This window comes from Mesorhizobium quangtriensis (genome assembly GCF_040081925.1).
Classification (GTDB): domain Bacteria; phylum Pseudomonadota; class Alphaproteobacteria; order Rhizobiales; family Rhizobiaceae; genus Mesorhizobium_K; species Mesorhizobium_K quangtriensis.
Map to the genome: position 1 here is coordinate 1 of NZ_JBEBMF010000003.1, position 222,528 is coordinate 222,528.

The 222,528-nt window shown below is 63.1% G+C and carries 222 protein-coding genes, 1 tRNA gene and 3 pseudogenes (1 of these 226 only partly in view); 105 read left to right on the forward strand and 121 right to left on the reverse strand.

Going from position 1 to position 222,528, the window contains the following annotated elements; genetic code table 11:
- Together ABMA32_RS15715 and ABMA32_RS15720 are read right to left on the reverse strand one after the other, a co-directional pair.
- Positions 1–201: hypothetical protein (locus ABMA32_RS15715; RefSeq protein WP_349014765.1), on the reverse strand; the 201-nt coding region annotated here is incomplete at its 3' end.
- 131 nt (positions 202–332) lie between these two features.
- Positions 333–1,051 (reverse strand): annotated as a pseudogene (locus ABMA32_RS15720) (DUF1194 domain-containing protein).
- Between the two features lie 155 nt (positions 1,052–1,206).
- Here ABMA32_RS15720 and ABMA32_RS15725 point away from each other — a divergent pair.
- The 4 genes from ABMA32_RS15725 to ABMA32_RS24320 all read left to right on the forward strand — a co-directional run bounded on the left by ABMA32_RS15725 (position 1,207) and on the right by ABMA32_RS24320 (position 6,592).
- Positions 1,207–3,192, forward strand: a complete 1,986-nt coding sequence (locus ABMA32_RS15725) for a BTAD domain-containing putative transcriptional regulator (protein WP_425475545.1) — start codon at positions 1,207–1,209, stop codon at positions 3,190–3,192.
- A gap of 547 nt (positions 3,193–3,739) precedes the next feature.
- Positions 3,740–5,719, forward strand: a complete 1,980-nt coding sequence (locus tag ABMA32_RS15730) for a S8 family peptidase (protein WP_349014767.1) — start codon at positions 3,740–3,742, stop codon at positions 5,717–5,719.
- Positions 5,720–6,003: 284 nt separating this feature from the next.
- Positions 6,004–6,150 carry a lipocalin family protein gene (locus tag ABMA32_RS24315; protein ID WP_425475546.1) on the forward strand — a complete coding sequence of 49 codons (147 nt, stop codon included), beginning with the start codon at positions 6,004–6,006 and terminating at the stop codon, positions 6,148–6,150.
- Positions 6,122–6,592, forward strand: a complete 471-nt coding sequence (locus tag ABMA32_RS24320; protein ID WP_425475547.1) for a hypothetical protein — start codon at positions 6,122–6,124, stop codon at positions 6,590–6,592. Before ABMA32_RS24315 ends, ABMA32_RS24320 begins: the two co-directional genes overlap by 29 nt.
- A 47-nt stretch (positions 6,593–6,639) precedes the next feature.
- On the opposite strand, the gene ABMA32_RS15740 is transcribed toward ABMA32_RS24320, so the two are convergent.
- Positions 6,640–7,167 (reverse strand): PTS sugar transporter subunit IIA, encoded by a 528-nt coding sequence (locus ABMA32_RS15740; protein ID WP_349014769.1) that lies wholly within the window; start codon positions 7,165–7,167, stop codon positions 6,640–6,642.
- A 182-nt stretch (positions 7,168–7,349) separates the two neighbouring features.
- Positions 7,350–7,904, reverse strand: a complete 555-nt coding sequence (locus ABMA32_RS15745; protein ID WP_349014770.1) for an NUDIX hydrolase — start codon at positions 7,902–7,904, stop codon at positions 7,350–7,352.
- Positions 7,905–8,533: 629 nt separating this feature from the next.
- On the opposite strand from ABMA32_RS15745, the gene ABMA32_RS15750 reads away from it, so the two are divergent.
- Positions 8,534–8,656 carry a hypothetical protein gene (locus ABMA32_RS15750; RefSeq protein ID WP_349014771.1) on the forward strand — a complete coding sequence of 41 codons (123 nt, stop codon included), beginning with the start codon at positions 8,534–8,536 and terminating at the stop codon, positions 8,654–8,656.
- An 815-nt stretch (positions 8,657–9,471) separates the two neighbouring features.
- On the opposite strand, the gene ABMA32_RS15760 is transcribed toward ABMA32_RS15750, so the two are convergent.
- The 6 genes from ABMA32_RS15760 to ABMA32_RS15785 all read right to left on the reverse strand — a co-directional run bounded on the left by ABMA32_RS15760 (position 9,472) and on the right by ABMA32_RS15785 (position 16,064).
- A complete protein-coding gene (locus ABMA32_RS15760) occupies positions 9,472–10,008 on the reverse strand; it encodes a GreA/GreB family elongation factor (RefSeq protein WP_349014773.1) in 537 nt (178 codons plus the stop codon).
- Between the two features lie 144 nt (positions 10,009–10,152).
- Complete coding sequence (gene rnk, locus ABMA32_RS15765) at positions 10,153–10,605, reverse strand: nucleoside diphosphate kinase regulator (RefSeq protein ID WP_349014774.1); 453 nt, start codon at positions 10,603–10,605, stop codon at positions 10,153–10,155.
- 791 nt (positions 10,606–11,396) lie between these two features.
- Positions 11,397–12,032: a recombinase family protein gene (locus ABMA32_RS15770; protein ID WP_349014775.1), complete on the reverse strand. Its 636-nt coding sequence runs from the start codon at positions 12,030–12,032 to the stop codon at positions 11,397–11,399.
- Between the two features lie 303 nt (positions 12,033–12,335).
- A complete protein-coding gene (locus ABMA32_RS15775; RefSeq protein ID WP_349014776.1) occupies positions 12,336–12,968 on the reverse strand; it encodes a tyrosine-type recombinase/integrase in 633 nt (210 codons plus the stop codon).
- A 167-nt stretch (positions 12,969–13,135) separates the two neighbouring features.
- Positions 13,136–13,537, reverse strand: a complete 402-nt coding sequence (cueR, locus tag ABMA32_RS15780; protein ID WP_349014777.1) for a Cu(I)-responsive transcriptional regulator — start codon at positions 13,535–13,537, stop codon at positions 13,136–13,138.
- A 13-nt stretch (positions 13,538–13,550) separates the two neighbouring features.
- A complete protein-coding gene (locus ABMA32_RS15785; protein ID WP_425475548.1) occupies positions 13,551–16,064 on the reverse strand; it encodes a heavy metal translocating P-type ATPase in 2,514 nt (837 codons plus the stop codon).
- Between the two features lie 214 nt (positions 16,065–16,278).
- Between ABMA32_RS15785 and ABMA32_RS15790 the strand changes: the two genes are divergently transcribed.
- From ABMA32_RS15790 to copM, 5 genes are all read left to right on the forward strand, one after another.
- Positions 16,279–16,719 carry a hypothetical protein gene (locus ABMA32_RS15790; protein WP_349014779.1) on the forward strand — a complete coding sequence of 147 codons (441 nt, stop codon included), beginning with the start codon at positions 16,279–16,281 and terminating at the stop codon, positions 16,717–16,719.
- A gap of 190 nt (positions 16,720–16,909) precedes the next feature.
- Entirely contained in the window at positions 16,910–18,487 is a 1,578-nt protein-coding gene (locus ABMA32_RS15795; RefSeq protein WP_349014780.1) for an efflux RND transporter periplasmic adaptor subunit, read from the forward strand.
- Between the two features lie 6 nt (positions 18,488–18,493).
- Complete coding sequence (locus ABMA32_RS15800; RefSeq protein WP_349014781.1) at positions 18,494–21,622, forward strand: efflux RND transporter permease subunit; 3,129 nt, start codon at positions 18,494–18,496, stop codon at positions 21,620–21,622.
- 22 nt (positions 21,623–21,644) lie between these two features.
- Positions 21,645–22,022 (forward strand): hypothetical protein, encoded by a 378-nt coding sequence (locus ABMA32_RS15805; RefSeq protein ID WP_349014782.1) that lies wholly within the window; start codon positions 21,645–21,647, stop codon positions 22,020–22,022.
- Between the two features lie 20 nt (positions 22,023–22,042).
- A complete protein-coding gene (gene copM, locus ABMA32_RS15810; RefSeq protein WP_349014783.1) occupies positions 22,043–22,456 on the forward strand; it encodes a CopM family metallochaperone in 414 nt (137 codons plus the stop codon).
- A 209-nt stretch (positions 22,457–22,665) separates the two neighbouring features.
- Here copM and ABMA32_RS15815 read toward each other — a convergent pair whose 3' ends face one another.
- From ABMA32_RS15815 to ABMA32_RS15865, 11 genes are read right to left on the reverse strand one after another with little or no spacing between them, the layout of a single operon-like run.
- A complete protein-coding gene (locus ABMA32_RS15815) occupies positions 22,666–22,800 on the reverse strand; it encodes a hypothetical protein (protein ID WP_349014784.1) in 135 nt (44 codons plus the stop codon).
- Between the two features lie 13 nt (positions 22,801–22,813).
- Positions 22,814–23,002, reverse strand: coding sequence for a cbb3-type cytochrome oxidase assembly protein CcoS (gene ccoS, locus ABMA32_RS15820; protein WP_349014785.1), 189 nt, complete (start codon positions 23,000–23,002; stop codon positions 22,814–22,816).
- Entirely contained in the window at positions 22,999–25,203 is a 2,205-nt protein-coding gene (locus ABMA32_RS15825; protein WP_349014786.1) for a heavy metal translocating P-type ATPase, read from the reverse strand. The genes ccoS and ABMA32_RS15825 overlap by 4 nt, the downstream gene beginning before the upstream one ends.
- A gap of 53 nt (positions 25,204–25,256) precedes the next feature.
- Positions 25,257–26,093, reverse strand: coding sequence for a DUF2189 domain-containing protein (locus tag ABMA32_RS15830; RefSeq protein ID WP_349014787.1), 837 nt, complete (start codon positions 26,091–26,093; stop codon positions 25,257–25,259).
- Positions 26,094–26,105: 12 nt separating this feature from the next.
- Positions 26,106–26,300: a hypothetical protein gene (locus ABMA32_RS15835; protein ID WP_349014788.1), complete on the reverse strand. Its 195-nt coding sequence runs from the start codon at positions 26,298–26,300 to the stop codon at positions 26,106–26,108.
- Positions 26,297–27,178 carry a cytochrome-c oxidase, cbb3-type subunit III gene (gene ccoP, locus ABMA32_RS15840; protein WP_349014789.1) on the reverse strand — a complete coding sequence of 294 codons (882 nt, stop codon included), beginning with the start codon at positions 27,176–27,178 and terminating at the stop codon, positions 26,297–26,299. The genes ABMA32_RS15835 and ccoP overlap by 4 nt, the downstream gene beginning before the upstream one ends.
- Positions 27,169–27,339: a cbb3-type cytochrome c oxidase subunit 3 gene (locus tag ABMA32_RS15845; protein WP_349014790.1), complete on the reverse strand. Its 171-nt coding sequence runs from the start codon at positions 27,337–27,339 to the stop codon at positions 27,169–27,171. Before ABMA32_RS15845 ends, ccoP begins: the two co-directional genes overlap by 10 nt.
- 9 nt (positions 27,340–27,348) lie before the next feature.
- The gene (gene ccoO / locus ABMA32_RS15850) at positions 27,349–28,101 is read right to left on the reverse strand and encodes a cytochrome-c oxidase, cbb3-type subunit II (RefSeq protein ID WP_349014791.1); all 753 of its coding nucleotides are present in this window, start codon (positions 28,099–28,101) and stop codon (positions 27,349–27,351) included.
- A 3-nt stretch (positions 28,102–28,104) separates the two neighbouring features.
- On the reverse strand, positions 28,105–29,742 hold the full coding sequence (gene ccoN, locus ABMA32_RS15855) for a cytochrome-c oxidase, cbb3-type subunit I (RefSeq protein WP_425475549.1): 1,638 nt from the start codon (positions 29,740–29,742) through the stop codon (positions 28,105–28,107).
- A gap of 20 nt (positions 29,743–29,762) precedes the next feature.
- Positions 29,763–30,224 carry an Rrf2 family transcriptional regulator gene (locus ABMA32_RS15860; protein ID WP_349014792.1) on the reverse strand — a complete coding sequence of 154 codons (462 nt, stop codon included), beginning with the start codon at positions 30,222–30,224 and terminating at the stop codon, positions 29,763–29,765.
- Positions 30,225–30,244: 20 nt separating this feature from the next.
- Positions 30,245–30,679 (reverse strand): group III truncated hemoglobin, encoded by a 435-nt coding sequence (locus ABMA32_RS15865; RefSeq protein ID WP_349014793.1) that lies wholly within the window; start codon positions 30,677–30,679, stop codon positions 30,245–30,247.
- Between the two features lie 153 nt (positions 30,680–30,832).
- Between ABMA32_RS15865 and ABMA32_RS15870 the strand changes: the two genes are divergently transcribed.
- Positions 30,833–31,120: a DUF1858 domain-containing protein gene (locus ABMA32_RS15870; protein WP_349014794.1), complete on the forward strand. Its 288-nt coding sequence runs from the start codon at positions 30,833–30,835 to the stop codon at positions 31,118–31,120.
- Between the two features lie 15 nt (positions 31,121–31,135).
- Here ABMA32_RS15870 and ABMA32_RS15875 read toward each other — a convergent pair whose 3' ends face one another.
- Positions 31,136–31,834 (reverse strand): Crp/Fnr family transcriptional regulator, encoded by a 699-nt coding sequence (locus ABMA32_RS15875; RefSeq protein WP_349014795.1) that lies wholly within the window; start codon positions 31,832–31,834, stop codon positions 31,136–31,138.
- A 130-nt stretch (positions 31,835–31,964) separates the two neighbouring features.
- Between ABMA32_RS15875 and ABMA32_RS15880 the strand changes: the two genes are divergently transcribed.
- Together ABMA32_RS15880 and ABMA32_RS15885 are read left to right on the forward strand one after the other, a co-directional pair.
- Positions 31,965–32,408, forward strand: coding sequence for a pseudoazurin (locus ABMA32_RS15880; protein ID WP_349014796.1), 444 nt, complete (start codon positions 31,965–31,967; stop codon positions 32,406–32,408).
- A 74-nt stretch (positions 32,409–32,482) separates the two neighbouring features.
- Positions 32,483–32,827 carry a YbaN family protein gene (locus ABMA32_RS15885; protein ID WP_349014797.1) on the forward strand — a complete coding sequence of 115 codons (345 nt, stop codon included), beginning with the start codon at positions 32,483–32,485 and terminating at the stop codon, positions 32,825–32,827.
- A 75-nt stretch (positions 32,828–32,902) separates the two neighbouring features.
- On the opposite strand, the gene ABMA32_RS15890 is transcribed toward ABMA32_RS15885, so the two are convergent.
- From ABMA32_RS15890 to ABMA32_RS15910, 5 genes are all read right to left on the reverse strand, one after another.
- Positions 32,903–34,153, reverse strand: coding sequence for an NnrS family protein (locus tag ABMA32_RS15890; protein WP_349014798.1), 1,251 nt, complete (start codon positions 34,151–34,153; stop codon positions 32,903–32,905).
- Between the two features lie 61 nt (positions 34,154–34,214).
- On the reverse strand, positions 34,215–35,099 hold the full coding sequence (locus ABMA32_RS15895) for an SUMF1/EgtB/PvdO family nonheme iron enzyme (RefSeq protein WP_349014799.1): 885 nt from the start codon (positions 35,097–35,099) through the stop codon (positions 34,215–34,217).
- A gap of 56 nt (positions 35,100–35,155) precedes the next feature.
- Positions 35,156–36,274, reverse strand: a complete 1,119-nt coding sequence (gene nirK / locus ABMA32_RS15900; protein WP_349014800.1) for a copper-containing nitrite reductase — start codon at positions 36,272–36,274, stop codon at positions 35,156–35,158.
- 296 nt (positions 36,275–36,570) lie between these two features.
- Positions 36,571–37,059, reverse strand: coding sequence for a terminase small subunit (locus ABMA32_RS15905; protein ID WP_349014801.1), 489 nt, complete (start codon positions 37,057–37,059; stop codon positions 36,571–36,573).
- 204 nt (positions 37,060–37,263) lie between these two features.
- A complete protein-coding gene (locus ABMA32_RS15910) occupies positions 37,264–37,983 on the reverse strand; it encodes a GntR family transcriptional regulator (protein WP_349014802.1) in 720 nt (239 codons plus the stop codon).
- A gap of 805 nt (positions 37,984–38,788) precedes the next feature.
- Here ABMA32_RS15910 and ABMA32_RS15915 point away from each other — a divergent pair.
- Complete coding sequence (locus ABMA32_RS15915) at positions 38,789–40,021, forward strand: tyrosine-type recombinase/integrase (protein WP_349014803.1); 1,233 nt, start codon at positions 38,789–38,791, stop codon at positions 40,019–40,021.
- Between the two features lie 13 nt (positions 40,022–40,034).
- Positions 40,035–40,571 carry a hypothetical protein gene (locus ABMA32_RS15920; RefSeq protein WP_349014804.1) on the forward strand — a complete coding sequence of 179 codons (537 nt, stop codon included), beginning with the start codon at positions 40,035–40,037 and terminating at the stop codon, positions 40,569–40,571.
- Here the strand turns inward: ABMA32_RS15920 and ABMA32_RS24325 are convergent.
- The 5 genes from ABMA32_RS24325 to ABMA32_RS15940 form a co-directional block, all read right to left on the reverse strand.
- Positions 40,516–41,565, reverse strand: a complete 1,050-nt coding sequence (locus ABMA32_RS24325; RefSeq protein WP_425475550.1) for a glycosyltransferase family 25 protein — start codon at positions 41,563–41,565, stop codon at positions 40,516–40,518. The two genes, ABMA32_RS15920 and ABMA32_RS24325, sit on opposite strands and share 56 nt — an antisense overlap.
- A gap of 71 nt (positions 41,566–41,636) precedes the next feature.
- Positions 41,637–42,494 (reverse strand): FkbM family methyltransferase, encoded by an 858-nt coding sequence (locus ABMA32_RS15925; RefSeq protein WP_349014805.1) that lies wholly within the window; start codon positions 42,492–42,494, stop codon positions 41,637–41,639.
- On the reverse strand, positions 42,445–43,410 hold the full coding sequence (locus ABMA32_RS15930) for a glycosyltransferase family 8 protein (protein ID WP_349014806.1): 966 nt from the start codon (positions 43,408–43,410) through the stop codon (positions 42,445–42,447). The genes ABMA32_RS15925 and ABMA32_RS15930 overlap by 50 nt, the downstream gene beginning before the upstream one ends.
- A gap of 56 nt (positions 43,411–43,466) precedes the next feature.
- Entirely contained in the window at positions 43,467–44,192 is a 726-nt protein-coding gene (locus ABMA32_RS15935) for a glycosyltransferase family 25 protein (protein ID WP_349014807.1), read from the reverse strand.
- A 9-nt stretch (positions 44,193–44,201) separates the two neighbouring features.
- Positions 44,202–44,900, reverse strand: coding sequence for a glycosyltransferase family 25 protein (locus ABMA32_RS15940; RefSeq protein WP_349014808.1), 699 nt, complete (start codon positions 44,898–44,900; stop codon positions 44,202–44,204).
- Positions 44,901–45,214: 314 nt separating this feature from the next.
- Between ABMA32_RS15940 and ABMA32_RS15945 the strand changes: the two genes are divergently transcribed.
- Positions 45,215–46,246, forward strand: coding sequence for an L-idonate 5-dehydrogenase (locus tag ABMA32_RS15945; protein ID WP_349014809.1), 1,032 nt, complete (start codon positions 45,215–45,217; stop codon positions 46,244–46,246).
- A gap of 65 nt (positions 46,247–46,311) precedes the next feature.
- Here ABMA32_RS15945 and ABMA32_RS15950 read toward each other — a convergent pair whose 3' ends face one another.
- The 4 genes and pseudogenes from ABMA32_RS15950 to xseA form a co-directional block, all read right to left on the reverse strand.
- Positions 46,312–47,259 (reverse strand): carbohydrate kinase family protein, encoded by a 948-nt coding sequence (locus tag ABMA32_RS15950; protein ID WP_349014810.1) that lies wholly within the window; start codon positions 47,257–47,259, stop codon positions 46,312–46,314.
- Between the two features lie 131 nt (positions 47,260–47,390).
- Positions 47,391–47,795 carry a group II truncated hemoglobin gene (locus ABMA32_RS15955; RefSeq protein ID WP_349014811.1) on the reverse strand — a complete coding sequence of 135 codons (405 nt, stop codon included), beginning with the start codon at positions 47,793–47,795 and terminating at the stop codon, positions 47,391–47,393.
- A 232-nt stretch (positions 47,796–48,027) separates the two neighbouring features.
- On the reverse strand, positions 48,028–48,480 hold the full coding sequence (locus ABMA32_RS24330; RefSeq protein ID WP_425475561.1) for an exodeoxyribonuclease VII large subunit: 453 nt from the start codon (positions 48,478–48,480) through the stop codon (positions 48,028–48,030).
- 42 nt (positions 48,481–48,522) lie between these two features.
- Positions 48,523–49,734: pseudogene (xseA, locus tag ABMA32_RS15960) on the reverse strand (exodeoxyribonuclease VII large subunit); the annotation flags it as partial.
- A 134-nt stretch (positions 49,735–49,868) separates the two neighbouring features.
- Between xseA and ABMA32_RS15965 the strand changes: the two are divergent.
- Complete coding sequence (locus ABMA32_RS15965; protein WP_349014813.1) at positions 49,869–50,126, forward strand: hypothetical protein; 258 nt, start codon at positions 49,869–49,871, stop codon at positions 50,124–50,126.
- Between the two features lie 71 nt (positions 50,127–50,197).
- On the opposite strand, the gene ABMA32_RS15970 is transcribed toward ABMA32_RS15965, so the two are convergent.
- Complete coding sequence (locus tag ABMA32_RS15970) at positions 50,198–50,347, reverse strand: hypothetical protein (protein WP_349014814.1); 150 nt, start codon at positions 50,345–50,347, stop codon at positions 50,198–50,200.
- A gap of 320 nt (positions 50,348–50,667) precedes the next feature.
- On the opposite strand from ABMA32_RS15970, the gene ABMA32_RS15975 reads away from it, so the two are divergent.
- The gene (locus ABMA32_RS15975; RefSeq protein WP_349014815.1) at positions 50,668–52,860 is read left to right on the forward strand and encodes a putative bifunctional diguanylate cyclase/phosphodiesterase; all 2,193 of its coding nucleotides are present in this window, start codon (positions 50,668–50,670) and stop codon (positions 52,858–52,860) included.
- Between the two features lie 2 nt (positions 52,861–52,862).
- Here ABMA32_RS15975 and ABMA32_RS15980 read toward each other — a convergent pair whose 3' ends face one another.
- Positions 52,863–53,822, reverse strand: a complete 960-nt coding sequence (locus tag ABMA32_RS15980; protein WP_349014816.1) for a LysR substrate-binding domain-containing protein — start codon at positions 53,820–53,822, stop codon at positions 52,863–52,865.
- 163 nt (positions 53,823–53,985) lie between these two features.
- Between ABMA32_RS15980 and ABMA32_RS15985 the strand changes: the two genes are divergently transcribed.
- Together ABMA32_RS15985 and ABMA32_RS15990 are read left to right on the forward strand one after the other, a co-directional pair.
- On the forward strand, positions 53,986–54,273 hold the full coding sequence (locus ABMA32_RS15985; RefSeq protein WP_425475551.1) for a DUF1127 domain-containing protein: 288 nt from the start codon (positions 53,986–53,988) through the stop codon (positions 54,271–54,273).
- Between the two features lie 244 nt (positions 54,274–54,517).
- Positions 54,518–55,207, forward strand: a complete 690-nt coding sequence (locus ABMA32_RS15990; RefSeq protein WP_349014817.1) for a TetR family transcriptional regulator C-terminal domain-containing protein — start codon at positions 54,518–54,520, stop codon at positions 55,205–55,207.
- Between the two features lie 450 nt (positions 55,208–55,657).
- On the opposite strand, the gene ABMA32_RS15995 is transcribed toward ABMA32_RS15990, so the two are convergent.
- The 5 genes from ABMA32_RS15995 to ABMA32_RS16015 form a co-directional block, all read right to left on the reverse strand.
- Positions 55,658–56,647 carry a DUF937 domain-containing protein gene (locus tag ABMA32_RS15995; RefSeq protein ID WP_349014818.1) on the reverse strand — a complete coding sequence of 330 codons (990 nt, stop codon included), beginning with the start codon at positions 56,645–56,647 and terminating at the stop codon, positions 55,658–55,660.
- A gap of 421 nt (positions 56,648–57,068) precedes the next feature.
- Complete coding sequence (locus tag ABMA32_RS16000) at positions 57,069–57,686, reverse strand: 2,3-bisphosphoglycerate-dependent phosphoglycerate mutase (protein ID WP_349014819.1); 618 nt, start codon at positions 57,684–57,686, stop codon at positions 57,069–57,071.
- A 40-nt stretch (positions 57,687–57,726) separates the two neighbouring features.
- Positions 57,727–58,557 carry a 4-hydroxy-tetrahydrodipicolinate reductase gene (gene dapB / locus ABMA32_RS16005; RefSeq protein ID WP_349014820.1) on the reverse strand — a complete coding sequence of 277 codons (831 nt, stop codon included), beginning with the start codon at positions 58,555–58,557 and terminating at the stop codon, positions 57,727–57,729.
- Positions 58,558–58,577: 20 nt separating this feature from the next.
- Positions 58,578–59,618, reverse strand: a complete 1,041-nt coding sequence (locus ABMA32_RS16010) for a glucokinase (RefSeq protein WP_349014821.1) — start codon at positions 59,616–59,618, stop codon at positions 58,578–58,580.
- 1 nt (position 59,619) lies between these two features.
- Positions 59,620–60,030 carry a methylglyoxal synthase gene (locus tag ABMA32_RS16015; protein ID WP_349014822.1) on the reverse strand — a complete coding sequence of 137 codons (411 nt, stop codon included), beginning with the start codon at positions 60,028–60,030 and terminating at the stop codon, positions 59,620–59,622.
- 223 nt (positions 60,031–60,253) lie between these two features.
- Here ABMA32_RS16015 and ABMA32_RS16020 point away from each other — a divergent pair, with 223 nt between their 5' ends.
- The 5 genes from ABMA32_RS16020 (at position 60,254) to ABMA32_RS16040 (ending at position 65,313) form a co-directional block, all read left to right on the forward strand.
- Complete coding sequence (locus ABMA32_RS16020; RefSeq protein ID WP_349014823.1) at positions 60,254–61,081, forward strand: DUF2189 domain-containing protein; 828 nt, start codon at positions 60,254–60,256, stop codon at positions 61,079–61,081.
- A 102-nt stretch (positions 61,082–61,183) separates the two neighbouring features.
- On the forward strand, positions 61,184–61,477 hold the full coding sequence (locus ABMA32_RS16025; RefSeq protein ID WP_349014824.1) for a hypothetical protein: 294 nt from the start codon (positions 61,184–61,186) through the stop codon (positions 61,475–61,477).
- A 148-nt stretch (positions 61,478–61,625) separates the two neighbouring features.
- Positions 61,626–62,573, forward strand: a complete 948-nt coding sequence (locus ABMA32_RS16030; protein ID WP_349014825.1) for a substrate-binding domain-containing protein — start codon at positions 61,626–61,628, stop codon at positions 62,571–62,573.
- A gap of 172 nt (positions 62,574–62,745) precedes the next feature.
- Positions 62,746–64,239: a sugar ABC transporter ATP-binding protein gene (locus ABMA32_RS16035; RefSeq protein ID WP_349015457.1), complete on the forward strand. Its 1,494-nt coding sequence runs from the start codon at positions 62,746–62,748 to the stop codon at positions 64,237–64,239.
- A gap of 57 nt (positions 64,240–64,296) precedes the next feature.
- Complete coding sequence (locus ABMA32_RS16040; RefSeq protein ID WP_292773899.1) at positions 64,297–65,313, forward strand: ABC transporter permease; 1,017 nt, start codon at positions 64,297–64,299, stop codon at positions 65,311–65,313.
- Positions 65,314–65,316: 3 nt separating this feature from the next.
- Here ABMA32_RS16040 and ABMA32_RS16045 read toward each other — a convergent pair whose 3' ends face one another.
- Positions 65,317–66,222: a LysR family transcriptional regulator gene (locus ABMA32_RS16045; RefSeq protein WP_349014826.1), complete on the reverse strand. Its 906-nt coding sequence runs from the start codon at positions 66,220–66,222 to the stop codon at positions 65,317–65,319.
- Positions 66,223–66,345: 123 nt separating this feature from the next.
- Here ABMA32_RS16045 and atzF point away from each other — a divergent pair, with 123 nt between their 5' ends.
- The 8 genes from atzF (at position 66,346) to hpxZ (ending at position 74,990) form a co-directional block, all read left to right on the forward strand.
- The gene (gene atzF, locus ABMA32_RS16050) at positions 66,346–68,157 is read left to right on the forward strand and encodes an allophanate hydrolase (protein ID WP_349014827.1); all 1,812 of its coding nucleotides are present in this window, start codon (positions 66,346–66,348) and stop codon (positions 68,155–68,157) included.
- A 201-nt stretch (positions 68,158–68,358) separates the two neighbouring features.
- Complete coding sequence (locus ABMA32_RS16055; protein WP_349014828.1) at positions 68,359–69,462, forward strand: BMP family ABC transporter substrate-binding protein; 1,104 nt, start codon at positions 68,359–68,361, stop codon at positions 69,460–69,462.
- Positions 69,463–69,566: 104 nt separating this feature from the next.
- A complete protein-coding gene (locus tag ABMA32_RS16060; protein WP_349014829.1) occupies positions 69,567–70,676 on the forward strand; it encodes an ABC transporter permease in 1,110 nt (369 codons plus the stop codon).
- Positions 70,673–71,593 (forward strand): ABC transporter permease, encoded by a 921-nt coding sequence (locus ABMA32_RS16065; RefSeq protein WP_349014830.1) that lies wholly within the window; start codon positions 70,673–70,675, stop codon positions 71,591–71,593. Before ABMA32_RS16060 ends, ABMA32_RS16065 begins: the two co-directional genes overlap by 4 nt.
- A 22-nt stretch (positions 71,594–71,615) precedes the next feature.
- Positions 71,616–72,338: a biuret amidohydrolase gene (gene biuH, locus ABMA32_RS16070; protein ID WP_349014831.1), complete on the forward strand. Its 723-nt coding sequence runs from the start codon at positions 71,616–71,618 to the stop codon at positions 72,336–72,338.
- Positions 72,335–73,882 carry an ABC transporter ATP-binding protein gene (locus ABMA32_RS16075; protein ID WP_349014832.1) on the forward strand — a complete coding sequence of 516 codons (1,548 nt, stop codon included), beginning with the start codon at positions 72,335–72,337 and terminating at the stop codon, positions 73,880–73,882. Before biuH ends, ABMA32_RS16075 begins: the two co-directional genes overlap by 4 nt.
- 2 nt (positions 73,883–73,884) lie before the next feature.
- Positions 73,885–74,568 carry a cysteine hydrolase family protein gene (locus ABMA32_RS16080; RefSeq protein ID WP_349014833.1) on the forward strand — a complete coding sequence of 228 codons (684 nt, stop codon included), beginning with the start codon at positions 73,885–73,887 and terminating at the stop codon, positions 74,566–74,568.
- 44 nt (positions 74,569–74,612) lie between these two features.
- Positions 74,613–74,990: an oxalurate catabolism protein HpxZ gene (hpxZ, locus tag ABMA32_RS16085; RefSeq protein WP_349014834.1), complete on the forward strand. Its 378-nt coding sequence runs from the start codon at positions 74,613–74,615 to the stop codon at positions 74,988–74,990.
- A gap of 12 nt (positions 74,991–75,002) precedes the next feature.
- Here hpxZ and ABMA32_RS16090 read toward each other — a convergent pair whose 3' ends face one another.
- Positions 75,003–75,605, reverse strand: a complete 603-nt coding sequence (locus ABMA32_RS16090; RefSeq protein ID WP_349014835.1) for a TetR/AcrR family transcriptional regulator — start codon at positions 75,603–75,605, stop codon at positions 75,003–75,005.
- Between the two features lie 77 nt (positions 75,606–75,682).
- On the opposite strand from ABMA32_RS16090, the gene ABMA32_RS16095 reads away from it, so the two are divergent.
- Positions 75,683–76,594, forward strand: a complete 912-nt coding sequence (locus ABMA32_RS16095; RefSeq protein ID WP_349014836.1) for an SDR family oxidoreductase — start codon at positions 75,683–75,685, stop codon at positions 76,592–76,594.
- Between the two features lie 24 nt (positions 76,595–76,618).
- Here the strand turns inward: ABMA32_RS16095 and ABMA32_RS16100 are convergent, their stop codons facing one another.
- From ABMA32_RS16100 to ABMA32_RS16120, 5 genes and pseudogenes are all read right to left on the reverse strand, one after another.
- Positions 76,619–77,545 carry a tyrosine-type recombinase/integrase gene (locus ABMA32_RS16100; protein ID WP_349014837.1) on the reverse strand — a complete coding sequence of 309 codons (927 nt, stop codon included), beginning with the start codon at positions 77,543–77,545 and terminating at the stop codon, positions 76,619–76,621.
- 197 nt (positions 77,546–77,742) lie between these two features.
- The gene (locus tag ABMA32_RS16105; RefSeq protein WP_349014838.1) at positions 77,743–79,047 is read right to left on the reverse strand and encodes a porin; all 1,305 of its coding nucleotides are present in this window, start codon (positions 79,045–79,047) and stop codon (positions 77,743–77,745) included.
- Between the two features lie 202 nt (positions 79,048–79,249).
- The gene (locus ABMA32_RS16110) at positions 79,250–80,581 is read right to left on the reverse strand and encodes a tetratricopeptide repeat-containing sulfotransferase family protein (RefSeq protein WP_349014839.1); all 1,332 of its coding nucleotides are present in this window, start codon (positions 80,579–80,581) and stop codon (positions 79,250–79,252) included.
- Between the two features lie 12 nt (positions 80,582–80,593).
- Positions 80,594–80,902, reverse strand: a pseudogene (locus ABMA32_RS24335) (tetratricopeptide repeat protein); the annotation flags it as partial.
- A 74-nt stretch (positions 80,903–80,976) separates the two neighbouring features.
- Positions 80,977–81,066, reverse strand: a tRNA-Ser gene (locus tag ABMA32_RS16120).
- Positions 81,067–81,504: 438 nt separating this feature from the next.
- On the opposite strand from ABMA32_RS16120, the gene ABMA32_RS16125 reads away from it, so the two are divergent.
- Positions 81,505–82,692: a porin gene (locus tag ABMA32_RS16125; RefSeq protein ID WP_349014841.1), complete on the forward strand. Its 1,188-nt coding sequence runs from the start codon at positions 81,505–81,507 to the stop codon at positions 82,690–82,692.
- A gap of 152 nt (positions 82,693–82,844) precedes the next feature.
- On the opposite strand, the gene ABMA32_RS16130 is transcribed toward ABMA32_RS16125, so the two are convergent.
- Together ABMA32_RS16130 and ABMA32_RS16135 are read right to left on the reverse strand one after the other, a co-directional pair.
- Entirely contained in the window at positions 82,845–83,729 is an 885-nt protein-coding gene (locus tag ABMA32_RS16130; RefSeq protein ID WP_349014842.1) for an alpha/beta fold hydrolase, read from the reverse strand.
- A 157-nt stretch (positions 83,730–83,886) separates the two neighbouring features.
- Complete coding sequence (locus tag ABMA32_RS16135) at positions 83,887–85,926, reverse strand: lytic transglycosylase domain-containing protein (protein WP_349014843.1); 2,040 nt, start codon at positions 85,924–85,926, stop codon at positions 83,887–83,889.
- Positions 85,927–86,130: 204 nt separating this feature from the next.
- Between ABMA32_RS16135 and dapA the strand changes: the two genes are divergently transcribed.
- From dapA to ABMA32_RS16150, 3 genes are read left to right on the forward strand one after another with little or no spacing between them, the layout of a single operon-like run.
- A complete protein-coding gene (dapA, locus tag ABMA32_RS16140) occupies positions 86,131–87,012 on the forward strand; it encodes a 4-hydroxy-tetrahydrodipicolinate synthase (RefSeq protein WP_349014844.1) in 882 nt (293 codons plus the stop codon).
- Positions 87,013–87,063: 51 nt separating this feature from the next.
- Positions 87,064–87,543 carry an SsrA-binding protein SmpB gene (smpB, locus tag ABMA32_RS16145; RefSeq protein ID WP_349014845.1) on the forward strand — a complete coding sequence of 160 codons (480 nt, stop codon included), beginning with the start codon at positions 87,064–87,066 and terminating at the stop codon, positions 87,541–87,543.
- A gap of 20 nt (positions 87,544–87,563) precedes the next feature.
- Positions 87,564–88,271, forward strand: coding sequence for a glycoside hydrolase family 25 protein (locus ABMA32_RS16150; protein ID WP_349014846.1), 708 nt, complete (start codon positions 87,564–87,566; stop codon positions 88,269–88,271).
- 15 nt (positions 88,272–88,286) lie between these two features.
- On the opposite strand, the gene ABMA32_RS16155 is transcribed toward ABMA32_RS16150, so the two are convergent.
- Positions 88,287–88,940 carry a uracil-DNA glycosylase gene (locus ABMA32_RS16155; RefSeq protein ID WP_425475552.1) on the reverse strand — a complete coding sequence of 218 codons (654 nt, stop codon included), beginning with the start codon at positions 88,938–88,940 and terminating at the stop codon, positions 88,287–88,289.
- 21 nt (positions 88,941–88,961) lie between these two features.
- Positions 88,962–89,540 (reverse strand): LabA-like NYN domain-containing protein, encoded by a 579-nt coding sequence (locus tag ABMA32_RS16160; protein ID WP_349014848.1) that lies wholly within the window; start codon positions 89,538–89,540, stop codon positions 88,962–88,964.
- Between the two features lie 278 nt (positions 89,541–89,818).
- On the opposite strand from ABMA32_RS16160, the gene rpoZ reads away from it, so the two are divergent.
- From rpoZ to era, 7 genes are all read left to right on the forward strand, one after another.
- Positions 89,819–90,214, forward strand: coding sequence for a DNA-directed RNA polymerase subunit omega (rpoZ, locus tag ABMA32_RS16165; protein WP_349014849.1), 396 nt, complete (start codon positions 89,819–89,821; stop codon positions 90,212–90,214).
- A gap of 116 nt (positions 90,215–90,330) precedes the next feature.
- Entirely contained in the window at positions 90,331–92,574 is a 2,244-nt protein-coding gene (locus ABMA32_RS16170; protein WP_349014850.1) for a RelA/SpoT family protein, read from the forward strand.
- A 10-nt stretch (positions 92,575–92,584) separates the two neighbouring features.
- Positions 92,585–93,163 carry an orotate phosphoribosyltransferase gene (pyrE, locus tag ABMA32_RS16175; RefSeq protein WP_349014851.1) on the forward strand — a complete coding sequence of 193 codons (579 nt, stop codon included), beginning with the start codon at positions 92,585–92,587 and terminating at the stop codon, positions 93,161–93,163.
- A gap of 7 nt (positions 93,164–93,170) precedes the next feature.
- The gene (gene acpS, locus ABMA32_RS16180; RefSeq protein WP_349014852.1) at positions 93,171–93,572 is read left to right on the forward strand and encodes a holo-ACP synthase; all 402 of its coding nucleotides are present in this window, start codon (positions 93,171–93,173) and stop codon (positions 93,570–93,572) included.
- Between the two features lie 75 nt (positions 93,573–93,647).
- Positions 93,648–94,397: a signal peptidase I gene (gene lepB / locus ABMA32_RS16185; RefSeq protein WP_349014853.1), complete on the forward strand. Its 750-nt coding sequence runs from the start codon at positions 93,648–93,650 to the stop codon at positions 94,395–94,397.
- The gene (rnc, locus tag ABMA32_RS16190) at positions 94,397–95,113 is read left to right on the forward strand and encodes a ribonuclease III (protein ID WP_349014854.1); all 717 of its coding nucleotides are present in this window, start codon (positions 94,397–94,399) and stop codon (positions 95,111–95,113) included. Before lepB ends, rnc begins: the two co-directional genes overlap by 1 nt.
- Positions 95,113–96,021 carry a GTPase Era gene (gene era / locus ABMA32_RS16195; RefSeq protein WP_349014855.1) on the forward strand — a complete coding sequence of 303 codons (909 nt, stop codon included), beginning with the start codon at positions 95,113–95,115 and terminating at the stop codon, positions 96,019–96,021. Before rnc ends, era begins: the two co-directional genes overlap by 1 nt.
- 18 nt (positions 96,022–96,039) lie before the next feature.
- Here era and ABMA32_RS16200 read toward each other — a convergent pair whose 3' ends face one another.
- The 5 genes from ABMA32_RS16200 to ABMA32_RS16220 all read right to left on the reverse strand — a co-directional run bounded on the left by ABMA32_RS16200 (position 96,040) and on the right by ABMA32_RS16220 (position 100,756).
- Positions 96,040–96,513, reverse strand: a complete 474-nt coding sequence (locus tag ABMA32_RS16200) for a VOC family protein (RefSeq protein ID WP_349015458.1) — start codon at positions 96,511–96,513, stop codon at positions 96,040–96,042.
- Between the two features lie 129 nt (positions 96,514–96,642).
- On the reverse strand, positions 96,643–96,996 hold the full coding sequence (locus ABMA32_RS16205) for a DUF779 domain-containing protein (RefSeq protein WP_349014856.1): 354 nt from the start codon (positions 96,994–96,996) through the stop codon (positions 96,643–96,645).
- Between the two features lie 70 nt (positions 96,997–97,066).
- Positions 97,067–98,584 (reverse strand): aldehyde dehydrogenase, encoded by a 1,518-nt coding sequence (gene adh / locus ABMA32_RS16210; protein ID WP_349014857.1) that lies wholly within the window; start codon positions 98,582–98,584, stop codon positions 97,067–97,069.
- Between the two features lie 136 nt (positions 98,585–98,720).
- Entirely contained in the window at positions 98,721–99,692 is a 972-nt protein-coding gene (locus ABMA32_RS16215; RefSeq protein ID WP_349014858.1) for a GAF domain-containing protein, read from the reverse strand.
- A gap of 173 nt (positions 99,693–99,865) precedes the next feature.
- Positions 99,866–100,756: a bifunctional helix-turn-helix transcriptional regulator/GNAT family N-acetyltransferase gene (locus ABMA32_RS16220; RefSeq protein WP_349014859.1), complete on the reverse strand. Its 891-nt coding sequence runs from the start codon at positions 100,754–100,756 to the stop codon at positions 99,866–99,868.
- A gap of 89 nt (positions 100,757–100,845) precedes the next feature.
- On the opposite strand from ABMA32_RS16220, the gene recO reads away from it, so the two are divergent.
- Together recO and ABMA32_RS16230 are read left to right on the forward strand one after the other, a co-directional pair.
- Positions 100,846–101,604, forward strand: a complete 759-nt coding sequence (recO, locus tag ABMA32_RS16225; protein ID WP_349014860.1) for a DNA repair protein RecO — start codon at positions 100,846–100,848, stop codon at positions 101,602–101,604.
- Between the two features lie 83 nt (positions 101,605–101,687).
- Complete coding sequence (locus tag ABMA32_RS16230; RefSeq protein WP_349014861.1) at positions 101,688–104,402, forward strand: DUF2339 domain-containing protein; 2,715 nt, start codon at positions 101,688–101,690, stop codon at positions 104,400–104,402.
- Position 104,403: 1 nt separating this feature from the next.
- Here the strand turns inward: ABMA32_RS16230 and ABMA32_RS16235 are convergent, their stop codons facing one another.
- Entirely contained in the window at positions 104,404–105,648 is a 1,245-nt protein-coding gene (locus tag ABMA32_RS16235) for an MFS transporter (protein ID WP_349014862.1), read from the reverse strand.
- 255 nt (positions 105,649–105,903) lie between these two features.
- Between ABMA32_RS16235 and ABMA32_RS16240 the strand changes: the two genes are divergently transcribed.
- From ABMA32_RS16240 to ABMA32_RS16250, 3 genes are all read left to right on the forward strand, one after another.
- Positions 105,904–107,010: a peptidase C39 family protein gene (locus ABMA32_RS16240; RefSeq protein ID WP_349014863.1), complete on the forward strand. Its 1,107-nt coding sequence runs from the start codon at positions 105,904–105,906 to the stop codon at positions 107,008–107,010.
- On the forward strand, positions 107,007–108,470 hold the full coding sequence (locus ABMA32_RS16245; protein WP_349014864.1) for a RimK family protein: 1,464 nt from the start codon (positions 107,007–107,009) through the stop codon (positions 108,468–108,470). The genes ABMA32_RS16240 and ABMA32_RS16245 overlap by 4 nt, the downstream gene beginning before the upstream one ends.
- Before the next feature lie 295 nt (positions 108,471–108,765).
- Complete coding sequence (locus tag ABMA32_RS16250) at positions 108,766–110,616, forward strand: ABC transporter ATP-binding protein/permease (RefSeq protein WP_349015459.1); 1,851 nt, start codon at positions 108,766–108,768, stop codon at positions 110,614–110,616.
- A 4-nt stretch (positions 110,617–110,620) separates the two neighbouring features.
- On the opposite strand, the gene ABMA32_RS16255 is transcribed toward ABMA32_RS16250, so the two are convergent.
- The gene (locus ABMA32_RS16255; protein WP_349014865.1) at positions 110,621–111,235 is read right to left on the reverse strand and encodes an HD domain-containing protein; all 615 of its coding nucleotides are present in this window, start codon (positions 111,233–111,235) and stop codon (positions 110,621–110,623) included.
- The gene (ygfZ, locus tag ABMA32_RS16260) at positions 111,235–112,092 is read right to left on the reverse strand and encodes a CAF17-like 4Fe-4S cluster assembly/insertion protein YgfZ (RefSeq protein ID WP_349014866.1); all 858 of its coding nucleotides are present in this window, start codon (positions 112,090–112,092) and stop codon (positions 111,235–111,237) included. The genes ABMA32_RS16255 and ygfZ overlap by 1 nt, the downstream gene beginning before the upstream one ends.
- An 83-nt stretch (positions 112,093–112,175) precedes the next feature.
- Here ygfZ and ABMA32_RS16265 point away from each other — a divergent pair, with 83 nt between their 5' ends.
- Positions 112,176–113,507: a dihydroorotase gene (locus ABMA32_RS16265; protein WP_349014867.1), complete on the forward strand. Its 1,332-nt coding sequence runs from the start codon at positions 112,176–112,178 to the stop codon at positions 113,505–113,507.
- Between the two features lie 104 nt (positions 113,508–113,611).
- Here the strand turns inward: ABMA32_RS16265 and ABMA32_RS16270 are convergent, their stop codons facing one another.
- The 6 genes from ABMA32_RS16270 to ABMA32_RS16295 form a co-directional block, all read right to left on the reverse strand.
- Positions 113,612–114,385, reverse strand: coding sequence for a hypothetical protein (locus ABMA32_RS16270; RefSeq protein WP_349014868.1), 774 nt, complete (start codon positions 114,383–114,385; stop codon positions 113,612–113,614).
- 63 nt (positions 114,386–114,448) lie between these two features.
- Positions 114,449–114,706 carry a hypothetical protein gene (locus ABMA32_RS16275; protein WP_349014869.1) on the reverse strand — a complete coding sequence of 86 codons (258 nt, stop codon included), beginning with the start codon at positions 114,704–114,706 and terminating at the stop codon, positions 114,449–114,451.
- A 136-nt stretch (positions 114,707–114,842) separates the two neighbouring features.
- Positions 114,843–115,220: a TIGR02301 family protein gene (locus tag ABMA32_RS16280; protein WP_349014870.1), complete on the reverse strand. Its 378-nt coding sequence runs from the start codon at positions 115,218–115,220 to the stop codon at positions 114,843–114,845.
- A gap of 97 nt (positions 115,221–115,317) precedes the next feature.
- Positions 115,318–115,686 (reverse strand): type II toxin-antitoxin system death-on-curing family toxin, encoded by a 369-nt coding sequence (locus ABMA32_RS16285; RefSeq protein ID WP_349014871.1) that lies wholly within the window; start codon positions 115,684–115,686, stop codon positions 115,318–115,320.
- Positions 115,687–115,923, reverse strand: a complete 237-nt coding sequence (locus tag ABMA32_RS16290; RefSeq protein WP_349014872.1) for a type II toxin-antitoxin system Phd/YefM family antitoxin — start codon at positions 115,921–115,923, stop codon at positions 115,687–115,689.
- A 37-nt stretch (positions 115,924–115,960) separates the two neighbouring features.
- Complete coding sequence (locus ABMA32_RS16295) at positions 115,961–116,359, reverse strand: NUDIX hydrolase (RefSeq protein WP_349014873.1); 399 nt, start codon at positions 116,357–116,359, stop codon at positions 115,961–115,963.
- An 81-nt stretch (positions 116,360–116,440) separates the two neighbouring features.
- Between ABMA32_RS16295 and ABMA32_RS16300 the strand changes: the two genes are divergently transcribed.
- Positions 116,441–117,214, forward strand: a complete 774-nt coding sequence (locus tag ABMA32_RS16300) for an SOS response-associated peptidase (RefSeq protein WP_349014874.1) — start codon at positions 116,441–116,443, stop codon at positions 117,212–117,214.
- Positions 117,215–117,279: 65 nt separating this feature from the next.
- Here ABMA32_RS16300 and ABMA32_RS16305 read toward each other — a convergent pair whose 3' ends face one another.
- Complete coding sequence (locus ABMA32_RS16305; RefSeq protein WP_349014875.1) at positions 117,280–117,423, reverse strand: transcriptional regulator; 144 nt, start codon at positions 117,421–117,423, stop codon at positions 117,280–117,282.
- A gap of 436 nt (positions 117,424–117,859) precedes the next feature.
- Here ABMA32_RS16305 and cysS point away from each other — a divergent pair, with 436 nt between their 5' ends.
- The 7 genes from cysS to ABMA32_RS16340 all read left to right on the forward strand — a co-directional run bounded on the left by cysS (position 117,860) and on the right by ABMA32_RS16340 (position 124,462).
- On the forward strand, positions 117,860–119,296 hold the full coding sequence (cysS, locus tag ABMA32_RS16310) for a cysteine--tRNA ligase (RefSeq protein ID WP_349014876.1): 1,437 nt from the start codon (positions 117,860–117,862) through the stop codon (positions 119,294–119,296).
- A complete protein-coding gene (locus ABMA32_RS16315; RefSeq protein WP_349014877.1) occupies positions 119,293–119,676 on the forward strand; it encodes a VOC family protein in 384 nt (127 codons plus the stop codon). Before cysS ends, ABMA32_RS16315 begins: the two co-directional genes overlap by 4 nt.
- Positions 119,677–119,726: 50 nt before the next feature.
- Entirely contained in the window at positions 119,727–120,239 is a 513-nt protein-coding gene (locus tag ABMA32_RS16320) for a GFA family protein (RefSeq protein ID WP_349014878.1), read from the forward strand.
- Entirely contained in the window at positions 120,236–121,195 is a 960-nt protein-coding gene (gene pip, locus ABMA32_RS16325) for a prolyl aminopeptidase (RefSeq protein WP_349014879.1), read from the forward strand. The genes ABMA32_RS16320 and pip overlap by 4 nt, the downstream gene beginning before the upstream one ends.
- Entirely contained in the window at positions 121,192–122,808 is a 1,617-nt protein-coding gene (cimA, locus tag ABMA32_RS16330; RefSeq protein ID WP_349014880.1) for a citramalate synthase, read from the forward strand. The genes pip and cimA overlap by 4 nt, the downstream gene beginning before the upstream one ends.
- Positions 122,809–122,909: 101 nt before the next feature.
- Positions 122,910–123,845, forward strand: coding sequence for an EamA family transporter RarD (gene rarD / locus ABMA32_RS16335; protein ID WP_349014881.1), 936 nt, complete (start codon positions 122,910–122,912; stop codon positions 123,843–123,845).
- Positions 123,846–123,913: 68 nt separating this feature from the next.
- Positions 123,914–124,462 carry a tetratricopeptide repeat protein gene (locus tag ABMA32_RS16340; protein ID WP_349014882.1) on the forward strand — a complete coding sequence of 183 codons (549 nt, stop codon included), beginning with the start codon at positions 123,914–123,916 and terminating at the stop codon, positions 124,460–124,462.
- 57 nt (positions 124,463–124,519) lie between these two features.
- Here ABMA32_RS16340 and ABMA32_RS16345 read toward each other — a convergent pair whose 3' ends face one another.
- A complete protein-coding gene (locus ABMA32_RS16345; protein WP_292767586.1) occupies positions 124,520–124,720 on the reverse strand; it encodes a CsbD family protein in 201 nt (66 codons plus the stop codon).
- Between the two features lie 126 nt (positions 124,721–124,846).
- Positions 124,847–125,983: a PQQ-dependent sugar dehydrogenase gene (locus tag ABMA32_RS16350; protein ID WP_349014883.1), complete on the reverse strand. Its 1,137-nt coding sequence runs from the start codon at positions 125,981–125,983 to the stop codon at positions 124,847–124,849.
- Between the two features lie 296 nt (positions 125,984–126,279).
- Here ABMA32_RS16350 and greA point away from each other — a divergent pair, with 296 nt between their 5' ends.
- The 3 genes from greA to ABMA32_RS16365 all read left to right on the forward strand — a co-directional run bounded on the left by greA (position 126,280) and on the right by ABMA32_RS16365 (position 128,810).
- Complete coding sequence (gene greA, locus ABMA32_RS16355) at positions 126,280–126,753, forward strand: transcription elongation factor GreA (protein WP_292767580.1); 474 nt, start codon at positions 126,280–126,282, stop codon at positions 126,751–126,753.
- Between the two features lie 78 nt (positions 126,754–126,831).
- Positions 126,832–127,869: a glycosyltransferase family 4 protein gene (locus ABMA32_RS16360; RefSeq protein ID WP_349014884.1), complete on the forward strand. Its 1,038-nt coding sequence runs from the start codon at positions 126,832–126,834 to the stop codon at positions 127,867–127,869.
- Positions 127,869–128,810, forward strand: coding sequence for a glycosyltransferase (locus tag ABMA32_RS16365; RefSeq protein ID WP_349014885.1), 942 nt, complete (start codon positions 127,869–127,871; stop codon positions 128,808–128,810). The genes ABMA32_RS16360 and ABMA32_RS16365 overlap by 1 nt, the downstream gene beginning before the upstream one ends.
- 2 nt (positions 128,811–128,812) lie before the next feature.
- Here ABMA32_RS16365 and ABMA32_RS16370 read toward each other — a convergent pair whose 3' ends face one another.
- The 3 genes from ABMA32_RS16370 to ABMA32_RS16380 form a co-directional block, all read right to left on the reverse strand.
- A complete protein-coding gene (locus ABMA32_RS16370) occupies positions 128,813–129,598 on the reverse strand; it encodes a glycosyltransferase family 2 protein (protein WP_349014886.1) in 786 nt (261 codons plus the stop codon).
- Positions 129,595–130,080: an Lrp/AsnC family transcriptional regulator gene (locus ABMA32_RS16375; protein ID WP_349014887.1), complete on the reverse strand. Its 486-nt coding sequence runs from the start codon at positions 130,078–130,080 to the stop codon at positions 129,595–129,597. Before ABMA32_RS16375 ends, ABMA32_RS16370 begins: the two co-directional genes overlap by 4 nt.
- Before the next feature lie 79 nt (positions 130,081–130,159).
- A complete protein-coding gene (locus tag ABMA32_RS16380) occupies positions 130,160–130,969 on the reverse strand; it encodes a glycosyltransferase family 2 protein (RefSeq protein WP_349014888.1) in 810 nt (269 codons plus the stop codon).
- Between the two features lie 304 nt (positions 130,970–131,273).
- Between ABMA32_RS16380 and trxB the strand changes: the two genes are divergently transcribed.
- Together trxB and ABMA32_RS16390 are read left to right on the forward strand one after the other, a co-directional pair.
- Positions 131,274–132,248: a thioredoxin-disulfide reductase gene (trxB, locus tag ABMA32_RS16385; RefSeq protein WP_349014889.1), complete on the forward strand. Its 975-nt coding sequence runs from the start codon at positions 131,274–131,276 to the stop codon at positions 132,246–132,248.
- Between the two features lie 54 nt (positions 132,249–132,302).
- A complete protein-coding gene (locus ABMA32_RS16390) occupies positions 132,303–133,199 on the forward strand; it encodes a LysR family transcriptional regulator (protein WP_349014890.1) in 897 nt (298 codons plus the stop codon).
- A 290-nt stretch (positions 133,200–133,489) separates the two neighbouring features.
- Here ABMA32_RS16390 and msrP read toward each other — a convergent pair whose 3' ends face one another.
- Entirely contained in the window at positions 133,490–134,455 is a 966-nt protein-coding gene (gene msrP / locus ABMA32_RS16395) for a protein-methionine-sulfoxide reductase catalytic subunit MsrP (RefSeq protein WP_349014891.1), read from the reverse strand.
- Between the two features lie 114 nt (positions 134,456–134,569).
- On the reverse strand, positions 134,570–136,627 hold the full coding sequence (locus ABMA32_RS16400; protein ID WP_349014892.1) for an elongation factor G: 2,058 nt from the start codon (positions 136,625–136,627) through the stop codon (positions 134,570–134,572).
- A 232-nt stretch (positions 136,628–136,859) separates the two neighbouring features.
- On the opposite strand from ABMA32_RS16400, the gene ABMA32_RS16405 reads away from it, so the two are divergent.
- Positions 136,860–137,258, forward strand: a complete 399-nt coding sequence (locus ABMA32_RS16405; protein ID WP_349014893.1) for a (R)-mandelonitrile lyase — start codon at positions 136,860–136,862, stop codon at positions 137,256–137,258.
- Between the two features lie 3 nt (positions 137,259–137,261).
- Here the strand turns inward: ABMA32_RS16405 and ABMA32_RS16410 are convergent, their stop codons facing one another.
- Positions 137,262–138,446, reverse strand: coding sequence for a glycosyltransferase (locus tag ABMA32_RS16410; RefSeq protein ID WP_349014894.1), 1,185 nt, complete (start codon positions 138,444–138,446; stop codon positions 137,262–137,264).
- Between the two features lie 21 nt (positions 138,447–138,467).
- On the reverse strand, positions 138,468–139,670 hold the full coding sequence (locus ABMA32_RS16415) for a pyridoxal phosphate-dependent aminotransferase (RefSeq protein ID WP_349014895.1): 1,203 nt from the start codon (positions 139,668–139,670) through the stop codon (positions 138,468–138,470).
- Positions 139,671–139,878: 208 nt separating this feature from the next.
- Between ABMA32_RS16415 and ABMA32_RS16420 the strand changes: the two genes are divergently transcribed.
- The 3 genes from ABMA32_RS16420 (at position 139,879) to ABMA32_RS16430 (ending at position 142,309) form a co-directional block, all read left to right on the forward strand.
- Positions 139,879–140,778: an EAL domain-containing protein gene (locus ABMA32_RS16420; protein WP_349014896.1), complete on the forward strand. Its 900-nt coding sequence runs from the start codon at positions 139,879–139,881 to the stop codon at positions 140,776–140,778.
- Between the two features lie 2 nt (positions 140,779–140,780).
- Entirely contained in the window at positions 140,781–141,602 is an 822-nt protein-coding gene (locus ABMA32_RS16425) for an EAL domain-containing protein (protein WP_349014897.1), read from the forward strand.
- A 95-nt stretch (positions 141,603–141,697) separates the two neighbouring features.
- Positions 141,698–142,309 carry a glutathione S-transferase family protein gene (locus ABMA32_RS16430; RefSeq protein ID WP_349014898.1) on the forward strand — a complete coding sequence of 204 codons (612 nt, stop codon included), beginning with the start codon at positions 141,698–141,700 and terminating at the stop codon, positions 142,307–142,309.
- A gap of 214 nt (positions 142,310–142,523) precedes the next feature.
- Here ABMA32_RS16430 and ABMA32_RS16435 read toward each other — a convergent pair whose 3' ends face one another.
- Both ABMA32_RS16435 and ABMA32_RS16440 read right to left on the reverse strand, forming a co-directional pair.
- Positions 142,524–142,736, reverse strand: a complete 213-nt coding sequence (locus ABMA32_RS16435) for a cold-shock protein (protein ID WP_349014899.1) — start codon at positions 142,734–142,736, stop codon at positions 142,524–142,526.
- A 186-nt stretch (positions 142,737–142,922) separates the two neighbouring features.
- Positions 142,923–144,026 carry an NAD(P)-dependent oxidoreductase gene (locus ABMA32_RS16440; protein WP_349014900.1) on the reverse strand — a complete coding sequence of 368 codons (1,104 nt, stop codon included), beginning with the start codon at positions 144,024–144,026 and terminating at the stop codon, positions 142,923–142,925.
- On the opposite strand from ABMA32_RS16440, the gene ABMA32_RS16445 reads away from it, so the two are divergent.
- The gene (locus tag ABMA32_RS16445) at positions 143,945–144,268 is read left to right on the forward strand and encodes a hypothetical protein (protein WP_349014901.1); all 324 of its coding nucleotides are present in this window, start codon (positions 143,945–143,947) and stop codon (positions 144,266–144,268) included. The genes ABMA32_RS16440 and ABMA32_RS16445 overlap by 82 nt on opposite strands.
- Positions 144,269–144,271: 3 nt before the next feature.
- On the opposite strand, the gene ABMA32_RS16450 is transcribed toward ABMA32_RS16445, so the two are convergent.
- Entirely contained in the window at positions 144,272–144,763 is a 492-nt protein-coding gene (locus ABMA32_RS16450) for a methylated-DNA--[protein]-cysteine S-methyltransferase (RefSeq protein ID WP_349015460.1), read from the reverse strand.
- A gap of 223 nt (positions 144,764–144,986) precedes the next feature.
- On the opposite strand from ABMA32_RS16450, the gene ABMA32_RS16455 reads away from it, so the two are divergent.
- Positions 144,987–145,781 carry a transglycosylase SLT domain-containing protein gene (locus ABMA32_RS16455; protein WP_349014902.1) on the forward strand — a complete coding sequence of 265 codons (795 nt, stop codon included), beginning with the start codon at positions 144,987–144,989 and terminating at the stop codon, positions 145,779–145,781.
- On the opposite strand, the gene ABMA32_RS16460 is transcribed toward ABMA32_RS16455, so the two are convergent.
- The 3 genes from ABMA32_RS16460 to ABMA32_RS16470 form a co-directional block, all read right to left on the reverse strand.
- Positions 145,778–146,002 carry a hypothetical protein gene (locus tag ABMA32_RS16460; protein WP_349014903.1) on the reverse strand — a complete coding sequence of 75 codons (225 nt, stop codon included), beginning with the start codon at positions 146,000–146,002 and terminating at the stop codon, positions 145,778–145,780. The two genes, ABMA32_RS16455 and ABMA32_RS16460, sit on opposite strands and share 4 nt — an antisense overlap.
- Before the next feature lie 119 nt (positions 146,003–146,121).
- A complete protein-coding gene (locus ABMA32_RS16465; RefSeq protein ID WP_349014904.1) occupies positions 146,122–146,331 on the reverse strand; it encodes a cold-shock protein in 210 nt (69 codons plus the stop codon).
- A gap of 12 nt (positions 146,332–146,343) precedes the next feature.
- A complete protein-coding gene (locus ABMA32_RS16470; protein ID WP_349014905.1) occupies positions 146,344–146,538 on the reverse strand; it encodes a hypothetical protein in 195 nt (64 codons plus the stop codon).
- 60 nt (positions 146,539–146,598) lie between these two features.
- On the opposite strand from ABMA32_RS16470, the gene ABMA32_RS16475 reads away from it, so the two are divergent.
- Positions 146,599–147,702, forward strand: coding sequence for an SbmA/BacA-like family transporter (locus ABMA32_RS16475; protein ID WP_349014906.1), 1,104 nt, complete (start codon positions 146,599–146,601; stop codon positions 147,700–147,702).
- Positions 147,703–147,992: 290 nt separating this feature from the next.
- Here ABMA32_RS16475 and ABMA32_RS16480 read toward each other — a convergent pair whose 3' ends face one another.
- Positions 147,993–148,670, reverse strand: coding sequence for a GAP family protein (locus ABMA32_RS16480; RefSeq protein ID WP_349014907.1), 678 nt, complete (start codon positions 148,668–148,670; stop codon positions 147,993–147,995).
- A 313-nt stretch (positions 148,671–148,983) separates the two neighbouring features.
- On the opposite strand from ABMA32_RS16480, the gene ABMA32_RS16485 reads away from it, so the two are divergent.
- Entirely contained in the window at positions 148,984–149,157 is a 174-nt protein-coding gene (locus tag ABMA32_RS16485; protein WP_349014908.1) for a hypothetical protein, read from the forward strand.
- Positions 149,158–149,278: 121 nt separating this feature from the next.
- Positions 149,279–149,650, forward strand: coding sequence for a rhodanese-like domain-containing protein (locus tag ABMA32_RS16490; RefSeq protein ID WP_349014909.1), 372 nt, complete (start codon positions 149,279–149,281; stop codon positions 149,648–149,650).
- Between the two features lie 87 nt (positions 149,651–149,737).
- Here the strand turns inward: ABMA32_RS16490 and carB are convergent, their stop codons facing one another.
- The 4 genes from carB to ABMA32_RS16510 all read right to left on the reverse strand — a co-directional run bounded on the left by carB (position 149,738) and on the right by ABMA32_RS16510 (position 157,723).
- Positions 149,738–153,214, reverse strand: coding sequence for a carbamoyl-phosphate synthase large subunit (carB, locus tag ABMA32_RS16495; protein WP_349014910.1), 3,477 nt, complete (start codon positions 153,212–153,214; stop codon positions 149,738–149,740).
- 167 nt (positions 153,215–153,381) lie between these two features.
- Complete coding sequence (locus tag ABMA32_RS16500; protein ID WP_349014911.1) at positions 153,382–153,663, reverse strand: hypothetical protein; 282 nt, start codon at positions 153,661–153,663, stop codon at positions 153,382–153,384.
- An 81-nt stretch (positions 153,664–153,744) separates the two neighbouring features.
- Positions 153,745–157,029: a type ISP restriction/modification enzyme gene (locus ABMA32_RS16505; RefSeq protein WP_349014912.1), complete on the reverse strand. Its 3,285-nt coding sequence runs from the start codon at positions 157,027–157,029 to the stop codon at positions 153,745–153,747.
- Positions 157,030–157,267: 238 nt separating this feature from the next.
- Positions 157,268–157,723, reverse strand: coding sequence for a MarR family winged helix-turn-helix transcriptional regulator (locus tag ABMA32_RS16510; RefSeq protein ID WP_349014913.1), 456 nt, complete (start codon positions 157,721–157,723; stop codon positions 157,268–157,270).
- Positions 157,724–157,912: 189 nt separating this feature from the next.
- Here ABMA32_RS16510 and ABMA32_RS16515 point away from each other — a divergent pair, with 189 nt between their 5' ends.
- Positions 157,913–158,707 carry an SDR family NAD(P)-dependent oxidoreductase gene (locus ABMA32_RS16515; protein WP_349014914.1) on the forward strand — a complete coding sequence of 265 codons (795 nt, stop codon included), beginning with the start codon at positions 157,913–157,915 and terminating at the stop codon, positions 158,705–158,707.
- 64 nt (positions 158,708–158,771) lie between these two features.
- On the opposite strand, the gene ABMA32_RS16520 is transcribed toward ABMA32_RS16515, so the two are convergent.
- The 5 genes from ABMA32_RS16520 to ABMA32_RS16540 form a co-directional block, all read right to left on the reverse strand.
- The gene (locus tag ABMA32_RS16520; protein WP_349014915.1) at positions 158,772–160,055 is read right to left on the reverse strand and encodes an alpha/beta hydrolase; all 1,284 of its coding nucleotides are present in this window, start codon (positions 160,053–160,055) and stop codon (positions 158,772–158,774) included.
- 263 nt (positions 160,056–160,318) lie between these two features.
- Positions 160,319–161,047: an esterase/lipase family protein gene (locus ABMA32_RS16525; RefSeq protein ID WP_349014916.1), complete on the reverse strand. Its 729-nt coding sequence runs from the start codon at positions 161,045–161,047 to the stop codon at positions 160,319–160,321.
- A 39-nt stretch (positions 161,048–161,086) separates the two neighbouring features.
- A complete protein-coding gene (locus ABMA32_RS16530) occupies positions 161,087–164,995 on the reverse strand; it encodes a caspase family protein (RefSeq protein ID WP_349014917.1) in 3,909 nt (1,302 codons plus the stop codon).
- 72 nt (positions 164,996–165,067) lie between these two features.
- Positions 165,068–166,132, reverse strand: a complete 1,065-nt coding sequence (locus ABMA32_RS16535; RefSeq protein ID WP_349014918.1) for a trypsin-like serine peptidase — start codon at positions 166,130–166,132, stop codon at positions 165,068–165,070.
- A 152-nt stretch (positions 166,133–166,284) separates the two neighbouring features.
- Positions 166,285–166,602 carry an ArsR/SmtB family transcription factor gene (locus tag ABMA32_RS16540; protein ID WP_349014919.1) on the reverse strand — a complete coding sequence of 106 codons (318 nt, stop codon included), beginning with the start codon at positions 166,600–166,602 and terminating at the stop codon, positions 166,285–166,287.
- A gap of 128 nt (positions 166,603–166,730) precedes the next feature.
- Between ABMA32_RS16540 and ABMA32_RS16545 the strand changes: the two genes are divergently transcribed.
- Together ABMA32_RS16545 and ypfJ are read left to right on the forward strand one after the other, a co-directional pair.
- Positions 166,731–167,909, forward strand: coding sequence for an MFS transporter (locus ABMA32_RS16545; RefSeq protein WP_349014920.1), 1,179 nt, complete (start codon positions 166,731–166,733; stop codon positions 167,907–167,909).
- A gap of 171 nt (positions 167,910–168,080) precedes the next feature.
- Positions 168,081–169,019, forward strand: a complete 939-nt coding sequence (ypfJ, locus tag ABMA32_RS16550) for a KPN_02809 family neutral zinc metallopeptidase (RefSeq protein WP_349014921.1) — start codon at positions 168,081–168,083, stop codon at positions 169,017–169,019.
- Between the two features lie 54 nt (positions 169,020–169,073).
- Here the strand turns inward: ypfJ and ABMA32_RS16555 are convergent, their stop codons facing one another.
- Positions 169,074–169,997 carry an SH3 domain-containing protein gene (locus ABMA32_RS16555; protein ID WP_349014922.1) on the reverse strand — a complete coding sequence of 308 codons (924 nt, stop codon included), beginning with the start codon at positions 169,995–169,997 and terminating at the stop codon, positions 169,074–169,076.
- 135 nt (positions 169,998–170,132) lie between these two features.
- Positions 170,133–171,335, reverse strand: a complete 1,203-nt coding sequence (gene carA, locus ABMA32_RS16560; protein WP_349014923.1) for a glutamine-hydrolyzing carbamoyl-phosphate synthase small subunit — start codon at positions 171,333–171,335, stop codon at positions 170,133–170,135.
- A 250-nt stretch (positions 171,336–171,585) separates the two neighbouring features.
- Between carA and ABMA32_RS16565 the strand changes: the two genes are divergently transcribed.
- From ABMA32_RS16565 to ABMA32_RS16585, 5 genes are all read left to right on the forward strand, one after another.
- Positions 171,586–172,050: a DUF6790 family protein gene (locus tag ABMA32_RS16565; protein ID WP_349014924.1), complete on the forward strand. Its 465-nt coding sequence runs from the start codon at positions 171,586–171,588 to the stop codon at positions 172,048–172,050.
- A gap of 57 nt (positions 172,051–172,107) precedes the next feature.
- Positions 172,108–172,872 carry a 3-oxoacyl-ACP reductase FabG gene (gene fabG, locus ABMA32_RS16570; protein WP_349014925.1) on the forward strand — a complete coding sequence of 255 codons (765 nt, stop codon included), beginning with the start codon at positions 172,108–172,110 and terminating at the stop codon, positions 172,870–172,872.
- A gap of 54 nt (positions 172,873–172,926) precedes the next feature.
- Positions 172,927–173,376: a GatB/YqeY domain-containing protein gene (locus tag ABMA32_RS16575; protein WP_349014926.1), complete on the forward strand. Its 450-nt coding sequence runs from the start codon at positions 172,927–172,929 to the stop codon at positions 173,374–173,376.
- Positions 173,377–173,460: 84 nt separating this feature from the next.
- The gene (locus ABMA32_RS16580; RefSeq protein WP_349015461.1) at positions 173,461–173,829 is read left to right on the forward strand and encodes a DUF4304 domain-containing protein; all 369 of its coding nucleotides are present in this window, start codon (positions 173,461–173,463) and stop codon (positions 173,827–173,829) included.
- 31 nt (positions 173,830–173,860) lie between these two features.
- A complete protein-coding gene (locus ABMA32_RS16585; protein WP_349014927.1) occupies positions 173,861–174,697 on the forward strand; it encodes an aldo/keto reductase in 837 nt (278 codons plus the stop codon).
- A 1-nt stretch (position 174,698) separates the two neighbouring features.
- Here ABMA32_RS16585 and ABMA32_RS16590 read toward each other — a convergent pair whose 3' ends face one another.
- Together ABMA32_RS16590 and ABMA32_RS16595 are read right to left on the reverse strand one after the other, a co-directional pair.
- Positions 174,699–175,883 (reverse strand): MFS transporter, encoded by a 1,185-nt coding sequence (locus ABMA32_RS16590; protein ID WP_349014928.1) that lies wholly within the window; start codon positions 175,881–175,883, stop codon positions 174,699–174,701.
- 104 nt (positions 175,884–175,987) lie between these two features.
- Positions 175,988–177,649 (reverse strand): Na/Pi cotransporter family protein, encoded by a 1,662-nt coding sequence (locus tag ABMA32_RS16595; RefSeq protein WP_349014929.1) that lies wholly within the window; start codon positions 177,647–177,649, stop codon positions 175,988–175,990.
- Positions 177,650–177,989: 340 nt separating this feature from the next.
- Here ABMA32_RS16595 and ABMA32_RS16600 point away from each other — a divergent pair, with 340 nt between their 5' ends.
- The 6 genes from ABMA32_RS16600 (at position 177,990) to ABMA32_RS16625 (ending at position 184,105) form a co-directional block, all read left to right on the forward strand.
- On the forward strand, positions 177,990–178,361 hold the full coding sequence (locus ABMA32_RS16600; RefSeq protein WP_349014930.1) for an RcnB family protein: 372 nt from the start codon (positions 177,990–177,992) through the stop codon (positions 178,359–178,361).
- Between the two features lie 150 nt (positions 178,362–178,511).
- The gene (dnaG, locus tag ABMA32_RS16605; protein ID WP_349014931.1) at positions 178,512–180,464 is read left to right on the forward strand and encodes a DNA primase; all 1,953 of its coding nucleotides are present in this window, start codon (positions 178,512–178,514) and stop codon (positions 180,462–180,464) included.
- A gap of 290 nt (positions 180,465–180,754) precedes the next feature.
- Entirely contained in the window at positions 180,755–182,794 is a 2,040-nt protein-coding gene (gene rpoD, locus ABMA32_RS16610; protein ID WP_349014932.1) for an RNA polymerase sigma factor RpoD, read from the forward strand.
- Positions 182,795–182,843: 49 nt separating this feature from the next.
- Entirely contained in the window at positions 182,844–183,212 is a 369-nt protein-coding gene (locus tag ABMA32_RS16615; RefSeq protein WP_349014933.1) for a thiol-disulfide oxidoreductase DCC family protein, read from the forward strand.
- Between the two features lie 97 nt (positions 183,213–183,309).
- The gene (locus tag ABMA32_RS16620) at positions 183,310–183,729 is read left to right on the forward strand and encodes a secondary thiamine-phosphate synthase enzyme YjbQ (RefSeq protein ID WP_349014934.1); all 420 of its coding nucleotides are present in this window, start codon (positions 183,310–183,312) and stop codon (positions 183,727–183,729) included.
- Positions 183,730–183,811: 82 nt separating this feature from the next.
- Positions 183,812–184,105: an HlyU family transcriptional regulator gene (locus ABMA32_RS16625; RefSeq protein WP_349014935.1), complete on the forward strand. Its 294-nt coding sequence runs from the start codon at positions 183,812–183,814 to the stop codon at positions 184,103–184,105.
- A 156-nt stretch (positions 184,106–184,261) separates the two neighbouring features.
- On the opposite strand, the gene ABMA32_RS16630 is transcribed toward ABMA32_RS16625, so the two are convergent.
- Both ABMA32_RS16630 and ABMA32_RS16635 read right to left on the reverse strand, forming a co-directional pair.
- Positions 184,262–184,984 carry a hypothetical protein gene (locus ABMA32_RS16630; RefSeq protein WP_349014936.1) on the reverse strand — a complete coding sequence of 241 codons (723 nt, stop codon included), beginning with the start codon at positions 184,982–184,984 and terminating at the stop codon, positions 184,262–184,264.
- A 29-nt stretch (positions 184,985–185,013) separates the two neighbouring features.
- Positions 185,014–185,616 (reverse strand): TetR/AcrR family transcriptional regulator, encoded by a 603-nt coding sequence (locus ABMA32_RS16635; protein ID WP_349014937.1) that lies wholly within the window; start codon positions 185,614–185,616, stop codon positions 185,014–185,016.
- A 68-nt stretch (positions 185,617–185,684) separates the two neighbouring features.
- On the opposite strand from ABMA32_RS16635, the gene ABMA32_RS16640 reads away from it, so the two are divergent.
- Positions 185,685–186,110, forward strand: a complete 426-nt coding sequence (locus ABMA32_RS16640; protein ID WP_349014938.1) for a VOC family protein — start codon at positions 185,685–185,687, stop codon at positions 186,108–186,110.
- On the opposite strand, the gene ABMA32_RS16645 is transcribed toward ABMA32_RS16640, so the two are convergent.
- Entirely contained in the window at positions 186,111–186,650 is a 540-nt protein-coding gene (locus ABMA32_RS16645) for an SRPBCC family protein (protein ID WP_349014939.1), read from the reverse strand.
- A 102-nt stretch (positions 186,651–186,752) separates the two neighbouring features.
- On the reverse strand, positions 186,753–187,364 hold the full coding sequence (locus tag ABMA32_RS16650; RefSeq protein WP_349014940.1) for an LOG family protein: 612 nt from the start codon (positions 187,362–187,364) through the stop codon (positions 186,753–186,755).
- A gap of 108 nt (positions 187,365–187,472) precedes the next feature.
- Here ABMA32_RS16650 and ABMA32_RS16655 point away from each other — a divergent pair, with 108 nt between their 5' ends.
- Complete coding sequence (locus ABMA32_RS16655) at positions 187,473–189,674, forward strand: LysM peptidoglycan-binding domain-containing protein (protein ID WP_349014941.1); 2,202 nt, start codon at positions 187,473–187,475, stop codon at positions 189,672–189,674.
- Between the two features lie 72 nt (positions 189,675–189,746).
- Here the strand turns inward: ABMA32_RS16655 and ABMA32_RS16660 are convergent, their stop codons facing one another.
- A complete protein-coding gene (locus ABMA32_RS16660; RefSeq protein WP_349014942.1) occupies positions 189,747–190,577 on the reverse strand; it encodes a hypothetical protein in 831 nt (276 codons plus the stop codon).
- Between the two features lie 350 nt (positions 190,578–190,927).
- On the opposite strand from ABMA32_RS16660, the gene ABMA32_RS16665 reads away from it, so the two are divergent.
- The 6 genes from ABMA32_RS16665 to pssA all read left to right on the forward strand — a co-directional run bounded on the left by ABMA32_RS16665 (position 190,928) and on the right by pssA (position 195,649).
- On the forward strand, positions 190,928–191,218 hold the full coding sequence (locus ABMA32_RS16665) for a DUF982 domain-containing protein (protein ID WP_349014943.1): 291 nt from the start codon (positions 190,928–190,930) through the stop codon (positions 191,216–191,218).
- Between the two features lie 60 nt (positions 191,219–191,278).
- Entirely contained in the window at positions 191,279–191,596 is a 318-nt protein-coding gene (locus tag ABMA32_RS16670; RefSeq protein WP_349014944.1) for an ArsR/SmtB family transcription factor, read from the forward strand.
- A gap of 139 nt (positions 191,597–191,735) precedes the next feature.
- On the forward strand, positions 191,736–193,562 hold the full coding sequence (locus ABMA32_RS16675; protein WP_349015462.1) for an ABCB family ABC transporter ATP-binding protein/permease: 1,827 nt from the start codon (positions 191,736–191,738) through the stop codon (positions 193,560–193,562).
- Between the two features lie 49 nt (positions 193,563–193,611).
- Positions 193,612–193,983, forward strand: coding sequence for a YciI family protein (locus tag ABMA32_RS16680; protein ID WP_349014945.1), 372 nt, complete (start codon positions 193,612–193,614; stop codon positions 193,981–193,983).
- 56 nt (positions 193,984–194,039) lie between these two features.
- Positions 194,040–194,801, forward strand: a complete 762-nt coding sequence (locus ABMA32_RS16685; protein WP_349014946.1) for a phosphatidylserine decarboxylase — start codon at positions 194,040–194,042, stop codon at positions 194,799–194,801.
- A gap of 71 nt (positions 194,802–194,872) precedes the next feature.
- Complete coding sequence (pssA, locus tag ABMA32_RS16690; protein WP_349015463.1) at positions 194,873–195,649, forward strand: CDP-diacylglycerol--serine O-phosphatidyltransferase; 777 nt, start codon at positions 194,873–194,875, stop codon at positions 195,647–195,649.
- Between the two features lie 2 nt (positions 195,650–195,651).
- On the opposite strand, the gene ABMA32_RS16695 is transcribed toward pssA, so the two are convergent.
- On the reverse strand, positions 195,652–197,883 hold the full coding sequence (locus ABMA32_RS16695; RefSeq protein WP_349014947.1) for an AMP-binding protein: 2,232 nt from the start codon (positions 197,881–197,883) through the stop codon (positions 195,652–195,654).
- A 170-nt stretch (positions 197,884–198,053) separates the two neighbouring features.
- On the opposite strand from ABMA32_RS16695, the gene ABMA32_RS16700 reads away from it, so the two are divergent.
- On the forward strand, positions 198,054–198,572 hold the full coding sequence (locus ABMA32_RS16700) for an OsmC family protein (protein ID WP_349014948.1): 519 nt from the start codon (positions 198,054–198,056) through the stop codon (positions 198,570–198,572).
- A gap of 3 nt (positions 198,573–198,575) precedes the next feature.
- On the opposite strand, the gene ABMA32_RS16705 is transcribed toward ABMA32_RS16700, so the two are convergent.
- Together ABMA32_RS16705 and ABMA32_RS16710 are read right to left on the reverse strand one after the other, a co-directional pair.
- Positions 198,576–198,803 (reverse strand): hypothetical protein, encoded by a 228-nt coding sequence (locus ABMA32_RS16705; RefSeq protein WP_349014949.1) that lies wholly within the window; start codon positions 198,801–198,803, stop codon positions 198,576–198,578.
- Between the two features lie 98 nt (positions 198,804–198,901).
- Positions 198,902–199,531, reverse strand: a complete 630-nt coding sequence (locus tag ABMA32_RS16710) for a hypothetical protein (protein WP_349014950.1) — start codon at positions 199,529–199,531, stop codon at positions 198,902–198,904.
- A 138-nt stretch (positions 199,532–199,669) separates the two neighbouring features.
- Here ABMA32_RS16710 and ABMA32_RS16715 point away from each other — a divergent pair, with 138 nt between their 5' ends.
- Positions 199,670–200,377 carry an HAD family hydrolase gene (locus ABMA32_RS16715; protein WP_349014951.1) on the forward strand — a complete coding sequence of 236 codons (708 nt, stop codon included), beginning with the start codon at positions 199,670–199,672 and terminating at the stop codon, positions 200,375–200,377.
- Between the two features lie 7 nt (positions 200,378–200,384).
- Here the strand turns inward: ABMA32_RS16715 and ABMA32_RS16720 are convergent, their stop codons facing one another.
- Positions 200,385–201,146, reverse strand: coding sequence for an SDR family NAD(P)-dependent oxidoreductase (locus ABMA32_RS16720; protein ID WP_349014952.1), 762 nt, complete (start codon positions 201,144–201,146; stop codon positions 200,385–200,387).
- A gap of 158 nt (positions 201,147–201,304) precedes the next feature.
- Here ABMA32_RS16720 and ABMA32_RS16725 point away from each other — a divergent pair, with 158 nt between their 5' ends.
- Entirely contained in the window at positions 201,305–201,715 is a 411-nt protein-coding gene (locus ABMA32_RS16725; RefSeq protein ID WP_349014953.1) for a DoxX family protein, read from the forward strand.
- A gap of 12 nt (positions 201,716–201,727) precedes the next feature.
- Here ABMA32_RS16725 and purF read toward each other — a convergent pair whose 3' ends face one another.
- The 12 genes from purF to ABMA32_RS16785 form a co-directional block, all read right to left on the reverse strand.
- Positions 201,728–203,185 (reverse strand): amidophosphoribosyltransferase, encoded by a 1,458-nt coding sequence (purF, locus tag ABMA32_RS16730; RefSeq protein ID WP_425475553.1) that lies wholly within the window; start codon positions 203,183–203,185, stop codon positions 201,728–201,730.
- Between the two features lie 103 nt (positions 203,186–203,288).
- Positions 203,289–203,957 carry a CvpA family protein gene (locus tag ABMA32_RS16735; RefSeq protein ID WP_349014955.1) on the reverse strand — a complete coding sequence of 223 codons (669 nt, stop codon included), beginning with the start codon at positions 203,955–203,957 and terminating at the stop codon, positions 203,289–203,291.
- Between the two features lie 30 nt (positions 203,958–203,987).
- A complete protein-coding gene (gene radA, locus ABMA32_RS16740; RefSeq protein ID WP_349014956.1) occupies positions 203,988–205,406 on the reverse strand; it encodes a DNA repair protein RadA in 1,419 nt (472 codons plus the stop codon).
- Positions 205,407–205,530: 124 nt separating this feature from the next.
- On the reverse strand, positions 205,531–207,021 hold the full coding sequence (locus ABMA32_RS16745; protein ID WP_349014957.1) for a replicative DNA helicase: 1,491 nt from the start codon (positions 207,019–207,021) through the stop codon (positions 205,531–205,533).
- A 249-nt stretch (positions 207,022–207,270) separates the two neighbouring features.
- Positions 207,271–207,465: a hypothetical protein gene (locus ABMA32_RS16750; RefSeq protein ID WP_292772902.1), complete on the reverse strand. Its 195-nt coding sequence runs from the start codon at positions 207,463–207,465 to the stop codon at positions 207,271–207,273.
- A 137-nt stretch (positions 207,466–207,602) separates the two neighbouring features.
- Complete coding sequence (locus ABMA32_RS16755) at positions 207,603–208,577, reverse strand: small ribosomal subunit Rsm22 family protein (RefSeq protein ID WP_349014958.1); 975 nt, start codon at positions 208,575–208,577, stop codon at positions 207,603–207,605.
- A 1-nt stretch (position 208,578) separates the two neighbouring features.
- Positions 208,579–208,902: a YnfA family protein gene (locus tag ABMA32_RS16760; protein WP_349014959.1), complete on the reverse strand. Its 324-nt coding sequence runs from the start codon at positions 208,900–208,902 to the stop codon at positions 208,579–208,581.
- A gap of 87 nt (positions 208,903–208,989) precedes the next feature.
- Positions 208,990–210,303: a cyclopropane fatty acid synthase gene (locus ABMA32_RS16765; protein WP_349014960.1), complete on the reverse strand. Its 1,314-nt coding sequence runs from the start codon at positions 210,301–210,303 to the stop codon at positions 208,990–208,992.
- A 187-nt stretch (positions 210,304–210,490) separates the two neighbouring features.
- A complete protein-coding gene (gene rplI / locus ABMA32_RS16770) occupies positions 210,491–211,072 on the reverse strand; it encodes a 50S ribosomal protein L9 (RefSeq protein WP_349014961.1) in 582 nt (193 codons plus the stop codon).
- Between the two features lie 208 nt (positions 211,073–211,280).
- Positions 211,281–211,529 carry a 30S ribosomal protein S18 gene (gene rpsR, locus ABMA32_RS16775; protein ID WP_121581525.1) on the reverse strand — a complete coding sequence of 83 codons (249 nt, stop codon included), beginning with the start codon at positions 211,527–211,529 and terminating at the stop codon, positions 211,281–211,283.
- Positions 211,529–212,017 carry a 30S ribosomal protein S6 gene (rpsF, locus tag ABMA32_RS16780; RefSeq protein WP_349014962.1) on the reverse strand — a complete coding sequence of 163 codons (489 nt, stop codon included), beginning with the start codon at positions 212,015–212,017 and terminating at the stop codon, positions 211,529–211,531. Before rpsF ends, rpsR begins: the two co-directional genes overlap by 1 nt.
- A gap of 279 nt (positions 212,018–212,296) precedes the next feature.
- Positions 212,297–214,126 (reverse strand): LTA synthase family protein, encoded by a 1,830-nt coding sequence (locus tag ABMA32_RS16785; RefSeq protein ID WP_349015464.1) that lies wholly within the window; start codon positions 214,124–214,126, stop codon positions 212,297–212,299.
- 296 nt (positions 214,127–214,422) lie between these two features.
- Between ABMA32_RS16785 and fabD the strand changes: the two genes are divergently transcribed.
- From fabD to gmk, 7 genes are all read left to right on the forward strand, one after another.
- On the forward strand, positions 214,423–215,364 hold the full coding sequence (gene fabD, locus ABMA32_RS16790) for an ACP S-malonyltransferase (protein WP_349014963.1): 942 nt from the start codon (positions 214,423–214,425) through the stop codon (positions 215,362–215,364).
- A gap of 54 nt (positions 215,365–215,418) precedes the next feature.
- Positions 215,419–216,156 (forward strand): 3-oxoacyl-[acyl-carrier-protein] reductase, encoded by a 738-nt coding sequence (gene fabG / locus ABMA32_RS16795; RefSeq protein ID WP_349014964.1) that lies wholly within the window; start codon positions 215,419–215,421, stop codon positions 216,154–216,156.
- 200 nt (positions 216,157–216,356) lie between these two features.
- Positions 216,357–216,593, forward strand: a complete 237-nt coding sequence (locus ABMA32_RS16800) for an acyl carrier protein (RefSeq protein WP_292772911.1) — start codon at positions 216,357–216,359, stop codon at positions 216,591–216,593.
- Positions 216,594–216,632: 39 nt separating this feature from the next.
- Positions 216,633–217,895 carry a beta-ketoacyl-ACP synthase II gene (fabF, locus tag ABMA32_RS16805; protein WP_349014965.1) on the forward strand — a complete coding sequence of 421 codons (1,263 nt, stop codon included), beginning with the start codon at positions 216,633–216,635 and terminating at the stop codon, positions 217,893–217,895.
- Positions 217,896–217,989: 94 nt separating this feature from the next.
- Positions 217,990–219,177, forward strand: a complete 1,188-nt coding sequence (mltG, locus tag ABMA32_RS16810) for an endolytic transglycosylase MltG (RefSeq protein WP_349014966.1) — start codon at positions 217,990–217,992, stop codon at positions 219,175–219,177.
- A gap of 110 nt (positions 219,178–219,287) precedes the next feature.
- Complete coding sequence (locus tag ABMA32_RS16815; protein ID WP_349014967.1) at positions 219,288–220,178, forward strand: YicC/YloC family endoribonuclease; 891 nt, start codon at positions 219,288–219,290, stop codon at positions 220,176–220,178.
- Positions 220,179–220,181: 3 nt separating this feature from the next.
- On the forward strand, positions 220,182–220,835 hold the full coding sequence (gmk, locus tag ABMA32_RS16820) for a guanylate kinase (RefSeq protein WP_349014968.1): 654 nt from the start codon (positions 220,182–220,184) through the stop codon (positions 220,833–220,835).
- 362 nt (positions 220,836–221,197) lie between these two features.
- Here gmk and rsmA read toward each other — a convergent pair whose 3' ends face one another.
- Both rsmA and ABMA32_RS16830 read right to left on the reverse strand, forming a co-directional pair.
- Entirely contained in the window at positions 221,198–222,052 is an 855-nt protein-coding gene (gene rsmA / locus ABMA32_RS16825) for a 16S rRNA (adenine(1518)-N(6)/adenine(1519)-N(6))-dimethyltransferase RsmA (protein WP_349014969.1), read from the reverse strand.
- A gap of 5 nt (positions 222,053–222,057) precedes the next feature.
- Positions 222,058–222,528, reverse strand: partial view of a SurA N-terminal domain-containing protein gene (locus ABMA32_RS16830; RefSeq protein WP_349014970.1) — the 3' end only. Its footprint extends 471 nt past the window's final position; the window shows 471 of its 942 coding nt (coding positions 472–942); its start codon lies beyond the right edge, outside the window; it ends in the stop codon at positions 222,058–222,060.

Consider the following 222,528-nt stretch of genomic DNA (forward strand, 5'->3'; position numbering starts at 1 on the left):
GGCCGACAACACCGCGCGGCGGCGCAAAGAAGCCTTCAGTCCGCGTCCATCCTCACGCTCCCCAGTGGCAGTCGCGCCATCGCCGACATCGGCCGCACATCGAAATCCCCATAGCCATCGACCGTGGCCCGCGGCTTCCTGCATGAGAGGCTTTCGTACGCCTGCCGGCACCCGAAACCCTTCGCCGTTGCGGTCGTTCACGGCGGCTCCGTAGCTTCCTAAAAGCGGACATCGCCGGTGGCGACGTCACAAGCGGGTAGCGCCGAACATGGGGGGTTAGGAGGATGCCACCGCCCTTCATTTGCGGACGTTGGCGTCGCGCGGGTGCTGGATTACGGGTTAACGTTCAGGCACATTTCGGTTACGAGCTTCCGGCGGAGGGCGGCCGTGTAGTCGGTTATGTCCGTTGGCGCGATGACGAAGGCGGAGGGGCCGCCGATGACATTCTCAGCGAAGTACGATGCCAGTTGGATACGGGGATCCTGGTCCGGAACTGCGATGGCGTTGATGGTGTATCCCTTGGCGATTGCGTTCAGCCTGCTAGCTTCGACGGGGAGTCCATCGTTGTTTTTGCCGTTGGCGGAGATGTCGATCACTTTCCTGATGGCCTCGTGCGGAAGCCGATCAAAAAACAGAGCCGCGACGTCAATCGCTGAGGACATCGACGTCCCGGCTCTCTCTCTGCGGCCCATACCGTCATAACCTTTGGCGCGGATCACCGAAGCTGCCGCCTCGGCGTCTTCGCGTCGGCAGATCTTCGTCCAAGGCCGATCCTCGTTCGACCGGGGCTCGACCATTCGAAATAGGTCACGCTGATGCAACCGATATGATTGCGGGCGATCGCCCGAAGGATCTCCGGCGAGGTGAGCGCCTCGGCGTGGCCGTTACGCTGCAGATCAGCGATGTCCGGATCGATCGAGGATGAGACATCAACGGCAAAGACTATTGCGACGTCCACCTCGGCTGCATGCGCATGCGACCGCCAAGGCATCGAAGCCGCAAATGCCCCGATCAAGCATCCAACCAAGCAAAGGTATGAATCCGCCTTCATTGTTCCCCCAATTACTGTTCGCGACCAACCCGTGAAGTACAGCTAATCGAACTGCCGTCAGGATCGCGTTTGGGCCGGCGGAGGCGCTTCTTGCGCGGCGTTAGTTTTGCATTAGGGTTCCGTTAGAAGAGGCCCAAGGCAAAACTTTCCGAGCGATGACGACTAGCGACATTACTGCCAGGCTGCGATTTTCGCTGTTCGGAGGCTTCCGGATCGAAGGGCGGCACGGTCAGGTCCGACTTACCGGCAAGCGAGGTCCGGCGATCATCGCATATCTTGCACGTTACCCTGGGATGATGGCGCCGAGGGAGAAATTGGCCGACCTGCTATGGAGCGACAGCCAACATTCGCGCAACAGCCTCAGGCAAACTCTCAGTCTTCTGCGGCGGGATTTCTCGCAGGCCGGGGTGGCCATCCTCCAAGCCCGGAATGACACGATTGGCCTGGATGCGAACGCCGTTGAAACCGACGTGGAGGATTTCGAAGCAGGCTTAGCCGCCCGCTCGCCGCAGGAACTTGAGATGGCCGTTGGAGCATACAGTGGACCGTTTCTCGACGGATTCTTTCTGGACAGCGGGCCGTTCGACGACTGGGTGGCGTCAGAGCGCGACAGGTTGCTGAACCGGGCGCTGGAGTCTCTCGAAAAGCTTGCCTGCCTCGTCGATCCGCAATCCGGACTGGCCCTGGCCGATCGATTGCTGGCGATGGAGCCGACTCGGGAAGCCTCCTACCGGCTGAAGATCGAACTGCTTGTCGCATACGGCCAGCGCGACCGGGCGATGCGCACATACGAAGCGTGCGCAAGCATGCTGAAGAAGGAATTTGGCGTCGGGGTCAGCCCCGAGACACAGGCGCTCTGGCAATCCATGATGTCGGGCGGGAATGTCGCGCGGCCTACGCTTCATCTGCATTCGACTACCGGCGTTCCGGCCGGCCAGCATCGCGCCCGCCCATCCATTAAAGTCGCCAACTTCGTCAATGTAACAGACGATCTGGCCGACGACTACTTCGCCCGCGGGCTCGTCCAGGACATTTCTACGGCGCTCTCCGAGGTGAGCGACTATGTCGTGCTTTCCGGCTTCTCGCCGGCGGAATACGGCGACCCGGGCGATGAACCCAATATTCCCGGGCCGCTGCGGGCGCGTTACGTGCTGAGCGGTAGCATCCAGAGATCCCACAATGACCTGAGGGTGAACGTTCAACTCATGGACGCCGCCAGCGGCCACAACGTGTGGGCCCAGAAATTTGACAGCCGCTCCGAGAACGCGCTCGAGTTCCAGGACCGGATCGCGCAATCCGTTGTGCTAGCGGTTACGCTCGAGCTTCAGCTTTCGAACTGGAAGGTTCGCGACAAGAGCCCGCCCGGCCCTCCGGAGGTGCGCAGGCTCGTAAACGAAGCTCTCATGAAGTACTTCGAAATGACTCGGGAATCGCTCCCGATTGCGGTCGAACTCGCCGAAAACGCGCTCGCCATCGCGCCTGACAACGCCCGCGCAAAGCGCACGCTCTCCATCGCTATCACGGTGGGCGTTGCCTTTGGGGCGCTTCCATGGAAAGCGGAGCAGATCGAGCGTGCCCTGGAGCTTGCGCAGGCGGCGGTGCGGGCCGTTCCTGACGATGAAATTGCGCGATGCATCCTTGCTTTCGCCTTTGAGTGTTCCGGCCGGATCGAGGAAGCCATTGTCGAATGCCGGCACGCGATAGACCTCAACCCGAGCTATCCTACGGCTAGAGGCGACATAGCGATGCTATATGCGCTGCGCGGGCAGGTGAAGGAGGCAATCCGGGAGGCCCAAGAGGGGATTCGTCTTGGGACCCATGACGTTATCGATTTCTGGCGCCATCACAGTTTGGTAATGGCCTACTTCGCCGGTGGCAACGACAGGCGGGCGCTCGAAGTCGCTCGCAAGGTGGTCAGAGCGAAGCCCGACTTCGTTCGGGGAGCGCTCTATTGGGCCGCAGCGGCGGCCGCCACCGGAAACAAGGAGGAGGCAATCCGCGCGGTACACCACTGCCTGTCCCAGCTTCCGTATCTCAATCGGGGCAATGTCTCGCCCGGTTTCGTGCCGCGATATGTGATGGATCAGCATCATTCCCGGTTCCTCGATATGCTGTCGATGGCCGGCCTTCCAGATAGCTGATATTGGCTTGGCAGTTGTGACCCGCTGACACGCGGAATCGAGGAGGTAGAGCGCCACGAAGTTTCCCCGGGAAACTCCTGTGCACTAGAGCTACCGCAAATCCCCAAAGCGACTGGCGAGAACGGAACCCTCGAAGACTGTCGTGCCACTACATGCGGATGAGTGCTTACACGCGGCTGCTGACTTGGATTTCACCATCATATATTCTGAAGCTTGGAGTGAGATGTCCGCAAGCAGTCAGACTACACGAAATCTTGGGTCATAACGGTGCTCTAACGCTAATATAACGGCAGGATGCCATTCGGCAGCCTCCGCTAGACGCTGTTGTGACGAGCGGTGTTTATAGCCGAGATAGAAAATGGGGGGATCGGCCTTTTTCGCCAATTTATGCGCGCAGTTGCAGTCCGGGAGGGGGAACTTTTCTATGTGCGTCAGACTATTTTTCTATACACTTCTGTCGGTGCTTCCGACCGTATCCCACGCTCAAGTTGCTAATTGGGATGTTGATGGGTCCGACGAATTCGCAGCGCGGATCGCCGATGCGTCGTTGCCTGTCACGCTAAGTTCGCCGGACATACAGCCGATCGATCCCGTAGAATTTTCCGCCAACTGGGGACTTGCGGCCATCGGAGCCGACAAGGCACTCCAGAGGGGCCTTACGGGAGCCGGCGTCCGGGTTGGCGTGGTCGATGGTTCGATGCAGCTTTCCCACCCGGAGTTCTCCGGGCGCGCTGATGTATTCCAGTTCGATGATGTCGATGACGGGAACCATGGCACACATGTCGGCGGCATAATAGGCGCCGCGCAGGATGGCACGGGCATGCAGGGTGTGGCGCCCGGCGTGCTGTTGTCTTCTATCCGCGTTTTCAGGGCGTCGAACGGATATCACTTGGGTAATCAGCAGACGGCGGACGGCTACGATGCAGCGATCGCGGCAGGAATCCGTCTGTTCAACAATTCCTGGGGTTCGATTACAGATATCCGCGAACTTCCAGGCGTATCAGACGTTCGGTCCGAAGTGGGCACGGCGGCGCTGGAAGCATATCGTCGCGCGGTAAGCGCCGATGCCGTGCTGGTTTGGTCAGCCGGCAACAATCATTTTCCGGATCCGCTACCACAACCCGCACTCCCATACTTTTTCCCTGAGCTTGAATCGAACTGGGTAGCCGTTGCATCGGTGAACCAGGCGCTCGAATTGTCATCGTTTTCCAATGCCTGCGGTGTTGCCGCAAGGTGGTGCATTTCTGCTCCGGGCAGCGACATCTATTCTACCTGGACAACGGATGCCTACTATACGGAATCCGGCACTTCGATGGCGGCGCCTCATGTCACCGGGTCGCTCGCGATCGCCAAGCAGATGTTCCCCAACGCGTCGGGGTCCGAGTTGACCCGGATCGCTTTCCAGACGGCAACCGACCTCGGCGCACCGGGCATAGACGAAATCTACGGCTGGGGTCTGCTCAACCTCGGCAACATTGTCGACATGATCGAACCGGAGACAGCTTCGTTCTTCGCCAACGCTGCCTGGTCGCGTTTCTCGACGCTTCAGCACGTCGCTGCGGCCATCCCCCAGGATGATACCGGCTCGGCTGTCTTCGCGGGCGATCAGGCTGCCGCATTTACGTCGTTCTGGCCGCTCGAAGGCAAGGGAGACGGCATAGCACTCGCTGGCGAAGACGACGGACCACATCCCAGGGTCTGGGTTGGAGCCTTGTATGGCGCCTCCCACCTCGGGGCAGCGCCCGACAATCCGGGAGCCGAAAGCGAGACAACCGCCGCCTTGCTCGGCGTGGACCTTATAGCTACCGATACGGAACGCTTCGGCATCGCCGCGGGCTATTCTCGCACTGATCTGACGAGCGACGTTCCGGGCGACGATGCTGACGAGGATGGCTACCATCTTCTTGCCTATGGACACTGGAAGAGCGACGGCTGGTTCGCGGCCGGCGTCGGCCAGGCGGCCTACTTTGACCAGTCGATAACGCGGTCCAACATTTCCGGCGCACAGGGCACATCCTTGACGCCGGTCGGCGCCAGTTCACCCGCTACCTGGGCTGGGGAACTGGACGGCCGCTTCGGCCGTGAGTGGATTTCCAACGGCTACGAGGTGGCGCCATACGTCGCCGCCGCTATCCGCTGGCAGGATACAGCGGTTTTCGAGGAAACAGGGGCTGGCATATTCTCGCTATCCGTTCAGTCTTCAAACTTCGGACAATTCGAAATCGGTCCTGGCGTCAGGTTCCGGTCGCCCGAAATCCAATTCGAGAGCCTTGTTGCCCGCGCGTCCTTCGATGCCGGCTACTCTTACCTCGCGGGAGACCGCGACTACCTGACCTACGCGAAACTTCTGGGCACAAGCATAGAGGGAACGACAGCCGAGGTCGGCGAGCACATCCTCAGAATCGGGGCAGATTTGAAGGTCACCGGAAACGACGGAAACACGTCCGGCATCATCGCGTACAGCGGCCTCTTCCAGGAAAACGCGACAACGCAGACGGTCTCGGCAAGCCTGCGGCAAGCCTTTTGAAGGTCGCGGCAGAGCTACAGAATGTCAGCTTGGGCTTTGGAACATGACAGTGGTCCGTCGGATATTTATCGATCCAGCTCGTTCACGCCGCTAGCTGTTCGCCTGCTGACGGAACGCCCCGATCCTTCACCAGCCTCACCGCCTCAAGCGTGAACCCGCGGCTGAACTTCCTTCGCCGCATATCCATTCTCCAGTTCCGGCAAACACTTTATCTCGGTGTCCACGAACCGGCAGCAGGCCAAGGCGAGGCCACGCCGGTCGACTAAGGCAGGTCTCGCCTCAAAGTGACGTTCCTGCCCGAGTTCGTCCGGTGGATACCCTTCACCAAAGGCGACTACTGGGTTCTGAACCTCGCCGACGATTACTTGGTCTCCCTGGTCGGCACGTCGATCGCAGATTTCTGTGGCTGCTTTCGAAAACTCCTTCGCTGAGCGCCGATACGCGGAGATCGCAGGCGAGCAAGTGTGCGTCGCGCCGTGGCTTGCGCCAGTAGACCCGTCGGCCGTCCGCCACATCCAGATACTCGTCGGCAGCGGCGATCGGGATGGCCTCCGCCGCATGCGGGACGAACTGCATCAGCGGGTCCGGTTCGCCATCACCGTCGCCGGGCTGGCAGCCTCGCGGACGGAACTCCAGGAGTTTCAGCAGGGATGCCGAAACCTGCCAGCTTCCAGCCGCCACGGCGGCCGCGTCGGCCAGCGTCAGCGCGCCGGTCGTGTGCAGCGCGTGGGCTATCGCCAGCCTTGTGCAGGTCTGCACGCCCTGTGTTCGCTCTGCGGGCGCCCTGGAAAGGGAGTTCTGGCCCCAACGCTCCAAGACACCGTGGACGAATGCGATGTCGCATCCGAGCGCGTCCGCCAGATCCTGATCTGACATCCGGCCGTCCAGCCAGCACGAGGGTCGATCCATCGTCATCGCGCTCATCTCCAAGCCCACCTTGTTGCTGCCTGCGTTCGAGGCATCATCGCCGACAGGCCAGGGATCGAGGCACAACCGGAGTCCTTGGGCTCACCGAGATGCTGCAAGACCTCCTCGGCCGACGCAGCGGCTCTGACCTTCTTCAAGACCTGCGGACGGGAGAGGTGCCTGCAGAAGCGCGCCAGAGCGTTCAGGAATTCAGTCGAGCCCTCGCGCGGCCAGACGACCCCGAGTACGACATCCACGCACTGCTCGTCGGACGCGTCGTAAGGGATCTGATGTTCGAGGACTGCAAGGACAGGAGCCGGCTCCCCCAATCCGCCAGGCATCGCGTGAGGCATGCCGATGCCTTGGCCGATGCAGGTAGCGCCGAGCTTCTCCCTGTCGAGCAGTGCCGACAGAACTGAAAAGAAAGCAAGTCCGGTCCGAGAAGCAAGCTGGCGCGCCATGGCCTCCAGAAGCGGGCGTTTCGCCTGCGCCGGATGGCGCATCAGGACGTCCTGGGGACGCAGGAGATCGAGGATTTCCATGAATGACTCCCCGCCACGGCCGAACGCCGCAGGCGACCGCCCGCGATCGCGGGCGCGAAGATCGAATGAGGTTGCTTGAGCCTTGGCGGACCCGGACGCTGAGCCAGGGGTCAGATCGCGTCCGGGTTAGATGCCCGCTTTGAGCAGGCGCGCGCCGTCGAGGCGCACGAAGGCTGGCATTCTCAGCATGGAGCGAACCTACCCGTTGCTGCCGACGAAGCAAGCCCTGAAACGGTCCCGTTGCGGACTGCCACAGGTCGGCCTGAAGACAGTTCCGCCCGGACAGGCGCCGCGCCCGAGACGAGGGACGCGAAGATTTCGCGAAGCCCGGCCTCTTCGATCGAGACCGCCGCCTCGGCAGGAGGCATCCAGCGACGGATCACCTTCACGTCGTTCGGCCAGCTGACCAAGGTGCCCCAGACATGGAGCCCATGGACCGTCACCTCGATCGCCTTGCGGCTGCCGCATGGTCGGAGTCTCAGCGCCACGTATCGCCCGAGCGGTTCGGAACCGACCCTTCCCGTGATGCCGGCTTCATGGAAGGCCGCGCGGTCGGCGGACTGGAGCTCCGTTCTCGTGCCGGAACAGCGGGCTGCCGGAACGCGCCAGCTTCCGCCCCTCCGCGGGCGCAGGAGCATGACTTCGAGGTTCCCGTCGCAGTTCATGCGCCACGGGAGCGCTGCGTGTTCCTTCAGGATGTCGCCGGAAGCTGCCGGGTTGCTGATGGACCGCATCATGACCGCGCCCCCATCTCCGACGAGATAACGCGCGAAAGCGCGGGAATCCGGGACGGGCCCGCGGAGCTATGGGCGGGCGGAGACAGGCACCAGGGACATCGGCTGGCGGAGAGGGGCAGATGGCGGTTGCAGGGACGGCATATCAGCCGTGAACGGGGGGCTCTCATCGGACACTCCATCGATGCGGCGCTCGGCGCCGCAGGATCAGACCGCAGGTTTCGTAGAGATTTCCCGGAGCAGGATCAGGTGCGGAAATCAGGGTGAGGAAGCCTGCTCCGGGGGCGGATGCGACCGTTCCCGGCAAGCCTCGAAACCTTGATGAAAGTCTCCATGCACATGCCGTGGATATAGCCGTTCGCAGCCTTCATTACGAGGCGACCTTATGTCGCCCGGCCGACGGCATTCCGCTGGAAAGACGGTTTGACATCGCCTGTCGTCTGGCCAAGATGCGGCGGTGACTACCTACTCCGACATACGGCTTCCTTTCCGGAAGCGTCCGAAAAACGGCATCTAGCCCTGGCTCGTGCAGCCTCGGGCGGCGGGCCAGGGACATTCCTTTCACATCATGGATCAACCGCGCCGCGAGCTGCCATGCAGCCGTGCGCGGCGCCGTCAGGAAGGAAGCCGTCATGGCAAAACGGAAAGGCAACAAGGAAGCCCGAAAGCCCAAGCTGCAAAAGGCAGAGAAGACCGGAACCGGTTCCGTGTCGGAGCTCATGGTGCGAGCGACGATGCCGGGCAAGCGGCGATAGGAAAAGCCCTGCACGCGGAAAGTTCTCCGCGTGCAGGGCTTCGTCAAAGGGTCAGAGAACCGCGAACGCGATGAGCATCAGCCCAAGCGTGCCGCACGCGATTATGACCTTGGTCGTCATGTCCAATTGGCAATCTCCATTCAAGCAAGTGACCTGAGCCGGGACCGGCTACTTGTCTTGGAAGAGTCCTTCGACCGCGCGCGGGATGTCGTTACGGGATAAGCCGATGCCCCAGAGTTCCCTGTCGTCCAAGGCCTGAAGCTGGTCCATCGCCTTGCGCCTCTGCCACCGTCCGAACCCACGGACGATCATCCGCGCTAAAGAGGACCGCGGGCGAGGATTGTTATGATCAGACATGTCAGTCTCCGAAAATGGCCGGGCCGAGAGCCGCAGTCGGCGGCCTGCCCGGAAGCTGGGAGTCAGGCGTGCGGAAGCACCGGAGGGGACGCGATGCGCAGGGCCTGCGTTGATGCCGGCTACCCCGGAGACCGCCGGATAGCTGGTCCCCGGCGCCAGTGCCGGATCAGCACCGCTCCTGACCGGGAATGCAGCGGACGATTCATGCGAAGGCTCGCCAGAAGAAGAGGGCGCTCATCGAGGCTCCGACAGCGATCACGATCATCCGCACAACGGACGCAGGCAGCGCCCTTGCGATGGGCGCCCCCGCATACCGGAGGCACCCCCGTGTAAACCAGCGCCGGGAAGGTCAGGAACGTGCCGCCGCCCGCAACGGTGTTCAGCGTTCCCGCAAAGAAGGCCGCGGCGGCCAGGATCGTATAGTCGAACATAGGTTGCTCCTGCGCCGCGGCGCTCGCTCAGGCCGCGGAGGGGCCGGGATCGTCGAACCCGTCATGGGCCGGGACTAGCCGTGGCTGATCGTAGAAAGCGCCTCTGATCAGGCGCAGCGCCGGCTTGACCGCAGCGGGATGGCCTGCGTGTTGCAGAGCTTCTTTCTCCCGCCTCGCCGCCTCAGGCTGGTAAAGCACCTGATGCAGCAGAATTCGCTCCTCCTTGCCGTCGGCGTTCTCGACCGTGAACTCCTGGCCCTCGGAGAGCCCGAGAAGCGCAAGCCCGCGCGCTGTCGTGATCGGGAGGAACATCCCGATGGGAGAGGTCATCCGATCGTGCGAGATGATGCGGCTGTCGGGCTCTCGGCCGTCGACGCTGAACGTCACACGGCTGCTGAGCGTAGCCACGTTCACCGGAATGTCGTCGCGGAACATCACGGTCGCGGACTCGATCTTTCGGTTGAGGATCGGGGCGAGTGAGTCGTCACGTCCAAGGCAACGGTCGCGCATGACCTCCAGGATCGTGAAGTCCTTGGTCGTCAGGAAGCAGGTCTCTCTGGTCATAGCAGTTCTCCATCGCTCTGCTGGGAGCGGTTACGGTTTGGCGCATTGGAGAATCCCCTGGCCGCATGGCGCGGCTCAGGGGCGGCTATCCTGCGATGAGGCACCCCCCGAACAACGAGAGGCGGCACGGCGGCCGGATTGCGGTCATGACGCTGTCCGCAGTTCCTGCGAAGCCCCTGCCGGAAGCGCAGAAGGCATCGGTGGGCGGACGGATTCCACCGTCAGGCGGTGAACGCGCCCGTCTCGCGCGGTCCAGTCGATCGACTGCCCGGCGGACAGGCCGATCAGCGCGACGCCGATCGGGGTCAGGATCGATACCTTGCCTTCGGCGATATCGGCCTCGCCCGGGAACACCAGCGTGACGTTCCTGTCCTCGCCGAGATCGCTGGTAAAGCGCAGGGACGATCCCATGCGCACCACGTCCGGCGCGAGCCGGCCGTCCTCGACGACCTTCGCGCGGTCGAGTTCCGCGAGCAGTTCTTCCGCCACGGCGCGGTTGCGGTGAGCGAAGGATTCGGCGAGCCGCCACAGGCGCTCGCTGTCGGTGCGCGTCACGGCGATAGCCGGCTTGCGGTTCTTCTTGGTCGGCTGAGCCATCTTTGGGCCCTCTCATGTAAACGACGCGCGCACGCAGCAGTGGCGTGACGGACATCTTCGGTGATCTGGAATTGTTTGCCGCTTTAGTGAAGGCAGCTCCGGCGAACCGGAATTCAGCCTATGCCCCGCGGCCGGGCGCGACGCGACCTGGCCGGGGGTCAGATGCCCGCGATGGGGCACACCCTGTAAAAGGTCAGAAGGTGGCGGTCGTTCATGCACATGCCACAGACGTGGGCCTTTGCGGGAGCAAAGTCAAGCTAACGAGTCCTGCCTACCGATAACAGGAAGCGATCCCGCTGCGGTGTCCGCTCGACTTGTCATAACGCGGCAGGCTGACGACGCATTTTCGGGATCAAAGCGCCTCCGATCTCCTATGCTTCCGGGTTGATCGCCTGTCCCGACAGCGGCAAACCTGACCGCCGAGGGTCGGTGACGCTCTTCGTACTGTGTCACCGGGCCAGCCTGCTGCAACGAAGCTGACGAATGAGAGGAGTCTACCGTGCATCCAGGAGACCAGGACAATCCCAGCTACGCTTCCCCGCCGTGCTTCAGCAGCGTGAGGTCGGTCTGTATTGGCGCGAGGGCAGCCGCCGTAAACGGCAACACCATGCGCTGGCGGAGGCGGCAGACCGGGTGGGTGCCATCCCGGGGCTTCGGTAACAGCGCGATCACCGGTCGCGCGCGGCGGTTCGGCCGAGCCAAATCATCGGCAGCTTCCCTAGTTTTCTCCGCCGTAAGCTGACTGTCTCCTTACGGCCCCATACCGGTCGTTCGCGCTACTGATCCAAGATCTAAAGCCCCCAAACGGATAGAGCCCTTTCTGCGCCAACACGGTCCTCGCGGATGCGGAGTATCGATTGGCGCGTGAGGCCGGTCTCAGCGGATATCGCCGAGGCGCCCGAGCCGGCATCAAGCATTGAGACGACGGCAAGGTACTGGGGTCGCGAGTAGCTTGGCTTGCGTCCACGGTACGTTAACGGATCGGCCTTCGCAGCTGCTATGCCCGCTTTCTGTGCTTCTTTCGTTGCAACCGCTTGAGCCTCAGCCAATGCGGCCATGAAGGCTATGAGTGCGTCACGGACGGCCTGTTGGATAGGATCCTTGGTAGAACCATCAAACGTCATTCCGTTGATGACGGTTTTGACGACCACTCCCTCATCCATGAAATGCCGAATGCTGTTCGAGACATCCCTGTAATCGCGGCCCAGCCGATCTACCCAACGCACAACCAAGGTGTCACCGGGAGCAAGCAAATCGAACAGTCGCTTGCCCTGCGGCCGATCCGCCAATTTGGTCGAGACGCCTGAGACCCCGTGATCGGCGATGACCTTGTCGATCTTGAAGCCGGCCGCTTCGGCCTGATGCCGTTGATGGTCCAGGGTCTGATCAGAAGTCGAAACTCGGGCATAGAGAACTATCTTTGGCACGGACCTCTCCTGTACGAAAGAGCTATGTCCGTTAAATGAGATGTCCGCTGACCGTTTTCAACTCTTGCGGACACTCATTTTGCAGGCGATCGAAGTGTACGTTGACGTATACCTCATCGGTCAATCTCAGGAGGCTTAGCTGAGGAGTGCGGATGGCAGCAACGGGGCCGAGAACGGACTGTCCGGTTGCAGGGATCAATCGACGGTAAGCCGCCACCCTCCTACAAACCGACTGCCGAGGTGGCCTCTCAGAATGCACGCGGTGAGCAGCCATCCGCGCTAGGTTCGAATGGCCGCTTCACATCAGATCTCGGTTCTCTCGGCCAACAGGAGCGCGTCTTCCACGTCGACGCCGAGGTAGCGCACCGTGTTCTCGATCTTCGAGTGACCAAGCAGGATCTGGATAGCGCGAATGTTGCCCGTCGCCCTGTAGATCATCGATGCCTTCGTGCGCCGGAGCGAGTGGGTGCCGTACTCTTCCGGCCGCAGACCGATCGCGGTCACCCATTCATGTACCAGTCTCGCGTATTGCCTTGTGCTCATGTGTCGAGAGTGATCGATCCGACTCGGGAATGCATAGTCCTCGACCGAGCCTCCACGTCGTTCGAGCCACGCCAGCAAGCTCGCTCTCACGTCCGAGGTGATTTCGAACTGGACTGGCCGCCGCGTTTTCTGCTGGATTACGGTCGAACGAGTTCTGACCTCCGGTCCGGCAACCAGATCGCGAATCCTGATCTTGACTAGGTCACATCCGCGAAGCTTGCTGTCGATCGCCAGATCGAACAGCGCCCGGTCCCGAACGCGTCTCTCGCGATCGAGGAAAAAGCGAATTGCCCAGATTTGCTTCTGGGTGAACGGACGCTTGGTCCCGACCTTCTTGCCGGCGTTCCAGGCCGCGCGCTCGCGGCTCGCATCGTCGAATACGGAATGGCCCATGTAAGTTCTCCTCGGCCTTGATTGGCCAAGAAAGAAGACGCTGCAGCTGGGAGTAACCGGATGGCCGACTTTCAAGAGGACATTTCTAAGCCCGTCTCTTGAGCCCCTTATCCGCAGTCGTCCCCTCCGGCGGAGAGTGTTGCGGATAGGACCCGCAAATCGAGGTGTCAGTGGTCGACGGAGTTTCTGCCGGAAAGACCGTCTATTATGGGGCATTCAGGCCGGTGGTCGCCGTGGCAGGTTTCCACCAGGTGACTCAGCATGTCGCGCAGGCCCTGCAATTCCGCAATCTTGCGGTCGATCGCACCAAGCTTTACCGTTGCGATCGTCTTGACATCCGCGCTCTCGCGATCCCGGTCGCCGTAAAGCGACAGAAGCTGACGGCACTCCTCCACCGAGAAGCCGAGGCTTCGCGAGCGTTGGAGGAAACGAAGACGGTGCACATCTTCCGTCGAATAGTCGCGATAGCCGTTCTCACGCCGGTCCGGCGCGATCAGCCCGATGTCCTCGTAGTAGCGGATGGTCTTGGCCGGCAGACCCGAGCGCTCCGAAACCGTCCCGATGTTCATGGCTGCTCTCCCTTCACCCGAGCTTGAGCGTGCGCAGGCGCAGCGCGTTGGCGATCACCGAGACGGACGACAGGCTCATCGCCGCCGCCGCGATCATCGGCGAAAGCAGCGTCCCGAAGACCGGATAGAGGACGCCGGCTGCCACCGGAACGCCGAGCGCGTTGTAGACGAATGCGAAGAACAGGTTCTGCTTGATGTTCCTGATCGTCGCCTGGGACAGAATGCGAGCGCGGACGATGCCATTCAGGTCACCCTTCACCAGCGTGATCCCGGCGCTTTCGACGGCGACATCCGCACCCGTGCCCATGGCGATTCCGACATCGGCCGCGGCGAGCGCGGGCGCGTCGTTGACGCCGTCGCCGGCCATGGCGACCTTTGCCCCATTGGCGCGCAATTCTTCGATGAGTTGCTGCTTGCCTTCCGGCAGCATGTCGGCGCGCACCTCGTCGATGCCGAGCTTCGCGGCGACCGCCCTTGCCGTGCGTTCGTTGTCGCCGGTCGCCATGATGATCCTCAGCCCGGTTTCATGCAGCGCCCGGATGGCGTCGACCGTGGTGGACTTGATCGGGTCGGCGACCGCGACGACGCCGGCCGGCTTGCCGTCGACGGCGACGAACATCGCCGTCTTGCCCTCGGAGCGAAGCGCGTCGGCCTTCGATGACAGGCCGGAAACATCGGCGTTCAGGTCCTCCATCATCGCGGCATTGCCGAGCGCGACCCGGCGGCCGTCAACGGTTCCGGACACGCCCTTTCCGGTTATGGCCTCGAAGTCCGATGCTGCTGAGATCGCCAGGCCGCGCGCCTCGGCGCCCTCGGCGATCGCCTCGGCCAGAGGATGTTCCGAGCCGCGCTCCAGGCCCGCCGAGAGCGCCAGCAGGTCGGATTCGTCGAACCCGTCCGCCGCCATCACGTCGGTCAGTTTCGGCCGTCCCTCGGTCAGGGTGCCCGTCTTGTCCACGATCAGCGTATCGACATTGGCGAAACGCTCCAGCGCCTCGGCGTCCTTGATGAGGACGCCCGCCTGCGCGCCGCGTCCGGTCGCCGTCATGATCGACATCGGCGTGGCGAGGCCGAGCGCGCATGGACAGGCGATGATGAGCACGGAGACCGCCGAGACGATGGCGAAGATCATGCTCGGTTCGGGACCGAACAGCGCCCAGACCACGAAGGCGGCGATCGCGACCAGGACCACCGTCGGCACGAAGTAGAAGGAGACGCGGTCGGCCAGGCCCTGGATCGGCGCGCGCGAACGCTGTGCCTTTGCGACCATCTCGACGATGCGCGACAGCATCGTGTCGGCGCCGACCTTGTCGGCCCGGATCACCAGAGTTCCATTGCGGTTGAGCGTTCCGCCGGTGACTGTGTCGCCCTCGGTCTTCTCGACCGGCAGGGGTTCGCCGGTGATCATGCTTTCGTCGATCGATGTCCGGCCCTCCAGGACCGTGCCGTCGACCGGCACCCCATCGCCCGGCCGGACGCGCAGCCGGTCACCCGCCATGACTTCATCGAGCGGGACGTCACTCTCGGCGCCGTCCGCGGCAATCCGCCGTGCGGTCTTGGGCGCGAGGTCTAGAAGCGCCCGGATCGCCGATCCCGTCCGCTCCCGTGCGCGAAGCTCAAGAACCTGTCCGAGGAACACGAGGGCGACGATGACCGCAGCGGCCTCGAAATAGACCGGCACGGCGTCCCCATGTCCGCGGAACTGGTGCGGGAACAGATCCGGGAAGAGCGTCGCGACGACGCTGTAGAGATAGGCGACGCCGACGCCGATCGAGATCAGCGTCCACATGTTCGGGCTGCGGTTGACGATCGAGTCCCAGCCGCGATGAAAGAACGGGATGGCGGCCCAGAGGACGACAGGCGTCGCCAGCGCGAACTCGATCCAGATGGCGGTACGCTCGCCGAGCCATTCGCGGAACGGCAGGCCGAGCATCGGCCCCATGGTGATCAGGAGCAGCGGGATCGACAGGACGCCGCTGACCCACAGCCGGCGCGTGAAGTCGACGAGTTCCGGGTTGGGACCCTCGTCGCCGGTCGGCACGCCCATCGGCTCCAGCGCCATGCCGCATTTGGGACACGAGCCTGGCTTGTCGCGCACGATCTCCGGATGCATCGGGCAGGTGTATTGCGTGCCCTTCGGCATGGGTTCCGGCTTGGGCCGGTCCCCGAGATAGCGCACCGGTTCGCTCTCGAACTTCCCCTTGCAGCCGGTCGAGCAGAAGTAGAAGCCCTCGCCCTCGCGGCGCGCGAAGTGAGCCGCCGTCGCGCGGTCGACGGTCATGCCGCAGACCGGGTCGACCGCTGTCAGGAACGAATGCGGCGCCTTGGCGAACCTGTCCCGGCAGGACGCGCTGCAGAAATGATAGACGTGGCCGTCATGGTCGAACTGCGGCTTGCCGGCTTTCGGATCCACCGTCATTCCGCAGACCGGATCGCGAATGACCGACGTGGGTTGCATCGGTTCGCTCCCTGCACAGCAGGAGCCGGCGCCTTTGTGGCCATGGTGACTGTGGTCATGAGCGGTCATGGTTGCGACCCTCCAGTTGTCCGATCGCGCCCTTGGTGGACCTTCCAGTCACTAGAGGGTCAAGCGGTATTTTAGGACTTGACCTTCCACCCGCTGGAAGGATGATCTTACCCACGATACAGGTTGTCGAGACACGCAACTTTGGGCTCCGCCTTGATTTCGCCGCGTCTTGAGGAATGCTGCAACCAGGCCGTCGATTCTGCGCCGGAGACCAATGCGGACGTTATCGAGCACCTTTGCCCGGCTGATCGCGCTGAGCCTCGTGCTTGTTGCGACGGCGGCGTTCGTTCTTCAGGGCGCCTCCGCGCAAGGCCATAACCACGCGGCGGCGCATGTTCACGCTGCAGCCGGTGGCGCAGCCGACCACTCTCACGATCACCATCACAGTTCCGATGCCAGCCATGCCGGGCATTCCCACGACCATGGCGGGGCCGGGCATACGGCGACAGGCGATCTAGAGTCGTCGATGGCGGGGTTCGACGATAACGGCTCCTGCTGCGGCAAGTTCTGCTCTTCCGTGGTGTTCGTGTCGCCGCCCTCTCTTGGCGCAATGAAACGGCCACCACAGCATTCCGCGATCATCCGAAGCCAGGTTCCCGACGGCATCGGTCCCTCCGGCCTCAAGCGGCCGCCCCGAACGATCCGCATGACCTGACCTGGCGACCGGCTCGGCCGCGTCGCCTTGCGCGCGCTGCCGACACTCCGGGATCTATCGCCTCATGCCGTCCATGACCTTCGACCTCTGTCGCTGCCTGCGAGTCTTGCTCGCATGGCTGGCGATTACAGCCACTCTTTCCCCCGCCAAGGCGCATGAGGGTCACGATCACGGTGCCCCGCAGCCTGTCATGGCTGCAACGTCCTCGCCTCGGATGGCCGTCCAGTCCGAAACGTACGAGCTCGTCGGCATCCTGACAGCGGGCACCCTGAGGCTCTATCTCGACCGCTTCGAAACAAACGAGCCGATAACGGAGGCCACGATCGTCGCGACCGTGGGAGGAACCGACATCGCCGCTGCGCCCAATGGCGACGGCACATTCGATGTCACCTCAGACGCCTTAGCTGGTGAAGGCCCATTGGAGATCGTATTCGTCATCACGGCCCCGTCGGGCGATGACCTGCTGATCGGCACGCTCGATCTCCCGAAGCGCCCCGAAACCCTCGTGTCCGCACCGTCCTCCCAGCCGATACCGGGCCTGGCGGCGGGTGCCGATATCGTGCTGGCGGGTTATGCGGTGCCGCTGCCCTATGTCATAGGCGGCGCAGCGCTGTTCGTCGGGTTCGTTCTCGGGGCGTCCCTGCGCAGCCGGCGTGCGGTTCCGCTTGCCCTCGTCGCCGCGGTGGCACTGATCGCCACGACGGCGCTCGCGATCAGCCATGAAGGCCACGATCATGGCTCGGCGTCCGTCCCGGCTCCGTCGGGAGACGCTCCGAGCCGTCTCTCCGACGGTTCGATCTTCCTGCCGAAGCCGACGCAGCGCCTGCTCGATGTCCGCACGATCGTGGCGAGGCCCGAGGAAGCCTTCAAGGCGGTCAGCCTGATCGGTCGCGTCATCGCCGACCCCAACCGTTCCGGCCTCGTCCAGAGCATCAATGGCGGCCGCATCCTGTCGCCGGACGATGGGCTCCCGATGCTCGGTCAAAGAGTCAGAAAGGGAGACATCCTCGCCCTGGTCGAACAGGCGCTGTCGCAGGCCGACCAGACGGGGATCGCCGAGCAGATCGGCGCCATCGAGCAGGAGATCGCGGTCGCCGAGGCGAGACTCGAAAGGGCGCGCACCCTCGCTGCACGCGGTGTGTCGGCCCAGAGCCAGGTGACCGACGCCGAGACCGAACTAGCCGGCCTGCGCCGGCGGCTCGACATTTTCGCGGAGGTTCGTGCCGAGCCGGAAACCCTGCGCGCGCCTGTCAACGGGGTGATCGCCTCCGTCAACATCGTGGCCGGGCAGGTCGTCGGCCCCGAGGACACGGTCTTCCAGATCATCGATCCGGACGGGCTTTGGGTCGAGGCGCTGGTCTACGGCCAGATCGACCCTTCGACCCTGTCGGGCGCAAGCGCGTCGGCTGCCGACGGCACGGCGATCGATCTTCGCTTCATCGGGTTCAGCAAGGCGCTCCAGCAGCAGGCCACGCGCGTCCAGTTCGCGATCGGCGATCCCTCTCCGGACATGGCTGTCGGACAACCTGTCCAGGTGTTCGCCCGGAACGGAGACGCCGTTACCGCAATGGTCCTGCCGCGCGAGGCCGTGCTGACCGGCGCCAATGGCGAATCCCTGGTCTGGCGGCATGCAGAGGCGGAGAGGTTCGAGCCGCGACCCGTTCGCACCGAGCCGTTCGACGCGACACGAGTGATCGTCCGAGCGGGAATCGCAGAGGGCGACCGGATCGTCGTCCGCGGCTCCGAACTCATCAACCAGGTCCGGTGAGCGGCAATGTTCAGCTTCCTCGTCACGACCAGCCTGCGCAACCGCCTGTTCGTCATCGCTGCAGCGCTAGTGCTGGTCGCCTACGGCTCATGGATGTTGCCGCGCGTTCCTGTCGACGTCTTCCCCGACTTGAACAAGCCGACCGTCACGCTGATGACGGAGGCCGACGGTCTCGCCCCGCAGGAGGTGGAGCAGCTCGTCACTTACCCGATCGAGACCTCGATGAACGGCATGCCGGGCGTGACGCGGGTCCGCTCCGTCTCGGGCGTCGGTCTCTCGATCGTATATGTGGAGTTCGACTGGGGCACCGACATCTATCGCTCGCGCCAGCTGGTCGCGGAGCGTCTGTCGCTGGTCGGCGAGCAGTTGCCGGAAGGCGTTGTCCCGCAGATGGGACCGGTGACCTCGATCATGGGCGAGATCATGCTGATCGCGGTCACCAGCGACACGGTTTCGGCGATGGAGATTCGCGAGATCGCCGATTTCGTGATGCGTCCGCAGTTGCTGACCATCGCCGGCGTCGCGCAGGTCATCCCGATCGGCGGCGAGGTGCGACAGTATCGCATTATTCCGAACGTCGCGGCCCTGCAGGCGCTTGGCGTTACCTACGAGCAGATCGAGGCAGCCGTCGCCCGGTTCGGCACCAATACCGGCGGCGGCTTCATCGACCAGAACGGCCGCGAGTATCTGATCCGGAACGTCGGCGTGACGCAGCGGCTGGAGGATCTCCGCAACACTGTCGTCGCGCAAAACGGCACGCAGGCGGTGTTCCTTCATCAGGTGGCGCAGGTGGACTTCGCGCCGCGCGTGAAACGCGGCGACGCCGGGTTCCAGGGCAAGCCTGCCGTGATCGTCTCGATCCAGAAGCAGCCTGGAGCCGACACGGTCGACCTGACCGCCAGGATCGAGCAGGCGCTCGCCGACATCCAGCGCACGCTGCCCGACGGCGTCTCTGCGACCAATCTCCAGTTCCGGCAGGCGACCTTCATCGAGACCTCCGTCGACAACGTGAAGACCGTCCTCGTCGAGGCGGCGGTCGTCGTCGCGGTCGTGCTGATCCTCTTCCTGATGAACTGGCGCGCGACGTTCATCTCACTGACAGCGATCCCGATCTCGATCCTGGTCACCGTGCTCGTCTTCGCCGCCTTCGGCCTGACGATCAATACGATGACGCTCGGGGGACTGGCGATCGCCATAGGCGAATTGGTCGACGACGCCGTGGTCGACGTCGAGAACATCATCCGCAGGCTGAAAGAGAACCGGCTTCTCGCCGTTCCCCGTCCGGTCCTTGAGGTGATCGCCTCGGCGTCGCAGGAGGTGCGGTCAGGCATCGTCTATGCCACGATGATCGTCATCCTCGTCTTCATCCCGCTCTTCGCGCTGTCGGGCATCGAGGGGCGGCTCTTCGCGCCGCTGGGCGTCGCCTACATCGTCTCGATACTGGCCTCGCTCGTCACCTCGATCACCGTCACTCCCGTGCTTGCCTACTACCTGCTGTCCGGCCGGACGCGGTCGCATGAAGGCGACACTTTCGTAGTAAGGCACCTGAAGCGCGCCAACGCGGCGCTGCTGGAGATCGCCTTCCGCCGGCGGACACTACTGTTTGCGACAGTGGCACTCTGCGTCGGCGCTGCCGCCTATGCCGCGACGCTGCTGCCGCGTGCGTTCCTGCCGCCCTTCAATGAGGGCACGCTGACGATCAGCCTCGCCTACAATCCGGGCATCGCTCTGGCCGAGAGCCATCGTCTCGGCACGATCGCCGAGAACCTGATCGCTGACGTCCCCGAGGTCGTATCCGTCGGGCGACGGACCGGCCGCGCGGAACTCGACGAGCATGCCGAAGGTGTCCATTCCTCCGAGATCGATGTCGACCTGAAGCGATCCGATCGGTCCAAGGACGAGGTCATGGCCGACATCCGGGCGAGGCTCGCCGTGCTGCCCGCCTCGCTCAATGTCGGGCAGCCGATTTCGCACAGGCTCGACCACATGCTTTCGGGCGTGCGTGCAGAGATCGCGCTGAAGATCTATGGCGACGACCTCGACCGGCTGCGGACTTTGGCCGACAGCCTGCGCGACCGTCTGTCCGGCATCCCCGGCCTCGTCGACCTGCAGGTCGAGAAGCAGGTCCGGATTCCCCAGTTGCGGGTCGACGTCGACCACGAGCGCGCCGCGCTCTTCGGGCTCACGCCCGCCGCCGTGACCGAGGCGCTGGAGACGATGTCGAACGGCCGGACGGTCTCGCAGATCGTCGAAGGCAATCGACGCTTCGACGTCGTCATGCGGCTCTCCGACCAGGACCGGTCGACGACCGGTCTCGAAGACCTGCTCATCGCCACGCCGAACGGCCACGTCCCCCTCAGCATGATCGCGACCGTCCGGGAGACCGACGGGCCCAATCAGATCCTGCGCGAGAACGGACAACGCCGCATCGCCGTTCTTGGCAATACCGACGGCGAGCGCGACATGGCGGCGATCGTGGCAGACATCCGCGCCGCGATCGCGGCGACGGACTGGCCGCAGGGCTATGTCACTGCGCTGGAAGGGACGTTCCAGGCGCAGGAAGAGGCGAGCCTGCGGATCGGCCTCCTGTCGCTCGTGTCGCTCGTGCTGATCTTCGTCGTCCTCTACAGCCGCTATCAGTCCGGCGTGCTCGCACTGATCGTCATGGGCAACATTCCGCTTGCCCTGATCGGCAGCGTGATCGCCCTCAATATCGCCGGCCAGCCGCTGTCGGTCGCTTCCATGATCGGCTTCATCACGCTCGCCGGCATCTCGGCACGCAACGGCATCCTGAAAGTGTCGCACTACATCAACCTGGCGCTCTACGAGGGTGAGCGCTTCGGGAAGCAACTGGTGGTCCGCGGCAGTCTGGAACGGCTCTCGCCGGTGCTGATGACCGCTCTGTCGGCGGGTCTGGCGCTTATCCCCCTGCTCATCGGTGCCGGCGAGCCAGGCCGGGAGATTCTGCATCCGGTTGCTGTGACGATCTTCGGCGGTCTGGTCTCGGCGACACTGCTCGACACCTTCCTCACCCCGGTCCTGTTCCTGGCCTTCGGGCGCAAACCCCTCGAACGAATCCTCGCCGGGCGCGCCGGGAGGCCGGCGGTCACATCGACTCCGGTCGAAGCATTCTGAAACATCGAAGAAGGAGAAAGACATGAAGCAACTGATAATCGCGGCAGCGGCGCTTGCAGCGTTTCTGTCCACGGCGGTCGCGCAGGAAGCGGCCAAAGGCCCCAACGGCGGCCCAGTCGTCGAGACCCACGATGTCTTCGTCGAGATGACCGTCGAGGAGAACACGATCGTCCTCTACTTCGCCGGCCAGGACGGGAAGCCGATGTCGTCGGAGGGCACCACGAAAGCCCGGGCGATCGTCCAGGACGCCGGCAAGACGATCACGATCGCGCTCGAAACGCAGCAACCCAACAGACTGGTCGGACCGTTGCCGGCGCCGCTCGGCGCAGGCGCGCGGGTCGTCGTCTCGGCCACACTGGCCGACGGCCACGGCATCCAGGCCCGCTTCGTCAACAACTGAAAACCTGAAGGAGAACCACCATGAAAACGCTCAAGACGCTCATCGTCGCTGTCGCGGTCACCACGGTCGCTGGCATCGCATCCGCGCAGATGAATCACGGTTCGCATGGCTCCGGCGGCATGATGAAGATGGAGGACATGCAGGGCATGATGCAGATGATGATGCCCGCGGAGGGGGACAGCGAGTCCACCAAGGCCTACAAGCAGGCCGACATGGACATGATGCACGGCATGGCAGTTGAATACACCGGCAATCCCGACGTCGATTTCCGGCTGAAGATGATCCCGCATCATCAGGGCGCGATCGACATGGCGAAGGTCGCCCTCCAGTACGCCACCGATCCGTCGACCAAAGCGATGGCGGAGGCAATCATCGCCGCGCAGCAGAAGGAGATCGCCGAGATGCAGGCGTGGCTGGCGAAGAACGGAAAGTAGGCCAGCGTCCTGCCTTGATGGCCGGAATTTCGATACCACCTCGGCTGTCATCAGCGATTGCCGAGGTCAACGTGTTGCCGGTTTCCTCAATGGGGCCGTTAGCTGTCAGTCCGGTTGCGAATGATTAGTCCCGAAAAGGAGACATTCGACAACAGCGATCTCCTATTGGTCTCCATGGCGAGCAACGACTGGGACGAGGCTGGACCCAGTCAGGAAAGAAGCGCGATCACGCTCACGACCGTCACAGCCAATGCCAGCAGACTGGGGATCAACACGGCCACGCCAGACATCATCGCCAGTGCCGCTACCCAGTCGAATTTTCTATCGGCGGTTTCGCTCATCATGTCTTCCTCCGGTTCAACGTTTTGTATCCGCCATTCGGCTGTCTTGCCGCAGGGGAGCGTCTTCCGACTGGTGGAGCACGCGCTCCGCAGCGCCTTCGAGGTCGTCAAGCTGGCCGCTGCGCATGGACCACAAGAAAGCCAAAAGGCCGATCGCACCCATACCAAGCCCCACGGGAACTAGCCACATGGCAAGGTCCATCATACTTCGGCCAGGCGTAGTTTGCCTGTCCCACGGGTTACGGCTTGGCTCTTCGTGTCCTTCGAAAGGCGCAGCGCATTAGCCACGACGAGGATCGACGAGGTGGACATTGCAATCGCGGCAATCAGCGGCGTGACATAGCCGGCGACCGCCAGCGGCAGCGCGAGAGCATTGTAGGCGATGGAAAGCGCGATGTTCTGATGGATAAGTTTCATGGCGCTGCGGGCCGTTGAAACTGCCTTGGGCACGCTTTCCAGGCTCGACCCCAGAAACACCAGATCGGCTGCATTGCGGCCGACATCCGCCGCGGAGGAGGGCGCCATGGAGACGTGCGCCGCGGCGAGCGCGGGTGCGTCGTTTATTCCGTCGCCGACCATCAGCACGCGGCGACCGTTTTCGCGCTGCTGCTCAAGCTGGCGGACCTTGTCCTGCGGCAGAAGCCTGCCCATGGCCCGGCGGATCCCGACAAGCGATGCGACGCGTTCGACTTCCGCCTCTGCGTCGCCGGAGAGCATCTCGACATCCAGCCCTATGCTGCCAAGTTCCTTCACGGCGCGCACGGCATCTTCGCGCAACGTGTCTGCGACGTCGAAGGATCCGACGATCTCGCCATCGCGCGACAGCCACGTCGCTGCGCCGCCGGTCTCATGGCTTTCGCGTCCAACCGTTTCCGCATCTACCCAATCCCGCCTACCAAGCCTGTACAAATGACCATCGAAGCGTCCTTCGATGCCGGACCCGGCGACCTCTCGCGCGTCGGCAACAGGCGCGCCTGCACCATCGGACAGAAATGCCACCGCACGCGCCACCGGATGACTGGACAGGGTTGCAAGAGCGGTCGCCGCCCGCAGATCGGAGCTCCGCACGTCATGGGCCGTGACGTTCACCGCACCCGCGGTGACCGTTCCGGTCTTGTCGAGCGCAACGAGGTCGATTTCGGCCAGCCGCTCAAGCGCGCTTCCGTCCTTCAGGGTGACGCCCATGGAGAAGAGGCGGCGCGCCGCGACCGCCTGCACCATGGGAACGGCAAGGCCGAGCGCGCAGGGACAGGTGATGATAAGTACGGCGATCGCGATCGTCACCGACCGATGCCAGTCACCCGTGGCCACGAGCCATCCCGCCAGAGTGACGAGCGCCACCAGATGGATAACAGGCGAATAGAGCGATGCCGCACGGTCGGCGATCCGGCGATAGCGGGCGCGCGCGCCTTCAGCCGCTTCCATGAGGCGGACCATGTCGGCCAGAAAGGAATCGACCGGGCGCTTGTCGACGCGGATCGAAAGCGGAGCGCTGACGTTCAGGGCGCCGGAAAGCACCCTGGAGCCGGGTGCAATGCTTTCGGGTTTTGTCTCGCCGGTAACAACAGAGAGGTCCAGCACGCCGGAACCACTCAGCACCGACCCGTCGGTCGGGATACGATCACCGGCCGGGACGAGAACGACATCGCCTTCCTGCAACCCCTGGAGTTCGCGATATTCTCGCCCGCCTTCCGGCAGGAGCACAGTCACGCCGCGTGGTAATAGGCGCGCCAGAGACCGCACAGCGTCGCGGGCGCGTCCCCGCATCGCATGGTCGAGCGCACGACCCGCGAGAAGGAAAAACAGAAGCGAGGTCATGGCGTCGAAATAGGCGTGTGGACCGCCGGTCACCGCGTCGTAGAGGCTGAGGCCGAAGGCCAGCAGGATGCCGACGCTGATCGGCACGTCCATGTTGGTTCGGCCGACCCTGAGGACGTTCCATGCCGACTCGAGAAATATACTTCCGGAATAGATGAGTGCAGGCAAGGCAAGCGCCGCCGAGACGAGATGGAACGCGTGCCGCGTTTCCGCATCGGCGCCGGACCACACGGACACGGACAGCATCATGATGTTCATGGCGCAGAAGCCGGCCACTGCCGTGGCGCGGATTAGGCGCGTCATCTCCAGATCGGCCTTGGTATCGTCGCTTTCGGTCAGCGTCGCGGGATAGCCTGCCTTGCGCAAGGCTTCCACCATCGGCGGCACCGCACCGTCTTCCCGCCATTTCACGGCAACGCGGCGCGCTGTCAGGTTGAGGCGCGCAGCAGAGACACCCGGAAGCGATGCCAGAGCCTGCTCTACGGCGAGGATGCACGCGCCGCAATGTGCGCTCGGGACCGAGAGGTCGGTCTGGATCAGGCCGTCCCCCAGGCTCCTGCTGGCAAGACGTATTTCTTGGTCGGGCACAACCCGGCCGGGCAACGTCAGAAGTGCAGCTTCGCTCCCCGGCGCGCAGCAACTCATTCGGTCCCACTTTCTCCTGGAGTCTTGCCGGCGATCGCGCGGTATGAATGCCAGGTCGCGTGGCCCAGAAGCGGGAAGATCACGATCATGCCCAGCAGTCCTGTCGCGAGGCAAATTGCAAACAGGATGATGACTATCGCGCCCCACGCGATCATCGGGAACATATTGTTCCATACGAGGCGCATGCTGGTCGCCATCGCGGTAAGGGCGTCGACGTTGCGGTCGAGCATCATGGGGATCGCGAAGACGCTGACGGCGAAGGCAAACGCGGCGAATAGTCCTCCGATGGCGGTGCCGACGACAATCATGGTCCAGCCGTAGATATTGCCGACAAGCAGGTCGACGACGTTGTCCAAGCCCGGGAACGCGACCACTCCAAAAAACAGCGCCCACAGCAGCACCGCGGCGCGCGCCCATGTCAGCATCAGAAGCGAGAGCAGCAGGCCCGCGAAAAATACCTGCGCGCCGGCCCGCGGCCGGACGGTCAGCATATCGACAAGCCGCACCTGATGACCCTGCTCGATCATCCTGCTCTTTTCATAGAGCCCGATCGCCAGAAACGGCGCGACGATCAGGAAACCCGCCAGTGCGGGGAAAAGGATGTAATCGCGTCCGAATCCAAACAGGGTCCAGATGAAGGCGATCGACAGAACGAACACGCCGAGGCCGTAGGCGATGCTAGACGCTGGCGCAGTCCAGAAGTCGCGCCAGCCGGCCGAAAGCCAGCCGAGCCCTGCAAGCAGCGGAAGATGGCGCTGAAGCCGCGGGTCGCGCGTCTCGCCAACGCCCGAAGTCTCACTGAGCAACCAATAGGATTTGTCTGCTTCGCCCATCGGATTTCCTCCTCAGCAGGCCGATTTCGCGGCGCGGAATCCTGTACCCTCGGCCGCGTCCTTCAGGTGAGGAACGCATGCTGGCTGCGAGGTCACCGCAACATAGACCAGGTGGATGTTGGCGGCCACGAATACCAACAGGCCGAGGCCCACGGCTATCCAGGCCACCCGCACGCCACGTCCGCTGCGCAAGACAGCGGGGCTCATGGCTGGCGGGTCCCGAGATCGTGGACGTAGAGCGAGAGCGTGCGGATTTCGCCGTCGCTCAGGCGGTCGTTCCAGGTCGGCATATGCCCTTCGCGTCCGCCGTAGATCGAGCTGGTGATCGTTTGCAGATCGCCGCCATAAATCCAGTGGTCGTCCGTCAGATTCGGAGCTCCGACCTCGCGGTTGCCCTTGGCGTTTTCGCCATGACATGCGGCGCAGCTCGCGACGAACACTTCCCGTCCGGCGTCAATCTTTCCGCTCGTTTCCTCGGTCACATAGTCGGGATGGCTGAGCGAGAAGACGTAGCTGGCGACATTACTGACCTGCTGGCGCTCGAGCATGCCGTCGCGGCCGAAGGCGGGCATCATGGCAACCCTGCTTTCGGCATGGGATGAGTTGATGCCGACGCGCAGGGTCTGCTCGATCGTTTCGGGACTACCGCCCCACAGCCAGTCATTGTCGGTCAGGTTAGGATAGCCGGCGCGCCCGCGCCCATCGCGACCATGACAGGCAGCGCAATTGTCGCCAAACAGCTGGTTTCCGGTCTGGCGTACGGTCTGCATGAAGGCGGGATCGGCAAGCACGGTCTCGTACGGCTCGCTCTCGATCTTGGCGACCCACGATGCGCGCTCGCGGCGTCCTTCGGCAACGCTCTGCGCGACCGCCGTGCGTTGATCGACGCCAAGAATGCCCTTGGTGTAGGTCGACCCCAACGGCCAGGCGGGCACAAGGAACCACCAGCCGATCGCCCAGATATGCGTCACGATCAGGAACATCAGCACGCCGCGCGGCACGGGCGTGTCGAGTTCCTTGATGCCGTTCCATACATGCCCGGTCGTTTCGCGGCCGGTGACGGGATCGCGTTCGTTCAGCGCCATGGCTTGTCGTCCTGGTCGAGAATGCTGGTCTTGGCCCGGTCGAAGCGCTTCCGGTTTGACGGCCAGAAAGCGTAGACGACGGCGCAGAGGAAGAAGCCCATCAGATAGAAGAGCCCCCAACTCTTGGAGAAGGCGAGAACGGTGTCATGATCGAGATCCATCGTTCCACCTCAGTTCGTCGTTTCGGGCGCGTTTTCGGGCGCGGCCGTGTTCTTGTACGCGGCGTCGGTAAGGCGACCCAGGATCTGCAGATACGCAACCAGCGCGTCCATTTCGGTCAGCTTGCCTGACACACCACCGAAGCTGCTGACATTGGTCGCCTCGCCATAGCGTTCGACAACACCCGCCGCCTCGCTGGCGTCGGGGAACGCTTGCCCGAACGCGTCGCGCGCCGCGTTCTCAACCATCTCGGGCGTGTAAGGAACCCCAAGCATGCGCTGCACTTCGAGGCTCTCGGAGAGGTCGCCGGTCCGCAACGTCGTGCGGGCAAGGAACGCGTAGGACGGCATGTTGGATTCCGGCACGACATCGCGCGGATTCATCATGTGGGCGACATGCCAGCTGTTCGAATACTTGCCGCCGACGCGTGCGAGATCGGGCCCGGTCCGCTTCGATCCCCACAACATGGGCCGGTCATATTTCGACTCGACCGCCAGCGAATAGGGGCCGTAGCGTTCGACCTCGTCCTGCAGGGTGCGGATCATCTGGCTGTGGCAGGCATAGCATCCCTCGCGCACGTAGATGTTGCGGCCAGCCAGCTCCAGAGGAGTGTAGACCCGCATATCCGGAGCTTCCTCGACGGTGTCGTCGATGGTGAAGAGCGGAGCGATCTCGACGATGCCGCCGATGCTGGCGGCCACGATGATCGCGAGCACAAAGCCGATGGCCGAGCGTTCGAGCTTGCGGTGGAAAAGTTCAGCCATCGGTCATTCTCCCGGAACTGCGGCTGCGACCGGCAGATCGCCCTGGCGAGATACGGTTTCTGGAACCGCACGAACCGTCATCCACATGTTGTAGCAACCCACGAGCGCACCGATCAGGAACAGCAGTCCGCCGAACGCGCGGGCAATGTAGTACGGGTACATCGCCACCAGCGAATCCACGAAGGAATAGGCAAGCGAGCCGTCCCCCGTGTAGGTACGCCACATCAGCCCCTGTATGACGCCCGAGTTCCACATCGCGAAGATGTAGATCAGCGTGCCGGCGATCGCGAGCCAGAAGTGGACCTCGACCAGTGCCGCCGAATACATGCGCTCCCGCTTCCAGAGCGAGGGAACGAGCGTGTAGAGCGAGCCGAAGGTGATGAGTGCCACCCATCCGAGCGCACCTGCATGAACGTGACCGATGGTCCAGTCCGTGTAGTGCGAGAGCGCATTGACCGGCCTGATCGCCAGGAACGAACCTTCGAACGTCGACAGGCCGTAGAAAATCGCTGCGGCAGTCATGAAGCGCAGCGTCGCGTCGTCGCGAACCTTGTGCCATGCTCCGTTCAGCGTGAGCAACGCGTTGCCCGCTGACGCCCAGGAGGGGACGAGCAGCATCACTGAGAACGTCATGCCGAGCGTCTGCACCCAATGCGGAAGCGCCGTGTAGTGCAGGTGATGCGAGCCCGCCCACATGTAGAAGAAGGTGATGCCCCAGAAGCTCAGGATGGAGAGCCTGTAGGAAAAGATCGGCCGCTGCGCCCGCACCGGCAGGTAGTAGTACAGCATGCCCAGGAAGCCGGCGGTCAGGAAGAACGCAACAGCATTGTGGCCGTACCACCACTGCACCATCGCATCCTGGACGCCGGGCCAGACCGTGTAGCTTTTCGCGCTGCCCCACGAGATCGGGATCGCCAGGTTGTTGACGATGTGGAGGATCGCCACCACCACGATGAAGGCCAGGAAGTACCAGTTGGCCACGTAGATGTGCGGCTCCTTGCGTCGCGCGATCGTGCGCAGGTAAAGCACGAAATACGTGACCCAGACGACGACGAGCCAGAGATCGGCATACCATTCCGCCTCGGCATATTCCTTCGACTGCGTGACCCCCATCAGGTAGCCGGACACCGCCAGCACGCAGAACAGATTGAAGCCGAAGAGCACGAACCAGGGGCTGATCTGGCCGGCAAGCCGGGCGCGCGACGTGCGCTGGACGACGTGGAAGGACGTGGCGATCAGAGCATTTCCGCCGAAGCCGAAGATGATCCCTGAGGTATGCGTAGGCCGCAGCCGGCCGAACGTCGACCACGCTCCTTCGAATGCAAGATTGGGCCACGCAAGCTGCGCCGCGACCCAGACACCCATGAACATGCCGAATACAGCCCAGATCATGGCGAGCACGATGCCGACCTTGATCGGGTCGTCGTAGTAGGACGCTTCCCGGTCCTCCGTCGGCTCGGGCGAGCCGATTGCCGAAAAGATCGGATACATCAGGGCACCGGCGAACAGGATCACGATGACGCCGTGCACACCAAGCGCGTCCTGTCTCCCGGCTGCTGCCATAGCCACACCGACAGCGGCGACAAGGCCCAGCATGATTGCCGATATCTGGCGTTCAGATACGGTTAGTTGCCTGATCATGTGCATCCCTCAAATGACAGTCACGCTACCGACGACACTTTGCCACGTCCTTGACCTAGATCAAGCAGTGATCTCAAAGCGGTTTTGTCCATTGCCAGATCGGCAAGCGTGTAGTTGTCGAAGATCGACAGGAAGGCTTTGGTTGCCTCCCTGACTATTCCCTTCAGCCTGCAGGATGGCGAGATGCAGCAGGCGCCCCCCGCGCGCATGCACTCGACGAGTCCGAAGTCGTCCTCCATGTGTCGCACGACCGCGCCCAGATTGATGTCTTGCGGACGCCGGGCAAGAGAAATGCCGCCTGAGCGGCCGCGCGTTGTCGTCACATAGCCCAACCGCCCGAGTTCGAGGGCGACCTTCAGGAGGTGGTTCCGGGAGATATCGTATCGCTCCGCGACATCTCCCACCCGAGCCTGACCGTCGGGACAGACTGCCAAATAGATCAGCATGCGCAATGCATAGTCGGTGTGGAAAGTAAGGTGCATTCAGCGTTCCCGCTCGCGCATCACGTTTCGCGCCTTGGTTCGCCAAGCCGAAAGAACATGGCCAGCTTCAGGCTCTGCGCGATGCGCTCGGCGCGATCGACGAAAACGGTCGCCGCGTCTGGCGCGCACAACTCGGCTACCGTTGCGCTAAAGTGCCCTAGCCAGACATCGAAATCGTCCTCGCGCACCTGCTTGAGCTTTAGATGGGCAGGGACCGGACGCCCCTCGTAACTGCCGTCCTTGAGTATCACCGAACACCAGAAGTCCGTCATCTTTTCCAGATGCGGTTCCCAGTCGCCACGAATCTCGTGTGCGAAGATCGGACCGAGGCGGTGGTCGGCCCGCACGCGGGCGTAGAAAGCGCGAACCAGGCTGCCTATGAAGACCCGGTCGACGTTTGGATGGTGTAGCGGACGCTCCGCAGGCGGGGGAGTTGGTAAGGAAGAATGTGCCATCGGAATATGTGGTATTTTCCATACCACTTATCTTAGGCCCGAATGATAGGCAAGTGAAGGCTTGTCGCCCCGCCTTTCGAGATGCAGTTTGTCCGGGGACAAAGTACGTCGATTGTCCGCTGCATACCGTTCTGGATTTGGAAAGCCCGGACGATGCAGCCTGTAACCCTCGATCCCGATATGCCGGTCGATGAAATCATGCGGCGGTGGCCGTCCACCATCCGGGTCATGATCCGCTATCGTATGCTTTGCGTGGGCTGTCCGATCGGCATATTCCACACCGTCGCTGATGCATGTGCGGCCCACAGGATCGATGAGGGACGGTTCTCTGTGGAGTTGCTCGCGGCGATGCAGGGAGATGCCAGGGCCAACGCACCGTCGGCCTTCGCGGTCAAAGCAGTTCGCGAGCCCGGCGCAACTACTGATCTCCGCCCGGCCTGACTATTGCGGGTTAAGTCATTTGCGCCGGCGGCTCTCCGAAAGCAGCATGAGTGCGTGCGGATCGGTCACGACGACCTTCTGGCGCGCATTGCGCACGATGCCCTCGTCTTCCCAGGCGCTGAGCAGCCGGCTTACCGTGTGCAGCGTGCTGCCGGTCATCTCTGCTATGTCCTGACGCGTGATCGGAAAGTCGATCTCGATTCCATCGCTGGTCTTGCGGCCGGATTGGGTGACGAGGCGAAGGATGGCGCTGGCAATGCGCTGCTCAACTTGCTGCGTCGCCATCTCGTCAACACGTGCCTGGGTGTCCTGAAGCCGGTTGCCAATGGTCTGGTAGGCGTTGGCGCCGAAAGTCGGATGCTGCGCCTGGAAACCCGGCCAGGCGCTGTTGGGCCATGTCAGGACGACGCAGTCCACTGCTGCCACCGCGCTGGCCGGATAGGTCGTGCGTCCCATCGCCATTGCAATGCCGAACAGCTCGCCTTCGTTAATGTAGCGCGCGATGACCTGATCGCCGTCCGGGGTTGTTCGGACCACCCGGATATGGCCGGATAGCAGAAGGTAGAAGTGTCCTGCCTCCTGGTCCTGCCCGAAGACCTCCATATCCTTGGCGAAGCGGACGGAACGGGCCTGCAGAAGGATGGCGTCCAGGGCGGCGGTGCTCAGCCCGGCGAACGGCGGCAGTCCGGAAATCAACGATCTGTCGAGGGCCATGCAGTTCCGTTTCCCGTAAGCGGCACCATCCATCTCTAGCGACAGTTTGCGCCAGCACAAACTGTCGTGTGCTTCCCTGCACTATGGATGTGGCAACGGCAATCAGCCGTGGTCAGAAAGGAAGAAGAAAATGAAACCGTTCGTCGCGGCGCTGATGCTAGGCGCGACCCTGATGGTCACCGGAGCCGCCGGTGCCGCCGAGATCGAGGTCCACATGTTGAACAAGGGAGCAAAGGGATCGATGGTATTTGAGCCGGACTTCATCGTGGCGGCGCCCGGCGACACGATCCGGTTCATCCCCACCGACAAGGGACACAATGTCGAGAGCATCAAGGGAATGCTCCCGGAAGGCGTGGAAGCATTCAAGAGCAAGTTCAACGAAGAATATACGCTCAAGGTCGATGGGAACGGGGTGTATGGCGTCAAATGCACGCCGCACTACGGAATGGGCATGGTGGCGCTGATCAATGTGGGCGATCCTACTAATGCTGCCGAGGCACAGGCCGTCAAGCAGTCCGGCAAGGCCAAGAAGGTGTTCGAGGACCTGTTCGGACAGCTCGGTGCTGCACAATGAGCATTCGGGCGGGCAGTCACCATTCGGAGGTGTTCCGAGAGGAGACCGCCCGCCCGTCACTTGGCGCGCGAGGGATGGAGCGCCTGCGCCCGCTCTGGATTGGTGCCGGTGTGGTTTCGCTCGGGCTCGGTCTCGCTGGCATCCCGCTTCCGCTCTTGCCGACCACGCCGTTCATCCTCCTTTCGGCCTTCTGTTTCGCCAGAGGATCGCAACGGCTGCACGGATGGCTCATGTCCCATCCTCGCTTCGGTCCCACGATCAGAGATTGGAACCGGAACGGCGCGATATCGCTGCGTGCCAGGAAGCTTGCGGCCACAGCCATGGCCACGGCCCTGCTGCTCTCGTTCGCTATCAGCTTGCCCTGGACAATTCTTGCTGTCCAGGCCGCAGTCCTGGGGGAGCGGCCGTCTTCGTTTTGATACGACCTTCACCACCAGACTGATTCCGGCGATGAGGCTCGCGAGGCGATTGGCGCCTTTCCCGATAACCCATCCCTAGCTGTCCACACCGACCCGACGCCCCCACAGGATGGGAGCGAAGCGGATGGCGAAAAGCAGGAATGCTCCGCTCCACAGTGCCCCGCCGGCGGAAAGGAGGTACGAATATCCGTCATCGAGGAAGGGCGCGGCAACGCGCAGGGCAGCGCCCGTCGTGACCATGGCATACATGACGACCATGAAGCCATCCGCCTTGATGGCACGGCCGGTATGGCCAAGGCTGGCGAGCGTCATCACAGCGAGCGTCATGGTTCCGATTGCACCCGCGGTCAGCGCGTGCAGCGCCGCGGAATCGGAAATGTCGGGGACAAGCATGGCAAGTCCGAGCAGGGTCAGCGCCAGCGCCAACCAGCCATAACCCACATGCAGTATCAGCAGGATGGGTTCCGATACCGTCGCGCCGGCGCGCCAGCGTACGAGCCGAACGGGCAGCAGGAAGCCAGCCGTGCAGAGGACCAATCCGGTTGCGGCCGCGCCGGGAAAGGTCAGCCAGCCGACCATCGCGAGCGCGGTCGCGGCGAGCGCCGCCTTGTCGGGAGCGCCGAAGGGTGCCGGAAGACGCTGCACGCCGTTCTTCACCAGCCAGTTACGAGTGAAGGACGGTATGATCCGTCCGCCGATCAACGCGATCAGCATCGCCGCCACGCCAAGCGCCAACCGTTGGCCTAGATCGTGGGGGGCCAGTTCCAGATTGGCGAGGTGGTCGAGCAGGTTCGCAACACCCAGCAGTGTGATTATCGCGGCAACCGGCGCATTCTTCCAGTTCCGCCCCGCGACTACTTCCCGCCAGATCGCGAAAGCAAGCATGGCGGGAAAAGAAAGGTCAACCACAGCGGCAACGGTCGGCGAAGGAATGGCGATGCACGCGATCCGGCCGGCCAACCAAAGCCCGACGAGGACCGCAAGGCGCCCACCGCTCAGCGGCAGGCGACCGGTCCAGTTGGGGATGGCGGTGAGGATGAAGCCGGCAACGACAGCGCCGAGATAACCGAAAAGCATTTCGTGGGCGTGCCAACGCAAGCCGTCGAAAGGTCCCGCAAATCCAAAGCCTCCGAAATAGGCGCAAAGCCAGACGGGGATGGCAACACCGGCATAGAGGGCCGCCACGAAGAAGAAGGGTCGGAAACCGTAGTGCAGGATCGGAGGCATGCCCTGGATTCGGCCACGCCCGTCACGTCGCGTGTCGCCTGACTTGAGCGCAGCCCGAGGCACCGAGCGATCCTGGGCAGAGACAATCTTGGATGGCATCAAGCGTGCTCCTGTCCGGCGGCAAAGGGGACGATATCTCCCATGGCCTGTTCCTTCATGCCTATGTTGTGAAAGCGGTTCGCAGCTTCGCCAACGTCCGACGCACGGCGGCGACAGCCGGGTTATGATCTTCGTGCACAAGCCGCATCCCGAGATTTTCGGGAGGGGTGCCAACGGCACAGCCACCGCTGCGGCCGTCCCTTACGAAGCCTGACATGTAGGCGCGATGGCGGCCTTCGAGCACGCGCACTCCGCAGTTCTCGACGACACTGAGCACTTCATGGGTCTCAGTCGTGACGGTGACGCGATTGTAGCAGGTCAACGTCCATTCCCAGACATTGCCGCCGAAATCCTCGACGCCGAGGCTGTTAGGACCATAGCTGCCGCGCAGCTTAGGCCGAGGATCTGACGGACGTTTCGCGGCAGCCTCCTCGCGGTAGCGACGGATCCATCTTACTGCCGGATTGCCCGGAGCTTCGCTCACTGCGCTGAAGCTCTCGCCGGCAAAGCGCTCCGCACCGGCGGCAGCCGCTTCCTGTGCGGTCGGCAGCCGCCAGGATTCGCCGGTCTCCTGCGAGTACCAGCGTGCATAGACATCCGCGTCGAGTCCGTTGATGCCCGTCACCGGAACATCGTCCGTGGTCGCCGGCGCATCCGGGGCTTTGCAGGCGCCTGCCGCCACACACCGCCTGTAGTCGCTCAGACTGACCTGTCGCTTCATGATCCGGAACGATGCGACCCTGGTAGCCTCGACCGGAGCGGCCATGGCCCGGTTTGCAGCGAGGAATTCGCCAGGCAGCGGGAAGTCGATTGTACGGGCCGGGATCATGACGGTCTCTGCCATCGGCATGGCCGAATGCGGGTCGCCGGCGAGACTGGCGAGGACCACGGGAACCGACATCAGCGCGGCGGCGCCGTATGCGATCTCGAATAGCTTGATGCTCATGACATTCTGCTTTGAAAAGTGCGGTCCGGACCGAGCCGGCCCGCAGCATGCGTTGGTCAGTTCACCTGGATCGGACCAGGTGCGCTGACCTGTTTCATCAGGTCGTCGTTCCACTCGCCCTCGACGACGAAATGCGCCGTCGCTCCGAGCTCAACCGCCTCGATGAGGTTGTGGTTGACGTAGGCGTAGATGCCGGGCTGAAGGAACGTGTAGAATGCCGCCCCCGCCGACCCGCCGCGTATGAACCAGGTCTCGAGATTCTTCGACGGTGGATTGGCGAATTTTCCCTGTTCCCAGACATAGTCGCCGTGACCGCCGATCAGGTGGGGCCGCGTATCGCGGTTCGCCTGGGAATGGACGATCAACACCGCTTCACCGACGCTGGCCTTCAGCGCGTTGTCGCCGGTGAGAGATCCCTTTGCACCGTTGAAAACGACATGGGTCGGCACAAGGCTCTTCATCACTTCCAGCGTGTCGGCATAAGAGTCGCCATGGCTCTCATAGGTCTTGACGTTGCCGTCCTCGTCACGTGGGATGTAGAAGTCGTTTTCGCCGATGTAATAGATGCGGTCGTAGCGCAACGCCTCACCCTTCTCGTTCTTCAACCCGTCGCGCGGCAGGACCATGATCGTGCCGTGCATGCCGGACACGACATGCCACGGAATCATCGGGCCTTCAGGGGCGCAGTGGTAGACGAAGGTGCCCGTGCGCGTGGCCTTGAAGCGCAGCGTCACCTGTTCGCCCGGGTTGATGAGCGTCAGCGCGCCGCCGCCAAGAGCACCCGTCGCCGCATGGAAGTCGATGTTGTGCGGCATGGTGTTTGTCTCGGGGTTGATCAGCGTCAGTTCGACATAGTCACCCTCGTGCACCACCATCATCGGCCCCGGGATAGAGCCATTGAAGGTCATGCCCTGCAGGACGGTGCCTTCATCGTCGATGACGACGGGCTTTTCTTCGATCGGCATGGTGAATTCGATAACCTTCGGACCACCCTTGGCAACCTGTTCGTGGGCATGAACATGAGGTGGCGCGACCAGAGTCACCTTCTCGCGGGGGAGGCCGGCGATTTCCGCCTCGGTAGCCGGCGCTGTCGAAGCCGCAGCCACTCGCAAGAGTGCGGGAGTCAACACGCTGGCTGCGGCAGCTCCGAGCAATGCCTGGCGACGCGTGAACATCTCAATTCTCCTTCGATTTGTCGTTGTCGATGACGAGAATCTAACCCTTTCCGCCGCCCGTACTTTGCGCTGCAACAAACTTGCGGCAAAGCTGATCGATTAGCTTTTATGACGAACGCAAGAGCGGCCCAGCGGCTGAACGCGGCGTACAGCTTGTCGGAGCGAGAGATGCGTCGCCGATGCGGAACGTCGCACAGTCTTTCTTCTTTTCCGAATAACGGCTTTTGCTATCAGCTAGACCGCAGGTGAACGACCGAAATGGGGCGCATAGCTGACATCGTATTGCGCAATACACACTACCCTTTGAGATCGATAGTTCTCGGCCCTGCCAGTTCAATAAGCTTCCGATGCGCCGGGCCAAACTGCAGGATGTTCTTCCGAACAGGCTCGCCAGGCTCCGCAGACCGTTGAAATCCATGCAAGCCGCGGTCGCCAAGCATCTCATGCGTAAGCGTCGGCATGTCCTCGAAGCCTCCCATCTTCATGATGAACTTCTGCCCATCAAGAGCGGTCTTAATGTCCCCAGTCTCAATCGCTTTGTCTACGATGCCGATGAGCTTGTGCATCTGCTCGCGGAAGTCGACTGCAGCGTATTCGTGAACCTTCTCGATTCGCTCTTTCTGAAGCTCGGTGACGCGACCCATGATGTTCTCATTTGCGCTCAATCGTGCCGCGTTGCCGCGGTGGGGTTTATAGCCTGCCTCTGCATATGCCTTATCAGAGCTGAGCCCCTTGGCGAGCGATTGAGCCATACGTTCGTGTTTGGCGCTTTTCAGGACTGGCATTGAATGAAGCACCTTCTCCGTTGGGCGATCATGTGCGAACGGTTGTTGTAGCTGTACGTCGGGGTCAGCTGTAACCCACGGTGCCTAAGAGGGTTATTACCCCAACCGCCATTCGTTATCGTCGCATCGCTAGAATGTGAATCGTCTTTGCGATTGGTAGCCGGGATGATGGCAATCTGGCGAGGCATTGCCGAAATCAGGAGATTATGTTGCATCGTCGCAGGCATCTCCTTCGCATAGTGTCATAGACGTGGACGTAGCCCGAAGCAGCTCATTTATTGCAGCTATATTTTCCGCGTTAGTCCGCAGACACTGCGCTTGCCCGCTGTTGAGGGCGGGCTGGCGCGCAGTCCCGCGTCCGGTCTTGGATGTATGGCTGGATAAGGATGTCACGCTTTCCGTGATTGATTTGGGTCGAGAAATCGTTTGATCGTCACGGTTTTTATGACGGGCCGTCACGGTATTGATGACAGTGTGAGCATCTTTCGTCACGATTTTCGTGATATCACCGTCACGGTTTTCGGGTTGGGATTTTACTTTCCTGCCGTTCTTGCCCGTGGGATTATTTGAAGGCGCAATCGCTACAGGAAAGTCTTGGCCGGGGTGCCATTGTCGATAGAGCTTCCGGCCGTCGCCATCCATGCCCGGCATTTTCAACTCGGTTACTTCGTAGGCCGGAGACTTTGCTGCACCCTCAACACCCAAACAAGCAGCTTCGGTTTGGACTATAAATCCCTTTCGCTGGAGGTCACGAAAGCCTTCGGCTGCGGTATCAGGACGTACGCCCAGCCTTTCCGCAGCCTGTCTGACGCTCAGCCTCAACTTCCCGTTATTGTTGGCGTCAGGGCCGCGCCATTCTAGCTTTATCCAAGGATAGAGCGCCTGGGCTGTTGACGAGAGCGCCTTCCAAGCATTCGTTTCCATGGTAGGGCGGAGCATCTTTGTCCATTGCTCGCCGACGGGTGAGCGGTTCCTACGGCTTTTCGTTCTCATCAGTGGACGCGCGCATGGAGAAGATGCGCTTCCCTCCAAGGGGCAGCAGCAGATTCATGAATCGGCAGGCCAAAATTCTCACGCACGTGTGGTACCGACGAACGAGACTTGTCGGCGCGGTGTGTCACAAACCAGTGGTTCGCCTCGAATGGATGCGTGCGCCGTTTGGACAACCAGGCCCGGGACCTCATGCTGGCGTCCCCAGAATATCGGCGCGCAGCTTTCGAGGTGTACTCACTTTCCTACCGCCCACATCTCGGACGCTGGGCAGCTTCCCAGATGCAATGAGGTAGAAGGTCTGCCGCTCGGTCCGATTAATGACCTTGGCGATGTTGCGAACTCCCCAAATTGGGGTATCGAGCCCGCTTGAGCTAGAGTGTTCCGAATGATTTCCGCCAAATGTATCGGGGTTTTCGCAAGCAGCGTCCGATGATATGCTCGACATGTGCCGGCACTCCTAAAAAAGTGTTGGCTTTCGGGAAGCAGGCGGACGTCCGCAAAAACTGACCGCCTGCTTCCCCTGTTCGTTGTGCGTCAAACGCGGGCCACAGGTAGCAAATGCGACTTGTTCGGACCCGGTGAAATCTATAGCACATTTCGGGTAGTCGCCAAAATTGGCGCGTTGAGTTTGGGTAAAACCGATAAGCAATCAGCGCCTTATCGTGGGCACGTGTTGACCTCCGCTCCACGAACAGAAGATATTGCCGTTCTGAACGCTCACTCGGATAAATGATGCATGTCCGTCAGGAAACGCACATGGGCCGACGCTAGGGGTGCTGAAAAATCAGCATGGGTTGTCGACTATGTTGATGCCAAGGGCACGCGCCGCTTGAAGACGTTCAAGCTGAAGAAGCTGGCCGACGCATTCGCTGCCACGGCCTCGGTGGAGGTCCGCGAAGGAACTCACGTTGCCGACAGTGTCAGCGCCACGGTGAAGCAGGCAGCCGTGTTTTGGCTTGCCAGCGCCGCCGCGCTCGGGCTGGAACGCACTACGATCGACAGCTACCGCTCGCATGTAGATCTGCATATCGTCCCCTTCATCGGCGCCGCGAAGATTTCAGCGCTGAACATTCCGGCCGTGCGCGCCTTCGAGGATGAGCTCCGCCAGGCCGGCCGTTCGCCGGTGATGATCCGCAAGATTCTGGTTAGTCTCGGCACGTTGCTAGCCGACGCGCAGGAGAGGGGACTAGCAGCCCGAAACGTCGTTCGTGAAATGCGCGGCCGTCGCAAGGGTGAGAAGCGCCAGGAACGCCGTCAGAAAGGCCGCCTGAAGGTCGGCCTGGACATACCGACGCGCGGGGAGATCAAGGCGCTTGTCGCTGCGCTGTCGGGCCGCTGGCGGCCGTTGCTGCTGACAGCGATCTTCACCGGCCTGCGCGCGTCCGAGCTGCGCGGCCTGCGCTGGAGCGACGTGGATCTCGACGGCCGGTCAGTCCGCGTCCATCAGCGCGCCGATCGCTTCAACATCATCGGCCGGCCGAAGTCGGAATCCGGCGAGCGTACCGTGCCGGCGCCGCCGATCGTCGTCAACGCGCTGCGTGAGTGGAAACTGGTTTGCCCTAAGCGCGACAGCGGCAAGGTGGATGGCGACGGCAACCCGATCATGGTCCTCGATCTGGTTTTCCCGAACGGGCAGGGGAAGGTCGAGCAACTGAACAACATCGTCCGGCGCGGCCTCCAGCCGGCGCAGGTCGCAGCCGGCGTGGCGATCGACAGCGGCCAGGTCGATGAGAAGGGCAACGCCATCCTCGTCGCCCGCTACAAGGGCCTGCACGCGCTCCGCCACTTCTATGCGAGCTGGTGCATCAACCGGACCGCCGACGGCGGCCTGGGCCTGCCGCTGAAAGTCGTCCAGGAGCGCATGGGCCACTCGTCTGTGACGCTGACGGCCGACGTCTACGGCCACCTGTTCCCGCGCGGCGACGACGCCGAGGAACTGGCAGCGGCAGAGCGCTCGTTGCTGGGATAGGAAAGGGCAGGTAATGAAGCTGCCGAGCGTGGACCAATTTCGCGAACCTTTCGTACTGCCCATTGGCCATCTAGCGATGCAGGCTGCGTATGCCGACGAGCAACTTGCTTTGCTATGTGCGGCGGCGTCGGAAGAGGGCGAGAATCCTTTGTCGCCAGAAGAAACGGCTCATAAAATGCGAAACTGGGATGACAATTCAAAGCGCTTCGCATTCGATCTTGTAAGCGGCATTGGCCAGCCTGAAATCCGGGCCAGTGCCTTGGTAGCTCTTCAAGAGTACGGCGATCTCCGAGAGTTGCGCCATCGGGCCATTCATGATTCCATTTCGCTCGGACTGTATGGCGACGCGGAAGCCGGATACGAAGCACGGCCTCTTGCGGTTGAGTTCCGTCGAGGTCGTGAAACGACGACCCAACATCTGCGAGAGACAACCCCAGATCACGTTGCCGCCGTGGCTTGCCGCTTCGAAGAAGTGCAAAAGACGTTCGAGTTCATCACCTATCATTTGCGCGATAGTCGGGCTGAGAACAGACCCCTGGATGCGACATAGGTGCGACATGGACGTCGAAAAGCCTTATGTCGCAATGGCTTAAGTCGGATTGTGGATCCGGAGGTCGCTGGTTCGAGCCCAGCCAACGGTACCACCGGATTCTCTGAGGTCCTGACGCGTTCAAACGGCGTATGTGCTGTGATGTGTTTCCGCGTCTTGCATAGGGTACCTCAAGCGTTTTCTCCCGGTAGAGAATTAGGCGAATGAGCCCCTTTATCTTTTTCCTGAGCTGTTTGAACGGACGCGCCACTTCCCGCTTCAATTTGTTGATTCCCTTGTACTTTGCTGCGGGTAGAGCAATGCCTGGTGAACCCGGCATGTCATAGACCATCTTGCGGTCCTCATTGATGACGCTTGGTATTAGATGGGCGTCTTGATTCAAGATTGGGTCCTGTATGCAGATTGCCGGATTGATCTGGTAACAGGACAGACTGCTTCCCGGACCGTCGGGATCGAAGAGCACTTCGTCTACTTGGCGGTCAAAACGGGAGGTTAGTTCGAGAAGGCGGTTAGCCACGGAACGAGCTATAATGTATCCGGCGGCTCCCAAATGCTTCGCCCTGATCTGAAACAGGGAACAATCACCTCTACGGATTGCCTTTTGGCTGAGGCGAGTTTCATGGAAATAGGTCTCAAGTTTCACAACATCGATTCCATTAGGAATCCACGACGCATCCGTCAGGAACCGGGCAGATATGGGGGCAAGATGTATATCGTCCTCGAAGATCGCGATGTGGCTTACGGTTGCCCTGGCTGCAACCTTCCAGCACTCGCGATGGCTTAGAAAACATGCCACCTCTGAACGTGGCCAACGCAAACCGTCCCTACGTTGATGGGTCGCATTTTGGATATCTTTCTCAGAGAGCGAGGTTCCGTCGATTGCTCCAATGCGTTGGAAGTCGAGGCCCAGCCGACCGAATTCTTCCTGCATCCACGATAGCCGCTCGTGAGACCGCTCCAAGTTTATCAACAATCGAAGCATACAGGCCCTCATTGTTTCGCTATTGAGTAACTTTATTCAACGGAGTCACGGCGAGTCCGGCCACGGCTCAGTCAACCGTGGTGTCAGGCAAAGATAAAATCCTCCTGTTCATGGTACTGAGTCAGGTCGAATTCTGAGATGTCACGCCAGCGAATTGTGGCCTCTCTGGCGTTTCCCCAGCGTGTCCATCCAGCAAATGTGTCGGCTGGAAGCAGCCTGACGTTCGGGGTGTATTCAATACAGAGCGGTGTACCGGTTAACGATGGCCAGCCCCGCAACACGTCACCTTCGAAACCTTCGACATCGATCCAGACGAGACCAAGGTCACTCGTTCTGATATTCAGCTCGCGAAGAGAGTCCTCCACAGTAACGACGGGGATCTCGATTTTGTCGCCACTGCCGTAGTAATGCGCCATGCTATGCGCCCCAAAATTGAACTTGTCTTTCGAGAGAATTGCTGACCCTTTCTGCGCCCCGGCGGCTGCTTCGATAACTGTAACTCTGTCGGAAATCCCGTTAAATGCCATGTTGGCTCGCAATAGCTGGGCATTCCAGGGCTCGGGTTCAAAGCATACTGCCCGTGTGAACGGACCGAGTTTAAGCGCGTAAACGGTTTGCGTTCCGATGTTTGCGCCGACATCAATGAATGTGTGCCCTCGAGCCGGAATTGATTCGAAAATCTTGAGAGTTTCTTGGAGAAACCAGCCGCCGTTCTCCAGGATCGAGGCGCCAATAACCTTATCGGTTGGATCGAACGAAATTCGGTGACTTCCAAAGTCGCTAACCAGCGCTCTAAAGTTGTGCTCGTAGTATCTTCGGCCCTTTTTTGACAGGACAATGGGCTTGATAATACGTTCGTCACGGAAATTACGAACCAGTTTCTCTATTTTTCTAAACATATAGTGCGGAACCAAGGCGTTGATTGCGAAATAAATCGTCAATGTTGTCGAGAATTGAGGGAACGAGATTTGTATATTCAAAGTATAAATCGTTTGCGGGGCGTCGCCCAGAAGGTGTGAGGCCAAGGAAGTCAACCATTGGGCGTGTCAAAGCCCGTCGAAAACGTTTCCTGCGCAAGGATGAAGGTTCGTAGAAATACCTGTCCGGCCAAGGGCTTGCCGCCAGATCGGAGCGCCAGCGCTCAATGATGTATCTCTCCACACCCGTCTTGTCCCAGGCCCATGGTTTGTTGCCTGTTATGTGCCTGAGGTAGTGCGGTTTCGGCATGCATTCCACGTTGTGATGTAGGACGTTCCAGCGCCAGTCTAGCACCTGCCACCGTCCGTTCAGCGCAACGTTGAGGGCGTCTTGGTCGGGATATTCGGCAACAGATTTTCGTTTGAGAAAGAGCAGCGCTTCTCGGAAAACCTGCTCCTGTCGGAATGCGGTGAGATCAAGCATCATGACGCCGCTATTGAAGTATCCGCTGCTTGCGGACATCGGCAGTCGCTGGCGAAACCTGCCCTCGATCATTTGTGGAATGTCATAAGCAGCGATGACCGGAGCAACTTTTGGCTTCATTGCCAGCAGAGGCGATATGTCGGTCAACAGCGAGATATCGCTGTCGAGGTAGAGGGCCCGTTCAAGGTCAGGGAGCACCTGATCGAGGAAGAGCCGAGCGCTCGCCGCAGGTGGAAATTCGGCGTTAAATGGCATGTCGCGAACTGTCCCCCGCAACTCGATGAATTCGATCCAGGGGCAGAATTTGCGGGCCAGCGCCTTGTTCTCGTCGGTCACGCCGTCCGAGAGCACGAAGATTGGAAAATGCTCTGTAGTGGACGCTGCGATGTTGCGCGCTGTTATCGACGTGTAAGCGATGAAATTGTCATCGCAGGCAAGTACAACTGCTGTCTTCATTTCAGCCGCATTGATGTGGGGACGAGGTGTTTCTGCAGTGCATGCGGCGGCTCTCTCTATCGAAATTGGATATCGATGCGGATCGGGGCGGCAAGTCCCAAGGCCTGAACTGTGCCCCACCTCAGTTTGCGGACTTGGCGCATCACCTCACGCCACAAGCGCGATCCGCTTTTGGTTTTGGCCTTCCTGTCGATCTGGCTGCCGAATTTCGGCACGGGAAGAAATCTGTCCTGGATGCAAAGCGACGGGACAAGCTTGTAGATGCGAAGCGCGAAAGCATTCTGGTTGAACAGAACCTGATCGAACTCCTGATCTATGTCGGTGAACTCTCCGCGCAGGCGTCGGGCGCATTGTCGAGACATTATGTATCCGTCTCCACCCGAATTCTCCGTCACAGTCAGGTAGAGTGCGCGGTCCATCGCCTTCCGGCGGTCGTTGATCACGATGCACCGCTCCTGTGAGCGGCCGATATGCACGATGTCCGCATCCTCCGGGATCCACGATGGATCGCCCAGAAAGCATGGCAGGTCCGGGCTCATGTGGACGTCGTCTTCGAAGATCGCGACGTAGCGGTCGTCGCCGTTGGCGACGATTTCCCATGCCATGCGGTGGCTGTGGAAACAGGCCAGCGCGCCGGCCGACAGCTTGGCTGGAATGCCATCCAGCGCCGCGCCGTCGACAGCCGCGATCCGTTCGAGCGCCAGCCCGAGCGAAGCTGCCTGCTGCTCCATCCACTGCCGTCGTTCCGGCGACCTGTCGAGATTGATGTAGAGCGCCCGCAACGGATGCTCCTATTGGGCTTTGAGCAGGTGGGAGCGGTGGCGCACACGTTTCACGACCTGCAGCGCTTCACCCCACAGCGATCGGATTTTCCTCCGGTTCCGCGATATCCGCTCGGCCTCGATGGTCGACTCGGCGGCGATGTCGGCGACGGGGTTCGGCCAGACCGACCAGATCTGCACACTGAATTCCCACGCGTGGGAGAAATCCTCGTCCACGGCCCGGAACACCGATTTTCGCCCGAGCATTCTTGCGGCGGCGTCTCTGGAGATGAGGTAGCAGCCGGTTCCCGAGGCGATCATCTTGTGGACGACGATCTGCGTACCTCCGATCCGCCGCCGCGCGACCACAGGCTTCGGCTTGATGTCCCAAAGCTTGACGATGTCGAACGGTGCGCTAGTCACGTCGCGCACCGCGTTGTCGAAGGCGGCGCGGTCGGCGATCTGCGCGTCGTCCTCGAAGACGATGGCACAGGGGTCGCCGCGTTCGACGATCGTCTGCCAGATCAGCCGGTGCCCGGCATAGCAGGCGATCTCGCCGGCGCTGAGCGAGCGCTTGCTGAGCAGCAGGTTCTTGGCCGGCGAATAGAGTTCGTCGAGGATCGGGTCGCCCTTGCGGTAGCCTTCGACGAACTCCCAGTCGAAAGCCATGCCGGCCAGTTCGCGCACCATGCTCTGCCGCCGTGGGCCGTCAGGGGGATCGATGGTCAACACGTAACCGCGCATCGCCAGCGGGCCGGCCTATCGCAGAGGCATTGGGGCAGCGACGGGACGGGTAGAATCCGCCGCCGAAATGGCTTCGGTGGCGGCTTCCGGACTGGTGTTCTCGCGAAGATGGTTTGCTGCGCTCCACATACTCGCCTGAGTAGCAGAAGGTCAGCAGGAAATACAATCCTAAAGTGTATTGATGACATTAAACATCTTCAGGTTGTGCATGACGATACCTGAAAGGACGTGGGAATTTCGTGGTGGACAGGCGCGTCCCGCCCGCTAAAAGCATCCCGGAAATCGCCCGGGAGGTTCTGTTGAAAGCGGTCGTCGTCCACGCACCCCATGATCTGCGCATCGATACGGTGGAGGAGCAGCCGCTAGGGCCGGACGACGTGCGCGTCCGGATCGGCGCGGGCGGCATCTGTGGCTCGGACCTGCATTATTATCACAATGGCGGCTTCGGCACGGTCAGGCTGAAACAGCCGATGATCCTCGGCCACGAGATCGCCGGCACCGTTACCGAGATCGGCGCGTCGGTGTCCGGTGTGCAGGTCGGCCAGACGGTGGCGGTCAATCCGAGCCGCCCCTGCGGCGTCTGCGAATATTGCCAGCGCGGCATGCAGAACCACTGCCTCGACATGCGCTTTTATGGGAGCGCCATGCGCTTTCCCCACGTCGATGGCGGCTTCCGCGAAGTGCTCGTCTGCACGCAGGCGCAGGCCGTTCCGGTGGCTGGCAACGTCTCGGTGGGTGAGGCCGCATTTGCCGAGCCTCTGGCGGTTGTCCTGCACGCGATAAGGCGGGCAGGTTCGCTGCTCGGCGCCAAGGTGCTGATCATGGGATCAGGGCCGATCGGCGTGCTGCTCGCGGCCGCCGCGCGTCGGGCGGGTGCCGCCACCATCGTAGTGACAGACATTCTGGACGCGCCGCTCGAATTCGCCCGCAGCGTCGGCGCGGACGAAACCATCAACGTCGCCGCCCGCCCGGACGATCTCAACCGCCACGAGGGCGCGAAGGGCACTTTCGATGTCGTGTTCGAGGCCTCGGGCAGCGGCGCCGTGCTTGCTTCGGCCATCCGGCTGCTGCGCCCGCGCGGCGTCATCGTCTGCGTCGGGCAGGGCGGCGAGGCGGCGCTCGCCATCTCGGCCATCGTCACGAAGGAAGCCGAGCTTCGCGGCGCGTTCCGCTTCCACGAGGAATTCCGCACCGCCGTCTCCTTCCTCGGCGACCGGCTGATCGATGTCGGCCCGCTGCTGACCGCGACCGTCGACGTGGATGACGCGGTCAAGGGTTTCGAGCTGGCGTCGGACAAGAGCCGCTCGATGAAGGTGCAGTTGCGGTTCTAGCTAGAACATGATCCCGAACCGCAGGACCGCATCTGCGAAAAGTGGGTTCCGGTTTTCGGAAAAGATCATGCCCCTTTGACCGTCAGAGTCCGCATTGTTTCCAGCGTCTGCTCGAACGAGCGGATGCCGGCGTCCGAACCGAGGCCGCTGGCGACGAGCGCCGCGCTCGCCTGGGCGAAGCGCAGCGACGTTTCCAGGTCCATCCTATGGTGCAGCGCCGTGATGAAGCCGGCGTCGAACGCATCGCCGCAGCCGGTCGTGTCCACCACGTCGATCGCGTAGGCTGCGGACTTCGCCCGCGTCCCGTCGCGATGCGCATAGTAAGCGCCGTCGCCGCCCAGCGTGAACACGCAGGCGCTCGCGCCCTTGCCCAGATAGAAATCCGCACAGGCTTCCGGTCCCTGCTTGCCCGAAATGTCCTGCGCTTCCTCGATGGATGGCATGAAGTAGTCGACATGCGGCAGCAGCGGCAGCACCAGGTGCGCGGTCGAGGCGTTCGCGCCGAGCAGGTCGAAGGTCGTGGTGCGCCCCCGCCGCTTTGCCTCGGTCAGCAGCTTGACGCTCTGCGGCCCGTCGAGCTTGCGCAAGAGCCCTGTGCCGCCGAGATGCACGATCGCCGCGTCGAGCACATGGTCGTAGTCGGCCTCGGTTACGTCGAAATGGTCGGACGCGCCGCGCACATGCAGCGCGGGCCGGTCGCCGTTGGGCCTGACGTTGAGGATGGTCGCGGAAGTCGGCACGCCGGCGATGCGTTGCATGGCTGATGTATCGACGCCAAACTTGCCGAGCGTCATCAGCACCCAGTCGGCCTTCTCGTCCTCGCCCACCGCGCCGACAGCGAGGCTCCTCAGCCCGAGCTTGGCTGTGTCGATCACGGTGCCGCCGGCGGTGCCGGCGACGGTCAGGCGTATCTCGTCGATGAACTCGACATTGCCGCGGTCCGGAATGCGCTCGACCGGCCGGCCGAGGATGTCGAGGATGTAGAGCCCGACGACGGAGACATCGTATTTCATCGGATCAGCCGCGCTCCGCGGCGTCGTTCGTCATACGGCTCATCGTTTCCTCCCTGCGCCTGCGTGTCTCGAAGGCTGATAGCATCGTGGGCCGCCGGGGTGAAGGGAAGGGGACGTATGCGGGACGATCTTCAGTCCATGTTGCGGGAGGTCTCTGCCGCAGCCTTGAAATGACGTGTGAGGAGCGACGAAAGCTCCCCGTCCAGCCCGAGCCTGTCCATCGCCTCGGCCATGCATCGCAGCCACAAATCCCGCATCTCTGGGCCGATCGGCACATGCTCGTGGATTTCCTTCAGCCGTGCATGCCCGTGTTTCATCACATAGCGTTGCGGCCCGCCGAGGAAACCGCTCAGATAGTTGAACTGTTCCTCGCGCGAATGCGCGACGCCGAAGCCGCGACGATGCAGCAGGTGCAAGTCGGCCGCGTACTCCTCCTGCTCGATGATGTCGTAGAACGTCTCGACGAGGGCGCGCACGCCATTGTCTCCACCGAGCCGCTCATATGCGGACTGTTGCCTGCGTGTCGCTTCGCTCATCGCCAATGCCTCCCACATTGCCAACTGACAGATGGGGCGCCGCGCCGCGTTGATGCAGGTCAAGCGCGCGGGAAGCGCTTTTGCAGCCAGTCCTTCGGCAGGGCGGGGACGTGACGGAGTCGCCGTCCGAAAGCTTCGTTCCGTTGCTGTCCCTGGTGTCGGTCATTTCAATCCCTCGATGTCGCAAAGGCTGATTAGGACGCGCAGAGTCGTCCGCGCAATGCCGGCAGAGCTAGAAAAGCGATCCCTGATTGCCGGGGTCCTTCGGCTTCGGCGCTGGCCTTGTCGATTTCAGACGAAGCGCCCCGCCGGTGGCCTGTGCGGTGCCGTCGGCGAATTTCAGCGTCAGCTCCGCGCCCTGCGCAACTTCGGCCGCACGCTTGATAAGCTTGCCGTCGGCGTCGATGACCAGCGCATAGCCGCGATCGAGGATCGACTGGTCGGATAGCTTCAGCGTCGCCAGCAGCCTGTCGGCATGCGCAAGCCGCGTGCGACCGCGCTCCAGCAGCAGTGCGAGCGCCTGATCGCCGCGCCGCGCCAAATCGCCTACACGCTCTGTCGCCTGCCTTTGCCTGCGAACGAGCGGTTCGGGGTTCAGCCGGCTCGCCGACCTTTCAAACTTGCCCCTCCGTTCGCGCACAGTCGCGCTAAAAGCTGCCTGCGCCCGCTGCAGGTCCCGCGTCATAGCGCGCCTGGCATCGGCCAACCGCTGCTCCAGCCTTGCCGGCGTTAGTCGCGCCGCCGCGGTACCGAGATTCTGCCCATGTCGCTTCAGATTGGCCTTGGCGCACTTCGGCAATTGTTGGCCGGCGCGGTCCAGATGACGCCTGGCTTCGGCCAGTCGTCGCTCCAGGATCGCCGGCGTCAGCCGCGCCGTGGTCAGCCTAGCGCGCTTGCGTTCCGTAGAAACTTCCAGCCCGCGTCCGAGCCTGCTCGTTGCCTCGTCGAAGCGCCGCCTCGGCAGGGCGAGCAACTGATCCGGCGAGGGCAGGGCGCGGGCGGCCGCTCGTAGTGCCTGTCGGCGGCGGTCGAAGCCGCGCGACATGCAGGACTTCAGCCGCGCCGAGAGGCTGGCGAGAGTCGCCTCCAGTTCGGCCTTCACCGGCACGGCGAACTCGGCCGCGCCGGTCGGCGTCGGTGCGCGCACATCCGCCGCGTAGTCGATCAGCGTCCAGTCCGTCTCGTGTCCAACGGCGGAAATGACGGGAATCCCTGATGCCGCGACCGTGCGCGCCAGCGCCTCGTCGTTGAAGCCCCAGAGGTCTTCGAGGCTGCCACCGCCGCGCGCCACGATCAGCACGTCGGGGCGCGGGATCGCGCCGTCCGCTGCCAGCATGTTGAAGCCGGCCACCGCCGCTGCCGCTTCCGGCCCCGCCGTTTCGCCCTGAACGCGCACCGGCCAGACGAGCACAGTGAGTGGGAAGCGGTCCTTGATGCGGTGAATGATGTCGCGGATGACCGAACCCGTCGGCGAGGTCACGACGCCGATTACCCTTGGCATGTAGGGAAGGGGCCGCTTGCGCTCCCTGTCGAACAGCCCTTCCGCCGCCAGCCGCTTCTTGCGCTCTTCCAGCAGCGCCATCAGCGCGCCCGCGCCGGCCGGCTCCAGATTGTCGATGACGATCTGGTAGCTGGACTTGCCGGGATAGGTGGTCAGTCGCCCGGTGGCTATCACCTCCATGCCTTCTTCCGGCTTGAATTTCAGTCGCTGCATGGTGCCCTTCCACACGACGGCGTCGACCTTCGCCTTGTCGTCCTTCAGGCTGAAATAGCCGTGGCCAGAGGAATGCGGCCCGCGATAGCCCGAGATCTCGCCGCGCACGCGCACATGGCCGAACGAATCTTCCACCGTGCGCTTCAGCGCGTTGGAGATTTCGCTGACGGTGAATTCGGCCGCGTTGCTACGCGGTGTGGGCGATTCGAATGTCTGGTTGCTCATGCGCGATTGGTGGTTCTTCGCAGCCTGTCGGTCAAGGGCGGCGTGAAGCGCAGGACATTTTGAATGCAATCGGAGATTGATTTTATGTATTATACACGCAATGATTGTTCAGGCATTCGCCTCATGGAGCTGATATGGCAGAGGAACAGCGATTTCCCGTCTATCGGCTACTCGGCGGGCATATCGCGTGCCAGCTGCGGCCGGGCGATCGCTGGCAGGTGGTCGACGACGCCTTGGTCGACGTGATGCTCAGCGCTTTCGACGGGACGGCGTTACGGCTCGGAATGGCTGTTACGGTCGAGTACCTGTCGGGAACGGACAAGGCCGGAAAGCCGGAGCATGGAGTTTCCTCTCTCGCTACCACCGAGTTACTCGACACGTTGGCGCGCTGAGGTCTGCAACGCACTCTAGAGACCGATAGCCCGGCTAATGCCGGGCTATCGACACATTTTTCCTAGTGTCGTCACGGAGCATCATCATCAGTAACGTCGTCGGTACTGTCGTCCGGCGTCGTTGCAACCGGCGAACCCGACTGCGCTACGACGGACTGCAACAGAATCCGCGATCTGGTCAGCACGGGCTTTTCATATCGACGCCTGGCTTTCATCTGCATGTGCACCCTCCTAGTTGTTGCAATTCAACCAGAGGAAGAATGCATCAGTTAGATTGCTCCCGCAAGTTGCATAACGACATCTTTCCACTGTCCTACAATATGCGGGCCGCGCGAACTTTGTGCAGCCCGCGCAGCGCAAGCCACGTTCTTGCCTGCTCCAGAACCGAACGAGCAGAAGTCACCACAACAGTAGAATATGACGTGTGGTGCGTCGTGAAATCCCATCGCAGACCATAAATCCGTTCCTGAGCCGCCCCGGATTCTAACTGCCTGTTAAGCCCCGTCTGTCATGGTTGCACGGCTTGAACCGGCTAAGGACCATGGCTTCAAAAGCCTCGAACAACCCGGTGACTTCGCAGGTCACGCTGATCGTTCTTGCGCTGGCGGCTTTCTCGCTCGCGATGCTCGTTGGATTCGGTTTCTTCGCCACGCTGGAGACGGACAGGAACTCGCTGACGAAGCAGAAGGCGTTCGTTGCCGCGGGCCTTGCCGACGAGACCGCCGAACTCATCCGGCAGCAGACAAGCGTTGCGCTCTGGGACGATTCCGTCCTCGCAGCCAGAAATGGCGATCAGGCCTGGATGGCCGAAAACCTCGGCGAGTGGATGCACGCCTATTACGGACTGGACCGCGTCTATGTCCTTGATGCATCAGGGGCGCCCATCCACGCCATGCAGGACGGCGCCACGCTGTCTGGTGCATCCTACGAAGACGATCGCGCCGTCGTTGAAGCCGCCGTCGCGCGCTTGCTCACCATGATGCGAGCACTGGCAGCCGACAGTCACGAGACGCCTGTCGTCAGCGATCTCGTGACCATCGCAGGACAACCGGCGATCCTTTCCGTCCAGCCGATCCTGCCGAATTCGAACCGCGTCATTCAGGACGCCGGGCAGGAATACGTCCACGTCGCGATCCAGGTGATCGACGACCGCCTGGTCGATCGCATCGCGCGCAAATATCAACTCACCGGCATGCATCTGCTGCCGCAACTCACCGCGGCGCTGCCCGTGGCGAGCGTCCCCCTGATCGGCTCTACCGGAACGATTCTCGGCTATGTCACCTGGAGCCAGGAGCGTCCCGGGCTCGACCTAGTTCGGCAGGCCAGCCCAGCCTTCCTGGGCTTCTGCCTTCTGGCGGCTGGCGTCCTGTGGTTCCTGCTCAAGCGGCTCCGCCGCACCGCCGGCGAGCTTCAGCAGAGTCAGGAACAGACGCAATACATCGCCTTCCATGACAGGCTGACCGGCCTGCCCAACCGCGCCCTGTTCGAGGACAGGCTGAAGCAGGCGCTGTTTGCCGTATCGCGCGACGCCCGCAAGATCGGCCTCCTCTACGTTGATCTCGACCGGTTCAAGACTGTCAATGACACGTTCGGTCATGCCGCAGGCGACGAACTGGTCAGGCTGACCGCTACCCGCCTGCACAATGCGGTGCGGCAGATCGATACGGTTGCCCGCTTGGGCGGCGACGAATTCGCCATCGTCATTTTCGATATCAAGGACCTAACGACGGCTGAGGAGCTCTGCCAGCGTCTGCTCGCCGAGATATCGCGGCCGTTCGACCTGCTCGGCAATCAGGTCTTCATAGATGCCAGCATCGGCGTCGCTCTGTCGGAAGGGCCCGAAACCGACCCTGCCGAACTGCTGCGTAAGGCCGACATCGCGCTTTACGAGGCAAAGAAGGCCGGTGGCAGCCGTCACGAGGTTTTCGCCGGCGATATGGACGATCTGCTGGCGCACAAGCGTGTCATCGAGGCCGACATGCGCGAGGCGCTGTCCGGCAAGGGCGGCATGAAGCTCGTCTACCAGCCGATCTACGCTTCCGACTGCCGCACCGTCGTCGGCGCCGAAGCCCTCATTCGCTGGGACCATCCTGTCCATGGCGAGTTGTCGCCGTCGCACTTCGTCTCGATCGCGGATGAACGCGGCATGACGGGCCTACTTGGCGAATGGGTACTCGACAATGTCGCGCGCTTCGCAGCCGGATCGGACCTGCCGTGGATTGCCTTCAACGTCTCGCCGCTTCAACTGCGCGACGCCACTTTCGCCGACCGGGTGGCCGATGTTTTCCAGCAGGCAAACGTCGAGCCGGAGCGAATCCAGATCGAGATCGTCGAGAGCGCGCTCCTTGAAAATTGCCAGGCAACGCGAGCTTCGCTGTCGAAGCTGAGGGCTGCCGGGTTCACGATCGTGCTCGATGATTTTGGCACCGGTTATTCGTCGATCAACTATCTGAAGCGCCATATCATCGACAAGCTGAAGATCGACCGGTCCTTCGTGCGCATGCTCGGCGGCACCGAAGGGACAGCGATCGTCAAGGCGATCATTGAGCTTGCGACCACGCTCAAGGTGAAGATCACTGCGGAAGGCGTCGAAACGTCGGAACAGCGCGACCTGCTGGTCAAGCTCGGCTGCCATGAATTGCAGGGTTTCCTTCTGTCGCCGCCGCTCGAGGCGGGCGATATCGACGCTCGTTCCGACAAGCCGTCCGCAAGGCTGCGCGCCGCCGGCGTCTGACGCTACCAACCCTGCGCAACGTGTACCGGTCTCGCCTTTCGGCCGCGCACCGCCGACGTGAACGGGGCGATGTCGAAGCCGCCCGCGTCCTCGGCCTGCGGCACCGATATGTTGTCCAGGCTGTCGGAAATATGGCGCGCGATGGCGTCGACGATGTCGGCGCGTCCGGCATGCCCGCGTATGATACCGATCCTGCAGTCCGGCAGCGCGCCGAAGCCGTCGGCCTCGCCCAGCACGCGCATGCCCGGCCTAAGTGCGCATTCGGGCAGCACCGAAACCGCCAGTCCCGAAAGAACCGCCGCCGTGATGACGGTCGCTGAATAGCTGGAGAACAGCACGCGGTAGTCGCGCTTCATCTGCGTGAGCACCTCGCAGGCGGAGCGCCGCCACACGCAGGTCGGCCGGCCGAAGGCCATAGGCAGCACCTCTTCCTCATGCGTCGCGTGGTTGGCCGACGAGACCCAGAGCAGTGGTTCGCGCCGCACCACCTCAGACAGCGCTGCGGCGTCGTCATGCGTGACAATGGCGAGGTCGAGATTGCCTCGCTTCAGATTGTCCACCAGCCCCGGTGTCGGCTCGCAGATGACCGTCAGTTCGACGCGCGGATTGGAGCGCGCGAAACGCGCCATGATCTCGGGCAGGAAGCGGTCGGCGTAATCGTCCGGGATGCCGATGCGCATAGATCCTTCCAGCGCCCGGTCGTCAAAGGCCGCGAGCGTCTCGCGGTTGAGGTGGATCAGTCGTCGTGCGTAAGCGAGCAACCTCTCGCCATCAGCCGTTAGCCGGTTCGAACGACCGTCCTTTTCGAAAAGCGGCTTGCCGATCCGCTCTTCCAGCCGGCGCATCTGCATCGAGACGGCCGACTGCGTCCTGTGCACCTCGTCGGCGGCGCGTGTGAAGCTGCCGGTGTCGGAGATGGAGATGAAGGTTTGCAATTGGTCGAGGTCGAGTGGAGCAGCCATGGCGGAAATCCATCATGAACGTTGATGATAAAGATTAGAAACATTCGTTGGTTAAATCAATCAGAGAGGCGCAATGTCTCGACGTTAGCCGAACGGAGTTTCTTTTCGCCGCCCATGACAATGGGCGTGGCAGCGGATTCGTTCGCCCGCATGAAGGAGAGAGATGATGACGACCACCACCCACGCAGCAGAAGCGATGCACCGTCCGGCGCGTCTGGTCGCGCGTGTCGTCAACGCCCTCCATGCCATCGCAACGTCCTGGAAAAACCGCCGCGACTTCTATCGCCTCGGCGAGATGTCGGACACCGAACTCGCAGACATCGGCCTTAGGCGGTCCGACCTCAACGTCGTCGTCGATCTACCTTTCGGCCGAGACCCGACGATCTATCTCGGCTCGATCGCCGATGCCCGCCGTCGTGAGATCGAGGCTGCCTCGAGGCAGACTACCTAGGGCTTCTGAAACGCAGGCCCATGACCCGCCGGCTTCACCCGCCGGTTTGCCTGCTTCCTGCTCGGCCCTCATTTTTGGGGGCCGGGTTTTTTCGTGCAATATGCTGGAGCGATAGTGCGGCCGTGTCTGGGACTTGACCTGCGCGTACAAAAGATAAAATCCGCCGATGAGTTGCCGGTCGACTCGCTCTGGCTGGGCACACGACCACTGCCGCATGGCGTATAGGGAAGGGATGACAGAAATCGTGAGTGCCGAAGACGATGTCGTTGAGCGCGCATCGGACACACCCCGCAAGAGAGGGAAGTCGAGCAGGTCCGGCAACCTGCACGTCGCGGCGCGTACGCGAGCGGTCGCGAAGATACTCAAGGCCGCCGAGACGGTGTTCGGCCGGCGCGGTTTCGATGGCGCGACGACCGCCGAGATCGCCAGAGAGGCCGGTGTCGCCAAGGCGACGCTGCACTACTACTTCAAGACCAAGGAAGACCTGCACCGCGGCGTTCTCAAACGCCTTCATTTCATCTGGGAAAGCGCGCTGAACGAGATCAGCCCGGACGCCGCGCCAGCGGAGGCAATAGGCCGCTACATCGCCGCAAAGATGCGCGCCACGAGAGAGCACCCTGAACTCACGCGCCTGTGGGCGCTTGAGGTCCTGTCCGGAGGCGGACGCGTCGAAGACTATCTCCGCAAGAGTTCCAACAGGATCATCGCGCAGAAGAGCGTCATCATGAACCGCTGGATCGCGGAGGGGCGGATGGATCCTGTCGACCCCTACCACGTCATCTTCTCTATCTGGGCCATGACCCAGACCTACGCTGAGACGGAAGCCCAGATCGCAGTTGTCATGGGCACTGACGGCATCGACGAGGAGATGATGCGCAGGGCCAAGGAAACGATCTCCCACGTCATGCTCAAGGGGCTGGGCCTGAAAGCCTGAAGGCAAGGATTTCACAGCTTTTTCCTGCCATGCCTTGGCAGGTGCAAAACCCTTGTTGACAGACACTGACCAAATGGTCATGAATTGCTGAGCAATCGGTCTGCAAACAGGGTCGACCGAAGCGGCAGGAGGTCAGCATGCGCACTCACATGCCAGTCTTCGCGGACAGCCGATCTGCCGAAACAAGGCAATCTTCCGCCAGCAGCGGAGCCGGGTCCCGGTCAGGCGCGTCCATGTTTCGATGCGTTGACACGGAGGTGAAGCCGAACTGACTGGCTGCCCCACGGTATGGCGGTTGGGATATGTCGCCACATCGTCTTCGCACCCAAGGCCAGCAGTTCGGCTTCCCGCAGTTCTGACATAGGATGAAGAGGGTTGGCCGCTTCGACCTGCGATAGTCCCGACGAGAATCTTTAGAATTGGCTGGACCGGATTCTGTTCCGGTATGATCTACCGATACCGGTCCATACCCTTGGTGAACTGGTCGAAGATCGAGCCCATGTTCTTCTCGTAGTCGTCGCGCTGCTTGCGGCCCGTCTCGAACATCTCGCCGAACAGGTCGTCATAGGGGTTCTTCTGGCGGCCCCCCTGCGGCTGGCTGTCGCGCTGCCGTGGCGCCTCCTCCGGTTCGGGTTCAGGCGCACGCCGCTGTCCACCGCCCTGCTGCGCACCCTTCAGCATCTCTTCGAAGATTTTGCCGAGCGGATTGTCGCCGAACGGATTCTGGTCCTGTCGCTCGGGCTCTGGCTGGCGCTGTCTGGGCTGTTGCTGCGGCTGCGCCTGCCCACCAGGCATGCCCTGAACCGCGCCGCCGAACATGTCCTTGAGGATCTTGCCGAACGGGTTGTCGAACGGATCAGCAGGCTGCGCCTGCGGTTGCTGCGGGGTCTGCCTCTGCTGCGGATGGCCACCCCCCATGCCACCCTGCCGCATCATCTGCTCTATAATTTCCTGAAGCGGGTTGCCGGAACCACCAAAGCCCGCTGCCTGCTGCGTCTGCCCGAACTGGCCCGGATTCAACTGGCCGGAGGATTGCTTGAACAGCCCGCCCATGATCATCGCCGCGATTGCCGGTAGCATCTGCTGCAGCGCCTGCTGGCTGATGCCGGTCGCCTGCGCGGCCTGCGCCGCCACCGCGCGTGAAAGATCCTTCGATCCGAACAGATGCCCAAGGATGCCGTTGCCTTCGGCCATGCCCTGCGGCGAGAACGCCGTCTGCGCATTGTCGAAATACTGCGCGTGCTGGCCGTTTCCGATCGCGTTGAGGAAGGCGCCGACACCATAGGGGTCGGAGGCATTGCGCTTCAGGCCCTGGCTGAAGGCAGGCAGCAGCGCCTCGACGGCCGCCTGCGTCTGCTGCTGTGACAGGTTGAACTGCCGCGCCAGCGCATCCATGCCCTGGCCGTTCTGGGCATTGGCCAACATGTCAAACAGGTTCATCGTGATTTCCTCGCCACAAGCATCCTCGAGGAAAACCTAGGGCGTTTTCGCCCCGGCTTGAAGGGCCTTCGTAAGAAATGGTTGCCGGCGCTCGGAGCATAATCCCGAAAAGTGGGAACCGGTTTCAGAACAGATCATGCCCTAGGTTCTGTACCCATAAGCGGGACTCCGTTTGAGATTGTGTCTCGGTTCAGCGAGCGCAACGGACGGGCGCACATTCCAGCCAGCGCGACAGCAAGGTTGCAGCCGCCGGCGATGCAGACCTCTACCGCAAGCGCAATCTCGTGGAGCGCTTGCTTCTGCACGCTCAAGCACTTCCGACGCATCGCGACGTGCCACGACAAGCGCGCGAGAAACTTGCCCCACAGCAATAGCTACCGCATCAGCGCGACTGCAAATGCAGACTTATGAGTCGGCTGCCTTAGCCGAGCACGTCCTTCGATTTCACGGTCGAATCGGCGTTGAGCGTGTAGACGATCGGCACGCCCGTCGCGAGCTCCAGCTGGACGATCTCCTCGCCCGATTTGCCTTCCAGCGCCATGATGAGCGCGCGCAGCGAATTGCCATGCGCGGCCACCAGCACCGTCTCTCCGCGCAGGACGTGCGGCTGCATCGTGTACATGTAGTAGGGCCAGACGCGCGCGCCGGTGTCCTTCAGGCTTTCACCGCCGGGGGGCTGGATGTCGTAGGAACGCCGCCAGATGTGCACCTGTTCCTCGCCCCACTTGGCGCGGGCATCGTCCTTGTTGAGGCCGGACAGGTCGCCGTAGTCGCGTTCGTTCAGAGCCTTGTCGCGGATCGTCTTCAGGTCGGGCTGGCCGACCGTGTCGAGGATGATCTGGCAAGTCTTCTGCGCGCGCTGCAGCGCGGAGGTGAAGGCGATGTCGAACTTCAGCCCCTTGGCCTTCAGCTTCTCCGCGCCTGCTTTCGCCTCCGCGCGGCCCTGCTCGGTCAGGTCGACGTCGCGCCAGCCGGTGAACAGGTTCTTCAGGTTCCATTCGCTCTGGCCGTGGCGGACGAGCACGAGTGTGCCGGACATGGAAACTCCTTCTGATTGATCGAATTAGCTTAACGCGGAATCACGCAGAGCCAAGGCCCAGCACGTCGCGCATCGAATAGAGGCCGGCCTTCTTGTCGCGCGCCCAGAGCGCTGCCTTGACCGCCCCGCGCGCGAAAATGGCGCGGTCCTCGGCGTGGTGCGAGAGCGTGATGCGCTCGCCGGGGCCGGCCAGGATGACGGAATGGTCGCCGACGACCGAGCCGCCGCGCAGCGTGGCGAAGCCGACCGTGCCGGACTGACGCGCGCCTGTGTGGCCGTCGCGCACGCGCACGCTGTTGTCGGCAAGTGCAATGGCGCGACCCCGTGCGGCGGCTTCACCGAGCAGCAGGGCGGTGCCCGAGGGGGCGTCGACCTTGTGCTTGTGGTGCATTTCGAGGATTTCGATGTCGAAATCCTCGGGATCTAGGGACTTTGCGGCCTGTTCGACCAGCACGGCGAGCAGGTTGACGCCGAGGCTCATATTGCCGGACTTGACGATGGTCGCATGGCGGGCGGCGGCCGCGATCTTCGCGTCGTCCGCGGCCGAGCAGCCGGTGGTGCCGATGACATGCACGATGCGCGCCTGCGCGGCATAGCCTGCGAACTCGGTCGTGGCGGCAGGCACGGTGAAATCCAGTACGCCGTCGGCCTTGGCGAAGGCGGGCAGGGGATCGTCCGTGATCGTCACGCCGATCGGCCCGAGGCCGGCAAGCTCGCCCACATCGCGGCCGATGTCGCTTGAGCCCTTGCGCTCGATAGCGGCGGCGACTTTCGCGCCGGGAATGGAGGCGATGGCGCGGACCAGCGTCAGGCCCATGCGGCCGGCTGCGCCGACGACAACAAGACCCATATCGGCAGGCTGCTCGCTCATAACTTGTTCCTTCGTAGCGATCAGTTGCGCCAGCGGCGGCCGGCGGTCTCGACGCCGAAGGCATGGGGCTCTCGGGCATAGGTCGCGAGGCCGGCAAGTGCGCCGAGCGGATCGGTAATCACATAGATCGGTATGTCGGCCATCCACTCGCTGTGCGGGGCCTTGTCGTTGAAGGCGGCGCGGAAGTTGCCAGCCTTCAGCGCCGGGATGATCCTCTGGGCGATACCGCCAGCCAGATAGACACCGCCCTGCGCCTTGAACACCAGTGCCACGTCGCCGGCGGTGCGCCCGAGGCAGGTGACGAAGAGCGACAGCGCCTCCTGTGCGACCACATCCGTTCCATCCAGCGCCGCCTTGGTGATTTCGGCGGGGGTTGTGAAGACGGGGGACTTCGCGTCGGCGGCGGCGATGGCGCGATAGGTATTGACCAGCCCACGGCCGGACAGGATTTGCTCGCCCGAGACGCGGCCCTCCAGCGGCTCGATATGCGGCCAGACCTGATAGTCGCGCGGCGTGCGCGGGCCGATGTCCATGTGCCCGCCTTCGCCGGGAACCGGTATCCACTTGCCGTCTGACTTGATCAGACCGGCGACGCCGAGGCCGGTGCCGGGGCCAAGCACGGCGCGACCGGCATGCGGCAGCGCGTCCGCGCCGCCGATCTTCTCGACATGGTGGTCGCCGAGCGCCACCACGGCGAGCGCCTGCGCCTCGAAATCGTTCAGCAGCATGATGTCGGTCAGGCCGACCGTCGCGGCCATGCCCTTCGGCTTGACGACCCATGGGCAGTTGGTGAGCGGGATTTCGTCGCCGATGACCGGGCCGGCGAGCGCGAGCAGGGCCGAGCGCGGCTGAATTTTCAGCCGCTCGATCACCGCAACGCGGATGGCGTCGTCGATGGTCGGGAAGTCGGCGGTGTGGACGATCTGCGGTTCGCCGGTTGCGGCGCCGGCATGCTCGACGACGGCGAAGCGCGCGTTCGTGCCGCCGATGTCGCCGACGAGGATCGGGAACTCGAACGCTTCCGCTGACCCACCTGAGACGGTCGCTGCGTCGCCAGTCATGCTATTTCCGTCCCCCTTTGCGGTCGGCCGCGCGGCCCTTGATGTGTAGCGCCAGCATTTCGCCGGTCGCCTTGTTCAACGCCATCGGGATATCATAGACAATCGCCAGCCGCATCAGCGCCTTGACGTCGACATCATGCGGGAGTGGCGTCAGCGGATCGACGAAGAAGATCACCGCGTCGATCCTGCCTTCCGAGATCAGCGCGCCGATCTGTTGGTCGCCGCCGAGCGGACCGCTTTTCAGTCGCTTCAGGTCGAGTTCGGGACAGGCGTCGAGGACGCGCTGGCCCGTCGTTCCGGTGGCCACCAGCGAACAGGCGGCGAGCCAGGGACGATGCGCGACCGCAAAGGCCACCATCTCGTCCTTCTTCTCGTCATGCGCGATCAGCGCCAGCCTGAACTTTTCGGCCATGCCCGCTTGCCCGTTGTCTTGCCATCCGGCGAACCGGCAGAGCTATAGGCAGGTTTGCGCGGGGAAGGAAGAGCCGCGATCAAGCGGCGGTGAACGGTCGCGACCGGGCGTGATGTGGAAAAAAACCCGACTTGCTGTACAATAGTGGTAGTGCAGGTCGCGGGTTGCGTGACCCGTCATGCACATTGGCCGCGACCGGACTGGATCCAGGGAGGAAATGGCCATGAGCTTTCATGTCATCTCGGGCGCAGCCGAGACGGTCGACCATGTCGGCGTGCGCAAGATTGGTGTCAACGACCTCTTTGACGCCTTGCGGAAGGGTCTGGCGGACTTCATGGCGAAGCCGTCCCACATCGTGTTCATCATCGTGATGTATCCGATCATCGGCGTTTTCCTGGCGGCCTGGACGTCGGCGAACGAACACATGCTGCCGTTGCTTTTTCCGCTCATGTCGGGCTTTGCGCTGATCGGGCCATTCGCCGCGCTTGGCCTCTATGAAATCAGCCGCAGGCGGGAGCAGGGGATCGATGCATCGTGGTCGCATGCCCTCGACATCAGGCATTCGCCGGCGCTGCCCTCCATAGCTGCGGTCGGTGCGATGCTTGTGGCGATATTCATAGTCTGGCTGCTCGTCGCCCAGTCGCTTTACGTCCACGCGTTCGGTCCGACGCCTCCTGCAACACTGTCGGGTTTCATGCGCGATATATTCACCACCGAAAGCGGCCGTATGCTGCTCGTGGCCGGCAATCTCGCCGGACTGGGCTTCGCGGTGCTGGTCCTTTGCACCACCGTCATCGCATTCCCCCTGCTGCTGGACCGTGATGTCGGGGCCTACGAGGCCATTCACGCCTCGGTGCGCGCCGTGGCCCTCAACCCTGTGCCGATGGCGGCGTGGGGACTGATTGTCGCTTTCCTTCTTGTGCTAGGATCCTTGCCGCTGTTTGCGGGGCTGGTCGTGGTCCTGCCGATCCTCGGACATGCGACCTGGCACCTCTACCGCAGGGTGATCGAACCAGCCCGTGGACAGATCACCAGCGGGCCTAACTCGTAACGACGAACTGCTCGGTCGACACCGGCGACGCATTCTGGTTGGATGCGCATCCCTGACGGGCGCTGGCATTCACCGCGCCCGATGCGGACAGGAGAGAATGGAATGAGGAAGTTTGCGTTGGCGGGCGTCCTGCTTTTTGCAGCGATTCCAGCCCAGGCCGATCCGGCCTATGTCATCACCAACATGAGCTGCAGCAAGGTCCAGGCCGCCGTGCAGGCGAAGGGATCGGTCATCCTGCGCTGGACCGGCAAGAGCGGCCTTCCGCTCTATTCGCGCTACGTGTCGGACAGGCGCTACTGCCAGCCGGGCTACATCGTCAACTTCGCCAACGTGCCGGCCGCGGACAAATCCTGCGTTGTCAAGAAATGCGTATTGAAAGTGCCCAACCGACGCTGACCTCCACACCTGAATTATCCGGTGAGAAATTGGCTCGGTAGCGCTACCAACGCTGCTTGCGCAACGATCCTGCCTTCGGTAGGGTCGCGCCGACGGCGTTGGGAGGAAACGATGCCGCGCAACGCTCATTTGGAGGAGAGTTACTCTCATGAACAGACGTGAGTTTTTGGTGTCGTCGGTGGCTGTCGGCGCGTTGGCGCTGGGAGCGCCAGTCGCGTTCGCACAGGACAAGCTGACCGTTCTGGGCTCTGTGCCGAGCCTCAGCTTCCCGTTCTTCGTGCACATGCTGAACCAGATCAAGGTCGAGGCCGAGGCGCAGGGCGTCAACCTGACGGAGAGCGACGGGCAGAATTCCGCTCCGAAGCAGACGGCAGACGTCGAGGCCGCGATCGTCCAGAAGGTCAATGCGATCGTTATCTCGCCGCTTGACGTGAATGCGCTCGCTCCTGCCGTCGAGCAGGCCGTGCAGGCCGGCATCCCGGTCGTCACCATCGACCGTCGCGTCGACGGCGTCGAGGGCATCCTGGCCCATGTTGGTGCGGACAACGTCAAGGGCGGCGAGGCCGAGGCACAGGCCATGGTCGACGCGTTCCCGAATGGCGCGAAGATCTTCCACCTGCAGGGTCAGCCGGGCGCAGGCCCCGCCATCGACCGCAACCAGGGCGTCCACAATGTCCTCGACCCGATCAAGGACAAGTACCAGATCGTCTTCGAGCAGACCGCCAACTTCGCTCGCGCCGAAGCCCTTTCGGTCACCGAGGCCGGCCTTGCCGCCAACGGCAAGCCGGACGCCATCATCTGCGCCAATGACGACATGGCGCTCGGCGCGATGGAAGCTTGCGCGGCTCGCGGCTTCAACGACGTCAAGATCTACGGCTTCGACGCGCTGCCCGAGGCACTCGCGGCGGTTCGTGACGGCAAGCTGGCCGGCACGGTCGAGCAGTTCCCCGGCGAGCAGTCTCGCACGGCGGTTCGCATTGCCGTGGCCTATGCCAAGGACAAGACCGAGCCCGCCGAGAAGGTCGTGCTGCTGACCCCGATCGTCATCGGCAAGGACAATCTCGACAAGGCCGAGCGTCTGGGCGAGGCTGGCTAAGCCTCAGGCTCGAAACAACTGATGGCCGACCTGCTTGCGGGCCGGCCGTCGTTCCGATGATTTCTGACGAAGCAGCAGGGAACGTCACGTGTCTCCAGCGCTGGCCGCAAAGGCCCCGGCCAACGATGTGCTGCTTGCCGTAGAGGGCGTAAGCAAGCAGTTTTCTGGCGTCATGGCCCTGAACGACGTGTCGCTGAATGTGCGGCGCGGCGAGATTCTCGGTTTGCTCGGCGAGAATGGCGCGGGCAAGTCCACGCTGCTGAAAATCCTGTCGGGGGTCCAGCCGCCGTCGAGTGGCAATATCGTCTTTGATGGTGCCGAATTCATGCCTGCCAGCCCGGAAGAATCCAAGCGGCTCGGCATCGTCACCATCTACCAGGAACTCAGCCTGATCCCGACCCTGACGGTCGCGGAAAACATCTTCATCGGCCGCGCGCCGCTCGGGCCGCTCGGTCTGCTGAGCTGGCGCAGGATGATCGAGGATTCGCGCCAGATCATCGCCCGCGTCGGGCTGACGGTCGATCCGCGCACGCCGGTCTCGTCGCTGTCGGTGGCTGAGCAGCAACTGGTCGAGATCGCGCGTGCGCTCTCGCTGGAAAGCCGTCTTATCATCATGGACGAACCGACCTCGGCGCTGACGGAAGCCGAGGTGCAGCGCCTGCTGTCGATCATGGACAGGCTGCGCCAGGACGGCGTCGCCATCATGTTCGTCACGCACCGCCTCGAGGAGGCGTCACATATCTGCGACCGCATGACGGTGCTGCGCGACGGCCGGCTCGCCGGCCATCTTGAGCGCGAAGAAGGCAAGCCGATCGAGATCCCGAAGATCATCGAGAAAATGGTCGGCCGCGCTGCTTCCGAGCTCTACGCACGGCCCGGAGAACGCCACAAAGCAGGCGAGGTCGTGCTCTCGGTCAAGGGACTTCGCACCGTCCGCGATCCCGAAGCGCCGCACGCAATTGTGCTCGAAGGGGTCGATCTCGACCTCAAGGCTGGCGAGATTCTCGGCGTCGCCGGACTGGTTGGCTCCGGCCGCACCGAGCTTGCGCGCGCCATCTTCGGCGCCGACAGGATCGCGGCAGGAACGGTCACGCTGAACGGCAAGCCGATCGCGCCGCAATCGCCGGCCGACGCCATCGCGCTCGGCATCGGTCTTGTGCCCGAGGACAGAAAGCACCAGGCGATTTTCGCAGCACTCGGCATCCTCACCAATTTTTCGGTCGCCTCGCTCGACCGCTTCAGCGGCGGACTCGGCTTCATGGCCGAACGCCGCGAGCGCGACGCTCTGGCCGAATACCGCAAGATGCTGTCGATCCGCATGGCCTCGCCCGAGCAGGCGATCGAGGGCCTTTCGGGCGGCAACCAGCAGAAAGTCATTCTCGCGCGCTGGCTGGCGCGAGACCCGAAAGTGCTGATCGTCGACGAGCCGACGCGCGGCGTTGATGTCGGCGCGAAGGCGGAGGTCCACCAGATCCTGGCGCAATTGGCCGAGCGCGGCATCGCCGTCATGGTGATCTCTTCGGAACTGCCGGAGGTGCTGGCCGTATCCGACAGGATCGTCACCATGCGGCGTGGCAGGATCACAGGGGAAATGCCGGCGCATGAGGCAACGGAGGAAAAGCTGATGGAGCTCATGGCGCTCGACAGGCAAAAGCATGTTTCCTGAAAGTGGTCCCCGGTTTCAGGATAAAGACATGCTCAAGATCAATATGCGGAGGGCGCAATGAGCAGCACGGTCGAACAGGGCGGGCGCGGTGGCGTCGATACGGCCAGGCTCCTCGTCAGCTTCGGGCCGCTGATCTTCCTCGCGGCGCTGATGATCGTCTTCACGATCATGAGCCCCAACTTCATCGATCCGCTGAACCTCTTCAACATCATGCGGCAGGTGTCGATTACCGGCCTGATCGCGCTCGGCATGACCTTCGTCATCCTGACTGCCGGCATCGACCTGTCCGTCGGCTCCATGCTGGCGCTGTGCGGCATGGTCGCGGCGGTTGTGGCCAAGGGCGGTGCGGCGAACACCCTGTCTTTGTCGGCGGCGGGTGGCAGCGGCTATGGCTGGTTTGCCGCCCTTCTGGCCGCCGTGGCGGTGGGCGCGTTGGCCGGCTTCATCCAGGGCATGACGATCACGCGGCTGAAGGTGCCGCCCTTCGTCGTAACGCTCGGCGGCCTCACCATATTCCGCGGCCTGACGCTGACCATTTCCAACGGCGGCCCGATCTCGGGCTTCGATTCCTCGATGCGCTGGTTCGGCAACGGCCTGGTCGGCCCCGTTCCGGTGCCGGTCATCATCTTCGTCATCGCCGCAGTTCTTTGCCATATCGTGCTGCGCTACACGCGCTATGGACGCGCGGTTTATGCTGTCGGCGGCAATGCGGAAGCGGCGCGGCTCTCGGGACTGCGCGTCGACCGCATCCTCGTGTCGGTTTATGTGATCGTTGGCTTCTTCGCTGGACTAGCGGCCTTCGTCCTCTCGGCGCGCCTCAACTCGGCTGAGGCAGTTGCCGGCATCGGCTATGAGCTGACAGTCATCTCGGCCGTTGTCATCGGCGGCACGTCACTGTTCGGCGGCATTGGCAGTGTCGGCGGGACCGTGGTGGGTGCGGCGCTGATTGGCGTTTTGCAGAACGGCCTGCAGTTCAACAACGTGTCGTCCTACACGCAGTCGATCGTCATCGGCCTGATCCTGATTCTCGCCGTTGCGTTCGACCGCTTCCTGAAGTCGCGGGTGAGACGGTAGGCCTTACGCGGCTTGCTCATAGTCCCTGAGCGCGGTCGAAAGTTGCATCGCGAACCGCGCCGACGCCACCGGCAGTGTGCGGCCGCGCATCTGGCCGAGGATGAGGTTGCCTGCCGGCAGGTCGCGCTCGGATATCGGTCGGTAGACGACTGACCTGTCGTCGATTGCGCGCAGTCCGATCGGTATCTGGAAGCCGATGACGTTCTCGTGCAGGACGTAATGCCGGATCATCTCGAAGCTTTCGGTTTCAACCACGGGCGAGACGCGGCGCGTGCCGCGACGGGCAGCGAAGTCGAGAAGGTGCCGGACGCCATATTGGGCCGAAGGCGCGACATGCGACGTGTCGAGGCAGTCGCGCAGCCTGATCTCCGACTTGCGCGCCAGCGGATGGTCGGCCCGCATCACTACGTTGACTGCTTGCGGGATGACGTGCACCACCTCGAAATCGACGAGATAGACCGGCTCGAACACCAGTGCGAGATCGCTCGAATAGGACGCCAGTTCCTGCTCGGCCTGTGAGCGGTCGCGCACGTTGACCGAGAACGTGACGCCGGGGTGTTCGGCCCGATAGCGCGCGATCTCGCGCGGAAGGAAATAGGGCAGCAGCGCCTGAGAACAGGCGATGGAGACGTGGCCGCGCCGCTCGCCCGACAGGTCCGCGACCTGTCCCTGCACCCGCGAGAGGTCGGACAGCGTGGCGCGATAGTGATGTAGCACCAGTTCGCCCGCCGGATTGAGCCGCACACCGCCGGACCCACGCTCGAAAATCTCGGCCCCGAACTCGTCCTCGAAGCGGTTTATGCGCCGGTTGAGCGCCGACGCGGTGATGTTCATGTCTTCCGCCGCCCGGCGCATGGAGCCGGCGCGCGCCACTGCTTCGATAAGCCGGAATGTCTGCAGATGCTTCATGGACAAATCTCCAAGTGGTGCATTTTTTGCACCGCATTGGTGAAATCATAGCAATTTTCGCGAACGGGAAAAGCTGCAAGCTTCGGAGTGTGTCGGCAGCCGACACCTCCATCCAGGGCGCACATGACGATCCAAGACCTTCCCTTCACGCTCGGTTCCCTGCGGCAGGCCTTTTCACAGGGCACGCGGCCGGAAGAGGTGATCGAGGAAGCCTTTCGCCGCCTGAAAGCAGTCGCTGATCCCGGCATCTTCATCCATCAGGCGCGTGAGGCCGCGCTTGCGCAGGCGAAAGCGCTCGGCAAACCCGACGGACGTCCGTTCTGGGGCATCCCCTTCGCCGTCAAGGACAACATTGATGTCGCCGGCATGCCGACGACGGCGGCCTGCCCGGATTTTTCCTACAACCCTAAGGGCGACTCCTTCGTCGTCGAGCGCTTGAAGCAGGCCGGCGCGATCTGCCTCGGCAAGACCAATCTCGACCAGTTCGCGACCGGACTCGTCGGCGTGCGCACGCCCTATCCGGTGCCGCGCAATGCGCTCGATCCGGAGATCGTTCCGGGCGGTTCGTCGTCGGGATCGGCGGTGGCCGTGGCGCGCGCTATCGCGGCGTTTTCGCTCGGTACTGACACGGCAGGATCGGGGCGCGTGCCGGCAGCACTGAATGGCATCGTCGGCCTGAAACCCACGTTGGGTAGCCTTTCGACAAGCGGCGTCTTGCCGGCATGCCGGACGCTCGACACTATTTCGATTTTCGCGATGACTGTCGCCGACGCGTGGGAGGTCTACGCGACCTCTGCCGCTTACGATCCGGCCGACGCCTATGCGCGAAAACTGTCGGAGCCGCGCCTGTCGCCGATGCCGCCCGACCTGCGCATCGGAGTCCCCAACAAGGCGACGCTGAAGACGTTCGGCGACACGGCGCAGCTTGCTGATTTCCGTGCGACCCTGGTGCGGCTGCAGGCCAACGGCGCGTCGATCGTCGAACTGGATTTCGAACCGTTCTACGCGGTCGCGCGCATGCTCTATGAGGGCGCCTGGGTTGCGGAGCGCGTCGCGGCTGTCGGCAAGCGGTTGACGAAAGCGCCGGGTACGATCCATGCGACCACGCGCTATATCCTTGAGCCCGGCCTGAAGCTCAGCGCGGTGGATGCGTTCCAGGGCATGTACCGGCTAAAGGAGCTGCAGCGCGTCTGCGATGAAGCGCTGGCCTCGGTCGATGCGCTCTGCGTGCCGACAGTCCCGACCTTCGTGACGATCACCGAGATCGCAGCCGACCCGATCGGACCCAACGCACTGCTCGGCACCTACACCAATTTCGTCAATCTGCTCGACATGTGCGGGATCGCTGTCCCAACCGGCGCTCGCGCCGACGGCCGGCCAGGAAGCGCCACCTTCCTGGCGGCCGCCGGTCGTGATGGGCTATGCGCCGCGCTTGGCGCGTCCGTCGAGGCCGGCAGGCTTGGCGCGACGAACTGGCCGCGTCCATCGACGCAACCTGCAACGGCTGAGGCGGGGGCCGACGAAATCGCCATCGCAGTCTGCGGAGCGCATATGTCGGGCCTGCCGCTCAACCGCGAGCTTACCTCGCGCGGCGCACGCTTCCTGCGCGCCTGCCGCACCGCGCCGGCCTATGGCCTGCATGCGTTGGCGGGGGGGCCGCCGCAGCGGCCGGGTCTCGTCCGGCGCAGTGTAGGCGGTGCTGCGGTTGCGCTCGAGGTCTGGGCCCTGCCCAAGGCGCAGTTCGGCGATTTTATCGCGGGCGTTCCCTCGCCACTTTGCATCGGCAGCGTCGCGCTCGAGGACGATACGCTGGTCAAGGGCTTCCTGTGCGAGAGCCAGGGCCTGACGGGCGCGGCTGACATCACCACCTTCGGCGGCTGGCGCGCCTATCTCGATAGCCTGAACCGCAAGGAGGCTGTCGCCCGTGCGGTCTAGCGAACTCCTTCCGATGCGCCTCGACTGCCTATTTGGCGGGCTTCTCGCATGCGCCGCCGCACCAGCGGCAAAGGCCGCATTCAGCGGAATCCCAAGCTTAACAAATCCTTACAACACGGACTTTGCGAACCACGGGAGATGGCACGGGCTTTGCCTCCTCCTGGAAGAACCGGAACTCAACCCTAGCCGCTGGAGCCTCCCATGTTGAAGTATTCGCTGAACAGACGTTCCCTCCTCAAGGCTGGCGCTGCCGGCCTCGCAGCCTCGACCCTGCCGTTCGGGCTGGCGCGCGCGCAGAACCCGATCGTGCTCGGCGCGGTCTATGTCGGCCCGCGCGACGACTTCGGGTGGAGTCAGGCGCATGCCGTCGCCATGGACGTGCTCAAGCAGGTGCCGGGCGTGACGGTCATCGAGGAAGAGAACGTGCCGGAGACGGACGCGGCCTCCAAGTCGATGGAATCGATGATCAACCTCGATGGCGCGAACCTCGTTCTCGCGACGTCCTTCGGCTACTACAATCCCTTCGTCCTCGAGATGGCGAAGAAGTATCCGGACGTACAGTTTCGCCATGCCGCGCCGCTGTGGAAGGAAGGCGATCCGACCAACGCCGGCAGCTATTTCTGCTACCTGAACCAGGCGCATTTCGTGAACGGCGTCGCCGCCGGCCTGTCGACGACTTCCAACAAGATCGGCTTCGTCGCAGCCAAGCCCATCCCGTCCGTGCTGTCGAACGTCAACTCGGCGCTGCTGGGGGCGCGGAGCGTCAACCCGAACGCCACCGTGCAGGTTATCTTCACCGGCGAGTGGTCGATGCCGGTCCGCGAGGCCGAGGCCGCCAACGCGCTTATCGACGCGGGCGCTGACGTCATCACCTGCCATGTGGACGGCCCGAAGGTCGTCATCGAGACGGCGGAATCGCGCGGCGTGAAGAGTTGCGGCCACAACGCCAGCCAGGCGCCGCTCGCGCCGAAGGGCTTCATCACCGGCGCCGAGTACAAGTGGGAGACGATCTACAAGATCTACGCCGACCTGCTCGCCAAGGGAGAGGCGCTACCGAACTTCATCGCCGGCGGCTACCACAACGACATGATCCGCAACACGCCTTACGGCGCCGGCGCGACGCCGGAGGCGATCAAGGCCGCCGACGCGGCGATCGAAGGGCTCAAGGCCGGCAAGCCGATCTATGTCGGTCCGCTCAAGGACAACACCGGCAAGGTCGTGATCGAGGGCACCAAGGACAACTACGATCCCGAACTCGACGGCATGGGCTTCCTGCTCGAAGGCGTGCAGGGCTCCATCACCTGATCATCGACAGGGGCGGCGGCATTTGTCGTCGCCCTTGTATCTGCGACCGAAAAAAGGGGTTCGGGGATGTGCATGGTCGGACAAATTCATAGCGGAGGCGCACGATGAGCGCGGTCGTCGCATCTCCTTCGATCGAAAGCGCGGGCCTCAGCCCTCGCACGATCCGCATGATCGAGGCCATCCTGATCCCCGTCGGCGCGCTGCTCGTATCGGCCGTGCTGTTCTCGATCTTCCTGCTCCTGCTCGGCAAGTCGCCGATCACCTTCTTCAGCCTGATCTGGACGGGCGGCTTCGGCAGTTCCTTCTCGATCCAGAATTCGCTGCAGCGCGCGGCGCCTCTCATCCTCACCGGCCTCGCCTTCGCGGTACCGGCGCGCATCGGCCTGACGCTGCTGGGAGCCGAGGGGGCGTTGGTGCTCGGTGGCTTCTGCTCGGCGGCTATCGCCATCCCGCTGGTCACCAACGGCTGGCCGGCGTTCATCGGCCTGCCGATCATGGCGATTGTCGCGATGGCGGTGGGCGGCTTCTGGATCGGTCTTGCTGGCTGGCTGCGCCACTATCGCGGGGTCAACGAGACGATCTCCTCGCTGCTATTGGGCTACATCGCCATCGCGATCATGAACTTCTTCGTCGAAGGCCTGCTTCGCGATCCCGCTTCGGCGAACAAGCCTTCCACCATGCCCATCGGCGACGCCTACCGGATAGGCTCCATACCCGGCACGTCAGTGCACTGGGGATTTGCGGCGGGGCTAGTTCTCGCAGCGGCGCTCTACATCCTGATGTCGCGCACGACCTTCGGCTTCGCAGCGCGGATGACCGGCGGCAACGTCCGCGCCGCGCAGGCGCAGGGCTTGCCGGTCGGCATGCTCGTCGTCGCCTGCTGCGTCATCGCCGGCGCATGCGCCGGTCTCGCGGGCTTTTTCGAGGTCGCCGCCATTCACGGCCAGGCCAACGCCTCGCTTGTTGCAGGTTACGGCTTCACCGGCATCCTCGTCGCCTTCCTGGCGCGTCAGAATCCGCTGGCGATCGTTCCGGTCGCTATCCTCTTCGGCGCTCTCGACGCGGCGGGCGGCCTGGTCCAGCGCCGCATGGGCATGCCTGATGCGACGGTTCTCGTGCTGCAAGGCATCATCTTCGTGGTGCTGCTGGTCAGCGAGACCTTCTACGGCCGCATTCCCTTCCTGCAACCGAAACGCTCGGGAGGCCGCACATGAGCGGGTCCGAATTCTTCGTCGTGCTGATCGCCATGGTCGGCGGCGCGATCCGTGTCTCCACGCCGTTCATGTTCGTCGCGCTCGGCGAAACGATCACGGAAAAGTCGGGCCGCATCAATCTCGGGCTCGAGGGCAATCTCGTGCTGGGCGCAATGGTCGCCTACGCCGGTTCCTACACCACGGGTAGTCCCTGGATCGGCGTGCTCATGGCTGGCATGTCCGGCCTCATCCTCGGCGCGATGCACGGCTATATCTGCAAGCTGCCGAGAGTGAACGACATCGCGGTCGGCATCGCCTTCATGAGCTTCGGCACCGGTCTCGCCTTCTTCTTCGGCAAGCCGTTCATCCAGCCATCCGCGCCACGCCTCGAGGCGATCCCGCTCGGCAACTGGAGCAGCAATCCGCAGGTCGCTGCTGCCCTGCAGGTCAATCCGCTCTTCTTCGTCGGCATAGCACTTGCCGTGTTCCTCTGGTGGGCGCTCGCCAACACGCGCTGGGGCCTGATCCTGCGCATGACCGGCGACAGCGCGGCCTCGGCGCGCGCCATGGGCGTTTCCGTCGATCTCGTCAGGCTGCTTGCAACCTCCGCAGGTGGCTTCCTCGCTGGGGTGGGGGGCGCGTTCCTGTCGCTCTATTATCCGGGAAGCTGGAACGAGGGCCTGTCGTCTGGGCAGGGCCTGATGGCCGTCGCGCTCGTGATCTTCGCGCGATGGGATCCGCTGCGCTGCGTGCTGGCGGCACTGCTCTTCGGCGCCGCCGGCGCGCTCGGCCCGGCGCTCCAATCCATCGGCGTCAGCCAGGGGTACTACTTCTTCAACGCGGCCCCCTACATCCTGACCCTTTTCATCATGATCGCCTCCGCCCGTTCGAAGAGTGCCGCGCGCGACGCGCCCGGCGAACTCTCGATCGTGAAGTGAGGTGCCCACTATGAGGTTGCAGATGACACTCGTCGACGAACGCATCGAAGCCGCGATGGTACCGTACGCCGTAAACGTGGCTTCCGATCCCTATCCCTGGCCCTTCGACGGCGATTTCGGCCCGCACAACACCTGCCTGGTGGTCATCGACATGCAGACCGATTTCTGCGCGCCGGGCGGCTATGTCGACTCGATGGGCTACGACATCTCGCTGACGCGCGGACCAATCGGACCGATCCAGTCCGTACTGGCCGCGATGCGGGCCAAGGGCTATCCGATCATCCATACCCGCGAAGGCCACAAGCCGGATCTTTCCGATCTGCCGCCCAACAAGCGATGGCGGTCGCAGCGCATCGGTGCCGGCATCGGCGACCAGGGGCCGTGCGGACGCATCCTTGTACGCGGCGAACCGGGCTGGGAGATCATCCCCGAACTTCAGCCGGAGCCGGGCGAGGCGATCATAGACAAGCCAGGGAAGGGCACCTTCATCGCCACCGATTTCGAACTGGTGCTGCGAATGAAGAACATCCGCAACATCGTTTTCACCGGCGTCACCACGGACGTGTGCGTCCACACCACCATGCGCGACGCCAACGACCGCGGCTATGAATGCCTGCTGCTGGAAGATTGCTGCGCGGCCACGAAGGTTGAGAACCATCTAGCCGCCATCGACATGATCAAGATGCAGGGCGGCGTGTTCGGCGCGGTCGCGACATCCGCCGCATTCCTGGAGGCGCTGCCATGAATATCGCAACGCAGATCGCCGCCGAGGCCCTGCCGAAGCGGGCGCCCTCGCTCGAAACGATCGGCATGACCAAGATCTTCGGGCCGCTGGTTGCGCTGGACGACGTCTCGATCAAGGTCGAGTCGGGTTCGTTCCATGCCCTGCTCGGCGAGAACGGAGCGGGCAAGTCGACCCTCGTCAAATGCATCATGGGTTTCTACAACGCTGACAAGGGTTCCGTCATTCTCGACGGCCAGGAAGCGGAGATCAAAAGCCCGCGCGATGCCCGCGACCTCGGCATCGGCATGGTCTACCAGCACTTCACGCTGGTGCCCTGCCTGACGGCGGCGGAGAACCTCGTCATCTCGCGTGCGGACGCGCCAGCGATCATCGACTGGAAGGCGGAAAAGCCGAAGCTTGAGGCGTTCATGGACCGCATGCCGTTTCGCGTGCGGCTGAACGAGCAGGTATCGTCGCTTTCGGCGGGTGAAAAGCAGAAGCTCGAAATCCTCAAACAGCTCTATCTCGAGCAGCGTTTTCTCATCCTCGACGAGCCCACATCGGTGCTGACTCCCGGCGAGGCCGACGAGGTGCTTGGCCTGCTGGGCGAGATGGCCAGGCGCGGCGAGGTCACCGTGCTGATGATCAGCCACAAGTTCCGCGAGGTGAAGGCCTTCTGCGACTCCTTCACCGTGCTGCGGCGTGGCCGCATGACTGGCTCCGGCGATGCGCAGGAGGCCAGCGTCGAGGAGATGAGCCGCATGATGATCGGCGATACCGAGATTCGCGAACGCGCCGAGCGGCGCAAGCACAACGACGCCAAGGCCGTGCTCGATCTCGCTGGCCTCTCGGCGCTCGACGGTGAGGGCAGGCCGGTCGTCAAGACCTTGAATCTGAAAGTGAAAGCAGGCGAGATCGTCGGTATCGCCGGCGTCTCCGGTAACGGCCAGAGCGCGCTGGTCGAGGTGTTGGCCGGGCAGCGCGACCTTGCCGACGGCGCCATATCCATCAACGGAAAACCCTTCGAGCCCAAGCGCGCGGACTTTGACCGCTTCAAGGTTTTCGGCCTGCCGGAAGAGCCGCTGAAGAACGCCACGGTGCCGCGCATGAGCGTGGCCGAAAACATCGCCTTCCGCTCTTACGACAAGCCGCCGATCTCCAGCCTCGGCTGGTGGATGTCGCCGGGTCCAATGCGCAAGAAGGCCGAGGAGCTCATCGCGCGCTATCGTGTCAAGACGACCTCGCCGGACTCGCCCATCGAGGCGCTCTCGGGTGGCAACGTGCAGCGCGCGGTGCTGGCGCGCGAACTGTCCGGCGATGTCGATGTGCTGATCGTCGCCAATCCCTGCTTCGGCCTCGACTTTGCATCGGTCGCGGAAATCCGCAGCCAGATCATGGACCAGCGCAACCGCGGCGCGGCGGTCCTGCTGGTCAGCGAAGACCTGGACGAGATCCTCGAGCTTTCCGACCGCGTCGCGGTCATGTCGGGCGGCACGATCGACTACGTGTCACCGATCGAGGACACCGACCGGAACACGATCGGCCAGCACATGGCGGGGCACTGATCATGCCGTTCACTGTTCCAGCCCGTCCCTACGACTTCGTCCTCGATCCCCGGCGCACGGCGCTCGTCGTCATCGACATGCAGCGCGATTTCATCGAGCCCGGCGGCTTCGGCGATACGCTCGGCAACGACGTGTCGCGGCTGACTGCTATCGTCCCAACCGTCGCGGGCCTGATTGCGCTTTTCCGCGCCAACCGTCTGCCTGTTGTCCATACTCGCGAGGCGCACCAGCCCGATCTTTCGGACTGCCCGCCCGCCAAGCGCCTGCGCGGTAAGCCAGGCCTCAGGATCGGCGATACCGGTGCGATGGGCCGTATCCTGATCGCAGGCGAACCGGGCAACCAGATCCTGCCCGAGCTTGCGCCGGTGGAAGGCGAAATCGTCATCGACAAGCCGGGCAAGGGCATGTTCTGGGCGACAGGGCTGCACGAGCGACTGCAGGCCATCGGCATCGAACAACTGGCTTTCGCCGGGGTGACGACCGAAGTCTGCGTACAGACATCGATGCGCGAGGCGAACGATCGCGGCTACGAATGCCTGCTGATCGAGGACGCCACCGAAAGCTATTTCCCGGAGTTCAAGGCTGCGGCAATCGAGATGATCGTCGCGCAGGGCGCCATCGTCGGCTGGTCGACACCGCTTGCCACGCTCGAGCGCGCCTTCGCGGAGGCGATGGTCGATGGCTGAGGAGGGCAGGGCGTAGTGGACGGGCAGGGGAGCCCAGCCGTTCCATGCTGATCGACGATCCGCAGGTGCTGGCCGAAATCACGGCAGTCTTCGATGCTTACGAGAAGGCCCTGCTGGACAACGACTCCGCAACACTCAACGCGATGTTTTTGCATTCCGATCTCGTCGTTCGCTACGGCGTTTCGGAAGTGCAGTATGGCATCGATGAGGTGCGCCGGTTCCGCTCAGCGCAGCAGCCTTTCGAGCGCTCTCTGTCGCGCACGGTCATCACGACCTATGGAACCGACATGGCGATCGCCTCGACGCTCTTCCATCGGCCGGATTTTCCCGACCAGGTCGGCCGCCAGATGCAGACCTGGGTTCGTACAGACGTCGGCTGGCGCGTCGCTGCCGCCCACGTGAGCATGATGGACGAGCCTTGAGTTCTGACGCGGTCAGATTTCAGCTTCCAGAGAATCGAATGCCTGGTTGAGCACTTCCACGATCGGGCGCTTGCCGCCCTCCCGGCCAAAGGCTTCGGTTGCGAGGCGTATTGCGCCGATCCCCAACAAGGCGACGAGCCTGAGACCGGCTTCGCGCTGAGGGCTGGGCCAACGTTCGCGCAACGTCGCGAACACCGCCTTTTCCTGCTCGACATAGCTCGCCTGCTTGCGAGCCTGCACGGCAGGACTTGAGCGCATCAGGCGGTCGATGACGATCATGTCGTCGGGCGGCACGAGAGCACAGACCTTCACCACGGCATGTCGGATCGCTTCGAGCGGCCGCATCTCCGGCGGTGCCTCCCGCAGCGCCGCGACGAGCATGTCTCCGACGCCGCTTTGCAGGGACAGCAGGATATCGTCCTTGGATTTGAAATAGTAGAAGAACGTCCGCCGCGAGATGCCGGCAGCCGCCGCGATGTCGTCGAGTGTCGTCGCCTCGTAGCCGTTCTCGATGAAAAGGCGGATGCCGGCATCCGTAATGCGCTGCAGCGTCTCGCGCCGCTTCCGTTCCCGCACGCCTTCGCGGGGCACATCGGGGCCGACGTTCTTGTTCATCGGACATCTCTTGAAAATTACACTGAGTGTAATAATATATTACACCAAGTGCGGAATTTTGGGAAGTCAGGACGGTCATGGCGAAGTGGACGGCATCGAACATTCCCCCGCAGAAGGGGCGCAGCGCAGTGGTCACCGGCACAGGCGGTCTCGGGTTCGAGGATGCGCTGGCCCTTGCGAGGGCAGGGTGTGAGCTGATCGTCGCGGGCCGCAACGCCCAGAAAGGGGCCGCCGCGATCTCGAAAATCCGGAGTGAGATTCCCGCCGCGAATGTCCGGTTCGAGCAGCTCGACCTCGCAAGTCTTGAATCGGTGGCGGATTTCTCGGCGCGGCTGCGCAGCCAGAGGGACAGCCTCGACCTGCTGATCAACAATGCCGGCGTCATGGTACCGCCCAGTCGGCAGGAAACGGCCGACGGCTTCGAACTCCAGCTCGGCACGAACTATCTCGGGCATTTCGCGCTCACAGGGCTGCTCATGCCACTGCTACGCAACGGGAGACATGCGCGGGTGGTCACATTGTCCAGTATCGCCGCGCGAGACGGCGCGCTCAACTTCGACGACCTGAACGCAGAAAAAAGCTATCGGCCGATGACGGTCTACAGCCAGTCCAAGCTCGCCTGCCTGATGTTTGCGTTCGAGTTGCAGCGCCGAAGCGATGCTGCTGGATGGGGTGTTTCCAGCATCGCCGCGCATCCGGGCATAGCGCGCACCGATCTTCTGCACAATGCGCCAGGTCGTCGGAGCGCGCATGGGATAGCGCGCACCTTCCTGTGGTTCCTGTTCCAGCCGGCTTGGCAAGGTGCGTTGCCCACGCTTTTTGCAGCGACATCGCGCGATGCAAAAGGCGGCGGCTACTACGGCCCGGACAGGTTGAGTGAGGCGCGGGGTTTTCCGGCCGAGGCGAAGATCCCGGCGCAGGCACTGGATTCAGTTACTTGGGTCCGACTATGGGACGTATCGCAGGAGTTTACCGGGGTGGTCTTCTAGCCTGGGGCAGCTGACGTGGCCGGCCTACCCCTGTGCACGCCGCTCCAGCACGGGCACGCACACGTCGAGGTCATGTGTGGCGAGGTGAGAATAGCGCATGGTCATCTGCAACGTCTGGTGGCCGAGCCACATCTGCACCCGCCTGATGTCGATGCCGCCACGCACCAGCCGCGACGCGCAGGTGTGGCGCAGGCAATGAGGCACGAGTTCGTCGTCGGTGGCGAGCCCAATCTCGGCCTTCGCCTGATGCCAGACGGCGCGGAACTGATATTGCTTGACGCGCGCGAACGGTCCAGGTCCCGCCCTTTCCGCGGCGGCGATCGCCTCTCTCGCGCGCTTCGTCAAAGGCACGGAGCGGCTGCGGCCGGATTTGGTCAACCAGAACGAGACGGCGCCGTGGTTGATGTCGTTCCAACGCAGGCCAATCGCCTCGCCGAGCCGGCAACCTGTGTCGACCAGGAATACCGCAAGTCTGTGATATTCCTCGGAATGGCTGAGAATCTGCTTGAACAGACGATCTTCCTCGTCGGGCTCGAGGAAACGAATCCGTCCGCTCCGCTCTTTCTGGCGGCGGAATTCAGGCAGGCTGTGGATGTCCCCCATCTTGCACGCCTTGCGCAGAAGCTTGCTCAGGGCCGCGAGCTTGCGGTTGATCGTTGCATTGCTGTTCCCGCCCTTCCGTAAAACTTCGATAATCCCGTCAAGCGTGTCCTGGCTGAATATGCTGAACCTGTGGTTGTGGAGGATCTCGTCCATTTCACCGAGGAAAGACTTCACGTTTTCCTTGTGGCGGCCGTCCTCCCAGAGGGAAGGGCCGTATTTTACGAACAGCTCAGAGACGGTGAATGTCGCGACTTCCCGCAGGAGTCGTGGCGCGCCAATCGAATAGGTAAAGTCTTGAGCGTCCGTCGACGGGTCGGCATCCCAACCCGGTCCGGTCCAGCTTGGCATCGTGTTCCCTGAAGCCCGCGCCCTCATGATACAACCTGAGGTCGTATTTTGCAGAATATGCAACCTGATTTTTCATCTGGTCTGTCATAGTCGGCCTCTGAGGCGTCGGTTCATGGTGTAATTGTTGCAGAAATGGCACAGCCCGCGCTTCGGAAAGCGCGGGCTGCCTGACCTAGGTCAGATAATTGTCACCGGGATCAGGAACCCCAGTTGTACTGGAAGCGAACCTTGCCGCCCCAGGCGTCTGAGTCATCAAGATCGAAGTTGTCCGTGTAGGACACTTCCGGCGTGATCTTGAAGCCGTTGACGAGTTCGTAGTCGACGTTGGCGACGGCTGCGAAGTTCTCGATGTCGTCATAGGAAAGCTGGACGTTGAAGGCAGCCTTCTCGCTGAACTTCCAGGTGCCACCGCCCCACAGAGCCCAGGATCCGCCCCACTGGCCGTAGTAGTTCAAGACATCGTCGTCATCCTTCAGACCGCCCATGATGAACAGCGAGAGAGCATCGCCAACGTTGAAGTCGGCGCGGATCTTTCCGGCCCAGGTCTCCCAGACGGAGTCGTAGCCGACGACACCGCTGATGCCGCCCCAGCCAGCCGTGTAGCCGACACCGCCGACCACATGCGGGATGTAGGAGTCGATGGCGTAGAGGTCACCCTGGACGATGCTGTTGATGACGTTGAGCTGATATACCTGAGCCGCAGTGTATGGGCCAGGGCCGAACAGCGCGGATGCAGGAATGAACCCGTCAGAGCCACTGCCCGTTTCAAGAGCGATACCGGCCGTGAAGCCGTTGCCGCCCGTGAACGTGTAGGACATCTGGTGGGTGCCGAACGGACCGTAGGAGATCAGGTCGTCGCTCATCACCCCACCGGCATAGCCGGTAAAGGTCGAGAAGTACGAGTCGGTCTTGCCGGCGCGGAAGCCGCCGAGCTCGATGTAGGCGTGTTCGATATCGACTTCGGATCCGGCCGTAGTGGACCAGCCGGGAAAGCCGAGGATGCTCGGATCAACGTTGATGCCAAGAACCGAAAGGCCGTCGGTAGCCGTCGAGTAGTTGAAGTTCACTTGGGCATAGGCGCGCAGGGTGCCGAGTTCGGTCTCCTGACGAGCGTCCACGCGCAGGGCGAAGCGGGCCTGCTTGTAGTAGGTGTCGTTGGTATCCCCTAGGTAGACCGGATAAGAACCTGAGCCGTCGGGAAATGGTACAAATCCGATCAAGTCATCAGCGTTGCCGGAAGCGACGGCGTTGTACAAATATTCCTTGTCAAAGACATATTCCTGACCGCGTGCACCGATGCCGACGTCATAGCGCATGTAGCCGGAGAACTTCAGGCAGGTTTCGGTACCGGGGATGTAGTAGAAGCCGGCGCCGTAGGTGTCGCAGATGCGAACGTATTCCATGGGTTCCGGCTCGGCGATCACCACCGCATCGGCAGCGCGCGCACCGGAGACTGCGACGAGAGCCGCAGCGGAGCCGAGAAGCAGGCTCTTGATGTTCATTTTCTGACCTCCAGTCTAAAAATGGAGGTCGATCAGACCGCAAGCGTCATTCGGTCAGAAAAAGTGTTTTAGGTCAGATGGTTGGTGGATTTTCGGCAGCAACCGCACCGCAGGGCGCAACCGGTTCACGCCTCAATTCTGGAACGGAAGTTCCGCGTCCAGAGGGAAGCAAAATCAGAAACTGTCAGCGCCCGACGATACTCTATTCGGTATCCGCGAGATCGCCGAGCGCGTCGATAAGCGGCTGGATCTTGTCGCCATATTTCTTCCATCGCTTGACGGACGACTTGTAGATCGGCTGGCGCACCTGCCAGCGGCTGTGCGTCGTGACCGTCCGCTCGTTCTCGTAGAATCGCAGGCAGGCGTCGTCCCATGGCAGTCCGAGGAAATCGATCAGTCGCCGAGTCTCGCCTTCCTGGTAGGCAATCATCGTTTCGTAGTTGCACTCGTAGATCTTGCCCGGCAGCAGCGCGTTCCAGTGTTGCATCAGCCGGTGGTACTCGCGGTAGTAGAGACCCAGCGTGGTGAAATCAGCGTTGTAGGTATGCCTGTCATTGAATGAGTTCATGAAACAGGAGATGCAATTGTCGATCGGATCGCGCGTACAGTGGATAATCTTTGCATTGGGCCACAGCAGGGCGATCATGCCAATGTACTGAAAATTGTGTGGCATCTTGTTGACGATGCGCTGGGCATCCGGAGACAACGCTCGGATGAAGTTCAGGTACTCCGTAGCCAGCTTTTTCACCTCTTCGCCGGCCAGTTCCTGCGGAGGTTTCTGGATCTTCCCGCTCGGCGACTGCGCATAGCCTGAAAGTCCGAGTACGGAGCCAAGTTTGGCGATTTCACCCGCGCCGAACACGGCGGGATGGCTGGCACAAATCTGCTCTGCCAGCGTCGTGCCGGAGCGGGGCATCCCGAGGACAAACACCGGTAGTTCGGAGGGATCGCCCAATCCCGCCTTGGATGAAATCAGTGACGGAGTGAAACTATGAACGAGCGTATCGACGCGCCGGCGGAACGCGTCGATGTCATACACTGCGGGATTCTTGCTTTCCCGGAAATGGTCGATCGCCTCCTCGTAACGGCCGATATCATTGCAGATTTTGCCGGCAGCCACATGCAGGTTCATGCGGTCACGGTCTGCAAGGCCGGGCGTTCGAAGCACGGCACGGATTGCCGCAAGGTCGGCAGGCTCTTCGGTGAATTTCTGCGAATCAGCGAGCAACCGGTAGCAGGAAGCAATCATAACCCCCTGCGCGATGTTTCTGCGGAGGATTTCCTCCGCATCTTTCATCCTGCCGAGGCCGATCAATGCAATGGCCTGATCGAGCGTCATGCTGGCCCAACGCACCCCCGCCTTCCTACCTTTTTCGATAGTCGCCAAGGACGCGTCGCCCTTTCCGGCCTGATGATAAACCCTGCCAAGCGCCGCGAGTGCGTGGGACATAGTGGGCCTCAAGGTGAGCACGTGCTCCAGATGCACGATGGCATCTTCGTACTCGGCAGATTTCTCGCAGGCTTCCGCCAGCAATATGCGGGCCTCCACCGAGGCGGGCGCACGCTTTACCGCCTTCTCGAAAAGGTCGACTGCGAGAGCCTTGTCGTCGACTCCCAAGGCCATCGAGCCGCCCATCAGCAGCGCCTGGAGATTGCCGGGATCGCGCGCCAGGACGGAGACGCAGAGCCTTTCGGCCTGCTTCAGGTCGCCCCTCTCGAAATGCGCCTTGGCCAGACGCAGGTCGTGCTCGATGCCGGCTTGAGCCTGCGCAGGAGCTTTGGCTGACCGACGGACGGCAACGCCCTGCGCGGCAGGTTTCAAGTGTCTCGCGAAAGCAGGCGGAAGTTTGCGCATGCGGAAAACCTATCGATTGGTACTGCCGGCTCGCCCAGACATACGAAGCGAACTCCGGTCCGGAAGATAAGGCATGGCGGAGAGGATGGGATTCGAACCCACGAGAAGCTTTCACCTCTACGCCCTTAGCAGGGGCGCGCCTTCGACCACTCGGCCACCTCTCCGTCGCCGGGGTGGATAAAGAAAACGCGGGGCACAATCAACTACGCATTCTTTGTATTATAGGGGCGGCGCAAAAAAGGGCGGGACAAGCTCACCGAATGGCAGCCGATTCGATTCCCGAATCGGACAAACCGCGGAATTCCAGGCTTCCAGGCGTATCGACCTTCAACGTGATAGGGCCTGGAAGGGCTCATGGTTAACCAAGTCTTTCGGAGGTGGGCCAAATCGTGTCATTTGTGCAACAGGCCGTTCGGATAGCGGACGGACGAGGGCAAAGATGGCCACATCTTGGTTGAACGACGGCGCACCATCGGTAATGTCGACGTCGAAGAAGCAGCGCGGTGCGCGTGTTTTTTCGGAATTGGGGATGGGGCAGGGAAAGCTGTCCTTCAGCAAAAATACCCAGACCCGTTTATTAACTTTTGACTGGAGGTCAGAAAATGAACATCAAGAGCCTGCTTCTCGGCTCCGCTGCGGCTCTCGTCGCAGTCTCCGGTGCGCGCGCTGCCGATGCGGTGGTGATCGCCGAGCCGGAACCCATGGAATACGTTCGCATCTGCGACACCTACGGCGCCGGCTTCTACTACATCCCCGGAACCGAAACCTGCCTGAAGTTCTCCGGCTACATGCGCTATGACGTCGGCATCGGCAATCGCGGCCTGCTGGATGTGTACGACAAGGAAGAATGGACAGTCGATGAAGGTGACGACGATTACAACGACACCTATTTCAAGCGCGCCCGCTTCCAGCTTCGTGTGGATGCCCGTCAGGAGACCGAACTGGGCACCCTGCGCGCCTATGCGGCGATCAACTTCAACTACGACACCACCACGAACGGCTATGTTTACGACTACGTCACGTATCCGGGCTATGCGTTTACGACTTCCGAAAACCTTATGGTTATGGAGCACGCCTATCTCGAGCTCGGCGGCTTCCGGGCTGGTGTAACCGACTCATATTTCTCGACCTTCACCGGCTATTCGTCGGGTGTGATGAACGACGGTATCGTTCCCTACGGTCCGTTCCAGACGCATCAGTTGTCCTACACCTTCACGGGCGGCAACGGCTTCACGGCTGGTATCGCGCTTGAGACCGGCAAGGGTGGTGCCATCGACTATTACGGCACTGGACAATACACCTATGACATCTATGCCATCGACAGCTATATGCCGCATGTCGTCGGCGGTGTCGGCTACACGGCCGGCTGGGGTGGCGTCAGCGGTGTCGTCGGCTACGACTCGGTATGGGAAGTTTGGTCTGCCAAGGGCCGCGTCGACTTGAACGTCGGCGACGCTCTGACCCTCTTCGTGATGGGCGGCTGGGCTGACAAGGACGACTACTACTATGGTAGCCCGTCGACACTTTATCAGCCGAACTACTACGCCCAGTGGGGTGGTGATTGGGCTGTCTGGGGCGGTGGCGCCTGGAAGTTCAACGAGAAGGCTACGTTCAACTTCGAAATCGGCTATGACGATGCTGAAAACTTCTCGGCTGTCGCCAACGTCGCCTACGAGCTTGTCCCGGGCTTCACGGTTACGCCTGAAGTTATCTACACCGACAACTTCGACACCGATCCGGATGACAACTGGGGTGGTTACTTCCGCCTGCAGTACAACTGGGGTTCCTGATAGCAATCTGCTGATTGCTTGACCTCTGGTGGCCCGTGTCGAAAGACACGGGCCATTTTCTTTTGTGCCTGAGAAATGCTGCCGACACCTGACGGCGCGCAGAGCTGCCCCCGGCGACCCGGCGCGCGTCCAGCATGCAGCGGCTCTAAAGGTTATTCTCGGTCTTCGATCTCGTCGCAGAAGCCCGCGATTACGGCTGGCAAATCCCCGGTTTCGAGCAGCGGCGCATGGCCCTGGCCCTCGACGGTGATCGTGCGGCAATCGGGATGGCGATGTGCCATCTCGGCCAGGGGCGCCGCGGACAGCAGTTTCGAGTTCGCGCCGCGGATGACCAGCATCGGAAAGCCTGCCAGCGCCTCGAAGAGGTGCCATATCGCGGGAATGGGCTTGTCTAGATCGAACTGTTTGAGGGTTTTCAGCAGCGCCGGGTCGAAATCCGCGACGGGCCTGCCCTTCTCCTCGCGGTAAATCGCGCCCGCGAAGCGCTGCCAATCCGCTTCCGTCAATGCGGGGAAGGCGGCTCCATGCGCAGCGCGCTGGATGGCGACGGCCGCCGCCATGTCGGCGGGCCTTGGCGCGCGCTCCAGATAGGAGCGGATCTGCGCCAGCCCTTCGCCTTCGATGACCGGGCCGATGTCGTTCAGCACGATCGAACCGAAGACAGTAGGCCGGACGACGCCGAGCCGGTGGATGATCAGCCCGCCACGCGAGGTTCCGATGAAATGCGCTTTCTCGACGCCCGCCGCGATCAGGCCGGCGATGACATCGTCAGCCTCGACGACGACATTGTAGTTGCGCCAGTTGCGGTCATAGCTTGACAATCCTCTGCCGCGATAATCGAAGACGATGACCCTGCGCGGCCGCTCCGTGCGCTTGGAAAGATTCAGCGCCAGTTCATGAAAGTCGCGCGCGTTCCGTGACAGGCCAGGCAGGCACACCACCGGCAGCCCGGAATGGATCGTGTCGCCATAGATGCGCGCATGCAGCTTCAGGCCGTCCGGCGCCGAATAGAAGAGATCGGAAAATGGGCTGGTCATGCATGTATGCCGCGCTGACAGGAGAGTCCGCAGATATCATTTGCTGGAGCGCACGCAAAGGAAGCAGACAGAGATTGTTTGCGACAAGCCGGAAGGTCACCCACTTGCAGCCCCATTCAAGGCCCCGACCAAGCCATTGATTTAATTTAGAGAACGCCTACTGCGAAGCCATCCGCCGACGGCCTTTGACGAGATCGCCTTCGATGTCGAAGCTTCCCGAAAGCCGCATCTTGTAGACCTGATAGTTTTCCATCACGCGCTGCACATAGGTGCGGGTCTCGGCAAAGGGGATGCGTTCGATCCAGTCGACGACCGCATCGACGTCCTGCCCACGCGGATCACCATAGCGGCGGATCCATTCGCGCGCGCGGCCGGGGCCTGCATTGTAGCCGGCAAAGGTGAGGATGTAGGAACCGTCGAACCGCCCGAGCTGTTCGCCGAGGAATGCCGCGCCGAGCGTGGCGTTGTAGGCCGCGTCGGTGGTGAGTCTTTCGGGGAAATAGCTCAGACCCGCCTTCTTCGCGACAGACTTCGCCGTCGAGGGTAGAAGCTGCAGCAGGCCGAGCGCGCCGGCATGCGAGACCGCCGAGACGTTGAATTCGCTCTCCTGTCGCGCGATCGCATAGGCGAGCGCCTTGCCAGAGGCGGAGATGTCCGCCTCGTCGGGAATGGCGCCAACCGGATGCGACAGCGCCCCGATATCGAGCCCACGGCCTGCAGCAATCTTGCCGACCCTGAGCGCCAGCACATGGTTGCCACGGTTCCCCGCCATATCGGCCAGCAGCGAAAGCTCCGCAGGATCGTCGAGTTCCTCGGCGAGCGACCGATAGAGCATATCGGCGAGGGACTTGTTTTCGCATCGTTCGAGAAGGCGGATCGCGCGGACGACCTCGCGCCGCTCGAACCGGTCGCGGTCGGCCGCCGACGGTTCGGGCGAAGCGACGTTCAGCGTCTTTCCGCCGATGCGTTCTGCCGCGAGCTGGCCGTAGAAGGTGGTTCCGAAGGCAGCGGCCTTTTCGTAAGTGGACTTCGCGTCGCCGGCAGCACCCGCGTCGATCGAGCGGCCGAGCCAATAATAGGCGCGCGACAGCGAGATAGGGCCGGATGCGATTTCCGCGATGCGCGCGAAATGCCGGGCGCCGGCCTTGGCATCGCCCAGTCCGCGCAATGCATACCAGCCAGCATGGAATTCCGCGTCGGCGGCTTCCACCGGGCTTTCGGCGGCGTGGCCTGCGGCGATGCGATAGGCCAGCTTCATGTCGCCCATATCGACCAGTTCGCGCGACAGCACACGCCGTTCCAGCCACCATGCGTCGGGGTCGATCAGTGCCGTGCGGTCGGTCGGCGCCTTCAGCATGACCTCGGCGGATTCGGCGAATTTCTTCTTGCGCCGCAGGTTCTTCGCCTCGGCGAAATAATACCCGGCAGAGCGCATTTCCCCCGGAACGGCCTTCAGCAGGTCGGCAGCCTTCTTGTCGTTTCGGATCATGGCCGACCAGGCCTTGGCCAGCGGCTCGGCGTTCGCCAGCTTGGCGACACGGTCGGCCGACGCAATCCGCTCGGCGTAAAGCATGCGCTCCATGCGCCAGCGGTGGTCTTCGGCGGTCAGGATCGCGCCGAACTCGGCAAGCACACGTGCTTCTTCGGGCGCTTCCAGCTTGCGTGTGCGCCAGAAGGGCGAGATCGCCTCATGCGCTGCCTCCATCTGGCCGAGCGCAGCATGCGCGCGGGCCAGCAGGATCACGCCATCGAGCGTCTGCGGCTTCGATGATCCGAAGGCGGCGATGACCGCGGGCGGTTCGGGGTTCTCCCGATAGAGCGCACGTTCGCTGTTCCTGCGCAGCGTCATGGCGCCGGGCCAGTTGGGCAGCGTCACGGCCGCGGCGGCGATGTCGCCACTCGGAACGTCGCGGCCTCCATCCATGGCGATCGCCCATGCCAGCACTTTCCGCGCTACGCTTGCCGGCGGCAGCGCATTGCGGATGCGGCGCGCGCCGGATATGTCGCCGTTGCCGAGCGCGTCCAGGCCGGACTTAAGCGGCTGGATACGCCCTTGGGCTGCGATCGCACCGGCATCGGGGATCGCTGAAACGAACGCTGCGCTCGCCAAGCCTTCCGCAGCCGCAGGCGACCACGCAAGCGACAAGGCTACAAGGGCGACACCGCTGGCCGGTTCGCGAAGCAGCTTCCTGATCATGCCGTGTCCTTACACGATATGGGTCGGGACGGGTAGGGCGAGACTAGCCGTGGTGAGTGAAGCTTGGGTAAACGAAGCGTTATCGCGGGGCGATTTCAAGGCGAGCCGGCGACCGCCAGAATTTGTGGCGCGCGGTTCTGCTTTCGGCTAGAAGCCCCACGGGCATTGAGAAATCGTTGAAAAAGTCCCTGGGAGAGTTTGTTCATGCTGAGAGGTTCGTTGACCGCGCTTGTGACGCCATTCGATGCGAATGGGCGCTTCGACGAGAAAGCCTTTCGCGCCTTCGTGGAATGGCAGATCGCTGAGGGCACCAACGGGCTGGTTCCGGTCGGCACGACCGGCGAATCGCCGACGCTTTCGCATGACGAGCACCGCCTTGTGGTGAAGACCTGCATCGATGCGGCGAAGGGCAGGGTGCCCGTTGTCGCCGGCGCGGGCTCGAACAACACGGAAGAGGCGGTCGGCCTGGTGAAGTTCGCCGAAGAGGCTGGCGCGGACGCGGTGCTGGTGGTGACCCCTTATTATAACAAGCCGACGCAGCGCGGGCTTTATGCGCATTTCGCCGCAGTGGCGAAGGCGACGACGCTTCCGGTCATCATCTACAACATTCCGCCGCGCTCGGTGATCGACATGACGCCGGAGACGATGGGCAGGCTCGCCCATGACTTCAAGAATATCGCCGGCGTGAAGGATGCGACCGGCAAGGTGGAGCGCGTTTCGGAACAGCGGATGACCTGCGGCAAGGCCTTCATCCAGCTTTCCGGCGAGGACGCCAGCGCGCTGGGCTTCAACGCGCATGGCGGCGTCGGCTGCATTTCCGTGACGTCCAACGTCGCGCCGCGCCTGTGCGCGGAGTTCCAGGCGGCGACGCTCGCCAACGACAAGGACAAGGCGCTGGAATTGCAGGACAGGCTCATGCCGCTGCACAAGGCTATCTTCATCGAGCCGGGCCTCGCGGGAGCGAAATACGGGCTGTCGCGTCTCGGCAAGATCAAGAACGTTGTGCGTTCGCCGCTGACAACCGTCGAGGAAAGCACCGCGGCGAAGATCGATGAGGCGATGAAGTTCGCCGGCCTCATCAACTGAACCGTTCAATTGACTTGATCAAACGCCGGGACGGTCTTACCTGTCCCGGCCATGAACCAGGTCCGAAAATCCGACCCCAACAGCAAGGTCGCCGCGGAAAACCGCAAGGCGCGCTTCTCCTATGAGGTGATTGACACCTACGAGGCCGGGCTTGCGCTGACCGGCACCGAGGTGAAGTCGCTGCGTGGCGGGCACGCCAATATCGCCGAGTCCTACGCCTCGATGGAGGGCGGCGAACTGTGGCTTATCAATTCCTATCTTCCGGAATATCTTCAGGCCAACCGCTTCAATCATGAACCGCGCCGACGCCGCAAGCTCCTCATGAAGAAGAAGGAAATGGCCAAGCTCAGCCAGGCCGTCGAGCGGCAGGGCATGACCATGGTGCCGCTGAAGATCTACTTCAACGATCGCGGCCGGGCGAAGCTGTTGCTTGCGCTCGCACGCGGCAAGAACGCCGCCGACAAGCGGCAGACGGAAAAAGACCGCGACTGGGCGCGCGAGAAGGGGCGCCTGCTCAAGGAGCGGGGGTAGCCATCGAGGGCAGACATTCGATGGCAAATCGTCTGCTGTATCTGGCTGCCGCGGTTCTGGCCCTTGCGTTCTTCTGGGTTGCCGTGGCGATCATGCGACCCGAACCTTTTCCGCCCGATCGGCGCGACTATCCCGTTAGGGGCATCGACGTCTCGCATCATCAGGGGACGATCGACTGGAAACGTGTCGCGGCCGACGACGTCTCTTTCGCAATCCTCAAGGCGACCGAAGGCGGGGATCATCTTGACACGCGCTTTGCCGCAAATCTCGTCCAGGCTCTGGATGCCGGGCTTGCAGTCGGTGCGTACCACTTCTTGACGTTTTGCCGGCCGGGGGCCGAACAGGCGGCAAACTTCATCGCGACCGTGCCGCGTGATCCGCGCCTGCTGCCGCCGGCGGTCGATATCGAATTCCACGGGAACTGCCCGGAGCGACCGTCGCCCGAAAAACTGCTTGCCGAATTGACGACATTTCTCCAGCCGGTCGAGGCTCATTTCGGCAAGCCGGCTGTCATCTATCTGCCCGACGACGCGGCGATCAGATACGGCTCGGTTATGCCCAAAAGGCTTCGCTGGGTGAGGTCGCTGAGCGCGCATCCGGGAGATGAACACTGGGTCTACTGGCAGTATGACGACAAGGGCCGTGTCGACGGAATTGAGGGCGACGTCGACCTGAATGTGCTGCAGGGCGAATTGTTTCGGCTGCAGCAGTTGATCCAAACTGACTGAAGCCCGCGTAGCCGCTCAGATCTCCAAGAAGCCAGCTATATCCTTGAATACGCTGACAAACATGTCTTCCGTCAGCACACCGGTATTCGTGTTGTAACGGGAGCAGTGATAGCTGGAGAACAGGGTGAACGGTACTGACTCATACCGCGCGGCATGCTTGAAGGGCATGGCGGCGACGCGCTGCCCCAGCGCCCGCACGGTCGACTGATGCGCGATGGCGCCAAGCGCCAAGATCGCCGACAGGTTCGGCATGCTCGACAGCGTCGAGGTGAGAAAGGGGCGGCATGTGGTGATTTCCGCAGGCGTCGGCTTGTTCTCGGGCGGGACGCAGCGGACCGCGTTGGTGATCGCCGTTCCGATCAGTTCGAGACCATCGTCGGGTCGCGCCTTGAACTCACCGCGCGCCAGACCGAAGCGGATCAGCGTCGAATAGAGCAGATCGCCGGCATAGTCGCCGGTGAAGGGGCGGCCTGTCCGGTTGGCACCACGCAGGCCGGGGGCCAGACCCACGATCAGCAGCCTGACCGAGGACGCACCTTCGGAAGGCAAGAAGGTCGGTACCGGCGCGTTGAACCAGTCAGGCTCCTTCCCGCGCCACAGTTCACGAAAATCCTTCAGGCGCGGGCAGAGGGGACAGTCGCGCGACGGTTCCAGCAACATGTTTGCCATGATCGGCATCCGCGCCGGACGTCAGATATCGTCGTCCGCGTCCGTCGGTTCGGGCTTGCGGACGGGCCTCTCGCTTTGCTCGCGACCGAGTTCGCCCCTCAGCGACATCAGATCGATGAAATTGTCTGCCTGACGCCGCAGGTCGTCCGAGATCATCGGCGGCTGGGAAGCCATCGTGGAAATGATGCTGACCTTGCGCCCACGCCGCTGCAACGCTTCGACAAGGGTGCGAAAATCGCCGTCGCCAGAGAAGATGACATAGTGGTCGACATATTCGGCAAGCTCAAGCGCATCGACTGTCAATTCGATGTCCATGTTGCCCTTGATTTTCCGCCTGCCCGTCGAGTCGGTGAATTCCTTTGCGGGTTTGGTGACTACTTTGAAGCCGTTGTAGTCCAGCCAGTCGATCAGCGGGCGGATCGATGAATACTCCTGATCCTCAACGAGGGCGGTGTAATAGTAAGCGCGGATCAGATAGCCGCGCTTCTGGAAGCTGGAAAGGAGCTTGCGGTAGTCGATATCGAATCCGAGTGCGCGCGACGTTGCGTAGAGATTTGCGCCATCGATGAAGAGAGCAATCTTTTCACGGGGATCAAACATGCCCGAACCCTTCTGAAATAAGCCTAGAGGAAAACGGTCTTTTCAACTTACGCAGCCGCTAAAATCATCATCCCGCTGCCTTGGTTCCGACACTATCGGGCCAAAATCGTCCTTTCCAAGGAATTCCCGCCGCTCACAAGAAAATGTGATCCGCTGGCACTCTTCCGGTCCGGACCGCCCCAACGCGCCGGAAATGGCAAAATGCTTGTAATCGGCCGCCGATCGCGTTATGGACCGCGCCTGTTTTCCAGACATCCGGACATGAAAGGGGCATATGAATGGCCCGCGTAACCGTTGAAGACTGCATTGACAAGGTCGACAACCGCTTCGAACTGGTTCTGCTTGCTGGCCACCGCGCCCGGCAGATCAGCCAGGGCGCACAGATCACCATCCCGCGCGACAACGACAAGAACCCCGTTGTTGCGCTGCGCGAGATCGCTGACGAGACGCTGTCGCCTGACGACCTCAAGGAAGACCTGATCCATTCGTTGCAGAAGCACGTCGAGGTCGACGAGCCCGAAGCTGACGGTCAGGAACTGGCTGACCAGACAGGCACAAACCCTGTCGCTGCCGACGAACCGGAAGAGAACATCGTGTTCGACCGCATGAGCGAGGAAGAGCTGCTCGCCGGCATCGAGGGTCTTGTGGCCCCGGAAAAGAGCGACGACTTCTGAGTTTGGAGCAACTTACGCCACTTTCGTGGCGGAGTTTTGGTGTTTATTCATGACATGCGCCGCAAGCCTCTGCGGCGCATGATCTATTTCAGCACCTTTCCCGTGGAAGCTTGCCCATGATGCGTCAATATGAGCTTGTCGAGCGCGTTCAGCGCTACAAGCCTGACGTGAACGAGGCGTTGCTCAACCGCGCCTACGTCTATGCCATGCAGAAGCATGGCCACCAGAAGCGGGCTTCCGGCGATCCGTACTTCTCACATCCTCTGGAAGTCGCGGCCATCCTGACCGACATGCGGCTGGACGAGGCAACGATAGCGGTCGCGCTCCTGCACGACACCATCGAGGACACCACGGCGACCCGCGCCGAGATCGACGAACTGTTCGGACCGGAGATCGGCAAGCTCGTCGAGGGACTGACCAAGCTGAAGAAGCTCGACCTCGTGTCGAAGAAGGCGGAGCAGGCGGAAAACCTGCGCAAGCTCCTGCTGGCGATCTCCGAGGATGTCCGCGTGCTGCTGGTGAAGCTGGCAGACCGGCTCCACAACATGCGCACGCTCGACCACGTGCCCGATAGCAAGCGCTTGCGCATCGCCGAGGAGACGATGGAGATCTACGCGCCGCTCGCCGGGCGCATGGGAATGCAGGGCATGCGCGAGGAACTCGAGGAGATCGGCTTCCGCTACATCAACCCGGAAGCCTACAGGACCGTAACCGAACGGCTCGCCAGCGTCTTTGAACGCAACAAGGGCGTTGTCGGCGAGATCGAGCAGTCGCTCGGGTCGATGTTTGACAAGCACGGCATCAAGGCCAAGGTCAAAAGCCGGCAGAAGAAGCCGTGGTCCGTGTTCCGCAAGATGGAAGCGAAAGCGCTGTCCTTCGAGCAACTGTCGGATATTTTCGGCTTCCGCGTGCTGGTCGACACGGTGGACGATTGCTATCGGGCGCTAGGTGCGATCCACACGACGTGGTCGATGGTTCCGGGTCGTTTCAAGGACTACATCTCGACGCCCAAGCAGAACGACTATCGCTCCATCCACACGACGATCGTCGGTCCGTCGCGCCAGCGCATCGAGCTGCAGATACGAACGACGGCGATGAATGATATCGCCGAATACGGCGTGGCCGCGCATTCGCTCTACAAGGACGATGTCGGCAAGCCCAATGGTTCCGATCATTCGCAGTCCAGTGAAACGAACGCCTACGCATGGCTGCGCCGCACCATCGAGCAGCTTGCGGAAGGCGACAATCCCGAGGATTTCCTCGAGAACACGCGGCTGGAGCTGTTCCAGGACCAAGTCTTCTGCTTCACGCCGAAGGGCATGCTGATCGCGCTGCCGCGTGGCGCCATTCCGATCGATTTCGCCTACGCCGTCCATACCGATGTCGGCGACAGTTGCGTCGGCGCCAAGATCAACGGCCGCATCATGCCGCTGATGACCGAACTGAAGAATGGCGACGAGGTTGAGATCATCCGCTCCAAGGGGCAGGTGCCGCCGGCTGCCTGGGAATCGATGGTGGTGACCGGCAAGGCGCGCGCCGCCATCCGCCGCGCCACCAAGAACGCCATCCGCAAGCAGTTTTCGGGCCTCGGCGTGCGCATTCTCGAACGTGCATTCGAGCGCGCGGGAAAGAAGTTCAACAAGGAGAGCCTGAAGCCTGTGCTGCACAGGTTGGCGCGCAAGGACGTTGAGGACGTGCTCGCCGCCGTGGGACGCGGCGAACTGGCATCCAGCGACGTCATGCGCGCGGTTTTCCCTGACTTCAAGGACGAGCGGGTCACGCATCCGGCCCAGCCGAAGGCGCAGCGCGAGGAAGGCTGGTTCAACCTGCGCAATGCTGCCGGCATGCTGTTCCAGCTTCCGACGCGCGCGCGGCGCGGCAAGGACAAGGCCGAAGCCGAGACAAAGGACGGGGCGGTTCCTATCCGTGGTGTCGGTGGTGATTTGCCGGTGCGTTTCGCGGAAGAGGGCGCGGTGCCGGGCGACCGAATCGTCGGCATCCTGCAGCCGGGCTCCGGCATAACCATCTATCCGATCCAGTCGCCTTCGCTGCAGGCATTCGACGACCAGCCGGAGCGCTGGATCGACGTGCGCTGGGATATCGACGAGGCGAACAAGGAGCGGTTTCCGGCGCGCATTGCCGTGACCGCCATCAACGCGCCGGGCTCACTGGCCGAAATCGCGCAGGTGGCGGCTGTCAACGACGCGAACATCCACACGCTGTCGATGATCCGCACCGCGCCGGATTTCACCGAAATGCTGATCGATATAGAGGTCTGGGACCTCAAGCATTTGAACCGGCTGCTGACGCAGCTCAAGGCAAACCCGAGCGTCAGCGATGCACGCCGGGTGAACGGCTAGCGGGGACACGATGAACACCAGCGAAGTGATCGGCATTTTCCGCGAGGCAGGCGCTGTGCTTGAAGGGCATTTCATCCTGACCTCTGGTCTGAGAAGCCCCGTCTTCCTGCAGAAGGCGCGCGTCTTCATGCATGCCGACAAGACCGAGCGGCTCTGCAAGGCCCTTGCCGACAAGATCCGTGCGGAGGTTCCGGGCCGTATCGACTATGTCGTCGGCCCGGCCGTGGGCGGCCTCATTCCTGCCTACGAGACGTCTAGGCATCTGGCCGTGCCGGCGATCTGGGTCGAACGGGAAGGCGGCGTCTTCCGCCTGCGGCGTTTCGAGATCGAGAAGGGCGCGCGTGTCGTGATCGTCGAAGACATAGTGACCACGGGACTGTCGATCCGCGAGACGATCGAGTGCCTGAGGGAACTCGGCGCGGAAGTGGTCGCTGCGGCTTGCATCATCGACCGTTCCGCCGGCAAGACCGATGTCGGCGTACCGCTGATCGCGCTTGCCGAATACGAGGTGCCGGCCTATCCGGCCGACAAGCTGCCGCCCGAACTGGCGAAACTGCCGCCGGTCAAGCCCGGCAGCCGGAACATCTGACGCTGCCATGATCCTTGGCATCGGCAGCGACCTCATCGATATCCAGCGTATCGAGAAATCGCTGGAGCGGCACGGCGAGCGCTTTGTCGCGCGCATCTTCACCGACATCGAGAGGACGCGCGCCGAGGGCCGGGCGCAGAGGAGCGCCACCTACGCCAAGCGATTTGCCGCCAAGGAAGCATGCGCCAAGGCGCTGGGCAGTGGCATATCGGAAGGCGTGTTCTGGCGCGACATGGGTGTTGTCAACCTGCCGAGCGGCCGGCCGACCATGCACCTGACCGGCGGTGCGGCCGAAAAGCTGGCGAAACTGACCCCGCCGGGGCATCGCGCGGTCATCCATCTGACCATAACCGACGAATTCCCCATGGCTCAGGCCTTCGTCATCATCGAGGCTGTGCCTTACGCCTGACATGCTTGTCTCGGCATTGTGATTGCCCCGCTGGGCTTCAAGGCTTATATCCGGCGGCGCGGAATTGAGGACGACATGAGCGTGGCAGACAAAAGCGAGAAAAAATCCGGTGGGCTCGGCGAGACCGTCAGCGTCATCGTGCAGGCCCTGCTGCTGGCCTTGGTCATCCGCACGCTGTTTTTCCAGCCGTTTTCCATCCCGTCCGGTTCCATGCGCCCGACACTGCTCGAGGGTGACTATCTGTTCGTGACCAAGTGGGCCTACGGCTATTCGCGTTATTCGCTGCCGTTCAGCCCGAACCTGTTCTCCGGCCGCATCTGGGATTCGCCGCCCAAGCGCGGCGACGTCGCCGTCTTCAAGTTCCCGCCGAACCCCTCGCTCGACTACATCAAGCGGGTGATCGGCCTGCCGGGCGACAAGATCCAGATGCGTGGTGGCGTGCTCTACATCAACGACGAAGCGGTGCCGCGTGTGAAGGTCGGCGAGATCGACAATCCTGATATCACCGAGGTCGACCGTCCCGTCGACGTCTATCGCGAGACGCTGCCCAACGGCGTTTCCTACGACACGCTCGACCTGACCCCGAACGGCCTCGGCGACGATACCCGCGAGTTCATCGTTCCGGAGGGTCATTACTTCATGATGGGCGACAACCGCGACAACTCCACCGACAGCCGCTTCTCGGTTGGCTTCGTGCCGGAGGACCATCTGGTCGGCCGCGCCAACGTGATCTTCTTCTCCATTGGCGGCGGCGCGAGCCCGCTTGAAATCTGGAAGTGGCCGTCGCTGCTGCGTCCGTCGCGGCTGTTCACCTGGGTCAACTAATGGCCTTGAAGCGGCCGACCGGAGAGGCGCTGGCGCAGGAGATCTCGGCGCGGGTCGGCTACATTTTCAAGGATTTGCGTCTGCTCGAGACCGCGCTGACCCACTCCAGCGCGGTGAAGGCTACGACCAACAATGAGCGGCTGGAATTTCTCGGCGACCGCGTGCTTGGCCTAATCGTGGCCGACATGCTGCTCCAGCTGTTTCCCGAAGCCCGCGAAGGCGAGATCGCGCCGCGCTTCAACGCGCTTGTCGATGCAAGGACATGCTCGAACATCGGGCTGCAACTGGAACTTGACCAGTTCATGCGCGCAGACGCCGCGCTGAAGTCGCGCACCAGGAAGGCTGGCGGAAACTACCTTGCCGACGCCGTCGAGGCGCTGGTGGCGGCGATCTATCTCGACGGCGGCATCGAGGCGGCACGCGCCTTCGTGCACCGGAACTGGGAGCCGCTTGCCCGCCTCGCGGTCGAAAAGCCGGCGAACCCAAAGGGCGAATTGCAGGAATGGGTCGCAAGGTCGAGCGACGCGCGCCCGGTTTATGCAATCCAGAAGCGCGAAGGCCCGGACCACGAGCCCGTGTTTACGGTGTCCCTGCAAGTGAACGGGTTTGCGCCGGCCCACGGTTCAGGCAGCTCGCGCCGGGCGGCGGAAGAAGCGGCCGCGTCCGAGTTTCTGGTGCGCGAGGGTGTCTGGACCGTCGAAAAAGGAGCTGCGTGATGGCCGAGACTGTCGCCGCAACACGGTCCGGCTTCGTGGCGCTAATCGGCGCGCCGAACGCCGGCAAGTCGACGCTGGTCAACCAGCTTGTCGGTGCGAAAGTTTCGATCGTTACCCACAAGGTGCAGACGACGCGCGCCATCGTGCGCGGCATTGCCACTCATGGAAATGCGCAGATCGTCTTTGTCGATACGCCCGGCATCTTCAAACCGCGCCGCAGGCTGGATACGGCAATGGTGACCACCGCCTGGGGCGGTGCCAAGGATGCCGATCTGGTGCTGGTGCTGATCGACGCCGAGCGCGGCATCAAGGGCGACGCTGACGCCCTTCTGGACAAGGTCGCAACCGCGCCGCAGCCCAAAATCCTGATCCTGAACAAGGTGGACCGGGTCAAGCCGGAGACGCTTCTGACGCTGGCGCAGGCGGCTAACGAACGCGTCAAGTTCGAGCATACCTTCATGGTCTCGGCGAAGACAGGCTCCGGCTGCAAGGATTTGCTCGACTATCTGGCCGAAGCCCTGCCGGAAGGGCCGTGGTACTATCCCGAGGACCAGATTTCCGACCTGCCGATGCGCCAGCTTGCGGCCGAGATCACCCGCGAAAAGCTGTACCTGCGCCTGCATCAGGAACTGCCTTATTCCTCCCATGTCGAGACCGAGAAATGGGAGGAGAAGACGGACGGCTCGGTGCGGATCGAGCAGGTCATCTATGTCGAGCGCGACAGCCAGAAGAAGATCGTACTCGGCCACAAGGGCGAGACGATCCGAGCAATAGGACAGGCTGCGCGCAAGGAAATCGGCGAGATCCTCGAGCAGCCCGTCCATCTCTTCCTGTTCGTGAAGGTGCGCGAAAATTGGGGCGACGATCCCGAGCGCTATCGCGAGATGGGGTTGGATTTCCCGGGCTGAGGAAACCGCCGCCGGCGATTAGCCCTTTCGGGCCTTGTCGATCGCCGCAACGTTGATCTTCTTCATCTCCATCATCGCCTCGAACGCACGCTTGGCCTCGCCGCCGCCGGCAGCCATCGCCTCGGTGAGGGTGCGTGGCGTGATCTGCCAGTTGACGCCCCACTTGTCCTTGCACCAGCCGCAGGCGCTTTCTTGGCCGCCATTGCCGACGATGGCGTTCCAGTAGCGGTCGGTTTCTTCCTGGTCGTCGGTGGCGATCTGGAACGAGAATGCCTCGCTATGCTTGAACATCGGCCCGCCGTTGAGCCCGATGCAGGGGATTCCGGCGACCGTGAAGTCCACCGTCAGCACGTCGCCCTGCTTGCCCGACGGATAGTCGCCGGGCGCGCGATGCACGGCTCGCACTTCGCTGTCGGGAAACACGCTGGCATAGAATTGCGCGGCAGCCTCGGCATCCTTGTCGTACCAGACGCAAATCGTGTTCTTGGCGATGGTCATCGTTTGTCCTTTCGCTACGAGCCATTGGGACTCGTTGTCCCGCTGGATGCTCAAAGGACGGATGGGGCAGGTCTGTTCCGACAGCGAGCGACCATTTATTTCGGTCGCGCGCTCTCTGGGAATTCAGCCCGGCACCGCACAAATGGTCGAGCGCGTCAGAAACCGCTTCTCGCGGCCGTTGTCGAGCGAGAACATGCCGCCGCGCCCGGGCACGACGTCGATCGTGATGTCGGTGTGTTTCCAGGCCTCATATTGCGACTCGCTGATATAGACGGGCGTGTCGCCGATCATGCCGAGCAATACGTCCCGGTCGCCAACGATGAAATCGCCGCGCGGATAGCACATGGGCGACGAGCCGTCGCAGCAGCCGCCAGACTGATGGAAAAGCACGGGGCCGTGGTCCGCGATGATCTCCGCCAGAAGCTGTTCGGCTTCCGGTGTGGCAGAGACTTTTCCGAGTGAAACGCGCTCGTTCATAATCGATACTCCATGCCTCAAGATAGGGCGGCGCAACCGTAGTGGCTACGCCGCCCCAGCCTTGGGAGGATCAGAAGAAGCCGAGCTTCTTCGGGCTGTAGCTGACCAGCATATTCTTGGTCTGCTGGTAGTGGTCGAGCATCATCTTGTGGTTTTCGCGACCGATGCCGGACTGCTTGTAGCCGCCGAACGCCGCATGGGCCGGATAGGCATGGTAGCAGTTGGTCCAGACGCGACCGGCCTGGATGGCGCGACCGAAGCGGTAGGCGCGGTTGCCGTCGCGGGTCCAGACGCCGGCGCCGAGGCCGTAGAGCGTGTCGTTGGCAATCGACAGCGCTTCATCTTCGTCCTTGAACGTGGTGACCGACACGACCGGCCCGAAGATTTCCTCTTGGAAGATGCGCATCTTGTTGGTGCCCTGGAAGATCGTCGGCTTTACGTAGTAGCCGCCTGCGAGGTCGCCCGGCAGATGCGCCTGTTCGCCGCCGGTCAGCACCTTGGCGCCTTCCTGCTTGCCTATGTCGAGGTAGGACAGGATCTTCTCGAGTTGCTCCGAAGAGGCCTGCGCGCCGATCATGGTCGCGGGGTCAAGCGGGTCGCCCTGTATGATCGCCTCGGTACGCTTGACTGCGCGCTCCATGAACTTGTCGTAGATCTTCTCATGCACAAGCGCGCGGCTGGGGCAGGTGCAGACTTCGCCCTGGTTGAGCGCGAACATGACGAACCCTTCGATCGCCTTGTCGAAGTAGTCGTCGTCTTCGGCGGTAACGTCCTGGAAGAAGATGTTGGGCGACTTTCCGCCGAGCTCGAGCGTTACCGGGATCAGGTTCTGCGAGGCGTACTGCATGATCAACCGGCCGGTCGTCGTTTCGCCGGTGAAGGCGATCTTGGCGATGCGATTCGACGAAGCAAGCGGCTTGCCCGCTTCAAGCCCAAACCCGTTGACGATGTTCAACACGCCTTCCGGCAGCAAATCGCCGACGAGATCGATCCAGAGCATGATCGAGGCCGGAGTCTGCTCGGCCGGCTTGAGTACGACGCAGTTGCCCGCAGCCAGAGCCGGAGCGAGCTTCCACACCGCCATCAGCAGCGGGAAGTTCCACGGAATGATCTGCCCGACGACGCCGAGCGGCTCATGGAAGTGATAAGCGACCGTGTCGTGGTCGATTTCTGAGATACCGCCTTCCTGCGCACGCACGGCGCCGGCGAAATAGCGGAAGTGATCGATGGCGAGTGGCAGGTCGGCCGCCGTCGTTTCGCGGATCGGCTTGCCGTTGTCCCAGGTCTCGGCGAGTGCGAGGAGATCGAGGTTCTCCTCCATGCGATCAGCGATGCGGTTCAGGATCAGAGCGCGTTCGGCCGGGCTCGTCCTTCCCCACTTGTCCTTTGCCTTGTGCGCCGCGTCGAGCGCCGCCTCGATGTCCTCGGGCTGGCTGCGGGCAATCTCGCCGAGCGGCCTGCCGGTCACCGGCGAGATGTTCTCGAAATACTTGCCTGATTTCGGCGCGACCCACTTGCCGCCGATATAATTCTCGTAGCGCTTGGCGAACGGCACCTTGGCCGTGCGGCTGAATTCGACCTTGTTCATTCTTTCCTCCCGGATACAGCGCCGCACATGCGGCAATGGAGGAAAGTTGGCAGCCGCGCGTCCAAATGTCAGTGGGGGCAGGAAGGTCGGGGTGCGGCCACTGTCGCAGAACTGCGACAGTGTGCGGTGCAATATCTCAGGGCGGGCGGCTTATGCCGAAGCGCGTGAGCTTCCGATGCAGCGTGGCGCGGGAAATTCCAAGAGCCTGCGCAGCCGCCGACACGTTGCCATCCGCATGAATCAACGCTCGCTGTAGGACGGCGCGTTCGGCATCAGCAAAGGTATCCTGGTTCGGGCCGTCGCCGGTGACAACGAGGTCGGAGGCAAGCAACGGCCTTGTAAAGCTCTCGTCGGTGAGTCCGAGCGCCTGGCGGGCGGCCCGGGTTGCCCCAATCACCAGATCGTCACGATCGACCGCGATCAGCGCGCCCGCGAGGCGTTCTTCGGTCGGGGCGAGCAGGATGCGGGCGTGCGGAAACGCCAACCGGAAGTTCTCTGCCTCGATACGACGGGCGGCATCGCCAACGGCTACAGCTATCAGATTGACGAACCCCTCGGTCAGGTCGGCACGACAGGACGAAACGTCGAGCGCTCCGGCAATATTGCCCCGATGATCGTAGATCGGCGCTGTCGTGCACGAGAGCAGCGTATTGCGCGAGAAGAAGTGCTGGTCGCGGTGGATCGTTAGCGCGCGCTGCTCGACGAGACAGGTGCCGATTCCGTTGGTGCCTTCGCTGTCCTCGCTCCAGATCGTACCCGTCCAGAGGCCCCAGTCGCGAAAGGTCCGGTCGTCGCCGACCGAACCGCGTCTCTCTATCGGCACCCCATTGCGGTCAGCGAGCAGGACGCAGCAGCCGACGCCTCCGACCGCCTGATAGAGCCGGTCAAGGCTCGCCTGCGCGGCGGTGATAAGCGGCTCCATGCCTTCACGGACGGACTTGAACTCAGAGTCTGTGAGGCGCTGTGGAGGACTGCGGTCGGTCGGCTCGAGGCGATGGAGGTCGCACGACCGCTTCCACGACGCCACAAGAGCGGAACGCGCTGCGTCGTTCGACTGAAGGGCATTGAAGATTCTGTCGGCGTGTCCCGCCGTAGACAGGCTACCCATAGCTCCTCCCGAGCCGGTTCCCAGTTCCCGCCACTGTCCCAATGTATGCGGCGGGGTCGTGCTGTCAAATCAGGCAAAAGGCTAACGCCCTGTGATCCTCCCGGCCTCGGCCTGATCTGCCGACGATATGTTCCGGTGAATACAGCCCTGAAGCGCCTGTATGGATAGCTTCGTCAGGATGAGGTTCGCAAATCCTTCTCGAACCAGAAATCCGCATAGGCATTGTCATTGTAGCGCTCTGTATGATGATAGCCCGCCTTGCGGTAGAGCGCCTGCGCTTCAGCGAGCGACCTGTTGGTGTCGAGGACGACGCGGGTCGCCCCCATGCGCCGCGCCTCCGCTTCCAGAGCATCGAGCAGCCGACGCGACAGCCCGAGGCCGCGAAGGTCAGGCGCGACCCACATGCGTTTGAATTCGGCGGTGGTGGCGTCAAGCAATCGCATTGCCCCGCAGCCGACTGCGCGGCCGTGCAGCCTGGCAATCAGGAAGAGGCTTTGCTCCTGCACCTTGCCTGCATTGGCGTAGCCGCCGCCGTTCGGATCAAACCCGCCTTCGAAACGCCGGTCGAGTTCGGCGTAGTAAGCGGCAACGCACCGCTTCGCATCCTCGCTGTCCTCGGGTTCGGCGGCGATCGTGACGGATGCGGCGCCGAGCAACCTTTCGACTTCGGCCATCGCAGTCACCAGCCGGTCGCGTTGCCTTTCGCCCAGCGTATCGAGCAAAGTTGCCGCAAGGTCGTGGGAGAGCGCGTCATAGGCCTGTCGCTCGGCCAACCCGGTCGCGGTCAGTTTCGCGATCCTGCGGCGCCTGTCCTTGCTGTCTTGCTCGACAACCACCAGCCCCGCGCGCTCGAGCGCCTTGAGCAGGCGGCTTGCATAGCCGGAATCCAAACCGAGAAGCTCCCGCAAGGATCCGATGTCGATGCCGTCAGGCCCGATCTCGAACAAAAGGCGCGCCTGACCGAGCGGTCGACCGCGTCCGAGATAGCTGTCGTCGAGTGCGCCGGTTCGCAGCGTCACGGCCCGGTTGAAGCGTCGCACTTGTTCGATATGGGAGTTATTCATTTATCTGACTTTAGTCAGGTAATTTCCTGCTGACAACCGGAACGCTGCAATCCTTGATTTCGCCGACGAAGCGGTGGAAGGCTTTGCGCATGGAATGGCGCGACGAGGGAATCATTCTCGGCACCCGCAGGCATGGCGAAACCAGCGCCATCCTCGAAGTCATGACGCGTGCCCACGGGCGTCATCTCGGGCTGGTGCGGGGCGGGCGCTCGCGCAAGCAGCAGCCGGTCCTGCAGGCGGGAAACAAGGTCGACCTCATCTGGCGCGCGCGGCTGGATGAGCACCTCGGCACCTTTCAGGTAGAGGCTCTGGACCTGAATGCGGCGCGGCTTTTCGATAGCGCAACGGCGATCTACGGCCTGCAGACCCTGGCCGGGCATCTGAGGCTGCTGCCGGAGCGCGATCCGCATGAACGGCTCTACGAGACGCTGGGGCTCGTCATCGATCACCTCGATGACCCACAGACCGCCGGCGAACTTCTCGTGCGCTTCGAGGTGCTGATGCTTGATGAACTCGGCTTCGGCCTCGATCTGTCTGAATGCGCCGCCACCGGCGCGCGGACCGATCTGGCGTATGTCTCGCCGAAGTCCGGCCGCGCCGTATCGAGGGAGGCCGGCGCGCCATGGCGGGACCGGATGCTGGCCCTGCCGGCATTTTTGTTGAGCTCGGGCCAACGGGCCGATGCGCTCGCGATCGAGGAGGCGTTCCGGCTCACCGGCTTCTTTTTCAGTAGGCACGTCTACGAGCCGCGCGGCTTTGCCGAATCCGAAGCGCGGGGTGCGTTCCTGAGCACGTTGAGGCGTCACCACGCAAGGTTTGGCCCGAACAGCGAGGGAAATGCCGCTTGAGGGTGGCCTGACATCGGACCCCGCTGTATGCGATAAATCATCATGAGCATCGTCGATCGTTGTCGGCGATTTGCGGGGGACAGATGATCGAAAGCCTGGCCATCATCGCGATCGTGGCGCTTATCGTCGTGGTTGTACGCCAGAACGGCCGCCTGAGCCTTCTGGAGCGCGAGATCGGCGCGTTGCGCAGCTTCGTGCTGACAGCACCGCCGGCAGTCGTGGAGGCGGCGCAGACGGCCGAGGCCCCGCAGTCTGCCGGGGAGATCCAGCTTCTCGAAACCGAAACGGTGTCGGTTGCCGATGTCGCCAGTTCGCCTGCCCCGGAGCAGGATGGACCTTGGTCTGCGCCGACGACGGAAGTATTGGCTGGCATTACAACTCCGTCGCCGGCATCCGATGAAACTGCACCACCGGCAGCGCTCAAAAGGCCCGACATCGAGACTGCGCTCGGTACGCGCTGGGCGGTGTGGGTCGGCGGCATCGCGTTGGCGCTGGGCGGTCTGTTTCTCGTTAAGTACTCGATCGAAGCCGGCATATTCGGCCCGGGCGTCCGCCTGACCATGGCCGGCCTGCTCGGACTGGCGCTTGTGGGCGCGGGCGAGTTCATCCGCCGCACCGGCTTCAAGGTTCCAGTCGAGGGAGCTGTGGGTGCCTATGTGCCGGGTATCCTCACCGCAGCCGGCGCATTCACGCTGTTCGGCACGATCTACGCCGCGCATGCGGTCTACGGCTTCATCGGACCGGCTGCCGCGTTTCTGCTGCTCGGCGTGATCGGCGTGGCCACCATCGCGGCGGCACTTGTCCACGGCCAGGCGCTGGCAGGCCTCGGCCTGCTCGGCTCGATGCTGACGCCGGCGCTGGTGTCCTCGCAGTCGCCGAATGTGTGGGCGCTGTTCGGATACCTTGCGATCATTCTCGTCGCCAACACTGTCATCGCCCGAATGCGCGACTGGACGTTTCTCGCCGCCGCCGGCTTCGTCGGCACTGGTCTCTGGACGCTCGCCTATCTCAACGAGGCGCAGGCGCTGGATTTGATGGTCGTGATGTTCATCAGCCTTGCGACCTTGGCTACGCTCGGCTTCGCCTGGCTGCGGCGCGGCGCTTCCGATGAAAATGGCTTCGACTGGCCGACTGTCGCGCCAGCCGTCTTCGTGGCGCTGACGGCCGCGATCCTTTTGGCGACCCCCGACTTCCAGGCGCTCGGCAGCGTCGCCTATGGCGCGTTGCTGATCTTCGCCATGCTGCTGGTGGCCTTCTACCGGCCCACGGCGCTGGCGCTTGTCCATGCCGCCGGACTGGCGACGGCGGTCGTCTATGCGCAGGCGGAGCTGACCGGGACATTTGGCTTCGGCTTTTCGGGTGGCGAGTTGACGGTCGACGGTTTCCAGGTGTCGCCATTCGCAGCTACCCTGCTTCCTGCCGGTATCGTTCTTGCGATCATCTTCCTCGTCGATGGCTACTGGAGCGCGTGGCGAAGCGTCGCGGCCGCGCCGGTGCGGGCTGCCGTCTGGTCCGGATGGGGAACGCTGGTTCCGCTGGTGCTGCTGGCCTCGCTCTGGGCCTCGTTCGGCAATCTGGATCGAGATCTCACCTATGCCGTGGCGGCATTGGTACTGACCGCAATATTCGTGGCGGGAACCGAGGCGATTGCCCGGCGCGAAGACCCCGTTCTGCAAGGTGGCCTCGCGGTTTCTTTTGCGCTTGTCGGCGCGGGCATCGCCGCAGTCCTGTTCCTCCACATGGCGTTCGGGCCGCTGTGGACGACAATTCTCGTCGGCGCACTTGCTGCTGTGCCGGCTGTTGCGACGCGCTGGAGAAGCTATCCCATGCTCGGCTGGCTGTCGGTCGGCGCGGTCGTTGTCACGGTCGGCCGCATCGCCTTCGACCCGACGATCGTTGGCGCGTTCGACCTCGGCAAGACGCCAGTCTTCAACGCGCTTCTGCCGGGCTACGGCATTCCCGCGTTGGCATTCGCCTTCGCGGCCTGGCAACTGGCGCGCACCACGGTCGGCCGTCCAAGACTGGTCATGGAAGCGGCGGCATCACTCCTTGCCTTGCTCACCGTCGCGATGCTGGTGCGCCACGCCTTGAATGGCGGCGTTATCAACACAGCCGCGCCGACGCTCGCCGAACAGGCGAGCTACACGCTGATCGCGCTCGGAGCAGGCGGCATCCTCGTGGCGCTGGATATGCGCTCGCCGAGTTCTGTGCTGCGCATAGGCTCGCTGGCGGCCGGCGTCATGTCGGTCGCTTTCGTGATCGGCCAGCATTTCCTCTGGCTGAACCCGCTGTTCACCGACGAGTCGACGGGCCGCATTCCGGTCTTCAACCTGCTGTTCCTGGCCTACCTGCTGCCAGCCATCGCGGCAGCTGCGCTGGCGCTCTATTCACGCGGCAAGCGCCCGAAATGGTACTCCGCCATGCTGGGCCTGCTGGCGGCGGTGCTGGCCTTCGCCTATGCGACGCTCTCAGTCCGCAGGCTGTTCCACGGGGAACACATCGCCCTGTGGTCAGGCATGAGCCAGCTGGAAACCTATTCCTATTCGGCGCTGTGGCTTGCCATGGGTGTCGGCCTGCTGATCGCCGGCGTGTGGCTGCGGTCGCAGTTGCTGCGCATCGCTTCCGGCGTGCTGATCGCCATCGCGGTGGCGAAGGTGTTCATCTTTGACATGTCGGAACTGGAAGGCGTGCTCAGGGCACTGTCCTTCATCGGCCTCGGCGCGGTGCTGATAGGCATCGGCCTGTTCTACCAGAAGCTTCTCGCAAGGGCCGCAAAAGCGGACGCGGCCCCGTCATAGATCATTCGGCAGGCGCGAGGCGAAGCCGGTCGACCGGCTTCTCCTGGATCGGCCAGTGGACGATGGCGGCGAAGACGCCGAGCGCCACGCCGAGCCACCACACCGGATTATAGCTGCCGAAGTGGTCGTAGAGATAGCCGCCGAGCCAGACGCCGAGGAACGAGCCGATCTGGTGCGACAGGAAGACGATGCCGCCCAGCATGCCAAGATGGCGCGTACCGAACATGATGGCGACGAGGCCGTTGGTCGGCGGTACGGTAGAGAGCCACAGAAGGCCCATCAGGATGGCGAAGATGATGACGGTCGTCGGCGTTTGCGGCAGGAGCAGGAAGGCCGTCACGAGAGCCGAGCGGCCGAGATAGATCCAGGCGAGAAAATGCGGCTTGGAATAGTGCTGGCCGATGAAGCCGGCACCAAGCGAGCCGATGATGTTGAAGAAGCCGATCAGCGCCAGCGCGATCACCGCGTAGCGGGCCTCAATGCCGAGGTCCCCGATATAGGCGGGGAAGTGGGCGGTGATGAACGCGACCTGGAAGCCGCACACGAAAAAGCCCGAGACGAGCAGCACATAGCTGCGATGGGCCATTGCCTCGCTCAGCGCCTGGCCGACCGTCTGCTGCGCCGCTTGCAGCGCGGCCTGGGCGCTGTGTGAACTGCCGCGTAGCGGCGCCGCCAGCACGGGAATCGCCAGCATCATGACCGCCATGATGATCAGGCTGTCAGACCAGCCATAGGCGTCGATCAACCCTTGGCTGATGGGAGCGAAAAGGAACATGCCGGCCGATCCCGCCGCCGTGCCGATGCCGAAGATGATCGAGCGCTTCTCGGGAGGCGTATGGCGCGCGAATGCGGCCAGCACGATGGAGAACGAGCCAGCCGCCACGCCGAGGCCGACCAGCACGCCACCGCCGATGTGTAACATGGTGGGGCTGTCGGCCACTGCCATCAGGTAGAGGCCCGCAGCGTAGATGATGCCGCCAAGCGCCAGGACGCGCCACGTGCCATAGCGGTCGGCGATAGCCCCAAAGATCGGCAGCCCGAGACCCCAGAACAGGTTCTGCAAGGCCATGGCCAGGCCGAAAGTGGTGCGGTCCCAGCCTTTTTCGGCCAGCATCGGAAGCTGGAAGAAACCCATCGCGGAGCGCGGCCCGAAGGTCAGCGCCGCGATGATGCACCCGCAAATGATGATCAGCCACGGAACGCTTTTCGCCGCCGCGGAGGTCGAGGCTGTGGACTGTACGGCCATGTCGGGAAATCTCCAGAAGTGTCCGAATATTACCCGAGAAGGAACGTCTCGCAAAATGAATTGAACGCATGGATTGCATCAAAACCGTTGATCGGCTGGGCCACTTCAGAGCGGCAGGCACCGTGTGACAGACGCCACAATTCAGCCCAATTCGCGGAGCGATAGCGCGATGGTTGTGCCCTTGCGTCGTCTGTGCGGGGCCGCGTCAGTTCACCAGGCCGATTTCTCCCTCATTCACGAGGCTCCCGGTTCCGCATGGCTGCCGAAATTCGTCCGGCTCGCGCGAGTGACGTCGACGCGCTCGATGCGATCGAGATGGCCGTCTTTACTACCGACCGAATATCGCGCCGTTCCTTCCGCCAGTTGATCGAGCGCAGTACGGCCGAAACCCTGCTGGCCGAAGTCGACGGACGCATCGCGGGCTATGCCATGGTGCTTTTTCGCAAGGGCAGCGGCGTGGCGCGGCTTTATTCGATTGCCACTGCAGCGGATATTTCGGGGCATGGCGTCGGACGCCAGCTGCTCGAAGCTGCCGAGGACACCGCGTTCGAGCATGGTCGGATGTTACTGCGGCTGGAGGTGCGGGAAGACAACGCCCGCGCCATCCGCATCTACGAGGCGAGCGGTTATCGCAGCATTGGCAGCGAGCCGGACTACTACGAGGACGGGGCGACGGCGCTTCGCTACGAGAAGGTATTGCGCGGCGACGTGCCGGTGAAAACCTCCGTGCCATTCTACCAGCAGACCTGCGACTTCACCTGCGGCCCGTGCTGTCTCATGATGGCGATCGGGAACTTCGACCGAGGCTTCGTGCCGGACCCGGTCCGCGAGATCAGGCTGTGGCGTGAGGCGACGACCATCTTCATGATGTCGGGGCCGGGTGGATGCGAGCCCTTCGGCCTGGCGGTCGCCGCCTACGAGGCCGGGCTTTCGGCGGAGATACGAGTGTCCTTCCACGGCGCGTTGTTCCTGCAGTCGGTGCGCAGCGCGGAGAAGCGCCGCGTGATGGAACTCGCGCAGGCGGATTTCCGGGTACGGGCGAAGGACTATGGCATTCCTGTCACCTACTCGCCCTTCGTCATTGACGACATTCGCGCAGCCCTTGCCGACGGCAAGCTCGTGCTGGTGCTGATCAGCGGGTTCCTGATGTTTGGGAAGAAGGTCCCGCACTGGGTGCTGGCCATCGGCGACGACGGCGAACACATCATGATCCACGACCCCTGGGTGGAGGACGACCGGCAGGAGACGGCGGCGGACGCCGCGAACATTCCGGTACCCTACGCGATCTTCATGAACATGGCGCAGTTCGGCAAGGACGTCCTGCGCGCGGCAATCATTCTCGGAAAGCGCGAGCAGCCATGACCTGGGTAATCCTGACGGGCAGACAGAGCGACCTCGACCAGGTCGAAACACCGCACAAGATCATCACAAACCGGGACTATCTCGCGCATCCCGCGCTTTTCCGCGGGCAGCGGCCGAAGGTCATCAACCTGTCGAACAGCTACGGCTACCAGAGCCGGGGGTATTACGCCTCGCTGCTGGCAAGCTCGCGCGGCCACCGGGTCATCCCGACCGTCGAGACGATCATCGACCTGTCTGAGCCGAAGCTCTACGAGAACGCGCTGCCCGAGCTGGAACTGGCGATGAACAAGTGCCGCAAGGAACTCGGCGGCACGTTCCCGGCAAAGGCGTCCTTCTTCTTCGGCAACGGGCCGTCGAAAGCCTGGGACCGCTTTGCGAAACTGCTGTTCGACTGGTTCCGCGCGCCTTCGCTGGAAGTGTCGATCCGCGACAGCGCGGAATGGGCGTCGATCCGCAAGATCGGGTTCCTGCCGGTGAACAGGCTGGAGCCGGAAGAGCGGAAGCGGTTCTTGGCGGGGCTCGATGCCTACACCAGTCGCGAGTGGCGCGACAGCAAGGCGCGCACGCCGTCGCGCTATACCTTCGCAACGCTCGTCGATCCCAACGAAGAACTGGCGCCCTCCGAGATATCGTCGCTGCGCTATTGGTCGAAGATCGCGGAGAAAATGGGCGTCGAGGTCGAGCCGATTACACGGAAGGATCTGGCGAAGCTCGCCAATTACGACGCGCTGTTCATCCGCGAGACGACGTCGATCTCCAACCACACCTACCGTTTCGCGCGCCGGGCGCAGCAGGAAGGTATGCCTGTCATCGATGATCCGCTGTCGATGATCCGCTGCACAAACAAGGTCTATCTCAACGAACTGATGGCCCACAACAAGGTGCCGGTGCCGCCGACAATCATGATCGCCAGCCCGGCGGATTTCGAGCTTGCTGCCGATACGCTTGGATTTCCCCTAGTCCTGAAGATTCCGGATAGCTCCTTTTCCAAGGGCGTCAAGAAGGTCGCTTCACCCGACGAGTTGAAGCGGCTGGCGACAACATGGCTGGAGGATTCGGACCTACTGATCGCGCAGAAATACATCCCTACCGAGTATGACTGGCGCGTCGGCGTGCTGGGAGGGCAGCCGCTCTTCGCGGTTCACTACCTGATGGCGAAGAAGCACTGGCAGATCGTCAACCACGACCGTGCCGGGAAGCCGCAGCAGGGTGGCATCAAGACCTTCACTTTGAAGGAGACTCCGCCTCTTGTGGTAGAAACGGCCGTCAGGGCCGCGTGCTGTATCGGTGATGGCCTGTATGGCGTAGATCTCAAGGAGACCAAGGATGGGGTCTTCGTCATCGAGGTCAACGACAATCCGAACCTCGATCACGGTTGGGAGGATTCGGGTGAGAAGGACGAAGTCTGGGTCCGCCTGACGCAGTGGTTTCTTGACCGGCTGGAGCGTCCCGGTCGGTAAGCCGCACGATTGCAGGCTATGGCGACATCTTTCCCGCTCACTGTCAAAAAATATTCAAAATCAGTGTGATAGTAAGCCGGATAAATCGGTCAGCCATGCTGGCATAACCCACGGTAAACGGCCACTTGTCCGACAATTGGTTTGAAGGGCCTCGAATCGTGGTATCTTGGCGACCAAAAAGGGGCATAGGGTTGGGAACGAACTACGGAAGAGCGGGATGATGCCTTGGCCGCATTGGCCAGGCACGAAGCAGCGCGGCAAGGCTGAGGCGCCGCAACTGACACCTGTTTCCTCGATGCGGACCTTCTGGGGTCTGATGAGAGCCTACTGGTTCTCGGAACGGTGGAAGGAGGCGTGGACGCTGACGGCTGTCATCGCGCTTTTTACTGCTGCCGCCAGCAAGACCAGCGTGTGGATGGCCGAGGCATCCGGCGAACTGGTCAACTCGATCGCCAAGTTCCATGATCCCGAGAATGTCGAGCCGTTCGCTTATCTGCTGACCAGCGCCGGCGTCCTCATCTTCCTCGTCGTGTTCAAGGATGTTGGCATCATCGGAATGCGGCATCTGTTCTCTACGACGCTGCATCGGAAGTGGCGCGGTTGGCTGAACGGCAGGTTCAACGAGGCCCTTCTCGACCAGAACCACACGCATTTCCATCTGCAGAACGCCAGTCGCGACAATGACGGTGCACGGGTCGAGCCGCCTGACAACATCGACCAGCGCGTGCAGGAATCGATCAAGGGCATGACCGGCGGGGCGATTGGCCTCGCCATGGGCATCATCGGCGTCGCCACCTCGCTCTTCTTCGTCGGCCAGAAGCTGATCGAGGAATCGACAATGGTGGACGGGCTGGAGTTCCTCGGCACCTATGGCGCCGCGGTGCTGGCCTTTGCAGCGGTTGCCATCTATGTGCCGCTCAACACGTGGTTTGCGCTGAAGATGGGCAGGGTGCTCGAGCGCCTGACCGACGCCATGCAGCGGTTCGAGGGCTCCTATCGCGCCGAACTGACGACATTGCTTCGGCGCAGTTTCCACATCTCCGCCGCGCGCGGTGAAGATGCGCAGAAGCGCATGCATTCGAGGCTCTACACCGACATCGATCGAACCTGGGCAAAGCTGAACTGGATCAATACGGCCTACGCCTCGTTCGAGCGGGTCTACAATTTCCTCGCCGCCCGCGTGGTCGCCTATCTGCCGGGGCTGGTGCCCTACATGAACGACAGGATCAGCCTCAAGAGCTACGTGACCGGCGCTGAACTGGTGAATTCGCTCATCGTGCAATGCTCGTGGTTCATCGATGTCATGCCGGCGATCGCGACGCTGAAAGCCAACGCCGCCCGCGTCTCCGGACTTGCCAGCGCGATCGAGGATGTGCAGCAGCCGGCGGACTTCTATCGGCGTACTGGGCGTCACGACTTCCGCTATGGCGTCCAGAATCCGGTTTTCGGTCTGACCATTCGCAACCTCGCCCTGATGCATCAGGGCGACGACCAGAAGCCCTTCCTGACCATCCGCAACGTGCGCTTCCGGCGCGGCGACTGGACCTACGTGCAGGGGGAGTCCGGCAGCGGCAAGAGTTCGCTCATCAAGGCGATCAACGGACTGTGGCCACATGGCAGGGGAGACATCGTGTTCCCTGAGGGGCTGAGGACGTTCTACGCAGCGCAGGACGTGAAGCTGCCGCGTCTGACGCTGAGGGAACTCGTCTGCCTGCCAGACGATGCCGACCAGTACTCCGAGACGCAGGTCGCCGCCGCGCTGTTCAAGGCCGGACTAGGCGAACTGATCGAATATCTGGACCGCGAATCGCGCGACGATGGCGTCTGGGATCAGGTTCTCTCCGGCGGCCAGAAGCAGAAGCTGATCTGCGCACGAATCCTTCTGCAGCAGCCCGGTCTCCTGTTCCTCGACGAGGCGACCGGCGCGCTGGACCCGGATTCCAAGGTCGCCTTTCATCAGGCCATCAAAGACAACTGTTCCGGCATCACGGTCATCAGCGTTATGCATGATGCCGTTCCGCCACGGTCGGTTTCCGGTGCGTCTTTCTACGACAATGTCCTGCAGGTCGCGGACGGGGTCGCGACGAAAATGCCGCTTGGCATGCGGCCACCATCCAGGGTCGGCGAGGTTCTGGGCTCGGCCTGAGCTTTCAGCCGTGGCGCAGCTTCTCGATCGAAGCGAAGCGCTTGAGAAACGACTCCTGTATGCCCTTGGCCGGCTTGCAGGCTAGATCGAAACAGTCGGGCGAGATACCGCGTGGCCTCCCGAAGAACTGTGTGGCCTCGGTAACGGAAAACCCGGCAAGCATCGTCGCCTCGAAATAGGCAGCGATCTGGTCTGCGCGCTTGATCTCGCGCTTCAATTTCTCGTCTGACTCCGGAGGCAGACCGAAGCGCAGATGGATGGCCCGCTGGAGTCGATGCTCCACTGCCTTGTAGCCGCCGCCAACGGCCGACTTGAAGGGCGAGATCATGTCGCCGATGACATATTCCGGCGCATCGTGCAGCAATGCCGTAAGCCGCGCGTCGGGAAGGGCGCCCGGCTGGATCATCGAGAAGATGTCCTCGACGAGCAAGGAGTGCTGAGCCACGGAGAAGGCATGATCGCCTGATGTCTGGCCATTCCACCGGGCGACGCGCGCCAGCCCATGTGCGATGTCGGCGATCTCGACGTCGAGGGGCGACGGGTCGAGCAGGTCGAGCCGGCGGCCAGACAGCATACGCTGCCAAGCTCGCGGCGGAGCGCCCACCCGATCGGCGGACACTAGGCCTCCTCGCTGGAAGCTTGCTCGGGATAGGTGAATTTCGCCCAGCCGGGTATGGCGACCGATATATCCGAACCGCCCGCCATGATGGCCACGCCCGAGTCCAGCGCGTCCTTGACCCGGTCTATGCGCAGGATCGCCAGTCCCACCGATCCGGCGGTCGAGCCGAGAGCGCCGACCGGCTTGCCGTTGGCCACGATTTCGGTTCCGGCGGTTGGAAGGTTATCGCTCGAAACGATGAGGACACGCCGTCGCGCGGTGCCGCGATGCTGCATCCGCGACACCACCTCCTGGCCAACATAGCACCCCTTGCGGAAGCCGACGCCGCCATTCTGGTCGAGCAGGACATCGTGCGGGAAAGCGTCACCAAGCGCATAGTCCCGGCCACTCTCGGCGACGCCGTTGGCAATGCGGAAAGATTGCCAAGCCTCGGGATCGTCGGTCGCGGCCCCAGCGCCATATGATCGCCATGCCGGCGCGTCGTCCGGAAAGCGGCTGTCGCGAAGCCAGCCTGAATCAGTTTGTGAAGCAGATGAATCATCACCCCACGAAACCGTGACAAGCGATTCATCCTGCTTGGAAATTTCGACTTTCGCCCGCAGCTTGTAGAGCGTGAGGCGGCGTACGAAATCGTCAGCGATGTCGGCGCGGCAATCGAGCTTGATGCCGTCAGCGCCATTTCGCGAAACGAGGAAATCGAACAGGATCTTGCCCTGCGGCGTCAGCAGCGCCGAGGGTTTTGCCTCGCCCGGTTTCAGCGCGTCGAGGTCAGCGGTGATGATATTCTGCAGAAAATTCTCCGCATCCGGGCCGGAAACGGAGACGATCGCGCGATCTTCGAGGCGGGTCGACGGCATGAAGAGAAGGGCACCTGATCTTGCAAAGGGAGCGGCCATTACGTAAGCCGCAGCGGGCAAGGCGACAAGAGCGGCGAGACGTTATGACGGCGACCTACGACCTCATCCTGACAGGCGGCACGGTCGTCAACCATGACGGGCAGGGCGTCCGCGACGTCGGCGTCCGCGACGGGCGCATTGCCGCCATCGGTGATCTGGCGCAGGCTTCCGCCGGCAAGACGATCGACTGTCGGGGCCTGCATGTCCTTCCCGGCGTCATCGACAGTCAGGTGCATTTCCGCGAGCCGGGACTGGAGCACAAGGAAGATCTGGAAACGGGATCTCGCGCCGCGGTGCTGGGCGGCGTGACTGCCGTGTTCGAAATGCCTAACACCAACCCACTGACCTCGACCGAAGCGGCGCTGGCCGACAAGGTCGGTCGCGCGACTGGCCGGATGCATTGCGATTTCGCCTTCTGGGTCGGCGGCACGCGCGAAAACGCCAAGGACGTCGGCGAACTCGAACGCCTGCCGGGAGCGGCAGGCATAAAGGTGTTTATGGGATCCTCGACCGGCGACCTGCTGGTGGAGGACGATGAAGGCGTCGCCTCCATCCTGCGCAACACGCGCCGCAGGGCGGCCTTCCATTCGGAAGACGAGTTCCGCCTGCGCGAGCGCCTGGGAGAACGGGTGCCGGGCGATCCTTCGTCGCATCCAATATGGCGCGACGAGATCGCGGCGCTGCAGTGCACCGAACGTCTTGTGCGGATTGCCCGCAGCGCGCGGGCGCGCATCCATGTGCTGCACATCTCGACGGCTGAGGAAATCACCTTCCTCGAGGGCCAGAAGGATGTTGCGACCTGCGAGGCGACGCCGCATCACCTGACCATGTCGGCGGACGATTACGCGAAGCTGGGTACGCTGTTGCAGATGAACCCCCCAGTGCGCGACCAGCGCCACCGCGAAGGAGTGTGGCACGGCATTTCGCAGGGCGTTGTGGACGTGCTGGGTTCCGATCACGCGCCGCATACGCTGGAGGAGAAGCAAAAAACCTATCCGTCTTCGCCGTCCGGCATGACGGGTGTGCAGACGCTGGTGCCGATCATGCTCGACCATGTGAACGCCGGGCGGCTGACGCTGGAGCGCTTCGTCGACCTGTCCAGCCATGGCCCGAACCGGATCTTTGGCATCGCACGTAAGGGGCGGATCGCGGCCGGTTATGACGCGGATTTCACCATCGTCGACATGAAGCGCAGCGAGACCATCACCAATGCGCAGCAGGGCTCCAAGGCCGGTTGGACGCCCTATGACGGCAAGAAGGTGACAGGCTGGCCGGTCGGCACGATCGCACGCGGCAACCGCATCATGTGGGACGGCGAGATTGTCACGAAAGGGCAGGGCCGGCCGGTCGAATTCTCCGAGGCCTTGCCCCGCTAGAGCAATTCCAGGAAAAGTGCGTAGCGGTTTTCCGTCCGGAATTGCGTAAAACAACAACATAGAGCGTGTCTGAGATTCAACGAAAAGCAGAACCGCTCTAACGCCTATTCGCCGGCGACGAAGAAAGCCCATTCCCCCTCGGGCGTGATGCCGGCGCGGTAGAAGATGTAGGCGCCGAACTGTTTCATGTCGTCGAGGTCGCCCGCTGTTACGATCTTGAACAGTTCCACGCGCTGGCGGGCATCGAGCTTGTCGAGCGGAATGCCGAAGAAATAGGGCCAGACGTAGATTTCGTTCGGCGTACCAGGCTCAAGTTGAACGAAGCCGGCATTCAGAACCTCTTCGAGGATGGCGAGGATTTCCTGCCCTTCCTCGTCGCCGGAATTCCCCTTGAGGATCTGGACGGGGTCGCCCTCCGAGTCGCCAAAGGAGAGCAGGGTCTTGCTGTCGCCAAGTCCGAGCAGCGGGCGCAGCTTCTCGATGTCGCCGCTTTTGGCTGCCTCGACGATGCGGTCGTGCATGCGCCGGACGGGCTCAGGTAAACGGTCGAGATTGTAGATGACTTCGGGCAGCGGCCCTTCTTCGTCCACGTCGGGCCTTGCAATGCCGTTGCGATCAGTCGCCGGTTCCTGAGGAGCCGCCTCAGCCGGTGCCTCGGGAGAGGGCAGGCTGGGCGCAGTGCCATCGGGGACTATCGTCCCGGGTGCCGCCTCCGTGCCTTCTGGCGGAGGCAGGTCTTCACGATTGATCTCGCTCAGCGCGGCCGCTGGTGAGGAAAAGAGCGCGACCGGGCCAGAGAGGCACGACACAGCAAACAGGACAGCTAGACGTCCGCCGAGAGAAGACAATCGTTCCGCTGGTTTCGTCCTGACGTCCATCAAATTTCCTCGACCATTCCCGGTCCGGCCTCCTCCGCGGCCGGGAGTTGGCTGTTCAGGATTTCAATGCCGCGAATGCTCCGGCACGAACTCTCCGGCGACGATGCGGTCGCGCATGCGCTCGATCAGGCCGAGCACCGCGGGTTCTCCACTCGAACGAAGCAACTCGCCAAGTGCCGTGGTGAGGGCAGCCTCGGCGATGATTTCCGGCTCGATCCCCGCGGAAAGGCCTTCCGCCCATGCCGCGCTGTGATTCTCGACAGCAGTCAGCCGCTTTTCTTCCCTGACGAGTGCGTCGAGGTCGTTAAAGCCTTGTGCCATGTCCTGTTCCACCTTCTGCAGGCCACTGTACCGATCGATCGGTCCAACTTGACCTGTCCCTTTAATGTCCCGTTAAGTTTCCTAGCACAGCGAAACGGCTATGTACGCACGGCGTGGCCGAAAAGTTAATGCTATCTTAATTGCCGTAACGGGAGGCGAGGTCGCGGGCGAGGTTCTCGCCTTCCACGGTATAGCGTGAAATCGCCTCGGTCGCGGAGGCCGTGCACCTGGCGTAGGTGCCCTCGAAGGAGCGATAGCCCCGGTTGAAGCTGGCGATGAAGCGCGCGCGCCTTTCCGCATCGGGGTTTTCGGCGGCAAGCAGCCGTTCCATTGTCTGGCGCCACTGGTCGCCCTTGTCACCGCAAAGATTGCGCAGGAAATGCAGGGAGCCCATGACCTCGGCAATCCGCAGCAGCCCGGCCTCGTAGGGCGCGTCGATAGCCGCAGCCGGACGCGCAAACGCCAAGGGCGCGATCAGGACCGTGACGGCGAAAAATCTGGATGCCCGCTGCATGCGGCCCTTGTGGCGAAACAATTTGGCCGCCGCAAGGCGGTTTCTTTTTGCCTTCGGCAGCAGGGCACATCGAATGCCGCGGCGACGCGCGCGCACCTCACATGCTCACATGCGCGCGTAGCAATTCTTCGAGGACCGGCTTCCGGAAAGTGCCGGCCTCGAGATGGCGGTAGATGAAGGCGATCACGGCATCAGGATCAACATCCAACCGGGCCCGGTTTAGCCCTAGGAAGATGTCGATGCAGGCAAAGGCGACACGCTTCTTGCCGTCCACGAAGCCATGGTTCATCGCAAGGCTTTCCCAAAGCGCGGCGGCTTGTTCGATCAGGTCGGCATAATAGCCGGTCTGCGGTCGCAGAAGTGCGGACTCGATCAGGCCGTGGTCGCGCACCCCTTTCGCGCCGCCAAACAGGCGCAACTGCTCGGCATGGATATAAAGCGCGTCGTCGAGCGTGAGGTATTCCACCTACTTCGCCAGCGCTTCGTAGATCCTAGCCCAGCGCTTCGCGCTCTCTGCGTGAAGCCTCTCGACTGCGGGGCTGACCCTGCCGCTGGCGGCTTCGGAGAGGCGGCGGAATTCCTCTGGCGACAGCACGACCGCAACGTCGCGGCCCTGCCTTTGCACGCGTACAGGTCCCGCCTGAGCCATATCGATCAGTTCGCCAAAGCGGTTCTTGGCTTCGGTAGCAGCAATCGTTTTCATGAAACCATATTAGCCAGATTGGCTAATATGGAAAAGCCTACACCTCGGCCAGCAAATCTCGTCCAACCTCCAGTACATCGGCGAGGATCGGCAGCGTTTCCATTTCGGCAAGGGTGAAGAACGCGGCCTCGGCGGCGTCGTCATTGGCGACGGGCTCGCCGCCGACGTGATGGCCGAAGAAGACCTGCAGGTCATAGTCGAACTCATCACCCACAGCCCGAACCAGCACGAGCGGAGACAGCGCGCCGACGTAAAGGCCGGTTTCCTCGGCCAGTTCGCGCCTTGCGGCGTCTTCCAGCGTCTCGCCGGCCTCCACGCGCCCTCCCGGGAAGGCGTAGAACCCGAAGGAAGGCGGCCTGCCGCGCCGGACGAGCAGCAGACGGTGCTCGCGTCGTATGGCGACGGAAACGGCGGGGAGGACCGGTTTCATGCGCATTGATCGTTATCCACCGCCCATCCTTGCCGGTTTTGCGTCGAACCGCCACTTTGTGAATCCGATTCGACGGCAGCAAGCAAAATGTGCGGACGCTTTTCGCTGACGGCCAGTCCAGAGGAACTGGCGGAGTCCTTCGCGCTGCTCGGCGTGGAGGACTTTCCGGCGCGCTACAACATCGCGCCGACGCAGCCAATCCTGCTAGTCATCGCGGGACGTGGGCGCGAGCCCGGCTCCAATCTGCCGGACAGGCGGGCCATGCTGGCGCGCTGGGGGCTCACACCCGCCTGGGCGAAGAACCTGGAAGACATGCCGCTCAACATCAATGCCCGCTCCGAGACTGCGGCGGAAAAGGCGTCGTTCAAGGCGGCGATGCGCCACCGGCGCGTGTTGGTGCCGGCCTCGGGTTTCTACGAGTGGCGTCGCGACGGCGTCGGCAAGCGCGCGCAGCCCTATTGGGTGCGCCCACGCCATTGCGGCATCGTCGCCTTCGGCGGACTCTTGGAAACCTATGCAGAGCCCGGCGGCTCGGAGATCGATACCGCCGCGATCCTGACCACGGCGGCGAGCCGCGACATCGCGCATATCCACGACCGCATGCCCGTCGTGATTCAGCCGCAGGATTTCGACCAGTGGCTCGATTGCCGGACGCAGGAGCCGCGCGACGTGGCGCATTTGATGCGGTCGCCGGAGGAGGGATTCTTCGAGGCGATCCCGGTGTCCGACAAGGTGAACAATGCGGCCAACGCCGGGCCCGATTTGCAGGAGAGGGCCGAACTGGACCAGCCGGCGGCTCCACAGAGGCCACTGCCAGAAAAGCAAAAGCCCGGCGATGCCGGACAGCTTACGCTTTTCTAGCGTCAGTCGGTGCAGTGATCGGCCAAGTGCGCGGCGGAGTCAGCCAACGCGGCGCCGTCACCCTTTCAGGCAGGCTTGGCAGCCTTCTTCTTCGGCGCGCAGATCAGCGCGGCGACGACTGCGGCCGGGCCGATGGCGCGATACTGGTTCGCGAGAGCCGGGGTCGCCTTGGCAGGCGCTTTTACGGCTTCGCTCTTCTTCGGTAACATTTCTTCTCTCTTCCCTGAGGTCATGATCGTTGCTTGCGAGCTTTGCAGATGGTGTCCGAATGGGACCAAATCGTGACCCTCTGCGCGATTTCCCGCCTTCTCCCTAAAGTGATGTCCGGACATATTTAATAGAATCTTACTTGTCCGGCTTTTCCCAGCGCTTCGCATTTACACTGAGTCCAAACTGCAACACCGTAGTAAAAGCGTCATGTATCCGCCTTTTGCCGCAAGTGTTGCCGCGCGGTTACAAATTGGAAGCCTTTTGAGCGGGTTACGCTTGACGGGAAGCCCGCCTCGGCGGCATAAGCGCAGCCATGAAAACGTCTTTTGCCATTTGCGGCATTTGCATTATTGGCTAGCGCCAGCGCTGGTCCGGACGTTTTCGCCTTCTTCAAAGAGATGAAAAAACGCCCTGGCCGGCAGGCAGGGGTGGAATATGTCTGGAAACGGCAAGGGCTTGCGGCTCTACAACACGCTGACGCGCACGAAGGAGGACTTTGTTCCCATCGATAGCGAAAACGTACGCATGTATGTCTGCGGGCCGACGGTCTATGACTTCGCCCATATCGGCAATGCGCGGCCGGTGATCGTCTTCGACGTGCTGTTTCGGCTGCTGCGTCACATCTACGGCGAAGACCGCGTCACCTATGTCCGCAACATCACGGACGTGGACGACAAGATCAACGCGCGCGCCGCCCGCGACTTTCCCGGCCTGCCGCTGAACGAGGCTATCCGCATGGTCACGGAAGCCACCAACGCACAGTTCCAGGCTGACGTGAAGGCGCTGGGTTGCCTGGTGCCGACGTTCCAGCCGCGCGCCACCGAGCATATCGACGGCATGCGGGCGATGATCGATCGGCTGGTGAAGCTTGGGGTCGCCTATGTGGCGGAAGGCCATGTGCTGTTTTCGCCCAAGCGCATGGCAGCGCGCGTAAAGTCGCCGCGCTACGGCGCGCTGGCGAAACGCTCGCTGGACGAGATGCTGGCCGGCGCGCGCGTCGACGTCGCCTCCTACAAGGAGGATGAGATGGATTTCGTGCTCTGGAAGCCGTCGAAGGACGGCGAGCCGGGCTGGCCGTCGCCCGCCGGGATCGATGGTCTGGGTCGGCCTGGCTGGCACATCGAATGCTCGGCCATGTCGATGGCCAAGCTGCTGGAACCCTTCGGCGGCGGGCTGCAATGCGACGACCCTGAGAAGAACGTCTTCGACATCCACGGCGGCGGCATCGACCTCGTCTTCCCGCACCACGAGAACGAGATCGCCCAGTCCTGCTGCGCCTTCGGCACCGAGCGCATGGCCAACATCTGGATGCACAACGGCTTCCTGCAGGTCGAAGGCCGCAAGATGTCGAAGTCCGAGGGCAATTTCGTCACGATCAACGAGTTGCTGAACACGGAGACGTTCGGCGGACGCAAATGGCCGGGCGAAGTGCTGCGTCTGGCGATGCTGATGACGCATTATCGTGAGCCGATCGATTTTTCGGTACGGAAGCTGGAGGAAGCTGAGAACCTCCTTGCGAAATGGCGAAGGAAAGCAGCGGGCGCGACCGCCGATGCGGTCGATGGCACTTTTCTGGCAGCCCTTGGCGACGATCTCGATATGGCCGAGTATCTGCGGCTGATGAACTCTGGCGACCTGCAGCCTTCGGCTCTGCTTGCGGCCGCCGGTCTGATCGGTCTCGATCTTTCCGAACTGGAAACGGATGTCGATGTGCCCAAGTTTGTTGCTCAGCGCCTCGCCTTTATCGCCCACAAAAACTGGGCCGAGGCCGACCGCATCCGCGATGAGCTTCTGGCGCAGGGCATCCAGCTCAAGGACGGCAAGGACCCGGCAACGGGCGAACGCGTGACCACATGGGAGGTGAAGCGGTGATCGACCATACAGGCTGTTTTGTATCGGACTGGGAAAAGTCGAAGGCGTTCTATGACGCCGCGCTGGGGGCGCTCGGCGCGACGCTGATGATGACAGTGCCGAAGGAGTTTACAAGCGGCCAGAACGTAGGTGGCTATGGCCGCGAGAAGCCGGTCTGGTGGCTGCGCGAAGGCGGCGAGCCGGGTCCCGGCCGGCATATCGCCTTTACGGCCAATAACCGCGCAGAAGTCGACGCTTTCTACACCGCGGCGATGGGCGCGGGTGACCGCGACAACGGCAAGCCGGGCCTGCGCCCTCACTACCATCCCGACTATTACGGAGCCTTCGTGCTTGATCCCGACGGCAACAATGTCGAAGCGGTCTGCCACAAGCCTGAGTAAGGAAAACCAATGGGTTACGGCCGGACGGTGACTCAGTTCGGGAGGGCGCGATGAGCCTCGATAACAGGCCCGTCTATGCCGGCGGGTGCCAGTGCGGCGCGGTGCGCTTCCATGTGGAGGGCGCGCTCGGTACCGCCTCCATCTGCCACTGCCGCATGTGCCAGAAGGCGTTCGGGGCGTTCTACGCGCCGCTGGTGACAGCTCCTGAAGGCGGCCTGCGCTGGACACGCGGCGAGCCGAAACGGTACCAGTCGTCCACCCACGTCAAGCGCGGCTTCTGCGCCGAATGCGGCACACCGTTGACCTATGAGGGGCCGGACGGGGTGGCGCTGGCGATCGGCGCGTTTGACGCGCCGGAAGAGGTTACGCCGACCATCCAGTTCGGCGTTGAGGCAAAGTTGCCCTATGTCGACACGCTGCCGGCGCTGCCCGCCCGCGACACGATGGACGACCTCGACGATGCGCCGTTCCTGGTCGATCTCGTCTCGTATCAGCACCCGGACTACGACACCGAAGAATGGCCGCCGGCGGACGGAACGACGGGCGGCGAGGACAAGCCATGAGCGAATTGAGAAGCTGGTATCCCGAGATCGAGCCGTTCGACAGCGGCATGCTGGATGTCGGCGATGGCCACACGATCTACTGGGAACGCGTCGGCACGAAGGGCGCGAAACCTGCCGTGTTTTTGCACGGCGGGCCGGGCGGCGGCATCTCGCCCAAACAGCGGCGGGTTTTCGACCCGAAGCTTTATGACGTGATCCTGTTCGACCAGCGCGGCTGCGGACGGTCCACGCCCCATGCCAATCTCGACGCGAACACGACCTGGCATCTGGTCGCCGACATCGAGAGGCTGCGCGAGATGGCGGGCTTCGAGAGGTGGCAGGTGTTCGGCGGTTCGTGGGGCTCGACGCTGGCTCTGGCCTACGCCGAGACGCATCCGGAGCGCGTCAGCGAACTGATCCTGCGCGGCATCTATACGCTCACGAAAGCCGAACTCGACTGGTACTATCAATTCGGCGTCTCCGAGATGTTTCCCGACAAGTGGGAGCGCTTCCAGGCGCCGATCCCCGAGGCCGAGCGCGGCGCCATGATGGCCGCCTACCGCAAGCGGCTGACCGGTGACGACCGCAAGGCGCAGATCGAGGCGGCGCGCGCCTGGAGCCTCTGGGAAGGCGAGACGATCACGCTGCTGCCCGAGCCGGAAACGTCAGGCAAATTCGGCGAAGACGACTTTGCGCTAGCTTTCGCGCGCATCGAGAACCATTACTTCGTCCATGCCGGCTGGCTGGAGGAGGGGCAGCTAATTCGCGATGCCCACAAGCTCAAGGGCATTCCGGGCGTCATCGTGCACGGTCGCTACGACATGCCATGCCCTGCGAAATACGCATGGCAGCTGCACAAGGCATGGCCGGACGCGGATTTCCACCTGATCGAGGGAGCCGGGCATGCTTTCTCGGAGCCGGGGATCCTGGACCAGTTGATCCGCGCGACAGACAGGTTTGCGGGGAAGAGTTCGTGACCAGACAACGCCTCTACCTCTTCGACACGACGCTGCGCGACGGCCAGCAGACGCCGGGCATCGACTTCTCGGTCGAGGACAAGATCGCCATCGCCAACATGCTGGATGCGTTCGGCATCGACTATGTCGAGGGCGGCTATCCGGGCGCGAACCCGACCGACACGGCGTTCTTCCAGCAGAAGCGGACAGAGCGGGCAAAGTTCGTCGCCTTCGGCATGACCAAGCGCGCAGGCGTCTCAGCGTCGAACGATCCCGGGCTTGCGGCACTCGTGCAGGCCAGGTCCGACGCGATCTGCTTCGTGGCGAAAAGCTGGGACTACCATGTGCGCGTGGCGCTTGGCTGCACCAACGAGGAGAATCTAGACGCCATCCGTGCCTCCGTCGAAGCGGCGACAGCGGCCGGCAAGGAAGCGATGGTCGATTGCGAGCACTTCTTCGACGGCTACAAGGCGAACCCGGAATACGCGCTGGCCTGCGCGAAGACTGCCTACGATGCCGGCGCGCGCTGGGTGGTGCTGTGCGACACCAATGGCGGCACGCAGCCCTCCGAGGTGCGCGCCATCGTCGCTGCTGCGATCGCGGCGGGCATTCCGGGCGAAAATCTCGGCATCCACGCGCATGACGATACGGGGCAGGCGGTCGCCAATTCGCTCGCCGCGATCGAGGCCGGCGTCCGGCAGGTGCAGGGCACGCTGAACGGAATCGGCGAGCGCTGCGGCAATGCCAACCTGATCTCGATCATCCCGACGCTGGTGCTGAAGCCGGCCTTCGCCGCGCGCTTCGTAACCGGAATATCGGAAGAGGCGCTTGCCGGCATCTCGCGCCTGTCGCGCAATTTCGACGAATTGCTCAACCGCGCGCCCGAACCGCAGGCGCCCTATGTCGGTCAGTCTGCCTTCGCGACCAAGGCGGGCATCCACGCTTCGGCGATCGTCAAGGAGCCGAAGACTTACGAACACGTGCCGCCGGAATCGGTAGGCAACCGCCGCCGCGTCATGGTGTCGGACCAGGGCGGCAAGGCCAACTTCATCACCGAACTGAAGCGGCGCGGCATCGACGTGCCCAAGGACGACATGCGGCTCGATACGCTGATCGCGATCGTCAAGGAGCGCGAGGCGCAAGGCTATGCCTATGAAGGCGCGGATGCGAGCTTCGAGCTTCTGGCGCGCCGGACGCTGCATACGGTGCCGGAGTTCTTCAACGTCACCTCGTTCCGCTGCATGGTCGAGCGTCGCTTCGACGCGATCGGCAATCTCAAGACCGTGTCGGAAGCGATCGTGAAAGTGGAGATCGACGGCGAGGAACGTATGTCGGTCGCCGAAGGTCACGGGCCCGTCAACGCTCTCGACTTGGCGCTGCGCAAGGACCTCGGAAAGTATCAGAGCGAGATCGAAGACCTCGAACTGGCCGACTTCAAGGTGCGTATCCTCAATGGCGGCACCGAGGCGATAACCCGCGTGCTGATCGAATCGCGCGATGGAACCGGCGCCCGCTGGTGGACGGTCGGCGTCTCCGAGAACATCATAGACGCCTCGTTCCAGGCGCTGATGGATTCCATTGTCTACAAGCTGATGAAGAACCGCGAGATGGCCGGGCTGGTGGCGGCAGAGTAGAATCCTGCCGCTGTATCACCTGCTGATCCATCAACGGGAAGCGATTGATCCATCAGAAGATTTCGATGGTCATTGCCCGCTGACAGCACCATATCGGCGCGATGAGCGCCGATGCAGCCCCCACGAGCCCGACGGCGGCGGAAGCCGACAGGCAGGCGAGGCGCGGCTTTCTGTTCGCGGCAAGCGCATTCGGCCTCTGGGGCTTCCTCCCCGTTTTCCTGAAGCTGGTCAGCCATATTCCTGCTGTAGAGGTGGTTGCGCACCGTATCCTATGGTCGATTCCGATCGCCGGTGCGGTGCTGCTGGCTCTCGGCCGCACCGCCGACATCAAGGTTGCGCTACGCTCGCCACGAACGCTGGGTATGGCGGCGCTTACGGCGGCGCTGATCTCGGTCAACTGGGGCATCTATGTCTGGGCGATCGCGGTGGATCGCACGGTCGAAGCCGCGCTGGGCTACTACATCAATCCACTGATGTCGGTGGCGCTGGGCGCGATCGTCCTCAAGGAGAGGCTCAGTCGGCCTCAGGTCGCCGCAATCGGCCTTGCCACGATCGCGGTGCTGGTCCTGACAGTGGAGGCTGGAGGGCTGCCATGGATCTCGCTCGCGCTGGCGTCGTCCTTTGCGGTTTACGGCTTCTTGCGCAAGACGCTGCCAATAGGACCAAGCCAGGGCTTCTTCCTTGAAATCCTGATCCTCAGCGTCCCGTCGCTCGCCTATGTTCTGTGGCTTGCCATGCGGGGAGAGGGGCATTTTACGCCATCCGAGCCCGGAAACATGCTGCTCCTCATCCTTTGCGGCCCGGCGACCGCCGTGCCGCTCATGCTCTACGGCTTCGGCGCCAAGCTTTTGCGCATAACGACCATTGGCCTCATGCAATACACCGCCCCCACCATGGTCTTCCTGATCGCTGTCTTCATCTTCCACGAGCCGTTCAGCACCTGGAAGCTGGTGGCCTTCGTGCTGATCTGGATCGCTTTGGCGGTCTATTCCTGGTCGATGTTCTCCCGCAGAGCCGGATCGGTAAAATCCACCTGAAAAGCGGAATGAAATCTCCTTCGATATGCGCTATCGTGGAGACTGGCGGGCTTCCAGGAGGCTTCTTTATGCGTGGTCGTATCAAGATACTGATGACATCCGCGGTTCTGGTTCTGCCGCTATTTGTGGCGCCAGCGTTCGCTGCCGGTGGTGGCGGTGGGGGTGGCAGCGACGGCGGCAGTGACAACACAAGCTGCCCCAAGGGCAAGGTCTACGACAAGAAGTCGAAGAAATGCAAAGATGCCCAACGCGGCGCGGTCGATGACGACAGCCTGTACGAATATGGGCGCCTGCTCGCCGAGCGGGGTCGCTACAACGAGGCTATCTCCATTCTTAGCCTTGCAGCCGACAAGACCGACCCGCGCATTCTGAACTATCTCGGCTATTCGCACCGCAAGGCCGGCCGCGTGGTCGTTGCCCTCGGCTACTACCATGAAGCGCTGAGGAACAATCCTGACTACACGCTGGTGCGCGAATATCTCGGCGAGGCCTACCTACAGCAGGGCGACCTCAAGTCGGCGCGCGGGCAACTTGCCGAGATCGAGAAGCGCTGCGGCAAGGGCTGCCGCGAATATGTCCTTCTCGCCGACCAGATCGACGCCTACCTGAATGGCTGAACGCCTCAAACGAAAGGGGCTGCCGAAGCAGCCCCTTGAATTTGCAGTGAGCTCGGGTCAGTGGACCCGGCCATACCAATCATCGACGTCGCGGCGTACGCGATCCTTCTCGATGCCATAGCGTTCCTGAATTTTGCCCTCAAGCTGGTCGCGTTTGCCAGCGATCTGGTCGAGATCGTCATCAGTGAGCTTGCCCCACTGTTCCTTGACCTTGCCCTTGAACTGTTTCCAGTTTCCTTCGACGCGGTTCCAATCCATTTTCTTCTCCTTTTTGTCATCACGAGGCTGCCAGTCGGGGCACCTCAGATATCGCCGTCGCGGCGACTGTGAGGAGAATGTGCCGGCGTCGCAAAGGTTCCATTCCCGACCGACTTGGAAGGCGCCTCAGTCGGCGCGACTGAGCCGTATGATCTGGCCATTGCGTGCGTCGGTCAGCAGCCAGATCGAGCCGTCCGGCGCTTCGGTCACGTCCCTGATCCTCCCGAACGCGCCGCCAAACAGGCGCTCCTCGCCCAGGATCGCGCCGTTCTCGTCGCGGTCCAGACGAGAGACGAATTGAGACTTCAGTGCGCCGACGAGCAGGTCGCCTTTCCATTCCGGGAACATGTCGCCCTTATAGACAGTAAGGCCGGACGGCGCGATTGAGGGGTCCCAGTAAAAGAGGGGTTGCTCATAGCCCGGCGCCTCGGTACCAACGCCGATCTTCTTGTTGCCATAGGTGACGCCGTAGCTGATGACGGGCCAGCCGTAATTCCTGCCGGCCTGCGCGTGGTTGACCTCGTCGCCGCCCTTGTCGCCGTGTTCGACCGTCAGCAGGCCGCCGAGAACAGGATCCCAGGCCGCGCCCTGCGGGTTGCGATGGCCCTTTGACCAGAGTTCCGGTAACTGGCCTGCGCCGTCGGGCGAGGGATTGTCGGCGGGTATGGAACCATCGATGTTGATACGGATCACGGCTCCGGCGTGATCCTGCCTGTCTTGCGCGCGGTTCCGCTCGCCCCGGTCGCCGGTGGTCACGAACAGCGTTCCGTCTGGCGCAAAGACAAGCCGTGAGCCGAAATGGCGGGTCACGCCGGTTTTCTTTGCCATCGAAAAGATGACGTCGACTTCTTCCAGCCGCGACTGCTCGCCGTCGCGCACGAGCGTTGCGCGCGCGACGGCGGTGCCCGCTCCGCCACGACCGGGTTCGGAAAAACTGAAGAAGACAAGGTTTGAGGTCGCGAAATCTGGCGCGGCAACGATATCCAGAAGGCCGCCTTGGCCGCGCGCGGCCACTTCGGGCACACCGGCCACCGGGGTCGAGAGCTTGCCTCTCTGCGACAGGATGCGGATCTGCCCGGTCCGCTCCGTCAGAATGGCACTGCCGTCGGGAAGGAAATCCATCCCCCAGGGATTACGCAGCCCGTTGGCGATCACCTCTGCCTCGACCGGCACGGCGTCGGTCTGGAAGCTTTGTGCGAGGGCAGGCTGAACAAAAGCGAGAGAGGCGGCGAGGAGGGCTGAGGTGGATGCAACGATTTTCATGTTTCTGACTTAGGTCCGGGTTGGTTTCCCGCAACCATCGTCAAACGGACTCCGTGTTCAAACAGGTTCACGATCGGTTGAGCAGCGCTTCGAGCACGAAGAGGGGAAATGGCGGGAAATCGGTGTGTCAGCAAGGAAATGCGCTTTTTTTCGTGAAAAACGCCCAGAATTGTTATATTCATTGGGCTGAGGCGAAGTGGTTCCGTCAGTCAAAGCTGCCGGGCCGCTTTTATTTTTTGCCTCGCTTGCCCCTCAAACAACCCACAACGGGCAGGTGGAACGAAAGGTCGAGAGAAATGAACAAGGTACCGATGACGGCGAAGGGCTTTGATACGCTCAAGGAGGAGCTTCGCTGGCGTCAGCAGGAAGAACGGCCGCGGATCATCGAAGCTATCTCCGAGGCGCGGGCGCATGGCGACCTCTCTGAGAACGCGGAGTACCATGCCGCCAAGGAGCAGCAGAGCCTCAACGAAGGCCGCGTCAATGAACTCGAGGACTTTATCGCCCGTGCGGAAGTCATCGATGTTTCCAAGCTGTCCGGCGATAAGGTCAAGTTCGGCGCCACGGTCGTCCTCGTCGATGAGGATACCGAGGAAGAAAAGACCTACCAGATCGTCGGCGATCAGGAGGCCGACGTAAAGTCGGGCCGCATTTCGATCTCGTCCCCGATTGCGCGCGCGCTGATCGGCAAGGAAGTCGGCGACGCCATCGAGGTAAACGCGCCGGGTGGCGCGCGCGGCTATGAGGTCGTTAAGGTTCGCTACATATAATCCGAAACGCCGGGGGAGCGTTTGGCCTCGTTTCCGGAGCGCTTTGTGGCAGGCGACCAACAATCCAGGGGGCTGGATATGTCTCGCATCGAGGTGGTCGCGCCGAACCTGAAGTTCAGGCTCTCGGGCGTGACGAGTACGATCATCCAGCTCGTTCCGGTACAGTCGCGGACTCTCGGTATCGCCACCCTGGGTCCCGGCCTGCCAGATGGACTGCCCAAGATGCGATGGTGGCAGGTGCCGAGCCTGCTTGGCAGGCCGGCCTCGGGCCGCAGGCGGATCTGGCATGCACGCCGTAACACCGAGATGGTGGCCGGGCTGGTGCTTCGCTCCGTCTTCCGGGCGCCGATGCACCTGCTGTTCACCTCGGCCGCCCAGCGCGAGCACAAGGCCTTCACCAAATGGCTGATCCGCCGGATGGAGGCGGTGATCGCGACCAGCGCAAGATCGGGCTCCTATCTCGAGGTCCCGCATCAGGTGGTGATGCACGGCGTAGATCTGGACGTGTTCCATCCGCCGGCGTCAGCCGAGGATGATTTTGCCGCGTCGGGCTTGCCGGGACGTTTCGCGATCGGCTGCTTCGGACGCATCCGCGAGCAGAAGGGCACGGACCTGTTCGTCGATGCGATGATTGAGCTGCTGCCGCGCTATCCGGAGTGGACGGCAGTCGTAACGGGGCGTGTGACGTCTGAAAACCGGGCTTTCGCGGCGGCGTTGAAAGAGAGGGTCGAGGCCGCGGGCCTTTCCCACCGAATCCTGTTTCTTGGCGAAGTCCCGGACGTAAAGGTCTGGTTCCGCAGGGTTTCGCTCTATGTTGCGCCGTCCCGCAATGAGGGTTTCGGCCTGACGCCGCTGGAGGCGATGGCCTCGCGGACGGCTGTCGTCGCCAGCGACGCTGGTGCCTATGCCGAGATGATCGTGCCCGGCGAGACAGGCGCGGTGGTTCCTGCCGGTGACGGCGAGCGTCTGACGACCGCGATCCAGTCCTATCTGGCTGATCCGGACCTGGCCGAAGCGCATGGCTTGAATGCGCTTGCCCATGTACGAAAAAACTTCCCGCTGGCGCGTGAGGCGGAGGCAATCGCGAAGGTCTACGGGAGGCTTTGGGCCGACTGATGATCGACACGCTGATCGTCGTCAAGGACAACAGCTACGGCCTGACGCGTGACGCCGAACTGTTGGCGACGGCACTGGCGGAAGCCGGCATCGCCGCCGAGATCGCCGGCATCGCCGACCGCTCTCCGATGGACTGGCTTCTGCGCCGGAAGCGCGCGCGCCGGATCATTCACATCGAGCGCGTCTTTCCGCGCTGGACGAATGCCGGCGAGGCGAACATCCTCGTCCCCAATCAGGAACGCTTTCCACACCGACATCTGCGCCGCTTGCGCGGCATAGACCTTATCCTCGCCAAGACGCGCGAAGCCGCCCGCTCCTTCGAGGGCAGAGGCGCGCCAGTCGACTATCTTGGCTTCACCTCGGAAGATCGGCTTGACTCAGCTGTGCAGAGGGACTGGGGCAGGGTGCTCCACCTCGCCGGGGGCAGCACCCTGAAGGGCACCGAAGATGTTCTCGCGCTTTGGGAACGTCACCCCGAGTGGCCGGAACTCCTGCTCGTCCAGAAACGAGAAAATGCGCCCGCCAACGTGCCGACCAATGTGCGCCTGATCGACGGCTATATGAGCGACGCGGAATTGCGCCGCCTGCAGAACGAATGCGGCATCCACCTGTGCCCGTCGCGTTCCGAAGGCTGGGGTCACAACATCGTCGAGGGCCTGTCATGCGGCGCGCTCGTGATCGCGACCGACGCGCCGCCGATGAACGAGCACGTGAGCGCCGAATTCGGCCTGCTGGTCGCTGCCAACCGCCAGGAACCGCGCCATCTCGGCACGAATTATTATGTCGATGTGTCGGTGCTTGAGCGGGCGATAGGCTCGGCCATCGCCATGCCGCAGGAGCATAAGGTAGCGAGGGGCGCACTGGCGCGCGACCGGTTCGTTGCCATCGACCGAGATTTTAGCGCAGCCGTCAGGCGGCTGCTGGGCAGCCAGTCAGCCTGAACCTAAACGCTACGGTCGGCTCCGAGTGAAGCGCGGTACGCCTTGGCCTCGGTCAGGAACGTATAGACCATCATCATCATGGCGTAGATGAAACCTGGCCGGCCGCAGAGAAAATACCGTTTCAGCAGATAGAACTTGACGAAGGTATAGGGCGGCGAAAGGACCAGGCGCACGCCGGACGCCTGTCGGTGCGCGGATTTCTCGGTTGAATATCGATCGGCGCGCGCGAGGTCGTCCTCGATGCTCATCTCGCGCCTGTGGAGCACCAGGCCGCGCCGGATCGTCGCCGTCGCGCCGTCGACCAGAAAGGATTCGTGCACGGTTCTGTCCTCATCGACGCGAGCCTTGCCGGCGCGCATCAGGCGCAGCATGCGGTTGTGTGCAACCCAGCGATGGGCGAAGCCGTACCCCGCCAGCCAGTCGCGGCGGCGAATGTACCACGCGCTGACATGCGGATCGTCGGCCGCGACGGTGGCGGCAATGGCCTGCTTCAGCTCGTCGTCGACCTGCTCGTCCGCATCGACGACGAGTAGCCACGGTCGTGTCGCCTGATCGAGCGCAAGCTGCTTCTGCGGCCCATAGCCAAGCCAGTCCTGGTGCAGTAAGCGGATCGGGAAGCCTTCGGCCCAATATCGCTCGATGATCTCCAGCGTGCCGTCCGTCGAGCCGGAGTCAACGATGACGATCTCCGAGCAGAAGTCCACGCCCTCCAGGCATGCGCCGATCAGGTCCTCCTCGTTCTTGCAGATGATCGCGGCCGTGATCGGGCTGCCGAAGCGGGCGGTCATCCGGCAGACTCGCCGATCGCCACCAGCCCCTCGTCCTTTACCTGACGGATCGTCAGCGCAGTGCGTACCGTGTCGACGTTGGGCGAAGAGGTCAGTTCCTCGATGACGAAATTCTGGAAGGTCGCCAGGTCGCTCGCCACGCAATGCAGCATGAAGTCGGAGTCCCCGGACACCATCCATGCCGAGCGCACGATCGGCCAGTTCCGCGTCTTGTCCGCAAATGTCTTGAGCTCGGCTTCCGACTGGTGCCGCAGGCCGATGAGGCAGAAGGCCACCACGTCGAAGCCTAGCGCGGGAGCATTCAGCATGGCGCGGTAGCCGCGGATGATGCCGGTTTCTTCCAGCCGTTTCATGCGCCGCAGGCAGGGCGGTGCCGAGATGCCGACTCGGCTGGACAGCTCGACGTTAGTGATGCGGCCCTCCCGCTGCAACTCTCGTAGGATCTTCCAGTCTATGGCGTCTAGATCGGCCTTGATGGGCATTGGCAGCTTTCTGCGCAAGAATCTGTCGCGGTTGTAACCAAAAAACCGCGACCTGTCTGCGTCGAGTCCGGCCGCATTTCTAGGCGTCCCACCAACCTTTGAGCCTTGCCTTGGCCAGCGCGAGCTTTGTTGCGTCCCCGCCCGCAAGAGCCGATGCGTATCGAAAGGCCCCATGCAGCAGCTTGAGCCAGCGGCTGCGGGCCAGGCCATGCTTCCGGTTCGTGTAGAACTGCGCTTTCGCGTAGTGGTATTCCTTGAAGGCGCTGGTGTTCTGGTCCGTCCCGCTCGACTGGCCTTCCATATGCGTCGCGACCGCGTCGTGGATGTGGCGGATCGTATAGCCCGCGTTGATGATCCGGGCGCTGAGATCGACATCCTCGAAATAGAGGAAGATATTTTCATCAAAGCCGCCGAGCTTTCGGAAGACATCGGTTCGTATTGCGAGCGCCGCGCCAATCCCCATCGGGATTTCGGCGTCTTGCCGAGGCGGTTCGTCAAGCCAATGGTCCCTCGAGACGAACCGGTTGCGCTTGTTGAAAAACTGTTTGCCGGCCGCATCGACAAGGCGCGGGTTGAACGCTGCAGCATCCGCATAGCGTTCGAATGCGTCTGCAAGGCGGTCGAGCGTGTCGGGCCGAAGCCTCGCGTCCGGATTGAGGAACAGGAGCTTGTCGTGCTTGGCTAGCGCCGCTCCTCGATTACAGGCCGTTCCGAAGCCGAGATTTTCGGCCAGCGCGAGTACCTCTGCGCCAAGCGCGCGGGCAATTTCGACCGAGTCGTCGCGGCTGGCATTGTCAACCACGATGACCTGATGGCCCGGCGGGATGGAGCGTGTCGCGTCTCCGATGACTTCGGCGCTGTTGTAGGTGACGAGAACGATGGAGAACAATCACGCACCTTTGCCAAATGCGGTCCGAGCCTGATAACTTGCCTTGCGTCAGCGCATTCTCGCTGCCATCGTTCGACTTTCGATTGTGCAAGGGTGTGCTTTGCAGTTGCTCTAACGACCGACGTCGTTCCCCGCAATCGCCTTCCTGATCAAAGGAGAACGCCGAACGGCCGGGGAAGGGCGGACCCCTACGTTTCCGGGGATGGAGGGGATCGGCGCTTGCTGCACCGGGCTGCACCACCTACATTCCAGCCACTTCCGCGACACAGCGCGGAAACCGACTCCATGCATTGGAAACCGTTCCATGACCGTCAAGCACGCGCCAGTTCTCATCATCGGCTCCGGCCCGGCCGGCTATACGGCCGCCATTTATGCCGCGCGCGCCATGCTAAAACCGTTGCTCGTCTCCGGCCTGCAACAGGGCGGACAACTGATGATCACGACGGACGTCGAGAACTATCCCGGCTTCGCTGAGCCCATCCAGGGCCCATGGCTGATGGAGCAGATGCGCCAGCAGGCCGAGCATGTCGGCACCGAGATGATCCACGACCTCATCACTGAGGTGAACCTCGACGTGCGGCCGTTCCGCGCCAAGGGGGATTCGGGCACGGAATACACCGCCGATGCGCTTATCATCGCCACCGGCGCGCAGGCCAAGTGGCTGGGCATCCCGAGCGAACGCATCTATCAGGGCTTCGGCGTCTCCGCCTGCGCCACCTGCGACGGTTTCTTCTACCGCAACAAGGACGTGGCTGTGATCGGCGGCGGCAATTCGGCGGTCGAGGAGGCGTTGTATCTGTCCAACATCGCGAAAAGCGTGACCGTCATCCATCGTCGCGACGAGTTCCGCGCCGAGCGCATCCTGCGTGAGCGCCTGTTCCAGAAGGATAACGTCAAGGTCATCTGGGACACCGCGGTCGACGAGATCACGGGAACGCCTGGCAAGGCGCCGCTGCCGCCTTCCGCCAGCGGTCTGGTGCTGCGCAACGTGCGCACGGGCGCGACCACGCAACTGCCGATCGACGGTGTTTTCGTTGCGATCGGCCATGCGCCGGCGGTCGAGCTTTTTGTCGGAAAGTTGAAGCAGAAGCCCAACGGATACCTGTGGACAGAGCCGGGTTCGACCCGTACTGACGTGCCCGGTGTGTTTGCGGCAGGCGACGTGGCGGACGATGTCTACCGGCAGGCAGTGACGGCGGCGGGCCTTGGCTGCATGGCCGCGCTGGAGGCGGAAAAGTATCTTGCTGGCCTGGAAGCGCATCGCGAGGCCGCCGAATAAAGGCCAAACAAGCATGCCAGACCGGCGCGATAAGCCGGCTGGCGAGGGGAAGTCATGAGTCTGGACTGGGACAAGCTACGCGTGTTTCACGCCGCGGCGGAGGCGGGGTCATTCACCCATGCCGCCGAGACGTTGCGCCTGTCCCAATCAGCGATTTCGCGGCAGGTCAGCGCGCTTGAGCACGATGTCGGTGTACCGCTCTTCCACCGGCATGCGCGCGGACTGGTGCTGACCGAGCAGGGCGAGATTCTGTTCCGCACGGCCCATGATGTCCTGATGAAGCTGGAGGCTGTGAAAAGCCGCCTCATGGAGACGAAGGACCGCCCTTCGGGCGTACTCCGGGTCACGACGACGGTGGGCCTTGGGGCGGGCTGGCTGACGCAGCGCTTGCACGAGTTTACCGAGCTTTACCCTGAAATCAGCCTGCAGCTTATCCTCGCCAACGAGGAACTGGACCTAACCATGCGGCAGGCGGACTGCGCCTTGCGGTTGCGCCAGCCGCAGCAGCCGGACCTCATCCAGCGCCGGCTTTTCACGGTGCATTTCCACCTCTATGCCTCGCCGTCCTATCTGGTAAAGCACGGCAAGCCTGAATCCATAAATGATCTCAAGAACCACAAGATCGTCACCTTCGGCCTGCCTGTCCCGGTGCACCTGAGCGAACTCAACTGGCTGGAAACGGTCGGCGACTTCGAAGGTGGGCAGCGTGTCCCGACTCTACAGATCAACGACCTCCTGTCGATCCGCCGGGCCGTGAAGACAGGCGTCGGCATAGCAATGCTGCCGGACTATCTGATCGAGAAGGATTCGGGACTGGTGCAGATTCTGCCCGAAACCGAAGTGCCATCGTTCGACACCTATTTCGCTTACCCTGAAGCGATGAAGGATCAGGCCAAGCTGCATGCATTCCGGGACTTCGTCATCGCCAAGGCGCGCAGCTGGTCCTACTAATTGATCCAGATTGTGGACCACAGACCTCTGCTTTTTGCATGGGAGCTTTGCACAACCGTTGCTTGTTTCTTGGGCATGAAAAGCACATATATCAATCATCTCACGGGCGCGTTCTCCTCCCATTAGCGTTCGTGAGTGTTCCCCTCTGGAGGTTTTGCCTTTACTGGCACTCCAACCAAACTCAGCCGGGTCAATTTGATCCGGCTTTTTTTGTGCCCGCAGTCAGCCGGTCTGCCTTAGCTGTAATCAACTTGGAGAATAGACTAACAAATAGGCATATTAAAGATCGCTCACATATAGAGCGTCGCCGGGTTCATGCCGGTGTAGAGTTGGGCAACTTCCGCCCCATAGCCGTTGAACAGCAAGGTTGGCACCATCTCTCCGGTGCCCAGTTCCCGTTCCATCGCCTGGCTCCAGCGCGGGTGGGGAACGTCTGGGTTCACATTTGCCCAGAAGCCATATTCGGAAGGCTGCAGCGCCTCCCACAGTCCTACGGGGCGCTCCTCGACGAAGGATATCTTGCGGATCGATTTGATCGACTTGAAGCCGTACTTCCAAGGCAGATGTAGCCTCAGCGGCGCGCCGTGCTGCTTCGCAACAGGCTTGTCATAGGCGCCAGTAACGATGAAGGCGAGGTCGTTTGCGGCCTCCTCGATCGTTACGCCCTCGATATAGGGCCAAGGATAGAGGAAGTTGCCCTGGCCGCTCGCCATGTCGGGGTCGAGGAAGGTTTCAAACCGGACATATTTCGCCGACGCCTGAGGCTTTGCCATCGCAACCAGCGATTTCAATGGAAACCCGGCCCATGGCACGGTCATCGACCATGCTTCGACGCAGCGGTGACGATAGAGGCGTGTCTCCAGCGGAATCTTGCGCACCAAGTCGTCGAAATCGATGGTGAACGGCGCTTCCACAAACCCGTCTATCGCAACTTCCCAGGGCCGGATGACAAGGTTCTGCGCGTTGGCGGCAATATCCTTGCTGGTCCCGAATTCATAGAAATTGTTGTAGTGGGCGTTGATCTCCTCCGGCGTAATCGGCCGGTCGAGCTTGTAAGCGTCGTTCTTTTTCGCCGGATAGAGGTCGGCGGTCGGATCGGCCTCCGCTGCACCGGCGACGCCTGTGCCCAGCGACAACGCTGTCGCCACGCCAAGTCCCATGCTTTTCAGGATCGAGCGGCGATTAAGGTATAAGGCCTCGGGCGTGGCAAAACGCTCGGCGATTTCCCAGGAATGACGGCGATGTATGGAGACCATTGGAATTGCTCCTTTTCCGCAGAAGATCGGCCTGATGAAGGGCGGGATCAATGGCCGCCCTTCATCAAATTCGCGTGCCGACCAGACTTGTTACGTCTGCGAAGCGGATTTGGTTCAGGCCGCCTTGCCTCCCGCCTGCTGGCTCATGGCCTGATCCGCCAGCCGGCCGGTGAGTTCCGCCATGTGGTCGAACGTCGCCTTGTAGGTGGCGACGCCTGATGTCGCCGAGCGCAGCTCGATGATCAGGTCGCCGATCTCCGATTGCGGCATGGTCGCCTCGACGACATCCCATCCCGGCCAGCCCGGCCGGGCATCGAAGCCGAGGATTTGCCCGCGCCGCTGCGGCACCAGCGCGGTGATGCGCGCGGTCGCCTCTGAGGGGGTCGCGATCTCGACCTTCATGATCGGCTCCAGAAGCACGGGCGAACACTGCGCCATACCTTCCTTCATGCCGATGCGCGCGGCCATCTGGAACGCCATGTCGGAGGAATCGACGGCGTGATAGGAGCCGTCCGACAGGTTCACCGCTATGTCCACGATCGGAAAGCCCATCGGCCCCGACTTCAGGAAGTCGCGCACGCCGGCCTCAACCGACTGGATGTACTGCTTGGGCACGACGCCGCCGGTTATCGTGTCGGTGAACTGGAAGCCAGAGCCGCGCGGCAGCGGCTTGATCTCGAGCACGACATCGCCGAACTGCCCGTGGCCACCAGACTGCTTCTTGTGCCGGCCGCGCTGGACGACGCCTTTGCGGATCGTCTCGCGGTAGGGGACGACCGGCGGGCGCACGTCGATGGGAATCTGGTTCTTGCCTTCCAGCCGCTCTACGGTGACTCGAAGGTGCATCTCGCCATGCCCGGATAGCACCGTTTCGCCGGAATCCTGGTTCTGCCGAAGCGTGAGCGAAGGGTCTTCCTCGGCGAGCCGCTGGATCGCCGCCGACATCCTGACATCGTCCTTGCGTTCCTTGGGTCTCAGCGAGAAGGCATAAACCGGCTGCGGCGGATCGAGGTGGGCTAGTTGTTCCGTGCCACCCTTGGCGCTGGTCAGCGTCTGACCGGTCTTGACGCCGTCCAGCTTGCCGAGTGCGACCGTCTCGCCGGTCTTCGCCGAGCCAAGCTTGGTCTGGTCCTTGCCGAGGAGCCTGTAAATGCCCGAAATCCGGGCGCTTTCGCTGGACGACATCCAGAGTTCCGAGCCGTCATTAACGCTCCCGGACAGGATGCGCGACACCGAGAGCTTGCCGCCATGGGGCGTGTGGATGGTCTTCATCACCTGAACGATGGCTGCATCACCCTCCTTGACGCCAAGGCGCCGGGCGGTCGCGGCAACATCCGGCGCGTCGTGGCGGATCGCCTTAAGGAGCCTCAGCACGCCGTTGCCCTTTTCGGCCGTGCCGATCAGCACCGGCGTGACGAGGCCATCGCGCAGGTCGGCGGAGAGGTCGTCGAAGATCTCGTCGTGCGGCGGCTCCTTTTCCTCCAGAAGCTGTTCCATCAGGAGGTCGTCGTGGTCGGCCAGCGTCTCCAGCATCGAGAAGCGCGCCTCGATCTCGCGCGCCTTTTCGTCGGTCGGAATCTCGGCCACTTCGCTCTCCGCGAAGTCGCGCCAGACATAGGCGCGTTCGAGAGCCAGGTCGATCGATCCGATGACGACGCCATCCCGGCGCAGGGGGATCTGGCGCAGCAGGAGGGGCGCATAGCTCGCCGGCTGCAAAAGCTTCAGCGCATCGCGCACGCCGGCGGCGGTCTTGTCGATCTTGTTGAGGAACAGGATGCGTGGCACGCCGAGATCGTCCAGCTTGCGCAGGATGAGTTGCAGGGCCGGGATCTTCTTTTCGTCGGCCTCTGCGACGACGACGGCGAGATCGGACGCCGCCAGCACCGCATCTGACTCGAAGGCAAATTCGACGGAGCCGGGACAATCGACGAAGGTCAGGCTGTCGCCCATGAAGTCGATCGTGGCAACCGACGCCTCCACGCTCATGGCATGGGCCTTGGCCTCGGGCGAATGATCGGAAACGGTGTTGCCGGACGAAACCGGGTTTTGGCGGGGAATGATGCCCGTTCGGGCGAGGATGGCTTCAAGAAGGGTGGTTTTTCCGCTGGCAAAGGGACCGACAATGGCGATGCACTTCGGTCCCGTGCGTCTTCCTCCGGCGCGATTTCCCATGATGCTGGCCTCCACTCTGGCGTTGAGCGGCGGCCGGCCTTCGGCCGTCGCAGGGCGTTTCCAGGGAGCGGCGGCCGGTCTGCGACCGTCGCGGGCGGGGTCTTGTGCCTCCTGCCTGGGCTATCGTTCCACGGCTTTGCGTCGAGGGCAAGCGCTGTCATCCGGTAGTGATGGGTGCCGGCACGCTGAAAAGCGGCTATGCTGGCAGCAAAAGCCCCCGAGGAGCGCATCCATGAAAATCATCCCCTGCGGCAGCGTCGCGACCGTTGTTCCGCCTGAAGCCTATTTCACGGGCCGGGTTTTGCAGCAGCCGGTCATCGAGGCGGACGCGCCGGCGCGGGTGCGCGCGTCGCTGGTGAGCTTCGAGCCGGGCGCACGGACCGCATGGCACACGCATCCGCTCGGCCAGACGTTGCAGGTCGTTTCGGGCGCAGGCCTCGCGCAGACCTGGGGCGGCCCGATCCGTGAGATAAAGGCAGGCGACGTGGTCTTCTTTCCGCCGGGCGAGAAGCACTGGCACGGCGCGGGGGCAAAGACCGCGATGACGCATTTGGCAATCCACGAAGCGCTCGACGGCGTGCATGTCGAATGGTTGGAGAAGGTGACCGACGAGCAGTATTCGAGTGGCTGACGCCTATACGCGGTAGTCCATGACGGCCGCGACCCTGCGCCGGATCATCTTGCGCTGGTTCACCTCGAATTGCGGGCGCAGGTCCTCAGCCAGATCGCGTGCCCGGCGGGTCATCGCGGCGTCCTCATAGGCGTCGAGAACAATCGAACGGAAGCCTTCGACGGTAATGTCTTGCCTGTCGATGGGACACATAACGCCCCGGCTGGCGGCGACCGAAGCATTGTATTGTTTCTCAAGATCGCGAGGAACGGCAACCTGGGGCAAGCCGGCTGCAAACCCGAGGCAGGTCATACCGTATTGAGCGGCGTTGACCAGAATACGGCTTCTCCTGGCAATGAGGGCGGGAGCCACCGGATCTGCTTCGACATGCACTCCGCGCCATATGAGCTCGGCCGCCAGGGCCAGGTCTATCTGCGGAACGAACAGCCTGACAGCCGGACCGAGAGTGCATATGGCCTCGACCAACTCGGGATTCTTCATGTCGTCGTTCGAGAAATAGACGAAAATTTCGTCGCCCTCGGCGGCCGGCTCGGTATCTCCGCCGAGCATTGGCGGTAGCGGGGGCCTGTCTCGAAAAGCCGAGTATGGGTCAAGGATGTCCAGCGAAAAGACGATCTGATCCGAGGACGCGTAGATTTCGGGCAGTCCCTTCAGTGGAGGCAGCCCGAACTCCGCGACAGCCGAATTGACGATCTGAACCGTCTCGGCCTCGTCATAGATGCAGGTGGAATACTGTGGCAGGAGAACCGGGAAACGGTCCATGTTCGGCGGCGGCGTCAGGTAGCCCGTGCTAATGGCGATGGAAGGGATTTCGAGGCCTCGCGCTGCCATCAGCGCGCAGGGTGCGCAATCGCCGATGACCAGCGATATCTCGCACTCGCGCATGACGCCCTGCCACCACGTTATGCTCTCGCGCAGGATCTCCGGCTGTCGAAAGCCGACATCCCCCAGGAATTCACCCCAGGTCGCCCGGCGCGGATTTCCCTGCGAAATGCGATAATCTTCCGACATCGGCAGCCACGGACCTTGCACCGGGGTGCACAGTCCGGCCAGCACGTTGCCATGTGTCAGGTCGCAAAGGGCCGTGTCGAAAGTGAAGCGGTCGCTGAGAGCCTCGGCGACCGCTTTCAACGTCGTGACATGGCCCATGCCCTCGCCATGTTCCCAGGCCAGAAGGGCGCCAAGCATTGTCAGGCGCCCTCGATCGCCTTAGCTCAGCGAGCCGGTGAAGCGCTGGATGCGCGTGCACGCCTCTTCCAGAAGCGTCTCCGAAGTCGCGTAGGAGATGCGGAAGTTGGGGCCGAGGCCGAAGGCCGTACCGAACACCACGGCCACGCCTTCTGCGTCCAGAAGTTCCGAAGCGAAGGTTTCGTCGCTGTCGATCACCTTGCCGGCGGCCGTCTTCTTGCCGATCAGCGCGGCGCAGGACGGGTAGACGTAGAAAGCGCCTTCCGGCGACGGGCAGGTGATGCCGCGCGCCTGGTTGAGCATCGACACGACGAGGTCGCGACGCGCCTGGAAGATCGCCTTGTTCTTCTGGATGAAGTCCTGTGGCCCGTTCAGCGCCTCGACGGAAGCCCACTGCGAGATCGTGCAGGCGCCAGACGTCTGCTGGCCCTGAATCATGTCCATGGCCTTGATGAGCTTTACGTCGCCGGCGGCGTAGCCGATGCGCCAGCCGGTCATGGCATAGGCTTTCGACACGCCGTTCATGGTCAGCGTCCGCCCGTAGAGGTTTGGCTCCACCTCGGCGATCGTCTTGAAGACGAAATCGCCGTATGTCAGGTGTTCGTACATGTCGTCCGTCAGCACCCACACATGCGGATGCTTGAGGAGCACGTCGGCGAGCGCGCGTAGCTCGGCCTCGGTGTAGGCTGCGCCCGACGGGTTTGAAGGCGAGTTCATCAGCAGCCACTTGGTCTTCGGCGTGATCGCCTTTTCAAGTGCAGCTGCCGTGAGCTTGAAGCCGTTGTCGATGGTCGTCTGCGCGAAGACCGAAGTACCGCCGCAGATCGCCACCATTTCCGGGTAGCTGACCCAGTAGGGCGTGGGAATGATCACCTCGTCCCCGGGGTTAAGCGTCGCCATGAAGGCGTTGAAAAGAATCTGCTTTCCGCCGGTGCCGACGATCGTCTGCTCCGGCTTGTAGTCGAGATTGTTCTCGCGCTTGAACTTCTTCGCGATCGCCTCGCGCAGCGGCGCGATTCCCGAAACAGGTGGGTACTTCGTCTCGCCGCGACGGATCGCGTCGATGGCGGCGTTCTTGATGTTGTCCGGCGTATCGAAATCCGGTTCGCCAGCGCCGAGGCCGATCACGTCGCGGCCAGCGTTTTTCAGCTCGCGCGCTTTCTGCGTGACCGCGATGGTCGCGGAAGGCTTAACGCGCGAAAGGGCATCGGCAAGAAAGGCCATGACGGAAGAATTCTCCATTCGAGGGTGCTTATGCGGCCTGTCGACCGCGGCGCATTCTTTGTCTTATCCGAGGCGGAATCGCAAGGGTTTCGCCGCCGAGGTGCGGAAAATGCGCCGGGACCGTCGATCTGCGGGTCATGTGTTAACGACCGGTAAAACCTTCCGTGTCCATAAGTAGATCGAAGCCCCGTGTGGAGTAATTCGTAAAGTGTCCGCCAGCATAGGTTCGCATATCCTGCGCCAAGACGATGGTGCCTGGGCGGCAAGCTGGGCGCCATTTACCTTGAGAAGTGCTTTTCAGCCGATTTTCGCCTTTGAAAAGGGCAAGCTTTCCATCGTTGCATTCGAGGCGTTGCTGCGACCCTTCCGGAACGGCAAGCCTACTCCGCCCGTCGCGTTTCTGAGCGCGCTTCCCACGGCAGAGCGGATTCTCGTCGAAAACCTGTCCCACACGACGCACCTGCTGAACGCCGCTGCCCATCTGCCGGGCGATGTGGAGATTTTCGTCAATTTCGATCCTTCGATTTTCATCGATCACGCAATTGCCGTGGCCGCCATACGCGAGTTGCGGACCACGCTCGCCAAGACCTCCATCGCGCCTCACCGTGTCGTATGCGAGCTTACGGAACGCGAAACGGTTTCCGAGGAGATCCTGTTTGCTCTGGTCGAGTCGTTGAGGGCGACCGGCTTCAGCATCGCTATAGATGACTACGGCACTGAAGAGTCCGACATCGCACGTGTACGGGGCCTGCGTCCCGACATCGTGAAATTCGATGGCGGTTGGGTATCCCGGCTGATGGCGTCGGCTCCCGGGATCGCGCTCTTGTCGACCATGGTCTCGACCTTCGCGGAACAGGGTATCCGTACGCTCTTCGAAGGTATCGAGGAGAGTTGGCAGATCGAACTGGCCGAAAAGATAGGTGTTCAGATGGTACAAGGGTTTGCGCTCGCGCGGCCCGAAATCGTCCCGACAGGCTTTGTCGCCCAGGCGACGGAAAATGCAGCCAAGTCGAGCCTCCGCAATACGCCGTCCCTCGTACTTGCACCACGATCCCAAACGGCGGCCGAACTGCGCCACACCAAGTCCTTCGGCCGCAGGACGTCCTGACCATGAATGCGGATATGACGCTCCGGGCCCGGCTCGATGGAGCGATCGCCGTGGACGAGATCGGCATCGAAAGCGGTGGTTACGGCATCTACCGGCTGAGGTGCCTGTACGAGCAGATTTTCGAGCGCCGTCGGCAAACTCTGAAGGCCGTCGCGATCGCGGGGTCCGTCGCACCCTATCTTGGCGGGGAAGAAGTGCCGGCCAACGTGTTCCGCGAGGCGGTTGCCGAGGAAGACGCCGGTTTCATTGCGCTGATGAGCCTGGCCATCATGGTCCGAAATCATGGGAACACCGGCCTTGACGCGCAGATGCTGGTCGTCGGCCTGAACGAAGGCGATGGGAGTTTTGTGGCGGAGCAGGCATCTGAAGCTCTGATCGAGCCGGCCAGGGTCGTGTGTGCGGTGGACGAAACGGCCGTCGCGACATCCCGGCTTTCGGGTCTCGCCAGTGAGATACGCAACCAGGGCATGCGGGTGGCCATCGGGGACTTTGGGGCCGGTCGTTGGACGGACGGCCAGATGGATTTCCTCGCGCCGGATGTCGTCGTCATCGACGGTGACTGGTTCCGAAAAATCTGCCGCGACCCGGTGACCGTGCGGCTTTTCGATACGGTCGTCGCGCGCCTGCACGAACGCAAGGCCAAGGTCCTTGTCGGCGGCATCGAGACCGAACAACAACTTGGCGTGGCGATCAGAGCCGGGGCCGATCTGTTCAAAGGCTCGCATCTGGCGCGGCCGGCGCTCGTCGGTTTTGAACCGGTCGAAACGCTGTCGCTGCGAGACAAGCTCGGCGGTTCCGAAAAGATCGTGCCGCTTTACGGCTGACCCATCGCATTCGCTGATCGTTCGGTGACGAAAAGTCACTGGAAAGCCCGGGAGGTCTCGGTAACACTCCGGCCCCACGAAGAGGATTCCGCGAGATGATCACGATCTACGGCATGACCAACAGCGGCAATTGCTACAAGCCGAGGCTGCTCATGGCGAAACTCGGTCGGCCATTCAGGCATGTCGAGGTGAATTCCGACGACCGGGGCACGCGGTCGAAAGAGTTCGCCGCGAAAAACCCGAACGCGATGGTGCCGCTGATGGAGTTCGAGGACGGCAGGCTGCTTGCCGAATCCAACGCCATGCTGCTCCATCTGGGGGAGGGGACGCGTTTCATTCCGCAAGATAGCTATGAGAGGGCGCTGGCCTACCAATGGCTGTTCTTCGAGCAGTACAGCCACGAGCCCTACATAGCCGTGCGCCGCGCACTCCTGACCTTTCCGAACCGCAAGGCCGACGCGACTCCGGAGAGGCTCGAAGCGACGATGGAACGCGGCAACAAGGCGCTGCTCGTCATGGAGATGCGCCTGTCGGAAGCGTCGTTCTTCGCAGGAGAGACGTTGAGTGTCGCCGACGTCGCGCTCTATGCCTATACGCATGTCGCGGCCGAGGGCGGGTTCGACCTGTCCGCTTATCCGGCCGTTACGGATTGGCTCGGGCGTGTGGAAAGCGACCCTGGCCATGTGCCCATGGACTGGCTTCCGTAGCGACACCGAAAGATTGAGCTGAAAAAACAAAAGGCGGGGCAAAACCCCGCCTTCCGATTTCCAAGGTGACCGACCGGAAGCATCCGTGTCCGAATCTGCAGCAATCTGCTGTTCAGTATTCCAGACCGTTTGCGGCCTCGCGCGCCACTGGCACGGCCGTCAGTACATCCGTGACTTGCCGCGCTCTCCGCAGAAGCGGGAGCGCGCGGTCAGGTCAGCCTGCCTTGGACAGAGATCCAGCGGCGGACTTGCCGGTGCGGCGATCCTGCTCGATCTCGAAATTGATTTTCTGACCTTCGGTCAGGCTCTGCATTCCAGCGCGCTCGACAGCGGAGATGTGGACGAAAACGTCCGGTCCGCCTGCGTCCGGCTGGATGAACCCGTAACCTTTGGTGGCGTTGAACCACTTAACGGTTCCAGATGCCATGGATATTCCTCGTGTTTGCGACGTTGTAAGCTCTGCGGGGCAACGCCCCGCTGTTCAGTATCGAATTTTTGGAGATAGACGTCAGCAAACGCGGTCCGCGTGGCCGCTGGATCGATCGGCCCGAAAATTTCAACACACCGCATATATGCAAGTCTGTATGAAAACGCAAGACCTTGTAATGCATTGTCATTTTTGCGTGAGGCTTACTCCGTTCATGTCTGCGACAACGTCCGACAGCATTGGCACGAAGTCATCGGCCCTGCCGGCGCCCGCCGCCAGCGCAAAGGAATTGCGCACAGCTGCGCCAAGCGGATTGGCGGTCTGCGAGGCGTTGGCGAAGGCCGACATGTAGGTCAAATCCTTCAAGGCATTGGCAATCGTGAAGCGGTGGGCGTTGCGATCGCGTTCCAGGACATATGTGAAAAACGTCTGATAGAAGGGGCAGTCCATACGACCATTGCGGATGACGCTGTCGAAGACCTGCGGCGTGAGCCCGGCCTTGGCGCCTAGCGTCAAGGCCTCGGAATAGAGCGCGGCATAGCCAAGTGACACGAAATTATTGAGCAGTTTCATCGTGTGGCCGCTGCCGACGGGGCCTGTGCGCACGATGCGGCCCGCGAATTTCTCCAGCACGGGACGCACGCGCTCGAACACCGCGTCGTCTCCGGCGGCCATGACGTCAAGCGTCCCGGCTTCCGCATCCTTGGGCGTGCGCGACAATGGCGTATCGACCAGGGTGACGCCAAGCGGCGCAAGCGCAGCGGCGAGCTTAACGGTGGATGAGGGATCCGAAGTTGAGCAGTCACAGACGATCAGTTCTTTGCCCGCCGATGAAAGTCCCTCGGGTCCCGTGAGGATAGCCTCTACCTGCGGGCTGCCTGTCACGCAGAGGACGATGACGTCAGACGCCGCCGCAAGCTCGTGCAGGGTCCTTACCTCGCTCGCCCCGCGCTTTTTCAGATCTTCGATGGGCTCGCGGTTTCTGTTCGCGATGACGGCCAGCGGATGGCCTTTCTCGACGATGTTTTTGGCCATGCCATGACCCATCAATCCGACGCCAACGAAACCAACTCTGTCCAGTGCCATGCTTTCCTCCTTGGAGACGCGCGGGACTGTATGTGCTTTCGACTGCGTCGTCACGCTCTGGACAAGGCAAATGCAAAGCCTAAGTTCTGTGCCGATGCAGTTGCGGTCCGATGGAGGCGACCATGAAGGCGTTGATACTGGCAGCAGCAGGCCTTGCGCTCCTTGCCACCGAGGCTCAAGCGATCTCGCGTTACAATTCCACATCCATGAGTTGCGACCGTGTCAAGGCGACGGTTCGCGCCGAAGGCGCTGTAATCCTGCGCTGGCGCAGCAATAGTGGTGCGCAGCGCTATGGTCGCTTTGTCGCTGACGGGCGCTTCTGTGAAACCAGCACACGGGCCGAGATCAGCTATGTGCCTTCAAAGGACCGCAAGTCCTGTCCTGTCCGCGAGTGCAAATACTACGATCCCTATGACGACTTCATCTGGCGGCCCGGCTGGCGGTAACATTCAGAAGGCGAAGGATTGTTGTGGTGCGGGCAGAGGGCCGACCGTCACGCGTTCCAGGGCGAGCATCGTCGCCTTCGTGACAGATCCGCCTGGCGCCGAAAAACCGCCGATCTTGCCGCCGGCGGCAAGAATGCGATGGCAGGGAATGACCAGAGGCACGGGGTTCGCACCGAGCGCCTGTCCCGTCTCGCGGGGCAGTCCCGGATGGCCGGCGCGTGTTGCCAGTTCGCCGTAAGTGGTCGTTTCGCCAAAACGCAGCTTGCGAGCGGTGTCGTAGATCGCGAGGCGGAAATCGTCGATGCCGGCGAGATCGACCGGGACGGAGGTGAAGTCTATGTCTTCGCCGAGTGCATAGGCTTTGATGTCGCGAACCAGCGACGCGATCCAATCAGGCGTCTCGCGCGGGTCATCGACGGCAACATCCAGCTTCTGCAGGCGGCGCTCGACCTGCCCCCTTTCGCTCTGGAAGAGGCAGAGGCGCGTCAAGCCCATCGCGCTCCACGCGATGCCGATGAAGCCAAGCTCAGTCTCAAACACCAGGGACCCTATTGAAGCATTTCTCACGGCCGGCGCCCTCGAACAAACAAGGAACAATGTCTCACAGATGAGGCCTCTTCACCACCCGAAACATGCTGGCACCTGCGGGTTGCTCCCTATCGCGGCGTGGTGTAAGCCCAAGACGGGCGGGCCACGAAACGAACAAGAGCGATCCCAGTTGCCGACAGCGAAAAGCGGCTTTGTGACCGGACTGGTGCTTTGCGCCGGATTGCTTGCCGGGTGTACCACGACCCGACTGCAGCCGCCGGAACCCGAAGGCGTCATAACGCCGCTGTCGGACCCCAAGGTTTTCACATCCGAAACCTCAGCCAAGAGCGAATACGGGATCGTGCTGCCCGAGAGCGTGGCGGTCCTGCCGAGTTCCTATGCTGGATCGACGAGCGGCGCGCCTGTCCAGCTTGCATCACTGCCGCAAGCTGAAATGCCGGGCGGTGCGCCCGACACGGAGTTTCCGGCTCATCGTTTCCCCAATGATAATCCCGCCCGCGATGTATTCCCCGAAGCGCCCGAGCCGAGCACGCCGGACGAGCCCGCGGGCGACATCGTCTGGGCGCCGGAAGGCACGCCGCGCGGCGATGTGGACCGGCTGATTGCCAAATACGCGGCGCACTATGAGGTGCCGGAAAGCCTTGTGCGGCGAGTCGTCAAGCGCGAGAGCAATTTCAATCCCGCCGCTCGCAACGGGCCTTATTGGGGACTGATGCAGATCCTGCCGGCGACGGCCAAGGGCATGGGCTATGCCGGGACGGCGAATGGACTGCTGGATGCCGAGACCAACCTGAAATACGCGGTGAAGTACCTGCGCGGCGCGTGGCTGGTTGCCGACGGCAACCATGACCAGGCTGTGCGGTTCTATGCGCGCGGCTATTATTACGACGCCAAGCGCCTCGGTCTGCTCGAGGAAACCGGCCTCGGCCGCGATCGCAAGCGCAAGCGCGGCACCAGCGCCTAGCTCTTTTTCCGCGCGGTTTTCTTCGCTGGCTTGACTTCGACCGGCGGAGCCTCGGCCTCCTGCTTTAGCCTGAGTTCACGCAGGCGCGCCGTCTTTGCTTCGCGCTGCTTGGTTTCCGCATCAAGGATTGAGCGGGCGACGCTGGTGGTCGTGTTCGCCTTGGAATCCTGTTTCGAGGGGACGGGCGCGAAGATGCGCCGTGCTTCCGTGGAACTGGCCATGCGTTCCTCCTGAACGTGAGAGGGGCTGGAAATGAAAAAGGCCGGGCGAACTGCCCGACCTCCGTCAGCAATCCAGTCCCGCGCCAGTACATCCGTGGTCGCGGGACCGAAAAGCAAAATCATGCGGCCTGCAGGTTCTCGGCCGCGCTCTTGCCGGAGCGCTTGTCCTGCACAACCTCGAAGGAGAGCTTCTGGCCCTCGACGATGGAGCGCATGCCGGCGCGCTCGACAGCGGAGATGTGGACGAAAACGTCCGAACCGCCATTGTCAGGCTGAATGAAGCCGAAGCCTTTGGTGGTGTTGAAGAATTTTACGACGCCTGTGTTCATGACGATTTCCTTTCAATCGCGCAAAATTTCTGCCCGCGCCGCTACATGCGGCAAGGTACAGGTCAGATCGATTTTGAGAGGAGAAGATCGCCAGAGCGCGCTGTTTTTGCGCAGCAACAAAGTTCGACAAGCAAGACCGATGCGCGACATATAGAGGTTCTTGATGTCTTTATCAAGGCGCGGCCGCCCGGACGGTGACATTGCCATCTGACCACCATAGTTGCGATGAAATGCTGGCGGCGGCGGTGAGCGCGGGACGGTCGGACCATGGCAAGCGACACGATTGCGGACGGGCAGGCGGAACGGGCGCCGCCCAAGACGGGGCCGAAGGCCAGGGACAACACCGCGCTGCCTGCCCACAAGCACGAACCCGGCTGCGTGCCGCTGGGCGAGGCGACGTTTCGTCAGCAGCTTTCGATGATGTGGCGCGCCTTCCTCGGCTCGCCCCTGCGCGGCCTGCTGTTCTGGGTCTCGTTCGGCATCTTCGCGCTGATCGTGGCGACCGCCTTCGGGCAGGTTCTGCTCAACAGCTGGAACGCGCCGTTCTACGACGCCATCGAGAAGAAGAACGTGCCTGAGTTCCTGCACCAGCTCGTGGTCTTCGCCTGGATCGCCGGCGGGCTGCTGGTGCTGAATGTCGCGCAGGGCTGGCTGAACCGCTACCTGCACATCAAGCTGCGCGAAGGGCTGGTGATCGACCTGCTCGGACACTGGCTCGCGCCGGGCAGGGCGCTCAGGCTGCAGCAGTCCGCCGACCTCGGCATCGGCTTCGTGCAGGCGGGCGTGCTGCTGGTCAGCTTCATCGGCGTGCTGTGGGCGATCTCGGAAGGGTTCGTGTTCCACTATGGCGCGTATTCCTTCGCGATTCCCGGCTACATGGTGTGGGCGGCGCTTGCCTATGCGGGCGTGGCGTCCGGCCTTTCCTGGCTGCTGGCGCGGCCGCTGGTGAAGCTCAACGCCGACCACTATGCTCGCGAGGCGGAGCTGCGCGTCTCGCTGGTCGAGGCAAGCCGCACGATCGAGCAGATCACCGTGGCGCAGGGCGAGGCGGCGACGCGGGCGGCATTCGAGCGGAAGCTTGCGGCGGCTCTGCTGACGGTGCGCCAGATCATGACGGCGGCGATCCGCCTGCTCTGGTTCACGGCGGGCTACGGCTGGGTGACGGTGGTCGCGCCGATCGTCATCGCCTCGCCGGTCTATTTCATGGGCGACCTCACCTTCGGCGGGCTGATGATGGCGGCGGCGGCCTTCACGCAGGTGCATTCCTCGCTGCGCTGGTTCGTTGACAACATCGGGGCGATTGCCGACTGGCGCGCCACCCTGCTGCGCGTCGCGTCGTTCCGGCTGGCGCTGATCCGGGTGGGAGCGTAGGGGGGGCGGGATTTCCTCTCCCCCGCGCAGCGTGGGAGAGGTGTCCGCGAAGCGGACGGAGAGGGGGTCTTTGGCGGCATCTGCCGTTGCGGCTTTAAAGCGGGCCGTGCTCCCGCTATCCGTCTCGGTCCTGCGGACCGATCCACCTTGCCGGCGGGACAGCGCCCCCCTCCGTACTGCCGGACATCTCCCCCTCAAAGGTGGGAGATTACGCTAGCGAGACGACCTTCGCCAACCTCAGGCGTTTGAACGCTGCCTCTCAGCTACACCTAAACCTTGCTGCGACTCCCTCACTCCCCCAGCCCCGCCAGCCCCTTCCCGAACACACTCACCCCGAGGATGGCGAACACCACCATCAGGATGACGTTGTTGTTGCGCAGCAGGAAGGTTTTCAGGCTCTGGAGGCGGGCGGCCATGCCGTCGCCGCCGGCAGCGTGGGCGATGGCGAGCGCGATGACGGGGGCGGAGGCGAGCAGCACGAAGATGACGGCGACCGTGGCGATCTGGCCAGACGTCAGCGGCAGGTAGCCGAGCGAGGTCATGCCGGCCAGCACCAGCGCGATGATCTTGGGGTTGGCGACGGAGAGCATGCCGCCCAGCATGAACGCGCGCGCCGGCGCGGCCTCGCCGAAGGAGGCCAGCCATTTGGGCGTTGGCGGCTCTTCGTCGCCGCGCGGCCGCGTGGTCCACAGGCGCAACGCCGCCCAGAACAGGAGCAGGCCGAGCGCCATCTGCAGCCACGGGATGAAGGGGGAGGCGGTGCGGCCGCCTTCGCTCGCCATCTCGATGAGGATGATCGCGACCGCCGTCACCGCGGCCAGCGCGACCAGCCAGCCGGCCAGCAAGGCAGGGCCGGCGGCGCGCGCATTGGGTCCGCCGAGGACGAGCACCATGCCGATGATCTGAAGCGGCGTCAGCGCGATCGCCAGAATGACCGGCAGCATGTCGCCGATTGCCTGTGCCAGCATGGCGTTTCCCCCTCAATTGGGGGCGATTGTGGGTCCGGCGGGGCGGGAGAGTCAATCGCGGGGAACTTCCTTCTCCGCTTGAGGGAGAAGGTGGATCGGCGCGTTCAGCGCCGGGACGATGAGGGGTGACGTCAGCGTCCGGGCGCCCCTCATCCGACCTCGCTGCGCTCAGCCACCTTCTCCCTCAAGGGAAGAAGGGAGGGCGTCCGCGCGGTGCTGCCGTCCAGGTAAAGTTGCCTCCGGGGCGAGAAGGCACTAGGCAGGGCACAACACGAATGGCCGACGCAAAAGGCCCAACCAAAAAAGGATCGGGATGCCAAGACCTCCGAACTACAGCATGGAACGCAAGGATCGTGACCGCGCCAAGGCCCAGAAGAAGGCCGACAAGCTCGCCGCCAAGGCAGCCGCCAGGGAAGAGCGGGCAGGGTCCGCGCGCAAGGACGACGCCGAGGCGACAGCGTCGCAGGACGAGCAAGGCGAGGAATAGGAGGGCTGCATGCGCGGCGGCGGTTCGGTGCCGTGTGCATCGTTCTTGCCAGGTGTCTGCCCCCATTGTCTGTGCGCCTTTTCTTCTCATATCCTTAGCAGGACATTCGAAGGAGACAGAGATGAACGTCAAGGAAATGGTGGCGGCGGCGAATGCGGTCGTTCCAAAGATCACGCCCGACGAAGCGAAACGGTTGATGGCCGAGAAGAACGCGCTGGTGGTGGACGTGCGCGATGGAGCGGAAGTGCAGGCGAGCGGCAAGGTGAAGGGCGCACTCAACGTGTCGCGCGGCATGCTCGATTTTCGCGCCGACCCGGAATCGCCCTATCACGACAAGGCGTTTTCGAAAGACCGTCCCGTGATCCTCTATTGCGCCTCGGGCGGCCGCGCGGCGCTTTCAGGCAAGCTGCTCAAGGATTTCGGCTACGGCGAGGTCTACAATCTTGGCGGCTTCAAGGACTGGGCCGAGGCAGGCGGCGAGGTCGAGAAGTAGGGGGTTTTTCACCCGCCAGCCCGATCGACGGCGACCTGCGACGCAGGCCGCTTGCACCCCCCCGCAAAGGGGAGGTGAAGCAGCGTTTCAGGCGAAATAGTCCTGCAGCGGGCGCACTTCGAGGCTGCCGGATTTCAGCGCGGCGATGGCTTCGGCGACGGCCGCCATGCCCGACAGCGTGGTGTAATACGGCACCTTCTGCATCAGCGTGGCGCGGCGCAGCGATTTGGAGTCCGACACCGCCTTCTGGCCGTCGGTGGTGTTGAAGACGATCTGCACCTGGCGGTTGCGGATGGCGTCCTCGATATGCGGGCGGCCTTCCAGCACCTTGTTGATCTTGTGCGCCTCGACGCCGTTTTCGGCGAGGAAACGCTGCGTGCCGCCGGTGGCCAGCACCTTGAAGCCGAGGCTGGCCAGACGCTTTACCGGGGCCAGGATGCCCGCCTTGTCCTCGTCGCGCACCGAGACGAACAGCGTGCCCGACCGCGGCAGGTCGACGCCCGCGCCGAGCTGCGCCTTGGCAAAGGCCAGCGCATAGTCGCGATCGAGGCCCATGACCTCGCCGGTGGACTTCATCTCCGGCCCGAGCAAAATGTCGACGCCGGGGAAGCGCGCGAAGGGGAAGACGGCTTCCTTGACCGCGATGTGGCCGGGGTTCTTCGGGTCGGGTTTCGGGCCGTAATGGGCAAAGGCGTCGTCGAGGCTCTCGCCGGCCATGATGCGCGCGGCGATCTTTGCGATCGGGCTGCCAATGGTCTTGGCGACGAAGGGCACGGTGCGCGACGCGCGCGGGTTGACTTCCAGCACGTAGATGACGCCGTCCTTGATGGCGTACTGCACGTTCATCAGGCCGCCGACATGCAGCGCGCGGGCCATCGCCGCCGTCTGGCGCTCAAGCTCCTCGACCAGTTCGGGCGAGAGCGAGTGGACAGGCAGCGAGCAGGCGCTGTCGCCCGAATGGATGCCGGCCTCCTCGATGTGCTCCATGATGCCCGAGACGAAGGTCGCCTTGCCGTCGCAGAGGCAGTCGACGTCGACCTCGATGGCGCCCGACAGGTAGGTGTCGAACAAAAGCGGGTTCTTGCCGAGCAGCGTGTTGATCTGGCCGGTCTTGTCGTTCGGGTATTTCTGCTTGATGTCCTCCGGCACGAGGCCGGGCACGGTGTCGAGCAGGTAGGACTGCAGCATGCCCTCGTCATGGATGATCTGCATGGCGCGGCCGCCGAGCACGTAGGACGGGCGCACGACCAGCGGGAAGCCGAGTTCGGAGGCGACGGTGCGCGCCTGCTCGACCGACCAGGCGATGCCGTTCTTCGGCTGGGTGAGGCTGAGGCGGTGCAGGAGCTTCTGGAAGCGGTCGCGGTCCTCGGCGAGGTCGATGGCGTCGGGCGAGGTGCCGAGGATCGGGATGCCGGCCTTTTCCAGCGCGTCAGCGAGTTTTAGCGGCGTCTGGCCGCCGAACTGCACGATGACGCCGACGAGCTCGCCTGACGCCTGCTCGGCGCGCAGGATCTCCAGCACGTCCTCGGCCGTCAGCGGCTCGAAATAGAGCCGGTCCGACGTGTCGTAGTCGGTCGACACGGTCTCGGGGTTGCAGTTGACCATGATGGCTTCATAGCCCGCGTCGCGCAGGGCGAAGGCCGCGTGGCAGCAGCAATAGTCGAACTCGATGCCCTGGCCGATGCGGTTGGGTCCGCCGCCGAGGATGACGACCTTTTTGCGGTCGGAAACCTGCGCCTCGGAACGCGGTGCGCCGACGAAGGGCGTCTCGTAGGACGAGTACATGTAGGCGGTCGGCGAGGCGAACTCGGCCGCGCAGGTGTCGATGCGCTTGTAGACGGGGTGGACGGAAAGCCGCGCGCGGTGGGCGGCGACGAAATCCGCACCGGTGCGCGACAGCGAACCGAGCCGAGCGTCGGAGAAGCCCATGGCCTTCAGCATGCGCAGATTCTGCGCGTCGGCGGGCAGGCCGTGCTCGCGCACCCGCGCCTCGGTGTGGATGATGCCGGCGATCTGCTCGAGGAACCACGGGTCGATCTTGCACATGGCGTGGACGTCTTCGAGCGACGTGCCCATGCGGATCGCCTGCGCCACCATGCGCAGCCGGTCGGGCGTCGGCGTGCCGAGGGCCGCGCGGATGGCGTTGCGCGCATCGGGGCCGTCGGAGCCGGGAATTTCGATCTCGTCGAGGCCGGTGAGGCCGGTTTCCAGGCCGCGCAGGGCCTTTTGCAGCGATTCCTGGAAGGTGCGGCCGATGGCCATGACCTCGCCGACCGACTTCATGGCGGTGGTGAGCGTCGGCTCCGCGCCGGGGAATTTCTCGAAGGCGAAACGCGGGATCTTGGTCACGACATAGTCGATCGACGGCTCGAAGGAGGCGGGCGTCGCGCCGCCGGTGATGTCGTTCTCCAGTTCGTCCAGCGTGTAGCCGACCGCGAGCTTGGCCGCGACCTTGGCAATCGGGAAGCCGGTGGCCTTCGAGGCCAGCGCGGAGGAGCGCGAGACGCGCGGGTTCATCTCGATCACCACCAGCCGGCCGTCGGCCGGGTTCACGGCGAACTGCACGTTCGACCCGCCGGTCTCGACGCCGATCTCGCGCAGCACCGCGATCGAGGCGTTGCGCATGATCTGGTATTCCTTGTCGGTCAGCGTCAGCGCCGGTGCAACCGTGATGGAATCGCCGGTGTGCACGCCCATCGGGTCGAGGTTCTCGATGGAGCAGACGATGATGCAGTTGTCGGCGCGGTCGCGCACAACCTCCATCTCGTACTCCTTCCAGCCGAGAACGGATTCCTCGATGAGGACTTCCGTTGTGGGGGAGGCGTCGAGGCCCGACGACACGATGTCGAAGAATTCCTGCCGGTTGTAGGCGATGCCGCCGCCGGTGCCGCCCATGGTGAAGGAGGGGCGGATGATGGCGGGCAGGCCGACATGGTCGAGCGCCTGCGCTGCGATGCCCATGCCGTGCGCGATGTAGCGCTGCTTGCGGTCGCCTTCGCCGAGATTCCACTCGGTTTCCAGCGCGTCGAGTTCCGCGTCTGAGGCGTTCCCGGCCTTCAGCTCGGCGCGGCGCGCCTCGTGCTTTTGTCTGTCGGCGTCCTTGGCGTCGGAGGCGTTGGCGAGCATGGAGCGCGGCGTCTCAAGCCCTATCTTGGCCATCGCCTCGCGGAACAGCGAGCGGTCCTCGGCCTTGTCTATGGCGTGCGCGTCGGCGCCGATCATCTCGACATTGTAGCGTTCCAGCACGCCCATGCGGCGCAGCGATAGTGCGGTGTTGAGCGCGGTCTGGCCACCCATGGTGGGCAGCAGCGCATCCGGCCGCTCGCGCGCGATGATCTTGGCGACGACTTCCGGCGTGATCGGCTCGATATAGGTGGCGTCGGCCAGCTCCGGGTCGGTCATGATCGTGGCCGGGTTGGAGTTGACCAGGATGACGCGAAAACCCTCTTCCTTCAGCGCCTTGCAGGCCTGCGTGCCGGAATAGTCGAACTCGCAGGCCTGGCCGATGACGATGGGGCCGGCCCCGATGATCAGGATCGACTTGATGTCGGTGCGTCTTGGCATGGAAGCGTCCGTAGTTGCGCGACGCACCGGAACGGGGCGGTTCCCGGCCGGTGCGCAAGAGGTGGAATCTGTAAGGCTAGGCGGGCCTTATAGGGGAGGGTGGCGGGGAATGGAACCCCGGAAATGCAGGGGGCGCGTATCTCTCCCGCGAGGGGAGATAAGGGCGGCTAGGCCGCCTTCAGCCGCTCGACTTCCTGCTCGAACTCGAAGGCAAGCTGCGCCGCCTCGTCCTCGGGGAGGAAGCGGGCCATCTGCTTGAGGAGATAGGCGCGGTTCTCCAGATCGTCCACATTCCACGGCATGGCATGCGCCGCGCGGACTTCGGCCAGCATGTTGGCGATGCGCCGCCTTATGCGGTCCGGGTCGGCGCGATAGACGATCGGCGCGGCGTTCTCGTCGAACAGTTCCGGCTGGTCGGTTCCAAACAGGTCGAGCTGGCTACGGGTCATCGGGAGTCCGGCGATTCGTCACATGCAACTTCGCACAGACGAATCTGCGCCGCGATGGGGCGTTTCGGGTTTTCCCCGCTATCAATCCGTCTCGGCAGGCGGAGCTTCGATCCTCTTGCCAGCTAATATGCGGTCCAGCAGGTCGGCCTGCCGTGGCTCCAGCTCGACCAGCCGCCCAAGCACGTTCAGCAGGTCGATCAGGTCGCTCGTGTATTCGGCGAGCCAGTGTTCGGGCTGGACCTTGTCGAGCGGCGAGGGCGGTCGCCTGTCGCCGATCTGCGGGCGTGTCCTGTCGCGCTTGCGGTAGCTGAACCAGTGCCACACCACACGCTTGCCCGATACCTCGTAGTTCCACACCGCCGGCGGCACGTTGTCGATGTGTCCGCCGCCGACGATCAGCCGCCGCTTTGATGCATCGTAGTCGAGCGTGTCGGGCAGCGGCTCCGGCGCGCCGGGGATTCCCCCATCGACGGGAATGAAGGGCCGCTTGTCTTGCGCCATGCGCGGCGGTCCATGCGGTCGGCCGGCTTCGGCGTCGGCAAAACGTTCGCCGTAGGTGTGTAGCCAGATTACCTCCCGTCCGAGCGCTGCCGCCTCAGCGAAAAGCGCCGGGTCGGCGGTCAGCGGCACACGCAAGCCCGGCTGCACGAGGTCGGGCAGGAAGCGTTTGGTGAAGGCCGGATGCGCCAGCACCGCGGCGAGATAGGCCATCACGTCCTCCGCCGACACCTCGCCATAGGCGTCGGCCAGCAGCGCGAGCATGTCCGACGAGACGTTCGGCCGTGTCGCTGTGGCGTCGGCCCAGAGGGGATAAACTTGACCGCCCCGTCCGCTGTAGTGATCTTGATCCGGGATTGCCGAACTAAATGTTATGGCGGGTCCGGAAGTTGGCGCTGTCGCGTGAACGGCCGTTAGAAAAATCTGCCGAGGTGAATTTGTAGACCACAGGATTGGTCGAACATCGTTCAGCAGCCGAGCATCCCCGATTAGCCATTGCCGATCTAGAGATCGGAATGCGTAGCGGACCGCCGCCTCTACTGCATCTCTGTCGTCCAGAATTGCAACCGTGCGCGTATTTTTTTGACCAAGGGGTTGGCGCACTATTTTGCGGATATGCCGGCTTGCGACCTTCTTCTTTCTAAGCTGCGGGTGAAACAACGTCTCCTTTCGCCCTGCATCGGTCTCACCCACGAGCATATTCCAGCGGACACCCAAGGTCTCCACATCGGGAGCAAAGGCCCATGTTCTCCCTGGCATCACACCGGGTCCTTTGTAGGAGAATAGACCCTTCAGATCAGGAAACGTTGCCCAGGGTCCACTGATCTCTGGGAGAAATGGCTCTCGCCAGCCTGTAGGCGCGTCGGTCCATTTGGACGAAGTGAGCAATAGCTTCTCTAGCGCATTGAACTTTTCCTCACGCCGCCCGACTGGCAGTGCAACGAACCGTACGCGCGCCGGTTTGCTGTTGTCTTTGCCTAGAGGCTTGGCAGCGATGACGATACAAATCCGGTGTTTGACCCCTTGAAATATGCGTGTCGATATCTCCGGGCGAAAGCCCTCTGGCGAGCAATCGACTACCCAGATGTCGGAGCACTGCCGACGAAGGTCTTCCCGCATCTTCTGAAATGCATCACCGCCAAGGAAACCAGCAGCAGTGATGAAGCAGATTATGCCTTCCTCGTCGCGGTCGGGGTTGCCGGTCGCGGCCCGGTTGCCGGAACCGAACACCTTCCAGGTAGCCCAGCGCCAGAAATAGACATAGAGGTTTTTAAGGTGCTTGGCGTGTGCGGAAACACCCCATTCCGGCGGCGGCGACCACCAGTCCATCGGGGCGACGAGCCTGCCGCCCGCGCCCTGTTCGATCCAGCTTCCCATGCCCTTCGCCTTTTCCTTATAGGGCGGGTTGCCGAGCACGACGGTAATGTCGCGCGATTTCTTGATCGTGTTGGCGTCGCGGCGCGACTTGGCAATAGGACCGCTCTGGACGAGCGTGTCTTCCTCGATGAAGGGATTGCCCAGCGTGTCGGTGATGAAAAGCTGCAATTCCGGCAGCGTCGGCGCGTTCGCACCGGGGTTCGCCAGCGCCTGCAGTTCGGCGATCAGCCTGAGTTGCGCCACCGCGAACGGTCCGAACTGCAGCTCGAAGCCTATGAGGCGGCTCATCGCCGCCTCGATCGCGCCGCGCACCGCGCCCGGCCCTTGCTCCTGCTCCACCGTGGCCGCGATCCTGCGCATCACGCCGAGCAGGAATGTGCCCGTGCCCACTGCCGGGTCGGCCAGCGTCACGTCGCTAGAGGCAAGGCCTGCCGGACGGTTGAACAGCGGCCCCTGCAGTGTCTCGTCCACCAGCCGGGTCATGGCGGAAACCACTTCTGGCGGCGTGTAGTAGGAGCCAGTCATCTTCCTGAGGTCGTTGTCATAGACCTCCAGGAAATGCTCGTAGAAATAAAGCCAGGCCTCCGGCTTTTCCTTGCTGATCGTGTGCCAGTTCACTGCGTTCAGCACGCGCGCCAGCGTGTCGAGCGAGGTCTTCAGCGCCTTGTGGTTTTCCTCGTCATCGGTCAGCAGGCCGAGCGCCGTGCCGATCAGCGAATTCGATTTCCTCAGTTCCCGCGCGGCGTCGTGGATGCCGTCGGCAAGCCCGATGTCCATGGCTCGCGCCACCAGAAGGCCGAACGTCACCGCCTGCGCATAGCCGTCCGCGAAACGCTCGTCGCTCGCGTCCGGGAAGAGCAGCTTTCGCCAGTCCTTCGCGAGCGCCGACAGGGCCGTGTTCTTGCGGTCCAGTTCTTCCGTCACCTCGTCACGCAGCAGGCGGCAGAGGCGCGCCGACACCTGTGCAAGCTGTCTCGCATTGGCCGGCGGGATGGGTTTCCAGTTGAGAAAGTCGGCGATCAGCAGCACCAGCCCGGCCGGCGCTTCCAGGCCCGCGCCTGCCGCCTCGATGTCGCCTTCGAGATGGACCGGCTTGCCTACCGGCTCGCCGTCCCGCCACAGGCTGAACGACGCGCCGTCCGTATAGAGCAGGTTTGGCAGCGCCTTGAGCTTCCGCCATTGCGCCTTGTCGTGCGGATTGCCGAAACGCCTTGGATCGGAGCCCTTGCCCGGCGCTTTCACCTCGATGAAGCCGACCAGCGCATTGTGAACGCTGACAGCAAAGTCGGGCCGCGTTCCCGTTCCGGCAAGGCTCGTCTCGCCGATCAGCGTCATCGATCCCGGCTTGAATCCGGCGACCACGGCGAGCTCACGCAGCAATATCTCGAGAGGCCCGCGCAGTTGATCTTCTGGCTGCCCGCCGATGGCGGGATTGGACAGTTTTGATTTCAGCGATGCGCCATAGGCGGAGATGGCCGAAGCAAGCGTCATCGGATGACCCTGCCGATGACTTGCGAATCGGCAAACAGTTCTTCGCGTTGTTGGCAGGTTCCCTCCAGCATGAGGCCGAACCTACCCGAAGACAGACGGTTTGCAACCACTAGGCAGGCTACTGTTTCGGCTCGAGCAACTCGTGGTCGGTGCGGAGGCGGTCCAGCACCTTGGCGAGGCGCTCGGGGTAGTCGGGCGGAAAGGTCCCAGGGATCGCCACTAACGCACAAGGCGCGGGCTATGACGCCGCGCTGTCGCCCAAATCAACGCCCGCGATCTCATCGAGTGCTGCGCGCAGCCGTGCGGCCTTGTCCGTACCGACACGATCTTCGAGACGCTGCTGCGCGACTTTCCAGAGCTCCATTGCCTCTGCGAGCTTTTTCTCGCCTGATTTGGTGAGGCGCACACGACGGATGCGGCGGTCATTCTTGTCGGTGATCGTCTCGACATAGCCGTCGCGCATGAGGGGTTTCAACGTGTGGCCGAGGGCGGAGAGGTCCATGATCATCGCCGACGCGATTTCGCCCATGGTTGGCTCGCCGCTCGCCTTGATCTGGTAGAGCAGCCCCTGCTGGGTGGCCTTGATGCCGGAAGGCGCGACGATGTCGTCGTAGAACTGGCCGAGCTTGCGCGCGGCGCGCCTGACGGTCGCGTAGTTGCAGGCCGAGGTGGCAAAGAAGGCATCCTTGGGCAAAACAGTCTCCGGGGTCAGCGCCGTCGCCCCATCACGCGGCCGTTCCGATCGCCTGAAAAATAACGCTTCCCGGTGTCATTGACAAGAAGGTGGCATATGCCTACAAATTAATAGTGGCATATGCCATCAATTGGAACAAATGCTCCGGGCGACGGTGAACCGCCGGCCCAGGCTGAAAGGAAGAAGAAGATGAGCAAGATCGAGGACAAGGGTACGGCGGTCGTGACAGGCGCTTCGGCCGGCATCGGTGCAGTCTATGCCGAACGGCTGGCCAGGCAGGGCTATGACCTGCTGCTCGTGGCGCGCCGGGCTGACAGGCTGGAGGCGCTGGCCGAGCACGTCCGCAAGGTGTACGGCCGTACAGTTTCCATCTACGTCGCCGACCTCGCCGACGATGGCGATCTGCGCAAGGTCGAGGAGCGCCTCTCCGGCGACGACAACATCACGCTTCTGGTCAATAACGCCGGCGTCGCCGGGCAGAAGGTTGTAGCCGAGGCGGACCCGGAGGATATCGCCCGGCAGATCAAGGTCAATGTGATCGCGCCGTCCAGGCTGACGCGTGCCGTGCTGCCTGGCCTGATCCGGAAGGGCAGGGGAGCGGTGGTCAACGTCGCGTCGATCGTCGCCTACGATACGGTCCTCGGCGGCATCTACAGCGGCACCAAGGCCTATGTCGTGAATTTCACCGAGGCGCTTGAGAAGGAGCTGGAAGGCACCGGCGTCAGGGCGCAGGTCGTGCTGCCTGGGCCGGTCAGGACGGAACTCTGGGACAATGCGGGCGCCGACATCAACACCTTGCCGCCGGAGATCATCATGACGGCCGAGGACCTTGTCGACTCCGCGCTGGCCGGTCTTGAACAGGGCGAGCATTTCACCGCGCCTGGCCTCGCCGACCTTTCGGAAGTGGAGAAATTCCGTCAGGCGCGTGGAGCCTTCTACGGCAAGCTCATCGCCGGCAAGCCGGCGCAGCGCTACGCCGCCTGAGGCGAGCAAACTTGAAGCCGGGCGTTTTCGCTATCGGCCAGACGGCAAGCGTCTGGCCGTCACCTCACGGCTTCGGCTCGAGCAGCTCGTGGTCCTTGCGCAGCCGGTCCATGACCCCGGCGAGCCTTTCGGGGTAGTCGGTGGGGAAGGTCCAGTAGTGGGCGCCGACGTCGGTCTTGCCTTCGTCGAGGCCGCGTTCGCCGGCCGGCAGGTCGTAGAGCAGGGTGATCAGGACATCGCTGCTGACCCACGGATCGTCGTACCAGAAGGTGTGGGACCGGTTGGAGAGGCCGGGGATGTTTTCTGGCCGCACACGCAGAACGTCGACGCCGTAATCACGCGAGGCGTCCAGGAGCCAGTCGGTCTGCTGCTGGTTCAGCTCGCGCATGTCGGGCCGGCCGGCGCGCGAGGCGCGGTTGATCAGTTGCGAGAGCCTGAGCGCGGTATCGCCGAGATTGACGGCGACCGTCACCCGCTCAGCCTTGGGGGCGTAGAGGGCCATGTCGTCCACGAAGGCGCGGAAATCGGCGTCGGGGGCGGCGTGATAGACCTCGCCGATGGCAGGCGCTGCGGCGCCTGGCGCGGAGGCATCGCGGCCGACGATGGCGAGCGCGTCGCTGCCGACGGTGCCGCCGGCGCTGTAGGTGAACACGTCGATCTTGTCGGCGTCGGTGTTGGCGTCGAGAAGCCGGATGAACTCGGCCAGATGCGGCGATGCGCCGAAGGCCGTGATCATGTCACGGGAATAGCGCAGGAAGCTCTCCGCCGTCGGCCATGCGAACAGGATGACGACCGAGTTGCGGCCGGTGAAGTGGTGCAACTGCGCCGCCTGGCCGGCGGCGCGCTCGACAGTGGTGTTGGCGCCGTGGACGTAGATGATGATGTCCTTGTCGCGGCTGTTTGCCAGCGCCGCGTTGATGTCGGCGAACCACGCGGTCGCTTCCGGCGACAGCGGCTCGTCGGAGGAGATGGTCGCCTGCTCGTTCAGGTTGGTGAGATGCAGGAAGGGTCGGCGGTCATCGCTGGCGCCGGTGGACCAGGCGTAAATCTTGTCCCAGGTCGTGCCTTCCTCGCCGATCCGCACGGTGGCGACGCCTGCGTGGAGGTCGCGGCCGGGGACGACGGCGTAGAGGCGGCTGGAGCGGGGGCCGACCGGCAGCCGGTTGGTGGCATAGAAAAGCTTGATCTCGGGGTCGGTGACCGCTGCCGGATAGGACGGGAAGACGCTCGTCTGCCCGTCGATGAACACTTCCGGCGCGGGCATCAGGCGCATCGGAGGATGGTACATGGACATCGCGATGACGCCGGCGATGAAGATCAGGCCGCCAATGATGACGAAACGTTTCATGGTCTTGCCCCCAAAGCCGCGCCGGACGCCCTGCGCGCCTTCAGACCCCGCCTGGGGGCGAAACGGCGCGTTCGCGATATCCGCAATACCCGACATTCGACGCTCTCAGAGTTGACGCGTCGGGCGCGCGCTGCCCGCGAGGGACATGTTCGACAGCGAAAGATTGGTCCCCATGCCGCGCTCCGGAGCCCGAATGCCCATCTGTCAGGGATCAGCGGATTTTTTGCGGCCCTGTCAAGCCTCGGGAAAAGCGCCTGCACAGGTCAATTGCCCACGACGCGCATGAACAGCGTCCTCAGCGTGAGGTCGTGATCGAACTTTCCCTTGCGCAGGAAATTCACCGTCTGCGCAATGACCAGCGGGTTGTTCATCATGAAGGTGTGCGTCACCGGCAGCACGATATGGTCGGTCATGCCGTCGAGCTTGGTGCTTTCCACCGACACCTTGCCGTCGTTCGGCCCGTCGAACACCGAAGACAGGATCGGGTTGACAGACCTGTCGCCGGCGATAATGCCGACCTCGAAATCGGCGGTTCCGAGCGTGTTGGGCACGCTGTCCGCCCCGGTGCCGAGCTGCACGCCGGCCGGGCCGTTGATCATCTCGAAAAGCCGGATACCGCCGAACACGTCGATGATCTCGGAGCCGCGGTTCGGCGGCCCGAGCATGACGGTGCGGCCGAGGTTCTCCGGCCGTTTCTCCGTCAGCCATGCGCGCAGCAGGATGCCGCCCATGGAATGGGTGACGAAGTTGATCTTGTCGACCGCGCCGCACTGCGCGACTGCCGCATCGACATGGCTGATCAGCTTGTCGATCGGCGCGTCCATGGACGGATAGCTGTCGTTGACGACGCGGTAATCCAGCGCGCGCAGCACCTCTTCCATGACGAGGAAGGAGTTGTCGGAGCGGCCGAGTCCGTGCAGCAGGACCACGCATTCCTGCGCGACGGCCGCCGACGAGAACATCGAGATCAGGAGCGCCGTCAGAATCCGCATTGTTAGCCCGTCCGCGTTCGGCTTTGTACTATTCCAGCCTTATTGCACTGCGCCTGCGAATTCCGCCAGCGCCTTTCTGGCTTCGGCCTGGTGCGCCTCGGCGATGGGGAGAACATCCGAGACTTCATTGTCGCGCATGTAGGCGACCGCCTGGTCGCAGTTCTCGACGCCTTCGGCCACCAGTTCGCGCCGTTTTTCCAGCCGACCGAGCCCTACAAGCGCGCTGCACAGGCTGTCGCGCGTATGGGCGACGGCGAGAGCGTCGTTTGCCTCCTGATAAGCCGACAGAGCATCCCGCAGCACCGGCACCGCCTCCTTGAAACTGGCGACGTTGCTCTCGCGCTTGCCCTGCAGGCTGAGCGCATAGCCATACCAGTTGGCGACCTCGGCCCATGCGGCCTGCTCGGTCTGCTTCGGCGTCGAGGCCAGCAGGTCGCGCAGGGTCGCCAGGCCGGTGCGCATCTGCTCGGGCGAGAAGGCGGAGTCCTCCACATTGGCAAACTGGTAGCCGGCAAGCGCGCGCTGGGTTGTAGTCAGAAGCGCCCTGTCACCGGTCGTGCGGGCGACCGCGACGGCGCGGACGAATGCCTGTTCCACCTCGGCCGGCCCAACTGCTTTCGGATCGCCATACCCGATCGCATAGATGAGGTTGGCGCGGTCGATCAGGGCGTTGACCTTCTGCTCCGCGCTGCCTTCCTTCTCGATCAACGGCCAGTTGTCGTCGACGAGCAAGATTGCCTCACGCCGCGCAGCGTCGCCGCCGCCGGCATTGGCGATGAGATACATCGTGCGTGAGAAGTTCAGGATGTGGAACACTCTGTCGCCGGCAGGAATATCGGCGTTTTTCAGGAGGCTGCGATAGACGTCGGCAGCCTGTTCCAGCAGCTTGACGTCGCTGCCGTATTCGCCGGCCAGCCCGAGCGCCCATGCGCGGTTGGCTGCATCGAGGTCACGTCCGTCGCGGCTGCGGGTGCGGTCCTTTGTAGCGACTGAAGCACCGTAGGACTCCGAAAGCGCAAGATAGTCGGTCTTCGACTGCGTTCGCTCCGCAATCGTGCGCAGGACGCCTGTCAGATTGTTCTGCGTCTCCAGACGTCCGTCCGGATTGTCGTCGGGGGTAGCGGACAAAGCGAGGCGGTAGGTGCCCGCGGCCTTTCGCAGCGTCTCGGCGCCATTCTCTTTCGCACCGAGATTGTGCAGAGCGATGGCGAGCTGATTGGCCGAGAAAACCCAGTTTTTTGTGTCGGTCTCGCGGTCGCGATTGTCCAGCGACGCCTGATAGGCTTCGACGGCGCCGCGCTGGTCGCCGGCAATGGAACGCTGGTAGCCGAGTTCAACCTGAGCGTAGGCCAGGTTGCTGCGAGCGCTTTTGGCCTGCTCCTCCTCGTCGTTCTGCCGGTAGAGATCAATGGCTTGCAGGGTCACGTCGATGGCCTGCTGTGGCTCGACCTGGCTGCTACGCAGGTTGCCGAGAGCCACCAGACCGGACGCGACTTCCAGCATGTTGAACGCAACGTCGGAAGGGCGCTGCATCCCGTCGTACAAGCCGACTGCCTGCCGCAAACTGGCTATGCCCTGCTCGACGAGCGCCGGGTTCTTCTCTGCCTTGCCCGTCTCGATCCGGGCGCTGCCGAGGTTGCCTGCGCTGAGCGCATATTCCAGCGGTAAATCTCCAGGCGTGATCGCGGCAAGCACCTGTTCGTAGAGCGCAGAACTGCGCTTCAAGGCTGCTGCGCGCCTGTCAGTCGAAGCTCCCTCCATTTCGTCCACGGCCATGTCATGCAGCGTCTGCGCCCATGACCGTGGTGCGCGATCGAGCGTAAAGACCTTGAGCGCTTCCTGTCGAGCGGCGGTAGACCTGCGCACGTCTGCCTCGTCACGCGTCAGCCGGGCAAGAGCGCCCCAGGCATCGCCGAGTTCGCGCTGGGTCCACGCCCAGTCGAGTGAGGTTGTTTCCTCGGTCTGGACTTCCAGGGCCGATGTCAGCGAGGCGATGGCCTCGCGCAGCGTCGCCTCACTGCGGGTCCTTTCGCCGAGCGAAGTCTGGGCGTTGCCCATGTTGGCAATGGCGAGCGCCCATTTTTCCGGATTTGTCTCGCGGGTCCAGACTGTCAGGGACGCCTTGTACGCATCGATCGAGCGTTCGAGCGTGGCGTTGTCGGTCTCTGTTTCGCCGAGCAGCATCAGGGCGCCGGCGAGATTATGCTGCACGACCACCCAGTCCTGCTCGACGCGGTCCCTGTTCAGCACCTTCAGCGCGCGTTCGTAGGCATCGATGGACTGATTGAGTGCCTCGCGCCGCTTGCTGGCGGAATAGAGCGCGTTGGTGGCGTTGGCCCAGTTGTTGAGGGTCTGGGCGGAAGTGTCCTCCCAATATTGCCGGTCGTCAGGATTGGCTGCGAGCAGCCTGTCTGCCATCTCGGCGGCGCGCTTGCCTGTTTCGGAGGCGCGCTCGAAATCGACGACGCCGCCTCGTAGCTTGCCAGCTTCGAGATAAGCGGTCGAGGCGGAGCGCATGTACCAAAAGGCCTGCTCCTCGTCCCAGCGGTCGACCTGTCGGGAGGCTTCCTCATAGTCCTTGCCGGCCTCGCGGTGCTTGAACGCCAGCGCGTAGGCTTCGGCGCTCTTGGAATAGACTTCCGCGAGTTCTGAACGCCGCTGGCGCAACTGCTCTTCGGCGTCCTCGACGGTCGCCTCGACCTCCTGAGCGCGCGCCTTCGCCTGCTGGCGCAGGGAAATTGCGGTGTTGAGCGCGCCTTCGGCCAGCGCCTGGTCGGCGAGGTTGGACAGGCGCACGATCTCGGGGTCGGTGCTCTTCAGCGTGTCGCGCTCGGCGATCATCGCCTTGACCTTCTCGGTCTGGCCGCGCAGCAGCGAATCGAGTTGGCCCGGATCTTCAGGGACATCCGTGCCGAGCGCCTTCAGCATGCCGTAGAGCGCGTCCATCGGCACGCCGGTGTCGGAGGCAACGGTTTCGATGGTGCGCCGCTCGGGATCGGGCAGGGCGGCGATGGTGATGAGCAGGCCGCGTCGTTCGCGCAGGATGTCGCCTTCGTCGCCGGAAAGTTCGGTCGGCTTTTCGCCGAAATAGAGCAGGCGGCGCAGGCTCTCATTGACCCATGGACGCTGACGGCCGCCGGTCTTGAGATAGACCTCTTCCGCCACCATGCGCATGACCATGCCGAACTCCTCGCCGGCCATGGCGTCGAAGTGGCGAAGCAGGGCAGCGGCGTAGGGGCTGTTGGAGCCGGCATCGCCGTCGAGCGCCACCTTGCCGGGCTCGGCTGCGAAGGCGATGACGGTGCCGACGTTTTCGTCCGGGGCAGGGGCGGTTTTGCCGGTGGCCTTCAGGCTGACGACACTGCGCGACAGAGCCAGGCCGGTGCTTCCGACGGGCAGAGGTTCCGCACCGGGCGAAAGACGCAGCGTGCTGCCGGGCGGGAAGGGATTGTCGCGGCAGGCGTCGAGCATGACGATGACGACGGGCACGGTGGCCTTGAGCTTGTCGATCAGCGCGGAAACCGGCACGAGCTTTTCGCCGGCGTCGTCGAGCGCGGAAAGGTCCGCGTCTACCGGCACCAGCCAGTTCTCGCCGCCGGCCTCGATGCCATGGCCGGAATAATAGAGGACCGCTACGTCCGCTCCCTCTGCGTCTTCGGCGAAGCGTTCGAGGTCCTTCGTCAGGTTGGCCGCCTTGCGGTCGGCGCGGCGCACGGAATCGAAACCGAGGTCGGAAAGCAGCGTCTCGATGGCGTCGGCGTCGTTGGCCGGGTTTGGCAGTGGCGACAGGTGCTCGTACTCGGACTGGCCGATGACCAGCGCGACACCGCGAAGCGCGTCCTGCGCGAAGGCGGGCGCAGGCAACAGGAGCAGAACGGCAAGCGCGAAGCGGGTCAGCCTGCTGGCCGTCTTTCGGCTTTGATGGTGGATGGGATGCAAGCCGTGCATTGGTCTGACATCAAGGAAGCGCGGGCATCAAGGAGGCGCGGGCGGGGTCCATGCTCCACGCCCGCTGTCCGCTTAGCGCTGCGCGTTCTGGTTGACCCACTGGAAATAGGCCCAATTCAGCCGCGTTCCGATGTTGAATTGGTCATTGCCGGCGACATGCACGCCATTGATGACGCGTTCCTTGGTGTCGGGGTTGTAGTCGTAAATGGAGCTGCCGCTCATCCCGCCAAAGGTGTCGCAGTCGTAGAAGAAGTTTGTCTCGATAACATTGACGTCGAACACATCGCAGGACGCCCGCCACAGCGTGCTTGTCGGCTTGTCGCCAGGGTAGCCGACGATGTTGGCCTTGAACGACTGTGCCGGGTCGTAGACGCTGTACCCCATCCAGCCGAGATTGTCACCGACCGGCTGGGACAGCGTGATAACGGCGATGTCCCAGGGCGTATTCCCGGTCTGGGCGTTCTCGATGTAGCCGTTCAAGATGAACACGTCTGACCAGCTCACCATGCCGAAAGGCGCGTTGTTGCCGTTCGCGGCCGGATAGAACTCGTAGTCTTTCAGCCAGCCGCCAGCCTCTGCGCTGTAAACGCAATGAGCGGCGGTGATGACCGCACGCGGCGAGATCAGCGTCGCGGTGCAGGTGCTCCAGTTGCCAGCGTTGTCGACCGACCAGAGCTGGCCGATGGTGCGGAAGGGATAATCGGTGGTCGAGTTGATCTGGACGCGGCTGTCTTCGCCGAGGACGGTACGGTCGGATTCCGCGAAAAGCGGATCTTCGCCCGTCGGCCGCGCCGCGCGCTCCGGCCGGTTGCCGTCGGACTGGAGCTTGATGTTCTCCTGCAACGCTCCGTCCGGCGCGACGGTCTCCTCACCGCCACCCTTCTTGCGCGAGATCGTCGTGAAGCCACGCTGGAGCTCTTCCAGTGTCGGCTCACGCAGCGACCGCTGCTGCTCTTCATCGACCTTCGGGGTGCGGTCGACCACCTTGCGCGACGCCAGGTCTGGCACGGCGTCCAGCGATCGCGGCGTCTCGCCATCCCCCTGGCTGCCCGAAACGCTCTGCGCCGAGGCGTTCGATACGGCAGCCACGGAAATCGCAGTTACCGCTGCCGCAAACCACAAGTTTTTCAAAGTCATCCGGATGTTCTCCCAAGCCCTTACCAAGGGTAACCACTACACATTGATGGTGAGTTCAAGGCAACCCCAAAACCATATTTGCTGCTTTGACGCAGCGGGTGCTGGAATCCTTGGGTGGCAGGCTAGAAAATTACAGGAGCCGGTCGGCAGGCTTACGGGGAAAGGGTTTTTGCCGACGCCAGAATGGAATCGAGAAGCCCGGGGAAGCGCCGCTCCAGGTCCGCACGGCGCAGCGAAATCAGCCGGCTGGTGCCCACCGCCTCGGTTCGCGTGACGCCCGCCTCGCGCAGCTTGGCGAGATGATAGCTGATGTTGGTCTTGGAGCCGAGGTCGAGAAACTGGCCGCACGTCAGCGGTTCGGCCTCGTTGCGGGCGAGGTGGGCCACGATGGAAAGCCGGGTCGGATCGCCGAGGGCAGCCAGGATGATCGCAAGATCAAGCTGTTCGGTTGCCGGGTGCGGAAGCGACACGCTCTTTGTCCTTCGAGTTGGTTGCCATCCCTGACCGCATGTCAGGAACACTGACATGCCAACACTTGACATATTCGCACTCAAGGTTCAATTGTTCAATGAATTTTGAACAAAGGAGCGGCGCGGTCATGGACAGACGCCTGATATGGCTCGCCGTCGGCGCTTTCGCCACCAGCACCGTTGCCTTCGTCTTCGCCGGCCTGCTGCCGCTTATTTCGCAATCCGCCGGGATCACCGTGGCAGAGGCGGGGCGGCTGATGACCGTCTTCTCGCTCTCCTATGCGATCGGCACGCCCGTTCTGTCGACGCTGTTCGGCGCGGTCGATCGCAGGCGCGTCATCGCGCTGGCGCTCGTCTGCTTCATTGCCGGCAACGCGCTCGCGGCGTCGAGTTCCTCCTATCTCGGGCTGCTCGGGGCGCAGGTCGTCATGGGCGCGGCCGCCGGCCTCTTTGCCTCGACCGCACAGGCGACGGCGATAGCGCTGTCCTCGCCCGACCACCGCGCCCGCGCCGTGTCCACCGTGCTGGGCGGCACCACGCTGGCGGTAGCGTTCGGAGCGCCGCTGGGCGCGCTGATCGGACATCTCGGCGGCTGGCATGCGAGCTACCTGTTCGTGTCGCTGCTGGCGCTCGCCTGCCTCACAATCCTATGGCTGCGCCTGCCGCACGGGATCGCCGGGGTCCGGCTGTCGCTCGGGGAGCGCGTGGCCGTCATCGGCCGCCCTGGCGTCCTGCCCGCGCTTCTCGTCACCTTCCTCTACCTCACCGGCGGCTTTGCCGTGATCGCCTATTTCGGGCCGCTGGCGACCGATGGCGCCGGCATGCCCGCCGTGATGGTGCCGGCGATGTTGCTAGTTTTCGGCGTCGGCGCGGTCATCGGCAATTATTCCAGCGGACAGCTCTCCGACAGGCTGGGAGCGACCCGCGTCGTGGCGCTGTCGCTCGTCGGCTCGATCACGATCTGCGTACTGCTCACCATCCTCCTCGAGTTCGCGCCGCCTTTCGTCGCCGGGCCGCTGCTGATCGCGCTGATGCTGCCATGGGGCATTGTCGGCTGGATGTTCCCGCCAGCGCAGGCCAGCCGACTGGTCGCGATCGCCCCGGAGCTTGCCAGCCTGACCATGCCGCTCAACGTCTCGGCCATGTATTTCGGAATCGCGCTCGGCAGTTTTGTCGGCGGGCAGGCGCTGGAGCTTGCGCCGGCCGCCGACCTTGGACTGACGGCGGCGGTCTTCTCGCTGCTTGCGCTTTGCGTGCTGGCGGTGAGCAGCCGCCGGACGGCCAAGCGCGTGCTGCAGCCGGGCTGAGCCCCTGCTTTCGACCAACGGCAGGAACCAAACCGACAGCTTCCCGTTTAGTCGCGCCAGGGGCAGGGTACCGTAGGCGCACGCCCTGCGATCCAGCAAAAACCCTGTGACTTGGCCTTGCGCTTCGGATAGTTTCGAGGCGCAAGTGACCGCATCGATCGAGGGAACGCCATGCGTTGGAGAGGCCGTCGCGAGAGCGATAACATTCAGGACATGCGGGGTAGTGGTGGTGGCGGCATGGGTCGCGGCTTCCCCGGAGGCATGGGCGGCCGGCAGATCAGGTTCCCGACCGGGCGTGGCGGTGGCGGCATCAGCATGTCCACGATCATCATCCTCGTCGTTCTGTTCTTCGCGCTGAAGGCTTGCGGCATCGATCCGCTTCAAATCCTGGCAGGCGATCCGGGCGGCTCGTCGGTACCGGGCGGCGGTGGTCAGGTGACGCAGACTGAGCCGGGCACAAATGCTGGGCCTTCGGACGAGATGAAGCAGTTTGTCGGCGTCGTGCTGGCCGAGACAGAGGATGTCTGGAACGGCATCTTCCAGGCGGAAGGCGCTCAGTACAGCGAACCGCAACTCGTGATGTTCTCCGGTCAGGTCCAATCGGCCTGCGGGTTCGCGTCGTCCGCATCCGGGCCATTCTATTGCCCGAGCGACCGCAAGGTCTATCTGGACACCACCTTCTTTGAACAACTCGACCGCCAGTTCGGAGCCTCCGGCGACTTCGCGCAAGCCTACGTGATCGCGCATGAGGTCGGCCACCACGTCCAGAACCTCATCGGCGTACTGCCGAAGTTTAACCAGATGCGCCAGCAAATGAGCGAGGTCGAGGCCAACCAGATGTCGATGCGCGTCGAGCTTCAGGCTGACTGCTTCGCCGGCGTCTGGGGCCATTACACCGAGCAGAAGGGGCTTCTGGAACAGGGGGACGTCGAGGAAGCGCTGAACGCGGCCCAGCAGATCGGCGACGACACGCTGCAAAAGAAGATGCAGGGCTACGTCGTGCCGGAAAGCTTCAACCACGGCACCTCGGCACAGCGCCAGAAATGGTTCGCGAAGGGGCTACAGTCGGGCAAGCTGTCGGACTGCGACACCTTCAACAACCCGATCTGAGGCGCGATATTTGGCGGCGAGCGAATTCGCCGCCAATCTTCGCCCGCCTGGGCGTCAGCCTTTCGACGCGGCGAGGAACGTCTTGTAGACCCAGCCGGACTTGCCGTTCCAGGTGATGTTGCACCACTGGTCGCAGGACCTGACGTTCACGGACGCACCGGCCGGAACCACGCCGAGCACGCTCGCGCCCTTTTTCGGGCTGGTGCGCATGTTGACGGCGCTCTTGATGCGACCGGTTCCGGAAACCGCGCCTGCGGTCTTTACAGTGGTCTTAACCTTGCTGCCGGAGGTATCGTTGTCATCGGACGGATGACCGGCCAGCCCGCCGACGTTGACACCGGGCAGCGAGGCAATTTCGGTTTGCTTCTCGACGGCGGCGGGTTTTGCCTTGGCAACCTTCTTCTTGGGTTTCGGCGCGGGAGCGACTTCCTCCGGCGAAATCGCCGACGTCATCGTGTCGTCCTCACCGGTACCCTCGGCGAAAGCCCCGTCGCCGCTGCCTTCATCGGCGTAGGCGAGTAGGGGGTCGCCGGTTGGATCGTCGGTCGGCACCTCGATGGCATGTTCCGGGCCGACGGCTGCGACCTTAGCGATCGCCTCGGCGTCCGGCAGAGTCGCTTCGATCGGTTCGGCCTGCGGCTGGACAACCGCGCCGGCTGGCAGCGCGGGCGCGGCGGCGACTGAGGCCACCGTGGAGGTAGCATCCACACTGGCCGTGGCAGCCACACTGGCCTTGGCAGCCACACTGGCGGTCACGACCGGCTTGCCGTTCGCCGGTACATCGACGGTGCGCGCAAGCGCGCGATCGGCCAGATAATCGACGAAAAAGGCGCTTCCGGCGGCAACACCGACAACGATCGCACCAGCGGCGGAAAGACTCGCAATACGTCGTGCCTTACCGGATTCAATCCGGTCGGCATTGAACAGGAGCCTGTTTTTCGGCGCGCGAACGGCACCGATTTTCAGGGGACTCTTCACTACCCGTCTCCACGCAAGCCCCCACCCGCGCAATCACTCATTGTTTAGAATTGTGGCAACGATGGGTCAAGAACGACCCGGCGCGCCAACAATTTTCAACCCGAGTTGTCCAGAGAAATCGCGTGGAATTGCGGGTTAGCGCTCCGCCAGCGCCGGTTCGCCGCGCCGCTCGCGGATCAAGTTGGCGAAGCGGCGGAACAGGTAGTGCGAATCCTGCGGGCCGGGCGAGGCTTCCGGGTGATGCTGGACCGAGAAGACCGGCCGGCCGGTAAGGGTGATGCCGCAGTTCGAACCGTCGAACAGCGAGACATGCGTTTCCTCGACGCCTGCGGGCAGTGAGTCCGCATCGACGGCGAAACCGTGGTTCATCGACACGATCTCCACCTTGCCGGTTGTGTGGTCCTTCACCGGGTGGTTTGCGCCATGGTGGCCCTGATGCATCTTGGCGGTCTTGCCGCCGAGCGCCAGCGCCAGCATCTGGTGGCCGAGGCATATGCCAAAGACCGGGATGTCGGTTTTCAGCAGGTCCTGGATCACCGGCACGGCATATTCGCCGGTCGCTGCCGGGTCGCCCGGGCCGTTGGACAGGAAGATGCCGTCCGGCTGCATGGCGAGGATTTCAGCGGAAGAAGTGTTTGCCGGAACTATGGTCACCTTCGCGCCGAGGCCGGCGAGCAGGCGCAGGATGTTGCGCTTCACGCCGTAATCGACCGCGACCACATGCATGGACGGGTTGTCCTGCTCGGAATAGCCCTCGTTCCAGACCCACGGCGTCTCACGCCAGACCGACGACTGCCCGGAGGTGACATCCTTGGCGAGGTCGAGGTCGACCAGGCCCGGCCATTCTCGTGCGCGCGCCTTGAGGTCGTGGAGGTCGAAGACTCCGTCGGGCGCATGGGCGATGACGGCGTTGGGCATGCCCTTTTCGCGGATCAGCGCGGTCAGCGCGCGCGTGTCGATGCCTGCCATGGCGATAACGCCGCGCCGCTGCAGCCAGTCATGCAAATCATCGCGCGAGCGATAGTTGGAAGGGCTGGTGACGTCGGCCTTGAAGATCGCGCCGACCGCGCCGTGGCGGGCAGCGGGCGTCAAATCCTCGACGTCCTCGTCATTGGCGCCGATGTTGCCGATATGCGGGAAGGTGAAGGTGACGATCTGCCCGGCATAGGACGGGTCGGTGAGGATTTCCTGATAGCCGGTCAGCGCCGTGTTGAAGCAGACTTCGGCGACCGCGCTGCCTGTCGCGCCGAGGCCGCGCCCCTCGATCACGGTGCCGTCGGCGAGGACGAGCAGCGCGGTGGGCTTTTCGGCGATCCAGGCAGTGGTCGGTGCAATCATGGTGCGGCTTCTCTCCTCGAGAGGCGGAAATGGTGGCGCTGTGCATGCGGAACCGCGGCCGGCATGGTCACTGCCTCCGCGCACCCGTCAGATGTAGTTCGTGCAAGGCCCGGTCAATAGGGGAGAGACGGACGAGCGTCAATGGATGATATCTCCAGCATTGAGCCCGCTGGCGCGTTGCATTCGCATGGCGGTTGGCGGAATGTGCCGCCGCGTTACTTTTGGCCAGCAGTTGGCCGAGAGGGGAGCCATGTACACCGCAATCGTCGTGCTTCTGATGATCGTGCTGCCGATCGGCTCGATCCTGGCCGAAATGCTGCTGGGCGGCGGCGGCGTGCCAATCCTGCTGCTTATCGGCAAGTGGTTCGTGTTCTGGGCTGCCGGCTGGCGGCTGATGCTGGCGGGCATCAAGCAGATTTCGCAGCCGCAATTCACCGCGCATGAAATCTTCAAGATGAAGACCGACGAGGCGCTGCCGATCGTGCGTGAACTCGGCATTGCCAATTTCGCGGTGGGTGTTTTGGGCGTGGCGTCGATCTGGGCGACCAGCTTCGTGCTTCCCGTGGCCATCGCCGGCGCGATCTTTTACGGCGCGGCGGGCATCCAGCACGTCACGCTCAAGGACAAGTCGGGCAATGAGAGCCTCGCCATGGCGACTGACCTGCTGGCCTTCGCGGTGCTGGCGGCCTATGTCCTCTATGTGTGGTTCAGCTGAGACCACACGCCGGGTCATCGACCAAGCCGGGCCATCGACCAAACGGATAAGCGAGTCATGTTCAGGTCCCTCAAGGGCAAAACGGCGATTGTCACCGGCGCGAGCAAGGGCATCGGGCGCGGGATCGCGGGCCGGCTGGGCGAGGCTGGGCTGAATGTCCTGGTCGTCAGCCGGACCATCGCCGACGCTGAAGCCGTCGCAAGGGAGATTGGTCCCAACGCTTCGTCCTTCGCTGCCGATGTTTCCAGCCCGGAAGGGTGCGCGGCGATGGCCGATGCCGCCGTTAGCCGCCATGGCGGCATCGACATCCTGTGCGCCAATGCCGGGATTTTTCCGTCCGCGAAACTGGGCGAGATGACATCAGCCGATTTCGACCACGTTATCCGGACGAACCTCACGAGCACATTCCTTTCCGTGTCGGCGGTGTTGCCGGCGATGAAGAACAACCGGTGGGGTCGCATCGTTCTCACGTCTTCGATAACCGGGCCGATCACAGGTTTCGCTGGCTGGTCCCATTACGGAGCGTCGAAGGCGGGCCAGCTCGGCTTCATGCGCTCGGCGGCGCTTGAGCTGGCGCCGTGGAATATCACCATCAACGCCGTGATGCCCGGCAACATCTGGACCGAAGGCATGGAAGGAAACGGTGACGGTTACGTCAAGGCGATGGAGGCATCCATACCGATGAAGCGGCTCGGCGACGTCAAGGACATTGCCAACGCCGTGCTGTTCTTCGCCTCCGAGGAAGCCGGCTATATGACCGGGCAGACGCTGGTCGTCGACGGCGGACAGGTGCTGCCCGAGACGCTTTCGGCAATGGATTGACAAACCCGAGGCGATTTAGGCCTAGAACAAGGGTCATAAAGAACGGAGTTTGCAATGCGTGAGAAGATCACCGACGCCCTGAAGGCGGCCATGAAATCTGGCGCCAAGGCGCGCCTCTCGACGCTGCGCATGGTCAACGCCGCCATCCAGGATCGCGACATCGCCAATCGCGGCACCGGCAAGCCTGCCGCCAACGACGAGGAAATCCTGCAGATCCTGACCAAGATGGTGAAGCAGCGTCAGGAATCGGCAAAGGCCTTCGAGGACGGCAAGCGCCCCGAACTGGCCGCCGCCGAAAACGCCGAGATCGCCATCATCGCAGACTTCCTGCCCAAGCAGATGGACGAAGCCGAGTCGAAGGCGGCGATCAAACAGGCGATCAGCGATGCCGGCGCGACTGGTGTGCGCGACATGGGCAAGGTGATGGCCGAGCTGAAGGCGAAATACACCGGCCAGATGGATTTCGGCCGGGCGAGCAGCTGGGTGAAGGACCTGCTGCAGTAAGCGAAGTCGACGTGCGCGGTATGATGAACCTTGTTGCGCCTAGACCCAGCACGCGCTTTTCTTGCTAGAAGAAGCAGAGTGAGCATGTTTGACATCCGGGAGCTCGACGAACAAGCTACCCCCCTGGGCTTCAAACGTCGTGGAAAACAGAACTGGGTTCGCAGGACAGACGACTTCGTCCAGCTTATCAATCTGCAAAAATCCGCATGGTCTGGCGAGATGAACTATCTCAATTTCGCGTTGTGGCCCTTGGCATTCGGTGAACCTCCGACTTTAGCAGAAAGCAAATTCCACTTCAGAGTGCGGGCAGATAGCTTCCAAACGCTGTTTCATTTCGCTTGCGAGCTAAAATCACTCGCCGCACTTAGGATTCATCCGATACGCGCAAGTGCACTCAGCACAATTGCGTTGACGAACCTTCTAGACCAACCACGAACTCAGATTTCAAACTAAAATGTAACTTGCCAGTAAGCGGAGCAAACAAATGCAAAAGCGTCCCTTCGGCAATCATGGCGTCCAGGTTCCGGTCATCGGGCAGGGGACGTGGAATCTCGACGGGCGCAACGACGCGGGTGCGATCGAGGCGCTGAGGCGCGGACTTGACCTCGGCATGGCGCATGTCGATACCGCCGAGATGTATGGCGAGGCCGAGCCGCTGGTGGCCAAGGCGATCGAGGGCCACCGTGACGAGGTTTATCTCGTGTCGAAAGTGCTGCCGAGCAATGCCTCGCGCGCCGGCACGATCAAGGCCTGCGAGCGCTCGCTGGCGCGTCTCAAGACCGACCGGCTGGATTGCTACCTGCTGCACTGGCGTGGCGGCACGCCGCTGGAGGAAACGTTCGCGGCCTTCGAGGAACTGAAGCGCGCCGGCAAGATCCTGTCGTGGGGCGTGAGCAATTTCGATGTCGATGACCTGGACGAGGCACTGGAGATTGCCGACGAAGGCAAGATCGCCTGCAATCAGGTTCTGTACCATTTGCAGGAACGCGCCATCGAGCATGCGGTTATTCCGTGGTGCGAGAAGCATGGGGTGGCAGTCGTTGCCTACAGCCCGTTCGGCAGCGGCAGCTTTCCCGCGCCTTCTTCTTCGGGCGGTCGCGTGATCGGGGAGATCGCGCAAGCGCATGGCGCGACGCCAAGGCAGGTGGCGCTCGCGTTCCTCACGCGCCGGCCTTCCGTGTTCGCCATCCCCAAGGCGTCGAGCGCCGGCCATGCGGCGGACAATGCGGCGGCCGGCCACCTTGTGCTTTCGGCAGCCGACATGGACAGGATCGACAAGGCTTTTCCGCTCGGACGGCCAAAGAGCCTGCCGATGATTTGAACTACGCTTTTTGAATCGCGCCGGGCGGAACCGAAGCCGAGCGTTTTTCCCAGACGGTAGAGCCGATGGCGACGAGCGTTGCGACCGTCATCGAGACGATGCCGACCAGCGGCAGGCTGCGATAGTCAAAGCCTGCGTTCAGCATCAGCGCGCCGACAGAAGCGGCAATCGCGATGCCGACATTGAAGCCGGAGGGGATCAGCGAGGAGGCGAGGTTTGGCGCATCGGCTGTCCAGTTTAGGATGCGCGTCTGGATCGGCGTGCCGATGGCGAAGTTGATGCCGCTCCAGACGAACAACGCCGCAATCATCGGGATCGGAAAGGGGCTTACCAGATAGATGATGAGCATCGTCACGGCCTGCAACGCCGGCAGGATCATGAGCGTCGGAAGGAGATGGCGCGCCGTCAGCCTGCCGCCGATGAAGACGCCAAGCGTGGAGCCGATGCCACACAGCAATAGCACCCACGGCACGGTGGCGGGCGCGATTCCGGTCACTTCCTGCAGCAAAGGCGTAATGTAGGTGTAGGGCACGAACTGGCAGAGCATCAGCATGAGCATGATGATCAGGCAGGTCCAGACCTGCTGGCGGCCGAGCACGCGAATTTCGTTGCGCAGGCCGGCAGGAGCCGCGACGGTTCCTGTGCCGCGCGGTAGCAGCAACGCCATCGCGATGGTTGCGATGACGCCCAGCGCGAACATGGCCCAGAAGGTGGCGCGCCATCCCCAGATCGTGCCGATGGCTGTTCCGAGCGGCACGCCGATGATGCCGGATACGGTCAACCCGGCGAGTATCAGCGCGACCGCCATGCCGCGCTGTTCGGGACGCACTAAGCCGATCCCGACCACCATGGCGACGCCGAAATAGACGCCATGCAGGACGGCGATGGCGACGCGCAGCCCGAGCATCGACACGAAGTCCGGCGCGAGCGCGCAGGCGAGTTGTCCGACCGTGAAGCCGACGAGAAGCCATACCAGCAGCGTCTTTCTCGCCATGCGACCGGTCGCGATGGTGAGGAGCGGCCCCCCGACCGCGACGCCAATCGCATAGCCCGACACGAGGTAGCCGGCGTTCGGGATGGATACGCCGAGACCTTCTGCCACCTGCGGCAGCACGCCGGCGATCACGAACTCGGTCGTGCCGAAGGCGAAGGCGGCGAAGAAAAGGGCGAGAAGGGGAAGCGGCATGGGGGCAGGGCCTCGACTGAGGCGGCGAGAAACCACGAAAGCAGAAGCCCGGCAACCGGGAATTTTTGGGCCAGACTTCAGATTTGCTGCATGGGCCTTGACGTTCAGCCGGCGGCCAGCCGGGAACCGCGCAGCAGGCCCTGTTCCTCCAGCACCGGATAGGCGATCGAGGCGAGCAGCGAGTTGATCTGCTTGAGGTCGCGGATCGTGTCGAGGTGGATGGTGCTGGTCTCGATGCTTTTCGGCGTTCCCTCGCGCAGCCGCGCGAAATGGCTGCTGCTGGCGGATTTCTCGACGTCGCGCAGTCGGTCCTTTTCCTGCACGAGCTGGAGTGCAGTCGCGGAATCGCGCGACACCAGCACGTTGAAGGCAAGCCGTGCGTTGGCCAGGACGGCGGCATGGAACGCTGAAAGCTCGCGCCAGCCTTCCGGCGTAAATTCCAGCCCGCGCTCCATCTTCTTGCGGACGTGCGCCAGCATGTTGCGGACGATGATGTCGCCGACCTGCTCCAGCTTGACGCAGGCGCCGATGAGTTCCTGGCAGCGCAGCGCCTCGTCCTCGGTCAGCTTCCGGCTCGTCAGCTTGGCGAGGTAGATCTTGATCGCGGCGTGCTTGCGGTCGACGCGGTCGTCGAGCGCCGCCAGCGCCTTGATCTTCTGATCGTCGGCGGATTCGTAGAGCTCCATGATGCGCGCAAGCATGATCTCGATCGTCTCGCATACGCCGACGACCTCGCGGGTCGCGTTGGCGAGCGCTTGGCTCGGCGTGTCCAGCGCAGCTTCCGAAAGCGCCGAGATTTCGGTTGCCGAGAGGTCCTCCTCCACCTCCGACGCGTTGATTGCGATGACGCGTTCGGCAAGGCCATGGACCATGCCGGCAAGCGGCATGCCGAGGATGACGAGCGCCACGTTGAAGGCGATATGCGCGTTGACGAGCTGCGCCGGAACTGTCGAGCCGAGAAGATCGAGCGGCGGCGCGAACAGGATCATGGCGATGAGCGCGACCAGCGCGCCTGTGCCCCGCAGGATCAAATTGCCGAGCGGCACGGTGCGGGCCTTGCGCGGCGAGGCGCGCGACAGCACCACCGCGATGATGCCACCGCCGAGATTGGCTCCCAGCACCAGCACGACGCCGAGCTCCACCGGCACCAGCCCGCGTGCGGCAAGCGCAACGACCAGCAGGATGGCCGCGACGCTGGAATGGAACAGCCATGTCATGATCGCCGCAATGAGGAAGGCCGTTACCAGGTCGCCTGACAGATAGTTGACGACGACGGGCAGGATGCGGCTTTCGCGCAACGGCTCGGATGCCTCGCCGATCAGCCTGAGCGACAGGATGAGCAGGCCGATACCGATGAGGATGCGGCCAAGCTGGAGCAGGTCGCGCCGCGAGGTCGACATGAAGAGCACGGTGCCGGCCACGAGGCAGATCGGCACCAGTTCCTGCAGGTTGAAGCTGAGCAGCTTGACCACCAGCGACGAGCCGACATCGGCGCCGAGCACGGCAAGCAGGCCGGCCGTGCCGCCGACGATGCCCGACCCTGCGAATGAGCCGACGATCAGCGCGACCGCCGTGGCGCTCTGCAAGCAGATGGCGAGCAGCGCGCCAGCTCCGACCGCGAGCAACGGGTTCTTCAGGATCGAGCGCAGTCTGAGGCGCAGCACGTCACCATAGGCGCGCTCGACGCCCGTGCGCACCTGCCGCGTGGCGAACAGCAGCAGCGCCACGGCACCCGCCAGATGCAGGAGGACGAGCGAGCCGCTCAAGACGCTACCGCCGGTCGGCTGGCGGGAGGCCGGTTGGGGGACAGGGGTACTATTTGATCCATTGGCACGGCAATGCGGATTTGTTCAGGTTGGATAATGAAACAAAACATATGACAGCGGCGGTTCGGCGACGACCGACCAAGTCGGAAAAAAGATAGCCGGTTAATGAAACAGCGCTGTGTCGCCGGCATTTGCAGGATGTGTTGGGGCGGGTGATTCAGACAAGGAATTAACCAAGGTAAACAGCTGAATCCATTACGGAATTGTAATGCGGTCGTTCAGTTGAGGTTCATGTACCGGCCGCTATTCCTCATGCATCGACAACGAAGGAATATCAGACATGAAACGCATCGTCCTCTCCGCCATCGCCCTCTCGATGCTGGCTCTTCCCTTTGCCCAGACCGCACAGGCCGGATCGCGCAACGAGCAGCCGCGCTACGAGTATGGGCAGGACCAGTGGAAGAAGAAGGGCTACGAGCAGCGCCGGCATGATGACCGCCGCTATGACAAGCGTCATGCCGTGAAGAAGAACCACTGGCAGCGCGGCCATCGCGTTCCCGACTGGCAGCGCCGTCATGTCGTGAAGGACTATCACCGCTACGGCCTGCGCCGCCCGGCCTACGGCCAGCAGTGGGTCCGCGTCGACAACGACTTCCTGCTGATCTCGATCGCCTCGGGCATCATCGGCGGCATCATCGCCAGCCAATATTGACCGAGAGACCGTTCTATCCTCCCTGCCTCAAACTGGCGGCCCCGCAAGGGCCGCCTTTTTTGTCCTGTGAATCGCGGGCAAGGGTTTGAAATGCTGTCGCCCTGTGGCGACTGCATGCTTATAAGGACTTGAAAGAGACCATTTTCCGCCATGCGCTTCGAACCCGCCTTTCTCGACGAGATACGCGACCGCGTGCCGATTTCATCGGTCATCGGTCAGCGCGTCTCGTGGGACAGGAAAAAGACCAACGCGTCGCGCGGCGACTACTGGGCCTGCTGCCCGTTCCATGGCGAGAAGAGCCCATCCTTCCATTGCGAGGACAAGAAGGGTCGCTACCACTGCTTCGGCTGTGGGGTTACGGGCGACCATTTCCGGTTCCTGACCGAGCTCGAGGGCGTGAGCTTTCCCGAGGCGGTCGAGCGGATCGCGGGGATGGCGGGCGTGCCGATGCCGGCGCGCGACGAGCGGGCGGAGGCGCGCGAGAAAGAGCGCACCAGCCTGATCGACGTCATGGAACTGGCGACGAAGTTCTTCCAGGACCAGTTGCAGTCGGCGGCCGGCGCGCGGGCAAGGGCTTATCTGCGCGATCGCGGCCTGACGCCGGCGACGCAGCAGTCGTTCCGTCTGGGCTACGCGCCCGAAAGCCGCAACGCGCTGAAGGAATTCCTGGCCTCTAAAGGCGTGGAAAAGGGACAGATCGAAGCCTGCGGGCTGGTCCGTCACGGTGACGATATTCCGGTGTCCTACGACTATTTCCGCGACCGGATCATGTTCCCGATCCCGGATTCGCGCGGTCGCATCATCGCCTTCGGCGGGCGGGCGCTGTCGCCGGACGCGCTGGCGAAATACATGAATTCGCCGGAAACCGAGCTCTTCCACAAGGGCAACGTGCTCTACAACTTCGCCCGCGCCCGCAAGGCGGTGGCGCGCGGGGCGACGGTGATCGCCGTCGAAGGCTACATGGACGTGATCGCGCTGGCGCAGGCCGGCTTCGAGAACGCCGTCGCGCCGCTGGGCACGGCGCTCACCGAAAACCAGATGGAACTGCTGTGGCGCATGTCGGGCGAGCCGGTGCTCTGTTTTGATGGCGACGCGGCGGGGCTGAAAGCGGCGTGGCGCGCTGCCGACCTGATCCTGCCCACGATCCAGCCGGGCCGTACCGCCCGTTTCGCGCTGCTGCCCGAGGGCAAGGACCCCGACGATCTCGTCAAGGGCGATGGCGCGGACGCCTTCCGGCAGGTGCTGGAGGAAGCCAGGCCGCTCGCCGACCTATTGTGGATGCGCGAGACGCAGGGCGGCGTCTTCGATACGCCCGAGCGCAAGGCCGAGCTTGAAAAAACCTTTCGTGAGATCACGGGACGCATCCGTGACGAGAATCTGCGCTTCCACTACGCGCAGGAGATGCGCGAGCGCGTGCAGACCTTTTTCGGCCGCGCCAGGCAGAAGCCGTTGCGCGCCGGCGAATGGGAAAAACGCAAGCCCGGCGCGCAGGGCCCGCAGGGGCAGGGCGGCCAGTTTGCCCATCCGGGCGCGGGCGCCAGTCGCTTCGCCGTGTCCGAAAGCCTTGCGCGCTCGGCTCTGGTGAAGCGTGGCGGCGGCGTCATGCCGCTGCGGGAGGCAGCGATCGTGGTGGCGCTCGTCAACCATCCCTCGCTGATCGACGAGAATTTCGAGCATACGGAGTTCCTCGAACTGTCTCATCCGGACCTTCGCCGGCTCCACGCCATCATCCTCGACGCGCTTGCCCACGACGCCGCCAACGACCGCACTGAGGTGCTCGCCCATATCGCGAGTGCCGGCCAGTCGGAGGTTTGGCAGCGTGCAATCGCGCTGATCCGCAAGGCACGGCTGTGGCCCGTGCTGGAAGAGGCGGCGGTGGACGACGCCCGCGATGCCTTCGCCCAGGCGCTGCACTTGCACCGCAGCGCCGGCACTCTACATAAGGAGCTCAAGGCGGCCGAGATGGCGCTCGCGACAGAACCGACAGACGAGAATTATCGTCATCTGGTCGAAATCCAGACCCAGTTCCGCGACGTCCAGGCCACTGAAGCACTGATCGAAGGGTTTGGGGTTTCGTCCGGAAGAGCGGGGCGCAGCTTCTGAGCATTTGATTCGCTTTTTTAACGCGAATCATGCGAGAGGCGCTTGACCTTTGGCGAGAATGCCTGAATCAGGTCGAATCGAGACGTTAACCTGCGAAAGGCCGCGCACGAATTAATGCGGAATTGTAATGCGGCAAGGTGGACGGAAACGGGTATCCGCCCCATTTCACGGTGTTGATCGGTAGCTAGGATACGTACGGAGACTGGCTCGAAAACGGGTTGGCGAGTACGAAAATTGTATCCGGTGCGGGCGTTCGGGGGTGCCCGGGACCGTTTGGAGAAGCTGAAAGCATGGCGACAAAGACAAAGGCGAAGGAAAAGGAAGAGGCTGAGACCGAGCGCGAAGGCGCAACCGATGGTCCGCTGCTCGACCTTTCCGATGACGCCGTCAAGAAGATGATCAAGGCCGCCAAGAAGCGCGGTTACGTCACCATGGACGAACTGAACTCGGTGCTGCCGTCGGAGGAAGTGACCTCCGAGCAGATCGAGGACACCATGTCGATGCTGTCCGACATGGGCATCAATGTCGTCGAGGACGACGAGAACGCCGAGGAAGGCGAAGCCGAGGCTGCGCCCGCCGCCGATGCCGACGAGGACGCCAACGAGCTTGCCGAGCAGACCGGCACCGCCGTTGCAGCCGTCGCCAAGAAGGAGCCGACGGACCGCACCGACGACCCTGTGCGCATGTATCTGCGCGAGATGGGTTCGGTGGAGCTTCTGTCGCGTGAGGGCGAAATCGCCATCGCCAAGCGCATCGAGGCTGGCCGCGAGACGATGATCGCAGGTCTCTGCGAGAGCCCGCTCACCTTCCAGGCCATCATCATCTGGCGCGACGAGCTCAACGAAGCAAAAATCCTGCTGCGCGAGATCATCGACCTCGAAGCGACCTATGCCGGCCCCGAGGCCAAGCAGGCGCCGGTCGTGGCGCCGCGCGAGGAAGAGGCCAAGCCCGAGGAAAAGCCGCGCGGCCGCCAGGCGTCCCGCGACGACGACGACATCACCAATGTCGGCGGGGACACCCGTGGCCTCGAAGAGGAAGAAGACGACGAGGACGAGGCAAACCTGTCGCTTGCCGCGATGGAGGCCGAGCTTCGCCCGCAGGTGATGGAGACGCTCGACGTCATCGCCGACACCTACAAGAAGCTGCGCAAGCTGCAGGACCAGCAGGTCGAGAACCGGCTGGCTGCCTCCGGCACGCTGTCGCCAAGCCAGGAGCGCCGCTACAAGGAGCTGAAGGACAATCTCATCAAGGCGGTGAAGTCCTTGTCGCTCAACCAGGCGCGCATCGAGGCGCTGGTCGAGCAACTTTACGACATCAACAAGCGCCTTGTGCAGAACGAAGGCAAGCTGCTGCGCCTCGCCGAAAGCTACGGCGTCAAGCGCGACGCCTTCCTCGAGCATTACCAGGGCTCGGAACTCGACCCGAACTGGATCAAGTCGATCTCCAACCTTTCGGCCAAGGGCTGGAAGGAGTTCACCAAGAACGAGAAGGAGACGATCAAGACGATCCGCGCCGAGATCCAGAGCCTTGCCACCGAGACTGCGATCTCGATCCTCGAATTCCGCAAGATCGTGAACCAGGTGCAGAAGGGCGAACGCGAGGCGGCGATCGCCAAGAAGGAGATGGTGGAGGCCAACCTGCGCCTCGTGATCTCCATCGCGAAGAAGTACACGAACCGCGGCCTGCAGTTCCTTGATTTGATTCAGGAAGGCAACATCGGCCTGATGAAGGCGGTCGACAAGTTCGAGTATCGTCGTGGCTACAAGTTCTCGACCTATGCGACTTGGTGGATCAGGCAGGCGATCACGCGTTCGATCGCCGACCAGGCCCGCACGATCCGCATTCCGGTGCACATGATCGAGACGATCAACAAGATCGTTCGTACCTCGCGCCAGATGCTGCACGAGATCGGCCGCGAGCCGACGCCGGAGGAATTGGCCGAGAAACTCGCCATGCCACTCGAAAAGGTGCGCAAGGTGCTGAAGATCGCCAAGGAGCCGATCTCGCTCGAAACGCCTGTCGGCGACGAGGAGGACAGCCACCTCGGAGACTTCATCGAGGACAAGATGGCGATCCTGCCGATCGACGCGGCGATCCAGGCCAATCTGCGCGAGACGACGACGCGCGTGCTGGCCTCGCTTACGCCGCGCGAAGAACGCGTGCTGCGCATGCGCTTCGGCATCGGCATGAACACCGACCACACGCTCGAGGAAGTCGGCCAGCAGTTCTCGGTTACCCGCGAACGTATCCGCCAGATCGAGGCCAAGGCGCTGCGAAAGCTTAAGCACCCAAGCCGGTCGCGCAAACTGCGCAGCTTCCTGGATAGCTGAGACAAAAAAGCCCGGCGCTGCTGGGCTTTTTCGCTTTTGGATACTCGAATTGCTGACCGTCTGGTACAACACCCGCTGTCCGGTCTGCGACGCCGGCATCAGCCGTCAGAAGAGGCGGCTGATCGAAGCTGTGAAGGCGGGGCGGATCGAATTTCGCGACATCAACCTTGAGCCGGAGGCGCTGGCGCGGTTCGGAGTCACCCTGGAGGACATCAGGCGCAGGCTTCACGCGACCGACGGCGGAGGCAAGTTGCTGGTCGGGGCCGATGTCGCCATCGCGGTGTGGCGAGCGACACCGGGAGAGGGGTGGCTGGCGACGCTCGTCGGAAACCCTATAGCGCTGCCGGTCACGCGCTTTACCTATGACCGTTTCGCCGACCTGCTCTATGCTTGGAACCGTCGCAACGGGCGCTGGTAGCCCCGCAACTGACCGCGAGCGATCTCACTCTCTTGCAATTCCGCATCAAGATTATGACAGCGTTGAAGGTCACTCCTGTTGGGCCTAGGGTCTGACGATGCCGCAGAAATCGCTGACAGTGCCGACCGGGGGGCAGGGCCTATACGAAATTACCTCAGAAGCTGGGTCGTTCGTGCGCGGGGCCGGCGTGGACGTCGGGCTGCTGACGCTCTTCGTGCGGCACACATCGTGCTCGCTGTTGATCCAAGAGAATGCCGACCCGGACGTGCGGCGCGACCTCGACCAGTTTTTCCGCCGCCTCGTGCCGCCGGCCGACGATCCCTCCATGCGTTATCTCGTCCATCGCGACGAAGGGGCCGATGACATGCCCGCGCATATCAAGGCGGCGCTGACGGCGACCTCGCTCTCCATTCCGATAACGGGCGGCCGGCTGGCGCTCGGCACATGGCAGGGCATCTACCTGTTCGAGCATCGCGACGCGCCGCATCGCCGCGAGATCGTGCTGCATCTCGCCTGACAGATCGGATTTTGACCGCGAGGGTCGACGCGCGCCGCCGGAAGCACTACGTATCGACCTGACAATCAGGGACGGGAGCGCGATGTCTTTCCTCAAGCGACTTTTCGGCGGTGGCGGTGCGAGCGAGGCGTCCGAGCCCAAATCGGCCAAGCAGATCGAGCATAAGGGCTTCACGATCGTCGCCACGCCCTACAAGAGCGACGGGCAGTACCAGACCTGCGGCGTCGTCTCGAAGGAGATCGATGGCGTCGTGAAGGAGCACAAGTTCGTGCGCGCAGACCGCTTCGCTGGCTTCGACGACGCGGTCGACGTGTCGATCCGCAAGGGGCAGCAGATCGTCGACGAGCAGGGCGATCGCGTCTTCGGCCAGGGTTGAATCGGAATCTGCGCGGCCCCGGCCAACCTGCTGCCTTGAAAGACTATTTCGGTTCGGGAAGCGGCAGGAACAGCGTATGCCAGCGCGCCGCGTCGGCATGTGATTGCCATGCCTGCGCCAGCAGCATGATCACGACGGCCGGCGACTCTGGGTCCATCACAGCCGGCGCCACGATATCGGAGAGCCAGATGCCGGCCGCGCGCTGCCGGCGGGCACAGGCAGCAGGAAATCGGTCGAGCCGCTCGCCAGTTCCTTTTCCTCCGGCCAGTTCTGGGAGGCCCTTACGCGGAATATCACCTGGCGCTGGCGCGCCGGCAGCGCGGCCTCATGGCAGTCCTGCGGCTCGGGAGCCGCTTCCGTTTCGAGCCGATAGACGAACTGCAGGTCCGGGATCCCGCCGGGCAAAGTGGGGTAGACCACGAATTCCAGCGGATCGGTCGAGGAAGAGCGCTGGGTCAACGGCATCCCTGCGATGCGGCGCCAGTCGGTGCCCATGCCAAGCGACGCAAGCCGGGGTTCGGCTGCCTGCCGGACGAGGCGTCTCAGGCCAGCAAGGTCGGGCGCGCCCTCGGGCGATATCAGGCTGTCGAGATCGGCCTCGAAGCCACCGACCTTGGCGGGAAACTGGTCGTCGATGGTTTCCGGCACGACGCCGAACGGGAAGCCGGGCGCTTCGGCCATGCCCTTGCTGTCTACCACATGGATTGCGGAGACCAGCGCATCGCTGACGATGTCGTAGCCATATTCCTCCCAGGCGAAGTAGCGTCCGTCCGCCGAGAAGCCGATGATCGCGGCGTCGGGGGCGTCCGTTTGTTCGCGGGCGAGGGCGGGCGAGAACGGCAGCATGAAGAAGATCATGGCTGCGAGAAGACGTGTCATCGCGAAAATCCGGTTCATGTCCGAGCTGCTCATTTTGCCGACTGGGCCAGCCCATCGATAATGGCATGGAGCGCGGTAAGATAGTCGTCGGTCGGCGAGCCTGCCTCGATCGCGAGTGCCGCCCTGTCGAAGGCCGCGCCGAGTAGTTCAGCCAATGGCTCGACGGGCAGCCGCCTGATCAAACCGGCATCCATCATCGCGGCCAGCCCTTCGCGCAGCGTGCGGTTGCCGTGGCGCAAATCCATCTCGTCGAGTGCGGCGCGCCCAAGCACCGCCGGCCCGTCGAGCAGCAGCAGGCGCGTGCGGCCGGGAACGCGCATGGCGGTGAAGTAGGCGTCCGAGCCGGCGAGGAGGGCGATGCCGGGGTTTTCGTCGAATCGTTCGGCGGCGCGCTCGATTTCCGCCGCGACCGCCTTCGCCTCCATCTCCACCACCGCGCGGAACAGCGCCTGCTTGTCGGCGAAGTGATGGTACAGCGCGCCGCGTGTCACCCCTGCTGCCGCGACGATCTCCGGCGTCCCGGTCTCGGCATAGGATTTTTCGGTGAAGAGTTTGCGCGCAGCGGCGATCAGGTCAGCTCGGGTGGCGTCGGTACGATCCTTGTTGGAACGGCGTGTTTTTGTCGCTTGCATACATGCAGCCTGTATGTTAATTCAGGATACATACAGATTGTATGTTAATGCAGAGAGGAAGAAAAGCCATGAAAACGACCAGTTACTATCCCGTCCTGATGGTCGACGATGTCTATCCAGCCGCCGCCTTCTATGTCCAGCACTTCGGTTTCAGGCCTCTGTTCGAAAGCGACTGGTACGTTCACCTCCAGTCGGCCGACGATGAAAATGTCAATCTGGCCATCCTGCAGGGCGACCACGAGACGATCCCGCCGGAGGGCAGGGGCCGCGCGGCAGGCGTGCTTATCAATTTCGAGGTCGAGGATCCGGACGCGCTTTACGAGAAGGTGCAGGCGGCCGGCCTGCCGATCCTGCGCACCTTGCGTGACGAGCCGTTCGGCCAGCGCCATTTCATCACGCGAGACCCGAACGGCGTGCTGATCGACGTCATCAAGCCGATCCCGCCGAGCGAGGAGTTTCTTGCCCAGTTCGCGCCGGAAGCGGTTGGCAAATGATCATTGCGGAGAGGCGGGCTTCTCGGCCACCGCCTTCAGCTTCTCCAGTCCCTGCTCGTACTCCGGGCCGATGCGACCTTCGTAGAGCAGGCCGAACCAGCGGGCGGGAACGCCGATGAGATCGGTGGCGAAGGTCCAGGTGACGTTGGTTCCGGCGGTGGTTGGCACCAGCACGAAGCCGGACAGCCACCGCTCCCGTCCGGCAATGGTACGAAAGCCGACTTCGCCAGGCGGGGAGTAAGCCACGATGGTCGTCGCGCCGCTTCCGACTTCCGGATTGTCGGATTGCCAGGCCAGCCTCTGCCCGAGCCCGCTTTCGGTGCCCTCGAAAGCGTAGCTGATCTTCCCTTCCATCTCCGCCTTCGGCCAGAAGTCGTTGAAGCGCCGCAGGTCGCCGACGATCGCAAAGACCTGCTCGGGTGGGGCTGCGATGTCGATCGAGCGCGAGACCTTCGCCTGCGACGGCAACAGGAAAGAGCCGCCGACGAGGACGATGGCGAAGGCCGAAATCCAGTAAAGTACTCGCTTCAATGTCAGCATGCCCGGCTCCCCCTGCCTCGCTGACCGCAACTCTGACCGCGCTCAATCCACGCTGCCAGCACTTCGACTATGCGCGCCTGCCCTTGTGTCAGGCTGACCGCGCTACATCTTGTCGATCACCGACTGCACCCCTTCGGTGGGTGCGCCGTCGCTGGATGCCGCGACCATGATGGCCGGCACGATCGCTTCCGCGTCATCGATGACCAGCGGCTGCACGAGATGGCCTGTATGAATGAAGCCCGCTTCGCGCATGTGGTCGAGCAGGGCGACCATGGGGTTCCAGAAGCCGCCGATATTGCCGAACACCATCGGCTTACGGTGGTGACCGAGCTGTGCCCAGGTCATGATCTCGATGATCTCCTCCACCGTGCCGATGCCGCCCGGCAGCGCCACAAAGGCGTCGGATTTCTCGAACATAGCGTGTTTGCGCTGGTGCATGTTGTCGGTGACGATGGTCTCGTCGAGGCGTTGCAAAGCGGCCTGGGTGGCTTCCCGGTTCATCAGGAAGCGCGGGATGATGCCGGTGACCTTGCCGCCTGCGCGAAGCGCGCCGTCGGCCACCGCTCCCATAATGCCCTTGCCGCCGCCGCCATAGACGAGTCGGAGGCCAGCCTGGGCGAGTGCGCGGCCAAGCGTTTGGCCGGCCTTCATGTAGAGGTCGTCATTGCCGGGCGAGGAGCCGCAATACACGCAGACGGATCGAATCGTGTTCATGCGGTCGATTGGCCGATTTCGGTGCGTTGAGGTCAAGCCCCGGCAGCGTATTTCTTGTCGCTCCGCGCGAAACAGGTTAGGACTTTTGGGGATCAAGGGCAGGGTAGAATGGCTGTTACGACGAAGAAATCATTGCTGTTTCTGGCCGGTGGCGTGGCTGCCGCGGCGATCGTCGCCTATGCGGCCGGCGCATTCGATCCGCTTTTGAACCGCCAGCCGCAGACGGCCGCAGCACCGCCCCAGCAGGAAGAACCCGCCCAGAGCGGGGAGCAGTCGGGCCAGCCGGCCGACCAAAAGGACGCGCGTCTGCCCGGCGCGGAAGAGCCAGCCGCGACGCCTGAAACCCCAGCGCCTGACCAGGCTGCGACCCAACCCGCCCCTCCTGCCGAGGCCAAGCCGGAGGTGATCGCGCCCGGCTTCGACGTCGTGCGCCTGGAAAGCGACGGGTCCATTGTCATCGCCGGCAAGGCCGCCGGCAACGCCAAGGTAGACCTGCTCGTCGGCTCCAACGTCATCGGCAGCACGACCGCCGGGCCGGAGGGCGATTTCGCCGTCGTTCTGGACGAGCCGCTGAAGCCCGGCGACTACCAGATCGTGCTGCGCTCGACCACGCCGGACAATGTCGTGGCGATGTCGGTCGAGACGGCGGTGGTTTCGGTGCCGGAAACGCCGGACGGACAGGTGCTGGCGCTGGTCGAGGAACCCGGCAAGCCCGCGCAGATGATAACCCTGCCGAAGCCGCAGCAGCCGGCCGCCGAGGCGAAGCCGCCTGAAATGCCGGCAGAGGCGCCAGCGGCAGCCACGCCTGAGACGGTCGCGCCGCCTCCCGCCGAACAGCAGGCGGCACTGCCCACCGAGCCGGTCCCGGCCCCCGCGACGCCCACCCCGGCGCCCGCCGGCCCGACCGTGCGGGTCGAAGCTGTCGAGATCGACGGACGCAAGATTTTCGTCGCAGGCATCGCCGATGCGGGCCGCACCGTGCGCGGCTACGCCAACGAGATTCTGCTCGGCGATGCCAAAGCCTCTCCCGACGGCCGCTTCCTGATCGAGGCCGATCGCGATTTGCCCGTCGGCGACTACATCATCCGCATCGATGCGCTGGAGCCGGATGGTGTCAAGGTCGCGGCGCGCGCCGCCGTGCCTTTCGAGCGCGAACCGGGCGAGACCATCGCCGCCGTTGCCGCCCCGCAGCCGGAACCGACAGCGCCGCAGCCCGCCGCTGAACAGCCGGCACCCGCGGCAGTGCCTGAACAGCCCGCAGCCGGTACTGCCCCGGCGGCAACAGCCGCTGGCGAGCAGCCTGCGGCCACGACCCCGCCGGCCGTCGAACCGGCCCCGGCGGTTGCCGAAACGCCTGCCGTTGCTCAACCGGCCGCGCCGCAGCCGACGGTGGAGACGCCTGCCAGCCAGACGCCGTCCACGGACACGCCTTCGACGGAAGCTCCTGCGACAACGGCCGAGGGCCAGCCCCCGGCCGCTGCGACTGAGCAGCCTGCCGTGGAGACGCCACCGGCCGCCGCCGAAGCACCAGAACAGCCCGCCGCGACCCCGCCCGCCGCCGAACCGGCCCCGGCGGTCGCCGAGACGCCCGCGCCGCCGGCCGCGACTGAGCCGGCCGAGCCGCAGGCAACGGCGGAGGCTCCCGCCACGCCTTCGACGGACGCGCCTTCGACCGAGGCTCCCGCCGTGACGGCTGAAACCCAGCCGCCGGCTGCCGAGCCGACGGAACAGCCTGCTGCTCCGGCCGCCGCCAAACAGCCTTCAGAACCGGCGGTGACGGCCGCGCCAGCCGAACAGCCGGCTCCAGCCGCCGAACCCTCCATGCCTGCGGCCGTCGCCGAGGCTCCCGCGTCAAACGAAGCTCCGACCGCGCAGCCCGAAGCGCCTCCCGCTGCCGCCGCACCGGCAGCCGACGCCCCGGCTGCAACGCCGCCTGCTTCCGAACCCGGTTCGGACATCGCCGCCGCTCCGCAGCCGTCCCTGCCGTCGCCGCCCTCGGCCGACGGCGTGACGGAAGTGCTCGCGCCAAAGCTTCAATCCGCCGACAGCGCCGTCATCATCCGGCGCGGCGATACGCTGTGGCGCATCTCGCGGCGCGTCTATGGGCGCGGCATCCGCTACTCGACCATCTATCTCGCCAACGAAAAGCAGATCGAGGACCCCGACCGCATCTGGCCCGGACAGGTCTTCAAGGTCCCCGAGAAGTCCGACGACGGTAAAGCCGACGCCGACTACACCACGCTCGGCGACCGTCTGACGACGATGCCTCAGGAAGGCGAGGCGGCGGAGCCGGCGGAAGGGCAGGAGTAGAGTGGCAGGCTCGAGCTTGGCCAACCCTTTTGTGCAAACAGCGCGCGGTCAGAGAAATACCTGTATCCCGGCCTAGCGGCGGGTATCGAAATTGCCCGCGCTTAGATCATTTGCGAAGCGATTCGAGGCTTCGAGAGTTCCAAACCGGTTGCCGTCAAGCCGCTTGTCGTAATGAGCTTCAAGCCAAGGCAGCAACGCCTTAGCCCGCCCCTCGGTCACCTTCTCATCGGTGATCTCCAGCGTAATGCGCTTGAGCGACACGCCGGGGCCAAAGGTTGCGGCGAGGTTGTTCGGATCGACGCGCTGCACGGTCGTCGGGTCGTTGATGTCGGTGAAGGTGACGAGCAGCGGCAACCGGTCGTGCGGCACACGGCGAACACCGCGCAGCGTCTCAAGCTCGGCGGCCTGCTGCTCCCGATCGTTATCGCCGGCCGGAAAGAAGGTGTAGTAGGGAATCTGCTCGGTGCCCTCGTCCAGCAGCGCGAACAGGTATTTGCCGGGCGCGATCTCGATAAAGGACGCTTCGCCTGCCGCGACGCGACCACTCATGCCTCCGGCTCCCATGCCGGGCGCCCATTTCGGTGAACTGCCTACCTTGATTGTGACGACGCTGCCGCCTGTCACCACGCCCTGCGGCGTCTCCACTTCTAGGATGAGGCGCTGGTTCCACTGCCAAGTCTTGAAGCCGAGAAAGTCGCATCCCGAAAGCGTCAGGCAACCACCCAGCATCCCGCCAAGCACCGCCCGCCGGCCGACCGGTCGCGCCGCCTGCTGCATGTTTTCCGCCAGCGTTTCCATGCCCCACCATGGCGCGAAACGGTCGCGCTTGGGTTGATCTTCGCATGGCAGGGTAAATCCTGCGTTGCTGTCGTTCCTGAAAGTTGCGGCGGCGTAAGATGCCAAGCGCCCTTGATTTCCGTCATTCCGGGGCCGCGCAGCGGAACCCGGAATCCAGATCGCCGCCCCTTGTTTCAGATTGCATGGGAGCCGACCGAACAAGGTCGCGCATTTCACTCTACCGTCGTCACTCTGGATTCCGGGTTCCGCTGCGCGGCCCCGGAATGACGGCAGAGTAGGCCGCAAAATGCGGCCAAGCGGCGACCGACCGGCCGCACCGCGAACCGGAGTGGGAGTCTTCCCTTGCGGCATTCGATTTACCTGTCCTCGCCGGGAACGCCTTGCCCGTCTCCGCGTTCATGGATGCCGCTTCGTTGGCGCCCCGAGAAAAGCATTGAAAACAACGAGGAAGTTCCATGCTCGACACTGCCTTCGCTTCCCCGGTCGTGGTCATTGTCGGAATGGGCTTTCCGCTTGAAATCCGCAGCGTGATAGGCGCGCTGCGTTATCTGGACGAGCAGCCGGCCATGTGGCGCGACGAGGCGTACCACGCCACTTACGGGGCGTGCCGCGATGCCCTGGACGGCCGGTCGACCGTTGCCGAAGCGCGCGATGTGCTCTGCGCTCTGGCGCGTCGCCGCGGCGTGCTGGTCGATGAGGTCTGGCCACATCTGGGCATGGTCTCGGAACCGGCCCTGGCCGCCTGAAGCAAAATTATTCCAAAACAGCTTGTCACGACGACATTCATCGTTTATCGCCGATAAACGATGAATACAATCATTCCCGAGATTCCCGAAAGCCATGGCGGTCCCGGCTGCGTGGTGGCCGGGTTCGCTGCGCTGTCGCATCCGGCGCGCATCAAAATCCTGCGCCACCTCGCGGCGCATGACTGCTGCTGTTGCGGCGACGTGGTGGAAAAGCTCGACCTGGCGCAATCGACCGTCTCGCAGCACCTGAAGGTGCTGGTCGACGCCGGGCTCGTCATCTTCGAACCCGACCGCCGCCGCTCGCGCTACCGAATCGACCGCGCAGCACTTGCCGCCTTCTCGCAATCCGTCGACAAGCTCGTCAAATCCTGCTGCTAGGCAGCGCGCAAGGCATGTCTCCCGAAACGGTGCTGGGCATGCGTGAAACAACAGAAGGCACGCCATCTTGGCCACCCAGCAACCCGTAACAGGCGATTCCGGCTCGACCCTCGGCGCCCTGAAAAGCCTCTGGCCCTACATGTGGCCGGCCGACCGGCCCGACCTGAAGATGCGCCTCGTCTGGGCGACGCTGCTGCTGTTCGTCGCGAAGGGCGTGCTGGTGCTGGTGCCCTATTTCTTCAAATGGGCGACCGACGCGCTGGCGGGCGTAACCACCGACCGGCCGCCGCTGCCGGACTTCCTGCTCGCGCCGATCGCCCTCGTCGTCGCCTACAATATCATGCGGCTGGTGCAGCTCGGCTTCAACCAGCTGCGCGACGCGCTGTTCGCGCGCGTCGGCCAGCATGCGGTGCGCCAGCTTGCCTACCGCACCTTCGTCCACATGCACGAACTGTCGCTGCGCTTCCATCTGGAGCGGCGCACGGGGGGCCTGTCGCGCATCATCGAGCGTGGCACCAAGGGCATCGAGACCATCGTGCGCTTCACCATGCTCGCCATGGCGCCGACCGTGCTGGAATTCGCGCTGACGGCCGGCATCTTCTATTTCGCCTATGGCTGGAGCTACGTCACCGTCATCGTCGTCACGGTCTGGCTCTACATCTGGTTCACGGTGAAGATCAGCGACTGGCGCATCACCATCCGCCGCGAGATGAACGACAGCGACACCGAGGCCAACACCAAGGCGATCGACTCGCTGCTGAACTACGAGACGGTGAAGTATTTCTCGAACGAGAAGATGGAGGCCGAGCGCTTCGACCGCTCCATGGCGCGCTACGAGAAGGCGGCGACCATGACGTGGACGTCGATCGGCTGGCTGAACTTCGGGCAGGGCGTGATCTTCGGCCTTGGCATGACCGTCATCATGGTGCTTTCGGCGCGCGAGGTGATGGCCGGCACGCATACTGTTGGCGACTTCGTCTTCGTCAACGCGCTTTTGATGCAGCTTGCCCAGCCGCTGAACTTCATCGGCATGATCTACCGCGAAATCCGCCAGGGCCTGACGGACCTCGAGAAGATGTTCGATCTTCTTGGGGTGAAACGTGAAGTGGTGGATCGGCCCGACGCAAAGCCACTTCAGGTGACGGCCGGCCGCGTCGAATTCCGCGACGTGCATTTCGCCTACGATCCGCAGCGCCAGATCCTGAAGGGCGTGTCCTTCGACGTGCCGGCCGGCAAGACGGTCGCGATCGTCGGACCATCGGGCGCGGGCAAGTCGACTGTCTCGCGGCTGCTGTTCCGCTTCTATGATGCGCAGAGCGGAACGATCCTGATCGACGGGCAGGATGTCGAGGCGGTGACGCAGGAAAGCCTGCGCGCAGCGATCGGCATGGTGCCGCAGGACACGGTGCTGTTCAACGACACGATCGAATACAACATCCGCTACGGCCGCGTTGACGCCTCGGAGGATGAGGTCAGGCGCGCCGCCGACCTCGCGCAGATCGGCGACTTCATCGAGAGCCTGCCGGATGGCTACGGCACGATGGTCGGCGAGCGCGGGCTGAAGCTTTCGGGCGGCGAGAAGCAGCGTGTGGCGATCGCCCGCACCATCCTGAAGGCGCCGCCGATCCTCATCCTCGACGAGGCGACGAGCGCACTGGATTCGCACACCGAGCAGGAAATCCAGGCAGCCCTCGACCTCGTCAGCCGCGACCGCACGACCATCGTCATCGCGCACCGTCTTTCCACTGTCGTCAAGGCCGACGAGATCATCGTTTTGAAGGACGGCCGCATCGTCGAGCGCGGCCGCCACGCCGACCTGCTTGCCGAACGCGGCCTCTACGCATCGATGTGGGATCGCCAGCGCGAGGCGACCGAGGCGGAGGAACGCCTGCGCATCGCCCGGGAAACAGACGAGGAGGGCGTCATCGTGCGCCGTCGTACCGCCGAGGTTGCGGACAAAGCCTAGCTGTAGAAGTCTGCTTCTAACGCGATGTGGCAAGGGAGGAAAACCAGGCATGCAATACGCAATTCTGGCCTATCATGCGGGTGGCCTGGTGGAGTCCTGGACGCCTGAGGAAGACGCTGCCCTCATGAAGGATTTGCTCGCCGTCCACGACGGGCTGATCGAGGCCGGGTGCATGGGGCCGGCGGCGCGGCTCTCCGGGACGGACAGGGCGGTGACGCTCAGGGGGCCGGGAGCTGGCGTCGTGACGGATGGCCCATTTGCCGAAACCAAGGAGCATCTGCTCGGCTTCTACGTCGTCGATTGCCAGACGCAGGACGAGGCGATCGCCATCGCGCGCGACCTGCGCGACGCAAATCCTTCGGCCGTGTATGAAATCCGGCCGGTGATGCTCTACATACCGGGCGTGGACCTGCCGCGCTGATAACGACGAAACGGACGGCGCCGTGCCGCCCAACGCCTGCGTAAACCAATGTTGCGTTGCGGCGGGGGGCCGTTTCCGCTAATCAGGCCGCCACCGAAACGGAGCTCGGCCGCGCCGAAATGAGTCTTGTAGACACAGTGAAGAACGCCTTCGTGCCCATCCACAGGGAAGGGTACCCGTTCATCGGCGCGTTTGCGATCGTGACGCTGCTGCTCGGCCTGTTCTCGACCAACCTCTTCTGGGTCGGCCTCATCCTCACCGCCTGGTGCGCCTATTTCTTCCGTGATCCGGTGCGCGTGACGCCGACCGACGACAGGCTGGTGATCAGCCCTGCCGATGGCGTCGTCTCCGCCGTCGGGCCAGCCGTGCCACCGCGCGAACTCGGCCTTGGGACGGGCGAGATGACGCGCATCTCGGTGTTCATGAACGTCTTTTCCTGCCACGTGAACCGGGCGCCGGTGCGCGGCAAGATCAGCCGCATCGAATACCGGCCCGGCAAATTCCTGAACGCCGAACTCGACAAGGCGAGCCAGGAAAACGAGCGCAATGGCGTTGTCATCGACAGCCCCAACGGCACGGTTGCGGCCGTGCAGGTCGCCGGGTTGGTGGCGCGCCGCATCATCTGCTGGGCGGAAGCCGGCGGCAACATCGCGGTCGGCGAGCGCTTCGGCCTGATCCGCTTTGGCTCGCGCGTCGATGTCTTCTTGCCAAGAGAGGCGACGCCGCGCGTGTCGGTCGGCCAGACATCTGTCGCCGGAGAAACCGTCATCGCCGAGTTCGGCGGCGCGGCGGCGACGCCACTCGTCCGCATCGACTAGGGCAGCGGGCGTTGACCAAGTTCCCTCCGCACAGCAGCGGTGGCCCGCGCATCCGGGAAATCCCGCTGCGCATGGTGCTGCCCAATATGGTCACCGTGCTGTCCATCTGCGTCGGGCTGTCGGGGATCCGCTTTGCGTTCGAGGGGCGTTTCGCGACGGCCGTGGTCATGGTGCTGTTCGCGGCCTTCCTCGACGGCATCGACGGGCGGCTGGCGCGCATGATGAAGGCGACCTCGCGCTTCGGCGCACAGATGGATTCGCTGGCCGATATCGTCAATTTCGGCGTTGCGCCCGCATTGGTGCTCTACGCCTTCCTGCTCGACCGCGCCGGCTCCTTCGGCTGGATCGCAGCGCTTCTTTTCGCCGTCGCCTGCGGCCTGAGGCTTGCGCGCTTCAACGTGCTCGACGAAGACGCGGAACGTCCGCCCTGGCAGGGCGAATATTTCGTCGGCGTACCCGCGCCTGCCGGCGCCGTTCTGGTGATGTTGCCATGCTACCTGGCCTTCATCGGCGTTTACCAGGCCGACAGGGTGTCCGCATTGGTGGCAAGCGGATTTTCCGTGCTTTCGGCTTTCCTGATGGTCAGCCGCATCCCGGTCTATTCCGGCAAGAAGCTGAAGATCCGGCGCGATCTGGCGCTGCCGCTCATCCTCGCGGTCGCGCTGCTGGTGCTGCTATTCTTCAATTATCCCTGGCATACGCTATCGGTCGGGGTCGTCGGCTACCTCATCTTCCTGCCGTTCTCGGTGCTCGCCTATGCGAAGCGCTCGACAATCGAAGAAGCGAAACTGGCCGAAGTGGCTGTAACGCCGTCGGTACCGTCCGACGAGCCCGGACAGGAACTTTAGACCTAAGCAGCCAGCCCCAGCCCCAGGCTTTCCATCGCCATGCGCCGCGCCGACACATAGTCGGTCTTGCCGGAGCCGAGCAGCGGGATTTCCGGCACGTGCACGATGTCGCCCGGCACCATGATCTCGGCGGCACCCGCTTCCTTGCCGCAGCGGCGAAGGTCCTCCGCGTCGATGTCATCGGCGGTGGTGACGAGCACGATGCGTTCGCCGCGCTTCTTGTCGGGCACGGAAACGGCGGCGTGGTTGTCTTCCGGCCAAAGTGCTTTCACCATCATCTCCACCGCGCCAAGCGAGATCATCTCGCCGGCGATCTTGGCGAAGCGTTTCGCGCGTCCCCGGATAGCGATGAAGCCCTCGCGGTCCACCGCGACGATGTCGCCGGTATCAAGCCAATCGTCGGTGAACGGCTGCAGCTCCCCCGGCCGGTCGGTCAGCATGTAGCCCATCATGCGGTTCGGCCCTGAAACCAGCAGGCGTCCGCCTTCCGCGATGCCTTCCACCGGCTCGAGCCTCATGCGCATGCCCGGCATCAATCGCCCGACGCTGCCGTCGCGGTTGTGGGTTGTGCTGCTGACGGCAACAACGGGCGCTGCTTCCGTCATGCCGTAGCCTTCGACGATTTCAGCGCCGAAACGCTCGCGCCACGTCCGTCGCGTTTCCGGCCTCACCGCCTCCGCGCCTGCTACGACGAAACGCAGGCTGGAGAAATCGCCGTCCTTGGCGGTGCGGGCATAGGCGGTGAGGAACGTGTCGGTGCCGAACATCACCGTCGGGCGCCATTTTTTCGCGACCTCGGGAATGATCTTGTAGTGCAGGGGCGATGGGTAAAGGAACAGCGGCACGCCGCTGATCAGCGGCAGCACCGTGCCGCCTGTCAGGCCGAAGGAATGGAATACGGGCAGCACGTTGAGCAGCCTGTCGGCCGGCGAGAACGAGATGCGCGCTTCGACCTGCTTGACGTTAGCGATCAGCGTACGCGACGACAGCACCACCGCCTTGGGCGTACCCTCCGAGCCGGAGGTAAACAGGATGGCGGCGGCCTTGTCCGCATCCTGCCGGGCGAGCGGGAAGCGCCAGAGGAGCGCCGCCGCCAGCTTCTCCGGCATGCCGATGGTCTTGCGCAGGTCCTCCAGCCAGACGATCTTCGCCCCGGCCTTCTCTGTCGCGGCCACGATGTCGGCGAGCCCGGCCTTGTCCACGAATGCGCGCGACGAGACGACGGTGTGGATCGCGGCCGTCCTGATGGCGGACTCCACGTTTGCCGGGCCGGCCGTGTAGTTGAGGAGCGCTGCCACGCGGCCTGCCGACAGCAACCCGAGCATCGACAGCACCAGCCCGTTGGCGTTGGGCAGAAGCAGGCCGACGGCCTCGCCCTGCTCCGTTCCGTCTGCAAATCGGCGGCCGAGCACACGCGCTCCGGTGAGCAGCTTTCGGTAGCTCAGCGCGCCGGTCAGCACATCTTCCACGATCGGCTTCGACGGACCAAAGGAAAGGGCTGCATCGCGCACGGCGGCAAACAGGCTACGGTTCGTGTCGGCACCGGCGAGCCGAACTTCCGCCAGCCGGTCGAACAGCGCGTTGGACGTCGTGGTGACGGCCGATCCGCCAGCCCGCTCGACCAGTTCGCCGATCGTCATCGGCGGCAGGGCAGCGATGGAGAGCTTTGGCAGGAAGCGGCGCGGCGCGCGGTCTTTCGGCGTCAGCGAGGAATGAGGATAGCGTCCGTTCGAGATGAAAACCGGCACGATCTTCGCATCCGCCTGCACGGCAATCCGCGCAATGGCGCGCACCAGCCGGAAGGCTTTCGTGTCCGGCTCGACCTCGTCTGGCAGGTAGACGGCGAGCCGTCCTTTTCCTTTCAGCACGCGCACCAGCCGACGGCTGACGAACACGTGCTGCGCGTTGAAGGTGATGGTGCGGGCCAGCTCGCGCCAAGGCTCCAGCCAGATCGACTTCGCCGAATCCTCGTCGAGGATATGCAGCGTCTGCTCGGGCAGCAGCGACAGCATCAGCGCCGGGTCCAGTTTCGACTGGTGCCAGATGGCGTAGATGACCGGTGCGTCGGCCTTGGCGGCGGCGGCCATGCGCGAATCGGAAATACGGTAGAGAAGCTTCAGGGGGGCATAAAGAAACGCCTGCCGGACCCCGATATCGAGCCTGAACGCCAGCGCCCACGCCGCGGCGATCCAGAGCGCCAGCAGGCCGAGCAGGATAGCTCCGGACAGGATCATTGTTCCTCCCTATCCCCGCCGCGGCTCATCGACAGGTCGTGAGTGGCCGCCTGCTCAAAGGGTAGCGGAAAGGGCGGCAAGGTCAATTGGTGCATCGACCCTTGCGGACAATGTGACCCGCCGCTACAGCCTCAGGCGAACGGTGAACAGGCACGAACTGGGAGATTTTCATGGATTCCGCAGCTTTGAAGGCAATGCAGGCTCCGTTGAAGGACGCCTATCGGGGAGATGCCGGAAGTGCATTGATCACCTTGCGGGCAAAGGGCTCCGTGGACGACCAGAAGATCGCCTGCAAGGTCGAGACCGGCCGCGCCATCGCGGAGGCCGGGCTGCATCCCGCGACCGGCGGCAGCGGCATGGAACTCTGCTCAGGCGACATGCTGCTGGAAGCGCTGGTCGCCTGTGCGGGCGTGACGCTGAAGGCGGTGGCGACCGCGCTCGACTTCAAGCTTGCCGGCGCGACGGTAGAGGCAGAGGGCGACCTCGACTTCCGCGGTACGTTGGGCGTCTCGAAGGAGGCTCCGGTCGGCTTCCGCGCCATACGGCTGCGCTTCGATATGCAGACCGACGAGCCGCAGGACCGCATCGATTCGCTGATCAAGCTGACGGAGCGTTATTGCGTGGTGTTCCAGACGCTGAACACCAAGCCGGAGCTATCGGTGGCGACGAAGGTTGCGGCTGCTGGATAAGGCTTAACCCGCCGAGCCGTCGTCCGTTCCGCCCTCGTCCCCCTCGTCTGAATAGGGCGAGGCGCTAGGGATGCAGTTAATCGACCAGCCGGGAGGGGCCGGTTCCTTCTGGTACTCGGTGATCGCCGCCTTGCATTCCTCGCGCGTGTCGAAGAAGTCGGGCATGGTCGTCAGTCCGCCCTGCGGGCCTGCGACGACCAGATACCAGACGATGGCTAGGTTGGGCGTCATGGCGGTTCCCTCTATCTCGACGAACCGCCATCATATCACGCCCGTATGATCCTGAAAGACATGCCACGCGCTTGTTGCGCTGTTCGCATGTAGTCAGATCAGTTCTTGGCGAAGCAGTAGAGGAAGCCCGCGCCACCTGTTCCCTTCAGCGCGTCCTGACTGCAGCCGCCGCGTGAAGGGTGCGCCGCGTTCCATGAAGTAGCGGTCGGCAGGGTGTCCGGCCCCTTTCGGTCGTGGTGGCCGACCATGGCAGCGCCCTCAGCGCCCTCGAGCGTCCAGTCGCCGCAGGTCTGGTCCACCGCCTTGGTGCCGTCGGCCTGCGTGCCGGTCAGGATGTCGTGTTCGTTGGGCGTGTCGCCTCGGCCGGGCACCACGGTACCCTTTTCCGTCAGGCCGGTTTCCTTGGTGATGCCGTTGGCATCGCTGTGCAGCGATGCCACGTTGTCGGCGATCTTGACGCCCTTCGCGTTGTACCACGGGCCGGAGCCGATCCGATCCTTCGCGTCCACCGTGCTGGTGGAAAGGTAGGCTACCCAGGTTTTGCCGGTGACGCCGGCGGCTTCCGCAAGCGAGGCGCAATGCGCGTCCGCACCTTCCAGCCCGCCAAGGTTCGCGCCCTTGCCGAGGCCGACGCTGGTGATGAAGAAGCTCATCGAATTGTCCTGCGCGCTTGCCGTGCCGAGCCCCAGAACCATCGCCGCTGCCGAGAGAACGAGTGCTTTCTTCATGGATTCCTCCCTTGTCTGTGTCCGCGAAAAGCTAGGGCGGCGTACACCAGCCGGCTATTCACGACTTCGTGTCGGCCGCCCAGCCGTTGAAAAGCCAGATAGGGCAGGGCACAAGATCGGCCAGAGGAGGACACGGCCATGCCGTCTCGGCTGACCACGATTGGCTTCGACGCCGACGACACGCTCTGGCAGAACGAACAGTTCTACCAGATGACGCAGGCGCGCTTCCTTGAGATGCTTAAGGAGCATACGGACGGCGGAGAACTGCCCGACCGGCTGTTGGCTGTCATGATGCGCAACATCAAGACCTACGGCTTTGGCATCAAGAGCTTTACCCTCTCCATGGTCGAGACGGCGATCGAGGTGACCGACGGCAGGGCGCCTGCATCTGTTATCGCCGAAATCCTCGCTGCTGGTCGCGAGATGGCCGCGCATCCGGTTGATGTGTTGCCGCATGCGCGCGAGACGCTGGAGGCGCTGGCGGGCAAATACCGGCTGGTGCTGATCACCAAGGGCGACCTGTTCGACCAGGAGCGCAAGATCGCGGAATCCGGGCTGGGCGAACTCTTCCAGGCAATCGAGATTGTCAGCGACAAGAACCGCGCCACCTACGAGCGCGCCTTCAGCCGCCATGGCGATGGACCTGCCAGCAGCATGATGATCGGCAACTCGCTGAAATCCGATGTGCTGCCGGCGCTCGCGGCCGGAAGCTGGGGCGTCTATGTCCCGCACGACCTGACATGGGCCTATGAGCACGCTGAGGCGCCGGCGGGCGAGGCGCGTTTCCGCGAAGTGCCCGACCTCGCGAAGATCGTACCGCTGATCGACGAGATCGAAGGAAGCTGAGTTCCAGCTATTCCGGCAGGCGGTAGCTCAGGAAACGCTGGGTCTTCGCCTGATAGATCTTGCCGGTCTCTGTCAGATCAGGGCTGACCAGCGGCATTATGTGCACTGCCGTCTCGGAAGGGTGAGGCACGCTCTCCGGATTTTCGCCCGGCATCGCCTGCGCTCGCATGGCCGTGCGGGTGCGGCCGGGATCGAAGGCGTTGACGCGCAGCGGCATGTTGACTGTCTCCTCGGCCCATGAGCGCATCAGCGCTTCTGCCGCCGCCTTGGAAGCCGCGTAAGGCGCCCAGAAGGCGCGGGGCGCGTTGGCGAGGCTCGACGTGACCACAACGGCGCGTCCGGCATCCGACAGGCGCAGCAGCGGATCGACCGATCGGATCAGCCGCCACGTGGAGGTGACGTTGACCGTCATCACCTTGTCGAAGGTTTTCGCCTCGACATGGCCGATCGGCGAGATGACGCCCAGCACGGCGGCGTTGACGACGAGGATGTCGAGCTTGCCCCAGCGATCGTTGATCGCCCCGCCCAGCCGGTCGAGGCCGGCCATGTCGGTGATATCGAGGGGGACCAGCGTGGCTTCGCCCTTGCCGACCTTTCGCCGCTCCGCCTTGATCTCGTCGTCCAGTTCTTCAAGGCCGCCCACCGTACGCGCCACCGCCACGACATGCGCGCCGGCCGCCGCGAGGCGCTTCGCTGTGAAGTAGCCAATGCCGCGCGATGCGCCGGTGACGAGCGCGATGCGGCCGGTGAGATCTGGGGTCGGGGTCATCTGTTCATCCAGTCGTGGCAAAGCCTGAAGGCCGCCCCAGATAGGACGAATCCGCCCGCGGCGAAACCCTTCGGGCAATTCCTGTTGCCGAACATGTCGGAACTCTGTTGCGACCAACGTCCTTGAGCGACCGACATGCCATCCAACAGGAGCGATCGATGGGCAAGACTGCGGCAATCCTTGTGGCGAGACTGATCTTTGCCGGCCTCTTCATAATGGCGGCGGCCTTCAAGTTCATGGGAATGCAGGACACGGCCAGCTATATCGCGGCTGCCGGTTTCCCGGTTCCGCTGTTTCTCGCCTGGATTGCCGCCTTCTTCGAGGTCGCGCTGGCGCTGGCCTTCCTCACCGGTGCGTTTTTCTCGGAAGCGGCGCTGCTGGCCGGCATCTACGTGATTTTTCTCGCCTTCGCCTTCCACGGACCGTCCCACTGGCAGGGCAACCAGTCGGAATTCGGCTTCTTCGTCGACCACTTCACCTTCCTCGCGGGGCTGCTTTATGCGGCAGTCCACGGGCCGGGTAGCACGCTTGCTGTCCGCAAGGGCATCATCATCTGGCAGAGAGGCTGAAGGCGTTGCGGATCAGCCGGCCGCCAGCACCGAGAGCGTGCGGACGTTGTCCGCGCCCTCATGGTCGAGCAGCCGTGTCGGATACTCGTCGCTGAAGCACGCATCGCAGAATTGCGGCTGCTCGTTGTTGCGGCTCGCCTCGCCGACTGCGCGGTAAAGACCGTCCATCGAGAGGAAACCAAGCGAATCGACGCGAATGAACTCGGCCATTTCCTCGACGGTCATGCGTGAGGCCAGCAGCTTGGACTTCTCCGGCGTATCGACGCCGTAGAAACACGGAGCTCGCGTGGGCGGCGATGCAATGCGCATATGCACTTCGCGCGCGCCCGCGTCGCGCACGAGCTGCACGATTTTCTGGCTGGTTGTGCCCCGCACGATGGAATCGTCCACCAGCACGACGCGCTTGCCCTCGAGCACGCGGCGGTTGGCGTTGTGCTTCAGCTTGACGCCCATGTGGCGGATCGAATCGCCGGGCTGGATGAAGGTGCGCCCGACATAATGGTTGCGGATGATGCCCAGTTCGAACGGAATGTTCGCCGCCTGCGCGAAGCCGATAGCGGCCGGCGTGCCCGAGTCCGGCACCGGCACCACGACGTCGGCCTCCACAGGGCTCTCAAGCGCCAGTTCCACCCCGATATTCTTGCGCACGTTATAGACGTTGCGCCCTTCCAGCGTAGAATCCGGACGCGCGAAATAGACATATTCGAAGATGCAGAAACGCGGCTTCTGCGGTTCGAACGGGAAGATGCTTTCCACACCCTTGGCCGTTATGACGACCATCTCGCCGGGCTTGATGTCGCGCACAAAGCGCGCCCCGATGATGTCGAGCGCGACCGTTTCTGAGGCGAGGATCCATGAGCCGTCGAGGTCGCCCAGCACCAGCGGGCGGATGCCGAGCGGGTCGCGGCAGCCGATCATCTTCTTCGACGTCAGCGCCACCAGCGAGAACGCGCCTTCTATCTGGCGCACCGCCTCGATGAAGCGCGCGTTGATATCACGCTCCTTGCTGACGGCGATGAGGTGCAGGATCGTTTCGGTGTCGGATGTCGAGGAGAAGATCGCGCCCTGCTTCTGCAGAATACGCTGGACGGTCATAGCGTTGGTGAGGTTGCCGTTGTGGGCGATCGCGAGGCCGCCCTCGGCGAGCTCGGCGAAAAGCGGCTGCACGTTGCGCAGGCCGGCGCCGCCGGTCGTGGCGTAGCGGGTGTGGCCGATGGCGCGGTTGCCCTTGAGGCGTTCCATGACCGCCGGCTTGGTGAAGGTATCGCCGATCAGGCCGACATGGCGCTCGACGTGAAACTGCGAGCCGTCATAGGAGACGATGCCGGCTGCTTCCTGTCCGCGGTGCTGGAGCGCATGCAGGCCGAGCGTGACGATCGCCGCTGCGTCCTGACGCCCGAAGATGCCGAACACGCCACATTCGTCGTGAAAATGGTCATCGGCCTCGCCAAGCAAGGAATCGTTTGCCATCGGGTCCACTCGCGCCTGAAAAACCGACATATAGGGCAGCGCAGCATTTTGCGCCACCTCAATACGTTGACAGTCTTATCACCCGATTACCACGGGCTGTGGATTACTCGGCGGGCGGTGCCGATTCGTCCAGCGGTTCTGCGGGCAACTGTTCCGACTGGCCTTCCTCGGGATCGAGCACGACCGGGCCTTCGCCGCCAGCGCCGGGGGCGGTGCTCTGCGGCGCGGGCGCAACAGGGGTTTCAGGCGCCGGGTCTGGCTCCTCGTTCGTCAGCTTCTTGAGGATTGAGTTCTCCGGGTCGTCGGGCAGAAAGCCCTCGATCGTCGTGCCGATCCGTTCCAGCATGGGCAGAGACTTGGCTTCAGTCACCCATGTCGGCTTGTTGGCGCCGGCCAGCCAGTTGAAAAACAGCAGGCCGACTGCGACGACGAGGATGCCGCGCGCCGCGCCGTAGAGGAAGCCGAGCGTCCGGTCGAGCGCGCCGACACGCGAATCGATGATCCAGTCAGCGATCTTCATGGTGATGATCGTCACGATGATGAGCGCGATGACGAAGACGATACCGGCCGACGCCACCATCGCGATCTGCTTGTTATCGATGTAAGGCTCCACATGGGGAAGCAGCATCGGATAGAAGAAATAGGCGGCAGCCGCCGCCGCGATCCACGACGCGATCGACAGGACTTCGCGCGACAGGCCACGGACCATGGCCAGCATCGCCGAAACGAGCGTGAACCCGATCAGTATTCCGTCAAGCAGCGTAATCGGCATGGTGCGGTCCCACTCCTTGCATCATGGGCGTTACGCGACATCGTCGTCGCTGGCGCGCCCAGAGTCCCCTCTCAAAGACCCGGCAATACGAATCACGAGGTCGGTCAAAGTCCCCGGCTGAAATGAACGCCCAGCCATCGAGCCTGACGGTTCCTCGCTCCCCTGCGGCAGAACCGCTTGCCCGAACCCCAGCTTTTCGGCCTCCTTCAACCGTTGCTGCGCATGCGCAACCGGCCTGATGGCTCCCGAAAGGCTGACCTCGCCGAAATAGACGCAATCGGCGGGCAGGGCAAGACCGGTGAGCGACGACACCAGCGCTGCCGCAACGGCAAGATCGGCTGCCGGCTCGGAGATGCGATAGCCGCCTGCGACATTGAGATAGACGTCGTGCTGACCGAAGCGGACGCCGCAATGCGCCTCAAGGACGGCCAGCACCATGGCGAGGCGTGGCTGGTCCCAGCCCACCACGGCGCGACGGGGCGTGCCGAGAGATGAGGGGGCGACCAGCGCCTGTATCTCGACCAGCACCGGCCTTGTGCCCTCCATGCCGGCGAACACGGCTGCGCCCGGCGCCTTCGCGTGGCGCTCGCCAAGGAAAAGCTCTGAGGGATTGGAGACCTCGCGCAACCCCTTATCCGACATCTCGAACACGCCGATCTCGTCGGTCGGCCCGAAGCGGTTCTTTACCGCGCGCAGGATGCGGAAATGGTGGCCGCCTTCGCCTTCGAAATAGAGCACGGCGTCGACCATGTGCTCGACAACGCGCGGGCCGGCAATCTGGCCTTCCTTGGTGACATGACCGACCAGCACCACCGCCGCGCCTGTCGACTTGGCGTAGCGAATGACGGACTGCGCCGCCGCGCGCACCTGCGTCACCGTGCCCGGTGCGGAATCGGCAAGGTCCGTCCACAGCGTCTGGATGGAATCGAGGATGACGAGGTCGGGACGCTTTCCTTCGCCGAGCGTGGCGAGGATGTCCTCGACATTGGTTTCGGCCGCAAGTTCCACCGGCTGGGCCGCAACGCCAAGCCGCTGCGCGCGCAGGCGCACCTGCGCCACCGCCTCCTCGCCGGAGACGTAGACGATGCGGTTGCCCTTTGCCGCGAGCGCCGCTGCCGCCTGCATGAGCAGCGTCGATTTGCCGATGCCGGGATCGCCACCGACAAGCACCGCCGATCCCCGCACGAAGCCGCCGCCGGTCGCGCGATCGAGTTCGGCGATGCCAGACGGGATGCGCGGCGCATCCTCTATATCGCCCGCCAGCGACGTCAGCGCGACGATCCGGCCCTTGCGCGGCGAACGTAGCGCCTGCGGCCCGCCCGCGATGCCGCCGGCATTGTTCTCCTCGACGATGGTGTTCCACTCGCCGCAGGCCTCGCACTTGCCCGACCAACGAGAACTCACGTTGCCGCAGGACTGGCAGATGAACTGGGTACGGGATTTAGCCATTCGGTCCCACGAAGGAATGGATTTTGGAAAAGGCGGAGGCAGCACGTGAGCATGGCTGCCTCCGCCCGGACCCGCATCGCGGGTCGACCCTTCCTGACGAGGGGAGGGTTTTGGGCATAGCCGGCTATTCGAACCTGTCGGGCAGGTGCGAATCCTCGGCGAGATCGGAAAATCTGGTGAATTCGCCCTGGAAGGCGAGACTTACTGTTCCCGTGGGTCCGTGGCGCTGTTTGGCGATGATGACTTCGGCCTTGCCCCGCGCCTCGTTCATCTGGTCCTCCCATTGGACATATTCGGGAGTGCCGGGCTTCGGCTCCTTGTTCTTCAGATAGTACTCCTCTCGATAGACGAAGAGCACCACGTCGGCGTCCTGCTCGATCGATCCGGATTCTCTGAGGTCGGAGAGTTGGGGGCGCTTGTCGTCACGGCTTTCGACCTGACGCGAGAGCTGTGACAGCGCGATGATCGGCACGCCGAGTTCCTTGCCCAGCGCCTTGAGGCCGGTGGTGATCTCGGTGATTTCCTGCACGCGGTTCTGCGAGGCGCGCGCACTCGATCCCTGCATGAGCTGGATGTAGTCGATTACCAGCACGTCGAGCCCGCGCTGGCGCTTCAGCCGCCTCGCGCGCGCGGCAAGCTGCGCGATCGAGATACCGCCCGTCTGGTCGATGTAGAGCGGAACCCTCTGCATCATCTGCGCGCAGGCGGCCAGCTTTTCGAAGTCCGTCTCGGTGATCTCGCCGCGCCTGATCTTGGAGGACGGAATTTCCGTCTGCTCCGAGATGATACGTGTGGCGAGTTGCTCGGACGACATTTCCAGCGAGAAAAAGCCGATGACGCCGCCATTCTTGGCTTTCAGGGAGCCGTCGGCCTGCTGCCCCGGCTCGTAAGCATGGGCGATGTTGAACGCGATGTTGGTGGCAAGCGACGTCTTGCCCATGCCGGGACGACCGGCGAGCACGATCAGGTCGGAGGGCTGCAACCCGCCCATGCGGCGGTCGAGGTCGCGCAGGCCGGTGGCGACGCCGGAAAGATGCCCGTCGCGCATGAAGGCGGCGTTGGCCATGTCGACGGCGGTCTTCACGGCATCGGTGAAGCTCTCGAAGCCGCCATCGTAGCGGCCGGTTTCGGCCAGTTCGAACAGCCGCCGCTCGGCGTCCTCGATCTGGTCGGACGGGCTCATGTCGACAGGCGCGTCGTAGGCGATATTGACCATGTCCTCGCCGACCGTGATCAGCGCGCGGCGGGTGGCGAGATCGTAGATCGCGCGGCCATAGTCGGCGGCGTTGATGACGGTGACGGCTTCGGCCGCGAGGCGGGCGAGATAGAACGCGACCGTCATGTCGCCGACCTTCTCGTCGGCCGGCAGGAAGGTCTTGATCGTTACCGGATCAGCCTTCTTGCCCATACGAATTAGTTCGGCCGAAACCTCAAAGATCTTGCGGTGCAGAGGCTCGTAGAAATGCGAGGACTTCAGGAAATCGGAGACGCGGTAGAACGCGTCGTTGTTGACGAGGATTGCGCCGAGCAGGGCCTGCTCAGCCTCGATGTTGTTCGGCGCCTCGCGGTAGAGCGGTGTCTCCGCCACGGGGAATTTGCGCGCTGCCTCTGCCATCTGTTCCTGTCCCTTGCCCGATCCCTGCCTAATGAGAGTCGCCGGCGGAAACAGCACCGTCGTCCGCGTGGTTCCCACTGTTCACAGTGGTCCACAGGCCGGGCGGTCACACCAACGAATCCGGGTTGACTCGAATCGAGCGGCCAAGTGTAAGCAAACTCGTAGAACGAAACAAGAACTTTGAGCGTGCAAAAGCGCGGCCGGAGGCGTTTCTCCAGCCTAACATACTCATGTCGCGATGAGGAGCGCTCAGGCCCCGGCGTTGCGCCTGGCCACCTTGGACATCAGAATCCCAATGCCAATGGCGAGGATCACGACCCCCGCGATCATGTACAGCATCGCGTCCGACCGGTAGCCCGATGCGGCGACCAGAAACCCGAGGATAATGCAGAGCACGCCCACAAGCTTGCCGATCAGAAAACGCTTGCCATCTTCCAGTGCCACATCACCCTCCTGCGTACTGAACATGCGAAAATCTGGTTCGGACTATGCGTGGCCAAGCCGCCGGGTGTCCAGAAGGCATTTGCGTGCTCAGCGTTGCTACTGTGGACCGTTGGCCGCTCCAACGGCCATTTTCTGCCTCAGGGTTGTGTCGGCAGCGTGTCGCCCCAATCGACCCGCCGCGCGCGGCGGAAAGCTTCGCCGTCGCGCTTGGTTACCAGCCGCTCCACGACATCGCCGTCTGCAAGGCAGAGCTTCAATTCGATGCGTCCCTTGCTGTGCTGCGGCGACGCGATGATGCGGGCGGTCGGAATCGGGACGGACGGTCGCGACGCTGCCAGATAGATGAACTTTTCGTCCTCCCACGGCACCTCGGCGTTCTTGGTCAGCCGGTGCAGGCGCGAGCGCGCAACCCGCCGCGAAAAATGGCACCAGTCGGGCGGAATGAGCGGGCAGGGAGATTCGTGCGGGCAGGGAGCTGCGACATGCGCGCCGGCCTCGATCAACCGGCCACGGACCGTGAGGATTCGCTGCCAGCCGGCTGGCGTTCCGGGCTCGACCACCAGCAGCATTTGCGCGGTCAACGCCCACAGGCGATCGACCAGCGCCGGCACCGCGTCCGGGGCGAGTTCGTCGAGCACATAGGAGAGCGTCACGAGGTCGGCAGGCTTATCGGCCGGTAGCGGCCTTGTCGCATCGCCCGCAATCCAGTGTGCGTTGGGAAGCGCCGCATCCGCAGCAAGCACTAGTCCCGTCTTGCGGGCGGCGTCGCTGGCCTCGATCATCGTCGCACCTTCGAGACTGTTCCAGCAATCACTGGCCGCCCAGAGCACCGAGCCGGGGCCAGCGCCCACATCGATCAGTGTCCGTGGCGCGAAATCAGGTGCGGCCTCAGCGAGATAATTCATGCTGGCGCGGATGGCCGCGTAGGTGGCGGGCAGGCGAGCGGCGAGATAGGCCTTCATGGCGGTCTCGCCGTCCAGATGCAGGCGGCCGTCGCGCATCTCTGCGCGGTAGCGCCGCGACAGGCGGTCGGCGGCTGTACGCAATTCGTCCAGCGGCGTGCCTTCGAGATAGCGCTCGACCGCCTGCCGGAGCGCCACGGGAAGTTCCATTTCAGGCCGCGCGCGGCGCGAAGAGGATGACCGACGCGCCGACGAGGCAGATGGCGACGCCAACCACGTCCCAGCGGTCCGGCCGAACGCCTTCCGCCAGCCACAGCCACGCCAGCGACGCCGTGATGTAGATGCCGCCATAGGCTGCGTAGGCGCGGCCGGCGGCATCGCTTTCGGCCAGCGTCAGCAGCCATGCGAAGGCGATCAGCGAGGCGATGCCGGGGATCAGCCACAACGCCGACCGGTCCAGCCGCCACCAGGCCCAGAAGGCGAAACAACCGGCGATCTCGGCAAGTGCTGCCGCGATGAAGACTGGAATGGTCATTTAAGTTTCCCGCGCAACCGGACCGGAGATTGTCGCGTCCAGTGTGAGGCAACGCGCAGCTTCTGACAATGCTGGAAAGACCCAGGTTTAGGCCTTCTTCGCGCTCGTCTTGCGCTTTGGCGCCGCCTTCTTCGGGGCTGGCTTCGCGCTCACCGCCTCCGACGCCTGCCGCTGTCCGCAATCATGCTGCGCCAGTTCCTTCTCGGTTTCCTGGATATAGTCGCGCGTCACAGGCAGCGTGTCGTTCTTCCGGGTCAGCTGGATCTGGAAGATGACCAGATCCTGCCAGCGGAACGCGGCTTCCGAACCGGCCAGGTAGAAGTCCCACATGCGGCAGAAACGCTCGTCATAGATCGCCTTGGCCTTCTCGCGGTTGGCGAGGAAGCGGGTGCGCCAGTGCTTCAGCGTCTCGGCATAGTGGAGACGCAGGATCTCGATATCGTTGACCACGAGCCCCGACTTCTCGATCGACGGCATCACCTCCGAAAGCGACGGGATATAGCCGCCGGGGAAGATGTATTTGCGGATGAAGGCATTGGTCGCATAGGGCGGGCCGCTGCGGCCGATCGTGTGCAGCACCATCACGCCGTCAGGCTTGAGCAGTTGCGCGCACTTGTCGAAGAAGGTGCGGTAGTGGTTCAGGCCGACATGCTCGAACATGCCGACCGACACGATGCGGTCGAAGCGCTCCGAGATGTTTCGATAGTCCTTGATCTCGAAATGGACGTGGTTTTCCAGGCCCTCGGCCTGCGAGCGCTCGGTGGCCACGCCGTGTTGTTCGGTGGACAGCGTGACGCCCAGCACGTCCACCTCGAAATTCTTCGCGAGATAGAGGCCGAGCCCACCCCAGCCGGAGCCTATGTCGAGCACGTTCTGGCCGGGTTTCAGGCGCAGCTTGGCGGCGAGGTGGCGCTTCTTGGCCAGTTGCGCTTCCTCGAGCGTAACATCCGGGCTCTCGAAATAGGCGCAGGAATACTGCATGTCCTTGTCGAGGAAGAGTTTGTAGAGTTCACCCGACAGATCGTAGTGCCGCTGCACATTCTTCCTGGAGCGTGTCGTCGTATTGACCTGCTGCAGCCGCCGAAATGCGTGGCGGAAACCCTCGATCGCCTTCGAAAATGTAGCGTCGATGCCGCTTGGGTCCATGTTCTGGAAGCCGACGCGCAGAAGGTCGAGAGTATCGCCTTCGAGGATGTCGATTTCCTCGTTCATGTAGGCTTCGGGCACGGCCAGCATCGGATCGATCGCCATGGCGCGTGCCGCGCGCGCGCTCTTGATGTGGACGTGTACCGGCTGGCCGGTACCATCGCCAAACGTATGTTTCTTCCCATCCGGACCGGTGATGCTGAGACTTCCGGTCTTGACGAGACCTGAAATGACGCGCTGCAACAGCTTATTCACGGCAGAAGTCCCATTCCCATCACGAACGGTTGACCAGTCTGCCCAATTTGTCGCGGTTTGAAAAGTTCCCTGTGGCACAAAAGCTGCATCAGGGATCATGCCAACTCACAGGCGCTGCCGTCGCCAAACAAAAGAAAAAGCCCGGGCGAACCCGGGCCTTTTCATTCCTTGCTGGTGAAGAAGCCGATCAGGCCTCGTCGCCTGCCTCTTCGTCCGCGTTCGGGTCGAAGAAGGCGTCCGGCCGTGCGTTCTCGTTGATGTCGTCGCCGTAGATGGCTTCGGCCGTCGTCAGCGTCTCGCCCTTGGCCTGGCGCTCGGCCTCGTCCGTCGAGCGGGCGATGTTGAGCGTCACGGTGACCTCGACTTCCGGATGCAGCGCGATCGCCACGTTGGTCAGGCCGATGGTCTTGATCGGCTGGTTGAGCTCGACCTGGTTCCGCGAGACGGTGAAGCCCTCGGCGGTCAGCAGGTCAGCGATATCGCGGGTCGACACCGAGCCGTAGAGCTGGCCGGTTTCGCCGGCGGAGCGGACGATCACGAAGCTCTTGCCGTCGAGCTTCTCGGCGACCGTGCTGGCCTCCGACTTGCGCTCGAGGTTGCGGGCTTCGAGCTGGGCGCGCTGGCCCTCGAACTTCTTCTTGTTGGCTTCGTTGGCGCGCAGCGCCTTGCCCTTCGGCAACAGGAAGTTGCGGGCGTAGCCGTCCTTGACGTTGACGGTCTCGCCCATCTGGCCGAGGCGGGAAATGCGTTCGAGAAGAATGACTTCCATGGTTTTGTCCTTTCGATGCCCAAAGGGCTTGAATCAAAAGACGAGGTCAGGAAGCAAAGATGCGCCGGGAGCGCTGGTTTCGCTGTCCTGCCCGTCAGGCAGTTAGGGTCCGGCGTTCTGCCGAAACCCAACCCGGGATTTGACTGTCCACCTGTCGCGCCCGTCGCGGAAGGGGCCGGCGCGGACAAAGCCCGCGCCGGAATTGGCCTTACTTCACCACGTAGGGAAGCAGCGCAAGGAAGCGCGCGCGCTTGATCGCCTTGGCGAGTTCGCGCTGCTTCTTCTGGCTGACAGCCGTGATACGCGACGGAACGATCTTGCCGCGCTCGGAGATGTAGCGCTGGAGGAGACGCACGTCCTTGTAGTCGATCTTCGGGGCGTTGGCGCCGGAGAAGGGGCAGGTCTTGCGGCGGCGGTGGAACGGACGCCGGGTCGGGATCTGGTTGATGTCGACCATTATTCTGCAGCTCCTTCAGAGTTGTCGCGAGGCGGGCGCGGGCCACGATCACGGTCACCGAACGAACGCGGGCCACGGTCGCCACGATCACCACGGTCCCGATCGCCGAACGAACGCGGGCCACGGTCGCCGAAGCCGCCGCGATCACCACGCTCGGAGCGCTCTTCGCGCTTCTGCAGCATGGCCGACTGACCTTCCTCGTGCTTCTCCACCTTGATGCTGATGAAGCGCAGGATGTCCTCGGAGAGGCCCTGCTGACGCTCGAGTTCCTTCAGGGCTGCCGGCGGGCAGGTGAGGTCCATAAGCGTGTAGTATGCCTTCCGGTTCTTGTTGACGCGGTAGGTGAGGGACTTCAGTCCCCAGTTCTCGACCCGGCCAACGCTGCCGCCATGCTCGGTGACAATGCCCTTGTACTGCTCGACAAGTGCATCGACCTGTTGCTGCGACAGATCCTGCCGGGCAAGGAACACATGCTCGTATAGTGCCATTTGTTCTTTGCCTTTCGTTTCACGTCCCTGTCCGGTTCCCGCGGCTAAGCCTCTGCGACTTGTCCAATCCTTCGAGGGCCTTTAGGCCGCCTCAGGAAGAGAAAGGCGCATCTTCGAGACGGTCGAGAGCGGAGACACGGGAGGCCGAAGCGCTTCTGGCTTCATGAGGGGCGAACCCCAACCCTCCGTTCAGCCCCCAGCAGGACCGGCAGATTGCGGCGGTCCATACAGGGGAAGGGGGGATATGGCAAGCCCGCCGGCGCCAATTCGAACAGTCGACTAAACCCCCGTCGGCTTGGGCAGGTTGGGGAAGAAGCGCGGCGTTGTCCGCTGCTTTCCGAACATCGCGTCGTATTGCAGCAGGCGGAAGTCGTTGATCAGCGGGTCGACAAGCTTCTGCTGCGACCAATCCTGTGTCGCGCCGGTTGGTGCGATCAGCACATGCCGCTCGATGACGTCGTATTCCGCATCCACGCGGCCGAGGAAGCCGGTATAGTAGGGATGCTCGATGCCCGCCGCCTGGAAAAGCTTCAGCGGAATCAGCGACGGGCTGATCGAGCCGATGTCCTTCATCGGACCATTTTTGTTCGACCAGACGACCAGCGGCGTTTCCCGGTGCTGTGCGAGTTTTGCGGCCTCCTCTCGCCGATCCGGCACCGGCCCGGCCATGAAGCCGGTCTCGGTATAGGCCTGGTTGAGCGGCGGCAGATGGTCGCCGAAGAACACGAGGACCGTGTGCCGCTCGCGCTTCTGCGCCCAGTCGATCAGACGCTGGAAGCTGCGGTCGGCGTCTGCGATGCTCTCGGCATAGGTCTGGATCGACTTGCCGGTCCAGTAGCTGGCCACCGATTCGACCTTCACGCTCGGATCGGTATAGCGGTTCGGCTCATAGGGGCCGTGTCCCTGCAGGCTGACGGCGAAGGTGAAGAACGGCCGCTCGGCAGCGTCGGCGCGGCGGATGATCTCGTCGGTCAGAGAATCGTCCGACACAAGCGGCCCGCGAGAGCGCATCGGCGGCAGCTTCTCAATCGACAGGAAGCGGTCGAAGCCGAAGGCGTCGTAGACATGCTCGCGGTTCCAGAACCATCCCTCGAAGGGATGCATGGCCGTCGTTTCATAGCCTTCGGCGCGGAAGAAGCTGGCGAGCGAGGGCACCGCACCGCGCACATATTGCTGATATGGGATGCTGCCATAGGGCAGGAAGGCGTTGGAAAAACCCGTCAGCGCCTCGAATTCGACATTGGCCGTCATGCCGCCGAATTCTGGCGAGAACACGGATCCCGAACGTACGGCGCGAACATGGGGCATCGGGTCGGGCGTGATCGTGGTTTTCGGCAGTTGCGTCGGATCCCAGAAGGATTCGCTCATCACGACGATGATGTCGGGCTTCTCCTCGGGCATGGAAACGCCCGTCGACCCGGGCTCGATGGCGTCGAGCACATCGTCACTGTAGGCCGGCGGCGCGAGCACCTTGGCCATCGGCACGTTCAGCGCAAACGCGATGGCAAAGCCGTTGGAGGCGTAGTTTTCCTTCTGGTCCCACATGATCGGGATGATCTGCAGGCGGTCGCGGGTCCACGAGAAGGTCGCGAAATCCATGATCGAGACGAAGAAGGCTAGCGCCGGCAGGACAACGGCGAGCCGTGCCGCGCGCATGCGCCAGCGGATCGGTGGACGCACCCGACGCCAGTAGCGCCAGGCGGTCACCAGCAGGAAGATCGACAGGGCACCACCGGCGAGGATCGCGGCCGCCGTGCCCGGCCGCTCGCGGATGAGCAGCGGCGCAAGCTCCATGATCTGGCGCGAGTAGAGGAAGTCGGTCGGATAGAGCGGGTCGCCTAGATACGAAATCTTCTGATTGCCGATGGCCGCAAGAAGAAGCGCGATCGGCGCGATGAAAAGCAGGCTGATATGCCGACGGCCGAATAGCGCATCGAATCCGATCAACAGAAGCGCAAACAGGACGACGGTGGTCCAGCCCGGCCTGAACGGCTGGCTGAAGAAATCCACGGTGTGCTGCCAGGAGCCGCGAGCGATGAGTTCGATCAGGAAGACGAGAGCGGCTGAAAGAATGACGGTAACAAGCAATACGCCACCGCACTCGAGCATCCGGCGCAAGGGCCCGCTCTTCCGGGGACGGCAGGTTTCCCCTGCCGGCTCTTCGATCAGGTTCTGATTTGCCAACTTATGGTTCCTCGGTAGGCGATAGAACGTCATTTCTCTGTCATGGTTCCGTCACAAAAAGCCAGCCCCTGTGGCGGCAATTGGGTAGCCGGCATCACATTTTTTCGCAGTTGCACAATGAACGCCGTATGAACGGCGCTATTTGGCGGGCAAAGGCTGCACTTGACTTGCGCAAGCGGCTTGTTTCAGAGGCAAGCGGTAAAAGGAGCCAAGATCAGAGCATGGCGATAGCATTCACCTTTCCGGGGCAGGGCAGCCAGACCGTCGGCATGGGCAAGGATCTGGCTGACGCATTCCCCGAAGGCCGGCGCGTCTTCGACGAGGTCGATGAGGCACTCGGCGAAAAACTGTCGAAGGTGATCTGGGAAGGGCCGGAGGAGACGCTGACCCTGACCGCCAACGCGCAGCCAGCCTTGATGGCGGTGTCGATGGCGGCGATACGGGCGCTCGAAGCGCGTGGTTTTGTCCTAAAGGACAAGGTCGCCTTCGTCGCCGGCCATTCGCTCGGCGAATATTCGGCCCTGGCTGCCGCCGGCACCTTCTCGATCGGCGACACGGCGCGTCTCCTGCGCATTCGTGGCAACGCAATGCAGGCGGCCGTCCCGGCCGGCGTCGGCGCTATGGCTGCAATCATCGGGCTTGAGGAGCCGGACGTGGCGGCAGCCTGCGCGGAGGCTGCACAAAATTCGGTCTGCCAGATCGCCAACGACAATGGCGGCGGGCAGTTGGTGATTTCCGGCGAGAAGGCCGCCGTCGAGCGCGCCGCCAAGCTCTGCACCGAAAAGGGCGCCAAGCGTGCGCTTATGCTGCAGGTATCCGCGCCCTTCCATTCCGCCCTGATGGGCCCGGCGGCCGACGCCATGCGCGCGGCGCTGGCCAAGGTCACGAAAAACGCGCCTGCCGTGCCGGTCGTCGCCAACGTCGTCGTTCAGCCGCTTACCGACCCAGATGAGATCGCCAAACGGCTGGTCGAGCAGGTCACCGGCCGGGTACGCTGGCGCGATACGGTGGAGTGGTTCGGCACGAACGGCGTCACGACGCTTTATGAAGTCGGCTCCGGCAAGGTACTTTCGGGCCTCGCGCGCCGCATCAACAGGGATATGGCCACCGCCAATGTCGGTACTCCGGCGGACGTGGAAGCGGCGGTGGCCGCCCTGAACTGAATCAAGCCACTACCCCTATCAAGGGAGTGCTCTCTCAAGGACTGGAGCGAAAGCATGTTCGAACTGACCGGCCGCAAGGCACTCGTGACGGGAGCATCCGGCGGCATCGGCGAGGCTATCGCCGAGGTGCTGCACGCGCAGGGAGCCATCGTCGGCCTGCACGGGACGAAGGTCGAGAAGCTGGAGGCTCTGGCCGCAAAGCTCGGGGATCGCGTCAAGCTTTTCCCCGCCAACCTGTCGAACCGCGACGAGGTCAAGGCGCTGGGCCAGAAGGCCGAGGCTGAGCTCGAAGGCGTGGATATCCTCGTGAACAATGCCGGCATCACCAAGGACGGCCTTTTCGTGCGCATGTCCGACGACGACTGGGATGCGGTTCTCGACATCAATCTGGGCGCTGTGTTCCGGCTGACCCGCGAACTCACCCATCCGATGATGCGCCGCCGCTTTGGCCGCATCATCAACATCACCTCGGTCGTCGGGGTCACCGGCAATCCTGGCCAAGCCAATTATTGCGCCTCCAAGGCCGGCATGATCGGCTTCTCCAAGTCGCTGGCGCAGGAAATCGCCACCCGGTCGATTACCGTCAACTGCGTGGCTCCGGGCTTCATCGAATCGGCCATGACAGACAAGCTGAACGACAAGCAGAAGGAGGCGATCATGGCCGCGATCCCTTCGAAGCGCATGGGCACGGGACCGGAAGTGGCGTCGGCCGTGGCTTACCTTGCTTCCAACGAGGCGGGTTACGTCACCGGCCAGACAATCCACGTCAATGGCGGCATGGCGATGATCTGAGACCTGCCGTAACGGCGGCTTCACAGATTATTTCAGGTCTTGGACAAGGGGTTTTTTTCGTGTAATGCGGCCTCCGATCCGGCGCTTTGACATGAACCCGGCCGTTCCCGGGCCGTTTCGAGGCGTTATCTTTAAAGCTTGATTGGCGCCATTCCGGCAGCTAACGAAGACAGATATAAATTAAGGCGAGGATGCCCCAAATGAGTGACACCGCAGAGCGCGTGAAGAAGATCGTTGTAGAGCACCTGGGCGTCGACGCCGACAAGGTCACCGAACAGGCGAGCTTCATCGACGACCTCGGCGCAGACAGCCTCGACACGGTCGAACTCGTCATGGCCTTCGAAGAGGAATTCGGGGTCGAGATCCCGGACGATGCCGCCGAGACGATCCTGACCGTCGGCGACGCCGTCAAGTTCATCGACAAAGCGTCGGCCTGACGCTTTCTTGCAGTTTCGGCAGTTCCGAGGACGCCACAGATGAGGCGTGTCGTCATCACAGGCTTGGGTCTCGTCTCGCCGTTCGGCGCGGGCGTGGATCATAGCTGGAGGGAGCTGCTTTCGGGCCGCTCCGCCTGCACCCGCATCACCAAGTTCGACATTTCGGACTACGCCGCGAAGGTCGCCCATTCGATCCCGCGCGGCGACGGCTCCAACGGCACGTTCAATCCCGAGAGCGTGATGGAGCCCAAGGAACTGCGCAAGACCACGGACTTCATCGTCTACGGGATCGCGGCTGCCGACGAAGCCCTGAAGGATGCGGGCTGGGAGCCGAAGACGGAGGCCGATCGCTGCGCGACCGGCGTCCTGATGGGCTCAGGCATCGGCGGACTGGAAGGCATTGCCGAGAACGCCATCATCCTGAAGGAACGCGGGCCCCGCCGCATCAGCCCCTTCTTCGTTCCGGCCAACATCATCAACCTGATTTCCGGCCAGGTCTCGATCCGCCACGGGTTAAAAGGCCCTAACCATGCAGTCGTCACGGCCTGCTCAACCGGTGCGCACGCCATTGGCGATGCCTCGCGGTTGATCATGTTCGGCGACGCCGACGTGATGGTCGCCGGCGGTTCCGAAGCGCCGATCACGCCGCTCGGCGTCGCCGGTTTCGCTGCCTGCCGCGCGTTGTCCACAGACTACAATGACACGCCCGAAAAGGCTTCGCGTCCCTATGACCGGGACCGCGACGGCTTTGTGCTCGGCGAGGGCGCTGGCGCGGTGGTTCTGGAGGAACTGGAACACGCCAAGGCTCGTGGCGCCCGCATCTATGCCGAGATCGTCGGCTATGGCCTGACAGGCGATGCCTACCACATCACGGCGCCGTCCGAGGACGGCGACGGCGCGTTCCGGTGCATGACGGCGGCGCTCAACCGCGCGAAACTTGCACCCGCCGACATCGACTACATCAATGCGCATGGCACCTCGACCATGGCCGACACGATTGAGCTCGGCGCGGTCGAGCGCCTCGTCGGCAACGCAGCCTCCAAGGTGTCGATGTCGTCGACCAAGTCTTCGATCGGCCATCTGCTCGGCGGTGCGGGCGCTGTAGAGGCCGTTTTTTCGCTGCTGGCGATCCGTGACAATGTTGCGCCGCCGACCATCAATCTGGACAATCCCGAGCGCGAGACGGCCATCGACCTCGTGCCCAACAAGCCGCGCCAGCGGCAGATCGATGTCGCGCTCTCGAATTCCTTCGGCTTTGGCGGCACCAACGCCTCGGTCGTGTTCCAGCGTTACAATGGCTAAAGTCGCAGCGTCGCTGCGATTTTTGCCATATTCACGCTTAGGCTCCGGACTGCTCTCGGGGGAGAGTCGATCCTAAACACACGGTTGAGGCGGCATGAGCATCGATTCAGAAGGCAACAGCGAGTTCGGCAGGCGGGCACAGCCCATCGTTCCCAAGACTGCGAGCGAGGCCCTGCGGCCCGAAGTGGCGCCTGCTCCTCCGAAGCGTTCGCGTGCCTCGCGCAGCCAGTTTGTCGTCTTCATGAATTTCATCGTCACGTCGGCGATGCTCATCCTCGTCATGGCGGGCGTGGCGCTGTATGTCGGCAAACGCGCATTCGATGGGCCGGGTCCGTCAACGGTCACCACCAACTTCATGGTGCGCGACAACACAGGCACCGCCGAGATCGCCGACCAACTCGAGCGGCGCGGCTTGATCAGCGATGCACGGATCTTCCGGCTCGGCGTCCGCGCCTACGACAAGGGCGGCGTGCTGAAGGCGGGCGAATACGAGATCAAGGCGCATGCCTCGATGCGCGACATCATGGAACTGCTGGAAAGCGGCAAGTCTGTGCTGGCATCGCTGACGATCCCGGAAGGGCTGACGGTCGAGCAGGCGTTCCAACGCATTGCCGAGCATGAGGCGCTGACGGGCGACATGCCCGCGGAAATGCCGCCGGAAGGCAGCCTTGTGGCCGATACCCAGAAATTTACCCGCGGCGCGACGCGCCAGCAGATCATCGACAAGATGCTGGCGGACCAGAAGCGGCTGGTGGAGACGATCTGGAGCCGCCGCGTGTCCGGCCTGCCGATCGCCGACATCAACGAGTTCGTCACGCTCGCCTCAATCGTCGAGAAGGAGACGGCCGTTGCCGACGAGCGTTCGCGCGTTGCCGCCGTCTTCATCAACCGGCTGAACAAGGGTATGCGCCTGCAGTCCGACCCGACGATCATCTACGGTATCTTCGGCGGCAAGGGCAAACCGGCCGACCGGCCGATCTACAAATCGGACATCGACAAGCCGACGCCCTACAACACCTACGTTGTCAACGGCCTGCCGCCCGGCCCGATCGCCAATCCGGGACGGGAATCGCTGGAGGCAGTCGCCAACCCGTCCAAGACCAATGATCTCTACTTCGTCGCGGACGGAACCGGCGGCCACGTGTTTGCCGAGACGCTCGAAGAGCACAACGAGAACGTCGCCCGCTGGCGCGCGTTCGAGAAGAAGCAGGCCGAGGCTGCCGCGGCTGCTGCCGCCTCTTCGGAGCAGACCGGAACTGTCCCTCAAACGACGGCGCAATAACCGCCGGTACCGCAACCCCGTCGCAGAGCGGGCTTGACCGTCGTCCCCTATGGATGCGATGGCGCTTGGATCGCAGGCGTCCGGCAACAGCGCGGGCAGGGGAGACGATCTTGGCGTTGCAGAGCATGACCGGTTTCGCGCGGTCCGTCGCGGATCACAGGGGCGTCTCCATCGCCTGGGAGGTCAAGTCCGTCAACGGCAAGAGTGTGGAGCTGCGGCTGCGCCTGCCTGCCGGCTTCGAGCGGCTCGAGCAGGCCGTGCGCCAAGCCATCCAGAAGCGCTTCTCTCGCGGCAATTTCCAGGCGACGCTGACGGTCAGCCGCTCGGCCGCGACCCAGGCGCAACCCGTTGTCAACGAAGCGTTCCTGAAGGATGTCGCCGGCCTCGCACAGCGGCTGCAGGAACAGTTTGGTGTCAGCGCGGCAAGAGCCGACGGCCTGCTGTCGCTGCGTGGCGTGCTCGATTTGCCCGAACAGGCGGAAAGCGAGGAGGAGCGCGCCGCGCTCGATACGGCTCTTCTCGCGGCGTTCGAGGATGCGATCGCCGGCCTTGAGGCCGCCCGCATGGCGGAAGGGGATGCGTTGAAGCGCTTGCTTCTCGGCCATGTCGATTCCATCGAGGCGCTAACGCTGAAGGCCGAGGCCGATCCATCGCGCGAGCCTTCCGTGATCCGCCAGAGGTTGGCCGAGCAGGTCCGCCTGCTACTGGAGGCTTCGGTAACTCTCGACGAAAGCCGACTGCACATGGAAGCCGCATTCCTCGCGACCAAGGCCGATATCCGCGAGGAGATCGACCGGCTGAATACCCATGTCGCATCGGCGAGATCGCTGCTCGGCTCGGGCGGGGCCATCGGCCGCAAGCTCGATTTCCTGGCGCAGGAATTCAACCGCGAATCGAATACGCTCTGCTCGAAGTCGAACGCGGCATCGGTGACGGCCATCGGGCTGGAACTGAAGGCTGTGGTCGATCAGTTTCGCGAGCAGGTGCAGAATCTGGAGTAGGGCATGGCTGCCAATGATGTCGGATCAAGGATTCGCCGGCGCGGGCTGATGCTGGTCCTGTCGTCGCCGTCAGGCGCCGGCAAGTCGACCATCGCGCGCAATCTCCTGGAAAGCGACAAGGACTTCGAACTGTCCGTCAGCGTGACCACACGGCCGCGCCGCGGCAGCGAGATCGACGGCAGGCACTATCATTTCCGCACCCTGCGCGAGTTCGAGATATTGCGGGACAATGACGAACTGCTCGAATGGGCAGAGGTGCATGGCAATTTTTACGCCACGCCGCGCGGTCCTGCCGAAAAGGCGATGGCCGAAGGGCGCGACATGCTCTTCGACATCGACTGGCAGGGCGCCGAGCAGTTGCGCGACAAGATGCGTGGCGACATCGTCTCGATCTTCATCCTGCCCCCCTCGATGAGCGAGCTCAAGGCAAGGCTTATGCGCCGGGCCGAGGATCAGGAAGCCGTGATCTCGAAACGGCTCCAGAACGCCCGCGAAGAACTGGAGCACTGGAAGGACTACGATTATGTCGTCGTCAACGACGATCTCGACCGCGCCTTCTCGCAGGTCGTCTCCATCGTCGCCGCTGAGCGCCTTCGCCGCGACCGCCGTCCCGGCCTGTTCGACTTCGTCTCGGGATTGCTTGACGAGAAGATCTGATGTCCGTTCCGCGGATGGCGGATCAGTACCTGACGGTGAATGGCGGCGACCGATAAGCAGAAAGTCCTGTGCACGTACCGTGCAAGAGACACTCACCCAGGCTCAACTTCGTTTGAACGACGTGAACAGAACCTTCAATTCCACCTCGTTTCACGAGACAGCGAAAAGTCTGCTTAGAGCAGGACTTTAGAAGCACAATCTCGCCATTCTTGAGATTGTCTATGACATGCTGATCGGAACCATCACGCAGCGGCATGTCGTCAACCAGCACGGCTTGGTTTCCGAAGCGGGCTGCAAGAGTGGTGACGAGCGCAAAGGATACGCCCGTTGTTGCGAACAAGACGAAAGTGATGAGTAGCGTTCTAGATAGCATTCGCCAGCCGGACGAACTCTTCCACGCTCAGCGTCTCAGCGCGTCGCGTGGGGTCGATGCCGGCGGCCGCGAGCAGGCTTTCGCCGCCGAGGCTTTTGAGGCTTTGCCTCAGCATCTTCCGGCGCTGGCCAAAGGCGGCTTCCGTCACGCGGCCAAGCGTCTTCACATTGGCGGGCAGGGGGCTTTGCCGCGGTGTCAGGTGAACGACCGACGACGTCACCTTGGGCGGCGGCGTGAAGGCCTGCGGGGGCACGTCGAAGGCGATCCTGGCGTCCGTGCGCCAGCCTGCCAGGACGCCAAGCCGGCCATAGCTGTCCGTGCCCGGCTTTGCGACGATCCGTTCCGCCACCTCGCGCTGGAACATCAGGGTCATGGACAGATAGAAGGGCGGCCATTGCGGCGTCGTCAGCCAGCGCACCAGCAGTTCGGTGCCGATGTTATAGGGCAGATTCGCAACGATCCTGACTGGCTGTCCGGCCCCGGCAATCGCCGCGAAATCGGTCTGTAGCGCATCGCCGGCAACGACCTCCAGTCGCCCGGGATAGTGGTCCGAGACCTCGGCAAGGGCGGCAAGGCACCGCTCGTCGCGCTCGACCGCCACGACACGTTGCGCGCCGTTCATCAGCAAAGCCCGCGTCAGTCCGCCCGGGCCGGGTCCGACCTCGATCACGGTCGTCTGCGAAAGATCGCCCGCCGCGCGCGCGATCTTTCCGGTCAGGTTGAGGTCCAGCAGGAAGTTCTGGCCGAGCGACTTCTTCGCCTGAAGCCCATGCCGCTCGATAACGTCGCGCAGCGGGGGCAGGCCGTCGATACTCGTAGCGCGGCCTTCCGCGGCGACAGCCATGAACGTCAGCGTTCGACGATCTTGGCTCTCTCGCGCAACTGCTCGAGATATTTCTTGCTCAGGTCTTCGTTGCCAGCGGCAGAATTTCCTTCCGCCTGGAAGGTCAACTGCGCAACGCGGTCGTCGGAGACTTCGCGAGACGAACAGACGCCCAGAAACTCGATGCCGACATTTGTCTGCCGCACGCCGGTCGCTCCGCCGACGCGGGTGTTCTTGATCTCTTCCGCCCAGTCCGGCGGCAGCTCGGGCGCCAGCCTGCGGCCGAGATCCTTGACGGTCACATCGACCAGCCCCTTCGCGAACTCACGCGTGTTGTTGCATCCGCTGAAGCGGGCCCGCATGGCTTCTGCCTCGCGCTTGCGTTGCGCCATCTTGCTGCGTTCGCTGGCCGGCACAACGAAGATCACCTGTTGCAGCATGTATTCGGTCGCGGTCGGCTTGGCGCCACCCTTTTCGAGCATGCGCCTTACCGCGTC

Excerpts from the sequence above, each read along its gene's own strand:
- ABMA32_RS15725 (WP_425475545.1), top strand. The coding sequence starts at position 1,207 with ATGACGACTAGCGACATTACTGCCAGGCTGCGATTTTCGCTGTTCGGA.
- ABMA32_RS15740 (WP_349014769.1), bottom strand. The coding sequence starts at position 7,167 with ATGGAAATCCTCGATCTCCTGCGTCCCCAGGACGTCCTGATGCGCCAT.
- ABMA32_RS15745 (WP_349014770.1), bottom strand. The coding sequence starts at position 7,904 with ATGATGCGGTCCATCAGCAACCCGGCAGCTTCCGGCGACATCCTGAAG.
- ABMA32_RS15750 (WP_349014771.1), top strand. The coding sequence starts at position 8,534 with ATGGCAAAACGGAAAGGCAACAAGGAAGCCCGAAAGCCCAAGCTGCAA.
- ABMA32_RS15760 (WP_349014773.1), bottom strand. The coding sequence starts at position 10,008 with ATGACCAGAGAGACCTGCTTCCTGACGACCAAGGACTTCACGATCCTG.
- rnk (WP_349014774.1), bottom strand. The coding sequence starts at position 10,605 with ATGGCTCAGCCGACCAAGAAGAACCGCAAGCCGGCTATCGCCGTGACG.
- ABMA32_RS15775 (WP_349014776.1), bottom strand. The coding sequence starts at position 12,968 with ATGGGCCATTCCGTATTCGACGATGCGAGCCGCGAGCGCGCGGCCTGG.
- cueR (WP_349014777.1), bottom strand. The coding sequence starts at position 13,537 with ATGAACATCGGGACGGTTTCGGAGCGCTCGGGTCTGCCGGCCAAGACC.
- ABMA32_RS15785 (WP_425475548.1), bottom strand. The coding sequence starts at position 16,064 with ATGACCGCTCATGACCACAGTCACCATGGCCACAAAGGCGCCGGCTCC.
- ABMA32_RS15790 (WP_349014779.1), top strand. The coding sequence starts at position 16,279 with ATGCGGACGTTATCGAGCACCTTTGCCCGGCTGATCGCGCTGAGCCTC.
- ABMA32_RS15795 (WP_349014780.1), top strand. The coding sequence starts at position 16,910 with ATGGCTGCAACGTCCTCGCCTCGGATGGCCGTCCAGTCCGAAACGTAC.
- ABMA32_RS15800 (WP_349014781.1), top strand. The coding sequence starts at position 18,494 with ATGTTCAGCTTCCTCGTCACGACCAGCCTGCGCAACCGCCTGTTCGTC.
- ABMA32_RS15805 (WP_349014782.1), top strand. The coding sequence starts at position 21,645 with ATGAAGCAACTGATAATCGCGGCAGCGGCGCTTGCAGCGTTTCTGTCC.
- copM (WP_349014783.1), top strand. The coding sequence starts at position 22,043 with ATGAAAACGCTCAAGACGCTCATCGTCGCTGTCGCGGTCACCACGGTC.
- ABMA32_RS15815 (WP_349014784.1), bottom strand. The coding sequence starts at position 22,800 with ATGATGAGCGAAACCGCCGATAGAAAATTCGACTGGGTAGCGGCACTG.
- ccoS (WP_349014785.1), bottom strand. The coding sequence starts at position 23,002 with ATGATGGACCTTGCCATGTGGCTAGTTCCCGTGGGGCTTGGTATGGGT.
- ABMA32_RS15830 (WP_349014787.1), bottom strand. The coding sequence starts at position 26,093 with ATGGGCGAAGCAGACAAATCCTATTGGTTGCTCAGTGAGACTTCGGGC.
- ABMA32_RS15835 (WP_349014788.1), bottom strand. The coding sequence starts at position 26,300 with ATGAGCCCCGCTGTCTTGCGCAGCGGACGTGGCGTGCGGGTGGCCTGG.
- ccoP (WP_349014789.1), bottom strand. The coding sequence starts at position 27,178 with ATGGCGCTGAACGAACGCGATCCCGTCACCGGCCGCGAAACGACCGGG.
- ABMA32_RS15845 (WP_349014790.1), bottom strand. The coding sequence starts at position 27,339 with ATGGATCTCGATCATGACACCGTTCTCGCCTTCTCCAAGAGTTGGGGG.
- ccoO (WP_349014791.1), bottom strand. The coding sequence starts at position 28,101 with ATGGCTGAACTTTTCCACCGCAAGCTCGAACGCTCGGCCATCGGCTTT.
- ccoN (WP_425475549.1), bottom strand. The coding sequence starts at position 29,742 with ATGATCAGGCAACTAACCGTATCTGAACGCCAGATATCGGCAATCATG.
- ABMA32_RS15860 (WP_349014792.1), bottom strand. The coding sequence starts at position 30,224 with ATGCACCTTACTTTCCACACCGACTATGCATTGCGCATGCTGATCTAT.
- ABMA32_RS15865 (WP_349014793.1), bottom strand. The coding sequence starts at position 30,679 with ATGGCACATTCTTCCTTACCAACTCCCCCGCCTGCGGAGCGTCCGCTA.
- ABMA32_RS15870 (WP_349014794.1), top strand. The coding sequence starts at position 30,833 with ATGCAGCCTGTAACCCTCGATCCCGATATGCCGGTCGATGAAATCATG.
- ABMA32_RS15875 (WP_349014795.1), bottom strand. The coding sequence starts at position 31,834 with ATGGCCCTCGACAGATCGTTGATTTCCGGACTGCCGCCGTTCGCCGGG.
- ABMA32_RS15880 (WP_349014796.1), top strand. The coding sequence starts at position 31,965 with ATGAAACCGTTCGTCGCGGCGCTGATGCTAGGCGCGACCCTGATGGTC.
- ABMA32_RS15885 (WP_349014797.1), top strand. The coding sequence starts at position 32,483 with ATGGAGCGCCTGCGCCCGCTCTGGATTGGTGCCGGTGTGGTTTCGCTC.
- ABMA32_RS15890 (WP_349014798.1), bottom strand. The coding sequence starts at position 34,153 with ATGCCATCCAAGATTGTCTCTGCCCAGGATCGCTCGGTGCCTCGGGCT.
- ABMA32_RS15895 (WP_349014799.1), bottom strand. The coding sequence starts at position 35,099 with ATGAGCATCAAGCTATTCGAGATCGCATACGGCGCCGCCGCGCTGATG.
- nirK (WP_349014800.1), bottom strand. The coding sequence starts at position 36,274 with ATGTTCACGCGTCGCCAGGCATTGCTCGGAGCTGCCGCAGCCAGCGTG.
- ABMA32_RS15905 (WP_349014801.1), bottom strand. The coding sequence starts at position 37,059 with ATGCCAGTCCTGAAAAGCGCCAAACACGAACGTATGGCTCAATCGCTC.
- ABMA32_RS15910 (WP_349014802.1), bottom strand. The coding sequence starts at position 37,983 with ATGGAAACGAATGCTTGGAAGGCGCTCTCGTCAACAGCCCAGGCGCTC.
- ABMA32_RS15915 (WP_349014803.1), top strand. The coding sequence starts at position 38,789 with ATGTCCGTCAGGAAACGCACATGGGCCGACGCTAGGGGTGCTGAAAAA.
- ABMA32_RS15920 (WP_349014804.1), top strand. The coding sequence starts at position 40,035 with ATGAAGCTGCCGAGCGTGGACCAATTTCGCGAACCTTTCGTACTGCCC.
- ABMA32_RS24325 (WP_425475550.1), bottom strand. The coding sequence starts at position 41,565 with ATGAGGGCCTGTATGCTTCGATTGTTGATAAACTTGGAGCGGTCTCAC.
- ABMA32_RS15930 (WP_349014806.1), bottom strand. The coding sequence starts at position 43,410 with ATGAAGACAGCAGTTGTACTTGCCTGCGATGACAATTTCATCGCTTAC.
- ABMA32_RS15950 (WP_349014810.1), bottom strand. The coding sequence starts at position 47,259 with ATGAAATACGATGTCTCCGTCGTCGGGCTCTACATCCTCGACATCCTC.
- ABMA32_RS15955 (WP_349014811.1), bottom strand. The coding sequence starts at position 47,795 with ATGAGCGAAGCGACACGCAGGCAACAGTCCGCATATGAGCGGCTCGGT.
- ABMA32_RS24330 (WP_425475561.1), bottom strand. The coding sequence starts at position 48,480 with ATGACGCGGGACCTGCAGCGGGCGCAGGCAGCTTTTAGCGCGACTGTG.
- ABMA32_RS15965 (WP_349014813.1), top strand. The coding sequence starts at position 49,869 with ATGGCAGAGGAACAGCGATTTCCCGTCTATCGGCTACTCGGCGGGCAT.
- ABMA32_RS15970 (WP_349014814.1), bottom strand. The coding sequence starts at position 50,347 with ATGCAGATGAAAGCCAGGCGTCGATATGAAAAGCCCGTGCTGACCAGA.
- ABMA32_RS15975 (WP_349014815.1), top strand. The coding sequence starts at position 50,668 with ATGGCTTCAAAAGCCTCGAACAACCCGGTGACTTCGCAGGTCACGCTG.
- ABMA32_RS15980 (WP_349014816.1), bottom strand. The coding sequence starts at position 53,822 with ATGGCTGCTCCACTCGACCTCGACCAATTGCAAACCTTCATCTCCATC.
- ABMA32_RS15985 (WP_425475551.1), top strand. The coding sequence starts at position 53,986 with ATGATGACGACCACCACCCACGCAGCAGAAGCGATGCACCGTCCGGCG.
- ABMA32_RS15995 (WP_349014818.1), bottom strand. The coding sequence starts at position 56,647 with ATGAACCTGTTTGACATGTTGGCCAATGCCCAGAACGGCCAGGGCATG.
- ABMA32_RS16000 (WP_349014819.1), bottom strand. The coding sequence starts at position 57,686 with ATGTCCGGCACACTCGTGCTCGTCCGCCACGGCCAGAGCGAATGGAAC.
- dapB (WP_349014820.1), bottom strand. The coding sequence starts at position 58,557 with ATGAGCGAGCAGCCTGCCGATATGGGTCTTGTTGTCGTCGGCGCAGCC.
- ABMA32_RS16010 (WP_349014821.1), bottom strand. The coding sequence starts at position 59,618 with ATGACTGGCGACGCAGCGACCGTCTCAGGTGGGTCAGCGGAAGCGTTC.
- ABMA32_RS16015 (WP_349014822.1), bottom strand. The coding sequence starts at position 60,030 with ATGGCCGAAAAGTTCAGGCTGGCGCTGATCGCGCATGACGAGAAGAAG.
- ABMA32_RS16020 (WP_349014823.1), top strand. The coding sequence starts at position 60,254 with ATGAGCTTTCATGTCATCTCGGGCGCAGCCGAGACGGTCGACCATGTC.
- ABMA32_RS16025 (WP_349014824.1), top strand. The coding sequence starts at position 61,184 with ATGAGGAAGTTTGCGTTGGCGGGCGTCCTGCTTTTTGCAGCGATTCCA.
- ABMA32_RS16030 (WP_349014825.1), top strand. The coding sequence starts at position 61,626 with ATGAACAGACGTGAGTTTTTGGTGTCGTCGGTGGCTGTCGGCGCGTTG.
- ABMA32_RS16035 (WP_349015457.1), top strand. The coding sequence starts at position 62,746 with ATGGCCCTGAACGACGTGTCGCTGAATGTGCGGCGCGGCGAGATTCTC.
- ABMA32_RS16040 (WP_292773899.1), top strand. The coding sequence starts at position 64,297 with ATGAGCAGCACGGTCGAACAGGGCGGGCGCGGTGGCGTCGATACGGCC.
- ABMA32_RS16045 (WP_349014826.1), bottom strand. The coding sequence starts at position 66,222 with ATGAAGCATCTGCAGACATTCCGGCTTATCGAAGCAGTGGCGCGCGCC.
- atzF (WP_349014827.1), top strand. The coding sequence starts at position 66,346 with ATGACGATCCAAGACCTTCCCTTCACGCTCGGTTCCCTGCGGCAGGCC.
- ABMA32_RS16055 (WP_349014828.1), top strand. The coding sequence starts at position 68,359 with ATGTTGAAGTATTCGCTGAACAGACGTTCCCTCCTCAAGGCTGGCGCT.
- ABMA32_RS16060 (WP_349014829.1), top strand. The coding sequence starts at position 69,567 with ATGAGCGCGGTCGTCGCATCTCCTTCGATCGAAAGCGCGGGCCTCAGC.
- ABMA32_RS16065 (WP_349014830.1), top strand. The coding sequence starts at position 70,673 with ATGAGCGGGTCCGAATTCTTCGTCGTGCTGATCGCCATGGTCGGCGGC.
- biuH (WP_349014831.1), top strand. The coding sequence starts at position 71,616 with ATGACACTCGTCGACGAACGCATCGAAGCCGCGATGGTACCGTACGCC.
- ABMA32_RS16075 (WP_349014832.1), top strand. The coding sequence starts at position 72,335 with ATGAATATCGCAACGCAGATCGCCGCCGAGGCCCTGCCGAAGCGGGCG.
- ABMA32_RS16080 (WP_349014833.1), top strand. The coding sequence starts at position 73,885 with ATGCCGTTCACTGTTCCAGCCCGTCCCTACGACTTCGTCCTCGATCCC.
- hpxZ (WP_349014834.1), top strand. The coding sequence starts at position 74,613 with ATGCTGATCGACGATCCGCAGGTGCTGGCCGAAATCACGGCAGTCTTC.
- ABMA32_RS16090 (WP_349014835.1), bottom strand. The coding sequence starts at position 75,605 with ATGAACAAGAACGTCGGCCCCGATGTGCCCCGCGAAGGCGTGCGGGAA.
- ABMA32_RS16095 (WP_349014836.1), top strand. The coding sequence starts at position 75,683 with ATGGCGAAGTGGACGGCATCGAACATTCCCCCGCAGAAGGGGCGCAGC.
- ABMA32_RS16100 (WP_349014837.1), bottom strand. The coding sequence starts at position 77,545 with ATGCCAAGCTGGACCGGACCGGGTTGGGATGCCGACCCGTCGACGGAC.
- ABMA32_RS16105 (WP_349014838.1), bottom strand. The coding sequence starts at position 79,047 with ATGAACATCAAGAGCCTGCTTCTCGGCTCCGCTGCGGCTCTCGTCGCA.
- ABMA32_RS16125 (WP_349014841.1), top strand. The coding sequence starts at position 81,505 with ATGAACATCAAGAGCCTGCTTCTCGGCTCCGCTGCGGCTCTCGTCGCA.
- ABMA32_RS16130 (WP_349014842.1), bottom strand. The coding sequence starts at position 83,729 with ATGACCAGCCCATTTTCCGATCTCTTCTATTCGGCGCCGGACGGCCTG.
- ABMA32_RS16135 (WP_349014843.1), bottom strand. The coding sequence starts at position 85,926 with ATGATCAGGAAGCTGCTTCGCGAACCGGCCAGCGGTGTCGCCCTTGTA.
- dapA (WP_349014844.1), top strand. The coding sequence starts at position 86,131 with ATGCTGAGAGGTTCGTTGACCGCGCTTGTGACGCCATTCGATGCGAAT.
- smpB (WP_349014845.1), top strand. The coding sequence starts at position 87,064 with ATGAACCAGGTCCGAAAATCCGACCCCAACAGCAAGGTCGCCGCGGAA.
- ABMA32_RS16150 (WP_349014846.1), top strand. The coding sequence starts at position 87,564 with ATGGCAAATCGTCTGCTGTATCTGGCTGCCGCGGTTCTGGCCCTTGCG.
- ABMA32_RS16155 (WP_425475552.1), bottom strand. The coding sequence starts at position 88,940 with ATGGCAAACATGTTGCTGGAACCGTCGCGCGACTGTCCCCTCTGCCCG.
- ABMA32_RS16160 (WP_349014848.1), bottom strand. The coding sequence starts at position 89,540 with ATGTTTGATCCCCGTGAAAAGATTGCTCTCTTCATCGATGGCGCAAAT.
- rpoZ (WP_349014849.1), top strand. The coding sequence starts at position 89,819 with ATGGCCCGCGTAACCGTTGAAGACTGCATTGACAAGGTCGACAACCGC.
- ABMA32_RS16170 (WP_349014850.1), top strand. The coding sequence starts at position 90,331 with ATGATGCGTCAATATGAGCTTGTCGAGCGCGTTCAGCGCTACAAGCCT.
- pyrE (WP_349014851.1), top strand. The coding sequence starts at position 92,585 with ATGAACACCAGCGAAGTGATCGGCATTTTCCGCGAGGCAGGCGCTGTG.
- acpS (WP_349014852.1), top strand. The coding sequence starts at position 93,171 with ATGATCCTTGGCATCGGCAGCGACCTCATCGATATCCAGCGTATCGAG.
- lepB (WP_349014853.1), top strand. The coding sequence starts at position 93,648 with ATGAGCGTGGCAGACAAAAGCGAGAAAAAATCCGGTGGGCTCGGCGAG.
- rnc (WP_349014854.1), top strand. The coding sequence starts at position 94,397 with ATGGCCTTGAAGCGGCCGACCGGAGAGGCGCTGGCGCAGGAGATCTCG.
- era (WP_349014855.1), top strand. The coding sequence starts at position 95,113 with ATGGCCGAGACTGTCGCCGCAACACGGTCCGGCTTCGTGGCGCTAATC.
- ABMA32_RS16205 (WP_349014856.1), bottom strand. The coding sequence starts at position 96,996 with ATGAACGAGCGCGTTTCACTCGGAAAAGTCTCTGCCACACCGGAAGCC.
- adh (WP_349014857.1), bottom strand. The coding sequence starts at position 98,584 with ATGAACAAGGTCGAATTCAGCCGCACGGCCAAGGTGCCGTTCGCCAAG.
- ABMA32_RS16215 (WP_349014858.1), bottom strand. The coding sequence starts at position 99,692 with ATGGGTAGCCTGTCTACGGCGGGACACGCCGACAGAATCTTCAATGCC.
- ABMA32_RS16220 (WP_349014859.1), bottom strand. The coding sequence starts at position 100,756 with ATGAATAACTCCCATATCGAACAAGTGCGACGCTTCAACCGGGCCGTG.
- recO (WP_349014860.1), top strand. The coding sequence starts at position 100,846 with ATGGAATGGCGCGACGAGGGAATCATTCTCGGCACCCGCAGGCATGGC.
- ABMA32_RS16230 (WP_349014861.1), top strand. The coding sequence starts at position 101,688 with ATGATCGAAAGCCTGGCCATCATCGCGATCGTGGCGCTTATCGTCGTG.
- ABMA32_RS16235 (WP_349014862.1), bottom strand. The coding sequence starts at position 105,648 with ATGGCCGTACAGTCCACAGCCTCGACCTCCGCGGCGGCGAAAAGCGTT.
- ABMA32_RS16240 (WP_349014863.1), top strand. The coding sequence starts at position 105,904 with ATGGCTGCCGAAATTCGTCCGGCTCGCGCGAGTGACGTCGACGCGCTC.
- ABMA32_RS16245 (WP_349014864.1), top strand. The coding sequence starts at position 107,007 with ATGACCTGGGTAATCCTGACGGGCAGACAGAGCGACCTCGACCAGGTC.
- ABMA32_RS16250 (WP_349015459.1), top strand. The coding sequence starts at position 108,766 with ATGCGGACCTTCTGGGGTCTGATGAGAGCCTACTGGTTCTCGGAACGG.
- ygfZ (WP_349014866.1), bottom strand. The coding sequence starts at position 112,092 with ATGCCGTCGACCCGCCTCGAAGATCGCGCGATCGTCTCCGTTTCCGGC.
- ABMA32_RS16265 (WP_349014867.1), top strand. The coding sequence starts at position 112,176 with ATGACGGCGACCTACGACCTCATCCTGACAGGCGGCACGGTCGTCAAC.
- ABMA32_RS16270 (WP_349014868.1), bottom strand. The coding sequence starts at position 114,385 with ATGGACGTCAGGACGAAACCAGCGGAACGATTGTCTTCTCTCGGCGGA.
- ABMA32_RS16275 (WP_349014869.1), bottom strand. The coding sequence starts at position 114,706 with ATGGCACAAGGCTTTAACGACCTCGACGCACTCGTCAGGGAAGAAAAG.
- ABMA32_RS16280 (WP_349014870.1), bottom strand. The coding sequence starts at position 115,220 with ATGCAGCGGGCATCCAGATTTTTCGCCGTCACGGTCCTGATCGCGCCC.
- ABMA32_RS16290 (WP_349014872.1), bottom strand. The coding sequence starts at position 115,923 with ATGAAAACGATTGCTGCTACCGAAGCCAAGAACCGCTTTGGCGAACTG.
- ABMA32_RS16295 (WP_349014873.1), bottom strand. The coding sequence starts at position 116,359 with ATGCGCATGAAACCGGTCCTCCCCGCCGTTTCCGTCGCCATACGACGC.
- ABMA32_RS16300 (WP_349014874.1), top strand. The coding sequence starts at position 116,441 with ATGTGCGGACGCTTTTCGCTGACGGCCAGTCCAGAGGAACTGGCGGAG.
- ABMA32_RS16305 (WP_349014875.1), bottom strand. The coding sequence starts at position 117,423 with ATGTTACCGAAGAAGAGCGAAGCCGTAAAAGCGCCTGCCAAGGCGACC.
- cysS (WP_349014876.1), top strand. The coding sequence starts at position 117,860 with ATGTCTGGAAACGGCAAGGGCTTGCGGCTCTACAACACGCTGACGCGC.
- ABMA32_RS16320 (WP_349014878.1), top strand. The coding sequence starts at position 119,727 with ATGAGCCTCGATAACAGGCCCGTCTATGCCGGCGGGTGCCAGTGCGGC.
- pip (WP_349014879.1), top strand. The coding sequence starts at position 120,236 with ATGAGCGAATTGAGAAGCTGGTATCCCGAGATCGAGCCGTTCGACAGC.
- rarD (WP_349014881.1), top strand. The coding sequence starts at position 122,910 with ATGAGCGCCGATGCAGCCCCCACGAGCCCGACGGCGGCGGAAGCCGAC.
- ABMA32_RS16340 (WP_349014882.1), top strand. The coding sequence starts at position 123,914 with ATGCGTGGTCGTATCAAGATACTGATGACATCCGCGGTTCTGGTTCTG.
- ABMA32_RS16345 (WP_292767586.1), bottom strand. The coding sequence starts at position 124,720 with ATGGATTGGAACCGCGTCGAAGGAAACTGGAAACAGTTCAAGGGCAAG.
- ABMA32_RS16350 (WP_349014883.1), bottom strand. The coding sequence starts at position 125,983 with ATGAAAATCGTTGCATCCACCTCAGCCCTCCTCGCCGCCTCTCTCGCT.
- greA (WP_292767580.1), top strand. The coding sequence starts at position 126,280 with ATGAACAAGGTACCGATGACGGCGAAGGGCTTTGATACGCTCAAGGAG.
- ABMA32_RS16360 (WP_349014884.1), top strand. The coding sequence starts at position 126,832 with ATGTCTCGCATCGAGGTGGTCGCGCCGAACCTGAAGTTCAGGCTCTCG.
- ABMA32_RS16365 (WP_349014885.1), top strand. The coding sequence starts at position 127,869 with ATGATCGACACGCTGATCGTCGTCAAGGACAACAGCTACGGCCTGACG.
- ABMA32_RS16370 (WP_349014886.1), bottom strand. The coding sequence starts at position 129,598 with ATGACCGCCCGCTTCGGCAGCCCGATCACGGCCGCGATCATCTGCAAG.
- ABMA32_RS16375 (WP_349014887.1), bottom strand. The coding sequence starts at position 130,080 with ATGCCCATCAAGGCCGATCTAGACGCCATAGACTGGAAGATCCTACGA.
- trxB (WP_349014889.1), top strand. The coding sequence starts at position 131,274 with ATGACCGTCAAGCACGCGCCAGTTCTCATCATCGGCTCCGGCCCGGCC.
- ABMA32_RS16390 (WP_349014890.1), top strand. The coding sequence starts at position 132,303 with ATGAGTCTGGACTGGGACAAGCTACGCGTGTTTCACGCCGCGGCGGAG.
- msrP (WP_349014891.1), bottom strand. The coding sequence starts at position 134,455 with ATGGTCTCCATACATCGCCGTCATTCCTGGGAAATCGCCGAGCGTTTT.
- ABMA32_RS16400 (WP_349014892.1), bottom strand. The coding sequence starts at position 136,627 with ATGGGAAATCGCGCCGGAGGAAGACGCACGGGACCGAAGTGCATCGCC.
- ABMA32_RS16405 (WP_349014893.1), top strand. The coding sequence starts at position 136,860 with ATGAAAATCATCCCCTGCGGCAGCGTCGCGACCGTTGTTCCGCCTGAA.
- ABMA32_RS16410 (WP_349014894.1), bottom strand. The coding sequence starts at position 138,446 with ATGCTTGGCGCCCTTCTGGCCTGGGAACATGGCGAGGGCATGGGCCAT.
- ABMA32_RS16415 (WP_349014895.1), bottom strand. The coding sequence starts at position 139,670 with ATGGCCTTTCTTGCCGATGCCCTTTCGCGCGTTAAGCCTTCCGCGACC.
- ABMA32_RS16425 (WP_349014897.1), top strand. The coding sequence starts at position 140,781 with ATGAATGCGGATATGACGCTCCGGGCCCGGCTCGATGGAGCGATCGCC.
- ABMA32_RS16430 (WP_349014898.1), top strand. The coding sequence starts at position 141,698 with ATGATCACGATCTACGGCATGACCAACAGCGGCAATTGCTACAAGCCG.
- ABMA32_RS16435 (WP_349014899.1), bottom strand. The coding sequence starts at position 142,736 with ATGGCATCTGGAACCGTTAAGTGGTTCAACGCCACCAAAGGTTACGGG.
- ABMA32_RS16445 (WP_349014901.1), top strand. The coding sequence starts at position 143,945 with ATGAAGGCGTTGATACTGGCAGCAGCAGGCCTTGCGCTCCTTGCCACC.
- ABMA32_RS16440 (WP_349014900.1), bottom strand. The coding sequence starts at position 144,026 with ATGTGGAATTGTAACGCGAGATCGCTTGAGCCTCGGTGGCAAGGAGCG.
- ABMA32_RS16450 (WP_349015460.1), bottom strand. The coding sequence starts at position 144,763 with ATGGGCTTGACGCGCCTCTGCCTCTTCCAGAGCGAAAGGGGGCAGGTC.
- ABMA32_RS16460 (WP_349014903.1), bottom strand. The coding sequence starts at position 146,002 with ATGGCCAGTTCCACGGAAGCACGGCGCATCTTCGCGCCCGTCCCCTCG.
- ABMA32_RS16465 (WP_349014904.1), bottom strand. The coding sequence starts at position 146,331 with ATGAACACAGGCGTCGTAAAATTCTTCAACACCACCAAAGGCTTCGGC.
- ABMA32_RS16470 (WP_349014905.1), bottom strand. The coding sequence starts at position 146,538 with ATGGCAATGTCACCGTCCGGGCGGCCGCGCCTTGATAAAGACATCAAG.
- ABMA32_RS16475 (WP_349014906.1), top strand. The coding sequence starts at position 146,599 with ATGGCAAGCGACACGATTGCGGACGGGCAGGCGGAACGGGCGCCGCCC.
- ABMA32_RS16480 (WP_349014907.1), bottom strand. The coding sequence starts at position 148,670 with ATGCTGGCACAGGCAATCGGCGACATGCTGCCGGTCATTCTGGCGATC.
- ABMA32_RS16485 (WP_349014908.1), top strand. The coding sequence starts at position 148,984 with ATGCCAAGACCTCCGAACTACAGCATGGAACGCAAGGATCGTGACCGC.
- ABMA32_RS16490 (WP_349014909.1), top strand. The coding sequence starts at position 149,279 with ATGAACGTCAAGGAAATGGTGGCGGCGGCGAATGCGGTCGTTCCAAAG.
- carB (WP_349014910.1), bottom strand. The coding sequence starts at position 153,214 with ATGCCAAGACGCACCGACATCAAGTCGATCCTGATCATCGGGGCCGGC.
- ABMA32_RS16500 (WP_349014911.1), bottom strand. The coding sequence starts at position 153,663 with ATGACCCGTAGCCAGCTCGACCTGTTTGGAACCGACCAGCCGGAACTG.
- ABMA32_RS16505 (WP_349014912.1), bottom strand. The coding sequence starts at position 157,029 with ATGACGCTTGCTTCGGCCATCTCCGCCTATGGCGCATCGCTGAAATCA.
- ABMA32_RS16515 (WP_349014914.1), top strand. The coding sequence starts at position 157,913 with ATGAGCAAGATCGAGGACAAGGGTACGGCGGTCGTGACAGGCGCTTCG.
- ABMA32_RS16520 (WP_349014915.1), bottom strand. The coding sequence starts at position 160,055 with ATGAAACGTTTCGTCATCATTGGCGGCCTGATCTTCATCGCCGGCGTC.
- ABMA32_RS16525 (WP_349014916.1), bottom strand. The coding sequence starts at position 161,047 with ATGCGGATTCTGACGGCGCTCCTGATCTCGATGTTCTCGTCGGCGGCC.
- ABMA32_RS16530 (WP_349014917.1), bottom strand. The coding sequence starts at position 164,995 with ATGCACGGCTTGCATCCCATCCACCATCAAAGCCGAAAGACGGCCAGC.
- ABMA32_RS16535 (WP_349014918.1), bottom strand. The coding sequence starts at position 166,132 with ATGACTTTGAAAAACTTGTGGTTTGCGGCAGCGGTAACTGCGATTTCC.
- ABMA32_RS16545 (WP_349014920.1), top strand. The coding sequence starts at position 166,731 with ATGGACAGACGCCTGATATGGCTCGCCGTCGGCGCTTTCGCCACCAGC.
- ypfJ (WP_349014921.1), top strand. The coding sequence starts at position 168,081 with ATGCGTTGGAGAGGCCGTCGCGAGAGCGATAACATTCAGGACATGCGG.
- carA (WP_349014923.1), bottom strand. The coding sequence starts at position 171,335 with ATGATTGCACCGACCACTGCCTGGATCGCCGAAAAGCCCACCGCGCTG.
- ABMA32_RS16565 (WP_349014924.1), top strand. The coding sequence starts at position 171,586 with ATGTACACCGCAATCGTCGTGCTTCTGATGATCGTGCTGCCGATCGGC.
- fabG (WP_349014925.1), top strand. The coding sequence starts at position 172,108 with ATGTTCAGGTCCCTCAAGGGCAAAACGGCGATTGTCACCGGCGCGAGC.
- ABMA32_RS16575 (WP_349014926.1), top strand. The coding sequence starts at position 172,927 with ATGCGTGAGAAGATCACCGACGCCCTGAAGGCGGCCATGAAATCTGGC.
- ABMA32_RS16580 (WP_349015461.1), top strand. The coding sequence starts at position 173,461 with ATGTTTGACATCCGGGAGCTCGACGAACAAGCTACCCCCCTGGGCTTC.
- ABMA32_RS16585 (WP_349014927.1), top strand. The coding sequence starts at position 173,861 with ATGCAAAAGCGTCCCTTCGGCAATCATGGCGTCCAGGTTCCGGTCATC.
- ABMA32_RS16590 (WP_349014928.1), bottom strand. The coding sequence starts at position 175,883 with ATGCCGCTTCCCCTTCTCGCCCTTTTCTTCGCCGCCTTCGCCTTCGGC.
- ABMA32_RS16600 (WP_349014930.1), top strand. The coding sequence starts at position 177,990 with ATGAAACGCATCGTCCTCTCCGCCATCGCCCTCTCGATGCTGGCTCTT.
- dnaG (WP_349014931.1), top strand. The coding sequence starts at position 178,512 with ATGCGCTTCGAACCCGCCTTTCTCGACGAGATACGCGACCGCGTGCCG.
- rpoD (WP_349014932.1), top strand. The coding sequence starts at position 180,755 with ATGGCGACAAAGACAAAGGCGAAGGAAAAGGAAGAGGCTGAGACCGAG.
- ABMA32_RS16620 (WP_349014934.1), top strand. The coding sequence starts at position 183,310 with ATGCCGCAGAAATCGCTGACAGTGCCGACCGGGGGGCAGGGCCTATAC.
- ABMA32_RS16625 (WP_349014935.1), top strand. The coding sequence starts at position 183,812 with ATGTCTTTCCTCAAGCGACTTTTCGGCGGTGGCGGTGCGAGCGAGGCG.
- ABMA32_RS16630 (WP_349014936.1), bottom strand. The coding sequence starts at position 184,984 with ATGACACGTCTTCTCGCAGCCATGATCTTCTTCATGCTGCCGTTCTCG.
- ABMA32_RS16635 (WP_349014937.1), bottom strand. The coding sequence starts at position 185,616 with ATGCAAGCGACAAAAACACGCCGTTCCAACAAGGATCGTACCGACGCC.
- ABMA32_RS16640 (WP_349014938.1), top strand. The coding sequence starts at position 185,685 with ATGAAAACGACCAGTTACTATCCCGTCCTGATGGTCGACGATGTCTAT.
- ABMA32_RS16645 (WP_349014939.1), bottom strand. The coding sequence starts at position 186,650 with ATGCTGACATTGAAGCGAGTACTTTACTGGATTTCGGCCTTCGCCATC.
- ABMA32_RS16650 (WP_349014940.1), bottom strand. The coding sequence starts at position 187,364 with ATGAACACGATTCGATCCGTCTGCGTGTATTGCGGCTCCTCGCCCGGC.
- ABMA32_RS16655 (WP_349014941.1), top strand. The coding sequence starts at position 187,473 with ATGGCTGTTACGACGAAGAAATCATTGCTGTTTCTGGCCGGTGGCGTG.
- ABMA32_RS16665 (WP_349014943.1), top strand. The coding sequence starts at position 190,928 with ATGCTCGACACTGCCTTCGCTTCCCCGGTCGTGGTCATTGTCGGAATG.
- ABMA32_RS16670 (WP_349014944.1), top strand. The coding sequence starts at position 191,279 with ATGAATACAATCATTCCCGAGATTCCCGAAAGCCATGGCGGTCCCGGC.
- ABMA32_RS16675 (WP_349015462.1), top strand. The coding sequence starts at position 191,736 with ATGTGGCCGGCCGACCGGCCCGACCTGAAGATGCGCCTCGTCTGGGCG.
- ABMA32_RS16680 (WP_349014945.1), top strand. The coding sequence starts at position 193,612 with ATGCAATACGCAATTCTGGCCTATCATGCGGGTGGCCTGGTGGAGTCC.
- pssA (WP_349015463.1), top strand. The coding sequence starts at position 194,873 with ATGGTGCTGCCCAATATGGTCACCGTGCTGTCCATCTGCGTCGGGCTG.
- ABMA32_RS16695 (WP_349014947.1), bottom strand. The coding sequence starts at position 197,883 with ATGATCCTGTCCGGAGCTATCCTGCTCGGCCTGCTGGCGCTCTGGATC.
- ABMA32_RS16700 (WP_349014948.1), top strand. The coding sequence starts at position 198,054 with ATGGATTCCGCAGCTTTGAAGGCAATGCAGGCTCCGTTGAAGGACGCC.
- ABMA32_RS16705 (WP_349014949.1), bottom strand. The coding sequence starts at position 198,803 with ATGACGCCCAACCTAGCCATCGTCTGGTATCTGGTCGTCGCAGGCCCG.
- ABMA32_RS16710 (WP_349014950.1), bottom strand. The coding sequence starts at position 199,531 with ATGAAGAAAGCACTCGTTCTCTCGGCAGCGGCGATGGTTCTGGGGCTC.
- ABMA32_RS16715 (WP_349014951.1), top strand. The coding sequence starts at position 199,670 with ATGCCGTCTCGGCTGACCACGATTGGCTTCGACGCCGACGACACGCTC.
- ABMA32_RS16720 (WP_349014952.1), bottom strand. The coding sequence starts at position 201,146 with ATGACCCCGACCCCAGATCTCACCGGCCGCATCGCGCTCGTCACCGGC.
- ABMA32_RS16725 (WP_349014953.1), top strand. The coding sequence starts at position 201,305 with ATGGGCAAGACTGCGGCAATCCTTGTGGCGAGACTGATCTTTGCCGGC.
- purF (WP_425475553.1), bottom strand. The coding sequence starts at position 203,185 with ATGGCAAACGATTCCTTGCTTGGCGAGGCCGATGACCATTTTCACGAC.
- ABMA32_RS16735 (WP_349014955.1), bottom strand. The coding sequence starts at position 203,957 with ATGCCGATTACGCTGCTTGACGGAATACTGATCGGGTTCACGCTCGTT.
- radA (WP_349014956.1), bottom strand. The coding sequence starts at position 205,406 with ATGGCTAAATCCCGTACCCAGTTCATCTGCCAGTCCTGCGGCAACGTG.
- ABMA32_RS16745 (WP_349014957.1), bottom strand. The coding sequence starts at position 207,021 with ATGGCAGAGGCAGCGCGCAAATTCCCCGTGGCGGAGACACCGCTCTAC.
- ABMA32_RS16755 (WP_349014958.1), bottom strand. The coding sequence starts at position 208,577 with ATGGAACTTCCCGTGGCGCTCCGGCAGGCGGTCGAGCGCTATCTCGAA.
- ABMA32_RS16760 (WP_349014959.1), bottom strand. The coding sequence starts at position 208,902 with ATGACCATTCCAGTCTTCATCGCGGCAGCACTTGCCGAGATCGCCGGT.
- rplI (WP_349014961.1), bottom strand. The coding sequence starts at position 211,072 with ATGGAAGTCATTCTTCTCGAACGCATTTCCCGCCTCGGCCAGATGGGC.
- rpsR (WP_121581525.1), bottom strand. The coding sequence starts at position 211,529 with ATGGTCGACATCAACCAGATCCCGACCCGGCGTCCGTTCCACCGCCGC.
- rpsF (WP_349014962.1), bottom strand. The coding sequence starts at position 212,017 with ATGGCACTATACGAGCATGTGTTCCTTGCCCGGCAGGATCTGTCGCAG.
- ABMA32_RS16785 (WP_349015464.1), bottom strand. The coding sequence starts at position 214,126 with ATGCTCGAGTGCGGTGGCGTATTGCTTGTTACCGTCATTCTTTCAGCC.
- fabD (WP_349014963.1), top strand. The coding sequence starts at position 214,423 with ATGGCGATAGCATTCACCTTTCCGGGGCAGGGCAGCCAGACCGTCGGC.
- fabG (WP_349014964.1), top strand. The coding sequence starts at position 215,419 with ATGTTCGAACTGACCGGCCGCAAGGCACTCGTGACGGGAGCATCCGGC.
- ABMA32_RS16800 (WP_292772911.1), top strand. The coding sequence starts at position 216,357 with ATGAGTGACACCGCAGAGCGCGTGAAGAAGATCGTTGTAGAGCACCTG.
- fabF (WP_349014965.1), top strand. The coding sequence starts at position 216,633 with ATGAGGCGTGTCGTCATCACAGGCTTGGGTCTCGTCTCGCCGTTCGGC.
- mltG (WP_349014966.1), top strand. The coding sequence starts at position 217,990 with ATGAGCATCGATTCAGAAGGCAACAGCGAGTTCGGCAGGCGGGCACAG.
- gmk (WP_349014968.1), top strand. The coding sequence starts at position 220,182 with ATGGCTGCCAATGATGTCGGATCAAGGATTCGCCGGCGCGGGCTGATG.
- rsmA (WP_349014969.1), bottom strand. The coding sequence starts at position 222,052 with ATGGCTGTCGCCGCGGAAGGCCGCGCTACGAGTATCGACGGCCTGCCC.